The following is a 230,686-nucleotide window of genomic DNA, read 5'->3' on the forward strand; positions in this document are numbered from 1 at the left end:
GAAGTTTAACTCCAAAGCTTGCTAAATATTATTTAGTTTCGATTTCCTCATTGGTCGGAACGACCACGTCTTTTTTCGTAACAGACAGTGCACCGTTCTCTTCGTCGATGAGCAATGAATCCCCTTTGGTTACGTTACCTGTGAGCAACTCTTCGGACAATTTGTCCTCGATATGCTTCTGGATTGCCCGACGAAGCGGACGCGCACCGTAAGCTGGATCAAAGCCTGACTTCGCAAGGAAAGACTTGGCATTATCAGTGAGTTCGAAATCGACCTCATGTTCGAGCAGTCGTTTCCGAAGTTCTTCACTCATAAGCGTAACAATTTCAGCGATGTGTTTTTCTTCGAGTGAATGGAACACGATAATTTCATCAATCCGGTTAAGGAACTCTGGACGGAAGCTTTTCTTCAGCTCATCCATCACTTTCCCCTTCATGTTGTCATAATCTGCTCCTGCATCTACAACTGCAGTGAAGCCCAGTGTAGAGTTACGTTTGATCGCTTCGGCACCCACGTTGGATGTTAGAATGATCAGCGTATTGCGGAAGTCAACGACGCGACCTTTGGAATCCGTCAGACGACCATCCTCAAGCACTTGTAACAAGATATTGAATACTTCTGGATGTGCTTTCTCGATTTCATCGAGCAGGACTACGGAATATGGTTTGCGACGAACTTTCTCTGTCAGCTGGCCACCTTCTTCGTACCCAACATATCCTGGAGGCGCTCCGACAAGTCGGGAAGTCGAGTGCTTCTCACCATACTCGGACATATCAATCCGGATTACTGCATTTTCATCGCCGAACATCGCTTCAGCCAGAGCACGAGCAAGTTCTGTTTTACCTACCCCTGTAGGGCCGAGGAAAATGAATGAACCCATCGGACGTTTTGGATCTTTAAGTCCCGCACGAGCACGACGAACCGCACGGCTGACAGACTTCACTGCCTCATCCTGACCGATGACACGTTCATGTAGAATAGACTCCAGATTCATCAGACGCTGTGTCTCTTCTTCTTTCAGTTGGTTCACAGGAATTCCTGTCCAGCTGGCTACCACTTGTGCGATATCCTCAGGAGTAACCTCGGAATCGGTGCGACCTTGTTTCTCTTTCCACTGGTTCTTCGTTACATCCAGCTCTTCACGGATTTTTTGTTCCGTATCACGCAGAGCTGCTGCTTTTTCGAACTCCTGACTTTGAACTGCAGCGTCTTTTTCCTTACGGATATCTTCCAGACGGCTTTCCAGTTGTTTCAGGTTTGGTGGGATCGTGTAAGAGTTCAATCTTACTTTGGAACCCGCTTCATCAATCAGGTCAATCGCTTTATCTGGCAGGAAACGGTCTGTAATGTAACGGTCAGACAGTTTAACCGCCTGCACAATTGCTTCGTCCGTAATTTTCACGCGGTGATGCGCCTCATAACGGTCACGCAAACCGTGCAAGATTTGAATCGCTTCTTCCGGAGAAGGCTGATCTACAGTAATCGGTTGGAAACGACGCTCAAGCGCTGCATCCTTCTCGATGTATTTACGATACTCATCCAGCGTTGTTGCACCAATGCACTGCAATTCTCCACGGGCCAGAGCCGGTTTCAAAATGTTAGAAGCATCGATGGCACCTTCAGCTCCGCCTGCGCCAATCAAGGTATGCAATTCGTCGATAAACAGGACAATGTTACCTGCTTGGCGAATCTCATCCATGATTTTTTTTAGACGATCTTCGAACTCACCACGATATTTGGTTCCAGCGACTACAGAACCCATATCCAGGGTCATTACACGTTTGTCGCGCAATGTTTCCGGAATCTCATTTGCAATGATTTTTTGTGCAAGGCCTTCAGCAATCGCTGTTTTACCTACACCTGGCTCACCGATCAATACCGGGTTGTTCTTCGTACGACGGCTGAGCACCTGGATGACACGTTCAATTTCTTTACTACGTCCAATGACCGGGTCAAGGTTATTCTCTCTGGCGTATGCCGTGAGGTCACGTGCCAGACTGTCCAGCGTTGGTGTGCTTACATTGGCAGGTGTGCCATTATGGCTGGATACAGCTTCACTGCTGCCAAGCAATTGCAGCACTTGTTGACGTGCTTTGTTCAGGCTAATTCCTAGGTTATTGAGCACACGTGCTGCAACACCCTCGCCTTCACGAATCAATCCAAGCAGGATATGCTCTGTGCCTACATAAGTGTGGCCCAATTTACGAGCTTCATCCATAGACAGTTCAATTACTTTTTTCGCACGTGGCGTATATGCAATGTTGGTAGGTTGCTCTTGGCCACGGCCAATTAGCGTTTCTACTTCATCCTGAATTTTTTCCAATCCGAGTCCCAGGCCGATCAGTGCTTTGGCTGCGATGCCTTCGCCTTCACGAATGAGGCCGAGCAAAATATGCTCAGTACCGATGTTATTATGACCGAGACGGACAGCTTCTTCCTGCGCGAGTGCGAGCACCTTTTGGGCCCGTTCCGTAAATCTTCCAAACATCATATCTCCTGCACCTCCATGGTTTTGGATAAAACGAGGTCATGTAATGAAATAACCGTCGTATTCTTCATATCATTTTTGTTTGCAGCCGTGCTGCGAATAAAGTCATTCGGCATTTGTACATGCCTTATTATATAAAAGCCGCAATGCGGCATGAAACCATAATTCAATACTATATCAGGCTAAACTAGGACTGCTTCGCTGCATTAATCGTATCACGAATCAACTGAGCACGGTATATGTCACGCTCATCTGTGCGCATATCTTCCCCGAATGTTTTCTGCAAAAATCCCGGCTGTGTCATCACATTCAACTCATTCATTACCGTGATGGACAGTCCATCCAACAATCCGAGATCCACGCCAAGGCGTACATCCGATAAGCGCTGTGCAGCTTCCTTGGAATCAACAATAGCTGCATGAGACAATATGCCATAAGAACGCATGACACGATCCGTAATCCGCAGTCTGGAGTCGGTAATTAACCGTTCTCTGGCTGTACGTTCATGACCAATCATCTGTAACACAACACCATGCAGGTTCTCAATGACTTCCTGTTCGGTCTGTCCCAATGTAATCTGGTTCGAGATCTGGAACAGGTTACCCATCGCCTCGCTACCTTCACCGTATATTCCTCTTACCGTCAATCCCACTTGGGAAACTGCGGTTAGAATACGGCCTATCTGTTGTGTCATCACCAGGGCAGGCAAGTGCATCATAACCGATGCTCTAACACCTGTACCTACATTAGTAGGACAGCTGGTTAAGTATCCTCTGCGATCATCAAAAGCATAATCCACGTGCGCTTCAAAAGCATCATCTATTGCGGAAGCTTTCTCCCAGGCTTCTTTCACCTGGAACCCCGGATAGAGGCACTGGATACGAAGATGATCCTCTTCGTTAATCATAATACTGACTGACTCATCCTCACTGAGAATAACCGCACCATTCCTGGATTCATTCGCAAGACTTGGACTGATGAGATGTTTCTCCACCAGCACCCGTTTGTCGAGTTCGTCAATATCGATCAGATCCAACGTATGAAAATCCCCAAAGGCATGAACGTCATCGTATTGAAGTACTTCGCTCAGCTTATTCAGCACCTCTTCCGATTGCTCATTGGAAGCCAGCATCGGAAACGGAACATGCTGAAGGTTGCGTGCAATCCGGACACGGCTGCTAATGACAATTTCGGAATCAGCCGCATCACTGCGCATCCAGTCGCTGAGCGCCTTCTCTGTAAAGCGCAGATTAGGCATTACGCATCCCTCCTACTCATGACAAACTTTACTCCTGAGCTATTCCTTTTTCAAGTCCTCTGATCTGGTCACGGATCTGGGCCGCCTCTTCAAATTCCTCTTGCGCGATGCTCTCTTGGAGCTCACGCTTCAGATCAGCGATTTGCCGTTTCACCTTGATGCGACCACCAGCTCGTGCAGGCACTTTGCCTACATGGGACGTATTACCATGAACCCGCTTGAACAAAGGATCCAGACGACTGTCAAAATATTTATAACATGAACTGCAGCCGAACCGGCCTATCTTACTAAATTGTGCGTACGTCATACCACACTCTTCACATTGAAGAGCTTTTGCAGGTGGTGTTCCTGCCGATCCACTTTTGCCGGCTGGATCAAAATCAAGCAATCCGGACAACAAGTTGTGAATGGAAAACCCACCTGCTGTTCCAGGGATCATTTCCCCTTTTTCACGGGCACATGACTCACAAATATGGAATTCCGTCTTCTCTCCATTTACGATCTTCGTAAAATGAAGTGTCGCCGGACGTTTATTGCATTCTTGGCACAGCATATTGATGTACCTCCTTTGACCCCGATAGTTTTCATTTACCGAGCAAAGATATTAACATCGCCTTCAACATTCTGGCACGAATTTGATCCCGGTAAGGAAGTTTGACCAATATAACCTCTCTAGATACAGCAGCTCGCATCAACCCGGCTTCCCGTTTGTTCAAGAAGCGCGCTTCTTCCAGTTGATAGATCAGACCTTCGGCAGCTGTCTGCCCGATCTCTTCACCAATACTATGGTGCAAATGATTATGCAGAGCTGATTGGGCCGGTAATTCAATGCGCTGTATGCGAACATAACCACCACCGCCGCGTTTACTCTCTACCAGGTATCCCTTCTCGAGTGTAAAACGTGTGCTGATGACATAATTGATCTGGGAAGGTACACATGAGAATTGATCTGCCAGATCATTACGCTGAATTTCAACCATTCCTTCGGGACTTTCATGCAAAATACTCTTCAGATATCGTTCGATAATATCAGAGATATTACGCATCCAATCATCCTCCACTGTCTGAAACGTTAAGTCAATAAGGACCCACACGCCCCCACAGAGTACACCTTCTCTACCCATTTAACCAATCAGGGAAACAGCGAATCTTGCTTCCACAGGTGTTAACAGGAGAGCGAAGGAAGCACGAAGGTCCTTTAATATTCCCTTGATCCTCCGATGAAATGAATCCCGTATATTGGCGATCATGCATCAGATTGTAGAAAGAAAGCTACTTAAGTATTAAACCTTTAGTTGACTTTGACTTTCTTTGACTTTATAACCATTATAACATATTTTGTGGTTTTGCCAAGTGGGGTCACTATTCATTTTTTACGATTTTACACGAAATATTCCCCAGACACAAAAAAACCTCCCCAAAATTGCTGGAGAAGTCCATTTGTCTTTCAATCACGCCGTATTTCTATATAAGCTAATCAAGTTAAATGGAGCAGTGGGAATAGTCATCAGAAGAAATCGAGCAAATAGGTTTCCCGTTCAGGAATCGCTTGTTCCAAAGCCTTGATTGCTGTGTTCGGTCCGTGAATTCTTCCGATTCGTGCCATTTCCGTTGGTCTGCGATATCCCATGAGCACCGCGGTAAGGGATTGAATATCCACCTTAATGATCTGATCATCAGTAATTGGCTCCGATGTTTTCCATATGGACGCTGTTCCGTTCATTGCTACGTTTAATTGCCATACCCCTTCATTCCATGGAGCGTGGGCATCTTCTACCTGAAGTACAATCTGAACCGGTGAGTCCTGGCTTGCAAATGGATACTGGGATATAAACTGCTCTACACTAACGATACGCGCCATAAAATAAGGTACAATCTCCTGCTGAATCCGTGGGTTATCCAATTGGAAGGCAAGCGTATCACTGGCAGGCGCCTGCAACGTAACTTCCTGGATCATGGAATCATGGTTAGCAATAAAGGTCCACAGCCCTTGCCTAGCCTCTTCATTCAGATAGATGATCTCTTTAATGGTAAATTTATTTTCCTTAACCTCATATAAAAGATAACCTTGTGCTGCATCAGCTTCATCGTAATATACAGCCTTCTGGCTGGTCCCATTAACAAGAACTGAATTCTCCCACCTTGCATCATCCCGAACCAGAGTTCCGTTATAACGCTCAGCATAAGCACTGTATACTTCCTTTAATATGCTGAGGCCCGGATCCCCACGCCGAATTGTTCCAGGTGTCGCTTTTTTCTGAGGCAAATGAGCTGTAGGTACTTTATAACGTTTAAATTCAACATACGTCTCCCATCCATACTTCCGATAGAAACCAAAAGAGAATGGATGCAAGAATGATATGCTCTGTTTGTTACGATTCATTTCTTCCAACGCATGCTTCAGCAGACCCGCTACCCAGCCTTTGCGTCTATACTCTGGCCAGGTGGCAACACCCGCAATACCGCCCATCTCGAACGATCTGCCATGAATATAGGTTTGAAAAGGAATGATGTGAAGTTTGGCTCCTAGCTGCCCGTCCTCATATACACCCCATATATCCTGTGACGAAAATTGACTCCGCCGTTTTTCTTTCTGTTCTTCACTCATTACTACTTGAAAAGCATATTCGGAGAGTGCCATCGCCGGTTCAAAATCATCTACCGTCAATTTCTGAATTTCCATGTTGTCCTACACCCCATTCGCTAGAGTTATATCAATCCAAATCATGGCCTGATATCTGATATATGTACCCCTTAGAGTGTGTCAGAGGATTCTTACAAAGTCAAATAAGAGATGCTTCCGCATCCCCTAAAATAAACAAATAAAAACCACCACCGAATAACATCGGCAGTGGTTCTTCGCTTGGCGGCGTCCTACTCTCCCAGGACCCTGCGGTCCAAGTACCATCGGCGCTAGAGGGCTTAACGGTCGTGTTCGGGATGGGTACGTGTGGAACCCCTCCGCCATCGCCACCAAACGCGATTTGTCGAAGCATAGCTTCTTAAAATCAGATATGGAACTGAAAATCATACACACGTTCTGTGATGTACCAATTTTCATTTCAGAGATCGTTCTCTGAAAACTAGATTCGAAACGAAACATGCGAATTATCACTTGCTATTGGATAAGCCCTCGACCGATTAGTACTGGTCAGCTCCATGCATTGCTGCACTTCCACCCCCAGCCTATCTACCTCGTCGTCTTCAAGGGGTCTTACATACTGGGAAATCTCATCTTGAGGGGGGCTTCACGCTTAGATGCTTTCAGCGTTTATCCCGTCCGTACATAGCTACCCAGCGGTGCTCCTGGCGGAACAACTGGTACACCAGCGGTACGTCCATCCCGGTCCTCTCGTACTAAGGACAGCTCCTCTCAAATTTCCTACGCCCACGACAGATAGGGACCGAACTGTCTCACGACGTTCTGAACCCAGCTCGCGTACCGCTTTAATGGGCGAACAGCCCAACCCTTGGGACCTACTTCAGCCCCAGGATGCGATGAGCCGACATCGAGGTGCCAAACCTCCCCGTCGATGTGGACTCTTGGGGGAGATAAGCCTGTTATCCCCAGGGTAGCTTTTATCCGTTGAGCGATGGCCCTTCCATGCGGTACCACCGGATCACTAAGCCCGACTTTCGTCCCTGCTCGACTTGTAGGTCTCGCAGTCAAGCTCCCTTATGCCTTTGCACTCTTCGAATGATTTCCAACCATTCTGAGGGAACCTTTGGGCGCCTCCGTTACTCTTTAGGAGGCGACCGCCCCAGTCAAACTGCCCACCTGACACTGTCCCCGCACCGGATTACGGTACCAGGTTAGAACCTAGATACGATCAGGGTGGTATCCCAACGTTGCCTCCACGCAAGCTGGCGCTCACGTTTCAAAGGCTCCCACCTATCCTGTACAGATCGTACCCAAATTCAATATCAAGCTGCAGTAAAGCTCCATGGGGTCTTTCCGTCTTGTCGCGGGTAACCTGCATCTTCACAGGTATTAAAATTTCACCGGATCTCTCGTTGAGACAGCGCCCAAGTCGTTACGCCATTCGTGCGGGTCAGAATTTACCTGACAAGGAATTTCGCTACCTTAGGACCGTTATAGTTACGGCCGCCGTTTACTGGGGCTTCGGTTCACAGCTTCGGATTGCTCCTAACCACTCCCCTTAACCTTCCAGCACCGGGCAGGCGTCAGCCCGTATACTTCGCCTTACGGCTTCGCACAGACCTGTGTTTTTGCTAAACAGTCGCTTGGGCCTTTTCACTGCGGCCCCCTCGTGCTATTCACACTACCGGGGCACCCCTTCTCCCGAAGTTACGGGGTCATTTTGCCGAGTTCCTTAACGAGAGTTCTTCCGCGCGCCTTAGAATACTCTTCTCGCCTACCTGTGTCGGTTTGCGGTACGGGCACCATCACCTGGCTAGAGGCTTTTCTTGGCAGTGTGAGATCATGACCTTCGCTACTATAATTTTCGCTCCCCATCACAGCTCAGCCTTACAATGTGCGGATTTGCCTACACATCAGCCTTACTGCTTAGACGGACATCCATCAGTCCGCGTCACTACCCTACTGCGTCCCCCCATTGCTCATAACGGCTTACGGTGGTACAGGAATTTCGACCTGTTGTCCTTCGACTACGCCTTTCGGCCTCGCCTTAGGTCCCGACTTACCCTGAGCGGACGAGCCTTCCTCAGGAACCCTTAGGCTTTCGGCGGATCAGATTCTCACTGATCTTTTCGTTACTCATACCGGCATTCTCACTTGTATAATGTCCAGCGCTCCTTACGGTACACCTTCAACCCTTATACAACGCTCCCCTACCCCTGATGCAAAGCATCAAGCCATAGCTTCGGTGGTGTGTTTAGCCCCGTTACATTTTCGGCGCAGAGTCACTCGACCAGTGAGCTATTACGCACTCTTTCAATGGTGGCTGCTTCTAAGCCAACATCCTGGTTGTCTGTGCAACTCCACATCCTTTCCCACTTAACACACACTTGGGGACCTTAGCTGATGGTCTGGGCTGTTTCCCTTTTGACAATGGATCTTAGCACTCACTGTCTGACTCCCGGAAGTAAGTCTATGGCATTCGGAGTTTGACTGAGCTTGGTAACCCTTGCGGGCCCCGCACCCAATCAGTGCTCTACCTCCACGACTCTGTTTTCCGAGGCTAGCCCTAAAGCTATTTCGGGGAGAACCAGCTATCTCCGAGTTCGATTGGAATTTCTCCGCTACCCCCACCTCATCCCCGCATTTTTCAACATGCGTGGGTTCGGGCCTCCAGTGCGTGTTACCGCACCTTCACCCTGGACAGGGGTAGATCACCCGGTTTCGGGTCTACGTCCACGTACTAAGTCGCCCTATTCAGACTCGCTTTCGCTGCGGCTCCGGCTCTTCACCTTAACCTTGCACGGGAACGTAACTCGCCGGTTCATTCTACAAAAGGCACGCCATCACCCCTAAAACGGGCTCTGACTTTTTGTAAGCACACGGTTTCAGGTTCTATTTCACTCCCCTTCCGGGGTGCTTTTCACCTTTCCCTCACGGTACTGCTTCACTATCGGTCGCTAGGAAGTATTTAGCCTTGGCAGATGGTCCTGCCGGATTCATACGGGGTTTCACGTGCCCCGCACTACTCGGGATCCGTCTCGGAGGGAACCAACTTTCAACTACAGGGCTTTTACCTTCTTTGGCGGGCCTTTCCAGACCTCTTCGCTTAACCGGTTCCTTTGTAACTCCATGTGAGACGTCCCACAACCCCAAAGAGCAAGCTCTTTGGTTTGGGCTTCTCCGCGTTCGCTCGCCGCTACTGACGGAATCACTATTGTTTTCTCTTCCTCAGGGTACTTAGATGTTTCAGTTCCCCTGGTATGCCTCTGCACAACCTATGTATTCAGTTGTGAGTAACTGGAAATTACCCCAGCTGGGTTTCCCCATTCGGACACCCCCGGATCAAAGCTTGCTTACAGCTCCCCGAGGCAGTTTCGTTGTTCGCCACGTCCTTCATCGGCTCCTAGCGCCTAGGCATCCTCCGTGTGCTCTTAGTAGCTTAACCATTGCGCTCGTGTTCGAGCTGTCGCTCCGCTTGGTTTGGACTACGTCCAAATCCAAAAGTCGCTCCATTTCGATCACTCGCTCCAGCAATCTACCTTATAAAAACACTTCACTTGTTTACACAAGATCAGCTTAAAGGAATGTTCTAATTCGCGTTTGTTTCGTTTCGATATCTAGTTTTCAAAGAACAAGCCAAATAGATGAAATTGTTTGGTGGAGCCAAGCGGGATCGAACCGCTGACCTCCTGCTTGCAAGGCAGGCGCTCTCCCAGCTGAGCTATGGCCCCTCAAATTCCATCAAAACTGAACAAATGGATAAGTAACTGTGTTGCTGTTGCAGGTTCTAAGAACCTGCATATTTGAATGTTTCCGTTGCAGGAAACGATTCTCCATAGAAAGGAGGTGATCCAGCCGCACCTTCCGATACGGCTACCTTGTTACGACTTCACCCCAATCATCTATCCCACCTTCGGCGGCTGGCTCCTTGCGGTTACCCCACCGACTTCGGGTGTTATAAACTCTCGTGGTGTGACGGGCGGTGTGTACAAGACCCGGGAACGTATTCACCGCGGCATGCTGATCCGCGATTACTAGCAATTCCGACTTCATGCAGGCGAGTTGCAGCCTGCAATCCGAACTGAGACCGGCTTTGTTGGGATTGGCTCCATCTCGCGATTTCGCAGCCCGTTGTACCGGCCATTGTAGTACGTGTGTAGCCCAGGTCATAAGGGGCATGATGATTTGACGTCATCCCCACCTTCCTCCGGTTTGTCACCGGCAGTCTATCTAGAGTGCCCACCCGAAGTGCTGGCAACTAAATATAAGGGTTGCGCTCGTTGCGGGACTTAACCCAACATCTCACGACACGAGCTGACGACAACCATGCACCACCTGTCTTGAATGTTCCGAAGAAAAGGTACATCTCTGCACCGGTCATTCAGATGTCAAGACCTGGTAAGGTTCTTCGCGTTGCTTCGAATTAAACCACATACTCCACTGCTTGTGCGGGTCCCCGTCAATTCCTTTGAGTTTCAGTCTTGCGACCGTACTCCCCAGGCGGAGTGCTTAATGTGTTAACTTCGGCACCAAGGGTATCGAAACCCCTAACACCTAGCACTCATCGTTTACGGCGTGGACTACCAGGGTATCTAATCCTGTTTGCTCCCCACGCTTTCGCGCCTCAGCGTCAGTTACAGCCCAGAGAGTCGCCTTCGCCACTGGTGTTCCTCCACATATCTACGCATTTCACCGCTACACGTGGAATTCCACTCTCCTCTTCTGCACTCAAGTCACCCAGTTTCCAGTGCGATCCGGGGTTGAGCCCCGGGATTAAACACCAGACTTAAATGACCGCCTGCGCGCGCTTTACGCCCAATAATTCCGGACAACGCTTGCCCCCTACGTATTACCGCGGCTGCTGGCACGTAGTTAGCCGGGGCTTTCTTCTCAGGTACCGTCACCTTGAGAGCAGTTACTCTCCCAAGCGTTCTTCCCTGGCAACAGAGCTTTACGATCCGAAAACCTTCATCACTCACGCGGCATTGCTCCGTCAGGCTTTCGCCCATTGCGGAAGATTCCCTACTGCTGCCTCCCGTAGGAGTCTGGGCCGTGTCTCAGTCCCAGTGTGGCCGATCACCCTCTCAGGTCGGCTACGCATCGTCGCCTTGGTGAGCCGTTACCTCACCAACTAGCTAATGCGCCGCAGGCCCATCCCCAAGTGACAGATTGCTCCGTCTTTCCAGTTTCCTTCAGGCGAAGAAAACAATTATTCGGTATTAGCTACCGTTTCCGGTAGTTGTCCCAAACTTGAGGGCAGGTTGCCTACGTGTTACTCACCCGTCCGCCGCTAACCATCAGAGAAGCAAGCTTCTCTTCAAGTCCGCTCGACTTGCATGTATTAGGCATGCCGCCAGCGTTCGTCCTGAGCCAGGATCAAACTCTCCAATAAAGTATTGAAAAGAGCGATAAGCTCATTTTGAATCTGACGATTCATTGTGAATCAAAAGTTACTATCCATTTGTTCAGTTTTCAAGGAACTTGTATTGTCCGTTTATGTTGATGTTTGTCAACCGGACAGGAATCTTATCATATCATGTTAACTAACTTACTGTCAACACTTTGTTTTCGTCATTTTTCAAATGATTATGACAATCATTCGTTTGAAGCGACAAGAAATAATATATCACGTAGTGATTTATTTAGCAAGCATTTTTAATCGACCTTTTGATATCATGATATCTTCATCTACGGTGTCTTGTTTCCAACCTGTATTCGACAGATTAGCACATTCTCTGAACCCAAGATGGGATAACGATCCCTGCCCTTCTATGTAGTTTGAAGAAAGTGATCCAAAAACTCTATAATAAGGTATATAGATATAGGGATAAGGTTAAGCAGTCAAGTGTACTACTTTCATAAGTAACCTATGAACAATCGTATAACCATCTCGCATTGCACCTTTACACAGATCACGTACTCCATTCACAGCTAGCTATTACATATCAAAGTTCTGAATAAACTCATTACTAACCTATATGGGGTGATCGCACTTGAAACAATGGTTGAAGAACAGACGCAAAGGTTACGGCAAAAAGTTGGTTTCCATCCATGCTTGGAATGCCTGGATTGTTGTGATCCTTGCTATCTCAGGTCTTATGTTGGTAGGCGGCTTTTGGCGCGAGATACTCGGAATTGGACGTGTCTGGTTAAAATGGCTACATATCATCGTTGGGCTAGCTATGCTGGCACCCGTAGTGTATTACTTGATTTTGGCCGGGAAGCACTGGAAACAGCTTCGTAATAGACCTTGGCAAAGGGTGAACACCATCTTTGTTCTTGCGCTGCTGGTAGGCTGGCTCCTCTCGGGTATTGTATTATGGCAGTTCAAGCTAGCTGGACCTCGATGGTCGAATGCTGCACTTTTGATCCATGACCTGCTGACTTGGGTGGGCTTACCTTATATTATCTATCACTCCATCACTCGGACCAAATGGTTAAAGGATCCTGCACGTCGTGCGGTTAAAACCACTACAACTTCAACACGAACTCAAAATACAGCTGACCCATCTGATTCAATATCGGATGAAAAAGAAACTCCGGCTGCTATATCTTCTTCCCAGTTTGATCGCAGTTCCGAGAGAGATCCCCTCAAATCAGAGGAGCGACCTCAACCGTTGTATACACGACGAGCTTTCATCCGTTCTGCTGTGGGGGTTGGTCTCGCCGTGACTCTTGGTCCTACTTTTATATCCTGGGTAGGACGAAATCTCAAGATCGATAACAGTATTGATAGCATGCTGGAGAACGACCCTAACCGTATGGTTCCTCTGCCACAACCGCTGTCTGCCTCTTCACCTCCCATTGGAGGCGGAGCTGAAGGTCATTTCCGCGTATATACGGTTACGCCTATACCGTCCTTCTCCAATGCTAACTGGTCTTTCCGAATTGATGGACTGGTTGAACGGGCACAGGTTTGGAATTGGGAACAATTCGTGAAGCTGACGCGCACCGTACAGGTTAGTGATTTTCACTGTGTAACGGGCTGGTCTGTATATAAGAATACCTGGGAAGGTATCTCTCTTGCACAGCTTTTGAAACAAGCCGGGGTCAAACCGGAAGCTCACAGTGTGAAATTTTATTCCGGTGATGGTGTGTATACGGATGCCATTACGATGGATCAAGCGCAAATGGAAGATATTATGGTCGCTGTCATGCATGATGGCAAACCTATCCCTGCTGATCTCGGCGGTCCGGTACGGCTCGTCATTCCTCAGATGTATGCCTATAAATCAGTAAAATGGTTGAATCGCATTGAACTCATCGACAGCGAACATATTGGTTACTGGGAAGAACGAGGATATGACAAGGATGCATGGCTTACAGGCGCATCTCAGCGCATCCCTAACAATTTAAGTGGATCATGATCAGATAAGATAAGACTGGTGAGCGTTCTTTCGTTGTAAAAATAATTCAATAAAATAAATAGCAAAAGCCCCCGATCACATATTCGTGTCTTCGGGGGCCTTTTTCTTTTTCCTCATTATGAACTCTCTGATTACACTTTAACCCTGTGGGTTCAAAAGACGTACAAGTTCGTCCTCATCCTCAATCGTAGGAATGCCAAGATCATGGGCTTTGGTTAGTTTACTACCTGCCTTCTCTCCGGCAATAACCAAATCTGTCTTTTTCGACACACTGCCAGTCACCTTCGCTCCGAGCGCTTCCAGTCTTTGCGTTGCCTCTTCCCGCGTCAATTGGTGCAGCGTTCCGGTCAAGACGACCGTTTTACCACTGAAGAAGGAATCTTCCACAACAGCAACGGCTGGTGCCTCAGGTGCCTGAGCTTTCACGCCCAAGTTAAGCATTTTCTCAATTGCAGCCTGTGTAAACGGATCTGCAAAAAAGTTTACGATGCTCTCTGCCACAATACCACCCACGTCGGGTAGTTCAACCAGTTCTTCCACGGTTGCATTCATAATGGCGTGCAGATCTCGATAATGATCAGCGAGCATGCGCGTTGTCGATTTACCTGTGTTCGGAATACCCAGTGAGTATAAGAAGGAAGCCAAGTCTCTATCTTTACTAAGCTCAAGCGCAGCGATAAGGTTGTTCGCTTTCTTTTCCCCAAACCGCTCCAGCTTCACCAGATCATCAAACTGTAACGTATACAGGTCGGCAGGCTCACGTACGTTCAATTCATCATACAACTGAATCGCTGTTTTCTCACTGAACGTCTCGATGTCCATAGCATCACGGGAAGCAAAATGGGAAATACGTGCCACCGTTTGTGGTTTACACGCAAGTCTATTGTTACAGAACAGATGCGCTCCACGTTGCTCCAGTGGGAATCCACATGCCGGGCATTGCTCAGGGAAGACGATCTCCTCGCCATCACTCTCCTCCGTCACTTTACCCAGAATCTCAGGAATGACGTCGTTGGAGCGACGGATAAAGACCCGTGTGCCCAGAGCAAACTTCAGATTTTTGCGCTCAATATCGCCGACATTGTTCAGAGTACAGTTCTGTACCGTTACTCCGGCAAGTTCAACCGGTTCTACCCGTGCCAACGGAGTTACTTTGCCAGTACGACCCACATTCCATACCACAGCGTTAAGAACCGTCGTGGTCTCTTCTGCTTCGAATTTATATGCTACCGCCCAGCGAGGGAACTTATCGGTATAACCCAACACCTCGCGGGTGCGCATGTCCGTAATTTTGATAACAGCTCCATCGATCAGATAGTCTAGCTGCCCTCGGTTCTCCTGAATCGCGGCCAGTTGTTCCATCACATCATCAAACTCATGGAAATAAGTAATCGATGGATTAACTTTGAAGCGGTTCTCACGCAGGAAGTCCATCATCTGCTGATGATTGGCAAACTGAATGTCATCCGAATAACCTACATTATAAAAATAAGCATTCAGCCTACGCTCAGCCGTAGCCTTCGGATTCAGGTTGCGGAGCGCTCCCGCTGCTGCATTACGCGCATTCTTGAGTGGCTCTGCCGCCGTCTCATTGTATCGATCCAGGACAGACAGATTCATGATGCCTTCACCCTGTACTTCAATCGTACCGCTTGTGTAAGGAATTTTGAGCGGAACGGATCGGATCGTTCTCACCTGTGCCAAAATCCCTTCGCCTACAGTACCGTTACCACGAGTAGAGGCTTGTACCAACTCACCGTTGGTGTACGTCAGGTTCAGCGTCAATCCGTCAAACTTCAACTCAATAACATAACCTGGTTCCGGTAAAGGCGTATCGGGATTTTTACTGTTATAGTCATTAATCAGTTTCAGTACACGGGTATTCCAGCTCCGAAGTTGCTCAATATTCTGTGCTTTGTCCAGACTCCATAAGGAAGATAAGTGGCGATGCGGGGTAAACCCCTTGAGCAGTTCGCCGCCCACACGCTGTGTTGGAGAATCAGGCAGAACCATGCCGCTTTCCTGTTCCAGCGTAACCAGTTCATCGTACAGAAGATCATACTCCTTATCGCTGATCTGTGGCTGATCCATCGTGTAATACTGATAATTATGCTGGTTCAGCTCGGTAACGAGTTGCTCCATCCGGTGCATCGGGTCCATACAGGGCCATCCCTCCGTTAATTTGATCTATGTAGAACGAACACTCCTATTGCACGTGAACTCCGATAACAGAATAACTTTCCGATCGCTGTTATCCCCGGATTTCTTTTAATCCATTTTAAAAGGTGGAAATCCGGGGATAAAGGCGAACGCTATGCTTCTTCAAGTTATTTCTGCTCTATCTGTTATCGTGCAAAAGGAGGTTCCGTTCTTATTCTACTTTCGTAATTGGGGCAAATCCGGCAAGCAAACGTTTCACACCCACCGGAGCCGGGAAGGCAATCTGCAGTTCGGTATCATTACCTGTCCCTTTGACCGCAACAATGGTGCCTGTCCCCCATTTGCCATGCTGCACTTTATCTCCTGCCTTGAATCCTGCTTCACCATCAGAAGCTACCGGCTTGGAAGCAGATGATGGCGTAGAATATGTTGGGCGGGAGACACTTGTGGTCACACGCGAAGTTGGCGTGGATGAGGTAGCAGATGAACCGCTTTTACTTTGGTGATCGAACAGCTTGGTGCCACCACCGAAGTTACTTCCTCCACTGGAACCTAGTCCGCGTCCACCATATGAGCCTCCTCCGATACTGCCACGGCGGTAACGATCACGAGCCATGGAGGTGTCTTCCTTCAGCTCATCCGGAATTTCATCCAGGAAGCGGGAAGGCGGGTTCGCTGTTGTACGTCCAAACAACGTCCGCATCTGTGCACAAGACAGGAACAGTTGCTCTTCCGCACGGGTGATCCCTACATAAGCAAGTCGGCGTTCTTCTTCCAATTCTTCATTGTCCATAAAGGCACGGCTATGCGGGAAGACCCCTTCCTCCATACCCACGATAAAGACAACCGGGAACTCCAGACCTTTGGCGCTGTGCATGGTCATCAGGGTAACAGCGTCGCTCTGATCCTCTTCATCATCGTTCATGCTGTCGATGTCAGCAATCAATGCAAGATCGGTGAGGAACGACACGAGCGTTTTGTCTTCATTATTTTTCTCAAATTCCATCGTTACCGACAGGAACTCTTCAATGTTCTCCAGCCGTGCACGGGATTCGAGTGTGTTTTCATTTTGCATCTCAAGACGGTATTGGCTCATCTCAAGAATCTTCTCGGTCAGTTCAGTTACAGACAGATACTCTACCATCTGATGCAACGCAGCGATCATGTCATAGAACTCCACCAGCGCATTCCGCGTACGACCAGCAAAACCAAGATCATCTACGACCTGAAGTACACGGAAAATAGAAATTCCACGCTCTCCTGCCGCAGCCGCAAGCTTAGCTACCGTTGTATCACCAATGCTACGTTTCGGTACATTAATGATCCGGGTAAGACTGATATCATCGTCCGGGTTAGATAACAGGCGCAGATACGCCAGAATGTCCTTGATCTCTTTACGATCATAGAACTTGATGCCGCCGACAATCTGATACGGAATATCAGACTTGATCAGAATTTCCTCTATAACCCGGGACTGAGCGTTGGTACGGTACAAAATGGCATGGTTCTGATAGGATTTGCCGTTCTTCACATTTTTACTAATCTCAGAGGTAACAAAATACCCCTCATCATGCTCGGAATCCGCACGGTACACCTTGATCTTCGAACCACCCTCTTTGTCCGTCCACAGTTTCTTCGGTTTACGCCCTGTATTCAGGCCGATCACTTCATTCGCTGCATTCAGGATATTGGAAGTTGAACGATAGTTCTGCTCCAGCAAAATCGTACTTGCTTCAGGGTAATCTTTCTCAAAGTTCAGGATATTGCTGATATCCGCCCCACGCCAGCGATAGATCGACTGGTCACTATCCCCTACAACGCAGATGTGATGGTGACTGTCAGCGAGCATACGGCACAGCATGTACTGTGCACGGTTCGTATCCTGATACTCGTCCACGTGAATGTATTGGAATTTCTTTTGGTAAAAGTCGAGGACTTCCGGCACTTCCTTGAACAGTTGAATGGTCTGCATAATGAGATCGTCGAAATCAAGTGAGTTGTTGGCTCTTAACTTTTTCTGATACATCTTATATATCTTCGCTACAATACCCTCGAAATAATCTCCTGCCTGCTTCTCATATTGCTCCGGACTAATCAGTTCATTCTTCGCCGTGCTCATCATGGATTGAACTGCTTTGGGCTCGAATTTCTTGGTATCAATATTCTGGTCTTTCATACAGCTGCGAATAACAGATAATTGGTCCGATGAGTCCAAAATACTGAAGTTGGAGGTAAAGCCAATACGTTCAATATCACGACGCAAAATACGCACGCACATGGAGTGGAACGTGGATACCCATATGTCGCGGCCTTGGGAGCCACCAACTAGTTGGGATACACGATCTTGCATCTCACGGGCGGCTTTGTTCGTAAATGTAATCGCTAAAATGCCCCACGGGGGTGCCTTCCGTGTTGCAATGAGGTAGGCAATCCGGTGTGTCAGCACCCGGGTCTTGCCGGAGCCGGCTCCGGCCATAATCAGCAGCGGGCCATCCGTCGCCTCGACGGCTTGCCGTTGAGGGGTGTTAAGCCGTGCAACGGCATCATGTATATTTACAGGTTGCATGCATGCATGCTCCTTTCGTTGGTTGGTCTATAAAGCAAAATTAATAGGTTACACTCGCCACTCCGATTGACAGAATAATCTTCCGATCGCTGTTATTCCCGGATTTTCGATCTACTTTTTCAAAGGTAAAAATCCGGTAATAAAGGCGAACGCTCCGCTTCTCCAGCTTATTTCTGTCCTCTTCGTTCTCGTGTAAACATAGTCCCTGTATACGAATTTCTTAGTGAAAAAAGAACAAAATCAGGTAATAGAAGTATGCTTAGGATTTAGCTTTCTTACAGAAAGCTTTTAACGAGCATTTCGTTTCTCCAGCTCACTTCTCTCCTCTTCGTTCTCGTGTAAACGACATTACGCTCATATAACTTTTTTAAATTAGTAAGGGCAAAGTTCTATTTTAACAGATCATAAGGGGAAAATGGGGGAATGGTAAACTAAACCGATTAATTGGTTCCTTTTACAGCCAACACTGTCTCAAGTGCCTTAGTCAAATCGCTATACACAATGTTACCTACCACGACGGTATCTGCCACCTGGGCAGCTTGCGAGGCTTTCTCCGGATCATCAATTCCGCCGCCGTAGATAAGGTGTGCCCGATCCAATTGTCTGTGTGTCTCACCAACAAGCTCCATATCTCCGAACGTTCCGCTGTACTCCATGTATACAATTGGAAGATTGAGCAGACGCTCCGCAGCCTGGGCGTATGCCACCGCAGCTCCTGTCGTCAGATCCGTATCTGCACCAGTCAACCGCGCTACCGTGGAGTTTGCATTAAGCACAATATAACCCTCGGCAATCAACAGATCCCATGGGATAAGATAACCATAACGCTCTATGGCTTGCTGGTGGTGCCCAATCATCCATTTGCTGTCCGTTGCATTCAGGACCATAGGGATCAAATATCCGTCAAACCCGGGAACAACAGCCTCCAGATCGGATACTTCAAGCACACATGGCAATTCATAACGACGCACTCGGGACATCAGGTCTACCGTGTTATCATAGGTAATTCCGGAAGATCCGCCAACGATAATTGCATCTGTCCCCGACATGCAGACCAAATCGAGTTCTTCGTTCGTAATTTCCCGGTCCGGGTCAAGCTTAAATACATGTCTCCACTGCTTAATCATGTCTATCAACGAACATTCCTCCAGAGGTTCTTCTGCATCCTAGAAAGCTTGTAAACTAAGTCTAAGTCAGCAGACAGTGAGTGTCAATGTTCGTATAAAAAGGGGAACAGAAAAACATGAATTTTTACGGTTTCCAGGCAAAACGTGTATTCATCTCATCCAGTTCTTGCTCTGTCAGCACGTCCGAGTAGACCCCGTACACGCCCCATTTCTCATAGTTAGCCACCTGTTCAGTGTCGTTGATGGTGTGCACGTAGGTGACAGAACCTGCACTATTCAGCTTGGCGACGAAATTCTGGTTTACTTTATATTCTGGCATAGTCACGGCATCAATATCATTCTTTTGCACAAAATCAACAACCTGAGCTTCTGTATCCTGTGTGGCATATAACGTATAGATAATGGAAGGGAATGCATAGACTTCTTTCACCGTTTCAAGCATCGGTTCGTTATAGATCTGTACAACCACCCGGTCCAGCACGGATGGGTCATGTTCTTTGGCTGCATCCACGAGGGATCTTAACACCTGCTGAATATCCTCATCCTTCTGTTCCTTGGTGTCGGTTACGATATACATATCCGGGTACTCAGCCAGTACATCTATGATGCCGTCGGCATCCATAGGCTGATACATACCCAAGATTGGTGTATCCATGAATTCATCATGTGTCAACGCCCCGGCCTGTTTATCCTCCGGAAGCTCTTCGTCTTGTCCTAGCATTTTGCTCATATTAGCGGTCCATTCATGTCTGGCTACGGCTTTGCGATCCGAAGTCAACATAAAGTCGATCTCAAATACACGTGTGCCTTTCTCGTAATTGGCAATCATCGCTTCATAGGCATTGGTATATGGTTGATCACGAATGCTGCCCATCGCATGGGCGATTAATCTATAAGCGGTAAATCCGTCCCGTTGTTCCTCACTCTCGCTTTCATAGGCGAAAAAGAGTGTGCCCACGGTGACGATCAGTAGTATTAACACGGCGGCAATGCGTTTCATATAGCATTCACATCCTCAGTACCTTTTTGATAGCTAACTACCCGAATTGAGGAGGTGCAAAACAAAATAGCCGCCCGGAGGCGGCTGTTAAATGGTGGGATGCAAGATTAAATGAATTGTGAATCTCAGTAAGCATTCTTAAGGCCTTTGCGAATAGTCTCCCATATGATTTTGATATCAAATAATAAAGACCAATTTTCAATGTAAAAGATATCTTGTTCAATTCGATCCTCAATCGAGGTATCTCCTCGTAATCCCTTGCTCTGTGCCAGCCCCGTGATTCCTGGGCGGACATGGTGTTTAATCATATATTTCGGTATTTCGTCTCGGAATTGATTCACATAGTAAGGACGTTCTGGCCTAGGGCCAACTACACTCATATGACCAAGCAAAACGTTAAAAAATTGAGGTAACTCATCTAGACTTGTGCGTCTTATAAAAGTGCCAAAAGCCGTTCGTCGCGGATCATTCTTGGTGGACCACCCTGTGTCCATTGTGCCCTCAGGAATGACTTTCATCGAGCGGAATTTGAACATCATGAAGTTGCGTCGGTTAAGTCCAACTCGCTCTTGTTTGAAGATGACTGGTCCTGCAGAAGTCAACCATACTCCTACCGCGACAACGAGCATTACCGGAGAAGTTAAGAGGATCGCAGTAAGAGAGAAAAGAATATCGAAAGTTCTCTTCATCAATCGATTCACCGCAATATCCAGTGGAATGTCTCGAACGTTAATCATGGGCATACCCGCAAAGTTATCGAAATGCGGCCGTGCTGGCAAGTAATCAAAGAAATCAGGAATGATTAGTGTCCGAACTCCTGCCTTCTCACACACATTGATAATATGCGAATACTTGTCGTGAGCATCCAGAGGTAATGCCAGAATGACTTCATCAACAAGATGCGTAGACAAGAACTCTTCCAGTTCGTCGATTCGTCCAAGGATAGGTTTGTATCTTTTCTGTTCACTCTCATCCCAGTGACGATAATCATCCATAAATCCAGTTACTTCGTATCCAAGTTCAGGATAATTTCTAAGGTTATCATAGAAACGTTTACCTAGTGATCCAGCACCAAGGATGAGCACAAACTGACGGTTAAATCCTTTTTTACGCAAGCGTTTCAGTTGTACTTTCACTATATAACGATAGAACAGTGTGAATGATACATTGCCAATCATATACATGGCGAGATATGCACGAGAGATGTTTACTTCCTTGAAAAAGAACATCAGGCTCAGCAGCATGAAGAAGGCTATGCCATGAGATTGGAGAATTTTCCAAAGTTCGTCTACAAATCGTTTTTTCCGCTTGGCTACATAAAGAGAGGACATCAGTCCTGTGATGATGGCAAGAACTGCGTAAACCAAGCTCCACATCATATATTTCTCTATAGGTAGTGGATTTTGGTTCGTTAACAGGTCACTCTCAAATTTCAGCCACCAAGCCACCAAGAACGAAAGCTGAATCACGCCAAAATCAGCCGCAATATACAATTGGGTTAGAAATCGTTGATTACGCCGAATCATGGGTTCACCTCGGAAGATTCTTCATTCTCCGCTCTCATGCGGGTTTCAGTCCGCACTTGACGGGAAGGAGGAGACAACTTGCTGCGTAATAAAGATAACGTAAACTTGAGTGAAATCCCCATCCACACAGCTGTATTCGTGAGTAGATTGTACTTCTTCGCGTAGTGTTTGCGGTGGAACACCCACATCGCTCTATGAAACTCATACGTTATTTTCAAAGATTTACGACGAGCACTGCCGCCCTTGTAGTGCACAATATATGTACGCGGATAATAAAAAATGCCCCATCCCGCTTCTTTGATGCGATAACACCAGTCAATATCTTCTCCATACATGAAGAACGTCTCATCCAACCCGCCAACCTGGTCAATCGTCTCACGGCGCACTAGCATGAACGCACCAACAAGACAGTCTACCGGATATTCATCGTCCGGGCTCAAATGTCCCAGTTGATATTGATTAAACTTCGGCCGATCAGGGAAAAGACGAGAAATACCGAATGCGTAATAAAATGACGCTGACGGAGTAGGAAATCCACGCTTACAAGCCTTATCCAAGGAGCCATCAGGCAGGATGACTTTGCAGCCTGAAGCCCCCATCTCGGGGTAGCGGTCCATGAATCCGACCATAATTTGCAGCGTATCCGGCTGAATAACGGTGTCAGAATTGAGTAACAGGATATAGCGTCCTTTCGCTACTCTCATGCCTTGGTTGTTGGCAACGGCGAAGCCTGTGTTGTCTTCGTTAGCTATAAGATTCACTTGAGGATACGCCTCTCGGATCGCTTGCACAGAATCATCCTGCGAGGCATTGTCCACAACGATAATCTCGTGACTGTATGAGGTATTGGAGGCATAGATAGAGTCCAGACAGTCCAGCGTCAGCTGTCGGGTGTTGTAGTTGACGATGATGATGCTAGTGTCGACCATTTGAGATGCCTCTGTTAATTGTAAACCGACCGAATAGGCGGATACTGATACTTGGGTCATTTGTAAAACTCCTGACTTGTGGTGCTTTATATAAAAACTAGATCATGTTCTCATACGAAATACATGGTAAAAGCAAGCTTCAAGAAACTATTTATTCTTAAGATAGACGATATCTATCCAACGAGAGTATATCATATTTCGGGGGAGGTAGCAGTTGAAAGGTTTTATAGATATTTTCTATACCATGAAAAATCTCCCGCTCATACATTAATGTGCGGGAGATTAGAGTGCTTAATTTTGTACTTCGGATATTTTTTTCAAAAAATCGCACAGTCCTTCACGCCAAGGCCTAAGATCATTAAAACCATTGGTACGGATCGACAGATGCTCCATCACCGAGTTTCGCGGGCGTGGGGCAGGGCGAGGAAACTGATCTGTAGCACATGGATCAACTTTGGCTTGAATATGGAAGCCAGATAATAACTGAGCCTCCTCAAAAATTGCTTGAGTGAATTCATACCATGTACATGCCCCACTGTTGGAAGCATGGTAGACGCCGTATTTTTCAGTACTCATTAAATCATGCAAGAAGTAGGCCAAATCAACCGTATACGTGGGTGATCCCTTCTGGTCGTGTACAACTTGAAGCTTTGGCTTCTCCTGACCAAGTTTCAATATAGTTTTCACAAAATTATTACCATAAACGCCATACACCCACGAAGTGCGGACAATAAACCATCGGGAAGATAAAGATTGCACCAACAGCTCTCCCGCACGCTTGGACTTACCGTAGACGCTCTGGGGATTCGTGTTATCATATTCTTGGTAAGGCTCTTCGGAGGTACCGTCGAATACATAATCCGTACTGATATAAATGAACTTTGCTCCAATACGCTCAGCAGCTACCGCAATATTTCGGGTTCCTGTGGCGTTGATTAGGTAGGCTCCATCTACATCCGTCTCGGCGGCATCCACCGCAGTATAAGCCGCACAATGGATAACCACCTCTGGATGATACGTCGATATAACATCATTGCTTTGAAACTGATCCGTAATGTCCAATTGTTCGCGATCACAAGCCATGACGTCATGCCCCTCTTTTTCCAAAAGAAGCACCATATCCCGGCCCAATTGTCCGTTAGCTCCAGTCACAAGCACCTTCATGCCTTGGCGTCTCCCAAACGAGAACCGTATTGCTTCGCATAGTAATCCTGATAGGCACCAGACTGAATACGTGTCCACCATTCCTTGTTATCGAGATACCACTGAATGGTTTCTTGAATTCCCATCTCAAAGTTATATTTGGGCTTCCAGCCGAGTTCAGTCATCGTTTTGGTCGGGTCAATACCATATCTGCGATCATGTCCAAGACGGTCCTGTACGTATTGAATCAGAGATTCGGGTTTACCGAGCTGCTCCAGGATCGTTTCAACAATGTGTACATTGGTTCTCTCGTTATTGCCACCAATATTATACACCTCACCATTGCGTCCCTTGTGGATGACCAGATCAATCGCACTGCAATGATCCTCTACATATAACCAATCTCGAATGTTCAGCCCGTCTCCATATATAGGCAGAGCTTCATCATTCAACGCACGCGAGATCATGAGTGGAATGAGTTTTTCCGGGAACTGGAACGGTCCATAATTGTTAGAACAGCGTGTAATATTCACAGGAAGACCAAAGGTTTCGTGATAAGCGCGTACCAATAAATCTCCTCCAGCCTTGGAGGCAGAGTACGGGCTATTCGGCTGAAGTGGGGTCTCTTCCGTAAACAATCCGGTAGGTCCGAGAGAGCCGTACACCTCATCTGTTGAAACTTGAACAAATTTAGTAATATTGTGCTTTTTGGCAGCATCCAGTAATACCTGAGTACCGTTGACGTTCGTTCTTACAAACACATCCGGTTCCAGAATACTGCGATCCACATGAGACTCAGCTGCAAAGTTAACAACCACATCCACGCCCTGACCGATCAGGCGGTCCATCTCCTTGGCGTCAGTGATATCTGCTTTAACAAAGGTATGTCGCTTGTTGCCTTCAAGTGACTTTAAGTTCTCCAGATTGCCAGCATATGTGAGTGCATCCACGTTGATAATCTCATAGTCTGGGTACTGCTCAAGCATATACATGACAAAGTTACTTCCGATAAATCCGGCACCGCCGGTAACGAGCAGTTTCATACAGTTGAAACCTCCTAATTACTTCACTTCTAAATTGAAATTGATCTCCGCATTCTGGAGCAGAGGATGCCTTTGGTCCTTATCTGATAAGGTCGGATTCGATGTTGGCCAATCAATTCCAAGTGCCGGGTCACTCCATAATATGCCTCGATCGTTCTCTGGGGAATAGTGTTCGTCCACTTTATACAAGACTTGAGTGTTCGGCACCAGGGTACAGAAGCCATGAGCGAACCCTTTGGGTACTAGCAACTGACGGTGATTGTGCTCACTCAGGATGAAGCTCTCCCATTTTCCGAAGGTCGGCGAGCCTTGACGAATGTCCAAAATGACATCATAGATCGCTCCGGAAATGACATGGATTAGCTTGGTTTGAGCTTTAGGATTGAGTTGATAGTGCAATCCGCGCAGGACACCCGGCAGTGCTGATAAGGAGTGATTATCCTGAATAAAGTGATAGTTGAGTCCATGATGCTTCATGAGCTGGTCATTGTAACTTTCCATAAAAAACCCCCGGTGATCTCCATGAACCATTGGTTCCAGCAGAACAGCTCCCTGTAACTTTGAGGAAGTCACTTTCATCGTTGAGATCCCCTTTATTATAGTTTTAATTTACCGAATTCATCTCCAAATTTGATTTCTTGTGAAAGCTCATTCGCCCTAGCGAGAGAAGCATGAGTTCCTGCGTCCGTCCACCAACCTTGCAAAATATCAAAGCTCAGCTCGCCTTTTTGAATATATGCATTGTTTACATCGGTTATTTCAAGTTCCCCACGTCCAGATGGTTTCAATGTCTTGATTATCTCGAAAACCTGGCTATCAAACATATATATGCCGGTAACCGCGTAGTTGCTTTTAGGCAACTGTGGCTTTTCTTCAATGGATAGTATGCGTGTTCCTTCAATTTCAGGAACTCCGAAACGTTGTGGATCCGAAACCTCCTGAATCAGGATTTTGGCTCCAGTTCCCTGTGCTCTAAAGTTATCAACAAAAGGAGTTATAGTATCCGAAAATACATTATCTCCTAAGATGACAGTCATTTGATCATTTCCTACAAAGTGTTTGGCAAGATCCAAGGCTTGAGCAATTCCGCCAGCCTCATCTTGAACTTTATATGTGAACGTAACACCCATGTCACTACCACTACCAAGAAGATTGACAACGTCCCCCATGTGCTCTTTACCTGTAACAATCAGAATATCCTCGATACCTGCCTGCTTAAGTTTGTATACGGAATGAAAAATCATAGGATACTTCCCCACTGGAAGAAGGTGTTTATTAGTGACCTTGGTCAAGGGATACAAGCGTGAGCCTGTCCCACCTGCAAGAATTATGCCTTTCATGAGTATAGCCTCCATTTATTTGCTTTTTATAATCGTTTTGGATAAAAGAAAAGTGATTGGAACTGTGATTATCATGGCAACCAAGGGCACAATTTGAACATGAAATTGGGCGTACTCAACTAATACATAGAGCATTAACATGTTAACTAGATATTGTACTAAATAAACAATTGGGAATTTGAGGAACTTATATAATGATATCTTCTCTTTAAAAACAAATACCGAATTTAGATAATAAGATAGAAAAATTCCTGCAATATATGATATGGAGTATGAAAGCGAATAATTGTAGAACAGCAGCAAAAATAAATACATTAGATATGTAGCCAGCGTATTTATTCCTCCACTGATCAAAAATTTCAAAAATTCTTTATTCAAATGTTTGGTCAATAACATAGGAAGGCCGTTCCCTACTTTCATCTAGTATCCTCCAAAGATATTCTCCAATTATCCCCAACATAACCATTATAACACCCAACAAAAATGTTATTAAAGCGATAATCGTAGTCCATCCCTGCAACTCAATAATTCCAAAAATTGTACTTATCACTACAAAAGCTCCGTATAAGATGCTAAGTAATGCGGTGAAAAATCCAATCAAAGACATAAATCGGATTGGAGCATAGGAAAAACTGACAAATGAATCAACAAAAAGCTTGATTTTTTTGGAAAGTGTCCATCTTGACTTCCCCAGCTTTCGTTCTTGTCTGACATAAGGAATTTGAATTTGATCATGTCCAAGCCAAAATATAAGACTCATAATATTCGTGTTTTTCTCCTGAATATTAAGAACTTCCTGAACAACCTGCTGATCAATTAGTAAAAAATCGAACCCACCCTTCGGATAATTCTTTAGCGCAAGCTTCTCCAACAAGTAGTAATACGTATTAGAGAATAACTTTTGAGAAAAAGATTCTTCACGATCGGCTCTGGTTCCTAGTACAATCTTTTTACCCTCTTTCCAGTGGTCCAGCATTTCTCTGAACATTTCAGGAGGGTCCTGTAAATCAGCAGCAATGATCCCAACACAATCTCCAGTTGTATGTCCTAAACCAGCCTGAATCGCAGACATCGAGCCAAAGTTTCGGCTAAGTTTGACTACTTTAATTCGTGAATCTCGATCCCTGGCTTCGAGCAGTAATTCTAGAGATCTGTCTTTGGACCCATCGTCAACAAATATGAATTCAAAATCACATTCGGGCATAAGATTTTGCAGTTTCTGTAATCGCGGTACAGTATGCGGAATATTTAATTCATTATAGTAAATGGGCACAACAATAGAAAACTTAATCCGTTCTGTACTCATTTACAACCTCCACAACTCTCTTGATATCTTTCATTTCCATAACTGGACTTATAGGCAGACTGACCACTTCAGCATGAATTTGCTCGGAGATAGGATATTCATGATCGCCCCACTCCTTGTAAGCTTCCTGTCTATGAGGTGGAATCGGATAATGAATCATGGTCTGTACGTCATTCCTGTTCATGTACTCCATGAAATGATTCCGCTCTTTCACCCTAACAACAAATACATGCCATACGTGTGATTCTGGGTCATGCAGTACAGTCGGCAGGGTCACCTCAGAATTAATAATATGGCCGGAGTAATACGTTGCGATTTCTCTTCTTCTCTCATTGTCCTGTTCAAGCCATTTTAGTTTCTCACTCAGAATCGGTGCCTGAAGTTCATCTAGTCTGCTATTGTATCCCTTGTATAAATTCTCGTATTTCTTATGAGAACCATAATTGCGAAGAGCCATTAATTGGTTGTACAAACCTTCATCATTCGTTGTGATGGCTCCACCGTCACCTAAAGCACCCAGATTTTTCCCGGGATAAAAGCTGAATGCAGCGGCATCTCCTAAATTCCCCACACGTTTGTCATCATATAATGCTCCATGAGCTTGAGCACAATCTTCTATAATTTTCAACCCATAGCGATCTGCGATTTCGCGAATAGGATTCATATCACAGGATTGTCCATATAGATGAACTACTAATATTGCTTTTGTTCTGGAAGTGATATGTTCTTCTATTTTGGAAGTATCCAAATTATAAGTTAGCAAATCGGGCTCCACTAATACAGGGGTAGCACCATTAGCAGAAATCGATAGTATCGAAGCGATATAAGTATTAGATGGTACGATTACTTCATCACCTGCACCGATATCGTAACCACGAATGATAAGTTCAAGTGCGTCCAGTCCATTAGCAACACCTACACAATATTGTGTACCACAATATTCAGCAAACTCATTTTCGAAAGCTTTTACGTTACTGCCTAAAATGTACCAGCCTGAATGAAGTACTTTATGTACCCCGTCCATAAGCGCTTTCTCATGGCGTAAATTTATTTTCTTGAGATCCAAAAATGGAATCAATCTAGCTCACCTATTTTCCATGAAATTATTTCTCTTCGATAATGCCATTCACCAAGGCATACTGTTTATTGCATTGTGGACACTTCAAGAAATCATCTAGCTTTTCACCACAATTACAGACATAGCACTGAAAAACTGCTGGATTACCATACCATAGTGTATTGTTGGGAATGTTTTTGGTCACGACTGAACCTGCACCAACCATTGCATATTTACCAATCGTGTTTCCAGCCACTACAGTCGCATTTGCCCCTATGGAAGCCCATTCCTCTAAAACGGTCTTAAGAAACTCGGTAGGATACTGTTTGGATCTCGGTCTTAGATCATTCGTAAAGGTTACATTCGGACCAATAAAGACATTATCCTGTATGGATACTCCATCCCAAATGTATACACCAGATTTTACAGTAACATTATTACCAAGGATCACATCATTTTCAATAAAGGTATGGTCATTAATATTGCAATTAGATCCAATTTTAGCATTCGGTAAAATATGTGTGAATGCCCAAATTCGCGTATCAACACCAATATCATCTGTCTCCACAATAGCTTGAGGATGTTTAAAGTAATTATTCACTTCCATACACCTCCAAAAATTGATGGTAATCCCGAATATAATCCTCAGGATCATAGAGATGCGAGGCAAGAACCAACAAGACACAATTAGGTGAAAAATCATACATCTCGTGCCAATCGTTTGGTTCAAGAATAAGGACCTTAGTAGGTGAATCAAGTGTAACATCTGTTTTCCGTTCGATATTATCCAAAAAAACCTTGCACGTTCCAGACACACATACTAATGCTTGTCTCGTTTTGCGATGAGCATGGAATCCTCTTCGAACTCCTTCAGCTGTCCCATAGATATAGAAAATTCTTTTCGTCTCAAAAGGAACATTAATATTGCTTTCTATAACCGCCAACATCCCTCTCTCATCACCTAACTCGTGGATATCAATAAGTCTACTGCATAAAACGAGACCACTCATACTTTCCCTCCAATCCAAATCAAACTTCAATAAACGATTATGATAGAATCCAAATTAATTGAACCATTACTACTGTCAATAGTCGACCATTTGAGATTATTCACAATTTGAAACTTGTTATAGGTCACATTTAATCTAAAACTCTCATTTTGAGTCTGAATCGTTTCATTTCCCATCAATGTAACCGAGCTACCCGAAGTAGACTTATCATTTTTTATATTAGCTATTAATAAATATTCATCATATTTTGAAAAGTTAAATATATTGACACTATTCGACAGAAAAGCATTGTTATTAACATCCAGGTTTGTTATTTCACCGAAAATCATATATTGATTAAGCTCTTTAGCGGACTGCTGATATTTCAAATAATAAACGCTATTCAAATTAATGTTAGGGCTGAGTTCTTTAACAACTGTTACTTCCTTATGAAGCTTGTAGCTGAAATAATCTGTCCAGTAAGAGTCGTGTATCCCAACCGAACCGATGTAATTCCAAAGGGTTGGAGCGTACAAAACGGAGCCTTCTGGAATGCTCTTTAGAATATCTGTCTTTAATAACTCATCTACAGTATGCCACTTATAGGTAGACATGGTTTGATATTTAGAAATATATTTGTTAGTGATATCTGTGGACACACTAACAAATATAATAAGTAGGCAAAAGAAAATATGGATTATTCTTCTTGGCCACTTCGATGTAGCCCAACTTTGCATAAATGCCATAACTGCGACAAGAGTAAGCATAAAAGCAAAATAAGAGAAATATGAAGCAGGCATTCCCAGTTGCCCATTTTGAATAACTGCTTCTTGATAAAGTGGTGTTATAGCCAGAAGCAAGTTAGGCACAAAAAAGTAACATATGCCTGCTAAAATGACAATACTAAGCCTTTTTAAACTAATATTATTATTAGACTTTGTAACATATAGGTAAAGGGTCACTGCTAGAATCGCCTTAACAACCCATTGAGCCTCTATGATGTTTATGAAATATTTGAAGCTGCCTACTGGATAAACAGTGTCATTATACATTGACAACAAATACTGATACTTATGTTCAAACAAGTAATACGATGGAATTGAAGAGATGCTAAACTGCCAAATAACACGTAAAATATCCATTATATTAACGCTATTATCCAGTTGCGCCCCTTGGTAAGAACTTCCATAAACAGTCCTGAACAAAAAGTAAACGACTAAGTAAACTAAGACCAGAACCCCAATTGGAGTAATTTTCTTGATAACTGCTTTCTTATTCTGGGTATCGAGCAAAGTTAGCAGTACAAAAACTGGACAGTACAACACAAAAATTTCATATGAAAATAATACAACTGCGTAACTAATTATGGTGAAAATCAAATATGTTTTAGATTTAGTTTCTAAGTGTCTCATAAATAACAAAAATGATATTAGAAGAAAAGCAAATGGGAGTGTAAAAAAACCTGGGAAACTGGTTATAGGATTATGCTCCCAACTATTTTGTAAAGAGATTACCATAAACGCAAATACTATATAAGCAAATATATTATCTTTGAATAATTTAGCCACAAAAATTGACATCAATGAAATATTCAGAAGCAATGAAGAAAGTGTGATTATCTTGAAATATAGAAAATTATCAAAGACAAAAGGAATATAATAGAATACACTTGCCATAAAGTTTGTTCTACCTTGAAATTTCCAAGCTTCATAAAAGTTTCTCATGTAAGTCAAGAAGCCTTCATTATATGCGTTCAGGGCATTTCTTAAATCATCATTAATAATCAAACCGATCTTTAATAAGGGATAAAATGATAAAATCACAAGCAACAATAAATATAGCCATTCTTGTTTAAAGTTGCTTTTCTCACTCAAATTCAAGTTAAATCATCCTCCTCTACGAGCTATTATTTCACTTCAATTTTGCTGATCAGTGCACTCATCTTACGCTGATCCTCGCTAGCTTGATCAGGAGAATGAACATCATTGAATTCCATTAGTATTATAGAATTTCCTTTCCCGTTACTAATGGGTATGTCAAGAAAAAAGCCTTCACCGATTACAAGTGCAGTATTGTATATCTCCTCATCATTTAAATATACTTTTATCGAATTTATTTCAGTAAATGTATCTGGAACAAAACCATCAATTAACAAATGACCATTGGTCGGCAAGTCAAGAACAATACCTGCCTGCTTTGCAACCCAACGATATTTCTCACTATTACTCTGGGGAAGCCAATCTCCTTTAAGAATATTCTGATTCTTTGTATATGGAAATTCGATAGCTGTAGGCTGCGATTGATAAGTAAGAAATATCGTAGCAGCAACTATAAGATAAGCGCCAAACTTGATCCAATTCATACGAAAGAAGTAACCGCAAACCTTAGCTATCCAACCATTCCAATGATTATTCAATTGTAACATCGCCAAAGTAAGACGCTCCCCAAAAAAATTTCGTTTTTTGAAAAGAAGAGCTCTTTTTTCTATTACATACCATGAGATAACAGCCAAAATGTATGTAATTGGAACCGAAATTAAGAAGTTCAACCATACATAGGTGCTTCCTCCATAAAAATAAGTCACCATCTGTTGAACAGGGAAAGCGTACAAATACAAACCGTAAGAAAAGTCTCCGTATTGGGTCAGTACATGCGCTCTGGATTTAGGTAAATAAGCAATATAAAGTATCAAATATGTTCCTGCAATAACAAAGACAGGCTTAAAGCCCCCATTGAAAAATGAAATCAATAATAATGAAAGGCTAAGCATTGCCATCTCTTTTTTTATTATGATTACGTCCTTGAACAAATAAACTATGCTTCCTGCCATAAAATAAACAGATAATTCAATCAAAGTCTTAATTTCCATACCAAACAAATGTCCACTATTAGCAAGCAGGGAATCACCAAACGTATAAAAATAATACAAAATAAGAGAAAACAAAAGAACTACATACTTATACCTTAGAATCCCTAAGAATCCTAGAAGGCCCACTAAAAGATAACAAATGAATTCAAATGGAATAGTCCATAAAGATCCATTAACTACTCCTTTATATACATTACTTTCGAATACCCCTGGTAAATTCCATTGCATAGGAAACAAGAAAACCGCTTTAAGATATTCCACAATTCCGCCACTTGTAAAGTAGTCTGCTAACGGAAGTTCTGTAACTATCGGTCCTATGATAAATACAGAAAATAGCAGAACCCCCATTAAACCAGGAAAAATCCTTAGGAGCCTAGATTTAAGAAATACAATTAAATTATTAGAATGTAAATAACTTTGAGTGATCAACAATCCACTTATTACAAAAAATATAAACACAGCCAAGTTTCCAAAATTAATTTGACCGTTTGAGAAACGACTTAACGGTTCACCGGATCCATCACCCGACAATGGATAAGCATGAGAAAAAATTACAAGTATTGCTGCAACCACTCTGATGAGGTCAAAATAGTTATTTCTCCCCATCAGCAGTTCACTTAACCTACGCGATACATTCTGTCTTTTATCACCATTTACTTTATTCATGCTATACTCCCAACATTGTTGATTTAAGTATCAACTTCTGACCACATCATCTTCTCCAATATACTCCCCTACTTGAACCTCAATTAAATGTAAATCTATCTTCCCTGGGTTCTGGACCGTATGCTCATCGCCCATATGAATGAAGGTTGATTCATTTCTACGAAGTAGGGACTGTTCTCCATTCACTGTAATTAAAGCCGTCCCGCTTACAACGATCCAATGTTCATTACGGTGGAAATGTTTTTGCACACTAAGCTTTTCCCCTGGCTTCACTACCACTTTTTTTATCTTATAATTCGTTGAAATATCTAATTCCGTATGGTTTCCCCACGGTCTGTAAGCAGTAACATGGTTATCACAAAGATTAGATTTTCTTCGTTTCAATTCATTAACAATTTCTTTTACTTTTTGAGAAGAGCCATGTCTGGATATCATTAATGCATCAGGCGTATCTACAATCATGAGATCTTCCACATCGATGGTTGCAATCGTCCTGTCATTTGACAGGATAAGATTACGCGAAGAATTAACACTAATATAATGATCAGCCAGAGAATTACCTGCCTCATCTTTGGGCAGTTGTTCATATAAAGCTTCGAAGCTGCCAAGATCAGACCATCCAATGTCGGAAGAGACCACTTTTACGTTTGTACTGTACTCCATAACCGCATAATCGACACTGTTAGAAGGAATGGCCCCCATCTCTTCTTTGGATATACGAATAGTGTCGTAATGCACTCTTGCATTGTTGAAAGCCAAGAGCGTTCTATCATAAATTTCTTTGGCTGAGGCCTCTAATTCCTTGAGGAATACCCCTGCTTTGAATAGAAACATTCCGCTATTCCAATAAAAGTTTCCTGATTTCAAATACCTTTCAGCAGTTAATAGATCTGGTTTTTCTTTAAAGGAAATCACAGTCTGACCATCCGCTTCTATGTATCCGTAACCTGTTTCGGGATAATTTGGGGTTATCCCAAATGTTACCATGTATCCTTCAAGAGCCAGTCCCTTGGCTGTTTCGAGACAACGATTATATTCTTGCTGATTTTGAACTACATGATCAGATGGTGTAATCAATACCAATTCATCTTCCTCTGCAGCAAAACAAGCCAAAGCTATAGCCGGCGCGGTATTCCGGCCGACTGGCTCCAGGATAAATTTATCAGCTTTCATCTCTAACTCATTAAGATGATCTAATGCCAGGAAATACTGTTCTTCGTTAGATACAATATATGTTTGATCACATAGGGAGGCATTTCTCTCCACGGTCATTTGAAATAAAGAGCGGTCTCCTATCATTTTATTAAATTGTTTAGGATACAAAGTTCGAGACAGCGGCCATAACCGGGTACCATTCCCTCCGCATAACACAACATTTATCATATTCGTATCTCCTAGTCTTTAAAATCGAGAGCAAGGATCTTAATAGCAGCCTCTCGCGTGAAATATTTTTCTATATATTGGACTGAAGCTTGGAAATGGGCATTCCACATCGTTTCGTCTTGATACAATTGAATGACGGAACGAGCAAACTGCTGCGCATCATTGGCTATTGTCATAACTATCTCAGACTCTTCCAATCCTTCTGAACCGATTGATGTTGTAATAACAGGCACTTGATAATAAATCGCTTCGACTACTTTTCCTTTGACGCCTGCTCCATAACGTAGAGGCACAATAACAAGCTTAGACTGATTATAATACCTCTCCAGTTCTTCATCGGATACAAACCCAGTAACGATTACATCCTCTGCGGATCTTGCTTTTAAATCATCAGGAGGATTCGAACCCACAATATAAAGCTTCACATTTGGAATGTCCCTCTTGATGGTATCGAAGATCTCATCCAAAAACCATACGATTCCATCATAGTTCGGAGCATGGTTAAAACCACCAACAAATAGCAAATCTTTCCTAGCATCAAAACCCTCAATCTTTTTAGCGTAATTATAAGAATGTTCATAAGGAAATAACGGAATATTTCTTACTGGTTTATTCGGGAACTCATTTTGAAGCAGTGATTGTTCATATGAACCTACTACATGAATAACATCAGCATCATTAAATAGGGAAAACTCTGTTTTCTTCCACTCTTCTGAGGATTTTATAAGATTTGTATTTCCCGTTAATTCATAATTTCTCATTTCTCTAAGAAAATGAAGATCGTGGCCGAAATAGATGATTTTCGCTGAAGTGAATTTCTTAAACGTTTCCATGTATTTTATAGAAATATGTGGACGATTAAGATAAACATAATCAATATAGACACCATTATTTTTAATCCATTTGTTTATATTTTTCGCATAATAGTCTCCATATAAGACTTCTATTCCAAGTTCTTGTAAGTTCGAGGTGTACGGTTCATGCTTAAAGAAATTATCGCCTATGAAAATCACATGGAAACCCATCGAAACAAATAACTGTAAATAGAAATACGTCGCTCTACTACCTGCATCTTTGTCATAATGCGGCACATAGTGATCCACGACTACAATGGTTTTTCTATTCCTACTTCGATCCTTGGCCCAAAAAATATGTTCAGCATTAGGAAATTGATCTCTGAGTAATTCTTCCTTCCATTTATCCATGAACTTCTCTTTATTAGTAACTTGATAACTTTTAATGCCGTTACTCGTATCTGTTCCATGCGAAATACCCTCAAAATGCACGATAACAGACTTAGGTTGCAATAACACTTTATAGCCTAGGCGCCTAACCTCAAATGCCAAATCTGTATCCTCAAAATAAGCTGGTACATATCTTTCATCGAATCCTCCGAGCTCCTGCCATATCGTGTGTCTAATCAAAATAGCAGCTCCGGAAATATAGTCCGCTTCTTTCACATAGTTGTATTCTGGTTTCTCAGGATCATCCAAACGGCCGTAATTCCAACCGCTTGCATCATTCCAAATAATTCCACCAGCTTCCTGTAATCTCCCGTCTGGATACACAAGTTTAGACCCTACCATACCAATCGAAGGTTCGGGCTCAATAAGTTCAACGAGAGAACTCAGCCAATTTGCTTGGACGTTAGTATCATTATTTAGAAAAAACACATATTTTCCACGAGCCGACTTGGCAGCATTATTACAGTTAAGCAGGAACCCTCTATTTACCCCATCTCTAACTATAGTAATATTTTTCACTATTTTCTCAATATCAATTGTCTCATCAGTGGACATGTCATCTGCTATAATCACTTCGTATGTTAGATCCGGTGTGTTTTCCAGTATAGAAGCGAGGCAAGAATACGTATACTTCCATTGATTGTAAACAGGTATAATAATAGATACCAAAGGTTTCTCAAAATGGTTGAACTCTAACTCATCGTAGTTTGTTACAGTATATAGTTGCAGTTCCGTTTGTTGGTTATTGTCATCATGACGATCAACATAGGAGTCAATTCTACTCATAAGTTGGGAAGGTTTTTCAGAATTCAAATAATATTTTATTTTTTTAAAATTTGTTTTATTTAGCTTTGAAAGCATTAATTTTGGGTTCTTCAAAGTTTTTGAAGCAAGTTTTAATAATACCTTTCTCTTTGAATTTTGTGGCACCACCCTGTCTCTCGCAGAGTAATATTTACTTAAAATACGCCAGCCACGAGAGGAATAAACATTCTCTAATTTCCGTTCACTTTCGAGTAGTTGATTGATGTGGCCATCCTTATTTTTTATTTCTTGTTTAAAATCCATTATTTCCTTTTCTTTTGCTACAAGTTGAACATTAGATTCTCCCCTTTGTTTGGTAAGCTCGTTTATTGTGTTGTCTTTTGAGGATATTTCTGAGTGTAGCGAAGAAACTTGTTGATAAACATCCTTCTGAATTTGATTAAGTTTTACATTTAATAGCTGTAGTTCTTCATCTTTTTTATTAATCTCGAATTGGACAGAAAGGACATCTTCTAGAGTGCTTGTGTCTTTTAGTACTCTTTGAGCATTTTGATATTCTCTACCTTCTCCAAAGACATAGCGTTGGAACCCTTCTTCCATTTGCTCAAATATCTGAATATAATCCAAATTCATCCCAAAAAAGAGAAGGAACTCCTCCTTTTTTGCAAGGTGACTCAGATAGTCTGCGTACTTAGCATAAAATTCATTTATACTTCTATACAGAATAAAATCTACAGGTACCAACATTTCGAATACCCATTCATAATCTATTACAGTAAATTGTCCTTTATCAAGAGTTACATTTTCAAAAGTTAAGTCCAAGTTGGATATCCTTTGACACATCACATTAGAAAACGGAGGTTCGAGTCCAAACACTTCTTTAAACGTTGTTCCGGATTCAAAACTTTCATTATAAACAAGCGGTTGTTGAAGCACCATCAACTTGTATTGGTTCAAATAAGAAAATATCTTGTTTTTGTTACCATCTATTATTTCCTCAAACAATAAGGAATCAAGACTAGGAGAATTAATATACTCAAAGGTAATAACATTTTCTTCCAAATGCGATTCTGCTATTTTTATATCATTCATTATTGATCTTAATTTGATATAATTATCGTGAATACTGCTTATATGGGAATAAGCCTCTTTGGTCAGAGCTTTTTTTTGTGCGAATATCCCCCCCACCTTATCAATATACACAATAGTAGATGTCTGGTATTGGGGCAGCCGTTCCCTATTGAATTTAGAATATATAACTTTCATGAAACAATCCCCTCATTCTTTCGAAAATATCAGAAACGAGTTAGAGAAAAAAGGAAACATCTCATTCTGAATTATATTATCAAAGGTAATTTTTTCGTTAAATAAAAGTAACCTATCGCGGTCGAAGTTCGGTGTAATTTTAAGATCACCTGGCTTTGGTAAATAGCTGTCAGAGAACACTTGAGATGGCAACTTATAATCCGGCATTGGGTAATAAAAATCATTATTAAAAAATCCAGCCTTTTTCAATAACTCTTCAATCTCTTTTTTACTGAACGTCCTAACTTCATCATTTCCCACATAATGCTCAATACCATCAAACCATTGCCCGGTATGATCCTCAGCAGCTCCAGCCCAATACTTCAGTCCATATTTATTTTCAATCGCAATAATAAGGGTCCCATTAGGACTAAGCATTGATTTTGCCTTTTTCAAAAAATCAAAATATGGGGAGGACCCCTCCCCATATTTTCCGGAATACTCTAACACTCCGATGAGTGTAATATAATCAAATTTCCTATCAAAAGGTATATCTTCAAAATTACCAACAATTACTTCTATATTTTCACGGTCCTCATATCTGTTCGCAAGAATTTCTGCTCTTTTTTTTGAAAGTTCAATAGCAGTTACTTTATTTACCTTTTCACTTAAAAGTCCAGTAATTGCTCCACATCCCGCTCCGATTTCCAGTAAAGACGCTCTTTCATTAAATGGATACCATTCAAGAAGGTTGGATCTAATTGGAGATAGATGGTATAGAATAGGCCAACTGGAATTTTCTTTAAGAACATTATGAAAGGACTTATGATTTTTAGTTATATGAAGCAGTTTATCTTCTACTTCTCCATCACTATAAAGATCTTTCCCATTATAGTAATCTAGGTTGAGTTTCAACGTTAACTCTCCTTTCTATAATCGGTCTAGTTGTATTTTAGTATTTAAGTCCGCTATTCCAACGATAGATTTCAATAAAACAACTCTAAAAAAAATAACATCATATAGTCGGTGATAAACTACCAGTTCATCATTTTCATATCCCGTACAACCGAACGATAATGTATAAGTACCACCTTGTAAATTCAGTTGATGCGAGAAAGAAACCACTACCTCATCACCCGAATTGTAATCACCTGTAAATTCTCCATTATACCACGTGTTTGTTCCAGCAATCTCCATACCTTTAATGTCCTTGATAACGAAGGCAAAAATAGGATTCGATACACTAGAGTTAAAACGAACTCTAATTCTAAATGTTGTAATTTCATCACTTTGAAAAGAATTATTCAATGTATTTAACTGATCAAACATGCCAAAATCAATAATTTCAGCTTTTTTATCACCATAGTCTATAAAATCAGGATGTATGTCCATTTCAAGTTTCCAGTTCGTACTTATCTCTTTTCTCTCTTCATTCATTTGAACCTCAGGTTGAGAAGTAGTGGTAGTTGAAGTGAAATTTTTGGTAAGAATCCTTTTGTAAATATCAACCATTTCTTTAGGAGAACCTTGATCTATAAGCTGGCCCTCATCAAGTAGGATCGCGGTGTTACAGTATCGAATCACGCTATCTAGTGAATGAGATACAAATAAAATGGTTTTCCCTTTTTCCTTAAACTCGTCAAATTTCCTGTAACATTTAGCCTGGAAGTGAATATCTCCTACAGATAGAGCCTCATCAACAATTAATATATCTGGGTCGACATTAATGGCAACAGCAAAAGCCAGTCGAGCAAACATTCCACTAGAGTAGGACTTGACAGGCTGCTTAATAAACTCGCCTATATCCGCAAAATTTAAAATATCCTCTATTTTCTCATCTACTTGCTCTTTAGAATAGCCCATTATGGTTCCATTTAAATATATATTCTCTAAGCCGGTATATTCAGGATTAAAACCTGCTCCCAGTTCTAACAACGCTGATATTTTCCCATTAACTGCAACTTTCCCACTAGAAGGCGTAAGGACTCCTGTTATAATCTTAAGCAGTGTCGATTTACCAGAACCATTCTTACCTATAATAGCAAGTGCATCTCCCTTTTTGAGTTCAAATGACACTTGATTCAACGCATTGAAATCTCGATGATAATCTTTTTTAAAAGGATTCAAGCCCTCTTTTAAACGATCAATAGGATTCTCATATATTTTATATGTCTTAGTTACGCCCTCAACTTTAATAGCAACATCTGAATTCATGCTTTTATTTTCTCCCTTATCAAAGTACGTCTGCAAAATGCGGACGAAGTTTTTTAAACATGGTTCTTCCCACTACTAATATAACTATAGTACATAACCAGAAGTAGACTGTTAGTTTTGGATGCTCCCAGAACCATGACTTATAAATAAAGGTATCTCTGTAACCCTGAATAATATAGAAGGCAGGGTTTATTTTCAAAATAAAAGCATATTTCTGAGGAATAATATCCAGTGAATAGAATATAGGAGTTAACCAAAATCCAAACTGTAGAACTGTAGATACGATTTGTCCCATATCTTTAAAAAAGATTATCAAAGATGATGTAATCCAAGAAATCCCCAACACTAATACTGAAATACAAAAAACATAATATAACACCTGGACATTATAAACATTCGGGAAGTAACCATAGATACTAAACATTAAAAAAATAACTGCAACAAAGAACAGATGAACCCATAAGGCAGAATAAATCTTTACAATCGGTAAGAGACTCACTTTGAAAACGACCTTTTTCACCAAATAACTATTATCTGTAATAGATGTAGTCGCTCCTTGAATAGAATCTGAAATAAAAAACCACGGAATCATAGCTGAAATTAGCCATAATATAAATGGGAAATCATCAATCGGTGTTGATTTGAATCCAACTTGAAAAACAAACCAAAAAATAATGATTTGAATCATAGGTTGGATAAAGGCCCACAGTATTCCTAAAAAAGATCCGACATATCTTGTTTTAAAATCTTTCTTTGTAAGTTCAGCAACAAATCTATATTTTGTAATAAACTCATCATTCCATCTAGATAACATTCACACATGAACCTCATTTCTATAAATTTAACAGCCTTTAGAAAGTAGCGGTGTTTACATACCTATGCTAAAATAATGTCGTATCTACAAGCAAAGGAGACTTCAATCTTGTCGAATCCAGTATACGGGAAAACGAAGAAGACGTCGAACAAAGCCACGCTTGGTTCGTCTCCACTTCTAAAAAGGTCATTAACCATAGGACTGATCATATTTTTACTCTGGTCCGCTTTTCAAGTTGCGCTATTCAATGGGCAATTGCTGCAATTTGAAGCTCCCATTTATTGGGCGGTTGCAATCACTACCCTCCTATTTATCATCTGGGTAGCCATTTACTTCAAACAAATCAAGTTAGAAACACAGCAAGATTGGCTCAAAGTGGCCGTGCTATTGATTCCACTTACCTATGTACTATCCCTCATCAGTGCTGCATCGGAATATTTGGCAATCAATATGATCCTCATCCAGTGCATTTATGCGATAATTTTTGTGATGACGATGTACCTGCTTCAAAACAACAAAATCAATCATATCATACAATCTTCTTTAATAGGAATTGCATATGTTATTGTGGGTTTTGGTTTGTTAAACTGGCTAGGAGCCTTCAGTTTCGCCGGCAAGCTGGTGGGGTGGTTTTCTGCAGGAGTTATTAACGGTGTATACAACCAAGCGATCTGGAATGATTCAAATGGACCACGACTTGCATCAGTGTTTCAGTATCCTAATACATACGCCGCATTCCTAATGGCATTTTTATTTATCACCATTTTTAGTATGATCCGTTCCAAAAAAGTGTACACGCAGTTTCTACATAGTTTTATGCTTGTACCTATTATTTTGTCGCTACTGTTGACACTTTCCCGGACTGGGCTTGTCATGCTTCCGATTGTGTTCGTTATACTGTTATTATTGTTAAAACCCGCTAAACAAATTCTATGGTTTATCTATAGCGGAGTAGCCGCAATCGGCACACTGGTTGTATTGAATCCAATAAATACAGCAGGACTTGAATTGCAACTACAATTTTCCGGCTCACTCGCAGCCAAGGGTTGGATTTATCTGTTAGCAGCATCCATCATTGTGGCAATAGTAAGTTGGGTTATCCAGCGTTGGATCGCACCACAACTAGAGCATGGCATTCAATCCTGGTCAGCTCGAAAAGGCTCCAGTTTATGGATTCCACTAGGATCTGTTATTCTCACAGTTGTTGTTTCCGTGCTTCTGCTCGGTACGAGTGTGCGAAATATTTTACCTGATAGCATCAGCACACGGCTTGAAAATATCAATTTCCAACAGCACAGTGTGCTGGAGCGGATTACATTTTATAAAGATTCCACAAAACTATTTGCTGACTATCCAATCATAGGTGCGGGTGGTGGAGCATGGACCACTTTGTATGAAAAGTATCAGAACAATCCTTATGTCAGTGCTCAAGCACACAACTTCTTCATGCAATACCTCGTGGAAGTTGGAATCATTGGATTTGTTATCTTTATGGCATTTATACTCTTTGTTTTCTATCAGTATGTGGGTGCTTATTTAAGACGTAGTGAAGAAGAGCGTGAATCACATTTTGTGTACTTTATCCTGTCCATGTCCATCTTGATACTGAGTATACTCGATTTCAATATGAGCTATGTCTTTATTGGAATGTTGGTATTCCTTGGCCTCGGCGGTATGACTGCTGCGATGGATCCTAAACCACTACGTCGATCGAAGGTTAGCAAATCTGCGGCACGTGGGATGTACAGTGTAATTGCCGGGATAACAGCAATTATCCTGCTCATTACCTCCGTTCGTTTTCTGCAAGCAAATCATTACGCTTACGAGGCGAAAAAGGTAGCTCAAACTAGCCAGGACTTCCAAGAGATAAAGGTGCCACTCGATAAAGATCTATCGATTCGCAGTACACACACAGATTCATTGCTAATGCTTAGTTCCCTCTATCAACAAGGCTTTCAGCAAACACAAGATGCTCAGTTCTATTCGAACTCCATACAGTTACTCCAACGTGGTCTTGAAGCAGAACCATTTAATAAGAACATGGTTAAACAACTCATGAGTCTATATGAAATGAAAGGGGAATCTGTCCAAGCCTATAATCTCAAAAAAGAATATGCCAACAACTATATCTGGGATATGGATTGGTACGAACAGCTAATTAGCCGCTCATTTGATCTTGGATATCAAGCACTTGGACAAGGCGATGCAGCTAAGAAGGAATCTTATTTCACTTCAGGTCTGGAAGCCTATCAGCATGTTGTTGATGGAGTAGAACATCTACAGACCCTCCCTGAAGGACAACTTCAAGGACAGCCGTTCGAGCTGACTCCAACAATGATTCTGAACGCGGGGAAAATAAAATACATGTTAAACGATTCTGCTGGAGCAGCTACTATCCTTAAGGGTGGGATTGCAGAGGATCTGACCGATGCTACCAACCGTGAAATTGCTCGTTGGTACCTTGCCGCTCTAACGAAGGATGGGCAACAAGATCAAGCTATATATGATAAGCTTATCGCTGTCGCACCTAACGAAGCAGACGAGATTAAACAGATAGCAGAACTGAATTTCTAATAACAAAATGCACTAGTGGTCCTCTATAATTCCACACAAAAAAGGTTTGCCTTCATCAAAGGGCAAACCTTTTTTGTGATCTAATTCATTAGGGATGTGTTAGTTCGACGCCACTATCTTCTTTAAATACGCCAACAAATCCTCCCTCAGATCCGGGCGTTGCATTGCGTAGTGAATCGATGTCTCAATAAAGCCCAACTTTTCACCAACATCATGACGTAACCCATCAAAATGATAAGCAAGAATTTGTCGCTGTTCATTCAATCGGGACAAGGCATCCGTGAGCTGGATTTCTCCCCCGACACCAGCAGATTGTTGACCCAGTATCTCAAAGATATCCGGTGTAAGAATATAACGTCCCATAATAGCAAGGTTCGAAGGGGAATCTTCGGTCTTTGGTTTCTCAATTAAGCGGCGGGCCCGAAAGACACGATCATCGGTAGGGGTCAGCAACTCTCCGTCCACTATCCCATAGCGGGATACCTCGCTCCAATCAACAGGCTGTACACCAACAATCGGAGATTGCAGTTCATCGTAGACATCGATCATCTGCTTCAGGCAGGGATGTTCCGCTTCCACAATATCATCCCCTAACAGGACGGCAAAAGGCTCGTTGCCGATAAACTTGCGGGCACACCAAATGGCGTGACCAAGTCCCTTCGGTTCCTTTTGACGGATATAATGAATATCTGCCATCTCGGAGGGTTTGCGTACTTCGTTAAGCAAGTCCCACTTCTGTTTGTCCGCCAGATTCTGCTCCAGCTCAAAAGAATAATCAAAGTGATCTTCAATGGCCCGTTTCCCTTTACCTGTCACAATAATGATATCTTCAATGCCTGAAGCTACGGCTTCTTCAATAATGTACTGAATCGTTGGCTTGTCCACGATGGGCAGCATTTCCTTAGGCATCGCCTTGGTGGCAGGCAGAAACCGGGTACCCAGCCCTGCGGCTGGAATAATCGCTTTGCGAATACGCACACGAACCCACTCCTTTTGCTAGATAAGTTGAACTAAAAATTATTTACACTGACACTACGATGACAGAACAACCTTCCAATCGCTGTTATCCCCAGATTTTTTAATTCACTTTTACAAAGGTGAAAATCTGGTGATAAAGGCGAACACTCCGCTTCTCCAGCTTTTTTCTGTCCTCTACGTTTCTCATGTAAATGATTAGTCCATCTTGTATAGATTCATATATTTAATGATTCTTATTGCTAGGATGCTTGGACTCCATTATACCATCAACAATTCGCGGATATCCTGTTCGGATAAGGTCGTCGATCCCCCGTCTCCCGGTTCGATTACTTCGGCAATCAAGTCCTTCTTGCGCTGCTGGAGTTCCAAAATCTTCTCTTCGATCGTACCCTCGGTAACCAAGCGGATGACTTGCACCACTTGTTTCTGTCCCATGCGATGGGCACGGCCAATTGCCTGTTCTTCCACGGCAGGATTCCACCACAGATCATATAATATAACGGTATCTGCCCCTGTTAAGTTTAATCCGGTACCTCCAGCTTTCAGGGAGATTAAGAACAGTTCAGCTTCGCCCTCATTAAATCTGTGACACATCTCGACCCGGCTCTGAGCAGGGGTCTGACCATCGAGGTAAAACAGGTTTCTTCCCTGTGCCGCAAGGGTCTGACGAATCAGGTTCAACATGCTCGCAAATTGGGAGAAGATGAGAATTCGTTTGCCTGAAGCCAAACAATCCTCGACCGTTTCAAGCAACTGTTCCATTTTCCCGGAATCGCCTTGATAGCCTTCAACAAAGAGGGCCGGATGACAACACAACTGACGCAAGCGCGTGATGCCAGCCAGAATTTTGATACGATTCTTCTGGAATCCGTTATCCTCCATGTCCTTCGATGCTTCATCCTGAAGCTGGGAAAGGTATGCGGCATACAATTTCTTCTGTTCAACCGTAAGCTCTGACCGCTGTACCGTTTCAATTCGATCAGGCAATTCTTCCAACACATCCTTCTTCAGGCGGCGCAGAATAAACGGACGCACCATCCGCGAGATCCGTTCCGGAGGAAGGTCGCGGAATCTTCTGTAACTTGGAAACAACCCAGGGAATACCGCTTCAAAAATGGACCACAATTCATCCAGTGAGTTCTCTACAGGCGTTCCTGTGAGTGCAAAACGACGCGGGGCTTGAATTTGTTTCACTGCCTGCGCGGTCTGGGAAGAAGCATTTTTGATTGCCTGAGCTTCATCCAAAATGAGCGTATGGAAGGTTCGGCCGAGATAGGTGTCCAAATCCCGTCGCAACAGAGGATACGACGTCACAATTACATCTGCCTCATCCATGCCTGAAAGCATATTGGCTCGCTCTTCTTTCTGACCGGCTGCGATCAGGACTTTCAGATGCGGGGCAAACCGTGCAAACTCATTAGCCCAGTTATAGGTTAGCGAGGCAGGCGCCACGACAAGTACCGGGGGATGAATGACCCTCGTTCGAATTGTCAGTCCATCCTGCTGCATCGTAGACCATAGGCCATCTGTATTCTCTGAATCCATCTTATCCAATGGGAGCCCAGTTTCGGGATCGATGTTGGAAGTCGCCAACGTTTCACCGCCCCGTAATGATCCGCTCTCCCGGTATTTATCAACGCCCGTATTGTCCATATTGTAGTCGGGCTTCTCCTGAAGAACCGCTGTGATATAGGCGATACTTTGCAACGTTTTGCCAAGTCCCATATCATCCGCCAGAATGCCGCCAAAACGATAATAAGCGAGGGTACGCAGCCACTGGTATCCACTGTTCTGATAATCCCGCAGGATGGGGGTCAGTGATCCCGGCAATGTAAAATCCATCCGTTCGGGATCTCGGAGATCATCGAGGAAACGTTTCAGAGAGCCTCCCCACTTCACATGACCGGAAACTTCGTCCCTGCCTGGCAATTGTAACGCCCGAACAGCCGGCAGCCGGATATGGCTGCTCTTGATGTCATCTGCTCCCAGCCCAAGTGAATCGGCCATGTGAGCGAAGCTATCTGCACCTTCATTTTCAAGCGAAAGAAAGACACCGCTCTTGAGACGGAAATACGGTTTCTTTTCCACAATGCGACGCATGAGTTCCTGAAGCTCCTGCTCGTCCACACCTTCCATCTCAAATGAAATCTCCAGCCAGTCCAATCCTCTTCCCAAATCTGCCCGTACTTTCGGCGGTGTTGGATAGGATTGCACCATCGCCTTCACGGCGTTTGGCATATAGATATCTACCTGTTTCTCAAGCTCAGGCAACAGATGATACATTACATCATATATTGCATCTTCCCGTTCGCTCGCCCAAACACTACCATCCCTTTCGAGAAAGGATCGATCAAGCCGTTCAATCAGATTCCGCTCTTTGTATCGATCACGCACCAAAATAACCTTTTTCTCTTCTTCATCTATCAAATACTCGGCAAGCGGATTAATAACCATGACCTCATAGTCGAATTCCAGACGCGCTGTAATACGTTCACGATAGAAGTCGATGTACAGCTTCGGTGAAAGTTCCGGTTCCGCGATCTGTTCACGCACCTGCGAATCAATGGACAGATGTCCGAGCGTACGCAGTTCTGGCACGACATGCTGTACGAATTCATCCACCTGCTGAGTCGAAATATCGATGCTTTCCTTGATTCCATACGACGTGAGTGCCCCACTCAAGTCCTCCAGACTTCGCATCTGCATCGGCTCCAACATATGCAACTGTCCTTCCACCACGGCGGCATCATAAGCAGGAAGAAGAATCAGCTCACGCAGTCCCGAAATTTCAAGCTGATATCCTTCATTCGCTCCCTGGGCGATCCGGTAAAATAAAGGAAGTACGCCCTCACCCAGTGTGAGTGGTCCATTGGCAAATCCCGTGCCCTCCATCCGGCTGTCAGCCTGTAGTAGCAATTCCAGCAATGGCTTCCATACGAGAGGAGCAATCAATATATCCCGTCCGTCCGAAGCTCCCAGATAACCGGAGATAGATTGGCGATAGGCCTCCTCACTCTGTCTCATTCGAATAAGCATCGAGAGAATGGCCTGATCCTGCGGAGTGAAAACATGCATCAATGGATCATAGTGGAACAGCTTGGTGAATGACATTGGCTCGCCCTTCTCGATACAGTTCAGGAATTGCTTCACTTTCTGAACCACATACAGACGTTTGTTACCCACTTTCAATTCAAGAGCAAGTTTCCCACCACCCTTGTGAACCTGTGTCAGCTTACATATAAACTGAACCTGCAATTCTTCCCGCAGGGAGGAACGGCTGACAGGGGCAGTGTATTTACGATCATTTCCATGCAGCGGTCTCCGATCCTTGGCAAACATGGACAGAATCTGATCCGCCGTACGGTAAGAAGGTTTATCTGCCGAGCGGCCCCACCCCGAAGCTGAGCTTGGCCGACCTGCTTGGGCAAAGTGAACGGGCGGACGCTCTGGGGCATCATTCAGTTGCTCTCGTTGTGAAGCGGACTGTGGTCGCTCCCATATGCTTTCTTCGACCAACGTCCCAACCCTGGACTTGGAACCTGAACTGGAACTGGTATTTGCTCCTTGGCCTGGAGCAGGTTGAGGAGGCTTCCCCGAAGCAATCGTGGCATTACGCTCCTGCTGCTCACCCCATTCGTGAATAGCCAACAGGACAGCAGCGACATGTTTGCAATAGTCATAATGCCTACCGTCACCCGGACAACTGCAGCCTGCCACAATCTCACCTGATCCATCTACATCCACCGTAACCTGATAACGCTCCGATCCACGTACCTGAGCTTCATAATGAAGCTGATCCTCACCGACCACCAGATTGGTCACCCTGCCAGATTGGTTATAATCTTCTCCGCGCTTGAATGCCGTGACCCCGCACAGCAATTTGATATCCATAATTGTGAATGGCGCCACGCTTCTTCGCCTCCTGTATCATGATGTAAAAAAACCCCAAGAGCTCCGTAAAGCAGAGATTGGGGTTGCTTCATGCTTGATTGTAAATGTTGATGTAACATACAATCTGTTTATTTCACCAATTGACCACGTGTAACGCCCAGTTGGTTTGTTGCTTTGAGTGTTTTCCAAACTTGTGTACCACTGATCTCGCCGCGCAGTGCGCGGTTGTATAGATCGATAACTTCGCGTACCTGCTCCGGTGTCTCTTCCAGGAATTCCACACGGTAACGGGATACACCCAGATCCATAAAGTTGGTCAGATACTCGGCACCTGACTGTTCCACTGCATTGTACACCGTATTACGGCAACCTTCATCCACACGTACCGGGTGGGACATGCCAATCCGGTCTTGCAGTGATGCACGCTGTTCCTCACAAGGACGGCCACAGTTCGTGAAGTCCGTACCCTCACTCATGAACGTACAATACACACAGTGCTCGGTGTGGAACATCGGCAGATGCTGATGGATAACCACTTCGGTCTGACTTGTACGAGAGTGACCCAGCAAATCAACCATTTGTTGAATGTTCAGGTCATAGGATGGCGTAATCCAGTCACATCCGGCTTCCAGGAACAATTCTACTGCTTTGTGATTGGCGATGTTCAATGAGAAGTCGCCGATCAATTCCGGGTGCTTCGCATCCGGGTTTTCCATCCGGTGACGCAGGTAGAAGTACAGTGCGCCTGTATTACGTACCAATACCGCATCCGGCTTCAGACGCAAGATGTTGTTGTGATATCCGTTCTCCCCAGGCATGTGAATACGCGGTGTTGCCAGCGCGATCTTGCGACCAGCGGCATGCACAGCTTCCACGGCTGCCGGGAACTGTTTGATAAACTCGAAGTCGGCATAGATCATACCGATTCCTGCTTCAATCGCTGCCTCCACTTGTGGCAGGCTACGGCAGAGTGCGGTCAGTTCTGCTTGACCACGAGCGACTGGTGATGCCGGTTTAACCGAATCACCGTACACATCTACCGCGCGTTTCACGTAGACGGGCGGTTTAGGACGCTCGCCCGCGAGTTGTTCTACCGCCTGACGACGAATGTTATTCAACTCACGCATCGGGATGATAACGTCACCGTGCAGATTGACGTCCATTCCTTCCAACTGGAACACAGTGCCTCCCAGACGACCGAACTGCTCTTCGAGCAATTCATGTGTCATTGGACGCTTCTGGGCGATGTCCAGTTCCATCTCGGAATCAATACGGACGGTCGTGCCTTTCTGCACGTCTGTCCACCATGTGCTAAGCGGCTGCCCCGGGCTGCCGATGACCTTCACCTTCACTGGGAATACACGGTACGGCTTCTCGGTCTCGAAGCTTTGACGCAGACGTTTGTCCAGCGCCGGGTCATTCGTTTTCCACACTTTGTCGCCAACTTTCACGCGGCGCAGATCTACGTCACTGCGGCCTGGCACAACATCAACGATCCAGCCCTCTTCGGCTTCGCCTTCGAGTTTTACGCCTTTGCGACGTACATCGTATACACGTCCGCCCTCTTCCTTCTGAGTCGGGTCTCCGGCGTCAAATACAATTCCGTCTCCACGTTTCACGGGTGCATCCAGCTTCAGGACAACACCATCGCGCAACACTTGATCCACACGACCGAGGTAGACACCACGGCTTTTCGGGAATGTTCCATCCACCAGTTCTTTGTTGTTTGTACCGCTCAGGAAACCATGTGTGAATCCACGGGAGAAGCTTTGCTGCAATTCGCGAACTTCTTCCTTGCTTGGCGGTGTGTTATCTCCATCAAAATAACGGTCAATCGCTTTACGATATTTGCTTACTACGTTTGCTACGTATTCTGGCGTTTTGAGACGTCCTTCAATTTTGAAAGAAGTTACTCCTGCTTCGATCAGTTCCGGCATCAGGTCAATCGCTGCCAGATCTTTCGGAGACAACAGATAGGCTACATCACCCATCGGTTTGTGCACCCCATCCACCATCAGATCGTATGGAAGACGACAAGCTTGTGCGCACTCTCCGCGGTTCGCGGAACGGCCTCCCCACATTTCGGAAGTCAGACACTGCCCCGAGTAGGATACACACAGCGCACCATGCACAAATACTTCCATTGGGAGTTTCGCCTGCTCACCGATCTTCTGGATCTGCTTCAGGTTGTTCTCCCGTCCCAGAACGACACGTTCCATATCAAACGGCTTCGTAAACTCGACCGCTTCCGGGGACGTAATCGTCATCTGTGTTGAACCGTGAATCGGGAAATCCGGTGATATCTCGCGGATCATCTTCACCAAACCCAAATCCTGAACAATTACAGCGTCCACACCTGCATCGACACAAGCGTCAATCAGTTCTTTGGCATCCGTCAATTCATTTTCAAAAATCAATATATTAAAGGTCAAAAAACCTTTTACGCCATAACTGTGCAAAAACGCCATTATCTCCGGCAGCTCGTCCATGCGGAAATTGTTCGCCCGTGCCCGTGCATTAAACTTTTCGACTCCGAAGAAAATTGCATCTGCGCCATTGGCTACCGCCGAACGCATACAATCCCAGTCACCAGCCGGTGCCAGAAGTTCAACGTCTTCTCTTCGTATTGTTGCTGTTTTCATGTAGATCCTCCCCATAACCGGCTATCCGCCGGATTTCATCCCTATATCCTTAAACGCTTGAACATACCAAGCCTAAGACTGCACCTTATCGGGTACACCTGCATTGTCACGGTATTACAATATCTATCTATTATGTCTGTATTGCCTGAACTCCAAGCTTACAGTCATTCCTATTCATCAGAACAGCAGTCATAACTCCTGAACTAGTATAGTGTACCACTTCTGCACCGACTCTTCTACGTTTTCCTGAAAAAACCGTTTACCATTTTCATTTCCAGTACAACGAAAAAAACCGAAAGGTCTTTTGACCCTCCGGCATGCATCAATATTATTTAATAAAAGTAAATGAGTTCACTGCTTTTTCCAAGGCGGCCGCCTGAACTTCTGTCTTGTTCGCATCATTCAGCCCACTTGTGATCGTATAGGTTGTTCCGTCCTTTTCAAACACGATCTGACGACCCGCATATGGCACGCCTTTGTCCAGCTCATGATACGTAAAGGAAAATGCAGGCACACCCGCAAACGTCAGCTCTTCACTGCCAAGCAACTTGAAGTTCTTACGGGTTTTGGTGGCTTCGGCATAGGCTTCTCTCAATTGGCTGACCGTCATCTCGATCGACTTGTCTTCGCTCGCCGCAATGGAGAATTCTCCGCCAGTAAAGGTGTACACCACAGGTGAATATTCGAATCGATCACTATACGGCGTCCAGTAACGCGGAATATCTACACTGTATTTATAACGTTTGGACGTACGTGTAAGTGTCTTCGTTTTGTCTGTCAAATAAGGATCTTCATCCAGCTGACCGAAATTATCGGCAACCGTATCAAAATCAATCTCCACACTCTTCATAATCCGTTCGAACCATGCCCGATCTGCAACCTGCTCCTCAGGGAACGTATACTCTGCATAGTACCGATACCCATTCTTCTGCAAAAGAACATCAAACTCGGTCTGCCAGCCCCCACCAAAGTTATAACGGAATTCATTCACCTCGGCAGTTTCTCCCGAGATATCCATCGTGTATGAGCCAATTGGCTTGTAACTCTCTGGTGTAAATGTCTCACGCATCCACTTATCCAGTTGGCCGCTCCAGTCTTTTACCGTTGTACCTGCCTTCGCCGAAGTGACACGCCATTGCAGATACGCACCATCCTTGGCTTCATAGATCATCTGATTGTTATCCATCGACCAGCCGGCAGGAATCTTCAACTCAATACCATAATCATCGTTCCACGCGGAGCGCATGCCATTATCTACGGTGGATAGATCCTTGATCGTTCGATCCGATTCCGCATAGGTTGGCTGGAATGAATTGAGTAGCGCTGCACGTTTGCCCAGATCTTTATAATTCAGGGCTTCGTAATCCGCCAGGTACACATCATATTGACGGCCTTCGCTCAGATACTGACGCATCTCCCATAACATGCCGTCTACATCCTTCACGATAATCCGTGCATAAGGCGTTTTGCCTTTCGACACCGCTTCACGATCCAGCACCGTATCTCCCGATTGTTTGGCCTCCTGAACGAGCTGCTGCAACAAATCATCCGCATCCAGAGCCACATCCTGATCGCTGACATACACTTCAAGATAATAACTGTTGTCCGCAGCGCCGAAAGTCATCATACGCTCCTGCTCACCGGTCTGGAAAACTATAAGGTCTGCCGGGTAGTTAATGGACCAACCGTAAAAACTGTTGCCAATTCTCGTTTTGCCTTCATCCGGATGAATGCCATCCTCGTCATCCACCGAATCATCCGTTTGCAACAGACGAATGACCATTTCTCCGGAGCTGGTTGGAGCTAGCGTCGCTCCGATACCGGCAGCAACCGGACGAAGTGGAACCATAAGTACACCATTCACCATCTTGGGAGCGGCACCCATCTCATGTTTTACACCATCCACCCAGGCAATTGAACTGCCAATCGTTAGGGTAACCGTGTGTGGACCTTCCTTGATTTTGACGACATCATTTTTCTCCAGCCGGATTCCACTGCCAAATGCTTTCTTGAACACACCCACAGGCACCATCGTAACACCCTTGAACTTGTAAGGTTTGGCTATGGCCTGCTTATCGCCGTTGATGTAGGCGCTCGTGCTCCCCGCTTTGACGCGTAGTTCACTTGTCGTCAGATCAGATGCCCATACAGGCAATGCCGCGCCAATGGTCAGCATCCCGGTTAATACACCTGTGCTTAGCACACGTATCCATGACTTTTTCATTCCGTTCTTTCGTCCTCTCTCCATCCGGGCTGATCGCCGGGCTTTATTGTTCTTCATCTGCAAGGAACGCTTCATCTTCCTCGTCTACGATGTCTGCGCGATCAGCAAGCACCAACGTGCGGGTGACGATATCGCCATCCGATTGCATCAACAGCTTTACCTTTTGCCCAGGCAGATACTTTTTGAGCAACTCATTGATATCCACTACTGAAGAGACACGTGTGCCCGCGACACTGTATAGGACATCGCCCTCTTTGATTTTGGCTTTCTTGGCTTCTGGAGACAGTACGCCCGTAATCGTTAAGGGATCATCTGTAGGCAGGCCCACAATCGCAGACCAACTTTCCTCCAGCTGTAGCCCCAGACTTGCACGTTTTATTTTTCCATATTTAAAAAACTGATCGATGATATATTGAACGGTATCCACGGGAATCGAAAATCCCAAACTCTCTACGCCGACCGCAGAAAATTTCATGGAATTGATACCAACCACTTCACCCTTCAGGTTGACCAGTGGTCCTCCGCTATTTCCTGGGTTAATGGCCGTGTCGGTCTGAATCAACCGGTAGGTCGCCTCAACACCACGATTCAAGCCGCTAATTACCCCTACCGTTGCCGAGTTGCGCAAAGAAAAGGAAATCGGCGTACCCAATGCAATCACCGTTTCTCCAACAGTAGTTTGTGAAGCTTTGGCAAAGCTCGCCGGTTTGAGTGATTTGGCATTGATTTTGATTAGCGCCAGATCACTTAGTGCATCACTGTATGTTTTCGTAATTTTGTATGTATTGCCATCCGTCGTTACGACCACGGGATTCGTTAATCCGTCGACCACATGAGCATTCGTTACAATCCATCCGTTCGACCGGATAATGACACCTGTACCATGTGCAAGATTATAACGGTCGTCTGATGTTGCACCGTCCTGCACTTCGGTAGATTTCCCAATAATACCTACGACCGAAGGAGATACCTTTTCGATCACTTTGGGAATGGCTTCACTTCCCTTGTACGTGTACGTTCCTGATTTGGCATCATATTGTCCACTTCCACCAACTGCCTTGAGCAGATCCTTGGTGTTCACATAGACTTGACCGTCTACTACTTTCGCTTGCATCGCCGCTTTGGATTCAGCTGCACCGGCCGTTGCCGCTACACTAATCGAGAGTACAGCAGCCATCAGTATGGCTATCCCCTTTTTACCCAACACGCTCATATTCTCACCTGACCCTCTCTATACATCCTTCTTGCGCGACTCGACATCGGATTCATCGCTGAATCTATTCTCTCTTTCTCTCATCTGCAATTCCGGTATCCCTCAATGTATCATACAGAATCTGGATATACAATTGTTTTAAGTCCTATTTTAGTAGAGAAGATAGAATCTTGTTCAATCGCTCCATATAAACGAAAAAAAACACCCTCCATGTCTCTCGTGGAAAGTGTTCATCTGTAACTCTTTTGGCTTAAATTCCATTCACTTCAGCAGCATTCCTACTGAGCAAACCAACCCGTTATCATCGCATAGTCTGTCATCAGAAATACCAGTAGGCTGACTACTGCAAATCCGATCGCAAACAGATTCTTCTTCGGTGCCCGAAGAAGCCGAACAACTCCGATGAAAATCAGGATCGTAAATAAGATGACAAAAATATCAAATGCATTAAAATTCGATGTACTCGCCGTGGCAGCTTCTGCAAACAGCATGGATAGACAGACCTCCTTACCATAGTTGAACAGCTAACGCATACCCTAATATCTTCCTCTATGTTATCTGTACCCTGCTTGTAATGCAAGCCCTATCATCCATAAAAATGAAAAAAATCCAATTTGGCTGAATATTCCTGTAACGCTCATCATAATGCATATGTAAACACTTTCACGAAATAGCCTTAGTCCTAGGAAAACATTGTGCATAACTCAAAATGAAAAACCCTTCTTCTCGGAAGCAGAGCACATCAGATCGTAATCCAACGTCTTTACCTTTTCGAAAAGAAGGGCCAATACTGCCACTTCATATTGATATAACTACTGGTTAGAGGACCTTAGTCTACTAATTGCAGTGCCTTGCTCCGCTCGGTATCCCGCTCCAGAACCGGCTTCAAGTACTTGCCTGTATAGGAAGCTTCCACTTTGATGATATCCTCAGGTGTTCCAGTTGCAACAATGGTTCCTCCACCGCTACCGCCTTCTGGACCCAGATCAACAACATAGTCTGCCGTTTTGATCACATCCAGGTTATGCTCAATCACCAACACCGATTCCCCGGAATCAACCAGACGGTGCAATACGTTCAGCAAACGGTCGATATCATCGACATGCAAACCGGTAGTCGGCTCATCGAGGATGTAGATGGTTTTCCCTGTACTGCGGCGATACAGCTCGGAAGCGAGCTTCACACGCTGGGCTTCACCACCAGACAATGTGGTCGCAGGTTGTCCCAGGTTGATATAACCCAATCCCACATCCATCAGCGTCTGCATTTTGCGATGGATCTTCGGAATGTTCTCGAAGAATTGGGTTGCATCTTCAACCGTCATTTCCAGCACATCGGAAATATTTCTGTTTTTATATTTCACTTCAAGTGTTTCCCGATTGTATCGTTTGCCTTTGCAGACTTCGCAAGGGACATACACGTCCGGCAAGAAGTGCATCTCGATTTTGATAATGCCGTCTCCACGGCAGGCTTCACAACGTCCACCTTTGATATTAAAACTGAATCGGCCTTTCTTGTATCCACGTACTTTGGCTTCGTTCGTCTGAGCAAACAGATCCCGAATATCATCAAAGACACCTGTATACGTAGCCGGGTTGGAACGTGGTGTCCGCCCGATTGGCGACTGGTCAATATCGATAACTTTATCGATATGTTCCAGACCACGAATCTCTTTATGTTGACCCGGACGTACCCGAGCACGGTTCAGATCACGTGCCAGCGTTTTGTAGAGGATCTCATTGATCAATGTGGATTTACCTGAGCCAGACACACCCGTTACCGCAGTAAATACACCTACAGGAATCTTCACATTCAGATTCTTCAGGTTATTTTCTTTGGCTCCGCGTACTTCCAGCCAGCGGTCTCCTACACTTCTACGTTCTGCACGAATAGGAATGAATTTGCGACCACTCAGATATTGACCGGTTAATGAGTTCTCATCGTTCATGATCTCCTCCGGTGTACCCTGTGACATAATGGTACCTCCGTGGATACCTGCACCCGGGCCAATATCAATAATATAGTCGGCAGCCATCATCGTGTCCTCATCATGTTCAACCACGATCAACGTGTTACCAATATCCCGCATATGCGCAAGGGTTGAAATCAGGCGGTCATTATCCCGTTGATGCAGACCGATACTTGGCTCATCCAGAATATACAGCACACCCATCAGGCTGGAACCAATCTGTGTAGCCAGTCTGATCCGCTGGGCTTCCCCACCGGACAATGTTCCGGCAGCACGACTCAGTGTAAGGTAATCCAGACCGACATTCACGAGGAAGCCTAGACGGCTGTTGATTTCTTTCAGAATAAGTTTGGCAATCGTCTGCTCTTTCTCACTCAATTCCAATGAATCGAAGAATCGGCCAGCTTCACCAATGGACAAACTAGTCACATACGCCATGTTGTGATCATTAATCGTAACTGCAAGACTTTCCCGTTTCAGACGCTGACCTTTACATGTACCACAAGGCTTCGCACTCATGTAACCTTCGATGAATTCACGAATACCTTCAGAAGCTGTGTCACGGTAACGACGCTCCAGGTTATTCACGATACCTTCAAAGGTAACCAGTGCTTCCTTCCGTTGTCCAAAATCATTCTCATAGCGGAAACGGATTTTCTCCGTACCTGTACCCTGCAACAACTTGTTCATCTGCTCAGCTGGCAGATCTTCGACAGGTACATTTTGCGGAATGTTGAAGTGCTCACATACCGACTTCAGGAACTGCGGATAATAGGTGGATGTACCACCTGTCCAAGCATCAAAAGCTCCATCTTCGATGGTCTTAGTCCGATCTGGTACCAGCAGATCAGGGTCAACGATCATTTTGACACCTAACCCATCACAATCCGGGCAAGCCCCGAAAGGACTGTTAAATGAGAACATCCGTGGTGCAAGTTCTTCAATACTGAATCCGCACACCGGGCAGGCAAAGTTGGAACTGAATCGCAGCTCTTCTTCACCCATAATGTCCACCAGGAGTTGTCCACCAGACAGATTTAGTGCTGTTTCAATAGAGTCGGCCAGACGCGCCTGTACATCATCTTTAACAACGATCCGGTCAACAACCACTTCAATCGTATGCTTTTTGTTTTTCTCCAATTGGATATCTTCTGACAAGTCACGCAGTTCCCCGTTCACCCGTACACGGACAAAGCCCTGCTTGGACACATCAGCAAATACACTTTTGTGCTCGCCCTTACGGCCCGAGATAATGGGTGCCAAAATCTGCAACCGGGTACGCTCTGGATATTGCATAATGCGGTCAACCATTTGTTCTACGGTCTGGGAACTGATCTCCACACCATGGTCCGGACAATGTGGATGGCCCACACGTGCAAATAACAGACGCAGATAATCATAGATTTCGGTCACAGTTCCTACTGTGGAACGCGGGTTACGGCTTGTTGTTTTCTGATCTATTGAAATGGCAGGAGATAATCCTTCGATAGAATCCACATCCGGTTTCTCCATCTGTCCCAGAAACTGCCGTGCGTAAGCTGACAATGATTCTACATACCGCCGCTGTCCTTCGGCATAGATCGTGTCAAAAGCCAGCGAGGACTTGCCTGAGCCACTCAGGCCGGTCAATACAACAAAGCGGTCACGCGGGATGGTAATGTCGATATTTTTCAGGTTATGCGCTCGTGCGCCTTTAATGACAATGTTATCGCTCGCCAATAGTATTCATCCTCTCAAATTTACTAATCCAACCTTTAAAGGCTTTTCGATCCCTCCCAAACCCTCCCTTCCAAGGGAGGGTTTGGGAGGGCGCAGCCCTCTGGACACCCGAAACAAGCGGTGCAACGGTGAGGGGTCGGGTCTTGCTATGTGAAGGGTTGTCGTGTGCCCGCGGCTCCGTATAAGGTTCCGGCTCATTGCCGGAACCTTATACGACCGCTCTACTGCGAGGTGACGCTCTCGGCTTCGCCTTGGTCGCGACAAGGTCGCCATTGCCTTTGGCTCGGCTCCGAGGTCAACACTGGGGCACTCTCGACTCCCAATTGCTTTCCTATAAAACTTTTAACCAATTTCAACATTTCTATCAGTATAGACTTGATTTCATGATTTCAACATCTCTAAATATCGGTAGATATCAACGATTTCCTTACTCAACAAGAGAACGGCCAATTGGCCGTTCTCTTGTTACAGATCCATCTTTACTGGAGCATATGAATGAGCTGTATCTTATTCAGCGCGAAGTTCCAGCAACGCATCGCGAAGCTCGGCAGCACGCTCAAACTGCAGGTTTTTGGCTGCATCTTTCATCTCTACCTCTAGGCGCTGAATAAGCGCCTGGCGATCCTTCTTCGACATCTTCTCGGCTGCGCCTGTGAGATAGTCTTTCTTGGATTCGGCAACTTTGGTTGCCTCAATCACATCACGCACTTTTTTACGAATCGTCTGTGGTGTAATTCCATGTTTCTCGTTGTACTCGATCTGGATTGCACGACGACGCTCTGTTTCCTTTATCGCTTTATCCATCGAATCCGTTACTTTGTCACCGTATAGAATAACGCGACCCTCGCTGTTCCGTGCCGCACGACCAATCGTTTGGATCAGTGAGCGTTCGGAACGCAGGAATCCTTCCTTATCAGCATCCAATATAGCGACGAGGGAAACTTCGGGCAGATCGAGACCTTCCCGGAGCAAGTTAATTCCGATCAGGACATGGAAAACGCCCAACCTTAAATCACGTAAAATCGCCATCCGTTCCAACGTTTTGATCTCGGAGTGCAGATAACGAACTTTGATTCCAACTTCCTTCAGATAATCCGTCAGGTCCTCGGACATCTTCTTCGTTAATGTTGTAATCAACACACGCTCGTCTTTGGTAATCCGGTCGTTAATCTCACCAATCAAGTCATCGATCTGCCCCTTTGTTGGACGCAGTTCAATGATTGGATCAAGCAGTCCGGTTGGACGGATAATCTGTTGCACCATCGTATCGGTATGCTCTATCTCATACGGGCCTGGTGTGGCCGATACATAGATGATCTGATCCATCTTGCCTTCGAACTCATCGAATTTGAGTGGACGATTATCCAGCGCTGACGGCAGACGGAAACCATGCTCAACCAATACCGTCTTCCGCGCCTGGTCACCATTGTACATCGCACGGATCTGTGGCAGAGTCACGTGAGACTCATCGACCACGATCAACATGTCATCCGGGAAGTAATCCATCAGTGTGTATGGGGTATCGCCGCGTTCGCGGAAAGTCAGCGGACCGGAATAGTTCTCAATCCCCGAACAGAATCCAACTTCCTTCATCATCTCGATATCATACCTTGTGCGCTGCTCCAGTCGCTGAGCCTCCAGCAGTTTCCCCTGTTCACGCAACACTTCAAGACGCTCCTCCAGTTCACGCTCAATGTTCACCAGCGCAACCTTCATTGTCTCTTCTTGCGTTACGAAGTGAGACGCCGGGAAGATGGCAATATGTTCACGTTCACCAATCAGTTCTCCGGTTAACACATCAATCTCCGTAATTTTCTCGATCTCATCACCAAACAATTCAACCCGAATTGCATGTTCACCCTTGGAGGCAGGGAAAATCTCAACAACATCCCCACGAACACGGAATGTACCCCGCACAAAGTTAATATCGTTCCGCTGATACTGGATCTCTACCAGACGAGACAAAATCTGATTGCGCGGTTTCTCCATGCCTACCCGAAGTGACAGCAACATGCTTGAATACGAGTGCGGTGAACCCAAACCATAAATGCAGGAAACACTCGCTACAATGATGACGTCCCTGCGCTCAAACAACGAACTTGTCGCTGCATGCCGCAGTTTGTCGATCTCTTCATTAATACTTGAATCCTTCTCGATATACGTATCGGAGGACGGGATATATGCTTCTGGCTGAAAATAATCGTAATAACTGACGAAATACTCAACCATGTTATTAGGAAAAAAATCTTTGAACTCACTTGCAAGCTGCGCTGCCAACGTTTTATTGTGTGCAATAATCAGCGTCGGACGTTGCAGTTGGGCTATCGTCTGGGCTATCGTAAACGTCTTACCCGTACCCGTTGCACCCAGCAGTGTCTGGTATCTCTTCCCCTCCTGAACACCCTTCACCAATTCTATAATGGCTGCAGGCTGATCACCTTGGGGAGAAAACTCTGACTCGATTTCGAACGTTTTGTCGCTCATTATAATATCGCTCATTGCCGTATCTCACCCTATCGTCTAAAATAATAGTCACTATATATTGTCGAAGTTCCCCGAATTTTCATATGGGAAAACTTATAGTAATAGGAATATTTGTTCCCGTTTAATTATACCTCGTTCGTTTTAGTGATGCAAACGTGAAATGAAGATAGGAGTGGGTTAATTTATGGATATTGCGACACTTATCGGTATTATTGCCGGAATTGCCGCAGTCATTAGCGGTTTTTTGTGGGAAGGCGGCCAATTGTCTGGTCTCCTGCAAAAAACGGCTGCTTTAATTGTATTCGGTGGAACGATTGCTGCTGTGGTTGCCAGTTTCCCGGCGCATCGCCTTCGTACGATTCCAGCTGCCCTGCGTATGGCTTTTGGACGTAACAATAATGAGTCAGGCCTGTGGGTTGAAGAACTGGTGGAGATGTCTTCAATCGCACGCCGCTCAGGTGTACTTGCATTGGAACGCAAGGTTATGGATCATCCGCATCCATTTTTGCAAGACGGTATTCAGATGGTTGTTGATGGTACCGATCAGGATGTAGTTCGCCAGATCCTGGAGATGGAGATCGATTCTATTGAACAAAAACATGAGGGTTACGCCAAAATATTCGAATCCGCTGGTGGGTACGCTCCAACCATGGGGATCATCGGAACCGTGATGGGACTTATTCAGGTACTTGGCAGTTTGACCGATCCAACCGGACTCGGACCTGCCATTGCTGTTGCCTTTACCGCAACCCTGTATGGGGTCGCCAGTGCCAATCTTATCTTTTTGCCCATTGCCTCCAAGATCAAATCCAGAGGTGCTGATGAAGTGCAGACCATGGAAATGCTTCTCGAAGGTGTACTTGCCATTCAGAACGGTGAGAATCCCCAGCTTGTACGCAAAAGACTGGAGTCCTTCACCCTTACGCATCGTCAGCATATACGCCCCCTAGCAAAGGAGGGATTGGATGAGTCGGCGCAGTAAACGGCGCGGAAAACGTGAAACTATCGATCATCGGGATCGCTGGATGATTACTTATGCCGATCTCATAACGCTGCTTTTGATCTTTTTTGTCATCATGTATGCCATGAGCAATCTGGATTCCGGTAAATATGACGTCGTTACTCAATCGTTACAAAATACATTTAATGCGTCCGACTCAATCCTTGAGCTTGGTGAGGGACTTGGTGAGAAACCTGGTCAAACGATTACAGAGACTCCACCATCCGAGGTGCAGGGTGAAGATCCTTCAAAAGGTGAAGGAACCCCTTCCGATGCCGGAACTGCAACGCCAGATGATGATGATAAGCCCCTCACAGAACGGGAAGAACAATTCAGATCACAGGAGCAGGAATTGCAAAATCTGTTCAATGTGATTACCCAATATATCGAGGATAATAAACTGGAAAATCAGATTTTTGTTGCGGACAAGCCACAGGGCCTATCCATTACACTTAGTGACCGCTTCCTGTTTGATCAGGGCCAGGCCGCTCTAAAGGACGGTGCAGCACCAACGCTCAGTAAACTTGCCAGCCTGTTTCGGGATCTGAATACCGTTGTCAGCATCGAAGGACATACGGACAATATTCCGGTCGGGGCCAACTCCACGTACAAAGACAACTGGGAACTTTCCGGAGAACGCGCACTGTCTGTATTACGATTTTTTCTGGATACAGAGAAACTTAACCCGGACGGATTCCAGTATGCTGGATATGCGGATACTCGCCCAACGGGTGACAACACTACAGCGGCCGGAAGACAAAAGAACCGTCGGGTCGAAATAACGGTCCTGCGTCAACTCCAACCTTAATCATCTATATCTCACATAATGCATCATTTCTTATAAGCAAAAAAAGCATGTTCTAACTGAATTCAATTCAGCAGAGCGTGCTTTTTTTATGTCGTATTACCTTTATGCCTCTACACCTGGTTGGCTAGGGCGTAAAATCGCGGAGCCTACGGTCAGTAAAATGGCAGCCATGCCAAACAAAATCAATAGTGGCAGTGTGATATCCGACAATGTACCGCCAGCAGAGATCGTTTCCACCGCCTGAATCGCCCATTTCTGTGGAACGAAGTTGGCGAGCTTTTGCATATAATCCGGCATCAACGAGATCGGCCAGAAACAACCACCTATCATGCAGGTTGGCATAATGACAAGTGAATTCAGCATGTTGGCATTTTTCGGATTACGGATTAATCCTGCCACCGTACTTGCGATCCCCATGGAGACCAGCATGAATGCCGCCAATATCATGAAATGAATGCCAAAAGGAATGCCGGCATCATAATGCAACAGCCACCTGCTGACTCCTAGAACCATCACAATCTGAATCATGCCAATGACAAAGCTACCGAGGAAATTACCAAGCGCAATCTCATATGCACGGACGGGTGCCGTATATACTCTGGCCATCGTACGTTTCCTGCGATCTTCCATAATCACAGCCACTGCACTGGTCAGCAGCCCCATCATAAACATAATCGTAAATCCAGTCACATTGTTCAGGCCCCGCTTAGGATAGATCTGCAGATCCGTGACTTCACCAGCAACCTGATGCTTTTCTGTTTCCTGTAATAGCTGTTCAAACGGCTTCTGTATCTTCACCGCTATGTCATTCTCACTTGAGACACGACCCGCGGCCAACGTAACAGCTGAAGCAGATTGTTGCAATCCGCTCGTCAAACCTTCAACCGCCGCTCGTAGTGTATAGGAATCTTCACTTATACGCAGTTCCACAAGTTTAATTTCGGTTGGCTTTCCTTGTAACAGATCCTCCGTATAATGTGCCGGAATGATGATACCAGAACTTCCTTTTTGCTGAGCGATGGCTTCCTTCACTTCTGCTTCGTTTGTCATCGGCTTGAGCAGATACTCCTCTTTGCCAGCAAGTTCATGAATCATCCATGTCCCTGCCACCCCTCCATCCTCGTTGACATAGGGAATAACAGTACGTGTACTCTGCTCGCTTCCAAATAGAGCAACCGCTCCTGTAACCACCAGGCAAGGCAGAAGCAGAAACGTAATGAAGCCCATTTTACGGCCAAGTGTACGTCTAATCATCAACCAGGCGATGTGTAGACTATTCATATCGGTATCCTGCCTTTCTATAGATCATTCCTGAGATGAACAGTAATACAGCGCATACCACGCCTAACATTAGAATGTTATATACAATCTCTCGTACAGGTGCATCCAGCATCATTCTCAGAAAACTCTGGAGTGCCCAGTGGTTAACCGTAAATTGGCTAAGCCGTTGTACAAAATCAATCGGAATGGGCATGAACCCACCGCTAATGAATGTCATGGCAACGATGATACCTTGTAAGGTTGCACTGGCCGATGCCGTGCTTTTGCATACCAATGCCACGATCACGCCAAGGGTCATGGATGCCAATGTGATACATACACAAGTGAGCACAATATACCAAGGATGCGTTCCCCAATCTACACCATAGAACCAATACGTCATAAGTATGATCGTTGTTGCTTGTAAGAAAGCGAGCAGACTATTACCTGCAATTTTGCCAGCGAAAATAACTCCATTACCTATAGGCGCAGCCTGAAGGCGAATTAACGTTTTGTTATCACGCTCTCCAAAAAGGCTGGTACTGGTTGTCATGCCTGAGTACAACATGAACATCGCCAGCATGGAAGCTGCATAGTATTGGGAGGCACTATACGCCGTACCTGTCTTACCGGGATTAGTGACAGCAATCGAGGTTGAATTCGCCGTACCAGACTCCGAAGCAGAGGCCATGGCAGCAATTACTTCCGGACCGAGCACTTTGGTAATCGCCATCTGTCGGTTCCATTCATCCGTAAAACGTGTGAACAAAGTTTCACCCAAGGTATTAAGTGTGTTGTCCTTTCCTCGTATCCACTGTAACCTGGCCTCTTTCCCCATCATCACGTTTTGCTCAAAATCCGAAGGAATCATTACAGCAAAGTCCAGCTTGCCGGTACGCAGCGAATGAACGGCCTCTTCTTCAGTCGTAAAGTTCTGCACCTTGACCATCTCAGCCACTTCCGGGGATTCAACGAATGAATCCAGTGCTTGATTAACCGTACTTGATCCTCCACCAGATTCAGTACTCAAATGAATGATTCCCACACGTACAGTATCCGGAATAACATCATCCGCCGTACCCATCGTACTGGAAAGGGCCGTGCCCAATATAAAAATCAGTAACAACGGCAAAATAAACAGGTTTAACACCACAGATCGAATCTTAAGAATACGCCTTAATTCAAATATGCAAATATGCCATATATTCATCTCTTGCTCCCCCTAGTCCCGAAGCGTACGCCCGGTCAGATTGAGGAACAACGTTTCCAGATCCGGCTCTTCGACCTTGAGCGACTGAATGGATACTTCATGTTTGCTACAAATGAAGAGCAGATCCTGGAGATCCTGCTGTGCCGAAGGCAGCGTAATGGTCAGTGTATTCTCTGAAACGTCTACCATCCGTACGCGGGGGTGAAGTTTCAGTTCTTCCACGACGTTGGGAACGATACCGGAAGTGGAAAGCACTACTTTTTCCTCCGATGCTACCCGTTCTCTCAGCTCTGCTTCAGTCCCACAGGCAATGATTCGTCCCTGATCCATAATCGCAACCCGGTGACTAATCGCCGCCACTTCCTCCATGTAATGACTTGTATATATGATCGTTGAACCCATCTTGTTGAGTGTGCGTACCGATTCAAGAATATGATTCCGAGATTGCGGATCAATGCCAACTGTAGGTTCATCCATAATAATTAGATCCGGGCGATGTGTAATCGCACATGCGATGTTTAACCTGCGTTTCATACCGCCAGAGAAGGTCGAGGGGGCATCCTTTGCTTTATCCTGCAACCCTACAAATTCAAGGGACTCCTGCACTCTTTCCTTAAGCAATTTTCCACGCAGTCCATACAGTCTGGCAAAAAAGGTCACATTCTCCGCAGCAGACATGGTTTCGTATAAAGCCAGATCCTGTGGAACGAGTCCGATCTTGCGCTTTACTTCAAGCGGTCGCTCCTTGACCGAGATCCCATCTAATCTGATCTCACCCTGATCCATATTCAGGAGCCCTGCAATCATGCTGATGGTGGTACTTTTTCCTGCTCCATTGGGACCAAGCAATCCAAAAATCTCGCCTTTGCTAACACTAAGGTTCAAATGATCCACGGACAGCTTGCTGCCGTATCGTTTTACTACATGATCCACTTCAAGTATGCCCATCCCTTTTACGCCCCTTTTCCGTTTCGGCCTTCGCCGCTGGATTTCATAATTTTATTGTAACGGATCGCAATCTGTAGCGAAGGTACAAAAAGTCATGAATCGAAGGTGACTTAAGTCATCTCCTGATTCGAATGCTGCTTATGGTATAATCAAGGGCGCATTACCAAGAGATTTTCTACTCCACTTTTTATATAAAGGATGTCACAACCATATGCCGATGCGGTTTCTGCAATACGGATTAATTATCGTTCCAGCAGTACTTTACCTGTTGATGCTGCCCTTGGAAAATGAAGCCGTCTACACCTTGTATGTCATCATTGCGCTTGGACTCTCCGTGTGGAAAGATTTTATCCGTTCAAGTACACAGCAATGGCTGTTGCTGCTGGCCGAAATACTCTGGAGCTGCTGGCTGATTGCTTCGTATGGACCATTCATGTTATTCCTCTCTCTATCCGTGCTCTACGTGTATATATACAGACTGGAGGGAAGTCGGAGATGGTTGATGTTTGCAATTCAGCTTGTCGCTAACAATGTCGCTTTGCATTGGCAATATTCTGTCCCACAGGCATCGCAGCCAGGGTTGACCACACTAAATACAACCGCCACTACATTACTCTCCACAGAGACAACCGCGATGGTTCTTGGCAACCTGCTTCTGCTCATCACAGCGGCTCTGTCCTGGCAGGGATCAAGAACGGCGAACAGCCGCGGACAACTGGAACAAGTCTATGACGAGCTTCGCAGCAAACATTACGAGCTACAAGAAGCGCGTGCGCAACTGCTGTTATTTACAAAGCAACTTGAAGGAGCGGCTCAGGCAGAGGAACGTACCCGTATTTCAAGACAGCTTCATGACGATATCGGCCATCGACTGATTCGCACCAAAATGATGTCGGAAGCCGCCCTGCTGACCCTTCCCCTGAATATGGAACAAGGAACGGAAATGGTGAGACAGATTCGCGATCAATTGGCCGATAGTATGGATGATATGCGCAGCACACTACACAAACTGCAACCTAATTCCTATGCATCCGAAGCCTACGCCCTGGATCGTCTCCTAGAGGAAGTGGGCAGAGATACCGGCGTGAAGACAAATTATGAAGTTCATGGCCCATCTCATGTGCTGTATCCCAGCATACAAATTGTTTTATTCAAAAATGCCAAAGAAGCCCTGACCAATGCCCTGCGACATGGAAATGCTACTTCGATCACAGTGGAGTTGGTATTCGGGGATCAAGAAGTGTGTATGAGTGTGAGTAATGATGGCAAAATCAATCCTCCTTCTTCCAAGCGAAACGGCATAGGACAGGAAGGTATGCTTCTGCGCACACAAATGGTGGAAGGAACCTTGGAGATTCAATCGGCTTATCCGTATACAGTGATTACACGCATTCCAATAACGAACCAGTTGAATATACTCTGAAAAAGGAAGTGAATATTCTCATGTCCGAACGTAATGATGTGAACAACAAGAATGATTCAGGCCAGCTCCCACTTATTCGGCTGATTCTCGCAGACGATGATTACTTCATTCGTGAGAGCCTGAAAGTGTTGCTTGGACTGGGCTCCGGCATTTTCGTTACAGGCACAGCCTCAAATGGACAGGAAGCGTTGGAATTGCTTGAAGCAGGGACGTCTGCGGACGTGGTGTTAATGGATATTCGGATGCCGGAATGTGACGGAGTTGAAGGTACCAAACGCATCAAGGCACGTTTTCCTGAAATCCAGGTGCTCATGCTGACTACGTTTGACGACGATGAGTATATTATTCAGGCATTACAGAATGGAGCAAGCGGTTATTTGCTCAAAAATGTTCCACCCGAGCGGATTATTCAAGGCATCAAGACCGTACATAACGGTGATATGTTAATTCATCCGGATATTGCCCGCAAATTGGCAGGCCTTCTTCGTCCCGCTGCCACTCCCTTGACACAGAACCCAATCGAAGCCTATGGACTGACACGTATGGAGCTGGCGGTTGCCGAGGCCATATCGGAGGGGTTGTCCAATAAGGAAATTGCCGCCAAATTGTTCCTCAGTGAAGGCACCGTCAAAAACTATGTCACGGATATTCTCGGTAAGTTGAGCTTGCGTGATCGGACCCAAATCGCCATCTTTATGTTAAAACAATAACAAAAAAAGGTATTTCCCTTGCCTGTGACGGCGTTAGGAAATACCTTTTTCTTTGTTTTATTTATGCAACATACTTCATCACGTATGCTTAGTTGTTACATCTCTATGGACCCTTTATCACTGCCCACAGGGGCTGGCGGTAACGCCAAGGGAGCTTCGTCCCTGAGTGGTTTTTTCAGACGGGCAAACAATTTGAGGTTGATGATATGGAACAACGTCAGTGGACGTAACCGAATCGCCCAGACCTCGTGATTGTCCGGTGCCATAATGACACCAAGCTGATGATGCTCCCCTTCATAGATCGCTCGTTGCATGAACTTGCTTTCTCCCTGGTGATTGCGAACCTCAAGTTTGCAAAAAGCCGGGTTCATCCGCAGAGCACGATGCAACTCTTCTGGTGAATGAACCAACTTACCATTCACCTTGTACAAGGTCTCACCTGCTTCAATCCCCAAATCCGCTGCAGGGCTCTCCGGAATAACAGCCAATACCTTCAGCCCATGCTGCGGATGGACAAATACCGGACTGCGGTTTTGCTCTTCAAACGCGCTGTACCATACCAGAAATTCATGTCCAATAAATGCGATAAGCGCAGCAACCACTATGAGTGGAGACCACCATGCAGCAAGCAAACTGAACACAAGCAAAGTTGCCCCGTATATCATCAACCGCTTTGATGAGATCTGTACCTTTTGTCCCGGAAGCATACTCTGCGTTATCTCACCAAATCCGAGCATAATCGGCAACGCAACCAGCATGTAACTATGACCTGCATTCATCAGTGGATTCCATGCCAGCTCCGCGCCACCTCCTGTGACTGGAACAAGAATTAGTAGAGGAATGGCCCAGAACTGCTGCAGTTGATATCCCCCAACCAGTTTCCCGCGTTTTCCCTCGAAGAGAAGCGGTGATGCCATCGATACCCCCTGCATGCGTACCAACAAGGCTTCACCCATATGTAGAAGGGCAGCCAGGACAAGCAGTGCAGGCATATCCAGGGTACGTAGCGTTTCCGTGATAGTGCCCATCCAACCCGATGGTTGCCAGCCTGAAGCCACATTCAAACCAAATTGCAGCACACCCAGTAACCCGGCCGCATAAGCAAAGCACAGATACCGGATACGGAATAAGGATAGAATTAATGTTGCAGCCCATATGCATATCAGGCTTCCCAGTGTAAGGTGTGCACCGAGGAATAGGGACACGATCGAGACAATGGTACCGATGAGTATGCCTCCGAGCACCGCACGAATCGTCTGTGTTATCGAGCTTTGCAAACGGACATGAAACAATTTACGCTCCTGTAGTAACTGACGATGATAGATCAGCGCAATCAGGATCACCGCAATATAATAAAACGGCTGAATAAACAACTGCAACAAAGCTTCCCCTAATGTAGTTAACCACGGCCATACCCATTCCATTGTGGTCGGTCACCCCTCTCTTTCAGCCGGTTCAGAAAAAAAGAAGGCTGAAAATCAGCCTTCTTTATGGCTTCGACACAGCGGACGAAATATCCTTCGAGACATTTTCGATCGCGCGTTTCAGCTGTGCATCATATTGAGGATTGGCAATACGTTCAATCAGAGCCGCTTCCAGTGATTCAGCGGTTTTCTCGTCAATCTGGCCTGTAGCCTGAATGCCTTTTTGCTTCTGGAATGCCTTGACCGCTTCTTCCGTCTTCTGGTCGTAGTATCCATCCACACGATCCGGTTTGAAATCGAGTCCTCTCAGCATCGTCTGCGCACTTTTCACATCCGAGCTATTGCTGTCATATTTCAGTGGTAACTTCTCTTTGTTAATCGGTGCCACCGAGAAATAATCCGGCTGGTCTACCGCAATATCCGGTTTGATTCCTTTTTCATGAATCCAGTCTCCGTTCGGAGTGAGCCACTTGGCAATGGTGATCTTCAGCAAGCTGCCATCACCCATCTGCTTGTCATAACTCGTCTGGACGGTTCCTTTACCAAAGGAGTTTTCACCAATCAACTTAGCACCTGCTGACTGTTGTAATGCACCGGCCAAAATCTCCGACGCACTCGCACTGCCTTTGTTCATCAGGACTGTGACTGGGTAAGCTTTGGCTGATCCATTGGACTTGCTTTGTTCCTTTTTGCCGTTCTTGTCTTCAACTTGCACAATAACCTTGCCTTTAGGAACAAACTGTTCAGCAATATCAATAACAACTTGCAATACACCGCCTGGGTCATTCCGTACGTCGATGACCAGACCTTTCATGTTCTGCTTCTCAAGCTTCGCCAACTCTTCCTTAAAGCGATCGCCTGTATTCAAAGAGAATTGAGTAATGGCAATAACACCAATTCCGCCATCCTCCATGTGAGCATATACGGTCTCCAGATCAATGTCATCGCGTACAATGACAAATTCAATCAGCTCGGAAGATCCGGCACGTTTGACCTGTACCTTCGCTTCACTGCCCTTGGGACCTCTGATTTTGTTAACAGCCTTGTTCAGTTCCAAACCTTGCAGGGATTCGCCGTTGACCGACATAATCATGTCTTTTGCACGAATACCCGCTTTCTCGGCAGGAGATCCTTTGATTGGGGAAACAACAACCACGTTTCCATCCTGAGAGGATACCTCTGCGCCAATACCGGTAAATGAACCTTCGATCGACTCTTCAAACTGAGCAGCCGTTTCCTGCCCCATATAGTTGGAGTACGGATCACCAAGCGATTCCATCATGCCGTTGATCGCACCGTCAATCAATTTGGTCTGATCCACGTCTTTATAATAGTTGCTGGAGATCAAATCCATCGCAGTTTCAATCTTTTTCAAATCGTTCTTCTGCTGTGTATTGCCGGTTACACTAGCCAGCAAACCTTCGCCCGCTGTGGTTTGGTTTGCTATTCCCGGATAAGTCATTAATACCAGGGTTAGCAAACTACCACCCAGGAGACCCACAATGACAAGCAGTAGCGCCGATCTTTTCTTCATCATCCGTTTGTCACCGCCTTTAGTTTTGAAGCGTGTCCGATTCCATTGTTGCCAGAATCCATTCCCTGAACATGCCAGCTTATTATATGTCTAGCTTGTACGGAATATGTTTTTTCCATTCGAACGATGGAGCAATAATTACAAATAGTTCATCGGATTTACAGCGGTACCGTTGTCTCTCACTTCAAAGTGCAAGTGAGGTCCAGTAGAGTTCCCTGTATTTCCTGACTCCGCAATGGTATCCCCTTTGCTTACTGTGTCTCCCTTGCTGACTTTGAATCCACCTTCGCGCAAGTGACCATATAACGTCCATAGTCCACCGCCGTGGTCCACAATAACCGTATAACCATAACCGCTATACCATTCAGCCATGATCACGATTCCGCCAGAAGCAGCATGAACCGAAGTTCCCTGAGGAACAGCAAAATCGACACCGGCATGCATTTTACCCACTACACCCGTAATCGGATGGGTACGGGGGCCGAATCCAGAAGAAATACGTCCTCCAGATACTGGTCTTGAGAAGATACCATTACCGGATGAATACGTGACCTCACTGCTACTATCCGAACTCACTCTAGTAGGCGCCTTGGCTGCAGCTTTCGCCCGAGCCGCTGCTGCGGCTTTTGCTTTGGCTGCGGCAGCCGCCTGCTGTTCACGCAATTTATTTTTCTCTTGAAGAAGTGCCGAACGTTTGCTGGCAATCTGCATTAATACATCTTCCTGCTCTTGTGTCAGCTCTTCTGACTCTTCAATTTTAGCATCATATGAAGCGAGAAGCACTTGCTTTTCCGCTTCTTTTTCATTCAATTGGGACTTACGCTGTTTCTTCTGTGCATACAGACTCTTGGCTTCCGCATATTGCACATCCAATTCTGCCTTTTTGTCCACGACAAGTTGCTTGTCCGCTTTGTGCTCATCCAGCAGATGCTGATCCTGATCCACAATCGTTTTGAGTGAATCCGCACGGGTCAGGAAGTCAGTGAAGCTAGTAGAGGACAACAATACATCCAGATAGGATACAGCACCGTCCGTATACATCAGGCGCACGCGTGACTCCAACAATTTTTCCCTTGCAACAATGCGTTCTTCTGCCGCTTGCAGATCTTTTTTCGTTGTACGAAGATCTTCCTCCGTGTTCTCGATCTGCAAGGATACACTCGCCAGTTCATCACTAACGACATTGATCTGTTCCATGACAACCTTCAGATAAGCGTTGGTTTTGTTCTTGTAATGCTGTGCTTCCTTTTTGTTGGAAGCCGCTTTTTTTTGCTCCTGCTTGGCAGAAGCCGCCTTGCTCTCCAGTTGCTGAATCTGTTGGTCAATATCGCTGATGCTACTCTTGGCATATCCGTCAGAAGGTTGAAGCGTCAAACTGGCCAATAACGTAAAGGCCAGCAGCGAAGCGGTTTTTTTCAAAATGATGATCCCCCATCCTATGATTTCACAAGAAAGCAACCTGCACAGGTGGTGAACAGCATGTTCTTTGCTTTCTTCAATCTTAAAAGACTCCGTCTTTCCTACATATCGTCAAACAGCGTCCATTAATGAACCTGCTTTACCATTCTTTTCGACATATTCTGCAATTCGATCGTTGAAAACAAAATTAAACGTTGAGTGATTTCCGAATGGACAGTGTACTTCCCAAAATACCTACCAGCACACCAAGTCCGATCAACAGTGTTCCAAACAGCCCCCAGATTTCGCCGAGCGGAATCAAGTTAAGCATCTGCATGAAGACATCCTGACCAATCGTCTTCATCAACTGGCTGTACCCAACAAACAACACACCAACCGTAATGACCGAGCCAATAAATCCAATGAGTGCACCTTCAATAAAGAAAGGCCAGCGAATAAAGGTATTGGTTGCACCAACCAGCTTCATAATTCCGATCTCCCGGCGACGTGCCAGAATCGTTACGCGAATCGTATTCGAGATCAGGAACATGGACATGAGACCCAGTCCCCCGACAAAAATAAATCCGATGTTACGAACAAGCTTCGTAAATTTGAACAACACTTCCACCGTTTCCTTGCCGTAGTTCACTTTCATGATCGGCTTCTCCGGGTGTTTTTCGTTCAAAGCTTCGATTTTTTGCGCCACAAAAGTGACGGTTTCCGGTTCAATGACCTCAACTTCAATGGTCTCCGGCAGTGGGTTGTTGTCCACATCGAAACCGCTAAGCACGTTATCTGCACTCTCTCCAAGACGCTCACGGAACTCCTTGAGTCCTTCTTCCTTGGAAACAAAACGAATCTCACTTACTTCAGGCATCGCGCTGATTTCTTTCTCCAGTGTGTTACGCAGGTTCTCGTCCACATTCAGTTCGAGGAACGTGCTGATCTCCACTTGGCTATCAACCTGATTCGCCATGGAGTTCACATTGAGCACCAGCAACATAAACACACCAAGAATCAATAGCGACACAATGATGGACATGATGGAGGCCACGGACATCCAGCCGTTGCGGAATACGTTTTTGAATCCCTCCCGCAGATGGCGCAAGAGAGTACTAAAATTCATAACCGTATTCCCCTCTCATCTGATCCCGTACAATCTGTCCACGTTCAATCGCGATTACCCGTTTACGCATCGTATTCACGATATCTTTGTTGTGGGTCGCCATAACAATGGTTGTTCCCCGGAAATTAATCTCATCCAGCAGTTGCATAATGCCCCACGACGTCTCCGGATCGAGGTTACCTGTAGGCTCATCCGCGATAATAACCGATGGGTTATTGACGATAGCCCGTGCAATAGCAATACGCTGCTGTTCTCCACCCGAGAGCTGTGAAGGTTCACGATTCGCCTTACTGCGCAGTCCCACCAAATCGAGCACTTCCATCACCCGTTTTTTGATATGACGCTTCGGGGCTTCAATAACTTCCATCGCAAATGCCACATTCTCAAATGCTGTCATCCGTGGCAGCAGACGAAAATCCTGGAACACAACGCCGATGTTACGACGCACATAAGGAATCTTTCTTGGCTTCAACTTACCAATATTAAATCCGTTAATGGATATTTGTCCTTTGGTCGGAACTTCTTCTCTGTACATCAATTTCATAAATGTCGATTTACCTGCTCCGGACGGACCGACGATATAAACAAATTCATTGCGGTCGATCTTCACCGACACCCCTTGTAATGCGTGGGTCCCATTGGCGTAGGTCTTCCACACGTCCTGCATTTCTATCACATCATCACTTCCTGCTCGCATAGTTAGCCATTATCATTTCGACACAATCCCGGCATTTCCTTTAAAAAGACCTGAATTTCATCAGGGAAAAATCCACTTCGTTCCTGTTTCAATGGTGAAGCATGGATGCATATGAAGTTTATTGTAACAAATTTGTTACCTATTGAGTACCCGAAAGTTTTCCTGCATTGGATCATATATATAGAAAGTGTTACAAAGTCGGGAACAACCGAAGTATAAAGGAGCGTACGGTTATGAAAAAAATACATTTGACGGTCATTGTTCTATTCTCCATCCTCTTGATCGGCTCCGCGTCCTATGGATTGTTGTATATGTACGTGAATCAGCCTGCCCTGCCCAAAAACGTTCATGTTGGCGAGATGCTGGTGGAGGGGAAGAATCGTAAGAACGTATTGCATGAATTGGATGAACAGATCCAAAAGCTGGAGGACTGGCCTGTCACCTTTGAAGTGACTGAACCCAACCCCCAGACGATGTCGTATACCGCAGCTCAGGTGGGGGTGAGTTACAACGTTAACAGCTTGGAGTCCGCAATACAGCAGCTGGAGGAAGGTAACCTGTGGGAACGCGCTTATGCACGTTATCATTTTCCGAAAGAGTTCTCTCTCGATATGACCTATAACTCAAGACCACTCCAAGAACATCTCAGCCCTGCCTGGGAAAAAGAAACCTTTGGTACACCTGCGGACGCTGTTCGCCGCATTACCACAAGTGACAAAGTCCAGTATATCCCGGAAAAGGGCGTCCGCCGCATTGATTGGGATACACTCACAAGTCTCATTCAGACCAAGTTGCACCGAGATTTCAGTGTACTGAACCCGGATGAAAAACCCGCCCCATTGCTGATCCAGGTACCACTGTATACGCTGAAACCTGAAGTAACCCTTGATTCGCTGCGCCAGGAAGGCATTGACCGAAAGATCATCCAGTTCTCCACGGGTCTGGGCAATAGTAGTGAAGGCCGGATACATAATGTCAGCGCAGCGGCGGAAGCGATTAACGGCATGATTTTGCCACCAGATGCCACATTTGATTATGAGAAGGTCGTCCGTCAAGCTGAAAAGGAGTATGGGTTTCGTGAGGCCCCGGTCATTGTTAATGGCAGACTAACCCCTGGAATTGGCGGAGGAATCTGTCAGGTATCCAGTACGGTGTATAACGCAGCGCTATTGACGGGTCTTGATATTATTGAGCGTCGCAACCATTCCCTGCCGGTCAAATATTTGCCGAAAGGACTGGATGCCACCTTTGCCTCGGGAGCCATCAATTTTCGCTTCAAGAACAATACAGGCAAGTCCTTACTCATTCATGCAGAGGTGAAGAACCATCAATTGATGGTGAAATTTTTCGGCACATTCCCGGAGAATGTCAGCTATGCACTTGAATCTCGTACCATTGAAACATTAAGTGTTCCGGTAAAGTATGTGTCCAGTACAGTACTGCCTGATGGTGCTCAGCAGGTGCTGCAAGACGGACAGCCTGGATATATTGTTGAGACGGTAAGAACCAAGAGGCTGGACGGCAAAGTGGTCGAATCCAAAACGATTACACGGGACACGTACAAAGCTCAGAATCGTCTAATTGCCCGCTCAGGTCATAGCAGCTTGCCAGATCCACAAGAACCTTCTGTTGTCGAGGATGGTATTAGTGATACGAAACAGCCTTAGGCTCCTTTTCTGAAGCAGCCAAAAGAGTTCAATCTGTAATTCATGCATTCTAGGATAAACTGATCCTACGAAAACAAAAAGACACACTTCCCGTCCCTTTTAAGGATACGCGAGAAGTGTGTCTTTTTATGGTTTAAGATATGTTATTCGAGTTTTACCAAGCTACGATCAGCTGTACTACCTTAACTTATAGTTAGTTTACTGCATTACGGTTTAGTGACCGCCGGTGTATTCGCCTTGCTCTTCGCCTACAACCATCTTCTCTCTTCCCATGAAGAAGGAAGCGACCAACGCGAGTGCAGCCGGAATCACAGCCCAGGCAAATAACTGCACGATGGAAGAAGACAAGGCATGTGTGATGGTATCCAGCACCTGAGGCGGAATCGCCTGTCTGAGTTCTGGTGAGAGTAACGCATGCGGATCGGTCAGGTCCACTCCCTGCGGCACGCCACCCGCTGAAGCACCACCTGCTTCCGCAGCTGAACCAGCGAGAGCATCGTTCATTTTACGCGTAAATACCTGGCTCTGTACGATACCAAAGATCGTAATGCCCATCGTCATACCGAGGGACCGCAAAAAGTTAAGTGTGGAGCTTGCTGCTCCGCGCCTTTGCGGTTCAAATGCGTTCATGGCTGCATTGCTAAGTACAGAGAACGACGCACCGACACCCAGACCAACCATCACCATGTAGATACGTATCGTCCAAAGGGAAGAATTCTCATCCAGTGTGGTCAGCAATCCAAGTCCAATGACAAGTAAAGCTAACGTAGGGATCATGATATTGCGATACTTGATTTTGGTCATCAACACCCCGCCCAAGGACGCCGTCACAACCGACCCAAGCATCATGGGCAGCAGCACAAGACCGGAGTTGGTCGCTTTACCACCAAGTACCCCCTGTATAAAGATCGGAATGTACACGGATGCTGTAATGAACGCCGCACCACTGAACATACCAATAACGTTACTGGACCAGTAGACCCGGTTGCGGAACATGCTGAAGGAGATGATTGGTTCTTTGGCTTTGGTTTCTGCAAAAAGGAAGAGCAGCGCTAATGCTACAAATCCGGCAAACAAGCCAAGAATCTGCCAGGAACCCCAGGCAAATGTTTTGCCGCCCAGTTCCAGACCAAAGATCAGGCACACAACAGCACCGATCAGCGTTACAGCACCCAGCCAGTCGATCTGTTGGGATTGATGCTGATGGGATTCTTTATAGAAGAACGCAATAAACACAAATGCAATCAAGCCTAGCGGCAGGTTGATATAGAATACCCATTCCCATGTCGCATACTGGGTAATGTAAGCACCGAGCAGAGGTCCGAATACGCTGGAGAGGCCAAAGACGGCTCCAAACAATCCACCCAATTTACCACGAGATTCTGGTGCAACGACATCAAACATGATCGTAAAAGCAATCGGCACCAGGGCCCCCGCTCCAATACCTTGAATCGCTCTGTACATCGTCAATTCCACAATAGACGTTGCCGTTCCGCACAGCGCTGAGCCAAGCATAAACACAATAATACCAAATACAAAAAACTTCTTCCGTCCATACATATCGGATAGCTTACCAAAGATCGGCATCCCTGCCATCTCAGCCACCATGTACGCGGAGGTAACCCAGACGAACTTGTCGAGCCCACCCAGCTTCCCGACAATATCCCCCATAGCTGTTGCCACGATGGTATTATCCATCGAAGCCATTAATATGCTGAGCAGTAACCCTGCCAGCACCAATCCAATACTGTTTTTACGTGCAACCATTGTACTCAATCTCTCCATTCACGCTCTATTCATATGACTGCATTAGTATATCCGAAAAGAAGTCTGCGTTAATCAGTCCAAGGACCGATTGCTTTGCAGCAAAACTTCCGATTGCGGATGAATTTGCAGAGATGAACGGTATTCCACTGTACCAATCCGGCAGCCAGGACCGATTTTTATTTTATCGCCACGGACAATCTCGGCCTCCGTATTCTCTAATTCAATGTCATCACCTTCGATAATCTGTGCCTTGAGAATTGATTTATTCCCCGTAAACAAGTCATTCAACCGGCCACTCTTCACCGAGATGATGGAACCACCCATTTCCTTGACCTCGGATGGACCCATGATTTTGAGCGTCATTTGTTCAGCGCTGAGCATCCCCGCTATCGTCAAACGCCCGTTCAGCTTGATATTTTCCGCCTGACAATCCCCTGACAGATGAAGTTCACCGACCACTTTTATATGCTCAGCTTTGGCATGCAGGCCAGATGCCTGGATTCCATCCTCACCATCGTTGCTGGTCTCTCGCTCTGTTAGAGTCAGGGTTCCGGTAATTTTAATCTCTGTGGATTCAAGCGATCCGTATATGACCGATGTACCCGTACATTTGAATCGATCACAAGATAGATTGTCGTTAAAGGACGCGTCCCCTACGACCTTGATCTTGCCGTACACGCCACCAGAAGAACTGCCATCACCAACGATGCTGATATCCATTTTTTTGTCCAATGAACGCCCAGGATTGTTATTCATGTCGATCCCATCCCTTTCTCTCCATATCCAAACTTTAAATTCGCTGACTGCTGCCCACCTTGGCATCCTGATCTACCTCAAGTTCACCTGAATACTCAACCAGTCTGATGTTACAGCCGCGACCGATAAAAATGTTACTCCCCCGAACAATGTCAGCTTCGGTATCTTCCAGCACAATCTCATCACCCTCAATTAAGGAAGTCTTAAATGAAGGCGTCCCGCCCAGACCAATACTTTTCCAAAAGCCATTCTGTTGTTCCTTGCGACGAATATCGATACGCTCTCCGCCAATCTCTTTGGCCGAAGAAGATGTGTGAAGCCTGATCTCCACTGTTCCCGCATTCAGTAAACCGCTAATCTTAATATTGCCCCGTACATTCAGGGACTCACATTGGACATCCCCTTCAATATCGATCACACCGCCAATATCAATTCGTTCCCCATCTACTCTTCCACGTACGGTACACTTTCCGTTCACTTCAAGTTCAGGGCTATGGAGATCTCCGTTAATCGTCGTCATGCCATCCACCCGAACACGAGAACTGGTCAGAGGTCCATTCAACGTGCACATGCCGTTAATTGCTGCACTCTCGGAGGTCAAAGCGCCGTGCATCTTCAATGTTCCATTCACTTCCATAGAGGTGCAGTCCAGGTTGCCGTTCACCTTAGCCATGCCATCAATAGATACACGGTGAAAATTCCCACCTGCCGTTTGACTTATGCCCGCCACATTCAGATCATTCCGCTTATTCCGCTCTTCCATAGATGATCCTCTCCTTAACCCAATTTGAGTTTTAATTCTTCCATAAATGTTCCCATCGGCTGCCTAAGAACCACTTTCACACCATTGTCAAAATAAAACTCCGTTCCTGCTGTTACCAGCATGAATGAAGGAACACCCATCTTACGAATAAGCACGAGTTCGCTGGGTTTGCCTGTAAAACGATAATAATGTTCGGACATCACTTCGATCAGCAACGCACCCTCTTGCCGAGTAATATCTCCGCTCATTAACAGCTTATCAAGGACGTAGAGCATCATAATCTGCTCCAAAGCATACAGCGATTGTTCTCGACCTGCTTCTTTTAACAGATCCAGCGATATTTGTGAAACAATGTTTCGATCTAACAATTGCTCTGCAGACATCTCCACTTCACCCAACGTAGGTGAGAACACGTCTGCCAGCTCATCCAGCGATAATCCGTCTTTCATATTGAGAATCTTGTCAATGCGCAGTAAAATCTGTTGTTTGGGAAAAAAGGTCTCTTGTCCAGTGTAGGACGACTTCCGAATGAACCATTCTTCCGGAATGAGATTTTTCCGCTTCCAGCGGTATAACTGGCCGTATGAGATTCCTGTCAGGTCCAACAATTCTTTCTTGGAGATCAAATCATCTGTCATATATGGTCCCCCTTTTTATTGAAATGAGTGTAACATAACATTGTTACGTTGTAAACCACATTGAAAAATCGATGATCAGATTACAGATTTCCACTTTAACCACTGGTGTGAAATTCTTTGTTTTCTACTGTAGATCTTGTTATTGCAATGGAAGCGTAATGCGTATAACCTGTTACATATAAACACTTTGGAGGCCTAGGCATCCGATTTCCATCCCATCGTCTCATGTCAGAACACGTGGTTAACGAACTTATGAAAGGGGTTTCTTATACTCATGGCACTTATTAAATGTGATTTTTACTCGGATACGCTCGGGCTTAGCACCAGCATGCATGTCATTCTGCCGCAACAAACCCACAATCAGATCGGTATGGAGAATGTGACTGGCAAAGGATTGCACCCAACCCTGTACCTGCTGCACGGTCTGTCTGATGATGATTCCATCTGGCTGCGCCGGACTTCCATCGAACGTTATGTGGCCAACCTCGGGATCGCCGTTGTTATGCCACAGGTACACCGCAGCTTCTATACAGATATGGTAGAAGGCGGACGTTATTGGAGCTTTATCAGTGAAGAACTGCCGGCACTTGCTCGTTCTTTCTTCCCGCTGTCAGATCAACGGGAGGACAACTTCGTTGCCGGATTATCTATGGGTGGCTATGGGGCGTTCAAGCTGGCCCTTCGTAAACCAGATCAATATGCGGCTGCTGCCAGTTTGTCTGGAGCACTCGATATGTCTGCACATATGGATAGAAACGCATCCTCAGCATTGCAACAGACGGAGTTACAACGTATTTTCGGACCAGAGGTGGCAGGCACCGAGAATGATCTGATCCATCTGTTAAAAGAAAATCAATCTAGCGAAAATCCTCGACCTTTGCTCTACCAATGCTGCGGAACGGAAGATTTCCTGTATGAGGATAATCAAACCTTCCGTCAAGCCTGTGAACAGACGAACTTCGAACTGACATACGAGGAAGGGCCTGGTGAACATGAGTGGGGCTACTGGGATGCCAAGATTCAGGATGTATTGAAATGGTTGCCTTTACAAAAGCGCGATTAGTGGAGAATTACAATGGAGCTACCGCGAGTAACTAAACTGGTACTCCGATAGTAGAACAACCTACCTTCCGTTCGCGGTTGAGTTCAATATATCTAGAGCACATCGCTGTAAAACACAAAAAGCAGGCCGCTGAGAAAAAAGTTCTCTGGCCTGCTTCTTTGTTGTACTGTTGTATCTGTAAGGGTACCTTATAGTAGCGGTGGTATTAACCGCGGTTCGTAATCCATTGCTCGGTGATCTCCAGTACCTTCTCACTGCGCCCGATGGCTTCAGCGACTTGACCCGAAGCAGTTCCGCCGTAAACATTACGAGCGTTCACTACCGCTTCCGGTTGCAGCACATCATAGATCCGGTCATCAAACAGTGGTGAGAACTGACGGAATTCATCAATCGTCAGATCCAGCAAATACTTGCTGTTCTGGATGCAGTACAACACCGTTTTACCAATCACTTCATGCGCCTGACGGAAAGGCAAGCCTTCGCCCACGAGGAAGTCGGCAATATCCGTAGCGTTGGAGAAATCCTGGTTGACCGCTTGACGCATCCGATCCTTGTTCACTGTCATTGTCGCGATCATTGGAGCAAACAGTTGCAGCGCACCCTCCAGCGTCGCTACTGTGTCAAACATACCTTCTTTGTCTTCCTGCATGTCTTTGTTGTATGCCAGTGGAAGAGATTTCAGTACCGTCAGCAAACCGATCAGGTTGCCGTACACACGTCCTGTTTTACCACGAACAAGTTCAGGAACGTCTGGATTTTTCTTCTGAGGCATGATGCTGCTGCCTGTACAGAACGCATCGTCCAGTTCAACAAATCCAAACTCCGTGCTGCTCCACAGTACCAGCTCTTCACTCAGACGGGACAAGTGGGTCATGATCAGCGAAGCTGCCGCCAGAAACTCAACGATGAAGTCACGGTCGCTTACTGCGTCCAGACTGTTCTCGTAGACGCCATCAAATCCCAGTTGTTCCGCCACAAAATGACGGTCAATCGGGAATGTTGTGCCCGCGAGCGCACCTGCGCCCAGTGGTAGGATGTTAATGCGTTTGTAGCTGTCCATCAGACGCTCCGCATCCCGTTGGAACATGGAGACATACGCCATCAGGTGATGTGCGAACAGAATTGGCTGCGCCCGTTGAAGATGCGTATAACCCGGTACAATTGTATCGAGGTTATCTTTTGCTTGTCCAATCAGTGCTTCCTGCAAGGAATGCAGCATGCCTACAAATCCAACCACGCGTTCGCGCAGGTATAGGTGCATATCCGTTGCAACCTGGTCATTCCGGCTACGGCCTGTATGTAATTTCCCGCCTACAGGACCGATCGTCTCGATCAGGTTTTTCTCAATATTCATGTGGATGTCTTCGTCCGATACGGAAAATTCCACTTCACCCGCACGGATTTTGTGCAGAACGGTGATCAATCCTTCTTTGATGGTCTCTACATCTTCCGCCGGCAGAATACCGCATTTGCCCAGCATTGTCACATGGGCCAGACTGCCCTGAATATCTTCCTCAGCCAAAGCTTTGTCAAAATTGATCGATGCCGTATATTCCTCAACCAAATGATTGGTTTGTTTTGTAAAACGTCCTCCCCACAGCTTGCTCACGGTGAGTACTCCCCTTTCGCTCATGGACAAAGCCGCTCCTGCCAGATGTGCAAGAACGGCCTGCCTTGTCATTTATATTGATATAGCTCTATAGATGCAGGTTGAAATTAGTTTTTGTTTTGCTCCACGCCGGAGTTTACTTTCAAACGCAGTGCATTCAGGCGGATAAAGCCTGTTGCATCACCTTGATCGTAGGCTTGCGTTGGATCAGCTTCCATCGTTGCGATGTCCGGATTGTAGAGGCTGACAGGACTTTTCACGCCTGCGCCGATGATGTTGCCTTTGTACAGTTTCACACGAACTGTACCTGTAACGTTCTTCTGGCTTTCAGTCACCAGTGCTTGCAGCGCCAGACGTTCCGGTGCGAACCAGAAGCCGTTGTAAACGAGTGTGCTGTAACGTGTGATCAGGCTATCACGCAGGTTCATCACTTCACGGTCCATCGTGATGGACTCCATTTTGCGATGTGCGGTGAACAAGATTGTTCCACCTGGTGTTTCGTATACGCCACGGCTCTTCATACCAACAAAACGGTTCTCAACCATATCTACACGGCCAATACCATGTTTGCCACCCAGCTCGTTCAGTTGCTCCATCACTTGCAGTGGGCTCAAGCGCTCACCGTTCAGTGCAACACAGTCACCTTGTTCGAATTCCAGTTCAACATATTCCGCTTGATCTGGTGCATCTTCAGGTGCACTGCTCAGCAGGAACATGTCTTTGTTCTCGTCCGCGCTTGGATCGAACCAAGGATCTTCGAGCACACCGCTCTCATAGCTGATATGCAGCAAGTTACGGTCTGTGGAGTATGGTTTAGCCGCAGAAGCGGTTACCGGAATACCATGTTTCTCAGCGTACGCGATCATCTCGGCACGTCCCGGGAATTGGTTACGGAATTCTTCCAGACGCCAAGGTGCAATTACGTTAATGTCTGGTGTCAGTGCAGCCGCGTTCAACTCAAACCGAACTTGGTCATTTCCTTTACCTGTAGCGCCGTGAGCGATGGCTGTAGCACCTTCTGCACGAGCGATGTCCACCATACGTTTAGCGATCAGTGGACGAGCAATACTTGTGCCAAGCAGGTATTGTCCTTCATAAAGGGCACCAGCTTGGAACATTGGATAAATGAAATCTTTTGCGAATTCATCGCGTAGATCGTCGATGTATACTTTGGAAGCGCCTGTTGCCAGTGCTTTTTCCTCCAAACCGTCCAATTCATCCTTTTGTCCAATATCCGCTGTGAATGCAATAATCTCAGCATCATACGTTTCTTTCAACCATTTCAAAATTACAGATGTGTCCAACCCGCCTGAATACGCGAGTACAATTTTTTCCTTAGCCATGTTCAATGGTCCTCCCCAAGATCAGTTGCTATAAACTTTTATCTATCATCGCCAAATCTGCGCCTAAAATCAACCCATAAAGGCAAATAGCATCTATTCGCTCATTAATGCAGCCATTAATGCTTTCTGTGCATGCAAGCGATTCTCCGCCTGATCAAAGATCAGGGAGTTCGGTCCGTCAATTACACCGGCACTCACTTCTTCGCCGCGGTGTGCTGGCAGACAATGCAAGAACATGTAGTCCGGCTTCGCGCCTTTCATCAGTTCCTCGTCCACTTGATATGCGGCAAATGCCTGCTCACGAATCTTCTGCTCTTCCTCAAAGCCCATGCTCGCCCATACATCCGTATACACGATATCTGCATCTTTGGCTGCTTCCTGTGCACTGTACGTTACAGTCACTTCAGAACCGCTCTCCTGTGCGATAATGCGTGCCTGCTCCACAACTGCACTATCCGGCTCATAACCTTCTGGCGTTGCTACAGCAACATGCATACCCATCTTCGCTGCTCCGAGCATCAGGGAGTGTGCCATGTTGTTGCCATCTCCGATGTAGGCCATTTTCAGACCTGCGAGCTTACCTTTGTGCTCCAGCACCGTTTGGAAGTCTGCCAGTACCTGACAAGGATGCGCTGCATCGCTCAGGCCGTTAATGACTGGAACATCCGCATGCTCTGCCAGTTCAGTTACATTATGGTGTCCAAAGGTACGGATCATGATGCCGTCCAGGTAGCGGGACAATACTTTGGCTGTATCATGTGTTGTTTCCCCACGACCCAGTTGGATATCATTTTTGCTCAGGAAGAGCGCGTGTCCGCCCAATTGGAACATACCCACTTCAAAGGATACACGCGTACGTGTGGATGATTTTTCAAAAATAAGTCCGATCGTTTTGCCTTTCAACGGTTGAAAAGGTACACCGCTTTTTTGTTTGCCTTTAATCTCAATTGCGAGATCAAGCAGATAACGAATTTCCTCTGCTGTGTAGTCCGTGAATTCGATAAAATCCCGGCCTCTCAGATCAATCTTCTGAATCTTTTCCGTCTGTTGTGCTGTCATGTATAATGTCCTCCTTATTTCCGGTTCCCTGCACCCGCATGGGCAGAAGAGAGAGCAACGTTGACACTTTGTCTTGGTGCTTCTCAAGTTTATTCTTTTCCGCCTTCTGCAAGTTCACCGCGCGGCTACAGGGATTCATCATCTCGTTCTGCTTCGAGGCCGGTAATGGCCCCGAGACAGAAAGGTTCTCATTTTTATGTTAGGCTTTCGCCGCTACGTGCTCTTCGATCAATGTGGCTACCAGCGATACGGCCTCGTCGATCTCTTCATTGCTCACATACAGGTTCGGAAGCAAACGGATCACATTCGGTCCTGCAGAGACAAACAAAATCCCGCGTTTTTGCCCAGCAAGTACAATATCCCCTACCGGCTCAGCACATTCTATGCCGACCAACAATCCCAAGCCACGAACTTCCTTCACAAAGGAATTACCCGCCAAACGATCCCGTAGGGAGCTCATCAGATATTCACCCATCTCCGCTGCACGCTCTGGCAAACGATCTTCCAGCATTGTTTCGATTGTTGCTATCACAACGGAGGAAGCAAGTGGTGTTCCACCAAATGTCGTCGCATGGCTACCTGGCGTGAACGCATCCCGCAGGAAACCTTTACCCAACATCGCGCCTACAGGGAAACCACTGCCGATACCTTTGGCAACGGTGAACACGTCTGGCTCAATGCCATAATGTTCGTGCGCAAACAATTTACCCGTACGTCCCATTCCCGTTTGAACTTCATCAACTATCAACAGTAACCCATGCTCGTCACACAATTTCCGTACATGTTTGACGAATTCCGGTTCGACCGGATATACACCACCCTCGGCTTGAACCATCTCCAGCATAATTGCTGCTGTGTTGGGTCCAATTGCCGCTTCAAGGGCAGGGATATCATGCAAAGGTACAGTTACAAATCCGGCTGGCAATGGTAAAAATCCTTCTTTCACCTTATCCTGTCCGGTTGCTGTCAGCGTTGCGAGTGTCCGTCCATGGAAGGACTGGGCAAATGTGATTACTTCATAGCGATCTGTACCTTTCACCTTTTGGTGATAACGACGTGCAACTTTGATAGCTGCTTCATTCGCTTCGGCACCACTGTTGCAGAAGAACACTGCATCAGCGCACGTATTGGCTGTCAGCAATGCTGCTGCCTTCTCCTGGCCTGGAATCTGGAACAGGTTGGACACATGCCACAACTCATCAATCTGAGCTTTCAGCTTGGCTCCAACTTTCTCCGGTGCATGGCCCAGGCTAGTTACAGCGAGTCCGCACATAAAATCGAGATAGCGGTTCCCCTGATCGTCCCATAACCAGCTGCCTTTACCTTTGACCAGACTGATTGGATAACGTGCATACGTTTGGAAAAGCGAGCTTTCCGTCTGTGCCGCTGCACCTGTTGCTGTTGCGCCCGCTACCGCTGTGCCAGAACCTGGCTGTTCGTTGCCTTTTGCCATGACCATATCACTCCTTATTGGTTGGTACAACGGCAATTATATAAGAGCTCTTATTTACACTAGATCACTCCGATTGCGGAACCATCTTCCGAACGTATGCATACTCCACTTCGATGACAGAACAACCTTCCGATCGCTGTTATCCCTGGATTTTTTTTATTCCCCTTCAATGGGGAAAATCCTGTGATAAAGGCGCACGCTCCGCTTCTTCAGGTTATTTCTGTCCTCTCCGTTATGCATTTTTATTCTTCAGATTGGTTCTGCACCCTACGATATGTGAGTGTAATATTAGATTTCTTATATAAAAAAGCCGTGCACATATTTTTTTATTTAATATAAGACCATTAAGACCCTAGCACACTGAGAGCAAATTATTGCATACGGATGATTCTTGTTCCGATGATTTCTCCGCCGAGCACTCGGCTCAGGATCTGGGGTTCGCTGCCGTCTACGATGACGACCTCACGTACTTGGCCATGGATACATGCGATTGCTGCACGCACTTTGGGAATCATGCCGCCATAGATTTCTCCGGTCTGGATCATGTCCTCAATCTCTTGTACAGATACGGATGGCAGTACTTTTTTCTCGCCGCCTACGTTCTTCATGATGCCAGGGACGTCGGTCACGACAATCATCCGACTTACGCCGAGATGAGACGCCACTGCACCCGCAGCTGTATCTGCGTTGATGTTGTAGCGTTGTCCAGTTGCATCTACGCCAACTGGTGCAATAACCGGCATGTATCCCATGTTCACGATGCCTTGGATAATCTCTGCGTTCACACCAGTGACATCGCCTACCCAACCGATCTCTGCGTGGTTCGATACGGGCTTCGCCTGAATGAGACCCCCGTCCACGCCGGACAAACCTAGTGCACGACCGCCCACACGCTGAATCAGGCGCACGATCTGTTTGTTGATACTGCCCGCAAGCACCATCTCCACTACGTCCAGCACAGGTTCAGTCGTTTTGCGCAGGCCATTAACGAATTCGGTTTCGATACCAAGCTTCGCCAGGTTATCCGAGATCGCAGGACCTCCGCCATGCACGATTACCGGCTGTGTGCCCTGAGACTGCAAATCACGCAGATCCGCAAAGAAAGACTCGGGCAATGCTGCCAGCGTGCTGCCTCCACATTTCATGACAAACATCTGTTTCTCTGTGCTCGCTTCCGTTGCGGTACTCTCGTTTGGCATTGTTGAATTCATGAGGGCAAGCTCCTATCATAGTAAAAATTATATTCAAAAAAATATAACACTTTTATAAGGTCATAAAGGCTGGTAGGAGTCCATTCCGAATTCGGATTGTTCTTTTGATCGCTGTTGTCTCCAGGTTTCTTGAATTATCCCTATATAGGGGAACACCCGGAGACAAAGGCGACCGCTCCGCTTCTGCAGAATCAATTCCCTCTTCTCCATTACTATCGCTATATGTCCAACACCAAACAACAAGTTTAAATTTCATTGATAATTTTTGAAACATCTCACGAAACAGCTTCACAATAGAAGACAGCTGTTTCGCAAAACCTTTATCCCAAAGTCTTATTACGTGCGGTATGCGGCGTTAATTCGGACGTAGTCATACGTCAGGTCGCAGCCCCAGGCTGTTGCTGTTCCTTCGCCGTGGTGCAGATCTACCACAATGCGAACTGTATCGGTCTGCAAATAGGCCAAGGCCAATTCTTCGTCAAACACGACTGGGCGGGACTGCGCAAGTACCGAGATATCTCCCAAACGGATATCTACGGTATCCGGGTTCACCGGTTGTCCTGCACGCCCTACGGCTGCAATAATCCGTCCCCAGTTGGCATCAGCGCCAAACATAGCGGATTTCACAAGACTGGACCCGATGACGGTTTTGGCAATTGCCTGTGCGGATTCATCACTTACTGCACCTGTAACTTCTACCTCGACCAGTTTGGTTGCTCCTTCACCATCGCGAGCAATGGCTTTGGCCAGCACTTGGCATACATAGGTGAATCCAGCTGCAAAAGCATCCCAGTCCGGGTGCTCCATCGTCAGCTCTTCATTGCCTGCATATCCACTGGACATCGCTACCAGCATGTCGTTTGTACTTGTATCCCCGTCGACAGTAATCATGTTGAATGTATGATTCGTTGCCTGGCGCAACAGGCGCTGCAACGCTTCTGCACCAATGACCGCGTCAGAGGTCATGAAAGCGAGCATTGTCGCCATATTCGGATGAATCATACCCGAGCCTTTGGCGGCTCCCGCAATCGTAACCGTCTTGCCGTTAACTATAACGGAGACGCAGGCTTCCTTTTTCACCAAATCCGTTGTCAAAATCGCTTGTGAAAATTGTTCCGCTTCGTTAGACTCCTTGCCCATATGCGCTGGAAGTCCGGTGATGCCTGAATGTACAGCATCCATTTTGAGCAATTCCCCAATGACACCTGTGGATGCCACAGCCACGTCCTCTTCTGCCACACCCAACTCACGCGCAGCCGCCGAACGCATCGCATAAGCATCTTCTTCCCCTTGTTGCCCTGTACATGCATTGGCATTACCACTGTTAACGATAACAGCCTGAAGGCGTCCGTTGCTCAAGCTTTCGCGCGTTACTTTGAGTGGTGCCGCCTGAAACACGTTCGTCGTGTATACAGCAGCAGCTGTAGCCGGTACATCACAGCGGATCGCTCCGATGTCATTACGAGATGTCTTTTTCAATCCGCAGTGAAGTCCACCAGCAGTGAATCCCCTAGGGGTTACAATTGTTCCGTTCTCAACCACGGTAAAAGTCTGTTGCTCCACATTCGTTCCCATATCATATCCCCCGTATGCGTTCAGCTATATGCTGATGATCCGCCTGCTTGACCTGATCCGTTCTCCCTAAGTGACTCCGAGAAAGCACTTTACACCGAATGTCCCAGTGCTCCTCCTGAATTCCAATCCCTTATGGATATACCGGTGTCATGTTCAGCCCGAGGTTCTCCTCCCATCCCATCATCAGGTTCATATTTTGAATCGCTTGCCCGGAAGCACCCTTCACCAGGTTATCGATGACCGAAATAATCGTTAAACGCCCTGTGCGAGGATCCACCGCAAATCCGATATCACAATAGTTGGATCCGTACACTTCTTTGGTAGAAGGCCAGATGCCCGGTTCACGTACACGTACAAAAGGTCTGTTCTCATAATATTTGCGGTACAAATCCACGATCTCCCGGTCGCTGTGTTCCCCAACGAGGTTTGCATACATCGTACTCATGATTCCACGTGTCATTGGCACCAGATGTGTTGTAAAGGTAACCGTTACAGGCGTTCCCATTATACTGCCAAGCACTTGTTCAATCTCGGGAATATGTTGATGTTTATTCAGTTTATAGGCTTTGAGATTCTCATTCATCTCTGCATAATGATTTGTTAGACTTGTTCCGCGTCCTGCTCCAGATACGCCTGATTTGGCATCAATAATAATAGTAGAAGGATCAATCCAGCCTGCCTCTACTGCAGGGATCAGTCCAAGAAGTGTAGCCGTTGGATAACAGCCTGGGTTGGATATAAAATTCTGTCCCTTCACTTCTTCGCCATACACCTCAGCCATGCCGTATACCGCTTGTTCCAGCAAATCAGCTGAAGGCGCCGGATGTTTGTACCATTCTTCGTACACTGTTCCATCCTTAAGTCTGAAATCACCAGACAGGTCAATCACCTTAAGCCCTGCTGCTAGCAGGCTTGGTACAAGCTTTGCACTTACGCCGGACGGGGTCGCTGTGAATACCAGATCCGCACGACTCGCAATTTCAGCCGGATCTACACCGTCGAGTGGCCTGTGGATCACGTCCGTCAAATGCGGAAATCCATCTGCGATGGACTCACCACTGCTCGATGATGAGATCACCGATGTGATTTCAACCAACGGATGGTTCTGGAAAAAACGAATCAGCTCCACCCCGCCGTAGCCGGTGGAACCGACGATTGCTACTTTTAATTTGTTATTCACTCTCGCTCCCCCAATCTCGATGTATGCGCTACTTGTGCTATGTCCTTCTCTGAAGGATACTCGAACACAGCAATTCCGTCGCTTATATGCATATTTGTGTATTATTATACGACTCTGGTTATATAAATACAACACTCTATCATCAATTTCACATGGATTTCCATCCAATCCGAACATATCTTTTTTCTCATCCGGGACGAATAGGTATACATCTGTTAAAATACGTATTAGTAGGAAACATTACAATCAGGGTCTCATTCATAACTAACCTGCTACCAAGGACATATGAATAGATTCATGATGGTCATTATGAGACGTGGGGGACTATAGTGCATATCGAATCCATTTTACTTATTGTACTCCTTGGCCTGAATATTATTTTTGCGGCAGCAGTCGTTTTCTTCGAACGGAAGGATGCCAGCGCTTCATGGGCTTGGCTGCTCGTCTTGAACTTTATTCCGGTGTTTGGGTTTGTACTTTATCTTTTAACCGGTCAGAACCTGACCCGATACCGGCTTTTCCAGTGGAAAGAACGTAAGAAGCTCGGGCTAGAGGAACGTATTGAAGCCCAGCTCACGCAGTTGCACGATAACCGCACTCCTTTCCGCAACCAAGCAACCGAGACTAGCCAGGACATGATCTATATGAACCTGAAGCAGAACGGTGCTCTGTTAACAGAGGATAATGCCGTTGAGATCATTACGGACGGAACAGACAAGTTCCAACGGCTCTTGGACGACATCGAAGCGGCTCAGGATCACGTGCACGTACAATACTACATTTATAGAGGCGACCGTCTGGGCAAAAGAATTCGGGATGCACTCATCCGCAAAGCGCGGGAAGGTATCAAAGTCCGTTTGCTGTATGACGCGCTCGGATCACGGCGGGTATCAAAACGCTTTTTCAAAGAATTGCGCGAAGCAGGCGGTTTGGTTGAAGTCTTTTTCCCATCCAAATTCAGTCTGATCAACTTGCGTATGAACTACCGGAACCACCGGAAGATTGTCATCATCGATGGTAACTTGGGGTACACGGGCGGATTTAACGTTGGAGATGAGTATCTTGGCTTGAACTCCAAATTCGGTTACTGGCGCGACACACATCTGCGTATTCAGGGGAACGCCGTTCATGCACTGCAGACCCGTTTCCTTCTGGATTGGAATGAAGCATCCAAGCAACACGACACACCTTATGTTCCGGCGCATTTCCCTCATATCGAGGGTACAGGAAAGATTGCCATGCAGATTGTCTCCAGTGGACCGGATGCAGAGACTGAACATATCAAGAACAGTTATCTCAAGATGATTAATGGGGCCAAACAATCGATTCTGATTCAAACGCCTTATTTTATCCCGGATGCCAGTGTATTCGAAGCTATTCGTCTCGCGTGTCTGTCCGGCATAGATGTTCGCATCATGATTCCAAATAAACCCGACCACGCCTTTGTATATTGGGCTACGTTATCTTATATTGGTGAGTTGTTGAAGGTGGGCGCCAAAGTATTTATATATGATAATGGCTTCATTCATGCCAAAACACTTATCATTGACAGTTTGGTTGCATCCGTGGGAACCGCCAATATTGACTACCGCAGTTTCCGGTTAAACTTTGAGGTTAATGCTTTTATGTACGATGAAGCGATTGCGACAGCACTTGTACAAACCTTTGAGCACGACCTGCATGTATCGCGAGAGATGACGCTCGATGAATACCAAAAACGCAGTTTCATTATCCGCTTCAAAGAAGCCATTTCCCGTCTGCTATCTCCGATTTTGTAGCGGTCAATATTTATAGTAAAAAAACAGGCACATCCTCTCCCGTCATTTTGGAGAAGGATGTGCCTGTTTTTTTCTTGTCTTGAACTTCCGAACGTATGAGCCTACACGGCTCACTCACTAGTTTTCAACCCGTTCACACATGTTCTCCCCGCTTAAAACCTTCGCCAAGCACTTCGTGCGCGTTACTGATAATGACAAAAGCTCCCGGGTCCACAGACCGGATCAATGCCTTGAGTCTTGGCACTTCATTTTGCCCAACCACTACCATCAGTACGGTTCGTTGGTCGTCGGTGTAACCGCCTTTGGCCTCCAGCTTTGTTAATCCACGATCCAGATCATCCAGAATCACTTTGCTAATCGCTTCGGTCTGGTTGGAGATAATATAAGCCACCTTGGAAAAGCCCAGCCCCATCTCAACAGCATCGATCACTTTACCAGTAACATACAACCCAATCAGCGCATAGAGGGACTGCTCCAACGACAATACAAAAGCAGCCATAATAATAACCGTAGCATCCATGATGACTACACACAGCGAGTAACTCAATCCACTGTATTTCTGTACGATTCTGGCAAGAATGCTCATGCCACCTGTTGATCCTCTACCTCGGTATACAATTCCAATCCCTAAACCAACACCAATCCCACCATACAGTGAACCAAGTAGCGGATTCGTTGTTGGAATGGCCCAATCCTTCGTGAGATAAACTAACAGTGGCAGGACAATACTGCCCAATACCGAGCGAACACCATACTGCTTGCCAATGAGCAGGAAACCCGCAATCAAAAGTGGGATATTAATTGCCCATTGGGTATATGCCGGCTCCCAATTAAGCCATTCCTTGCCCAGAATTGATAACCCGGAAACCCCACCCGAAGCGATCTGATTTGGTAATAAAAATAAATTAAAGGCCACTGCAATTAAAAACGAACCTACAATGATAGATACCGTATCCACGACGTTTCTCCATGGACCATTGAGTGGAATGAGGCTAGTTATCCTCTTTTTGCGATTATTGTGAAGTTGTGATCGTTGTTGCATGTTCTCGTGCTCTCCTTTATGTGACTGATCAGTTGTTCGCTCATTTTTTCTATCCTATAAAATTATTCAAAAAAAAGCTCCCGTATACACCAGCATACGCCTACACGTATGGGTCCATACAGGAACTTATATTAATCGGTTTCTACTTTAATCTGGCTACGCAAATAACCATCGATGAATGCATCGAGGTCGCCGTCCATTACTGCCCCTGTATTTCCAGTCTCTACGCTTGTACGGTGATCCTTTACCATACTATAGGGATGGAACACATAGGAGCGAATCTGGCTACCCCATGAAATATCCGACTGATCTCCTCGGATTTCATCCAGCTGTTGTTTTTGCTCTTCAATTTTACGCTCATACAATTTCGAACGAAGCATCTTCATCGCCCGCTCACGGTTCTTGATCTGTGAACGTTCATTCTGACACGTTACAACTACACCTGTCGGAAGGTGGGTAATCCGCACGGCTGAGTCGGTGGTATTGATATGCTGTCCACCCGCGCCACTCGCACGGTAGGTATCAATCTTGAGATCCTCTGTTCGAATGTCCAATTCAATCGTATCATCAATCTCAGGAACCACATCACATGATACGAAGGACGTATGTCTACGGCCCGATGAGTCAAAAGGAGAGATCCGCACCAGTCGGTGTACACCCTTCTCGGCTTTCAGATAACCATAAGCATTGTGCCCCTTGATCGATAGCGTGACACTCTTGATCCCCGCCTCATCTCCTGGTAGATAATCCAGAACCTCAACCTTGAAGCCACGCTTCTCGGACCAACGTGTGTACATCCGGAGTAACATCTGTCCCCAGTCCTGTGACTCGGTACCACCTGCCCCCGGATGAAGCTCTAGAATGGCATCCATCTTATCATACGGCTGGTTCAGGAGCAGCTGAAGTTCGAACTCTGCCACCTTGCTCACGATCGCTGTGACGCTTCTACCGATCTCTGCAGCGAGGTCTTCGTCGCCTTCCTCGTCAGCCAGTTCTACCATCATCACCGCATCATCATAATCCTGTTGGAGTTTGGTGTATTGATCCACAGATCCCTTCACCGCATTTAGCTCAGCGATTACGGATTGCGCCTTGTCACTATCGTCCCAGAAATCGGGGGCAGACATCTTCACTTCGAAGTTGCCGATCATCTCTTGCTTCAGATCTAAGTCAAAGAGACCCCCTAAGGTTTGTTAGTTTTTTGCCTATTTCACGCAGGTCATGCTTCACGTTTGGATCGATCATGTGCAATTCCTCTTTTCATTAAGATAAGCTCCCCGCATCCAGGGGATTCCTCCAGATCAAGTATCCGATGCGTCACCCTGGTGTTGAGACTACTGTTGTATCAGTATATCTCTTCCCCGTGATCATGGTCATATTATTATAACTATGCACCATTAATCGGTTTTGCATCCTTCACTTCATCGTATGGAATACCCGGCTGCAAGGAGCCATTCATGTCATTCGTGTATAGAAAAAACCTCTAACTACTCTTGACCGTGGCAGTGTTTGAACTTCTTGCCACTACCGCATGGGCATGGATCGTTACGTCCGATTTGGTCAGAAACCTTCACTGGACGTTTCTCAGCAGGTTCACCGCTTGTCGAGATCTGACTTTCCTCAACAACCGCTTGACGCTCCTGATTGCTCTCGATCTGTGCTCTCATCACATAAGTCGCTACTTCTTCTTGAATCGAAGCGATCATCTGATGGAACATCTCGAAGCCTTCGAACTGGTATTCACGCAGTGGATCTGTACCACCGTAGGCGCGAAGGTGGATACCTTGACGCAATTGATCCATTGCATCAATATGATCCATCCACTTGCTGTCTACTGCACGGAGCACAACCACTTTCTCGAACTCACGAACCATCTCTTCGCCAATTCGCTCTTCACGTGCATTGTACTTGTTCTGAACTTTCGTGAACAGGAACTCGATGATCTCTTCTGCTTCCTTACCCCACAGATCATCTTTAGTTATGGAACCATCGTCCAGCAATTTGCTGTTCATGTAATCAGCAACTTCCTGAAGCTCCCAGTTTTCCGGGATATCGTCACTACAATGTGCTTCAACGATACGTTCAATGGAAGGCTTGATCATATCCATAACGATTTGTTTGATATTTTCGGACTCCAGTACCTCGCGGCGCTGTTTATATATAATTTCACGTTGTTGGTTCATTACATCATCATATTGGAGAACGACTTTACGCACGTCAAAGTTGTTACCTTCAACACGCTTCTGCGCTGATTCTACTGCACGGGTAATCATCCGGCTCTCGATCGGTTGGTCTTCTTCAAAACCAAGACGCTCCATCATGTTCAATACATTGTCTGCACCGAAACGTCTCATCAATTCATCACCCAGTGACAGGTAGAATTGTGTTGAACCCGGGTCACCTTGACGTCCCGCACGGCCACGTAGCTGATTATCAATCCGGCGTGATTCGTGACGCTCTGTACCGATGATATGAAGGCCGCCTACTTCAGCTACACCATCACCCAAGATAATATCTGTACCCCGTCCTGCCATGTTGGTTGCAATCGTTACTGCACCCGCTTGACCAGCTCCTGAGATGATCTCTGCTTCTTCCGCGTGGTACTTGGCGTTCAGTACCTGGTGTTTGACACCACGGCGTTTAAGCATGTCAGACAGGCGTTCAGAGTTCTCAATGGACACTGTACCTACCAGAATCGGTTGATTCTTACTGTGGCGTGCCACGATTTCTTCTACAACGGCATTGAACTTGCCATCGATGCTCTTGTACACGACATCTGCCATGTCATCCCGCTTGTTTGGGCGGTTGGTTGGAATTTGCAGTACTTCGAGACCGTAGATTTTTTTAAACTCTTCTTCCTCGGTTTTCGCTGTACCCGTCATACCCGCAAGTTTACGGTACATCCGGAAATAGTTCTGGAAGGTAATCGTAGCAAGCGTCATGCTCTCATTTTGTACTTCAATGCCTTCTTTGGCTTCAATCGCCTGGTGCAATCCATCACTGTAACGACGTCCAGACATCAGACGACCTGTGAATTCATCGACGATCATGACTTCCTCATCACTGACCACATAATCCACGTCACGACGCATGATTGCATTAGCTTTCAAGCCCTGTACAATGTGATGGTTGAGAGTTACATTGGCATGATCATACAAGTTCTCGATACCAAATGCTTTCTCTGCTTTTGCCACGCCCGCCTCAGTCAACGCTACGGATTTCACCTTAATATCTACCGTAAAGTCTTCTTCCGGCACCAAACGTTTCACAAAACGATCTGCTGCATAGTACATATCCGTCGACTTCTGAGCTTGTCCAGAGATAATGAGTGGCGTACGCGCCTCATCGACCAAGATGGAGTCTACTTCATCAATGATACAGAAGAACAATGGACGTTGTACCATTTGCTCTTTGTAGAGCACCATGTTGTCACGCAGATAGTCAAAGCCAAACTCATTGTTCGTTCCGTACGTAATATCACATGCATATGCATGTTGTTTCAACGCATGGTCCATACCGCTGAGGTTAACCCCAACCGTCATGCCCATGAACTCATAGATTTGTCCCATTTCCTGGCTATCCCGTTGTGCCAAGTAGTCATTGACCGTGACCACGTGTACACCTTTGGACATTAACGCGTTCAGATATACCGGAAGTGTTCCTACCAGCGTTTTACCTTCACCCGTTTTCATCTCGGAAATACGGCCTTCATGCAGAGCGATACCGCCCAGCATCTGTACATCGTAGTGACGTTTGCCCAGTACACGACGTGATGCCTCACGTACGGTTGCAAATGCCTCTGGAAGAAGTTCATCTGTCGTTTCTCCCTTTTCAATACGAGCACGGTATTCGTCCGTTTTACCTTTCAGTTGTTCATCAGACAACGCCTGAAATTGTGGTTCCAGTTTATTGATCACATCGACCGTCTTCATCAGACGTTTAACATCACGTTCATTCATGTCGCCGAAGATCTTTTTGACAAGTCCTAGCATGGTATACCCCTTTCGTGCAAAACAGAATAGACCCCCTGTTGCCGCCACGCGACACCATCGGATGGATATTGCATCCACTTGCCCGGGGGTGACAAACAATATAAAAAGTAATATGGATGAATCAACTCCAGGCTTGCCAAGGGTTCCTCATGAAGCTGATTCGGTATTCAAACGGATTCGGTTATTAAAAAGTAGCCGAAGCCCGAGCCTTGCGAATCATGTTCATGGTGCTGTGCCTGTCATTGATTATGATTAGCGATCATTCGTTGACAATTCCTCATCAGGACAATGATTCTCTTTGCATAAATTGTAACAGTTTGTAAGAGCCGCCGCAACACGCCACGGCACACTTCTTTGAACTTCTGAGACATATCAAATGGAGTTTAAGTGCAAAAAATCATAGTCGTTAGCGGAAGCGTTCGATTGTCATGTTTCGTTTTGCAGGATAGACAGCCCTGTCAACGAATTTTGATGGTAAATTTGGATGGAAATCTCAATATCCAGTTCTCGAATGTAGGTATACGAATATTTTCGTAAGCATCGGAATCTGGTGATAAACTTGTACCAATTATGATTATTCTTACTATCTATTAGACGCAACAGCATAGGGAATAGTTTCACCATTTTATTTCCAAAGGTGATTTCCCAGCTTCTCTACGCACAAAAGAGCCCCATCCCCTAAGGGATGGAAGCTCTTGTTAAGTCCAATCCAGGAAACTACAGTCCCTGTCTTCATTATTATTAGATATTCATACGCATGTCCGTTCCGATGATCCTGTACGTTAATATTAACCTTGTTCGATCAATCCGTACTTACCATCGTTCCGTTTGTAAACAACGCTAACTTCTTCACTGTCAATGTTGGAAAATACGAAGAAATTGTGACCAACCATGTTCATTTGGAGGATGGCCTCTTCCACGTCCATTGGTTTCAACATAAAGCGTTTCGTCCGTACGACTTCAAAATCATCGTCATCCGTATCCGTATCCAGTTCAGCAGTAGCTACAGTACCTGTTGGATCTTCAACGAAGAGTGTTTTCAGGCTGCCTTCCTGGCGGAACTTACGGTTAATTTTTGTTTTGTGTTTGCGGATCTGACGTTCCAGCTTGTCCACCACGGAGTCAATGGATGCGTACATATCGTCGCTCTCATCCTCGGCGCGGAGCACAATGCCTTTCAAAGGGATCGTCACCTCTACCGTATGCAAACCTCTCGTCGTGCTCAATGTAACAGCACCGTCAGAGTTAAGGGGTGCATCGAAATACTTCTCGAGTCTACTCAACTTTTTGTCGACATAATCCTTCAAAGCATCAGTAACCTCGATTTGTTGACCTCGAATACTTAAATTCATAGGGCACTCCTCCTTTTTCCTTTGCCACTTCATTATAACACGAATGTAAGCGCCATGTAAAAACTCCCGGTGACCGAATAATGACATCTGTTCAAGCCACATCTGCCAACGTAGGCATAACGCCATATTTCGCGATATTTCATCATATTCAGCCCTAATCGTATATTTACATGGTATGTCTTATTAGGCGCTTGATGATGTATTTAACCGTTTTTGAGCTACCTCAATCTAATATGTAAAATGAACTTCAATCTGTCTCTTGAATCTATTAAATTTAATAGAAAAATGTTCCTGGGATGATTCTCAAATTTCTAATCTATTGAATCAAAAAAAGACCCCGGAAAGTACCGGAGTCTGATGCTAGCGATAATTCAATTTGGTAACCATCTAACCATATATGTAGGTCGGATTGTCCGGATGATTATAATTTGATTACGTTAGCTGCTTGCGGTCCACGCGCGCCTTCGACGATGTCGAATTCTACGGATTGACCTTCTTCCAAAGTTTTGAATCCTTCGGTTTGAATTGCGGAGAAATGTACGAATACGTCGCCGCCGTCTTCAGTCTCAATGAAACCGTAACCTTTTTCTGCGTTGAACCATTTTACTTTACCTTGCATGCACTAACATTCCCTTCGTCATCAAATGAAGTGAAGCTTTCGGCCTTAACCTCTGCCCACAATTCAGATAATACCATCCAAAGTTATCCATTGTCAATTGGAAAAGTAAATGTTTTCTTGGAATTTTTTGTAGATTAATTGGGGATTGTGTTGAACGGTGGGATATCTTGAATATATCAGGTAAATGGCGGGTTGATAAGTCTATTTTTGATGTATTAATGATAGAAGCTTGGATGAGAGTCTACTGTTCAGATAACGAGTGAATAACAAAATTTACGAAAGTTAAACATTTCATAATTTACTATTAAAGTTAATTAGTATAAGAGGTTATTTTAGGACAAGCAGAAAATTGACCTGTACTAAAAAGTAGTAGATCACTAAAAACATGGCACTGTCTGCTTAAATCTATTAACTCATATTTATATGAGCAATCAAATTATTTAGTAAAACAATCTTCATTTTCATAGATAAGACGAGCTAACAGACTAAGCTTAAAATAAAACAGGGTAGATCTAAGACTACCCCGTTTTTAATATATCATTTTCTTCTATCCATTAGCATACTATCCGACGCATAGGTAGTCTCATATACATTCCGCTGCATTTTTGCTTGATTGCGCTTATGCAACCAATCTTGAGCCTCAATCCGAAGTGTGTTCATGCGATCAAGTAAAGTTTTATCATAGGCCAAAATCCGATGAACTTCCCCTTTTTGTTTTACATCCAGAGGAAAACTCTCACTCTCTTTAATTATAGCATCAACAATATGTTGTCGATCTTCTATGAAGGTTTCCAGTTCCTCATAGGAGGTCTCCTCAATCCGTTCAATAACTACCTGAGTCATAGTTGACAAGCGTTCAATAAGATTATCCATGAGCACTTTCAGTCTGCGTAGAGGCTAGTTTAGAGGCTTGCATCCAAGTCTCACGCAAGTCAGTCAAATATCCAATGGCTTCTTCAGCTTTTTCTGGACTTTTACGAATATTGGCTTCAATTAGAAGATAATTCGTATACTCATACAGAGCAAATAAGTTTTTGGATACATCATATGACTGGTCCAATGTAGACATAAGTTCACTAATAATAGTCTGAGCTTTACCCAGATTAAGATTTGCTTTTTCAATATCCTGGTTATTCAGGCCCTCAAGTCCAACTTTTACAAATCGGATTGCCCCATCATACAGCATAATAACCAATTGAGCTGGCGTTGAAGTCTGAACGGAAGATTGACGATATTTTTCATATGGAGATTTAATCAATTAGGTCACCCTCTATTATAAAATTTCTCTTAGCTTGTGGTAGAGAATAGACTGGACGACTGTGAACTGAGTTTGTTCATTGCTGTTTCCATCGCAGTGAACTGTTTATAATAACGAGTCTCTGTGTTTTCCAAAATTGTAAGCATATTGGTAATTCGATTATTGTACTCTTTGAGTTTCCTACCCATAGCACTTTCTTCTTTGTAACTGACTGTGAGATCAGCTGAGAATTTACTAGTTCCGACACGTGTAACGAGACTATCCAACGAACCTGATATTTTGTCTGCCAACTTGTCAAAAATACCATTATTCGCTTCGCTGCCTGTGCCTTGGAACAAATCGACCGCTTTTTGGGGATTCTCAGTCAAAGCTTTTTTCAAGACGACTTCATCCAGAACAATTTTGCCGCCTGAGTTGTAGGACCCCATTGTAATTCCCATCTCAGACAAAGCGACGACTTGCCCCGATATAATGCCTCTCATATTAGAAAGAGCTGATCTTAATAAATCATCATTCTTTAACAAACCGCTTTTGGCCTTGTCAGTCCAGTTAGTAATATCCGTATCTTTCATTGCAGTCTTTTGTTCGTCGGTCAACGGTTTGAAGTCACGATACTTATTCTCGTCTAACTTGGTATTCAACAACGTTATTAACGAGTTATAGTCCTCTACGAAGCTCTTAATGGTTTGCAAAGCAGTTTCAGTATCACTCGATGTCTTAATTGTTACCGGGGTATCACCAGTGGTAGGATTCACTTTAGGGTCTGTCTGGTTTACCGTTGTTTTCTCGACAGTTAACTGTATACCATTTATTGTAATCGTGTTACTTTGACTCTCATACATTCTGTCATTAACGAATATAAAAGCATTTTTGGCATCAGTGGTTTTATACTGATCAGTACTATTTTGAGGGTTGAAAAGATCAAGCAAACTATTATCATCAGTTGCCACAAGGTCTGCCTTACCATCCGTACCACTTGTTTTTGAGCTAATAATCAATTTCCCGCTTATCTCATCATACTTTGCAGTAACATTAGCATTGGTATTACCATTAATCGTAGCGACCATCGTAGCGATAGACGTAGATCCGGTGAATAATGACTTACCATTACTATCTGTAAAGCTAACACCATTAATCGTAAATTTAAACTCTTCAGCGTTGAGGGCAGTCCGATCTGCCTCTGTCAGTGTAGCTGGATCTGTACCATCTCTCATAATCTGCAAATCAGCCAAGGTTTTATTACTAGCTACAGGTGCAGCAAGACCGAAGGTTTCCACTGTCTTTCTGGTAGCTACTTGAGTGACACTAACTTTCATATCGATCCCGTTGGCAGTAGCTGAAGCTTCTGCTTTAAGGGCATCTGTGTTCCCACTCACTATAGCTTTTTGTGTATTTAATGCTGCACTCTTACCGTACTTATCAATGAGTTTGTTCGTACGAAAGTCTACGAGTTTACTATTGATTTCTCTATAACTATCACGTTTCCATTCAAGGATTTGCTTTTCCTGATTCAGTTTATCCAGTGGAATACGCTTGGCTGTCATCATGCTCTTAACCATGCTATCTACGTCCATACCTGAGAAGCCGTTAATACGTGTAACCATTCAATCCCTCCTATAATTATATTTTCTCGTCTACCAATATGCCTGCGATCTCCATCATTTTAGCTACTAAGTCCAGTGTTTTCTCTGGTGGAATCTCGCGAATAAGTTCCCCAGTATCTTTGTTCATCACTTTCACCATAATATCATGGGTCTTCTCATGTACACTGATTTCCAAAGTTGTTTCAGGACCCTGCAAAGATTGGACCGCACGTTCAATTGTTTTAATCAAGTGTTCGTCTGCAATCGAAATTTTGGCACCTTGAATTTCTTTTGTACTTAAATCTTTATAATTTTTAATAGCTGACGCTGAAGATATTGATTCACTTGCACTTTGAACAGGAGCTACTTCTGATCGGGGCTGTCCGTTAGATGCGCCGGATGCCGAGAAGGAAAACTGTACATTCATGTGCTCTATCCTCCAAGAACGCTTGATTTATTATATATATCGGTCAGTGGTCTTCGTTATTTTAGGAAATTCCTAGCAAAACAAAAAAAAGCCCCGGAATACTCCGGAGCTTTCGGTATTAGAGAAAATCTTAACGAAGCAATTGCAGAACGCCTTGTGGTTGTTGGTTTGCTTGAGCCAACATAGCTTGTGCAGCTTGTGCAAGGATGTTGTTCTTCGTTTGTTCCATCATTTCTTTAGCCATGTCAACGTCACGTACACGGGACTCAGCTGCAGTCAGGTTCTCGGAAGATGTGTTCAAGTTGTTGATTGTGTGTTCCAAACGGTTTTGAACCGCACCCAATTTAGCACGTTCGCTGGAAACAGAGCTGATTGCTTTATCCAAAGAAGTGATTGCATTAGAAGCACCAGCTGTAGTAGAGATATCTACACCAGATACACCCAGAGCAGTGGAACGCATGTCATTTACACCAAAAGTGATGCTTTGACCTTTGTTTGCACCGATTTGGAAAGTAACGCCACCATTACCAGAAGCATCTGTTTGTGCTTGAGTCAAACCAAGATCTTTAACCGTAGTTTTACCAGCAAGATCTTCAAGGTTGATAGGGCCACTTTCGCTAACGATTTCAAGACGTCCATCTGCCAAAGCATTAACTTTAACGTTGCTAATAAAGCCAAAGTCACCAGCAGCGGCTGCTCCAGATGCTGTATTAGCAGCAGCAATTCCAGCATTGATAGATGTTTGCAATGCAGTTGCAACGGCATCCATAGTATCTCCGTTATTTATAGCGCCCATTGTTCCCTGAAGTTTAGTATCACCAATAGTGAAGTTAAATTTATCAGTTGCCGCAATAGCTGTACCGTTATAGTTGCTAGTTCCTGCTGCTGCTGTACCACCAGCCGTTACTCTGTCGAACACCCCGGCACCAGCAACGTTTTCAACAGTTGAAGCAGTTCCTGTAGAACCACTTTCGATTGTAACCAAACCAGCAGCTTGATATCCTTTTACATGTGCTACATTTTTACCAGAAGCATCAATTGCTTCATTGATTTTGCTTACAATCAAGTCAACTGCTTTTTGTCTAGAAGCAGGGTCAGTAGTTACACCCGTCAAGACACTCTTTTCATCTGCACTAAGGTTCTGCCAGTTTACATCAATTTCAGTTCCATCGATGTTCAACGTTTCTTTTACAAAGTCACCAGTAACTGGTTTGTTAGCAGCTACATCAATTGCTGCTGTACCAGCGATTTTACCCGCAGATAACTTAGCAACAGAAGTACCTGTAGTAGAATCCAAACCTACAGAAGCACCAGAAGTTTTCAAAGCGCCGTTCAACAATTTCTTCGTATTGAACTCAGTAGTATCACCGATACGGTCGATTTCGGATTTCAATTGAGAAACTTCGCTTTGCAGCGCTTTACGATCTTCTTCAGTGTTCGTACCGTTAGCGGATTGAACGGAAAGTTCACGTACACGTTGCAGGATGGAGTGAGTTTCGCTCAATGCGCCCTCAGCTGTTTGGATCAAAGAGATACCATCTTGAGCATTTTTGGAAGCCATATCCAAACCGCGGATTTGACCGCGCATTTTTTCGGAGATTGCCAAGCCTGCAGCATCGTCACCAGCACGGTTGATACGAAGACCTGAAGACAATTTCTCGATGTTTTTGCTAGTAGCAGCAGAGTTGCTGGACAGTTGGCGGTGAGTGTTCAACGCCGTAATATTATGGTTGATAATCATTTGATATTTCCTCCCTGAAGATAAATTAGTTCCACATCCTTGTGGTAAACGCCGCGACATTAAGGTCGGCCGCCCTGCCGAAGCAGCGTCTAAATTATATATCGACGGAAGGTGAGCAACTGTTTATAGCAAATTGGAATATTTTTAATCTTTTTTTATATCTGTATTTCGTAGACGCTCCATAAAGGCTTCAATATTGGCTGCAAGCGGGGTTGCAGACTCCCGATTAGCCTCTTGGATGGATGCATATATTTCCTGCCTGAATATATCAATATGCTTGGGTGCGGAGATTCCAATACGTACTGTATCTCCCTCTACAGCGAGTACAGTCACCTCAATCTGATCCTGAATGATAATAGACTCGCCTTTTTTACGTGATAATACCAGCATTTACACTCCACCTTTCACTGATTTAGCATCGTCTTCTGCCCAGATCAGATGGCGTGTATCGTAAGAAGACTGATGGAGCACGACTTGCTTACCTAAATGTTGCTCGGGATTAAGAACTACGGGTGCAAGCAGGTTCATTGTTGATTTATTTGCCTGTGAATGAATGGTGACCATAGAATATACGGACACTTGCTCTTCAATCTCCAGTTCTTCTTTATCTACCTCTCCCAATTCAAAACTATAATCCGGTACGAAAGTAAACGGACTTACCAAGAGGAATGCCAGTCCTGGCTCTCTTGTAGATTGCAAATAACTAAAAGGTGTATCTTCCCAAGGAACCAATGCAAACTCGGTTTCCTCTTCAAATCCAGGTAAACCTTTAGGAAATTGATATACATCTTCTGTTTTAACCTCTAATGATCCCCACATGCTTGTCTGAATATGAATAATAAACGCCTCCCTGGCGAAAGTTTTATGCAAAAAGAGCCATAGATGTCTAAGATCAAGACCGTCTATAGCTCAACTTTATAATAACTAGAATCCGATATCTATGGCAGGTGGCGTGTACTGAATCGATGCATACTGCTTCACATAGATATCAAGCTTGCCCCGATTATACTCAATCTCCGGTCTATTCACAATAACATTCATTTCCGAGACGGCTGGAGTAAAGTTAATATCCGGCGCCTGTGCATAGACACGAGTCTCAACATTCCCAGAAGAAGCGGGTGTCCGCGTTTCCGGAAACGGCCTCGCCTGCCAGTCTGAGCCAATAATATTCGCAATAGTATTTCCTGGCTTATGAATTGCAGCCAATTCATTCCCCTGCTGAACTCGTTCAGCCATATTTTGCAGAAATATCTGTTGAATGCCTGAATAAATCCGTGCATTCATATCAATCATGTTGCCGCCCGTGTAAGCAGAGAATGCTTTGCTCTGATCTACACTCAGTCTCATCGGATGACTCTCCACCGTTAGCTTGGCAGGTCTGGTATTCAACTGAACCTCAGCTTTGGGTTGACGAATGGAGAACTGTCCTGGATCAGCATCAATACTTAATAGAGTAGGCGTTGTCCTAATCTGAAGAACGGGAAGAGTACTCAAAAGTTAACTCCTCCTTTTTATCTTAAGAAGTCCACCAAAGATGGCGAGATAATTTTGGCACCCGCAGACAAGGAAGCGTTATAGATGTTTTCCTGAATCTTGGATTGCATCGCCAGTTCCGCATAATCCGCATCCTCGACTTTGGATTGTAGATCTGTCAGGTTAATGCCGAGATCATCCAAACGTCCCATCATCAGATCAACCCGGTTCGTTTTGGCACCAATCTCAGAACGGATCGCAAGCATCTTGTCCGTACGGCTATCAATATGATCCAACTGATTGGATAACTCTTTTTGATTTCCCTCTGTGAGAGCTTTCATGATGTTGTTCACGATGTTGAACAAGTTATCTTCTTCCGTCTCTGTGCCAAACACTTCATTACCACTCACGTTAATAGGCAATTGAACACTTTCACCTACGATGAAGTTAATCTTCCCTTTATCCGTCACAACAGAAGTAGCATTCGTTGTATCTAAAGTACCGTCTGGATTAGACGGGAAATCATACGGTTTAACATCATACGTCTCGCCATTAAAAATATATTTTCCGTTAAGTTTACTGTTCGAGATATCAACCAGCTGCTCTTTCAACTGTTTGACCTCTTCATTGATACTGTCCAGCGCTGACTGCGGATTCGTTCCTGTCGAAGCTTGTACCGTTAACTCGCGCAGGCGCTGTATGGCGTTACCCGCCTGATTCATAACCGTATCATTAAACTCAAGCCATGATATAGCACTATCTACGTTTTTCTGATATTGATCGTTCGATGAAAGTTCTGCACGATAACGAAGGGAGTAAGTGATCCCTACCGGATCGTCCGAAGGTTTGTTGATCTTGCGACCTGTTGCCAGTTGGGTCTGGGTGTTGTTCATCTGCTGTGCATTCCGGTTTAAGTTCAAAAGCAGTTGTGAACTGAGCATGTTATTCGTTATTCTCATGGTCTGTCACTCCTTTCTATTATCTGCCTACTGTCCCAGTGGAGTTAATCAACTTATCAAGTAATTCATCATATGTGGTCATAAATCGAGCAGATGCATTATATGCATGCTGGAACTTGATCATATTGGACATCTCTTCATCCAAAGATACGCCACTTACGGATTGACGACGGGTGTCCACCTGCTCAACCAGGAACTCCGAGTTGGATGTCTGACGTGCAGCTTCCTGAGATTGTACCCCCAGTTGTCCCACAATGGCACTGAATTGTGCACCGATCGTTGCATTACGTAAACCGTCCGCTGATTTCATCGGTGTATCTTTCAGATTCGCAAGCAAAATAGCAAGCGTATTATTACCTTTGATTACAGTCTCTGTTCCAGAAGCATCGGATGTACGGAGCGAAGTCGCAATCTTATTAGGATCAGCCAGGATCTCTGCGTTCAATGAAATATTGCCAGCTGTAATGGCTGTTCCACCACCCGCTGCTGTAAAGAATGGGACTCCTCCAGAATTAGTTCCATCCATGCTGTATCCAAGCTGATGTAGTCCGTTCAGACCTTTGACCGTAACCTTGAGATCTGTAGCTAGTGTCCGTGCTGCACCCGTGTATGTAACACCATCCAGGATAGTATTATCCGGCAAGACAGAACCCGCAGGAAGAGTAATCTCAATATCACCGTTGGCAAGCGTATTAGCTAAGTCATCCATTTGTTTCCGGTAATCACTTACCAATGTATCTCTGGACTTAATCATGCCATGAACTTCACCATTGGTGAGTGTGCCCGCAGTATATGCATCATTCAGAAAAGCAGGATCTACCGCCACTTGTACTGCCCCGCCTGTAACGAGTGCCTGTCCGTTCATCTGAATCTGGTAGCCTTGTTGGGAATCAGTGACCGTAATATTCATGATTTTGGACAGTTTATCGGTCATCAGATCACGTTGGTCACGCAAATCGTTGGCATTGTCGCCAAGAGACTCTACTTTCACAATGGCACTATTAAGGTTCGCAATGTTACCCAGGTAACCTTGGATCTCATTACCTTTGACCGCGATGTTGCTATCCAAATCCTGGCTAAGCGCATCCAGTTGGCGGCTAATCTGGTTCATCGCATCCGTAAGAGCGAGTGTGGTTTCCTTGACAATCCGGCGTGCCGTAACGTCCTCAGGATTCTTACTTAGATCTGACCATGATTTATAGAAATTATCCATAACCGTCCGAAATCCGGTGTCCGATGGCTCGTTTACAATAGCTTCAAGTTTCTCAAGCGTATCTCGTTGAATGGACCAACTCCCGAAGTTGGTGTTTTCATTACGATATTGGTCGTCCAGAAATTTCTCACGCACACGAGTAATGGAGTCGAACTCTACCCCTGTACCGAGCTGTCCTGGTGTTGTGCTATGCAGAAATGCGAACGGCTCCATTGGAATGGATGCCTGCATGTTTACCTTTTGGCGTGAGTACCCTTCTGTGTTGGCATTGGCTACGTTATGGCCTGTTGTGCTAAGAGCTGTCGTCTGTGTGAACAAACTGCGTTTAGCCGTTTCGATTGAATGAAATGTAGATGTCACCTAGTTTCCCCCTAATTAATCAGGCACGCGTGTCAAACAGACCGATTCGCCCTGGATTGCCGTTCTTATCAGCAGGATGCTGATATGTGGCATCCTGTTCTGGCCGAGAAGCAAAGATGTCCATTGAAAGATCAATAAACATCAGCGATTGTTCGATCAGCTTTTGATTCAGTTGATTGATTTCCTTTAATTCATGCAGTGTTCCCGCCAGCTTCTTCTGGACTTCAAGCAATCGCAGTTTGTCAGCCGGATCAAAAATCAGCTTCGAGATCTCCGTAATGTTCAGGTTCAGCATGGACTTGATACCACGCTCCTGAAGCAATTCGTGAACTGCGCTCTGCCGTTCAATCTCCAATGGCTCCTGTTGTTTCATGAAACGGGATTCTTTGTTCAGAACGGCAATGAGTTCATCCACATCGTTTTTGACAATGACCTGTCTCTTGACCTCGCTGAGTGCCAGCATATCGCGGTGACTTTGTTCCATTTGCTGCAAAACTGCAATTAATCTATCCAGTGCTGCCATTACGTGATCACCTATTCCTTATCAAAAGACTTAAAATACGGTAGCAATTTGTCAGCAAGCTTGCTGCTGTCTACCTGATACGTTCCCGAACTGACCTGTTCTTTCAGTTCCTGTATCCGCTGTATGCGTCCTGCATCTTGTGTACGCCCTTGTTCCTCAAGCATCTTCATCGCCTCCGGAGAAATGGATACCTCGTCCTTACGGCGGCTCTTCTTGGCATCAGCCTGCTGATTGGATTCAACGTTCCTTTGATATGAATTGATGGCGCCAATTCTACTCGGTTCATTGATTTTCATATGAACTACACTTCCTTCCACGTTAGAATTTTACATTGATATGCGTTTTTCTTACTTTATCTTTATGTTATCGAAATGATTAGGATAATAAAAAAAACCGATAATCTTTAATAAGTTTATCGGTACGTTTCAAAACATTTGTTATAGCAAGATCTGTATTTAAGACCTCGTTCCTATGAATCGCGTAGTTTGTCGACAGCATTGTAGGTTCGTCCGCCTATATTGCCGTTATCCTTCTGACCTACATCACGAGCTGCACTAGCTAAGTCTTTCGTCAAGCGATGACGACAAGAGTCACACATATGACCTTCACGAATCAATGTTCCGCACACTTCACAAGGATACATCATATTCGGGGCATTTTCGATGGAAATCCGTCCCTCACGGATGAACTTGGTAATGGTTTTGATCGAAACATCTGTTGCATCAGATAGTTCCTGAATATTGGTGCCTTTGTTTTCGCGCAAATAATCTACACAGATCTGATATTCCTGTTCCATTTCTTTAATACAATTCGAGCATACATCTCGAAAATTCAACGCATATAATTTACCACAGCGAGGACAATTACCCAGATTCATCGCTAAAACGCCCCTCTCAAACTTCCATTTCCGAATAGATAATAACTATAGATTACCTTATTTTCTCTGATGAAGCCATAGTCTATTTGCAAAACAAAAGAAGGGAGCAGGATGCACATACACGCAACCCTGCTCCCAAATTTTATATCCCTATTTCAATGTTCTAATACTTAATACAGGAGACCATACGCTTGTGTTCTGATCGTTGAATGCCCGAATACGATATTTATGCAAACTGGACGGTAACAGGTCAGAATGAATAAACGTTGCATCACTAACAGTCGCCACAATTTGCCCATCTGCTTCAATTTCGTAGGATGATGAAGCTCCCCCAACCGCATCCCAAGTCAGAATAACGTTTGTTCTGTCCGAAGTTCCCTTCAGCACAGGTGTAGTTAATTGAGTCACTCCTGTTATGATCTCACTCCAAGCTCCCGCACCAGAAGCATTTTTGGCACGAATCCGGAAGGTATGCTCCGTATTTGGTGCAAGTCCGCTCTTCGTATAAGCAACTCCACTCACGGCAACCACCGTACCATCAATCTCCAGATCATACCCGGTAGCTCCAGTTACAGCACTCCATCTCAGCGCAATAGCCGCTGTGGTTGCAGAGTTAATACTCAAGCCTGAGACACTTGCAGGTAACGTAGTTTGGGACAATATTGCTGTCCATGCACTCACATTAGTGTCGGTCAGGGCACGAATACGATATTTATGAATTGTTCCACCAAGTACTCCATTATGCACATACAAGAGATCACTTACTGTAGCAATCACTATGCCATCTGCTTCAATCTCATATTTTGTTGCACCAACAACTTCATTCCATGTCAGCGTAACTGCGGTTTCTTCAGGTACAGCTTTCAGCGTCGTTGGTACATTTAATTGGGTCGAGGCGGTTACGATCTCACTCCAGCTACCAATGCCAGCAGCATTTTTGGCACGAATGCGGAAGGTATGATCTGTATTGGCTAGAAGACCACTTTTCGTATAAGCAGATCCACTCACAGAAATTACAACACCGTCAATTTCCAAATCGTAAGCAGTGGCGCCTGTAACTGGGCTCCATTTCAATGAAATAGCAACAGGTGTAGCTGTATTTAACATGAAACCATTAACTGTAGCAGGTAAGGTGCTTTGCGTCAGCACTGCTGTCCATGCACTTGTGTTTTCACCCTTTAACGCGCGAATTCTATACTTGTGAGCCGTTCCAGGCAATAAACCATCGTGTGTGTATACTGGATCACTAACTATTCCAACGATGGTACCATCAGCCTCAACTTCATACGCGGTCATATCCGCTACATCCGCCCATGATAGATTGATCGTAGTTTCGTCCGAGGTTGCCTTTAATACAGGTGTGTTTAAAAGCGTCATACCACTGATCAGATCGCTCCAGGCTCCCACTCCTGCGGCGTTCTTTGAACGAATACGGAAGGTGTGCTCAGTATTCGCAGCAAGACCACTCTTCGTATATGCCACTCCCGTCACCGGGACAACTGCACCATCAATTTCTAGGTCATATCCCGTGGCTCCGGTTACTGCTGTCCACTTTAGAGTGATACCCACATTCGTAACAGAACTAATATTAAGTCCTGCAACTGAAGCTGGTATCGTACTTTGAGTCAGCATAGCAGTCCATACACTCGTATTGGTATTCGTTAGAGCACGTATACGATACTTGTGTGCAGTTCCTGGTAACAATCCATTATGTGAGTATGCCGGATCACTAACTGTGGCAATCACTGCACCATCTGCTTCAATTTCATAAGTGGTTGCGTCTGCTACCTCAGCCCATGTGAGGTTGATTGCAGTCTCTTCCGATGCTACTTTCAAAACGGGTGTGTTCAACTGCGTTGTTCCACTGATCAGATCACTCCATGTACCTACACCGGCGGCATTTTTCGAGCGAATACGGAAGATATGATCTGTGTTTGTTGCAAGACCGCTCTTCGTATACGCTACTCCCGTTACTGGGACAACGGTACCGTCGATCTCCAGATCATATCCCGTTGCACCTGTAACTGCTGTCCACTTCAATGCAATAGCCACGTTCGTTATTGAACTAATGGTCAATCCTGTCACTGAAGCAGGAATCGTGCTTTGCGTCATAATTGCTGTCCATGCACTTGTATTGGTCTCAGCTAACGCACGAATGCGATATTTATGGGCTGTTCCTGGAAGCAGTGTTGTATGGATAAAGCTAGGTTCCCTTACTGTTGCTACTACTGCTCCATCGGCTTCAATCTCATACTTCGTTGCATCAGTAATGGCTGCCCATGTCAAATTGATTGCAGTTTCTTCTGATGTTGCTTTTAATACCGGTGTATTTAGAAGTGTTGTTCCACTGATCAACTCACTCCATGCCCCTACACCTGCGGCGTTCTTGGAACGGATTCGGAAGGTATGATCTGTATTGGCCACAAGACCACTCTTCGTATAGGCTACCCCCGTCACTGGGACAACCGTTCCATCGATCTCCAGATCGTATCCTGTTGCTCCAGTTACCGCTGTCCATTTCAATGCAATGGCTACATTCGTAACCGAGCTTACTGTTAATCCTGTAACTGAAGCAGGTATCGTACTTTGCGTCAGGATTGCTGTCCATGCACTAGTATTCGTATCCGTCAACGCACGAATACGATACTTATGGGCAGTTCCTGGCAGCAGCGCTATATGGTTATAGTTAGGCTCTTCTACCGTTGCCACTACTGCTCCGTCCGCCTCAATCTCGTATGTAGTCGCATCTGCTACATCAGCCCAAGTCAGGTTGATATTCGTTTCTTCTGATGCCGCCTTTAATACAGGTGTATTCAACAGTGTCGTTGTACTGAGCGGATTACTCCATTCACCCACACCTGCAGCATTTTTCGAACGAATACGGAAGGTGTGTTCTGTATTCGCTGCAAGGCTACTCTTTGTGTAGGCTACGCCAGTGACAGGTACAAGTGCACCGTCAATCTCCAAATCATATCCTGTCGCTCCTGTCACTGCTGTCCATTTCAGACCAATAGCTGCATTAGTGACCGAGTTTATAGTGAGATTCGAAACAGGACCAGGGAGTGTACTTTGGGACAACATTGTAGTCCATGCACTTGTATTCGTATCATTCAAAGCTCGTACAAGATATTTATGAAGTGTCCCTGGTGATAGGTCAGTGTGTGTATAAGCCGGATCTACAACAATTCCTACGTTAACTCCATCAGCTTCAACCTCATAAGAGGTAGCCCCCTCAATTACAGGCCATGCCAAAATCATATCTTCTTGGGAAGAAATCGCTTTAATAACAGGCGTACTTAGAAGTGTCGAAACAGGTAGCATGTCAGTCCACTTACCTACACCGCCTGCATTTTTAGATCTCAATCGAAATGTGTGCTCGGTATTGGGCGTAAGAGCTGTCTTGCTGTATGTTGTTCCAGAGACCGGAACGACGACTCCATCAACCTCCAGGTCATATCCACTAGAACCTTTAATTGCAGTCCAACTTAAAGAGATTTTATTAAATGTATTTTCTGTAATTTTCAAACCACTTGCTGAGTCAGGTACAACAAGTTGTGTAGCCGTTCTACTCCAGTTGCTCTCATTATCTGAAGATACTGCTTTTAATGCATAGGTATGACTGGAATTCGCCTCCAAACCAACGTGTTCATAAGTAGTTACTTTACCTAGATCAATTGGGGCTCCACCATCAATCTGGAGTTGATATCCATCGGCATGATTAATTGCAGTCCACTCTATTATATTTTTCCCTTGCTCAGAGCTCGTGGAGATAACAGGTTCGTTAAGCAGTGTTTTGATATTAAAGACACTACTCCAATCACTTTTCCCTATAGAATTCATAGCACGTATTTTGTAAGAGTAATTTTTGTTAGGAATGAGTACGGCATCATCCAAGCTCGTACCATAATAAGGCCCCATTAAAATACCATCACGCTCAATTTCATACTGTACAGCTTCCTGTGCATGATCCCAGCGAATATGAGTCGTGTTTTCACTTGAGTTACCCGTTATATTCGAAGGCACAGAGGGTACGTTATTAATCGGTAACGGATTTACCTCCTGTTTGGTAAAAGAAGCGGGTTCAGCTTTACGTGTATAATACGGATTAAGTTCAGAGTAAAAGTCTACAACTTCTCCCGTATCTGCGTTCACAACCAGACTCAATTGTCTAACATCATAATCGTGTACATCAATTGGCGTTAGTTGACCTAGCACATTATAGTGTGTGATCGTCCACTCGCCAACTTGGTTATACGGTTGTCTGTACGTCATCTCAGTAGCAATCTCACGAATTTTGCTCAGATCGATAAGAAAAGCATTGTCGATCTGTCCAGAATATTTTGAAGTATACGATCCAAAACTTATATTAGTAATATCACTTGTGAAACCCAGGATAGACTGCATTCTGGTGAACGAATAACCTGTTGATGAAATATTGTAGGATCTCGCCCAACTCAGTTTAACTGATTTTTGGTTCACTTGTAGTTGGCCGTTGTCGTTGGTCATTACATATTGATAATCATTGCTTGATGAAATTACTCCACTTCCTACCGCTGCATGTGCCCGGTTCCCCCCATACACGCCAAACTGTCCGAATACCAGCATGAATACTAGTAGACGGACGGTCCATAAGTAAAATCCATTTTTTCTTTTTCCTGCGACCACTTTTGTTCTCCCCTTCAACAGATATGTTGTGCCACTCCCTATGCTGTCACCAGTGGTGAACGGCAAAACTATCTATTCTGCGCGAGAAAATCAATTCCTCTTTTTTACATGTAAAAAATTTCTTATTACACTCTCATTTATAATTTCTTTAAACAACCATATTTCAAACGGTAAAAATGGACAGGAGATACGCATATATATACCAACAATTAATAAAAGAACATATTTTCCTGTCTACTAGAAGGTAAAGCGTAGGTTGTGTATACAGGCAAACTTGAAGAATATTAAACAGTAGCTCAGTATACTGATTTGCCGATCACGATCTCGCCAATGTCAGCGTGTAAATCTCGACTGGAATCTTCATAGCGAATCCAGCATTTAGAATAACCCGGCCACAAGCGTCCAAGGTGCTACCTGTTGTATAAATATCATCAATCAGCAGTAACTGTAAGGGTTTGGCATGCGATATGCCCATATGTGTTGGCAGATGAAATCCCCTGTATAACTCTTCAATTAAATGCATGCCATCCGGGTTGATGGAGAAAGCATTCTTCATCGTTTCGATACGCTCACCGCGTGATTTGAAGCTTTGTTTGGTGGTGTTGATCTGGCGCTGCAACAGATCCACGATGGGTAGGCGGCAGGCGGTGGCGAGCCCAGCAGCCAGCCGCTCCGCCTGATTGAAGCCGCGCTCGGCCAGACGCTCGCTGCTCACCGGGACATAGGTGACCGCGTCAGGCCGCCATTGCGGCTTTGTTTGTTGAGCATGTGTGGCGGAATGAGCCACGGGGGCTGGGGGTTCTTTTGCCAAAGCAGAATTCTGTTCATCACTCATCGCTTGAAAGGCTTGAATCAACAGCGCGGTTAAGAGCGGCGCGTATCTTTCATGACCTCTGAATTTGTACATGCCTATCCATTCTTTCATGAGAGCGTTGTACTGTACGGCGCTGCGGTTGGCGATAAAAGAACGGTTTTGCATGTGTGGACGAGCACAGTCCGGGCACCCAACACCCCGACCACAACGCAGGCAGCGGATAGAACGAATCCATGGAATCTGCTTCACACAACGTGGGCATATGCCCGGATAGATTGAAGACAGAATCGCTCGAGTACCACATGTTAAACAAGTCGCTCCCGGCGGGGCGAGCAGGTGATGGAGACGCTGGGTCAGGTGTTGCGCGTGATCGGTTATGTTGCTGAACCAGTTGAACATGGATGAGCAAACCTCCAGTCTTGGGAATGTATTGTGCAATGTGGATACGAACTTGTCAGATAACGATTAAGTTTAGGATGGTGGGTGCAGGTAGCCTTTGCGACGAGCGATGGTGTTCATTTTCCGAATTTGTGCAACGGCCTTCACCTGTGAACGTGTCCGACGAGATGATGCAAAAACCACTCTACCCGCTGGGTCATCCATGGAACGCCCTGCTCTACCCGCCATCTGGACCAGCGATGCTTCATCAAAGAGACCATTGTCTGCATCCAATATAAAGACGTCGCTACGTGGAATGGTAACGCCACGCTCCAAAATTGTGGTGGTTACGAGCAGACGAATTTTGCGTTCACGAAAGGCTATAACTTTGCTAGCGCGATCAGGGTCCTGAGATGAAGTTCCTTCGATATGGATTCCGGGAAAAGTACGACGCATTAGATTCACAAACGCCTCAATCTGGGCAATGCGTGTTACAAAGACAAATACCTGAGCGTCACGCTTCAATGAAATTTGGATGTTAGTCCTCAAGGCAGAAGGAAGATTTCGTTTCTTAATACATTCAGCAACGGTAACCATTTTGATCAATCTTGGCACGGGCAAAGGATGGCGGTGGAAACGTACTGGAACTTTGGCATGGGTTAGTTTCCCCTGTGCTGCTTCCCTCTGCAGCCGAGCTGGCGGTGTAGCAGATAGATAAACGAAATTCCCGTCTGGTTTACATGAGGATGCCGCCGCGTGAGCGAGCATGGGATCGTTGTGGTACGGGTAAGCATCCAGTTCGTCGATAATGACGAGATCAAACCCCTGATAAAAACGCATCAGTTGGTGTGTGGTCGCAAGCGTGAGCTGAGCGTCTTTCCAGCGTTCGTCACTGCCTCCGTAAAGGGTAGCGAGCGAGGTGTCCGGAAAAGCTTTCGCCAGGCGCGGGGCCAGTTCCAGTACCACATCCCTGCGCGGTGTAGCGACCAGCGCTCGTCCGCCACGATCCAATGTATGTTGGAGCAGTGGGAATATCATTTCCGTCTTGCCGGCCCCGGTCACGGCCCACAGCAAGAACCGCCCCGGCCCATCCCCTGCGGGTGGGCCGGCCAAAAACGCAAGCGCCGCGGCTGCTGCCGCGCTCTGCGCTGCGCTAAGCCCCCACCGGGCGAGTCCGCCGCCGGTGGGGGCCAAAGCCGTGCCACGCGGTGCTTCGCCGCGTCGTGGCACGGCCCCGTGCGCTGCGCTGCGTAGCAGCAGCGCACAAGCACGGCTGCGCCCGAGCGCGAGGCAAGCCTCGCAGTAGGCGCACGCCGCCAGGCCGCAAGCAGCGCAGGGCACGCGCTGCCTGGCTTCGCTGCCACAACGGTGGCAGCGGGGCTCGCTCCGCGCGCGTCCAAGCCACGCGTGCCGACGGCGCGTGGCAGGCCCTTCGAGGGCGGCTGTGATACTCAGCCGCCCATGCAAGCGCGCGAGCTGCGCAGCCGCGCGCCACTCCCTTGGCGGCTGGGCGGTGTCCGCCAGCAACGCCTCCGCCTCGGCCGCCAGTAGTTGGCGGCCGCTGATCCGCTCAGCCAGCAGGGCCGCGTCCCGCTCCAGCTGAGCCCACTGCCCGGCGGGATACGGCTCGGGCATCCCGCCTACCTGATTGCCACGCACAGCGGTACTTCCCCCTTTGCCCGCTATGCCTTTTCTGGCCTCAACTTCCCCCGAGGCCAATTCATACACATCCAGCTTCCGCGCAAGATAGTTCTGCCATTCGCGCTGGCCCCACTGATCCATACCTCGCTCCATCTCAAAATGTTCAACCAACCAGGATGCCTGACTTAACGGTAACGCCTTGTCTAACAGCAACCAGCGCAGCACATGTCGACCACTTCCTCCCTCCAGCCACCAAACCACATCCACTCGAATATCGAGTGATAACATCATGTTCCACCCTTCCCCTACACGGCACATATACAAAGCAACCTTCATTTACTCTCCTCCCCCATCGTACTTTCTCCTGAACGCAAAAAAAGCACATGCCAATCCGGCTGTTCGCCGGAGCATGTGCTTCATGTCCATATTCCATCTTCGTATGATTAATCTTACTTATCACTATACCAATTGAATCTCTACATCACAACATTAGTCACACAACATGATCCATCATAAAATTCTGCTAATAACCAGAATCTTTCTCTAAAATTGCGAAACTTTTTCCAATCTGAATCGTCTATACTTTTAAATTAAGAGTTCTGACTTCGAAAAGTTTATTTTAATACTCATGAACTCGTCAAAACCCAGACAATAACCATAGATTGCATAAAAACCCATTTTTAATTTAAAAGCAGACTTGGCTACAATTACAAAAAAAGACTACAGCTTCTGCTGTAATCTTTTCACTGTAGATCTGCGAAATGCTAATCCCATTTCCGTTCACATGATGATTTATTGCTCTGACTCACGCAAATCAATCAGGCGAAACGTGTGATCGGTCTGTGCTACCCGTTCAATATCAGCAGGGACAGCAGGCAGATAAGATGTCTCCATGCCTTGCCTTTGCATAAGCTTTTCAATAATCGTAATCGTTTCCGCTTCTGTCCGATCAGCAACAACGGTTAATCTGAAGCTCTTACCACGGTATAACAATTCCCGGCAAAGTTCTCTTACAATGCCTTCGATCCGCCCTGCCTGATTGGAAGGGATGAGCAGAATCTGCTCGAAACCTTCAGATTCCGGACGGGAAAGATGGCGCTGGTGCATGGCATGAACGGCCATTGCCGCCAGGAAGTATATGAGCAGAATCATAGTCAGATGAGCAACCATGGCAACTGCACCTCCTCGGAAGGTCATGCTCACCCATGGCGAACATCCCTGTATACAACAAGTATATGCTGTACTTCCTGAAGGGTTACACTTGCATTTCCTATCACTCATATTCCACGCTGATCGACACCGGACGAAGAAAGACAGGCCAGGTCATTCATTCACGCCTAAGCTTGAACATATGTTCCGCACAGCCTTACACTTTGCTCATTTGCAGTGATAAAGTCCATTAACCCGCAGACCAATCCAACATTCTGGAAAGGGCGCGAGTGAACACCAATCTATACTTCGTCTAGGTTGAATCAACCAATGGACTGACTTACCATAAGAATACTGCTTTACGAAAAACATAAGGTATTAGAGCGTAACCCAACCATATTTGATCGAATTGATAACAGCTTGAGTACGGTCGTCCACTTCCATCTTCTGCAGAATACTGCTGACATGGTTTTTTACTGTTTTTTCACTGATGAACAGGAATTCACCAATCATTTTATTGCTCTTACCTTCTGCCATCAAGCGAAGTACTTCAGCCTCACGACGTGTGAGCGGGTTATTGTCGCCAGCGACAAATTTAACACCTGCTTCCTTCGAAGCTCCTTCACTCATTGCCCCTGTTTCATTAAGATACGTCATACGACGCAGCTGCATGATCAGTTTGCCTGTTACTTTCGGATGTATGAACGCATGTCCTTCATGCACGGAACGAATCGCATTGATCAGAGACTCGGCCTCCATATCCTTCAGCAAGTATCCGTTAGCCCCTTTACGAAGCGTCTCAAACACATAACTTTCATCATCATGAATGGACAAGATAATTACTTTGACATCAGGGAACAGCTCACGCAATTTCTCCGTTGCTTCTACCCCATTTTCGATTGGCATGTTGATATCCATCAATACGATATCAGGTTTATCCTGATTGCAGAATTCGAGCACTTGAATACCATCGCCGCATTCGCCGATGACCTCAATGTCGTCCTCCATATTTAAAATGCGTTTCAGTCCCTCACGGAACAGCTGATGATCATCAGCCAAAAGAACTTTAATCGATGCTTTACCAGTATCACGGTTTTCCATCATCCTGCTACTCCTTTCCCTTATCCACGTTTGTCGGGATATGAATCACTATTTTGGTTCCTTGATTTTCTCCGGATTCAATCTCTATTCTTCCTTCTAACAGTTCAACCCGTTCTCTCATCCCAATCAGACCGAAGTGGGTATGATCCTTGCTTTTCTTCGCAAGAAGCTCCGGTTTGAACCCAAGCCCATTGTCCTGAACGACAATTTTGACGAGCTGAGCCTGGTATGTAATTTCCACTACAACATAAGTGGGATAAGCATGCTTTGCAGCATTCGACAGACCTTCCTGCACGAGGCGGTAGATTGCAGCCTCCATGGCTGAAGATAAACGATGTTCCTTACCTCTTGTTTCAAAAAGCGACCGGATTTTCGTTTTTACCTCAAAATCCTGCACGTACTTCCGAAGCGTTGGAATCAGTCCCAGATCATCCAGTGCCATAGGACGCAGATTGAAAATAACTTTTCTCATTTCTTCAAGACTGGAACGAACCTGGCCTTTCAAATCTACTATTTCGGCCTGGACCATCTTAAAATCCTGCTTAATGAGCATTCTTTCTACAATTTCCGTCCTAAGCACTAGATTGGCGAGCATCTGGGCAGGCCCGTCATGAATTTCACGAGCAATACGTTTCCGCTCTTCTTCCTGGGCCAAAATTATTTTCAAACCAATCATTTGTCGATTTTTGGCATTTTCAATGATCCGGGTCACTTGACCTAGTTCACCTGACAGATATTCGAGTACAACACCCATCTGCGAACCGATGGTCTCGGCACGCTCCACAGAAGCTTCCACATTTTTGGCACGCTTCTGTAGGTCATCCCGACGGGCCTTCAGATACATTTCCTTCTCACGATAAATCATCAGATCCAGCTGCAGCTGTGTTGCTTTCTCATACGCCTGCTTGATATCATGCTCGGAATAACGGACAAAGTCGCGGCTAACCTCAGTCAGCCGGATCCGGGAACGGCGGTAGTTCAGCTCCAACTGATCTACTTTCTCGATCGTTTCCGCCGTCTCCTTCAACACCGACTTCAACTCCTCGTTGAGTGTTTTCAGCTCATCGCGAGTCGAGTCCATGATTTCGAACATTTGATATTTGCTGTTTTCCATGACTTGTATGGCGTTTTTAATGACGCGGTCTATGGCATCGGCTTGTAAATCCACGTTTGTTCGACTCCATTTCTATCGTTTCCGGTATATATCATACCATATCACGATGAGATGGTAACGGTCTTCGTTTTCTGTTCCCATTTTACAGTGAGACCAAGTTGCTCGGAAACGAGTCTGAGCGGGACTAAAGTCCTACCACCCGTTACGTATGGTGCAACAGTTGCGCTCTGTCTTTTACCATTCAGAATGAATTCTTTCTGCCCTACAATCAGATCAATCAGCTTGCCACCACGTAATACCGTGATCCGCTGATTTTTGCTATCCCAGCTTGCCTGACCACCAAAAGCGTCCAAAACATGTTTGATTGGCACATACGTTGTACCATTTTTAAGGACCGGTGCTGCATCAATCGCTTTTTTCGTTCCGTTCACCGTCATCGATTTCTGTCCAAGCACAAGTGAGGCAGTCCCCGTAGGCAATCCGACTTCACTGGACTTGGAAGGCATCGTGAATGCGATATTGTCAAAAGCAACCGTACCTGATTTCGCACGCTCATCCTGACCTTCCTCTACGTTCACCACATAGACCCGCTTCAGCTTCGCCGGATAGGAGATGTTCAGTCCGTTCAGGTCCACACTCAGCTTCTTCCACCCGTCCCAGTCAATCGCCTTGGCGAGATCGGCATATACCGTTTTGCCATTGGCATCCGTGAATTCGGCACGTAACCAGTTCAGGCTTTTATCTCCCATAACATCCATTGACATCGATGTAGCTGCAGCAGATACCTCTCTACCGATAGAGCCATTCAGTTGTGCATAAGCGTACATTTTTCCTGTTCCAGCAGTCATATCATAACCAAGTTGCAGCACATTGGAGCCGTCTTTTTCACCAGTTCCTGCTGTAACGGTTGCCGAACCAGTTACACCCGCTGCGTTCGTTGTGAAGTTGACCGGATAATTCACGTTCTCGAAGTTCTCCCAGATCGTTTCGCTTGCAGAAGCCGAGAGTACAACGACTGTGCTGTAACCATCATAACGTCCAATCGCATATCCTACTTGTGCACCGGAATTGACAGAAGATACGGTTAATTGGTCAGCAGTGACTTTACCTTTGAACCCGATAAATTCCCATGTCAGCGAGTCTGCCGGAACCGTAACACTTTGTCCGCTCTTCGTTGTTGCCGTTACCGGAATGGACATCGTTGTCCCTGCTTTAAGCGAACCGAGACCTGATCCTGCTGTCAGTGAAGCCAATTCACTTCCACCCAATACCGATACTTTAATAGAAGATGAAGCTCCATTGCTCGTTGCCGTCAGCGTTGCTGTACCTGGCTTCACGCCTTTGATCGTGCCGTTACTGACACTCACGATGCCGTTATTGCTGGACTTCCAGGACATGCTGATATCGCCTGTTGCGATCGGGTTGTAGTAGGTGTCATATCCTTTGGCTGTGTACTTGCCCTCTTGCCCCACCAGCAACGTTTGGCTGCCACTCACGGCAAAGCCCTTCAGTTTACCTACAGGAGCCGTAGAGAACACACCCAGCGTGTTTACAACCTGACGTTGCTCGGTGCCATACTCTGTGTTGAACGTCAGACCGGCGGTTTGCTCACCTAACGGACGGGTTACCATGGTTGTGGAGCCGCCTCCATCCAGGTTCATGCCTTTCCAGACACCCACACTGGTCATAAAGGATTGCAGTTCCGTCAGCGACATCCCACTGCTGTTACTGTTTTTCTCCGCTGCAATGATATAGACATACCGACCATCCTGGGAGTATCCTACTGCCGTTCTTGCACGAATGCCACCGATGCCGGAAGATGCGATATCACGGGAAAAGGAAGCTGCCTTGCCACCGTTTACCAAAATGGTGTGACCGCCAATCATCATCTCCAGATTACTCGGATCAACCGATTGTCCGGTTGTTTTGGCTTTTAACTTGTAATCCGCATCCAAGGTTTGCCCAACGGATAGATGGCTCATGATCCATGTTGCCGCTGTTCCATGCGCACGCAAAATGTACCCATCCTTCGGCACCGTCATGTTTAACGCTTTTTTATCCGAGATTTGGGTAACTACTCCGTTCTGCACGAGTACCTCTGTCGGCGTTGTGGAAGGGTCATTTGGACGTTTGGTGGAGGTCCATGCCGGTGTATAAATATACATCGAGTTGGCATGACTATACTTCACCGCACCCGACTCTACCGTATAATCCTCTTTATTTATCCCACGCAAAGCAAAAGTTGAACCATCCTGCGCCTTCACAGTTCCGTCAAAAGAATACTCATCGATCATCGGTTTGCCATCCTTGGTCACCGTGAGGGCATACATGCCTGACAGTTCGGAAGGTGTGGAGACCAGAACGCCATCGGAGACCTGTCCACCAATTGGTGCGAGCTCGCCGGATACATTGAAGTAATCGCCATTCACAGCAGCTACTGCACCATTTTCCTTAGCCATGGCACCCGTGCTCTGTTTACTGTTCAGATTACCGCCCTTGCCTGTCATCACATCCAGCTTCACATACGGGTTCTGCAAATCCACCTGGATTACATCCGCCAGTACGTTGACCTTGGAACCGGAACGTGTTGTTGTATATCTGTATTTCATGAGCTTCGCACCCGAAGTCAGAATTTCTTCACTCAACTTGCTTGTATTTGTAGATGCTGCAGCGGCCACCGATTGCCACGAAGTGCCTGACCACATCTGCCCGCCTGCGCTCATCACCGGTGCAATCCAGATCACACCCGCCAGCGTCACAATCGCCCATTTCTTCACCTTACTGCCCTTAACGTCTTCCAGCTGTTTCTCATGTTTCCCCAGCATGTCTGAAACGTCTCTCCCATCTTGTATATCAATCTTAGACATCACGAACACTGCCAAGTAGGCAGCCGATAGCGAGATCTCTAGTATACTCTTCTATTAATAGACTGCTTTTTGTGGAAAAAGTTACGCCCCCAGGTAAGATTGAGGTATATATTGGTTAATCAATTCCACACTTTCTGCTATGTAGTTAAACTAATCAAAAAATAGACTTCGTCTGTGCACGAGTAAGCACAACAGAAGTCCATTTATGATTCATATATTACCTATTAACTTACAAGTCTTCTACCACAAATTCAATATCATTATAGTACCTCTGTAATGATAATTGGTTTTGACTCTCTAATACATTTTTCACCAATTCATGCGGTGATCGTCTAAATCTAGGATTACCAGCTATATTTTTTATCATCGGACCTTGTTCTTTAGTATACTCCCATTCTGCACCAAAACGTTTTATAATAATTTCCCCAAAACAAAAGCCTACCGAATATATCTCATTTTGATCTATCCCCTGTACTATCAACTCATCTAATATAACAATCGAACTTGGAACCTCTAACTTAATATGATTTGTCTCGACGAAATCATGCATAAAGTCAATCCACTCAGTGCCTAGGTAATTGGGTGGTGCGGGCGAAAGAGCCACTGCATGCTCTGCAAACCATTGCAAAGCGTATTTCTTTATGAGTTCACCAAAATAGTTAAGAATTTGATGCAGTTCTTCATTATTACGATATACATACCACTCATGAACCTTTCCTTCAGCAAGCTTTGTACTACTAATTGACTTAGAATCCGTTTGGAAAGTGCAACGAATGGCACATGATTCCCAATCACTTCTATCAATTTCTATAATTTCTTTAGAATAACCATTTCTAGATCTAACAAAAACCCAAGGATTGGATGAAGATTCTTGATAAACAAATGATAATTCTCGAAGTCGTTCATATAAAACTTTTTTGATTATCTTAGTAATGTTCAAAAAAGTCACCCTTTCTATAAAACTTCAACTCTCCTTAGTCCTTTATCTAATTATATAAAAAGAACACCTCAAGAAATGCGCTTCCTTGAAGTGTCCCTATTAAATTATAGATATCCTAACTTGTCCAAAACCCGCTTCAACATCACTGCTGCCTGTGCACGAGTTGCATTTCCCTGAGGTTCAAATGTTCTGGCTGTCATGCCTTGAATGATTCCCTCCTGCACCGCTTTGGCAACAGAATCCTTGGACTGGATTTTGTTGCTGTCCTTGAACTTGGATAGAGTGGTAGCAGCGGAAGATTGAAGAGAGACTGTTTTCCCACCGTAGTTCATAGCACGTACCATCATAAGTGCCATCTGCTCACGCGTAATAGGGCGATCCGGCTTAAAGGTACCATCGGTATTTCCTGTAATGATTCCCGCTTCAGCAGCAGCACCGATATAGGCACTTGTCACACTACCGCTACGAACATCCTGGAAACGACTTGCTGCAGTAGGTTCTCCATTCAGTCCTAGACCTCTAGCGACCAATTCAGCAAATTCCGCACGTGTAATGTTCTCATTCGGTCGGTAGAAGGAACCACCCGGTGTGTTAATTATCCATTTGGCAGAGAGCTCCTTAATGACCTCACTAGCCCAGTGTGACGCCGTATCCGGATAACTAACGATGTTGTTAACAGGGACTACCGACTGATTGCCATTCAGCTGTCCTCGAACAACTACACCACCTGTCGTATTTTTAAAGGAACTAGGTACATTGGATAACCTAAACGTAACTGGATCGATATACGTAAATCCAGATGTTACACTCGGGGTATTGGCAGCCAATTGCATGGCCAGTTGGCTTTTGACATTCTGATTTACACGTTGATCGCTTGTTCCATTACCGGTATACAAATATACGTCCGTATAGTTGCCAAGCTTCTGCGCTCCTGCACCTGCAATCAAGCCTTCCATCGTCCCCGATGAAGACACAGGTACCGTCCCTAACTGAACGTATAAGGATGGAACTGCTGCTGCTGTCGTAGCACTTGTGTTTGACGTTCCTACACTCCGACTCATAGCCGCCATATCTAAATTAGACAGTGGCACCGTCCAGAGAAGATCGCCATATTTCACACCAATAGTGCCTGTGCGATAACTTGCAGCAATCTGAGTCAGTGCATTTAATGGGAATCCAACATAAGCAGCCGATTCACTGTCCGGAATCTCAAATACCACCGGCTGAGTCAATTTCCCGTTTGCTCCAGCGTATTCAAAGGACTGAATCAACTTGGTTGCATCCACGTTGAATTGACGAGTCGGGCGATTATAGTGGGACATCGCAGATACAGCAGAAGCCGTAGTATTATTCATCACAAGTAAAGACTGACCATAGTTCAATGCATCCAATTCCGACAACCAGGAAGGACGGTTTCCCGACTGATTATTGTTCGAACTATTATTCGTCTGTTGTAACGTAAGTGGACCAAATGCTGTTATCGTGACATTCGACGCATCCCGTAACGGCAAAGCCCCAGGTACATAACTCACCGTTCCCGTCTGAGTAGCTGTCGATGTAACTGCTGAAGTATCCACTTTCAACGTCACCACAGTGCCAGAAGCTGAAGCAGACAATACAGTTGTGGTTGAATTACCAATCACTACACTGAACTGAGATGCTGTTAGTGCAGCCTGGGACTGGATTGAATCACGGAAATTAATTTGAACCGTGTCTCCCTGAAGCGTAGCCGAAAGGATTTTGCCATTTCCATATGTGTACGTTACTGGAGTCAGATTGAGATATCCTGCTGGGTTATTGTTTAGATCCGTTAATCGCAATGCTCCAGGTACATATGATAACGATATATTTTGTGTATCTTTCACCGCTGAAGCCAGCGTTAACGTGACCAGATCATTTTCGATCTCGGAATCATTAACGAAGACTGGCTTACCATCGACCAGAACAGAATATTGGCTGTTGAGGGGTTTATTCGTCATGTTCAGTGGTTCATTGTAACGCACCCATAACTTGTTGCCACTCACCTCAGCACTCTTGAACTCAGGTGATTTGGTATCAATTGAATTGCGGACATAGAAGCCGCTGAATCCAGCAAGAGCCTGTCCACGTGTATCTTTTACAGGCCATGAACCTGGCGTGTATGCAACCTGAACGACTTCACCATCCGTAATGGATCGACTAAGATTCAATGTCACCACAGAGCTGCCATTGATCGATATGCTACTAATGCCTACAGCCGACTGATCCGCAGTTACACTGAATTGTCTTGCTGCATCACTTGAAGTGATATATACCGTCTCAGGGTAGTACAACGTAATTGTACTGTAATACACGTTACCTTCTCGCGGCTTGGACATAACAGAATCTAAACCGTTCTCCACATCTCTTGCGCCAAAAGCAGCCGCAGCATTGGAAGACTGATCTGTAAGACGATTACCTGTAGTACCGGGTGCATATGCGATTCGCACAACTTGTCCTACCGCTACACCCGTATCCAAGACAACATATACACTGTCACCTGAGATATAAGTGGAGCTGACGTTTCGATTCTCTCCATTCACGGTAACGGTATAACTGCTGCTCAGTGGGCTGATGCTGCTAAGCCACTTGTCGTACGTTAGACGAATCGTGTTGTTACTATGCATCTTGGCACTCTTAATTACAGGTATTGTTGTATCTCTGCTTAAGGTTTTGAAAGCCCATGATGTAGATCCATTCAAACCTGCGAATGTATTACCTGCTTGATCACGAAACGTATTGGCAGGAATATCGACAACATAGTTCATATTATTCTCTAATGTGCTTGTTGGCGTAATAATCAGTTGTCTGTTGTTCGAACTAAAGGTTGTCGTCGAATCAACGGTTGCTCCATTTGCTTTCTTGAGAATAGCTTGACCTGGGAAGCTACGGTCCAGTTCCTTGTTGAACGTCACTGTTAGGTTGCCCGACAAAGGCGCATTCGTGGTGCCATTGGTAGGAGACAAGGTGGACACCGTTAGGGAAGTTGGGTCCGACTGCACATTGAATCCCCAATCCATGCCGCTGATTCCACGGATGTCATTCCCCTGCTGATCTCGTAAAAAACCTTCAGGTATCACGATATAATATGTACTATTGTTATTGAAATTTTTTACAGGATCAATTGTAATCGTCTTAGTGCCAAGACCAGTAATTCGTGGTGATCCTTTAGACGTGATTGGAATTGCTTCAAATAAAGTTCCTGTTCCGCTCCCTTGATAAATTTGAAGTGTGCCTGCTCCAGCAACAACCGGTAGACTAAACGACACTGTCAGATGATCCGAAGGTTTCACCTGAACAGCTGCGTTCTGGGGTATCTTGCCTGTAACTGCCGGCAAGCCTATATTTTGAGTACTAAACGTCCACGCTTTGTTCAATAATCCTGGAAATAAAGTAAGATTCTCACCATCCATGTAAGCAAATGCATTTGCATCAATTTGAACGTAATATGTTCCACCAGGAAGAATATTTCCTTCTGGGAGTTGGATGCTTACAAATTTCCCTTCAGGTGGTGGTGAAGCTGTATCTTCTCCTGTAGACGGTTCGGTATCGTTCACAGGTACAGAAGGATTCGTGATTAGCCCTAAGCTTTCAATCGTTACCAGTTCACTGGATACGTCTACAGAAACAACCTCTGAATCATCGTTGACACGTTTAATGGATATCTTACTTTCCGGACCGATTACTTTTGAAACCGGTCTCGCAAATTCAATACGTAACGGCAATGATCCATCGACGTTTTTGCCGTTCACCGCAGGAACAGTATTCGTTATTCCATTTGCACTTAATTCATTGGCCGCATATGCTTCCTGCTCGACTCCACTCCATCCCGTAAGCCAACCTTGAGCCGTCAACATAACAATTAAGATTCCGAGCATGCCTTTTCTTGCAATTCTCTTGAATTCCACTGATCTTCCCCCTTATCTGCATTTCTTCTCCTGTCTGATGCACAGACCTCTTTATGTATTTCGGTTAGAGAAGGGATTTCATTTAGTTATTTGGGGATTTATTCCATAATTTTTCCTTTGTCCATGACAAGCAGTGAAATCGATGGAAGCACAAAAAAGCCCTTAATTCCTTTAACGGAATCAAGGGCTTCATTACTTTTGAATCTAACTTACAGACCTGCTTGAGTTTTCAAAAGGTCTACTTTGTCCACTTGTTCCCAAGGTACATCCAGATCTGTACGGCCGAAGTGACCGTAAGCAGCCGTTTGTTTGTAGATTGGGCGACGCAGATCCAGCATACGAATGATGCCAGCCGGACGAAGATCGAAGTTGTTACGCACAAGCTCAACCAATTTCTCTTCGCTGACTTTGCCAGTTCCGTATGTATCCACGTTGATCGATACCGGGTTGGCTACACCAATCGCGTAAGCGAGCTGGATTTCCACTTTGTCTGCAAGACCTGCAGCTACAAGGTTTTTCGCTACGTAACGTGCCGCATATGCTGCGGAGCGGTCCACTTTTGTCGGATCTTTACCAGAGAACGCACCACCGCCATGACGTGCATAACCGCCGTAAGTATCTACGATGATTTTACGTCCAGTAAGGCCTGCATCTCCCTGAGGTCCGCCAATAACGAAGCGTCCTGTTGGGTTGATGAAATATTTAGTCTGCTCATCCAGCAATCCAGCTGGAACGACAGGCAAGATTACATGTTCTTTGATGTCTTTTTGGATCTGTTCTAGTGTAGTCTCTTCAGCGTGCTGAGTAGACACAACGATTGTATCCACACGTACCGGTTTGTCACCGTCGTATTCAATCGTTACTTGAGTTTTACCATCCGGACGAAGATATTCCAATGTACCGTTCTTACGCACTTCCGCCAGACGTCGTGCGATACGGTGGGACAGAGCGATTGGCAAAGGCATGAGTTCTGGTGTTTCGTTCGTTGCAAAACCGAACATCAGACCTTGGTCACCTGCACCAATGTTTTCTGTTTCACGAGCGACTTGTTCCGGGTCACGATTCTCAAGCGCTGCGTTAACGCCTTGGGCAATATCAGCAGACTGCTCATTCAGAGAAGTCAGAACTGCACAAGTGTTATAATCAAAACCGAACTTGGCACGTGTGTAGCCAATATCCTTAATTGTATTACGAACGATGGACGGAATGTCCACGTATTCGGAAGCTGAACTGATTTCACCGATGACAAGCACTAAGCCTGTGGCTACGGAAACTTCGCAAGCTACGCGAGCATTGGGGTCGTTTGCAAGAAACGCGTCCAATACGGCGTCTGAGATCTGATCGCAGATTTTATCCGGATGTCCTTCGGTTACAGACTCCGATGTAAATAGATGCCGGCCTTTAACAGACATGAAGTTTCAACCTCCCATAACTAGTAGTATGGCGATTGCCCGAACAAAACATGACAGCGATTCGTTCACTGTACCCTCGAAGCTTTCCAAAATGGAATAAGGACGCAGGGTCCGCAGTACCGAAGATAAGGATTTTTCAGGTAATTGCCTCAAACGAAAATCAACCTTTCCCTAGTGGAAAAGGTTGCATACCTCAAGTGCCATCTTAACGTATTTGTCAAGACGTGTCAAACGAAATGGGGTAAGGAAAATGCCCTATAAGTGCTGTTCTGCCTGACGAATTAGCCTTTTGGTGATCTCTCCACCAACCGATCCATTCTCGCGGGAAGTCAGATGTCCCCACCCTTTGTATTGCCCATAGGAGTGATCACTCACTTTACCAAGTTCAGATCCAAATTCTGTATCCGCACCAGCTAAACCTCTGCCACCATAACCTACATTGAGACCAAACTCTGCAGCAATCTCATACTTCATCTGATCCAGCATTTGACGACTTTCGGGTACCACTTTGCGATTGCTTCTAGCCATGGTTCCTGCACCTCCATTAATTGATTGTCAACAGTTATAGAGTGAGCAGGAACAAGGTTGGCTAGCCGTATTAATGTTTGTTAGAAATGGGTAATCTGAGCAAATGAAAAGTAAGACTAATGAATAATTCCTTTAACAGCTACAAATCCTATTTCAAAGTATATCCACCACGAACCATTACAGTTAGGCTATATTTGTTTCCTTCCAATACCGTGATCCCCCGTCCATCCCTTGGAAAAGAGAGCAGGTGATTGGTCGGCGCTGCCTGTCCATTCGTCAGATCAATCCCGTCCGTCAGATCAGCTACACCATTCGTACCTTCACTGACGATCACAGCTTTGCCGCTACGTACAATGAACTCCGCGCCGGACTTTCCGATCAGCTGTTGACCCGGCTTCACCGTTACGATCTCAACGGCATCAGATGCGCCCGAGACCAGTGGAGGAAGGGATGTGTCTCCACCTGAGTTCCCGCTTCCCGTAGAGCCGGAGTTATTACCAGATGTGTTGCCTGAACCCGTGCTAGCACCTCCACCCAATGCTTTTTGAATCTGCTGGTCTACATAACTCTTCGTTACAACCGGATCGTCTGCTGTTCCTGGCTGGCTTGTACCTGCACCGATGGCTGTATTGCTGTATACCGACCCAACCCACACGCCAACACCAATCGCGAGCGCTGCAAGGGATACTTTCATATAAGGTTTCATGTGAATCATTTTCCTCCTCTGGTAATCTATTAACTTTAACTATAGAGAAAAAGTAGGGATGCGACAAGCAAAACCTCGTTTCCGTTGGGTGGAAACGAGGTTTTATGGATAATTATAGTGCTGCCTGTTTTTTATTAAAACCCATCCGATGGGAACGTAGGGAACTCCGGTTCTTCTTTTGGAAGCTTAGAAATGTCGTATCCATAACTTTGCTCTGCAAGACGGATACGTTGTCCTTGAAATTGATCATATACTGTCAAACGATACGAACCACCACGTAATTTTTCGAAGAAGCTGTCTTCTACACTCCAGCTCAGCGTCTGGTTGGTTCCCACTTTCAGATCGGTTCCCAAAGTCAGTTCTTTCTCATATGTTTTTCCTGCTTGATCGGTCAGCGTGAGGATTAATTTGTGTTCGTTCTCCCCCATCTCGATCTCTTCATTGCGAGTCAAGCTATAGTTCACCTCTACTTGTACGGATGAACTACCTGCCAGATATGCTCTCACACTGTTAGCAGTCCAAGAGTACGGATAGAGATCAATATTGCTTAGCGAGCCTTGAACACTAATGGAGGTTGGCGGTACTTCGAATGCCAAAGCATTCACATAAGCAGTCGCTTCCCCTTCACCGGTTACAAACTTGCTGTCTGCAATGCCTTCACCCACTATTAGGCGCAGGTCTGAGAAGGTAACGGACTTCGGAATCTTAGCCCAGAACGTAACAATTGACTTCTGACCCGGCCCAGGCAGACGCTCTGCTTGTTTCGCAGTTGCTCTGTAATACTGGCCATCCGATGTTTTGAAGTATCCTACCAGTTTACCGAGACCACTTTGACGCAATGATTTGTTCGTCATTTCGAATTCGGTATATACGATGTCCGATGATGTTCCCGGATAACGAATCGTTCTCCGCACACCCATTTCCGTCTCTTTATCAGCAGTACCCGAAGTGTATGTCTTGCCGCTTCCAACATAAGATAAGGGTGGAATTAATCCGGACGTATTTAACGTGATCCACTCATTCGTCTCTTCTTCACTAACTTTCTCGTTAAGACTTAGTTCCAGACGAGATATACGTAATTCGGAAGGAATCTTGGTCAACAGGTAAGCCTCTGTTGTCATGCCGGCTCCAAGTAGCTTTCCACTTTGTGTGTAGATTAGCTTCTTGTCTCCTTCAATCTCAGCAGAATCAATCATAAACATCGCTTCAAGCTCAGGAAGTTGAACTGTTTTGTTACCCGCATTACGAATGGTCACTTTTGCGGCAATAATATCACTATCAAGCCACGGCAACCGCTGTAACGATCCAAAAGACACACCAAATGTACCTTTGTTATTCTTAACGACAGTTTCGGTCGTCAACCCATCTCCACTGGATACCGATTCAGGAATAGCATAGACACCCACAGGATAAGAGAAAACAAATCCATTCGTTGGAGCAGAAGTTGTCGATTCTGTGCTTTCATTTTTGTCTACAGGACTCATTACATACAGCTTGATTTTGCTTGTATCACCATCACCCTGAAGGGTTACACTTAGCTTAATTGTCTTGATATCGCCGGGGTTCAACTTCAATGTATCCAATGCTTTGGTTTCGATCGGATATACTGTTCCGTCTGTATTACGTACCTCGAAGGTATATGTCGGCACCTTAATGGCTTTTTTGCCTTCATTCTTGAGTTTCATTTGAAGGTTAAGATTGTACTCACCATCATCAATTCGAACTTTGGCAGATTCAATCAATGTGGACAGTCGTTGTCCTTCAACTGAAATAATGTTTGGCTGATTAGCAGCGACTTCTACATTCGTTTTGCTAGCCTCTGGCAATTGCAATGCAGCAACAGGCAGAACACTTTTCTCTTCACCCTGTTCCTCTACCAGCAATAGCTCAGACTTTTGCAGCTTCACTGACGTAGGAAGAGATGCCATCAGACTGAGGGCCTTATTAGCTTGAGCCTGTATACTGACACTCGTACTGTCTTTATCCGGAGTTAACGGATAGTTGGTACCACTTGGTGTACGTAAGATCCATTTGATATTCGGATTTTCAAGCAATTTATAACTGATATTGTTTAAATTCACGCCAATTTTCACATACTGATTCTTATCTTCACCTGGAAACACTTTAATTCCAGATACTTTCACCTTCACCGCAGAGTCGCTTAGACGAACCGTCTTCGGCTTACCTACAGGTGTGGTAATACTATAGGATGCGGGCACGTTAAACTTACCCAGCGTACGTTCATAGTTAGCTTGACTGAAATCCCATTTCACGATGAGGAAGTTCAGATCACTGAGTTTCACCTCGCGACCCACTTTCATGACATAGGTCAACTCAACTGTTGATCCAGGGGCGACCGTTTTCTTTTCCTGATCCTTCGCAATCAGTTTAGGTGAGAACGATGTTCCACCCTTGGTTTTCACCTTGCTCCAGTAATCGAGCATCATCATTGGGGTGCTGTCATTGTTCTTATAAGACAATGTATACGTAACCACATTGCCATCATCCTGTGCCAAGATATTTACATCTGCTAATCTTACGGAACTTCGCGCTGTCACTTTAACAGCCGATAGGTTACCGAGTGTATGTACAACCTTTTTCGTGGTTGATGCCGTTTTCTTCGATGTGCTGCTATTTGAACTGGTGGCAGACTTTTTATTGATTGTGCTCGCTGCCATGGCAATGCCAGCCGTTGAACTAATCAACATCGCACTCGCGAGCAAGCTCACAAACATTTTCTTTTGATTCACTTCCAAACCTCCCATAAGTTGCTTGTTACATTATAGTATAAACGTTCGAGAAGGGTAGAAAGTTACGATGTTGTTGTGTATTAACAATTTAAAAATTCTCTAAGTTAAATAAAATTGAGTAGCCTATCTCTCACACCTTGTACGTACATTCGGTATACGGCGGTTCAACCATTTGAGCGCAATCGACAGTACCTCAAGCGGGTGTTTTTCTACTGTTAAACTATTTCGAACTAACCGCCAAGTTTTTACGCTTGCCGGGCGAAAAAAAAAGCAGCCTTGCATCTATAAAGATGCAAGGCTGCTTCAGAAAAAATATTAATTAGTCAACTGTTTTCCGAAAGAAAACTCATCCAGCGCATTACCTTTTGCATCAGTAATAGCTTTTGCAGCTTTATTTTTAGAACCATCGAATTTCACAGTTGTAACTTTACCATTTGTGTCACCAACTACATTTGCAGTAATAGTGATAGTTCTGTTGTCAGTACCACCAATAGAAGCACCTGTGATTGTTGTTGTCACGCCACTACCTGCATCAATGTCGAAGAGTCCTTGGATGTAAGCAGAACCATAGTTGCCATCTTGAGTAAGAGCCTCAGAAGCATAAACAGTTACTGTAACAGTGTTATTATCTCTAACAATGTTGTTCAGAGTTACTGTTGGAGCAATACCATCTAGTACAGTTGCAGTGAATGCTTGAAGCTTGTTACCGAAGCTATCTTGAGTGCTTGGGTTAGTAGCTTTCAAAGTATAACCGTTAACATCATTAGAGATTGTGTTATCAGCAAACTTCAGAACTACAGTTTTGTTGGAATCAGCCAACGTGTAGCTTGTTGGACGAACGCCATTCAGATCGAAGTCTCCCAAGTTAACATTCGACAACGCTGTGTTGAATTTAACTTTAACTTCGTTACGGCTTGTAGCATATACATCGTTAGTTGTCGCAAGTACTTCGGAAGAACCTACGTTAGATCCTACAGTGTAGTTACCACTGTTGAAGTATTTACCTTCGGAATCTTTAATGTAGCTTGCGGAAACTTTAGCTTTAGCCCAGTCAGTGATCGCAATGTTATTTGTAACAGCGATTCTAACAGTGTTTGTAGAAATCAATGTGATGTCATTGTTTTCTTTAGCGATTTGATATGGAGTTCCAATAGGAGCACCAGTGTTATCAACGTTTGTTACCATATATTTAGCTGCATCCAGAGCATTACCGTCACCGGAAGTAGCCAAAGTTTTGTTGAATTGAACATATACATAACGAACACCATTAGTCACGTCAGACCATACACGTGTTACACTACCGTTTTGAGCTGTGTTAGCGTTCAATGTAGCAGTATAAGGCAACAATACATTTCCGATTGTTGCAGTGTCAATAACACCAGATACTGTCAATGTATAAGTTGCATCAGATTTCAAGCTGCTTCCCAGGTTAACAGTAACAGTTTTATTGTTGCTGTTATAACTTGGTTTGATAACTGGGTATCCTTTAGAAGTCAATCCAGATACAGTTACAACTTTACCTTCTGCATCTTTCAGAACGTAGTTCTCTGGGTTTTCTGCGGAATCCAATTTCAGTGATTTGCTGAATTGAACTTCAGCAATGTAGTTACCATTTTCCATTTTGAACTTAGTATCTACAACTGTTGGACGAACTGTGTCCAATGTTGGAGTTACTTTAGTGTCAACGGAAGCAGAGTTGTTGCTATAGTCGGACACTGCAGTCAAGTAAACTGTGTTTTCCGATACATTCAACGGATTGTTGAATGTCAACGTAACTTTATTATCGTTGATTTCAATGGTTTGAGCAGTATTGCCAGTAGTGTTAGCATACGCACTTGCTACACTTTTCACAGTTTCGTCGAACTCAACAGTTACTTCTTTCAGGTCATTGGATTTAACACCAACAACTTTAGGAGCAGCTGTATCTTCAGTTGCTGTGAATTTGCTTTCTACTGGAACGATGGACAGACCAGAGTAGTCTTGTACGCCGCTCACACGCAATGTGTGTTCACCAGCAGTCAAATCTGTAGTTACAATTGCAGTGTTAGGATAAACGTATTTTACTGAAGCAGCAATCACGTTGTTATCTACACGGAAAGAAGTAGCGTTCACAGATTCTGGTTTAACTGGCTCGCTGAATACTACTTTGAAAGCTTTTGTTCCCAGAGCTTTAACTTCTTTTACTTCTGGAACTGCAACATCAAGTGGAGTAAACTCTACTTTTTGTGTGAATGTTTTAGTTGCATCAGCATTTTTAACGTTGTTGATTTGAAGACTAGTGGATCTTTGGTTAGTCAAAGAAGTGTTACCTTCAGATACCAACAAAGTTACAGTAGTTTTGTCATCAGACAATGTAGCGCTTTTGAAAGTCAGACCATTAACAACATAGTTGTTTTGGTTTTCAGCAGACATTTGATCTACAGTACCATCAAATTTAACTGTGATTTCTTTCAGGTTTGTAGCAGATACGGAAGATACCGCTTGAGCTACTGTAGTTACATAAGTAACTTTTTCAGTGAACTCTTTATCTTTGTAAGTAAATTTCACTTCAGTTTCTTTGTTAGCTTCGAGAGCTTTATCCAAAGTTACTTTTACTGTTTCGCCGTCGCTGATTTTGAACTCAACAACTTTACCAGCTTCAGTTACAGTGTAAGAAGATACTTTCAAGCTTTGAGCTTGATCGATTGCGAAAGCTGCACCTACCAACAATTCGCGGGAAGCGTTAGCTGTGAAATTAGTGTTTGCATCAACCAAACCAGCATTGATTGCTGCTTGAACATAACCTTTAGCCCAAGCTGGAGCAGTGTTGTTTGTTTCAGTTGGGATTTCAAGATCCAATGCACGAGTCAGGATTGTAGCCATCTCGGACACAGTCACTTTACCGTTGAAGTCGAAGATTTTCTTCTCAACGTTTTTACCTTCCATGATACCCGCAGCAGTTACTGCTTCGATGTAAGGTACAGCCCAGTTTTTAGCTGTGTAGTTTTTGTCAGTGTAAGAAAGAGTTCCAGTGATCTCTTTCAGACCCAGCAATTTAGTGATAACTTTTGCAAACTCAGCGCGAGTCATGTCTTTGTCAAGACCTGCTGTACCATCCGGATAACCGTTGAAGATACCTTTTGCTTTCAATGCATCAAACTGTTGTTGCGGGGAAACTGCTGTGTCACCGAATGCTACAGATGCAAACATTGAGAATGCCATTGCTGTAGACAATGCTACGGATAAAATTTTCTTCATAACCTTTTTTTCTCCTCCTTGGGCGTTCATAACATTTGAATTTTCTTTTTTAATAGGGTCGCTCGTATTCCTCATATATTGTTGCACCCCCTTTCCAGAGTTGTGAGCAAGTTAATATAAATGATGTCTGTGAGCATATCACAGAAACTTGTAAACTAGTTTGTAAAGCAGAATCACACGTAAATAGAGTAGTTTCCTAATCCTACCTTACGTATTATACAATGGGTCTCTCGTGTCGTAAAGCAATTTTTTCTAAAAAATAGACAAGATTCTTCACGAGGTCATTCTTGGTAACAGGCCCAATGTTTTCGACTCTACACTTTAAACGCAGTAGATTTCAAAAAGTTGCGGATTGCACAAAAAAAGTTTTGATTTTTTTTTATGTATAGGTACAGTGCGGGTATCGAAGCCATTCAAAACCTTTTCAAACCGTTGATACAGCAGTGAATCTGGAATTGTGATCTCTGGTTTGTCTGTGCTACCAACGTTTATTTATACCCGCAACTTCAACCTATGAAGCGACAAAATTCACAAAAAATAAAATAAAAAAGCACCCCTATTGGGATGCTTTTCCTGCAGTTCTGGAAATATAAGTTATTTAATCTTCATCGCGAGTTCAATAATTTGGGCACGCATATTTGGATCGCTGTTCAATCTCAGATACATATCGTCAATTGGTTGTCTGTTCTCACGGTACGTTTTCTCATGCTTCATCGTTGTATGAGACCATTCAATCAACTCATTCTCAGCCAGCACCAGATTGTTATACGCATCATGGAAGCCAGTAGACTGTACAAGCCCTTCCATAACTTCCTGAGAGATTTCCTGAGTCTTACGTGTATCTTCCAACTTTTTCTCCAGAATGACTGCCTGCTTCTCAAACTGTGTCTTTGCCTTCATGTAGCCCAGCTGGGCTTTTGAATAAATCGGTTTCATTAGCTAACTTCACCCTCTAGATCATTGTGTATTTACCGTTATTGTATCTTATACTCTAGCAAATTACAAAAATAGTTATTGGTAAAAATTCTGTTTCTTCTATTATAAAAGTACTCTATGTCAATTCATTGACAGCCATGAAAAGGACCTGCCCCTTTAGAGTAAGGGACAGGTCCTTCCTAAATTGCATTAATGTATCAAACGAATTAACTCAAGGTTTTAGGAAATAATCCTGTGCTCTTTTTGAGCAATTCCACAGCAATCTTCGCTGCTTCTGCGCGAGTCATGTTACCTTTTGGATTGAATTGGTATTGTGGTTTGGTTGATCCTGCTACAGTCACTGGACTACCGTCCATGATCTTAGCCTTTGTTACAGCTTGTACAGCTGGACGAGCATAATACTCAATTGAAGATGAATCCAGGAACGACTTGCCTAGTGCTGAAGACAACTTGCTATCATTGGCTGCAAGTTTGGCGTTCATCGCACGCGCAATCATAACGGCTGCATCTTCTCTGGATATTGGCAATTGCGGCTGGAAGAATCCATCGCTACGTCCCGTTATAATCCCTACACGTGCTGCTGTCTCAATGGCTTCATAACTCCAGATCTCAGCTCCAGTACCTTTTCCTACATCACTGAATGTTTGCTGCGTCGGAGTAGTAATTGGAATATCCATACCTTTAACCAACAATGTTGCGAACTCCCCACGTGTTACTCGGTCATCTGCACCAAACGAATTACTCTTCAATGGTTTCATCAGACCTTTGGCATACATCGCATTAAGATAGTTTCTTGCCCATGGATGGTTCGTAATATCCGCGTAACTTCTGCTTTGTTTCATTACTTTATAATATCCGAACTCATCAAATGGCACTGTGATCGTATGTTTCTTCGTATCTACTTTACCACCAATCGGTACCCAGGTACCCGCCTGCGTTTTGTCCGAAAGACGGAATACGGTGATTGTTGAACCCACATCATCTACAATTGACGGATCGTAGTTCAAGATTAACGATCCACGATTGGATGGAGTAAGGATACGTTCAGCGGCAAACGTAGTGAAAATTCCGTCCATACTGTATGGTGTGACTCCGTCTGTAGCTGACTTATAACTGCTATCATTTCTATTACCTTGTTCTCCAATACCTCCACTGATCCAATAAATATCGGAAATCAACGCAAAGTCACTTGTATCCAATGCAGATGAGAAATTACCCGAAACGGAGAGAGGAATTTCAATCTTCGGCTTATATTCGCCTCCAACTTCAGTATCATACCCGTAATCATTTATCTTTTCTACAATTCCTTTTCTCGGTTCTGCAATTCCAAACAACACTTTGTTAGTTGGATAGAATTTTGTAATACCTATTGAATTTTGGGATTGCAAAACTGTTCCTTTCGGGAAAGAAAGCTGTAAGTTTTTATTAAAAGCTGTATATTTGTTAGCTACTTTAGGAGCCATATACTGTGAATTCGTTGTCACTGCACTAGTGTAGTACACAGATACTGTATCACTAATTGTTCCACCAGCACGAGTGATCTCAATCTTGATTTTATTATCCTTATCAGGCTTCAATCCCACATAATCAAGCACAAAACGATTATTGTAATCCGTACGCTTCTCAGCAGGTTCTTTGCCAACCAGAACTTGAGTTGCACCCTCTGCTTCGATATCAAATCGTACATAGTTCTTATTAACAACAATCTGATCACCCACCGTTGGCTGAGGAGCCAGAATTCGGTATGGAGCAGGCTCACGTACAACCTCAATTCGTTGTGTAGAACGAGCGCCAGTACTATTAATCAACTCAAGCGTATACACTTGGGTTCCCGGCGCATCGAACTTCAGACCACGAATCCGTCCGATGAATGAATCTTCATTACCAGCAAAGTCAGAGCCGGTTATATCTCCAACTGTTGCACCGTTATCTGTACTTTCCAACACCTCTGTATTATTAACAGTTTTACTGAAAATCACTTTTGAACCGAAACTCAAGTTGATATTTTGCGCTCCACTTCCTCGGAACACGAGATCGAACTCTTTCTCACTTGTTACATACTTACCGTCTTTGAGAATAAAGTCAGGAGTCACGGCAAAAATTCTACTTAATTTCTCTTCCGTGTAGTTCGCGACTGTTTTATTATCAAATAATTCTCTACTTGTAGGGATACGTGTTGGCATAAAAGAAGCAATGGTTGAGTTATACGAATCCACTACATTAATTTTCAGAACCGATGTTATCGTTTTCGGTCTTCCACCCGCATCGTCAACAATAGCTCGAATATCAATGGTGTTCTCTCCGTAATAAATCGGACCATTTTTTTTGATTGGCAGACTGAATTTGAATTTTTGTGTTTTCGGGAATGCAATGACCGGAGCTGTTGTAGACCCTGTGTTGTTCAAATCAGTAGCATTCACTAAACTTGTTACCGTTGTTGCAGTCAACTGACCATTAACAAGCATCTCTGCTTTCAAGTCAGTCAGGTCTTTGAAACCTAACAATTCACCCTCAACATTCAGGTATTGCGTTCCTTTGGATGAATCAAACGTATACGTTTCTCCTGTCTGGATACTTCCTACGTAGATTGAGCTAATCGTCGCATAGGTAACCTCAACTACCTTAGCCAGATCTGGTTCAGGATTATCACTGAATGAAAAACGAAGTTGCTGTTTACCACTTGCAAGGCTGGTAATCTCATATATCTGCTCGTTATCCTTTAGACCTGTTGCACCAAGATATTGTTTTAGTTCAACCGGTTTAAGTCCTGATGGTAAGTAAACACCTTTAAGTGTTGGAACTGGTAACTTGTCAAGAGAGCTTCCTGACTCTACAAGGATATATAGTTTATCATCTTGCAATGTTGCGCCATTCAGTGGTCTCTTAGAGTCAACTGCTCCTCCCTTATAGTTAGGCAGGTAATATAGGTTCGTAATATCTTGTGCACCTGATGAATACACGTAACTAGCTGTATATTCCGCACTGAACGCACCTTGGGCTATTTTCACTACAAGTGTCTGATCCTTGGCAGCCTTCGTACTGTCAGTGCTACTAGGAGTTAGATCAAACTCCTCAGTGGATGTAAAGCTTACCATTCGATACTTGACAGATTTTCCATCTGGGCCTGTGATCAACTGTTCATCTTGGGCCTGTACTATAATACTGTAACTTTTACCTTGGACGGTTACAGTACCCTCATCTGCGAATTTGCCACTACCCTCCACATAAGGAACCAGGATCTGACCAGCTAATGTCCCTTTTGTTTTATCTGGGTCCGTGAAAGTTGCCAAATCCGTTTTACTCACTACAGATTTAGTCTCATTTCCAATCGTTACTTTGAGATCTACGAAAGGTTTTGTTTTATCAAAATAATAAACAACACGTTCCGTTTCAATCCCATTAGGCTGACCTTCAATGTTGAACTTCAGAATATTTTTACCGGGTAATAGCTTTATTTGAGATGCAAAGAAACTACCATCCGTTGTTACAGGGGGGTCCATTGGTTCTCCACCATTGACTGAAATGGAGACCTGAGTTGCATTCTTAACTGTACCCTGGAAATCTACACGCTCTGTATCCACAACGGTCTCGGTACCTTCATTTAGGTTATACGCTACACCGCCACCTGGGATGGTACGGTCTGTATAAAGTATGAAGTTTTCAATATAAGGAGCAGGATCATACATTACATAGAATGAATCAGAACTTTCTACAGAACTATTCCCTTGTGTTCCAATAAACGTTATTCTGTTGAATCCTGAAAATAAGCCTACGTTACTAGCTGTAAAACGGTTACTGCCACTATTCGTGATAGCTGTAGTTACAGTACGTGTTTCATCCGGAACCCATGTACGCAAGTTTCCTTCTTCAACAAGCTTTAACTGCTCAACTTTCACTTTTAGACTCGAACCGTTAACCATTGAAAATGTGCCCGTAATATCAAGGGACGAAGTAGGGCTTTTATACACAAGTTCCCTTGTCAGAAAGTTGGAGTTATCCTTGCCTTGAGTAGAATCATAGACAAGCGAAAGTCTTGAGCTTTCTCGGATTGTTCTATCAGATGGCGTAAAATACGTTGAAAATGCATCTGCAGCCGAAGCAACGGACCCACCGAATAGACCTTGTGGGAACAATGAGAACACCATGGTGACCAACATGATCCAGACCAACGGCCGTTTCTTTTGTTGCATTAAATATCATCTCTCCTCTTTTAAGTCAGTTACCTTTATATATCGGCAAAAGGTACCAATTATTTAGTAAAAATCTCAAAATAAACAAAAAACCTTATCCACAAGGGATAAGGTTGGGTCTGGAATAATATTCAAAAATTGCTGTAACCATTACATTTGTCTATTTATGATTTCGAACGGGTCTCCGGATTCAACTTGACGCGCATGCGCATCAGAAAGTTAATAACCGGTCTTCTCGTTTTGCTAACAAGTCCAATGACTTCTGCTCCCACCTGGAGGAAGAACATCATGATACAGATGACCACAAATGTTACCCAGTTCGCTTCAAACATGGCAGCGGAAGATTGGATAATCGCCAGAACTCCGAAGAATGCGGCAATTCCATAAATGATCAGCACCGTCTGACGGTGACTGAATCCAAGTTCACGTAAGCAGTGATGCAGGTGACCTTTATCCGGTGCGAAAATCGGTTTCCGTTGTACCGCACGACGGATAATCGCGAAGAAGGTATCCGAGAGCGGCACACCGATAATGATCAGCGGTGTAATAAAGGACACGATAGCAATTTGTTTGAATCCCAGCATGGACAGCATCGCCAGAGAGAAACCAAGGAATAGTGATCCGGTATCCCCCATGAAGATCTTAGCCGGGTGGAAGTTAAAGAACAGGAATCCGATAATACTACCCAGCAACACAAGGCACATCAAGGCGATCATCATGTTCCCCATCAGGAAGGACATCACGGCAATGGTACCAATTGCAATGCCAGATACACCGGCAGCCAGACCATCCAGACCATCAATCAGATTAATCGCATTGGTTACACCAACGATCCATAAGATCGTCAGCGGAATGGATACCCAAGCTTCGAGTGAAGAATAGGAATCCTGAAACGGAATGTTAACGAAATCTACCCGGATATTAAATCCGAATACAACGACAGAAGCAGCAACGATCTGACCAAGCAGCTTCACTTTGGCTGATAGTTCAAACCGATCATCGAGTGCTCCGATCAGCACGATAATCGTTCCACCAATCAGAAACGCGCTGACAAAACTCATGTCCCGAGTTGTGAACCATGCAGATACAAACGGAAGCAATGCAGCAACTGTAATAATAAAGGCCAGGAATATCCCCAGACCACCAAGACGTGGCATGATCCGTGTGTGTACTTTACGTGCATTCGGCGTATCCATTGCGCCAATGCGGACTGCGAACTTTTTGACAAGTGGTGTCAGGGCAAGAGCCAGTCCCATTGACACGATAAATCCAATGATAAAGATCGCTACCATTTGAACATTCGACCCCCAATTATAATACCTGTACGAAATTATAAATCCCCTGATCTCTTTTTATATATAAAAATTATTGTTAGTCACTTTTGATGAAAAATTTTGTTACACGATAACGGAGAGTGCAGAAATAACCTGTAGATGCGAAGCGTTCGCCTACAAGCTTTCTCAAAGAAAGCTACATCGTAAGCATATGCTATCGCGGGATTTCAACCTTGCAAAGGTGGATAAAAGAAATCCAGAGATAACAGCGATCAAAAGGTTATTCTGACATCGAAGTGGCCGTATGCAACAACTTCCGTTTTTCATGGAGTGGCACACATGTAATCCGGAATGAATTATACGCTCATCACACCCGAAAAGCCATCCTCAATTTCTAGCAAAAACACGCATTTATCTCGCAATTACCTGTTTTTAACGGACTTTCGTCACGTTTTCTTTGTCACGCATCACCTTAACAGCGAATTTCGGAAGCGCAAGCATCCGTCCAGCCCGGCTTGGTTCACGCAATAAGCGATAGAACCACTCCAGTCTTAACTTTTGGAACAGCATAGGCGCACGTTTGGTTTTGCCCGAAATCACATCAAAGCTGCCGCCAACGCCCATGGTTACAGGAACCTGCAGTGCATCTTTGTGCTTGTGAATCCACGGTTCTTGGGTGTCGGCCCCACGTGCTACAAACAACAGATCAGGTGCTGCTTCTCGAATGGAAGCGACGACCTGTTCATCCTCAGCCGGACCAAAATAACCGTCGCGATAACCCACAATTCGAATCGCCGGATATTGCTGTTGTAACCGAACTGCCGTTTCTTGAATCACCTCAGGGGTGGAACCAAGCAGATATACGCCCCATCGATAGTTTTCTCCAACACGCAGCAATTCATGTAAAAGCTCAAAACCCGGCACTCGCTCAGCTACAGGATCTCCACAATAGTTTGCAGCCCATACGACACCCGTTCCATCAGGAACAATCAATTCCGCAGCTTGCATGACTTCCATAATTGCGGGATTTTCCAATGCGGCCATAACCATAATGGGATTGGCTGTAATGACCTGATGTGGTGTCTGCTTGGACAGCACAGCTTCCTGGAGAACCTTTACCGTTTCTTTCATCGTCAGTTTGGAAAAAGGAATGCCGTAGATCGAAACGGTAGGTATTGATCCGGTCTGACTCATCTTTATCTCATCCTTTGCGGCCTAAATAGTTGATAATCTGCTGTGCAGGCACTCTGGCTTCCTGCTTCAGTTGGGTGATGCCTTCTTCATGTTCCTTCAACCATTGTGAACGTTGATCCAGCAGTCCAACAACAGTCTTGGCGAGTTTGTCGCCATCGAGTGTATCCGTATTTCCTGCTGGTTCACTGTCCAGACGAAGCAGGAATTGATCAATTTTCGGATCATACGAGATACCCACCGGAGGCACATATTGCGAAGCTGCATAGATCAGACTGTGCAGACGCATACCGATGACGAGATCACACTTGCTGACTTCCTCCAGCATAAGCTGAGGGTCGGTCAGATCTTCTGTGATGCTAATCTCACTGCCCTTGCTGGTCACATCACCGAGCATTTCCATAAGGAAACGTGATGCCTGTTCATCCACTGGCAGATGAAATGGCAGAAAACGCAGGTGCACCGCTCTTTTGGAGCACAGCTTTTTCAATCCGGCGGCAATAGCCGTAAGTTCCTTCCGGTCTGACTCCCAAAAACGTACCGAAACGCCGATCACAGGAAGCTTGGTATGTCCTCCAGTTGAAGGTTCCACTCGATTAGCTTGAGTAGCAGCATCTGCTGAGACAGCACCTGCGCCCCTCTCAACTTTTGTTTCAGGTAATGGCAAGCCCATTACCGGGTCGGGTACAACATGGATCTGATTCCACTGTAACCCAAGCCCACGCAGGTAGTCTGCAGATTGTTCATCCCGAACGGATACATAGGTGCAGGCCTTAAAGACCGATTTGATCATCGGATTAAAGATTTTACGATTCACAGGGCCAATCCCCTGGGCATAGATAAACGTTGGTTTTTTCAGCCACTGGGCCAGCTTGATTACACCCAGATAATAAGGAATGGATTTCAGTCCAGTTGCATCTTGCAAAAGACTTCCTCCGCCACTGATTAACCCGTCACTCTCCTTGAGTGCTTCACGGACTTCCTTCAATTTCATACGATGCACGGAGCGCACACCGTACATGACGGTTGTCGACTCGGGATCACCCGAGAGAACAATTGGTTCAATCGTTATGTTCGACCTTTGGCTTTCCTCTTCCAGCGCTGTCAAAATCGACTTTAGCACCGCTTCGTCTCCGCTATTGCGGAATCCGTAATACCCCGAGATGACTAACTTTTGAGAAGTGGTGACCATTTTTTCCAACATCCTTCCGCTACTTGCCACACACCCACAGCAATGATACCGAAGATTAAGCCAAGTCCCAATCCCATCACTCCACGAATGAGTGACAATACAGCCGGCGTATGGATATGCGCGAACGTATCCACCATGGACAACTGTCCAATCGCTGCAATAATGAGCACAAAGATGACTTTACGATATTTTAAAGCGGCGAACACGCCAACGATAAACAGCGGGTGTCCCAGCATAAATTCTTTGAATCTCGGACGTACACCGAACGTATCTTCCAACGTGGTACGAAGGAACATCTCTAATGGTGTTACTGAACCCGAGTTGCCTGTACGGCTCAAGTAATAGTACCCAACAACGGCAGCAACAAGTGCCAAAACAACCATTAACACATTAATTGGCATACGAAGCATTTCTTTAATTTTCTTAATAGAGAATGAACCCGAGCCACGATAAAACACAATATAGATCGCTACCAGTGCCATAGGTGCAAAGTGCAACAGACTCACGCCGCGGAACTGGTTAATGACCAGACTGTACGTAATGCTGTTAAGCAACGCGATGACAAAAGGTACCGCCAGGAATGACAGAATCGAAGTTCTTACATATAACACCAACGTTTGTTTCAAACGACGACCCGCAGATGCGTCGGGTTGACGCTGTTGCTGATAGTTCACTGTACGAACGGCCAGCACCATCGCTATGGTCGGCGCGGCGATTGCCACAAGCAAGGCAATTCCTTGCTCCAGCAGCGTTGGTTTCAAGAGGAACAATCCTGCACTGCCCACCAAAGCGACCACAAATGCGATCAAGGTCAGTAGTGGGATAAAATAAGAAACCATAAGTGCAATCATGGCAATTGCACCAACAAGAGCAACCAGCTTGGCATAACGCTGAATCGAAGAATCCTTAACTGTAAATGCCTCAGCTTGTCCTAGCTCGAATCCATGCTTCGCCATGCGTTCTACGGCATGACCCGGCTCACCCAGGCTGTTGATCAGATTCTCAATTGGATCTGTAATCATGGCCTTTGCTGTATTCCGGCTTGGTGATGCATTCATATAGAGCATACGAATGTTGCGATCCTTGGTTGCGAGAACAAAACGGTCAGCAATCGTGTCTACGTCCAGATTGGCATCTCCATCACTAAGCGAGTACAGACGCGTAACGTTGTAATCCGTTTTATACGCAAGAGTCTGGAAACCAGACTGTGGTTTCTTCAAGTTCTCGATGGCTGCAAGACCAATATTGTGCTTGTTCAGCAACTGTGCGAATTGGTCGAGACTTTTCATCTCTTCATTATCATTGTACCCTTTCACAGCATCACCATCAAACAAGATGCGCTTTACGCCATTCTCTTCGAAGAAGGTAAGCAAGCGCTCCATCGATTCTTGGCTGTATGGCACACTGTCCGAGATCCGCGGCAAAATGTAGAAACCTTTATCACGCAGCATCTTCACGGCAACCGGATCGGGCTGCAAAGGCTGCATGTTGGCATTCTCCGGAGGAGTCTGCAATATTAAGCCGCTACGACCTTCATATTCCCATGGTACTACCGGAATCTGCCGATCAGCGAACGTTTGTTCAATAATAGGGGTATACGTCTTTGCGTTTTCCTCTGATGTAAATAACACATACGTGTAATTGGCATTAGAAGGGATCACATCTTTGGTCAGGTTCGCGAGATCCTGGCCGTTATATACCATTAGTCGGCGTGTCTTTCTCAGCTCGTCCAAAGTACTTTCGAACACAGCCATCGTTGTTACGCCTGCGTCTTTTAGACGAGTCAATTGTTCATTCATGAAATCTTGCGGATGTGCCTGATACGCTGAGATATCCAGCAGTCCTCGATAGTTGAAAACAAGTTCCACCTTTTTGGCAGAAGATTCTGTCTGCACCCGATCACTGATTACAGGGATGGACGCGACCAGACCGATGATAACGACGAGCCACAACCACTTCCGAGAAGCGTTATTCCAATAAAGCCATTTTTGACGCACTACATGTACCTCCTCAAGTGTTGGAACCAAATGCACGTTCAGCTCAAGTAATTCGTTCATTTAACATTTATACAATAGGTTACAAACAGCTTGTGTCAACAAGCCCTCTTATATGCTATATAGATTGAACTAAAGCATTATTTAACACTCGCCACTTCGATGGCAGAACAACCTTCCGATCGCTGTTATCCCCCGATTTTTTTGATTCACTTTTAATAAAGGTGAAAATCGGGTGATAAAGGCGAACGTTTCACTTCTTCAGGTTATTTCTGCCCTCTACGTTCTCGTGTAAATGTTCAGTTCAATTTATATAGATCCATCTGTAATATTATTTCAAAGAAAAACCCCTCCGCCAACCAACCTTACGGTGCGGAGAGGCCTTCTCATGTTCTTTCTCATTGTTGCATTCGTATTATTGTGCGTCTACACGCGACATCACTGTAGTCACCAGACGCTCGATCCAGCTTTCCGCATCTTCCAAATTCTCTCCACGCACGGCGAAGTATACTTTGATCTTCGGTTCTGTTCCTGAAGGGCGCAAGCAGAACCATGAACCGTCTGCCAAAATGAACTTCAGTACGTCCGCCTTCGGAAGACCGTCCAGACCAAGGGAGTAGTCCTGTACATCTTGTACAGCAATTCCCGCTACTTCTTGTGGCGGATTGGAACGCCAGTCCGTCATTTTGGCTTGAATCTGAGCTACGCCGTCTTTGCCTTTCAGCGTACGGGACTCCAGCTTCTCCAGGAAATATCCGAATTGGTTGTAGAGCTCTTGCAAGACATCATACAACGTCTTGCCTTGGCTCTTATAATACGCAGCTGCTTCAGCAATCAGCATCGAGGCAAGGACAGCATCCTTGTCACGGGCATAGTTACCGGAAAGGTAGCCATAACTCTCTTCATATCCGAACAAGAATGTATGACTGCCTGTTGCTTCGAACTGGTTCATTTTTTCACCAATATATTTGAAGCCCGTCAGTGTGTTCATCACTTCTGCACCGTAATGTTCAGCAATAACAGCACCCATCTCACTTGTTACGATTGTTTTGACAACCGCACCATTGCTTGGCAGTGTACCTGTCTCTTGCAGGCGACTGAGCAGGTAATGTACCATAATGGCACCAGACTGGTTACCGGACAAGACGAAATATTTGCCATCATTGTCTTTCACGACAGCACCCATACGGTCTGCATCCGGATCTGTTCCGATCAGAATGTCAGCGCCTACGGATTCTCCCAGCTTCATTGCAAGCGTAAACGCTTCGCGTTCTTCCGGGTTAGGGGATTTCACGGTAGAGAACTCAGCATCCGGCTGTTCTTGTTCAGCTACAATGTGCACTTGCTCGAATCCGATCTGCTCCAGTACGCGACGTACAGGGATGTTGCCTGTTCCGTGCAGCGGTGTGTAAACGATTTTGAAATCACGGCCTATGCCGGATTGGATCAGTTCACGGCTCAGACTGCGGCTCGCTACGGTATCCACAAACGCTTGGTCTTGGTCTTCACCCAACCAGATCAGGAGTCCTTGAGCTTCTGCTTCTTCTTGCGTCAGCTTTTTCACGTCAGCAAGGGAAGGCACTTCCTGAATGTACTGAATGACTTTCTCCGCTTCATCCGGTACCAATTGACCACCCTCATAATTGTAGACCTTATATCCGTTATATTCCGGTGGGTTATGGCTCGCTGTTACAACGATCCCTCCAGTTGCCTTCTGATGACGCACTGCGAATGACAGCTCAGGAGTTGAACGCAGGGATGGGAACAGCTTGGCTACAATGCCGTTTCCAGCCAGTACAAGCGCAGCATCCAGTGTGAATTCAGGTGAGAAATGACGGGAATCATGAGCAATGACAACAGAAGGTTTGCCTTCTTGGTCACCATGCTGCTCAAGCAAATAACGCGCAAATCCTTGCGTTGCCCGACCTACGGTGTAACGGTTCATCCGGTTACTTCCCGCACCAATGACCCCGCGCAATCCACCTGTACCAAACTCCAGGTTTCTGTAAAAACGTTCCTCCAGCTCTTTCGGCTGATCCTGCAAGTCACGAAGCTCCTGTTTCGTTGCTTCATCAATCGAAGCATCCTCCAACCATTGTTGCAACGTCTCTGCTGCTGCTGTGCTTAACTGTTCCATTCCGATAAAACCCCTTCCGTCTATATAAATTCAGGTGTGCTGAGTTACTTCAACATCTTGCATCATTCGCTCCGTCTACGTTCCTGCATGATGTCAATGCTCACATATGTAATCAGCTTGGGTCAGACAGTGCAAACATGATCTCGCCTTCAGCGACCACTTTGTCGTTCACTCGGGCAGTTGCTTTACCTTTACCAATAGAACCCTTCAGACGTGTAATCTCCACTTCCAGAATCAACGTATCTCCGGGCACAACTTGTCCACGGAATCGGAAGTTGTCCAGTCCCGCCAAAAAGCCGATTTTTCCTTTGTTGCCTTCCAAATTCAGAATGGCTACTGCACCAACCTGAGCCAGCGCTTCTGTAATCAGTACACCCGGCATTACCGGATACTCTGGGAAATGACCAATGAAGAAAGGTTCGTTAATGGTTACGTTTTTCAAACCAACGGCACGTTTGCCATCCTCAATCTCTAGAATCTTGTCCACCAGCAGAAACGGGGGGCGGTGCGGGATGATTTCTTGAATCTGTTTGATATCGAGCACAGTGTAATCTCCTCTCGGGATGTTTATATGAGCGTTCTTCATCATGGATTGACTCTTAGCGTTACGGTGGTCGTTACGGTTACGGATCGTCCCTCTGATCGCTGTTGTCTCCGAATTTTTTTGATCAACCTCAGAGAGGTCAAAATTCGGTGACAAAGGCGAGCGCTTCGCTTCTTCTGAACGATTCCGTTCCCTCCACTTACTTCGGTGCTGCAAGGTCAACCCCCACATGATCAAGTCGAAGCTCATATAAAAGGTTTTTAATTTAAATTTTGTATGGAAAGCATATTTTCGGTTAACACTAGTTATATCCTTCATGACTGCAGTAGTGAAGGTTAAGATAAGGGGTCTCTCTTCGCGATGACGAATGTCTTTCGCAGGGGAGGCCTCTTTTGTGACGTCAAACGTCATCCATCATTATACTGTTTTCAACGTCAAAAAGAAAACTCCTGCCTGCGCAGGAGTTTTCGCTTAACTCGTTACATTATGGAGCGAATACCAGATTATATACATGTTCCCATGTACTCCATTGCCATACGGAACCGATATCTTGTTTGCCCAGTACCACATATCCAGCTACCATTCCGCCAGCGAGGGCAAGAACAAGCAGGACCGGAACCAGGAACCATCTTGCGATGCGCCATCCACTCTTCTTCTTCTTGACTTCCTTTTTCTCCGGCTTACTGTTCTGCTGCTGTGTTTCTGTCATCACATTCACCTTTTACGCTCTCATATTGTTGGCAAGACCCAACATGGAATCACTTGAAGTTAGCGCCTTTGCCGCCAGCTGATATGTCCGCTGTCCTTGCATAAGCAAAGACATCTCCTGTGTCAGATCAACATTGGATTGCTCCAGAAATCCTGGACGGATCAAGGCCGCTGCTTGACGTGTAGCTGCATTAGCGCCAAATACATCATCTTCGGTTAATCCCGCATCCAGACCAAACAGGTTATCCGCAAACTGCACCAGCCCCTCAGGACGTTCAATGTCTACCACTTGCAGCTGTGCTCCAATGGTTGCGTTTGCCGCATTACCGCGTCGGATTAACAGGTTGCCATTTTCATCAAAAGCAACTTTGCTATTATTTGGTGCCGTAATACGATTGCCTTGACGATCCAGGGCAAAGTGGCCTTCGCCATTGACCATCACCATCATATCAGGTGAATTCGGAGTAGGCTTAGGTCTTGTATCAGGTACAAAATGAAATGCACCCTGACGTGTCCACATTTTCTCCCCATTCGCTTCAACTGCAAACATCGCATTTCCCTCAATGGCCAGATCGGTCGGAAGGCCAGTCTCGTTCATGGGGCCTTGAGACATATCCTTCGTTACATCTGCCAAGCGAGCACCGAAACCGAGGTTATATCCCATCGGTGTGGAACGTCCATCCAGTTTGTACTTGTCCGGTTGTTGTTGAACCCGGGTCAGCACATCCTCGAATGCCGCCTGCTTGCTCTTATAGCCTGCCGTATTCACGTTGGCAATATTATCGGAAATGACATCCAGACGCTGCTGTATGGCAGTCATGGAAACCTTGGCACTAATCATGGAATTATTCATTGGTGGTATACCCTCCCTTGTGTCCTGTCCACCCTCCCAAACCCTCCCTAGTAGGGAGGGCCCCAGATGGCGCTGCCCTCTGGACTCCCGAAACAGGCGGATTAGGTAAGTGGGGTACGATCTTGCTAAGTGACGGTGGTGTGTGTTCGCCGCGACTGCCCGACTATGATTCCCGCCATCGTTTCACATGGCTGAATCATAGTCGGGCACGCTCTTTATGCGGCGTGTAGCTCCGCGGGGTCTCTCCTTGCTTTGCTCCGCAAAGGACTGTCGAGACCGTCGCTGCGCTCAGGTATTGCCACGCAATCCTCGCATAGCTCGGTTGCGTTTGGTTTGCGCTTCGCGTGAGCCTCTCTGCTTTGCTGCGCAAAGGGCGTTTGGCTCTCCGCTGCGCGGTTATATTTAAACGTCGGCGTTATACACGCCCGACTTCATTGACGGCTTTATCCAGACTGCGGTCGTAGAATTGTACGATCTTCTGGTTTGCTTCATACGCACGGAATGCGGCGTTCATATCAACCGTTGCCTGTGAAGCATCGACATTCGAACCTTCCAGGTAACCCTGACGGATCTGCACATTATCACCGGCAGCCATCATCCGGGACGTTGCCCCGTTTGCATCGCTAAGACTGAAATTGCCATTACCTTGACGAACCAGTTGATTCGGCTGGTCAATGACACTAATGCCAAGAGTAACCCCTGTTGGTGCACCCGTTGCTGCATCTACCAAACGGCCTTGCTCATCCACTTTAAATTGCTCCACAGAACCTGTCAACACTACAGGTTGTCCATTATTATCCAACACTTGTGAACCTGTTGAACTCAGCAATTGTCCCGTTCCAGTGATCTCGAAGTGACCATCGCGTGTATATCCGGTGTTACCTTCTGCATCCTGAACTGTAAAATACGCCTGAGGCTGGTAAGTCACCGTGCCGTCGGCCCGTACAAATTTGCCTGATGCGTCAAACGGGACAGGTTGTCCAGTCTGCGGATCATTGACAGTCATATTGGATGAAATGGAAAAATCATTTTTCTGCCCAGTCTCCATAATGGTCCCCTGCAAATTCATGGACAAACTTTCTTCCGCGAACACCCCCGTGTTCAGCTTGCCCAGCCGCTTTGTTGGAAGATTTGCATCTCCGCCTACCAAAGTAATGAGCATTTCCGGGAAGGAACGGCTTACGCTGTTCACCTGTTTGTATCCCGTGGTGTTCATATTTACGATATTCTGTGTTGCTGTGTCATGGCGGCGTTGTTGCGTAATCATTCCCGCAGTAGCGGTGTACAGACCTCTTAACATGAATTAACCCCTCTCCTCAAGCGCTTGACCTGCATCACAGGTTGGCTGCTTGTCCGTTCTGCTTTCCGAGCATGGCGAACCTTTGCTATTTATATCGGCAGATTAGAACTTTTTCTTAACCACCTGATCCAAATTATTAAGCATTATGCCTGTCCCCTTCACGACACAGTGCATTGGATCTTCCGCAACCCATACCGGTACATGCAATTCATTGGACAAAAGCTCGTCCAGTCCGTTCAGCAATGCACCTCCGCCAGTCAATACAACACCACGGTCGATAATGTCCGCTGACAATTCAGGCGGTGTACGTTCCAATACCGATTTGGCTGCCACGATGATGGATTGTACGGAATCCCAAAGCGCTTCCTGTACTTCATTTCCCGATATCGTTACGGTAACAGGAAGGCCGGATACCATATCGCGTCCGCGAATGTCCATCTCTGTTTGATGTCCACCCGGATGTACGGTACCAATCGCAATTTTGATGTCTTCAGCGGTCCGTTCACCGATCATGAGCTTGTACTTGGCTTTGATAAACTTGATAATGGCTTCGTCGAACTTGTCCCCTGCGACTTTAATAGAAGAGGCGGTGACCACGTCGCCCATAGAAAGGACTGCAACGTCAGTCGTACCGCCGCCGATATCCACGACCATATTGCCGCTCGGCTGAAAAATATCCATTCCCGCACCGATCGCTGCCGCTTTCGGCTCTTCTTCCAGAAACACTTCTTTGGCACCGCTGCGTTCTGCCGCCTCACGGATGGCCTTCTGCTCCACGGAAGTAATGTTCGTTGGTGCACAAATCAAAATCCGAGGGTGGCTGTACCAGCTTCTTGCACCCACACGATTAATGAAATGTCTGAGCATCGCTTCTGTAATCTCGAAGTCCGCAATAACGCCGTCACGCAGCGGTCTAATGGCAACAATGTTACCTGGAGTACGCCCCACCATACGACGCGCTTCTTCCCCAACAGCAAGGACACGCTTCGTATCTCTTTCAATGGTCACGACGGAAGGTTCATCGAGGACAACCCCACTTCCTTTCACGTGAATAAGCACGTTGGCCGTGCCAAGATCAATACCGATATCCTTGCTAAACATAAAAGAGCCCCCAAAGTGATATTATTTGGTCAGCGTATCCTGTGAAAAAGAGTCCCTTATCACGTCACCGCTCGTTCGACAAAGTGCAACATATATATGTAAAAATCGGGCTGATAAGATGTCATAATTCGATCCTGTACCAGCATTTAACATATCATACTTCAGGGGAGGGATTCAATGCATGTGTGAGCTTTTTGGCCTACGTCTTTGTGAAGATGCTTACGATTTGGCGGAAGCCAACACCTCACGTTTCTTGCCACTCGTTTTTTTGTATTTAATTTTGGTCGCTTCACCGCCCCGCAAATGGCGGATGGACTTGTGATACTCCAAAATGTGTTTCACCTGGTCAGCAAGATCAGGGTTGATTTCCGGCAGACGCTCCGTTAGATCCTTATGCACAGTACTCTTTGACACGCCGAATTCTTTGGCTATGGTACGGACCGTATTCCTCGTCTCAACAATGCAGCGACCAATTTTGATGGTCCGTTCCTTGATGTAATCGTGCACGCTCCCGCCTCCCTACTGTGTGGATAGTTTGGTACATTATATGAGGAGCATGCCTATATATTCGCGGTTTAGAGGTGTGACAAGCTTCGAAGGTCCCATTATTTTCTGAAAAGCACAAAAAGAGCAGAGGTTTAACCCTCTGCCCGTCATGTTGCTGCGGTAAAATTCATTTATTTTTCCGGAAGATATCCTTGCGGGTTAACTGGCTGTCCGTCTTCGTACACTTCAAAGTGAAGGTGGTTGCCAAGCGTTTTACCCAATTCATTGACGCCAGCGGATGCAATCGCATCTCCCTGTTTCACTTCGTCGTCCTGTTTCACTTTGACGTCTGCCAAGCTTTGGTATACCGTTTTCAGGTTATCGCTATGTGTGATTTCCACAACTTGACCTGTGAGCGGATTTTGCTCAACCCGGGTAACTTTACCGGCGAGTGCTGCTTTGACTTCAAACGTTTTGTTATCCCCACGTGCCAGATCCACACCCGTGTTCGGGATGAATGTATCATTGTACTGCACCATTGCCGCTTCATGTTCCTCGGTTGAAGCTTCGCTATCATAGAAAGGTTTTACTACCGAAATTTCGGACGGTACCGCTACCGGCCATACAAAATTCTCCGACTTTGCAACAACTTCCACACTTTCTTCTTCTCCGCCTACTGCTGTTCCTTCTGTACCCACCGATGCGCCTGTTTCTACTACCCCGCTAGCAGGGTCCGAGTTTAGCGTTTTGTCGCCTGTGCCCTGATAGACCCACACTAAGGTTAGTATAATGCCTGCTGCTGCGATGTAGGCTGCCGGGAAGACCCAGCGTTTGGACATTGCTCTTTTCCATGAAGAGGGCTGACTAGCCGGTACTCCTTGAGTTGTTTTAGGAGTTTCTTCTTGGTTTGTTTTTTTGTTTTGTTCATTCATGTTAATCACCTCAGTAACAAGTGTTACCGGGTGCAACTCTTTTATACACGCGCGACTCTAATTATTTTCACGGAGGTTTCAGAGAGTGCTATATATGTGAGGGGTGAGTAATTAGTGCGTACACCGCTTCGGGGCCAGAAAACCTTTCGACCGGCTGTTATCCCCGGATTTCCTGATTATTTCTCCCAATGGAGAAATCCGGTGATAAAGGCGGCCGCTTCGCTTCTACAGGTCTTTTCTGTCCCCTGCGCTCCCCTTACGGCTAGCACTCTCCGCATATATAGCCAAATCTCGAAAGCTCCGGAATGGGTGTTGGTAGACTGGTCCGGATTGGCTGTAGGGGTCAATCTTTCTATGAAGTGCATTTATCGGTGAGAGAAAGGATATAGGATGTGACTGGATAATGCAGATTTAAACCACCCAGGTTCTTTGAAAGTGAGATGTGAGATTAGAGATAGACAAAGCGCGCCAATACTGAATGTTCCATCTAACATCTTGATTTAAAAGAAACTGGATCATGAATGGTTACAGTATAGTTAGAAGTTGCTTGGTAGACAGGGAACATAAATCAATTTTTTAACCTTAGGGCTTGGAAACTTAATTTCAACGTTCTGGTTCTGGTTCGGCTTGCTTATTGCGAATGAGCATGTAGTGAATGGCAGTATCCACCATTTTGTTAGTGATTAGAATAATAAAATATTTCTAACGAACTCAGACGGCCTTATTGGCGGGGAAATCGCGGCTTAGGAATTCTAACGAACCGTAGACACACTAATTACTCTTTAGGGCGCTATTATTGGATCAGTTCGGTGGTATATCGTGATATAACGTGTCTGAGATTCGTTAGAATTTCCATTCGTTGTGATAACGCCCAATAAGATCTCTCAGATTCGTTAGCGCCCCACTGGTGGAAAGGAAGCCTGATGAGTTCCAAACCTAAACTGCTCTCATTCACATACATTTGTATACATTCGCACATACTCCTACTCATTCGAGTTATTTCGCTTTATCCATCCGTGTTCATCTCTCCTACTTCGATGCAAGCATCTTGGATGCCTGTCCGAATGAAATGCCGGTATAGTAGTGTTTGAGAATCTGGGTGGCCGTGTGTCCCTCCTGCGCCATGCCGTTTGCTCCCCATTGGCTCATGCCAACCCCATGACCGTAACCGTACGTTGTAATCTGGATTTCGTCACCTGTGGTCTTCCAACTGAACTGGCTGGATCTTAATCCAAGCAGTTTACGAACCTCGGGTCCGCTGAATGTCTCACCCGCGATCTGCATTTCCTTAATCCGATGTCCTTTGGTTGTAGACAATACTTCCATCCACGATCCACCCTTCTGAGCGGTAACGGGAATGGCATCCAAGTTTAACTTCTGCAGAATATCATTACGCTTCATGGTGACGGTCTGTTTGAATCCTGGTGCCAGGTTTTTGTCCCACGGACTGTCTACACTTTGCAGATACGGTACGGCGTTCCCCCATACATCCTCAGCATTCTCGGTATACCCATTACTTGTGGAAAAAAAGGATGCGGTGATTGCCTTGCCCTGATATGTCATCACCGTATCTCGACTTTCGCGCACAGCCTGTTGTAGCTTCTCCCATTCCTTCGCCTTCCCTAGACGCGTCCAATCCGCTTTCACCTGATCTGGCGGAATAAACACCTGATGGTTGACCGTATCCGTCACATCCGCCGCACCTGATGGAACACCGCTTGTATCACTCGCAGCTAACCTACGCACGATAAATGTACGAGCAGCTATTGCCTGCGCCTTTAACGCCTCCAGTCTGAATTCCGCAGGCATCTCAGCTGCCACCACCCCGGTAACATAGTCTTCCAGTTGCAGATTCATCGTTGTGCCCGTTGCAGACAGGTATACGCGCACTTTAGGTTCAGGGTACGTAACAGGAACGGCTGGCGCAGGAGCTGGGGTTCTTGTACTGCTTGAATCTGTTGGAGCAGGGATCGGCTTTGGTGATTCGCTTGTCCGCGGCCATACCAGAATTACCGGAATCAGTAACGCCATTGCCAATAAGGCAGATACAGCGGCAGCAGGTTGCCATCGCGTCGTATTACGTCCCCATCGGGGTTTTCGTCCAAACGTCCGCATTCGGCGACGCTTCACTCGGCGGAACTGGTCCAGCTCAATAACAGGTATATGAATATGCTCGGTTGTCTTTCGGTTCAGTTCATCTGCCGACACCCGTCCTGGATTGGATAATCTTGCAGGCTGTGATGGAACAGTCCTCAGGTTCAATGGGGCAGGCTTGTCTTTTTCCACTCCAGAAACGGTATTTCCCTCCGGCTCTTGCATACCTGGACGAGGGACAAGGGGTACCTTTACCTGTACACGAGCTTCTTTCATTCGAATATAACCCTCCGTTATCTATGGCCGGTCATGTGCCGGTCGTGTTGTTCAAATCCATAGTTTAGGTTATGAGCTGGCTTGATCTGATAGAACCTGATTTGAGAGAAACGAGGCCCTTTTCGTTCTGTTCAATTTCTTGTTTTCTTTTGCTATGTACATCATAGAAACGTTGATCTGTCGCTGTATACCGGTGTTTAGCTGGATCCGACACCCATATAAAGTATGCTCTTTCATTTGGTTCAGAATCGATACAGAATACGATGTTATGCTATACAAGTTAGGACCAGCTATTAATAGAATCAGGTATCAAATATCTCGTTGTCTTCTTAAAAGTAAACACAAAAAAAGCCAAGCCAGATGGCTTAGCTTTATCATTTTTTACAATATACGTTCCATCGCATTCATAATCCACACAACCGTGTGACTCATAATAGAGGGCCATATTTTTTCTATTCAATCCAGTGTTAAGCCAAAGTTGGTTGTACCTTAAACATCGGTACTTCTTTCTCCACTTTTTCACTAGGTGCTTTGGTTGCTTCCAGCTTAGGCTCATCAACCGAGATCCGATAGATGTCAGCGCCAAGTCCGTTAAGCTTCTCAGCGAGATGTACATAGCCACGGTCGATGTGATGAACACCGCCCACTTCCGTTGTACCTTCAGCAACAAGACCTGCAATAATGAGTGCGGCACCCGCACGCAGATCGGTAGCCGTTACTTTGGCACCCTTCAGTTTGGCATTACCTGTGACGATGGACGAACGTCCTTCAACTTTGATCTCCGCATTCATCAATTGGAATTCATCCACATGCATGAATCGGTTTTCAAAAACAGTCTCTGTCACGACACTTGTTCCTTCAGATGCAAGCAAAAGTGCCATCATCTGGGATTGCATATCGGTCGGGAATCCTGGGTATGGTAATGTTTTCACATCCACAGCCTTAAGAGGGCGATCTGCGATTACACGCACGCCATTCTCATCCGGTTGGATTGTAACACCCATCTCTTCAAGCTTCGCGATAACGGAGCCTAAATGATCAGAGATTGCACCTTCAATGTACACGTCACCGCCCGAAATTGCAGCAGCAGCCATATACGTACCAGCTTCTACCCGATCCGGAATAACGGTGTGTGTAACACCTGTCAGTTTCTCCACACCTTCAATGCGGATCACTCCAGTACCAGCACCACGTACGATGGCACCCATCCCATTCAGGAAGTTGGCAAGATCCACAATCTCAGGTTCTTTTGCCGCGTTCTCCAGAACAGTTACACCTTCGGCCAATGTTGCAGCCATCATAATATTTTGAGTGGCACCTACGGAAGCCACATCCAGATAAATTTTCGCGCCACGCAACCGACCTTGGCTACGAGCTTCGATATAACCTTGGCCCAAGCTGATCTCTGCGCCCATGGCTTCAAAACCTTTCAAATGCTGATCAATAGGCCGTGTACCGATGGCACATCCACCAGGAAGTGAGATTCTTGTATGACCCATTCGAGTCAACAAAGGCCCCATGACCAGGAAAGACGCCCGCATTTTACTTACCCATTCATACGGGGCTTCACAGGAAGTAAGTTTCTCCGCATTTACGGTAATCACTTCGTCCCGGTATGTAACTCCCGCTCCCAGCGATTCCAACACCTTGTTAATCGTCATCACATCGTCTAGAGGAGGCGCGTCAATAATAACGCTTTGTCCTTCTTCCCCTAAGAGAGAGGCAGCGATGATCGGAAGAACAGAATTTTTAGCGCCGCTAACTTTGACACTTCCGGTCAACCTTTTGCCACCGCGGACGATAAATTTGCTCATCATGGTTCCCTCCGCGCTTTTATTCCCTTTTCTTCATTCCGGAATACGTAAGCCCCACTATGCTAGAAAGGACTGTTGCTGTGTGTGGAATTTCGACATATTCTGGCATATTGCCACAGATGTCTGTTCAGAAAAGAATTGGTTTTTATAATCCATATCAATGATACCATGTGCCGTGCATCTTGCTATTCAGCATGTAAAAATCAGTGTCTTACAAGCCAGCAGAGCATCAGAACAGACAGAGTGGGATGGTTATTAGCCGGCATGAACCGGATATCCCGTTTATAACTACAAAATAAGTGAACAATTGTGAATTCCCTAACTTCCATCATAACATTGTTGAATTGTACGATACAAGCATTTTTACATAAAACATCTCAAATTCATCCAATTTTACGTCACATTTTTTTCTTAATTTCTTTACCGACAACTCATACTCTAATTGTTAACACAATTAATCGATGTTATTCGACAATGAGCAGCTTGAAGAACCTAACAGATGATTAACCAACCATCTCAACATTAAAACAAATTACGCAACATTTGAGTCCAGGACAAGTAGTCAATGACAAAGCCAGCAACGGCATGCCCCAAAATGATGGCGAGCAACAAATGCAACAGTCTTCCCTGAGCACCTCGTGGCTGCCTGATGATTAAATCCAGTTTGAGATTTGTCAAAGCCCACCAAGACAACGCAATACATAACAGGGAGACGATGATTGAGACCAAGCCATTGGTGCTTAATGCTTGGTTCACCTGATTCGTCAGATCAGTATCCATATATTCTTTACCTCCACATTTGTTGCAGCGATCAGCATATCATATGCCCGGCACCCATAACTTGTTAGTATACTGGAATGTCTTAAGCACAACATACTGAGCGTACTGTCAGATTTACTCCTGCCAGGCAGGAATCTCCTGATGCCCAATCACCGAGCAGCAACAATGCGGCTGTGCATGACTATGGAATCTACTACGCAGCTTCCTGCTTCTGCTGACTCTATGGAATATAGGCTCTTTCATCATACATTGTCAATTACATTGATTTCCACTTCTAAAATATTTTAATTTTAAAATGCCGGGATTTTGTGACTAAAACGACATAAAAGAGCGCTATTTCGATATCGATTCTGTCATTTCCTCGGAAATAATTTAAATTCACTCATGAAAAAAATGGTTCTCTTAGTGGTAAATGCGCCCACTACTTTAGTCCTACATTCTATTCAAATAATCATAATCGGTGAATATTTTGCTTAAAATACTTCTGTTTACTGAAGGGATAGGATGGATTTGTGGTCAGCCCTTTTGATATATTCGATAAAACAATTCTATTAAACAAACTCAAAAAAGCCCGGCAGACTAAGCCGCCAGGCTTCAAAGAATCGTTTATTTGCCGAACACATTAATCCGGTTAACCGCTTTTTGCAGCGCAATCTCTGCACGACGGTGATCAAAGTGGTCCTGATTGCTTTGGCTTGCAAGCCGACGTTCTGCCCGCTCTTTCGCCGCACGCGCACGATCCACATCAATGCTTTCCGGGAATTCAGCACTCTCTGCGAGTACAACAACCTTATCTTTACGAACTTCGATAAACCCGCCACCGATAGCAACTCGTTTATTTTCTTTTCCGTTATGGATATAGATTGGTGCAATCTGCAAAGGTGTAACCATAGGAATATGACCTGGCAGAATGCCCAGTTCCCCTTCAATACCACGAGCCGTAATGCTATTCACCTGTTCTGAATAGACCAAACGCTCGGGTGTTACGATTTCCAACAAAAAGGTGCTCAATTCCATCCCTCCTGAAACTATCCGAAGGATAGCCCACATAAGGACAATCCTGGATTCAGACTAAACCAGTGTTTTGGCTTTCTCCACTGCCTCTTCAATTGTACCAACAAAGAGGAAAGCTGCTTCCGGAAGATCATCATACTTACCTTCGAGAATCTCTTTAAAGCTGCGCACCGTTTCTTTAACCGGAACGTATTTACCTGGAATACCGTTAAATGCTTCAGCAACGTGGAAAGGCTGGGACAAGAAACGTTGGATTTTACGAGCACGGTATACAAGCGCTCTATCTTCTTCACTCAACTCGTCCATACCCAGGATTGCAATGATATCTTGCAATTCATTGTAACGTGCCAAGATACGTTTAACGCCTTGAGCTACGCTGTAGTGTTCTTCACCTACAACTTCAGGGGACAAGATCCGGGAGCTGGAAGCCAGTGGATCTACCGCAGGGTAGATACCCATCTCGGAAATTTTACGCTCCAAGTTCGTCGTTGCATCCAAGTGGGCAAACGTCGTTGCAGGAGCCGGGTCAGTGTAGTCATCCGCAGGCACGTAGATGGCCTGGATGGATGTTACAGAACCTTTTTTCGTTGATGTGATACGTTCTTGCAGTTGACCCATTTCTGTTGCCAGCGTAGGTTGGTAACCTACCGCGGAAGGCATACGTCCAAGCAAGGCAGATACTTCTGAACCCGCTTGGGTGAAACGGAAGATATTATCGATAAAGAGCAACACGTCACGGCCTTCTTCATCACGGAAGTATTCCGCCATCGTCAGACCTGTGAGGGCTACACGAAGACGTGCGCCTGGAGGCTCGTTCATTTGTCCGAAGACCATTGCTGTTTTGTTGATAACGCCGGAATCACTCATCTCGTGATACAAGTCATTACCTTCACGTGTACGCTCACCAACACCCGCAAATACGGAGATACCGCCGTGCTCTTGTGCGATGTTGTTGATCAATTCCTGAATGGTTACCGTCTTACCTACACCGGCACCACCGAAGAGACCGATTTTACCACCTTTAGCGTAAGGAGCAAGCAAGTCGATAACTTTGATTCCTGTCTCCAGCATTTCTGCTTGGGTAGTCAGTTCATCAAATGCAGGTGCTGAACGGTGAATCGGGTTCTTGTGCTCAGCAGCTACGGCACCGCCAGTATCAATTGCTTCGCCGAGTACGTTAAATACACGACCCAGTGTTGCTTCTCCGACGGGTACAGAGATTGGTGCTCCTGTATCTAAAGCTTCCATACCACGAACAAGTCCATCCGTGGAGGACATCGCAATACAACGTACTCGGTTGTCACCCAGATGTCTCGAAGCTTCGAGTGTAAGGTTCACACTTACGCCGCTCTCACTTACTGTAGTGATCGTAATGGCATTGAGGATTTCCGGCAGACCGCCGCGATCAAACTCGACGTCAACAACCGGACCCATGATGCTCACAACGCGTCCTTTGTTCATCTTAACGTTCCCCTCCTACAAGCCTGCTACTTTTGCAAAAATAATGTACCGTTCGTTTATCTTTGCTCTGCAAGCCTTCATTAATAAAAACAGTTAGCCTTGTGCTGCGTTGGCACCTGCCACAATTTCCGTAATCTCCTGCGTAATCGCCGCTTGACGGGCACGGTTATAGGTCAATGACAATTCGTTAATCATTTTGGATGCATTTTTGGTTGCATTACCCATCGCCGTCATTTTCGCGCCTAGCTCACTCGCCTTACCGTTCAAAAGCGCACCATAGATCAGCGTTTCCGCGTAACGCGGAAGCAAAACCTCCAGTACAGCCTCAGCAGACGGCTCGTATTCGTAGCTTGCCGTTGGTCCTTCCGCAGCAGTTACCTCAGGTGTTTCCATCGGAAGAAGTTTTTCTACCGTAGGAATCTGGGTCAACGCATTCACAAAGCGGTTATAACAAATGTACAATTCATCAAATTCAGCCAGTTCAAACCCATGAACAGCCTCGTGTGCGATGGATTTGATATCTGCAAATGAAGGCGAATCCGACAGATCCGTTGTTGTGGATGCCATCGCCATTTCACGACGTCTGAAGTAATCGCGTCCTTTACGTCCAATGACGAACAATTCGTAGTCATCTTGGGAGTTGTGGCGCTCTTTGAGCGTCTGATTAACCTGACGCAAAACGTTCGCATTGTATCCACCTGCAAGACCACGGTCCGATGTAATGATCAGGTAAGCTGTCTTTTTGACCGGACGGCTCTCCAGCATCGGATGCTGTATACCTTGCGTGCTTGATGCAATACTAGCTACAACTTCTTTCAGTTTCTCCGAATAAGGACGGGCTGCTTCCGCTTTTTCCTGCGCTTTACGCAGTTTTGCAGCAGCTACCATCTCCATTGCTTTGGTGATCTGCTTGGTGCTTTGTACGCTTTTAATTTGCCGCTTAATTTCGCGCATGCCTTTTGCCATGATTTCACCACCTCAAAACTTTGGCAAAGCCAAAGTTACTTCGTAAGCATCACCACTAGTTTTGACAAAGTCAAAACTACATCGTAAGCATCATCTTTTTTGACAGAGTCAAAGTATTACATGCAGACATGCGGAATCGGTTAGACAACTCCGCACCTGCAGTCATTTATTTAGACAGAGACAGCAAAGCTCTTTCTGAACTTCTCAATTGCACCTTTCAGTGCATTTTCGTTGTCTGCAGTCAATTCTTTAGTATCACGGATGGATGCAAGAATTTCCGGATGACTGCTCTCCATGAAGGCAAGGAACTCACCTTCGAAACGAGTCACATCACCTGTAGGAATTTCATCCAGGAATCCTTTAACGGCTGTGTACAAGCTGACCACCTGTTGTTCTACGGCCAGAGGCTGGTTTACACCTTGCTTCAGGATTTCCATCATACGTGCACCACGATTCAGGCGAGCCTGAGTCGCTTTGTCCAGATCGGAACCAAACTGGGAGAACGCTTGAAGCTCACGATATTGAGCGAGGTCGAGACGCAGGGAACCTGCAACCTTTTTCATCGCTTTGATCTGAGCAGAACCACCGACACGAGATACGGAAATACCTACGTTGATTGCCGGGCGTTGTCCAGCATTGAACAAGTCAGCTTCCAGGAAGATTTGTCCGTCCGTGATAGAGATTACGTTCGTTGGAATGTATGCTGATACGTCGGAGGCTTGTGTTTCAATGAACGGCAGTGCGGTTAAAGAACCACCACCCAGTTCATCATTCAGCTTCGCAGCACGCTCCAGCAAACGGGAGTGCAGGTAGAAGACGTCACCCGGATAAGCCTCACGGCCCGGTGGACGACGAAGCAACAAGGAAAGCTCACGATATGCAGAGGCTTGTTTGGTCAAGTCATCATAGATAACCAGAACGTGCTCGCCTTTGTACATGAAGTACTCACCCATCGAACATCCGGAATACGGTGCGATGTACAAGAGTGGTGATGGATCGGAAGCTGCTGCAGTTACAACGATTGTGTACTCCATTGCGCCTTTACGACGAAGAGTTTCCACAACTTGAGCAACCGTAGACTGTTTCTGACCAATAGCCACATAGATACACTTCATGCCGCTACCTTTTTGGTTCAGGATCGCATCAATCGCGATGGATGTTTTACCTGTTTGACGGTCACCGATGATCAACTCACGTTGTCCACGACCGATTGGAACCATTGCATCAATGGCTTTGATCCCTGTTTGCATCGGCTCATGAACCGATTTACGATCCATTACGCCTGGTGCTTTACCTTCAACCGGACGGAATTCCGTTGTAGCGATTGGCCCTTTGCCATCTACAGGAATACCGAGCGGGTTCACAACGCGTCCAATCAATGCTTCGCCTACAGGCACTTGCATGATTTGACCAGTACGTTTCACTTGGTCACCTTCACGAATATCGTAGTAAGGTCCCAGGATAACGACACCGACATTGCTTTCTTCGACGTTCATGGCGAGTCCCATAACACCGCTTGGGAATTCAACCAACTCGTTGGACATGACGTTCTCAAGTCCGTAAACACGAGCGATACCATCACCAACCTCGATTACCGTTCCGACTTCGACTACATCGATATCGGTCTTGTATTGTTCGATTTGGCTCTTAATTAATGTACTGATTTCTTCTGGTTTGATACTCAAGTGTCCTCACCCCAATCTACTGTACTCGTCTGTTAAAAGACTGCTCAAGACGTTCGAGCTTGCCAGCCAAGCTGCCGTCATAGATCGTATCGCCAATGGCGACTTTCAATCCGCCCAGCAGAGTCGGATCAACAATGTTCTCGATACGAATCTTTTTATTCACACGGCCACCGAATTCACGGGCTACCGCTTCTTTTTCTTCATCATTCAACGCATAAGTGGAGTAGACACGTGCATCAGCGATGCCCAGCGACTCACCTTGGATCTTCCGATAATCATTCAGCAAGTCTCCCAGCAATTCAACGCGTCCGCGTTCAATTAACAACAAAACTGTACGAAGGACAGGTTCGGATACCTTACCATCAAGACTTGAGTGAAGCACGTTCTGCTTGACTTCATCAGAGATATTAGGAGATACGATAAATTTCTCGATATCTGCATCTCCGGTCAATGCACTGACTACCGCAACCAGTTCCTGTTCAACCTCAAGCACCTGCTGTTGCTGAAGAGCAACTTCGAACAATGCTTTCGCATAACGCTTGGCAACTATCGTATCGCGGCTCATTGTCGGCCTCCTACCTCATTGAGGTATTGGTTCACAAGCTCTTCTTGTGCAGGACCGTTCTCAACTTCTTTTTTGATCAACTTGGATGCAATCTGAACGGAAGCTGTACCCAGTTCGCTGCGAAGTGCTGCGACTGCTTTGTTCTTCTCGCTCTCGATTTCGCGTACTGCATCGTCTTTCAGACGATTAGCTTCAGCTTTTGCATCAGCCAAAATCGATTCAGCTTGTTTGCCACCTGTTTGTTTGGACTGTTCAATGATGTCGTAAGCATCTTGACGTGCTTGTTCAAGAGCTTGTTTTTGTTCCTCCACATAGGCAATGGCCTGTTCCCGAGTCTGTGCAGCCTCATTCATCTGCGTCATCACGAGTTCACGACGTTTTTCCATAATGGAGAACAAAGGCCCGAAGGCATAACGGCTAAGCAGCCAATATAAAATTGCAAATGCAACAATCGCAAGAAGCGTATTTTCCCATATGAAACTCAATCTGTTCACTCCTTCCTGGAGGTATCCTTGAAACGTCATCCGTTAGAACGGACATTACCTAAAAAGAAGGCGCGGATGGCTATGGCCTTCCCCGCCAAACCTTTAAAATTTGATTAAGCCATACCGTAGAACATGAACGCGAGTACCACACCGATGATCGGCAATACCTCGATCAAACCTACACCGATAAACATTGTTGTTTGAAGAGTGGATTTTGCTTCCGGTTGACGGGCAATACCTTCCACCGTTTTGCTGATTACCATACCGTTACCAATACCTGCGCCAAACGCGCCCAGTCCTGCAACAATTGCTGCTGCGATTAATGCCATTGCTCCCATTTGTATATCCTCCTTAAAATGATAAATCGAATTTTTTATTGTTCAGCCTGGTGAAGAAATCTTCGTAGGGCTTGAAACTTAATGCTCGTCATGCGTCTCGATGCTCTGTGAAATGTATACCATCATCAAGATAACAAACACAAATGCCTGGATCGCGCCGATAAAGATACTAAAGCCTTGCCACACCATAAGTAGCGGAATCGCTGCAATAGCACCAAACACTTTGAATGTGGTCAGTTTCAGGATCGTTGCGATCAGTACCTCACCTGCAAAGATATTCGCGAATAAACGCATACCGTGTGTCAACAGCTTGGATGCCGTCTCAATCAAGTTGATTGGCAAGAACAAGGCGAATGGCTTGAAGTAATGCTGGAGATACCCTTTGGTGTTACGGAACAATCCAAGTCCATGAGATACAAGGAACGCTACGAGAGCAAGTCCCATCGTTACAGACAAGTCGGCTGTTGGTGATTTCCACCAGGCCAGTTCAACGTGTGGGTGTGCTTCAGGGTCCTTGGCATGCGCTTTTTCAAACGCCTCCACCGCTGTAACAATCGGCTTACCGAATACCTGTGCCTGATTAACATCTGTTACCTCAGATACAGCCACGAGCGGAAGTCCGAGCATGTTCCCTACAAAAATGAACATAATCATGGAAAGAGCGAGAGAGATAAAATGTTTACCTTTCTTCATATCCATTGTACTGGAAATCAGATTGCGGACGAATTCTACTGCCCACTCCATAAAATTTTGCAGCTTGCCGGGATTTTCAACGGATAATCTCCGTGTTGCCAGTACAGCAAAAATAAAAACAATTGCACCTGTAACTACCAGCATCAACAGAACCGATAGATCCAGTCGAAATCCGCCAAGCATAATAATTGGAGCTTCATGCATATTTTTCTCACCCCTTTCTCGACTTGAAAGCTGCAGCCCTTAACATCATTCTGCTCTGCGGGAATAGACAATCCCTATAATCAATAAGGAATATTGTGCAATGACGAGACCGCCTGCAACCGCATATGTATTGAAGTACTGCGGAAAGCGCATCGATATGAATATACCGAGCACAGCGAATGCCGCTCTTGTCAAAAATCCCAAGTTGACACGCTTCAAGTTACCTTCTGCCGCATCATCAGACATTTTCCTTACTTTGTAGCCCAGGTAAAATGCATTGATCCAGCTAACTCCTGTACCCAGGGCCAGTCCCAAAGCAATTGTCTCCACACGTGGCATAAAGGCCGCTGCGAGAAAACAAATCATAAGAAAGTACATGACGAAAACAGTCATCGATCTGCGGTATCTGGTTAGTTCACTCATCACTTTCCCCCATGATTTTTTTCGCGATAAAGTAGATGCTTACACCGCCTGCCGCAAGAAAAAAGAGAACGCTTACGGCGATCCATATTCCGTTACCTCCGATGGTCTTGTCCAACCAGGAGCCAGCGTAATATCCGGCAACAGCGAGAATGGCAATCTCGATCCCAAAAGCTGTCACGAGTCCCATCGCTTTCCATACATTATCGTCATGGTTACGGGATGAATTTGGTTTGTTCGAATCGGCCATTTTCCACGCCACCCTTGCAATCCCAGTTAATTTTACTGAATGATGAGAGCCTTTGTCAATTGAATGATTTTAGCGTTTTAAAGGGGGAAACGACGGGAATACAGACCCTCAAAGCCCATAAACCCGCGTAAACCGTACAGTTTAACTGTATGCTTGCCCTTTATAAATCCGTCAGAAAAAATGTATTATTTTTTGAATTTTCTGTGAAATGATTCCGGACGTTCACTATTTACACCGAAATGATGCAAAATCGCATTGACAATTCTTTCCGAAGCATGTCCATCACCGTATGGATTGGCAGCCTGGCTCATGCTTGCATACAGGGTTTTGTCTGTGAGCAGAGCTTTGGTCCGTTCATACACACGTTCCTCTTCGGTACCTACCAATTCCAGCGTTCCGGCTTCAATACCTTCCGGGCGTTCTGTTGTATCGCGCAATACGAGCACAGGCACACCAAACGAAGGTGCTTCTTCCTGCAAACCGCCTGAATCGGTCAAAATCAAGTGAGTGTGCGGGTAAAAGTTATGCAAATCCACCACGTCTAGTGGATCAATTAATTGAATACGGGGATGATTCCCCAAGATCGCGTGAGCCGGCTCCTTCACAGCAGGACTTGGATGCACCGGGTACACGATGGCAATATCTTCGAATTCGTCGGCAATCCGTTTGACGGCCTGGAAAATGTTGCGGTGAGGCTCGCCTTGAGATTCACGGCGATGAGCTGTCATCAGCACAAGGCGTTTGCCTTGGGCCCAATCAAGTACCGGGTGTGTGTAGTCCTCCCGTACAGTATATTGAAACACATCTGTTACCGTGTTGCCTGTGACGTACGTACTAGACTCCGATTTATTTTCTTTGGCAAGATTGGAAGAAGACCAATCCGTAGGCGCAAAGTGTAGATCAGCCAGTACTCCCGTCAGCTGACGGTTCATCTCTTCCGGATATGGAGACAGCTTGTTCCACGTCCGCAGCCCCGCTTCCACATGTCCTACCTGAATCTGTTGCAGGAATGCTGCGTAGCTCGCTACAAAGGTAGTTAATGTATCCCCGTGAACCAGTACAATATCCGGCTTAGCTTCGGCTAACACTGGCTCCAGACCGCCAAGAACACGAATTGTAATTTCATTCAATGTCTGACGGTCCTTCATCACATCCAGATCATAATCGGGATGAATGTCGAAAACTTCAAGTACCTGATCCAACATCTGGCGATGCTGCGCAGTTACGCAAACAATAGATTCAATAGACTCAGGGTGTTTCTGCAATTCCAAAATAAGCGGAGCCATCTTGATGGCTTCCGGACGCACCCCGAAGATCGTCATAACTTTAATTTTGTTGGACATTCGAGCAAAGCCCCTTTTCTATAAGTTCATGTTCAAAAAGTCCGGTTTTCAGTACCAAGAATATGGAATGAAGGTAGAAATGGAGTAGCGGAGCGTAGGGAAAACTACGTGAGCAACGGACATTTCGGCTGAATTTCATATTCGATGCCGATGATGCCCTTGGGCATCCTTCGTAATCAAAATTGGACTTTTTGAACAACCTCTTACAAAGCATGCGATATGCTTATTTAGTGCCGTATAGACGGTCTCCTGCATCTCCAAGCCCTGGAACGATATAACCATGATCATCCAGACGGTCGTCCAATGCTGCTACATAGATGTCCACATCGGGATGTGCATCTTGCACAGCTTTTACGCCTTCCGGTGCCGCAACCAGGTTCATCATCTTGATTTGGGTACAGCCACGTTTTTTGAGCACGTCAATAGCTGCAATTGCCGAACCACCCGTTGCCAGCATCGGATCAATTACAATCAATTGACGCTCTGTTACGTCTGTAGGCAGTTTGGTGTAGTATTCTACCGGTTGCAGTGTTTCCGGGTCACGGAACAGACCCACATGTCCAACTTTTGCCGCTGGCAACAATTTCACAACGCCATCCAGCATTCCGAGTCCTGCGCGCAGAATCGGCACCAGTCCGAGCATACGTCCAGAGATAACTTTACCTTGTGTTGCAGCTACAGGTGTCTGTACATCAATCGTTTCCAGTTCAACATCTCTTGTAATCTCATAAGCCATCAACGTTGCTACTTCATCCACCAATTCACGAAAATCTTTCGTATTCGTACGCATGTCGCGTATAAACGTCAGTTTGTGTTGAATCAAAGGGTGATCACATATTACTAATTTTCCCATCTAATTTGTCCCTCCGGTAAGTTCTTCATGTTCAGCATTTCCAAATATACCTAGCCACCATTCATGGGCTCGATAAATCCTGTATATTATATCATCACCAACAACGAATTACACCATCAAAGGGCACCCAATCATTACAGATTACCGAATCCTATAAAAAACAGGACCGGAAAATGATCCATCCGGTCCTGTTTTGCTCCTGCTGTTATGTCGTTAAGAAAATGAAAATGATGAATACAATGGCACTCCGCCTACAGAATGATCCTTCGATCGCTGTTATCCCCAGATTTTTTTTATTCTCCTTTTAACAAGGGAAAAATCCGGGGATAAAGGCGAACGCTTCGCTTCTGCGGTCTCATTCTGTCTGCTTCGTTTTTTTGTATCCCATTTTAAGAACATCTCAAATACAAACAGCATGAGCAAAGTTTTTTAGTATTTAAGATCTGTATAGAGCGGGAATTGGTCTGTCAGTGCAGTCACTTCTGCACGGGCTTCATCCAGCTTCGTTGTATCTTTTGGATTTTTCAGCGTTTTGGCAATGATCTTACCAATAGCAACCATCGCTTCTTCGTTCATGCCACGGGAAGTTGCAGCAGGTGTACCAATTCGAATACCACTTGTTACAAACGGGCTTGTAGGGTCGAATGGAATGGCATTTTTGTTCACGGTAATACCGATGGAATCAAGCACATGCTCAGCTTCCTTACCTGTGATGTTCACACTGCGTGTGTCGATCAGCATCAAGTGGTTATCTGTACCACCGGATACGATGTTCAATCCTTCAGCGATCAGTGTTTCAGCCAGAACCTGTGCGTTTTTCACGACATTCTGTGCATATGTTTTGAACGAAGGTTGCAAAGCTTCTCCGAATGCTACCGCTTTGGAAGCGATCACGTGCATCAGAGGTCCACCTTGGGAACCTGGGAATACGGCTTTATCAATCGCTGCTGCCCACGCTTTGCGGCACAGAATCATACCACCACGAGGTCCACGCAGCGTTTTGTGTGTTGTTGTTGTAACGAAATGCGCATGTGGAACCGGGTTTGGATGCAAACCAGCAGCAACCAATCCTGCAATGTGAGCCATGTCCACCATGAACAAAGCGCCTACATCATTGGCGATGGAAGCTAGCTTTTCAAAATCAATGGTACGCGGATATGCACTTGCACCTGCAACGATCAGACGAGGACGGTGTTTGAAAGCCGCTTTGCGTACTTCATCATAATCAATCAGGAATGTATCTTCCTGTACGCCGTATGCCACAAAGTTGTACAGCAAACCAGATGCGTTAACCGGGCTACCGTGTGTGAGGTGTCCACCATGGGCAAGGTTCATACCAAGTACAGTATCACCAGGTTTCAACGCTGCAAGATAAACTGCCATGTTCGCTTGTGCACCGGAGTGAGGTTGAACATTCACGTGTTCTGCTCCGAACAATTCTTTTGCACGATCACGCGCGATGTCTTCAACGATGTCCACATGCTCACAACCGCCATAGTAACGTTTACCTGGATATCCTTCAGCGTACTTGTTGGTCAGAACAGATCCCATTGCTTCGATTACTGCTTCACTTACGATGTTCTCGGATGCGATCAGTTCGATGTTGTTCTGTTGACGTTTCAGTTCAAGATTCATCGCTTCCAGTACTGCCGGGTCATTCTTGCGCAATTGTTCCATGATTAAATTCCTCCCAGTTATAAGTGAAGTTATAAAGTGAAACTAATGTTTACACGAAAACGGCGAGTGCAACACCAATCTGAAGAAACGAAGTGGTCGCCTTTATCACCGGATTTCCCCTTTTAAATAGGGAATTAAAAAATCTGGGGATAACAGCGATCGGAAGATGGTGATGCAATCAAAGTCAGGAGTGTAACCCAATTAGTCTCGCTTTATATGTTAGTCACAAAATGTCGAATCTGGTTGTTCTTCCATACGATACACCGCGCGTTCGCCGCCAATCAACTTCGGACGGGTCAACGCTGTGGTTACACGAGCATCTCCAACATAGCGAAGCGCTGTACGATAGGGTACGGCTACATGCCGGAGATGCATCCCAATCATCGTCTCCCCAATGTCCAGTCCCGCATGGGCCTGCACATGTTCAGCCAGGCATGGATCGGTCAGCGAACGATATGCTGCGGATGCCATTGAACCTCCGGCCTTGGGCACGGGTACTGCACCAACCTCGGTCAATCCAAGTCGAGTAAGCACAGAACGTTCCATTACCAGCGCACGGTTCAGATGCTCACAACATTGGAATACCGTGTCAAAACCGAACTCTTCCTGCACCTCGCGTATACCCGCAAGAAGCTGCTGCGCCACTTCAATGGCACCACTCGTACCAATCCGAGCGCCTGCGACTTCACTTGTGCTTGTACCGATCACAACGATCTGTCCAGGCCCAAGCTGTCCGGCAAGCGCCAGTTCATGCAGAATAGACGCGGTCTGTTCCTGCAATCCGGGTTGTTCCGAATCTAACTCTATAGTCATCCTATTATCGCCTCCCGATAAAATCATGCCCGCTGTCTCTTGGTTGTCCTTCGTATTCTTGCACGGCATCTCAGGTACTATTATAGCGAATAATCAGATGAAAGACGAAAAAAAGAGCAGTCTGCGGGTAACGCAGAATTGCTCTTTTGCCCAGGCGACCGGCCGTTTGTTCCGGTGCTCCATCGTGGTTATGCCCACTTCGTCGCCAGTTACACCGGATCCCTGTTTTCCCCTTCATCATAAAACAACCCGCGGCTAAAATCAACGGTTAATTTACATCACGTGTCCTATTTCTATAACCTGCCTCGCAGGATCAGAATTATCCCAGCTTATCCAAAAGCCGGTCCAATGCCGTCCGAATCTCAGCTGCAGCTATATTGTAATCATCACGACTTCCTCCAAACGGATCGGAGATGTCGAAACTTGGAATTCGTTGTCTAATCTCAATGGCTCGCTCACGCTCCGATGCCAGGATCTCTTGGCCAAGGGCACGTTTCATCTCAAGCGTTGCAAACAGGCTGTCCAACTCCTGAACATCACTTAATACCTGTTCATCATCCTCCACATATTCTTTCAATGTATAGGTTTTGTGGACTGAATCGGGAAAAACCTGCATGACATGCTGCTTATGACTCCGTGTTAATGTAAGAACCAGATCGGCCCAACCTACCAGGTTAGAGCTAAGCTGTGTGGAATGAGGTGGACCTTCAACGTTATGATCTCTCAAAACCGCTTCAGCGTGTCGGGAGATCGGCATACCCGACGTTGCTGCCACACCTGCGGAGCGAACCTCTACCTGAATGCCACGCTCCGATGCCAGTTTTCTCAAAAGCCCCTCTGCCATGGGGCTGCGGCACGTATTTCCTGTACATACGAATAAAATATGTTTCATTGTGTTAGCCTCCCCATTTTACATATGATGCGAATGATATGATATCTCAAGTTTTATTCTAAAATATAAACAAAAGTCCAAACGCAAGCAAGATTGCGCCACCAATGGCTTCGCCGTAATCCCCGAGATTCTGGCTCACCCGACGGCCTAATAGCAGACCCATAACCGACATCACCCCGCCACACACACCGAAAGCAAGTACAGTTAAGATCAGATCACTGCTAAACATCCCTAAGGATACGCCAACGGAGAATGAATCCACACTTACGCTGAGGGAGAACAAAACAACGCCGAGCAGGGAACGGTGGTCCACCAGCTTTGTATCGCCTTCACGGAATGCATTCAGAATCATATGAGCACCCAGCAAAACAAGCAATCCACCTGCCGCATACGTCGTAATGTCACCGAGCAGGGAGCTGACGTATTTGCCCATATACATGCCGATGAGCGGCATGATGATATGAAATAGCGCCGTTACAATACTGATTCGCAATACATCCCGCAGCCGAATGCCCTTCATGCCAATTCCGATCCCGAGTGAGAACGCATCGAGGCCAAGCGCAATAGCCATGATCAAAATGGTTACCAACTGCCCTACATGGACAGACACATCCCACATCCCCATACCCCCAAGTCACGTAAAGGTTCTTGTACACGATATGCGGACAAGGACCTAAACATGACCGATGAAAGGCAAACGGCGACGGATCTCTGGTCAGATGCTGGCTTTATAGAATCTTGATTTTGTTTTGGAAAAAGTTTGAGTAGCTCTCCTGACTGTATGATCAGGAGAGGTTATAAGAGGCGCTGGTTGCCAACTTGTATGAGTTGGTTCCCCGCAGCCTTGAGCAGCCGATTCATGACGGCTGCTCCCAGCCCTTCGCGTGAGCAGGCTTCAGCCACAATATATGTGGCGCCTTGCTCATCGCAGCTGCGCAGCGCGGCGTATAGCCGGCGCGCTGCTTCTTCCAGCTCGCTGGCGTCGCCCAGCGAGAACACGGCATCGGCGCGGTACTGCTCCGCGTGCTCGGCGAACGCCAGCACAGCGGTGCGCTCTCCGCGCTGCGCCGCCTCTGCGAGGGCGGCGCTGATCCAGGCCGCCACCGCTGCGGGCGGCCCCTCCACCACGCACAGCGCCCCTGCGGGTGCGTAGTGCGTGTACTTCATGCCCGGCGAGCGCGGCGCCGGGCTGCCCACGCCATCGGCCCCCTCCGCGAGTAGCGCGGGGTCCGTGGCGACACGGGCGGCAACGGCGGACAGTTGTTCCGCCGTAATGCCGCCAGGGCGCAGGATGGTGACGGTACCGTCGTCACCGACCTGCACAACCGTGGACTCGACGCCCACCCCGGTGGGGCCGCCGTCCACAATGCCGCCGATGCGGCCATCCAGATCCTCGCGTACATGAGACGCGAGTGTCGGGCTTGGCCGCCCGGAGCGGTTGGCGCTTGGCGCAGCCACAGGGCATGCCGCCGCGGCGATCAACTGCAAGGCCACCGGGTGGTCCGGCATGCGCACGGCCACCGTGTCCAGACCGGCGGTGACACGCGGGGACACCGCCCCCGGCCTAACCGGCAGCACCAGCGTCAGCGGTCCCGGCCAGAAGGTCGCCATCAGCGCTTCCGCCGTTTCGTTCACTTCCGTGACCAGCGTATCCAACTGGTCACGGTGCGCGATATGCACAATCAGTGGATTGTCGGAAGGTCGGCCTTTAGCGACAAATACAGCCTCCACGGCTGCTGTGCTACGCGCATCAGCACCCAAGCCATAGACCGTCTCGGTCGGAAAGGCCACCGTCTGACCGAGACGAATGCAGGCTGCGGCAGCCTGCAAGTCGGCGAGCGCCTGTTGATCGGCGCTCCCCTTTTTCACATCCAATAATTCAATATTACCCAATCCGTGATCGTTCTCAGCGCTCACCAAGACGCGTACATCCCACATCTCAGTGACCAGCTCTCCCGGAGCTTTCATATCACGTTCTTCTCTACCATCCCTCATCTCAGAGGTGTGTTGCACTGGTTCGTTTTCTCTGCTCATATATCATCATTCCTAAACTTCAAGTAGGTTAGTTCATATCCATATTCAATATAAGCAATTATAACATACCTGTCCCAACTCGGATGCCCTTCAAACTTCGCCCGGAAATTCACCACTAATTCATATCAAAAGGGCAGCTTCCTGAATCGAAGTCGCCCTCTACTATTTTATAAATACGTTGTTATGCGAACAATCCAGTTACCCAACTCCACAGTTTCACAGCCATATCCCACAGAAAGAATCTCGCTTCCGGTGTGTCTCCCTGCACAGATGCTTCTGCATCTCCTGGTTCAGCCGCTGCGGCTGATACCGTTGAAGGTTTCGCCAGTGCATCCCCGGTCCCTGCATCAATGAAACACAACGGCGGGAACAACACACACCACCAGTTCTGACCTTTTCCTTCGCCCAGCGTAATCCGAACCGCTTCATAATCTCCGGCAGGATACACAGTGCCACCATATAGTTTGGTCGGGAACGGAACGGAACCCAACTCCACCTGATACTCATAATTTAAACCGCGACTGGCCAACTCTTCTCCTACTCTATTCTCAATCTCGGACAAATGCTCACGAATCACCTTGCGCGCTTCATCCAGACTTTGCGGATTCTCCAGTTCGGCTACCCACTCGCCCATCTGAGCAACGACAGCATCCCGAATCTCGCGTTTCACCAATTGATCTCCCGGTGCATCCGAGTTTGCTAGAATACGCAAGCGAATCGATTGTTCTGGAATTGCTGTGGCCGCCACAGCTGCATCCGTTTTCTGACCTTCCCACATCATGATAATCATCATAAGACATACAATAATAAGTCCAATTTGCTTTACAATTCTTCTGCTCATTCCGTTCTCCCCCTCGGCTCTCTGATCACGTTGCCTGCAACTCTCTCATGTCTATCAGTATGCCCGGTAGAGACGGAAGTAAACCTAGCATTTGCAATAAATCTACTAGAAGTTGTTCAAAAAGTCCGCTTTGATTACGAAGAATGCCCAGCTGCATCATCAACGTCGAATATGAAATTCAGCCGAAATAAGCGGGAGCCTTACGGAGTATGTTTACCAAAGAACCATTTTGATTGCTCACGTAGTTTATCCTACGCTCCACTACTCCATTTCTAGCCTCATCCCATCTTCTCGGTACTGAAAACCCAACTTTTTGAACACGTACTACTAGAATGTGTGGTTAAACCCAGGCAAGTTATACGATGACAAAATGTCAGCGTCCAAAAAGCCTTGAAGACTGTACTGGCTGACCCTAGGCGAATGACTCTCGCGAGTGACCAGTCGATGTTCTAAAGAACCGAGGACTTCTTATTTGCCCTTCAGGCATTCTTTTGAAATTGTAAGGAACATGAGGCACGTTATTCCCCAAAGTTATCTGATCAACACGCTACAGAAGGCTGTTTATACTGATATAACGTGTCTCAGATTCCTTAGTTTTCTCCAGACACTTCAAATCCCCGAATAAGACGTGTGTGGTTCGTTAGCTCCTAACACCACCTAACTCTTAACTCCTAACAGCTGGCACCTGAAGCTCCACACAATGCTCAACACTCTATTTCCAACTCTTTCAGGTTCGCCTCAGCCTACAGCAGGCTCGAAGACACCTATGCATTGCTTCTTTCATCTCTCATTCACACTTTCTCACCCATCATGTTAAAAAGGCTTATCCGCACCTGGTTACAGGGCAAATCAACCTCTTCATTCCTATAAACGATCACGTTATACGTCCCACCGCTTTACCTTTCACCTACACCGACTCAACAGTTACACAGCACTTTTTTCTTTCTTGAGCATATTCCATAAACGTTCCGACAACCGGGGTTGCTGCTCTCCCATCAGAAGTTCATCCTCCTCTTCTTGCCCGTACAACTTAATGCTCATGACTACACCGATGCAAGCCATATTTATAAGCAAAGAGGTGCCGCCGTAACTGATGAACGGTAACGTAATACCTGTGAGTGGCATCAGTCCGAGGAACGCCCCCACGTTCTCAAACACCTGATACAACAACATTCCGATAATACCTACAATGATGACGGGTCCCGCGCGATCTCTACATGCCAGAGCAATCAGCACCATGCGGTGGATCAGGATAAAGTACAACAGAATCAGTACGGATGCACCAACAAACCCAAACTCCTCTGCGATCACAACAAAAATGGAATCAGAATACGTATAGGGGACTCGTCCACTCTGAACGGATGTTCCTTGCAAATAACCTTTGCCGATGATGCCCCCAGAACCGATGGCTAAACCTGCATTTTTCGTATGCCAGGAAGCCTTTGAGGTAGCCTTTTCCGGTACAAGCCAGGGATCAATCCGCTCCGCCCAATGCTCACGTTTTATCTTTTCAAGAAAAGTGAATACTTCACCATGGTAGAAGGTATAGGCTTTGACAAAACCAAAGAACGCCACTCCCACAATCGCCAGTGCAATCAATGCGTGCTTCAGCCTCATATTTCCGATCCAGAATACCGCAGCCAAAATCACCACATACCCCAGCGCATTCCCCAAATCATTCTGAGCCATAACAAGGGCAAACGGAATAAACGCCCAACAGCCAATCGGCACAATATCTCTCCAAAATTTCAGCGTGCCTCGTTGTCTCTTCACGATCAAATGGGCGAGAAACAGAATCAGAATCATCTTGAACAGCTCTGCCGGTTGAAAAGAAAAGTTCTCGCCCAGCTTCAGCCAACCGTTGGCGTTATTGATTGAACTTCCCAGGACATTGGCCAGGATCAGTAGTATGATCCCCAAGCCATACAAATAAAACGCATATTTCACGTATAACTTGTAATTCACAAGCCCGATCACAAGCACCGCAATGAACCCGGCCACATAGAAATACATCGTTTTGACATGATGATTCGCCAAGTTGGCATCTGTCTGCGTTCCGCTATAAATCGCAAATACACTAATAATCATGAGCAACAGCATTACAAAAAGAATCACACCGTCCATCTTTTTCAACATTCTCAACATGACTCTGTCCATCCCCCTGAAATCTAGCATTCTATGATTTCCAATTGAACTCAATATTACCATTGTATATAATTGGATAATAAAATGGAAATCAGGGTCGTTTCAGGTTAAAAAACGAACTATTCAACGGCCTGAATTACGCCGTAAAAACAATAAAAACCCCAAAACATCCACCCAATGTAACTTGGGTTGGTCTGTTCCAGGGTTCTATAGTTATCTAGCTTATATACATAAATCTGACGTGCTATTTCACGGTTTGACTCAGAAACGTTATTGCTCCTGCTGGGATGGCTTGCGTCTTAGCAATTTCCTCACCAGATCCGTAATACTCGGTTGTTCCGCAGAGCCAAGAATATCCTCATTCTCTTCCGTATGGACCTTAATACTCATTACAAGACCCATGCTAATCATGTTGATCATAATGGAGGTACCACCCGAACTGATAAACGGCAGCGTAATTCCTGTCAACGGCATCAGACCAATGAATGGACCAATATTAACAAAGATCTGGTAAAGCAGCATCGCTATGATCCCAACAATGAGATAAGGCCCCGCGCGATCCTTACACTCCAGTGCAATCAGCACCAGCCTGTGAATCAGGATAAAGTACAGGAGAAGCAGTACCGAGGCACCGATGAAACCAAATTCTTCCCCAATCTGCACAAAGATGGAGTCAGCATAGGCCAGCGGCACCCGATTCGACTGAATCGTTGTGCCTTCCATATAACCTTTGCCTGTAATCCCACCAGAACCAATCGCAAGCTTTGCATTATACGTCTGCCAGAGTACATCTCTTGAGGTCAGCTCTGGTACAAGCCAAGGGTCAAAACGATCCGCCCAGTGCGAACGTCCAATGTCATTCAGGAATTTAACAATCTCATCATGATAATGAATATACGCCTGTGTACCACCGATAAAAGCAGCCACTGCGATCATAAAGCCAATGAGGGCATGCGTAAATTTAATGTTACCAATCCACAGTAGGCCCACAAGAATGACTACATAGCTTAATGCATTTCCCAAGTCATTTTGAAGCAATACGAGTAGTAACGGCGGCAGAACACAGAGCGAAATCGGAATAACGTCACGTCCAAAATAGAGCGGACGGTTCTTCTTTCGGGCCAAAAAGGCCGATAAAAACACAATCAGGCATAACTTGAACAATTCAGCAGGCTGCAAACTGACCCCGAAGATGGACAGCCAACCTTTTGCACCATAATACTCCTTACCAAAGAACATAACGAATATGAGCAGGAGCATCCCCACGCCATAGATATATAAATAATTTTTGATTATGAATTTATAGTTGATCATCGACATCCCAAAAAAGACTACGAAGCCCAAAATATAAAAGATCACTGCGCTTTTCGGGAGTCCCTCCAGCTTTGGACGACCAAACGTTGTACTGTAAATCGATAAAATACTGATACCCATCAGAATAACGAGTATAAAGACAATAGAATAGTCTATTTTTTTAAATTTGTGCAGCATGTAATTATGTTCCCCCAAGCATTCAGAAATCTTCGGTATATCTCATTGTAGAGGATTTCACGGCAAAAAGAAAACCCGCAGAACCTTACATTTTCGTCACCTGTTCCGAAGTACGAACACCCAGGACATGCCGCTCGATTCCGGCAAGGTCCGGTACAATGATAATTTCCGGCCAATGTCCCGCCGTTTCAAGCAAAGCTGCAATGTCGCGAGCCTGCCCTTGGCCCAGCTCAAAACCAATGATCTGCGGCGGCGCAGGCAACAGCGCCAACTGCTCCAGCATGATACGGTACGGTGCAAGCCCGTCCGGACCGCCGTCCAATGCCATGCGCGGCTCATGATCGCGCACCTCTTGCTGCAACCCGGCGATATCCGCCGCCGGGATGTATGGCGGGTTGGACACCAGGATGTCCACCCGTGCCCCGGCGAACGGGGCCAGCAAATCGCCTTCACGGAAGTCGATCTGTACCCCGTTCGCGGCCGCGTTCCGCGCGGCCACTTGCAGGGCAGCCGCCGAGAGATCCCCGGCGCCGACCTGCAAGCGCGGGCGCAGTGAAGCCATCGTCACCGCGATGGCACCACTGCCCGTGCCGATATCGACGGCGAGCGGAGCGCCGTCGGGAAACACGCGGTCGGCTTCGCGCAGCACAGCCTCGACCAACAGCTCGGTCTCCGGCCGCGGAATCAGCACGGCCGGCGTGACCTCGAACGGCAGCCCATAGAATTCCTGGCTGCCGATAATGTATTGCGCCGGCTCACCCGTAGCCTTGCGCGTGACGGCGTCCTCCCAGCGGCTGCGATGCTCGCTGGGAAAAGGCTCCGGCTGCATCATGTAGTACGCGGCGCCATAAACGCCGAGTACATGTTCCAGCAGCAGCCGGGCATTGTTTTGCGGCTCGTACACGCCGCACTTCTCCAAAAAAGAGGAAGCCTCCACGAAGGCTTCCCGACAGCTCTGTTCCGGCGTCATGACAAACTGCGCGCGGGTCACAGATTATTCTCCTCTATCCATCAACTCGGTCTGCTGAGCAATCGTCAGTGCAGACAAGATATCTTCAATCTCCCCGTTCATGATCTGATCCAGCTTGTGCATCGTCAGACCGATACGGTGATCCGTCACACGGCTTTGCGGGAAGTTGTACGTACGAATACGCTCACTACGGTCGCCCGTTCCCACTTTGCTCTTCCGCTCAACAGAGATCTTCGCTTCCTCTTCCATACGTTTCATATCGAAGATACGTGTACGCAGAACCTGCAACGCTTTTTCCTTGTTGGAGTTCTGTGATTTTCCATCCTGACATGTCGCCACAATTCCCGTTGGAACGTGCGTTACCCGTACTGCGGATTTCGTGGTATTAACCGATTGTCCACCGGCACCACTGGAACAGAACGTATCAACACGGATGTCTTTGTCATGAATTTCGATATCAAAATCTTCGGCTTCAGGCATGACCGCAACCGTTGAAGTTGACGTATGAATACGTCCGCCGGATTCAGTTGTTGGAATACGCTGCACACGGTGTGCGCCGCTTTCGTATTTCATTTTGCTGTAAGCGCCACGTCCGTTGATCAGGAAAACAACCTCTTTGAATCCACCGAGATCATTTGTGTTAACGTCCATCAGCTCTACACGCCAGCCTTGTGCATCTGCATAACGTGTGTACATCCGATACAGATCTGCTGCAAACAACGCTGCCTCATCTCCACCAGCTGCTCCGCGAATCTCAACAATAACGTTTTTGTCGTCATTCGGATCTTTTGGCAGCATAAGCACACGAATCAATTCGTCCAGTTCCTTCTGGCGAGTGCTTAGTTCGTCAATTTCCATTTTGACCATTTCACGCATCTCATCATCCAGTTTCTCACCCTGCATTTCCTTTGCAGCTTCGAGATCCTGACTTACCTGTTTGTATTCATTGTACGCTTCATAAGTCGGTTGCAGATCAGATTGTTCTTTGGAATATTCCCGCAACTTTTTGTTGTCACTTGCCACATCCGGGTCACACAAAAGCTCACTCAACTTGTCATAACGGTCGGCTAACGCCTGTAATTTATCCAACATGTATAGTCACCTCACACATTATTTTGTCCATGCAAATATCGTTTTTAATAATTATTTCGGTTTCATTATTCATAACATCTATAATCTATATTCCACAACGCACAGGATTCTCACCGAATCCCCTGACCGCAGCATGTATTCACATTCCTGTATGATCGACGTATAACATCGCTACAACGTCATCAAATCCTTTACTTTTAAAGTGAAATCAAGAAATCGCGTACCCTGTATGAAACACGCTTAAGCTCATCTGTTACAGCGCGAATTTTAACGTGGTATACGACTCTTAATTATAGCATATTCTTATGGTTCTGAATAGTAACTGTTCCGCATGCGGATGAACTAATTTTTATAATTCAATTTTCTCAACTTTCACTCGTTGTCATTCCGCTGATGGATTCGCCTACCGAGAATGTTTGTAACAAATAGATCATTCAAGTTTATTTCTGATGTTGTAAAATATATACAAGGGCTCTATAATTCATAGTTTTGATATTTTAGTTTAGGAGGGAATGGATGCTATGAACTTAACACCAGCTGTTTTTCCAACAGAAAAATTAAAGATTGCTTTGGCACAATGTTCTTCGATCGACGGAAATATTGAAGAGAACGTTAATAGGGCTTATGAGATGATTGAAGAAGCTGGAAAAGAGCACGCCGATATTATCATGTTTCCAGAAAAATATCTGACGGGATATGTGCCAGAAATCGTAGAATCCAATGTAACTGAATATACACTCTCCATTAATGATGCGAGGATTGATAAGTTGCGTCAAGCATGCAAAAAGTACGGCATTTGGTCAATCATCGGAACCCCTGTAATAAGAGGCGAGGATGTGTTCATCTCTTCAGTTATAATAGATTCCAATGGACATGAAGTAGGTGTTTATGACAAGTCTCATTTATTTCATACGGAGAAAGAAATGTTTTCAATCAATAATGAGCAGGTCATCATTAAATTAAAGGGCTGGAATATTGGGATGGCCATCTGTTATGACGCAGGTTTCCCTGAACATTCTCGTCTTTTAGCACAAAATGGCTGTCATTTATATATGGGTAGCTCTCTTTTTAGTAAAGGAATGGGGTACAAAGAGTCACGAGTATGGTTTCCTGCCCGCGCTCTGGATAATACGATATTTACTGCGATGTGTAATCACGTTGGAACAACCGGAGTCTGGGATACGTGTGGACATAGCGGTGTATGGAACCCTCTAGGTGATAATATAATTGATGCCTCTCAAGACAACGTTGAGTTGCTCATAGCTGAATTAGACCCGGATCTTCTTAATCAAGCTAGAAATGGCGAAAGAATGCTTGCGGATTCGTTTGATATAAATAAAGAACACTATTCTTTCAAGACTATTGTTGGTAACTAAGCAAACCTCGTATGAATTGAGCGTACATAAGTACATTACGATTGAGGTGGCCCCTTACATCGATACTAAAAACCCTACAATCTTCACAAGAAGATCGTAGGGTTTTGGTTATTGAATCTACATATAAACGAGTAACAACTTATACGTTGAAACGGAAGTGCATAACGTCGCCGTCATTTACAACGTACTCTTTACCTTCAAGACGAAGTTGTCCGCGCTCTTTGGCACCGTTCATGGAACCCGCTGCAACCAGATCGTCGTAGGAAACAACTTCTGCACGAATGAATCCACGTTCGAAGTCGGTGTGAATGACACCCGCTGCGCCAGGCGCTTTTGTTCCTTTACGAATTGTCCACGCACGAACTTCCTGTACACCTGCTGTGAAGTATGTGTACAGACCGAGCAATTTGTAAGCCGCTTTGATCAACAGGTTCAGACCGGAATCCTCGATACCGAGTTCTTCCAGGAACATTTGTTTATCTTCGCCTTCCAGCTCAGAAATCTCTTCTTCAACCTTTGCACTGATTGGCACCACTTCTGCGTTCTCAGCAGCTGCGAATTCTCTTACTTTTTGCACGTATGCATTGTTCGCCACATCGCCGATTTCATCCTCAGCTACATTGGCTGCATACAGAACAGGCTTCAGGGTAAGCAAGTGCAGATCGCGCACGATCAGAAGCTCATCATCCGTAAGTTCCATGCTGCGTGCCGGCTTGTCATCGTACAGAACAGCCTTCACTCTCTCCAATATTTCTACTTCTTGAGAGGCAGTCTTGTTGCCGCCCTTCATGTTTTTCTTGGAGCGATCGATTTTCTTCTCAACACTCTCGATATCGGCCAGGATCAGCTCCAGATTGATTGTCTGGATGTCGCTTACCGGGTCAATTTTGCCATCGACGTGTGTAATGTTCTCATCTACAAAGCAACGTACCACGTGTACAATCGCATCTACTTCACGGATGTGGGCAAGGAACTTGTTACCCAGACCTTCGCCTTTGCTCGCACCGCGAACAAGACCAGCGATATCTACAAACTCAAACGCCGTTGGTACTGTTTTCTTAGGTACAACGAGTTCTGTCAGTTTGTCCAAACGCTCATCTGGTACTTCAACGATCCCCACGTTAGGGTCAATTGTACAGAACGGATAGTTTGCCGATTCGGCACCTGCTTGTGTAATTGCGTTAAACAACGTAGATTTTCCGACGTTCGGAAGCCCTACAATTCCTGCTTTCAAAGCCATGTATATGACAACTCCTCATTGATTACTTGTTCGGTATGGATAATCCTATACATTATATATGACAAACCTCAAGGCATCAAGGAACTTCGCCAATTCGACCAGAGTCCCATACGCTTCCCGAAATCCCCGGTTACTGCGGATAATTCGTTTTTCGCAGATCTTAAGTTTGGCCTAGATTATCCGCTATTAGGTTTACCCTTTGATTTCCTTGTACATCGTCAGGTCCGTTACCTCATATCCCATCTTGCGATACAGGCTGCTCGCCCGCACATTATGTCCAAACACATGCAAACCAATGCGATCCACGCCAAGACTCAAGGCCGTCCGTTCAAGCGCCTGCATCGTCTCTGTTCCGTATCCCTTACCACGGTGCGCTTCTTCAACCACAATATCCAGCAAAAAAGCATCTTTCCCGCGACGATTATCCGTGATATTAAACCAGATATACCCTACATTGCCGTCCACAGGATGCACCAGATTGTAAAGATACGCTCCGGGTGTGTTCAAGCCTTCTGGCAGATAACGTTCATAAGATTCCTCCGCCAGTTGCTGTGCCTCTTCCTCAGCCCAAGTGCCCGCTTCTACTTTTTCCTGTGCAAAATCCTTAATCGATCGAATGCAAAAACTCGCATAATCTTCCTGATTCATTGGAGAAAGTTCCAACTTTTTCCCCTCCTTATTTCGAGTGATCTTCATTATGTATGATCTCTGTGCAATCCTTCTTGCACTACTAGTATCTTATTGTATCCTGTTCTCTCACTTAGCGCATGAAGTAATTCTGACGATTCGAGCTTCAATTTCATATTTATCCATTTTATTTATAACTTTTGATCTCTTCCCATCGTTTATACCTCATGAAGGAAGGGAGTCGATCATATTGAACACACGTCGCCGATTCTCCAAAAAGAAAATGATTATCTTGTTCGCTATCATACTCGGAATCGCCATCGTCGCTTTTATGAGCTTTCTGAATGCAATCGATCCCTTTCGCCACTTAAGGATCACGATCCACAATCAATCCGACTATGATCTCACCAATATTCAGGCCAGCCTGGTTCAAGGCGACAACTCGTTTAACAACAACGAGAGTGGCTCCACCTACATATTCGACAAGGATATTCCCACCGGAGCAAACGTAAAATTCGCCCCGCAGCTGAAACTTTCCGGGGAGGGTGTCGTCTCCTTGGCGTTTACGGACAGTCGCGGAAAAACCTATAACAAAACAGTTTGCGGTTATACCGAATACTTGTCCGGCAATTCCTACGTTACTGTAACCAATGAGAATATCACCGTGAAAGATGAATGTATGTAATCATTCGGCAACATAATTATATAAGTAATTGGAACATCCTCATTACATACTAAAAGCATAGAGGAGGAAATTACATTGTTATTCAACATAATTTTAGGTGCAGGCGTAGCTTTGTCCATATTACTTTCTGTACATCCAGCTAGTGCTGTTGATTTAGAGGATAGAGTGCAAGATGCTCTTACTACTTCTCCGATCACTATGGAGAACACTGAGGATCCGATTATTAATCCAATGGATGTACAGCTTATCAGACCATTCAATTACAGCAGTTACAATGCATACGAAAAATCCTTCACATTGGTTCCTGACAATGGGGAAGATGCCGATGTTTGGATTCAGAACAATAGTACGGATACTATTTATGCCAAACATACTGTGGGCAATCTTTCCCCAATTGATATTCCAATCAAAAAAGGGACTCAAAAAACAACAAGAATAGGTGTCATAGGCACAACAAACGTCAAAGTTTATATATATAGTTCAACAGGTCATAAAATGGATATGAATATCAGCGCCCGACAATTTTAATATTATAAATAGTGTAGAGGATACTTGTTAATGAAGTATCCTCTACACTATTTTTGTTCCAGATTATATAGCAAGCAATACGAGTAGACTCAAAATATATAATTAAATAACTCCTAATGAAGTTTATATCATCTTCATTTCAACCCCGGTCTAACGCCGTTCCACCAGACGTGATGTCTGCTTCAGATCCTCAATCCGACCTGTACCAATGCCAAACATCACGGTACGCAGTTCAAATTCAACCTGTTCCAACCGCTCATTCAGCGCATCATCCGAAGCGACTGCGGATTTGAGCAGAGATCGACCGAAACCAGCGAGATCCGCACCGAGCGCGAGAGCTTTGGCCGCGTCCACACCAGTGTGCAGTCCACCGCTGCCAATCAGGGCACCAGTAGGATTCAGCGCTCGTACTTCCTGAATACACTCCGCTGTGGGAATGCCCCAGTCGGCAAAAGCTTCAGCTGCTGCCCGGCGTACCGGGTTATTGTTGCGGTACTTCTCTACCTGCACCCAGCTTGTGCCCCCTGCTCCGGCTACATCAATGAACGCGACACCCGCTTCATATAGGCGTTGAGCCGTCACGCCATCGATGCCAAAACCTACTTCTTTTACGCCAACAGGTACGTCTAGCTCACGACACAAGTTTTCAATCCGCTGAAATAATCCGCTGAAGTTGGTGTTACCTTCCGGCTGGAAAACTTCCTGCAACGTGTTCAGGTGAAGGACGAGCATGTCCGCACCCGCAATATCTACCGCACGCTGGAAATCAGCTGTGGTGAAGCCATAGTTCAGCTGCACCGCACCCAGGTTGGCAATGACCGGAATGTCCGGTGCCCAGCGCCGCACATCGAAGGTACTCGCAAGTTCCGGCTGTTCCACGGCAGCCCGGATCGAACCTACGCCGAGCGCCCAGCCTCTGGCGTTTGCTACTCGGGCGAGGCGCTCATTGATGGCGCCTGTTGTTTTGCTTCCACCCGTCATCGAACTGATGAGCAAGGGTGTACGTACTTTTTTGCCAATAAACGAAGTCTCCAGATGCACCTCTTCAAAATCCAGTTCCGGCAGTGGGTGATGGCGAAACGCAAACCGCTCCATACCGCTGGTTACCCCTTCTCCTGCCACATTCTCCTCAAGACAGAGGCGCACGTGCTCTAGCTTCCGTTCTCCCGTAGCCACTTCGGGAAGCAGCCGTTCGCCGGCTCGCTCTTGTTCATTCATGATGAGACCTCCTATGTGAGAATCGTGCGGATCGACAGGATAACCTGCCCGTTCCTTACTTCTATGTATATACGTCTTTTGCAAAAGACAAAACATTAATCCTATAAGCATTGCAGCTCAGCAGTTTAACTCTATCCAGTATAACGTTCCAAACCGGCTATTGAAAGGATGCCCCGACACCAAATGTCTCACTTAAATCCCGGAGCACCACTATCTCATACCTACTCAACAGCACGGATCATCTGTCGCATCTTCGAAGCTGGTTAGCAGAGACGATACACACGCACATGGATCAACAAAACACATTTTCACTCCATCATCTGCACAACAAACTTATCTCAAGATTTCCGATGCCAATTGCTCACCAACAAGCTGTCCGGACAACGTCACTATCGGGGTTCCGCCGCCTGGATGTGTCGTTCCGCCGACGTACCAGAGTCCTTGTACATCTTTGCTTCGGTTGCCTGGTCGCATAAAGGTCTGCTTCACCGAGTTGGACGAGATGCCGTAGATCGACCCTTGATGCGCCAAGGTATCCCGTTCGATATCTCGCGGTGTGTACCGGATCAGCACATCGGATTTATTCAACCCGGTAATTCCCCGCGCTGCCAATTGTTCCAGCACAAACGCTCCGTAACGTTCCGTCTGCTGCTCCCAATTCCATGAATCCGACAAGTAGGGGGCATTGACCAGAATGAACAGATTACTGGCTCCCGCCGGAGCCATGCCCGCTTCCGAATAACCGGAATAACAGATGTAGATCGTGGGATCGGCGGGCATTTTACGGTCACGGAAAATATGGTCGAACTCCGGTTCATACCGTTCCGGGAAAAAGACCGTATGGTGTAACAACGCATCATATTGCCTTCGCACACCTGCCAGCGTCACAAATCCTGAAATGGATGGCTCATACTTCCGTATGCGGGCATCGCTCATTTCTTTCCGATGTTCCGGTGCGAGCAGCAGTCGATTTACGCTAAGCACATCTCCATTGGCAACCACCTGATCGGCTTCCCGAAAGCCTTGATCCGTGTCTACACCTGCCACTTTGCCATTCCGAACAACAATCTGTCGGACCTCCGTGCCGGTAATGATTCGTACGCCTTTTTCCTGTGCCAGCCGGGTCATTCCTTCGATCAGATGATAGGTTCCGCCTTTGACTCCGTAGATGCCCACTTCTGCTTCCACATGCCCCATCATGGCAAAGATGGAAGGCGATTGATACGGCGATGATCCCACATAGGTCGCGTACCGTCCGAACATAGCGAGCGTATGCGGATGTTGGAAATACGAGCGTAGCAGCTTATCCAGCTTCACCGTTGGCCGCACGCGGAGCAAGCTGCGCAGCATTTGGAGATTGTATTTGTCAGAAGGAGACAGCAGCAATTTACCCAGAAAATGACGATTGGCTTCCGCATACAGTGCAGCAGACTCATCCATAAACGCATCATAACGAGCCGCATCCTCCGGACTGTACGCTGCGATCTGCTCCTTCATCCACCCACGATTACCTGACAAATCTACCACTGTGCCATCTGCGAAAATATTACGTGTGCGCGGCTCTAGCTCATATAACTGTACGTAATCTTCCATTGCTACACCCGCATGGTCGAAGACTGAACGAAAGGTCGATGGCATCGTGATTGTGCTCGGTCCCCGGTCAAAATGATACCCGTCCCGCTCAATCTGCTTTAGCTTGCCACCTACGTGTTGCTGCCGTTCCAGAATGGTCACCTGCACACCTTGTGAAGCCAGTCGTATTGCACACGACAGACCTCCAAATCCTGCACCGATTATAATGACGTTACCTCTCAACTGTACCGCCTACCTTTCCATACATACCCCTTGCCGGAGCGGCCTGCCTGCCAGGAAGCAAGTCCGATGGCAATGACACAGGCCATGCTGACCGGTTGCAGAAGGGCAAGCCACCAGGGTTGTCCGCCAGTATGATCCGCTACTCTTTTCACAGCCATACCTAATAAAGTTCCTATCAATCCATACAGAATGGACACCGAACTACCCGTCATGAGTCCAATAATCAAGCCCAGCGGAGGCACAATATACATTAGCGTATACATCAGCATCGTACCCAGAAGTAGCACGTCTTTGCGCCCCATACCTTCGTACATGTTTTTCTTATATCCGTTCCATACTTCTGCACCGTTCTGATACATGCGGGTATTCGTTACGTCATGCACGTCGGTCAGCATCACCGGATGACCTGCACGCTTGACTGCTTTGGCGAGACTCATGTCATCCACCAGATGTGCCTGAATGGCAGCATGACCACCGGAAGCCTCGTAACTGGAGCGATGAATCAGCAAAAAAGCCCCCGTAGCGGCCACAAACATCGGACTGGATGATCTGCGTATCATGAAAATGGGCAGATGACTGATGATGGTGAAGACCATCATGGGCACAACAAGTTTTTCCATCCACGTCTTCGTTACTTGATAAGGAAAACCGGTTACCAGCCCCCCGCTCTGCTCACACCCTGCCGCAAGAGTCTGCCGAATGGCACTTGGCTCCAGACGCACATCCGCATCCACGAACATATACCATTCTCCCTTGGCCTCCTGAACCAGCCTGTGACACGCATGGGATTTCCCCATCCAGCCCTCGGGAAGATCGACACCATGCAGCAGACGCACACGTGCATCGCGATCCGCAATCGCTTGTACCATGGCCGCTGTCTCATCTTCGGAGCGATCATCCAGCACCAATACTTCCATCCGGAATCCCGACGTATCACTCGCGAGTACACTTTCAAGACATCCTTCGATATGTAGTCTTTCATTTCTGGCTGGAATCAGCACCGAGACCAGCAGGTCTGGTGGTTGTATCTTGTCTGCCCGGAATGAACGTACTTTGGGCAGACAGGAGACATTCCATAGAGCGAACAGTAACTGTACGCCCAATATGCAGGTAAGCACAATCCAGAAGATTTCAGATGCATTCATGCTAACGGTTCACCCGCTTTCGTGCCGCATCGTATTTTTCACTTGTCGAACGTACATGACGAATCAGTGGAATCGCATCTGGCAAACTCCCCTGCCCCATCCGTACAAGCTCTGATCTATGATCGTCTAACTGCTGTTCCAGCACATGGCCGAGTCTGGCGGCAATCTCTTCACTCTTCAACGCCTTCCAGTCTTCCAACACAGCCGGGCCCGCCTGCATCGATATTTCCGGTAGATCATGCTGGACCATCCCATGGCACAAGGTTACCGGTACGGCGATGGCATTCGGAGAACGACGAAGCAACAATCCGATGCCTGGACGGAACTGAATTGGTCTGGCCTCCTGATGCAATATTTCTCCTTGGGGAAAAATCCAGACCCTTTTACCTGAATCCAATAATTCACTGGTGTACTGTAGAGAGGTCCGAATACCGGACGCACTCTCCTTATTGATCGAATACGCACCCAATTTACGAAAAAAAGCATATTGCTGAAGCTGTTGCTCCTCCATCATCACATAATGATCACCCCGGGATGTCTGCCTGGCCGCATGATAGAGCAGCAGACCATCCCACCAGGAGCTGTGATTCATGAAATAGATCACCGGACGAGTCGCTTCAATCGGGGAGTTGTCCCTGATGTCCACCTGTGGGTCCAGTGACCCTGTGAGCGTGAAGGAGCGGAAGCGCCGACGTAGCAGATAATAGTGATTGTATAAGGCAAAAATACGATTAAACGGTTTTGATTTTACGGCGCGAATCATAGAGCCAGCTCCCTTCGGCAAGAAGCACACCAGCAATGGCGATGATAAAACTGCCTGTAATCCCTTCCTTTAGAGCAAGCAGGCCGAACAGAAGAATAAACAGCTGATACAACCATTTTGCACGCAACAATGAGCTACGGTCATTAGGCATGGCCGGAAGGAAAAGAGATAAGAATGCACCCATGATAAACCAGCTTATGTAATTGGTCCACGGAACACCGTAGAAACCACCTGGAGCCTGCCATTCCCAGAATCCTCTCGCATGTGCAACAGGGTCGAGTACCAGATCAAGAACAATCGCCCAGAACCCGGTCTTCACTGCTCGAAGCAGTCTGCCAGTCCACGTTGAACCACCGCCACTTAACAGCGCCGAGTTACCCACCACTGCGATCCAGGCGAAACCCAGCGTAACTGGCACACTGAACAGATGAATCCCGAAGAAGTCTGAGTAAGCATACTCACCAAAGGGCCAATGCGTATGAACGCCTACCCACTCTACGCCCATACCTCCAAGCCAGATAATCACAGAGGATATCCAGAGTCCGGGTTTCAGCCAGATGACTGACTGGTCGGACAGGCCTGTCCGATTACGCCCTTGATAGATCAGATCCAGCACATACAATGCGTAGAAGATTAGAAATAAACCATTTGAAAAAGATAATACGTCAGGCACACCGATCGTTAGCATCAAGGTTGCTCCAATGACATACCACGCCCAGTAAAGCCACTGGATCATCAGGATACCGCCGTTCGGGAGGCTTGATAGGCCAGCATCGGGTAACGTTTCACAATCGCACCCAGCATCTCCAGTTTCAATTCATCGCTAACATAGGCCCGCTTGGTATATACGTCATAGTCGTTGCGTTCAACGGCGTGTAGAATGGTGGAGTAAAAGGCTGCTGCCAGCTCGATGGAAAATGCACTTTCCGTTGGGTACGTATCCAGACGATCCATGCCAATACGGAACCAGTTCAATGCTGCAGCTTTTAATTCATGAACAATGGCAATAAAACGTTCGTCCACAACCCCGTCTTCAAAGTCCTGCTCGGTGTAACCATGCTTCTCCATGATCTCCAGCGGAACATACCGGCGCACTCTGGCCCGATCTTCACCAACATCCCGAATAATATTAACGATCTGCATCCCTTTACCCAAAGCAATCCCGTTCATCGCTACTTCTGCGCCGTTATCATCTCGCAATACAGGCAACAACATCTCGCCTACGGTTCCGGCCACCAGATAACAATAATGCTCCAGTTCCTGCATCGTTGTATAATGTGTTACTTTAAGATCCGTGAGCTGCCCTTCCATCTGACGGAAAAATGGCCCCTTATCCAGATGAGGAAAACTGTTGAACAACCATCTCAGTGCTGGCCAGATAAAGTGTCCTTCCGCGTCGTCCAACTGATCAAACAAATCATGGATCTCGTGAATCGTATAGGGCGAATGTTCCGGCTCGTCTACACTGTCATCAATCATGCGGCAGAAGGCATAAATGACATATACCGCTTCCCGACGTGGACTTGGCAGCCCTCTAAAGGCCTGATAAAAAGAGGAAGAACCCTTTTGCATCAACTCTTCACACCTGCTCAAAATCGCTTCATTCATGTTCCCATCTCCTTCATGAGTTGATTGACGGCCATCCGTGCACTCTGCATTACAATCGGCACTCCGCCACCTGGATGTACAGATGCTCCTGCGGCATATAATCCCTTTATATTAGGGAATGGTTTGGGTTGCGGTCGGTATACACCGGACTGGAACAATACAGGTGCTATACCAAAGCTTCCGCCCCCATATAGCCCGTCTCGCTCTGCGTCAGCGGGTGTACGTACCTTTTTCCACTTGATCGCTGCACGAAGTCCCGGGAATCCACGTTGCTCCGCTTCTTCCAATACACGTTCTGCCAATGCTTCGCTCTCCTGATCCCAGTCGACACCTTCGGCATCTGGTACGGGAATGAGGAAATACAATACACTCTGTCCTTGAGGCGCTGCAGTTTCATCCAATGCGACCGGATTAAATACGTAAAATGAGGACTTTGCCGGAATGCGTCGCTGATTGAACACTTCCTGCAAACTGCCTTCAAGACTCGGTGGCAGGAAGAACTGGTGCGTCGTTGCATCTTCCCAGGTTTTGTCCACGCCCACATAGAGCAATACACATCCGGAAGAGGGGCGATACGGTTTTCTTTTACGTGCTACCTCTGGCGATTGTCCAAGCAAACCTGATAGATGGGGGAAATCACCATTGTAGATAACTGCATCCACATTTTCTGCGCCTGCTGCCGTTTCTATACCTTCACACACGCCATTTTTAATGGTGAGCCCGGTCACTTCCGAATTTAGCACGACACGTCCACCACGCGATATCAGTTCCTGTTCCAGAATGGCCGGCAATGCTGCATATCCGCCTTTGACCATCCAGATGCCATATTCATGCTCTGCGTAAGGCAAAAGGGAATAGATACCTGGCGTTCCAAACGGTGATCCACCGATGTATAGACTTTGCAGAGAGTACGCATCAAGCAATTCCTCGTGCTCAAAATAATCACCTACCGCTTTCCGAACACTTTTGTGTGCACGCAATCTGCCCATGAGGGACATGAGCGAAGGGGTGAAGAAATCCCTTTTGCGCGGAAAAGCCCTTTCCAGAAACGCTGCCCGGCCTGCCGGAAACAACGTGTCCATATCTTTCATGAATCGTGTGAATCCTCGGCTCTCTCCCGGGAACAAACGTTCAATCTCCGCCGTCTGCTCTTCACGTGAGGTCATCTTGGTCATGACACGACCACTGTGGTAATGCACTCTGTATAACGGATCACAGCGAAGTAACTCAATCTTCGAACGATCTACGCCTGCCTCCTCCATGATGCCAAGCAACATCTCAGGCAGAAGCACAATCGTCGGCCCCTGATCGATCCGATACTCCCCTTCCCGCTCATATCCAATGCGTCCGCCAACGCGGGAACCCCGTTCATACACGGTGACATCCCAGCCTTGACGGTTCAACAACAGTGCCGAAGTGAGTCCGCCAATCCCTGCGCCTACAATAGCGGCCCGCTTCATGAATGCCCTCTGGCTTCTGCCGTCTTCACGTACGAGGATGGCTTGGAACTTGTGCGTGCGTCCTCTTCCTGAATCAGCCTGACACTGATCCGTGCCGACTCAAAGATCGTGGGCAACCCGCTGCCCGGATGTGTTCCGCCGCCTACCAGCCATACACTTTTCAACTCTTCAAACTGGTTATGGGGACGCAGGTACATCATCTGACCCAGATTATGTGCCATATTAAACGTTGCTCCGCGATACACATCCAGTTCAGTCTCCCAATCGAGTGGAGTGAACAGCATACATTCTTCAATACGGCTGCGTATGTCTGCCAGCTCAGGAATGCCTTCCATGCGTTTCATCATGGCCTCCTGCACATTCTCCCGTTCTGCCTCCCAATCAATGTCTGCGGTGAGGTTAGGCGTAGGCATAAGAACATATAAAGCAGATTTCCCTTCCGGTGCCAGCGTCGAATCAAGTCTGGAAGGGTTATGAATATATAGAGATGGATCGGCTGATAACATTTTATGCTTTGTAATCTCATCAACGTTTAACCGGTAGTCCTCGGGAAAATAGATCGAGTGATGCGGCAGGTCCACATCACCATCCACCCCCAGATACAGCATTGCTGTAGAGCAGGAATACTTTTTGCGTTTCATTTTCTCCGGGGTATATTTCTTAAGCACACCTGGTTCAAACAGATGGTTCACGGCATGTGCAAAGTCGGCGTTCACCACCACATGGTCTGCTTCGATGCGTTCACCGTTCTCAAGCAACACACCTTCTGCACGACCATTGCGAACGATGACCTGTTTCACCGGGGTGGAAGTATGTATTCGTCCTCCGTGTTCTTCCACGACATCGGCCATGGCTTGGAAGATCCGATTCACGCCGCCAATGGGGTGGAACAATCCGTAGTGATGCTCAATAAACGATAGTATGGTAAATGTGCCCGGACAATCCCAGGCAGACATGCCAAGGTATTTGGATTGAAATGTAAATGCCCAGCGCAGACGCTCGTCTGTAAAATAGCGGGACAAGATTCCATAGACCGTATTGTGGACATCAAGCTTAGGTAGAGCTGTTACCGCATCCTTGCGTAGATAGTCAGTCAACTTGCCAAAAGGACGACGGAGCAGAGGCATGACTTTGCCAAACTTCACTTCTTCTTCTTGCATGAACCGAAGGTAATTGTCCTCATTGCCCGGAAACAATTCCTTAATCTGTGCAGCTGTGTCTTCCCGATTACGAGAAGGCGTGAACACCTTATCACCAAAGTTCAGTGCGTACAGTGGGGTTAGCTCTTTCATATGCACATAATCGGATAACTTACGCCCCACCACGTCGAACATCTCTTCAATCAGCTGAGGCATCATCAAAAATGTAGCACCGCGGTCGAATCGATATTCACCCAGTTCCAATCTGGCAGAACGCCCCCCGATGACTGGCTGTTTCTCATACACATCTACCTCGTACCCCTGACCGGACAATAACATCGCTGCTGCAAGTCCACCCGGACCTGCACCAATGACAGCTGCACGTTTGCGTTGTTGATTCGGTATCATGCCACTCACCTTTCTATGTAGGGAATTCCTATAGTTCTCTAGCCCCTAACCTATTATTAAACCGCCCAAGAACACTTTAAGCGGTAACTAGCAAAAACATTATACAAATATAATACAAATATTATACGAGCTTGTAAACCAAAAAATGACCCGTCGGTCAAAATACCTGGTAATCCATTTATAAACACAAAAAACACCCTTTGATCACTTTCGTCAAAGGATGTCCTTTATACACTAACCTATTCATATCATTTGAGATTATGTTTAGTTATTTGCCTGTCCAAACCTCGCACCAGGTGGTCGATTTGCGAGATACTCACGTTCTATCCATGATTGCCAATCCGCTGAATCCTCTGGCATAATCCATTGCGGGTAACGAGCATGTTCTGCACGCTCATAGCCTTTTCCACCAAGTATGAAGTGAATATGTGGAAACTCGTTTTTAATCCGCTCTATAAGCTGATCACATCGTTCAAGAAGCCCTGGACTTGTGATCGACAGGCAGACCAACTTGATCTTCTGCTCCCGGATAATCGGGAAGATACCTTCTTCTGGCGTGTTCGCACCGAGATACAGTACTTCCGCTCCATTTTTGCGCATAAAGAGAGAGAACAGCAGCAATCCGACCTGATGATGCTCCCCTTCCGGACACAACGCCAGAACTTTGGGCAGATGCGGATAGATCGGGAACAGATGGAAAAACTGATAAAACCGCTGTGATATCAGCTGTGTCATGAAGTGTTCCTGAGCCACCGAAGCCCTGCCTTGCTCCCATGCATCTCCAACCCGAACCAGAATGGGCACCAACACATGATAGAACATCGAGTCATACCCATACATGGTGAACCCAAAATCAATCAAACCATTGGCACGTTCACCCTGAAAGTTGTAGAGCGAGTCATAGATCTGATCTGCCATGCGTGCGTAGGCTTCTTCCATCGTAGGCACCGGAGCCATAATCGGCGTGGGTACAGCCTCGGGCGGATTTAATTTGTTTACTTTCAACATCCGTACCGCTTCCGAAATATTGGTCTGATGTAGCTCAACCTGTTCTTTCAACCAGCGCAGATCCGCAACATTCTCTTCGGTATACATTCGATAACCCGATTCCGTCCGCTCAGGGGTGACCGCACTATACCGATTCTCCCAAGCCCGGAGCGTCACCGTCGGGATACCGAGCATGGCAGCGACTTGTTTGATGGAATACACCTTATTACCCACTTTCTTTCCTAAATGTCCAGATTTCAAAGGTTATATCATTGGTTCCCCGTCCTTGTCAGGCATATGAAAACCCTAACATTCTACAAAAATAATACACTCATTATACACAACGCTCAGACACCTGTCGATTGCATACTGCCAATTTTGCCATATGCATTTAACGCTACAGTCGTTATGCTAGCGGGTTCTCCTGCGTCAACGTTATCATCCGTGTGGTAATAGAAGTCAGCAAGTACAGAAGGGGGAGTCCACCGTTGGCCTCATTACGCCGCCATACATCAGACCGCAAGTCTTCACGCGGCAAATTTCCATACATACGAACAGGACTCGTCCTATTGGTCCTATGGCTCATCGCCGTCATGCTCTATCAGACCTACAAACCATTACCAACGGGCATTTCCTACGAAAGTCCGGAGTATCGTGTGGATCAAGTCGAGTTCCTGCATGACCTCACTTATCCTTCCTCCGACGGACAGATGGAGCACGAACAGCAGATTTTCCAGCGCATGATGCAGATTGTGGAGGAAGCAGAGCAGTTTGTCCTGGTGGATATGTTCCTGTTCAATAATTATCAGCACAAGGGACAAAACTTTCCTCCCGTGAGTACTGAATTCACCGAAGCGCTGGTCACCAAAAAAAATCAGCATCCTGATATGGACATCTGGTTCATTACAGATGAAGTAAATACCAACTATAACTCAGCACCCAATCCGTTGCTGGAACAAATGAAACAAGCAGGCATTCATGTGGTCATCACGGATGTGGACCCTTTGCGTGATTCAACTCCAGTATACTCTGCGGTCTGGCGGACCTTCTTCCAATGGTTTGGCCAATCCGGAGATGGCTGGATCAAAAACCTGATGGCCACGGATGGTCCGGATGTCACTGTGCGTTCCTATCTCAAGCTGCTCAATGTAAAAGCAAATCATCGCAAAGTTGTTGTTAGTGAGAAGACGGCGATTGTCTCTTCTGGCAATATCCATGATGCGAGTGCCTACCACTCGAATATTGCATTTGAAGTAACAGGTCCAATCATTGGCGATATTCTTCAGTCAGAGCAAGCTGTTCTCGACATCTCAGGCGGAGGCAAGGTTCCTGCCTACACAGCTCCTTCCTCGAATTCAAACACGGGAGATTTGCGAATACGCTATTTAACTGAAGGCAAAGTGAATGACGCTGTACTCCATGAGATCAATCAGGCTGGCAAAGGTGACACCTTATGGATGGGCATGTTCTATGTGGCCTCTCCGAAAGTGTTGGAAGCCCTGCTGGAAGCCGCAAAACGAGGAACCGAGATCCGGCTTGTACTGGATCCAAATGAAAATGCCTTTGGTCAGGAAAAGATCGGCATTCCGAACCGTCCTGTCGCTGCTGAATTGCATGATAAATCCGACGGTAAAATTCAGATCCGCTGGTATAACACCACCAAGGAGCAATACCATACCAAGATGATCTATCTTGCCAAAGCAACCGGAGATCATATTGTCCTCGGGGGTTCAACCAACTTTACACCACGAAATATGAATGACTACAATCTGGAGAATGATCTATGGGTTGCTGCACCTCCAGACAATAAGTTCACACTCGATATCGCGAATTATTTTGAGCGTATTTGGAATAATAATGATGCCGAGTTCACGTTAGACCTGGATGAGTTCCAAGAGAAGACTACGTTTTTGAAAGGTATCCTATATAAGCTGCAACTGATTCTGGGTCTTACGACCTTTTGATCAGAAACCACATCCATACCTGTTATATCCGCCTGTACTCACTGTGCAGGCGGATATTTTCATCTTGACAGGTGATGTAAAGTGTGGAAATATAATTACCTAACGACCGTTAGGAAGGTGATTGAATGACTGCACAATCCATTCGGGATGCAGCCCTGTTCCATTTTGCCAGAGATGGCTATGAGGGAGCTTCTCTGAGAGCTATTGCTGATGAAGTCGGGATTAAAAAACCGTCCATATATGCGCATTTCAGCTGCAAGGATGACTTGTTTTTACACACACTGGACTTTGCATTTCACGAGGTAACACGGCACACACTGGAATATTTCCGTGATCATGCGGATCTGCCATTGGAGCAGAGGCTGAAAGGCTTGTTGATCTGGTTCGAACAAGAATACAATGCCCATGCTTCGGCTCGTTTGATGTTGCGTAATTGTTTTTATCCCCCCCTTTCTCTGTATGGCGAAGTGATGGATCAAGTGTATCCGTTTATCGATGGTATGGAACGTGTACTGACTCGTCTGCTGCAAAGGGCAATGCGTAATGAAGATATACCGCCCCTACCCGCGGAACAAGCCGCCATTGCATTTATGACGTTTCTCGACGGTATCACCGTGGAGATTATCTATGGAAGTTCCCGTCGGTACAAGAGACGGTTGGAAGCAGCCTGGCCTGTATTTTGGCATGGCATTCATCATTTGAACGACGAGGCGCACAGCGTTGTGCCGGAAGGAGATTTAACAACATGAACCGCAACTGGTTATATGTATTTATCGGCGGAATTATTGAGATTGTCTGGGTAAGTGGGCTGAAACATGCCTCGAATGCCTGGGAGTGGACTTTAACGGGGATTGCCATCGTGATCAGCTTTGGACTGATCATTGCCGCTTCCAAAAGGCTGCCTGTGGGTACGGTGTATGCCGTCTTTACGGGAATTGGTACGGCGGGTACCGTCCTTACGGAAATGGTATTGTTCGGTGAACCGTTCCGCTTGGCCAAAGTATTGCTCATCGGGCTGCTGCTCTGCGGCGTAATTGGACTGAAGCTGGTAACGGATCAGCAAGAAGCCAAAGGAGGTGCAGTATAATGGCTTGGATGGCAATTGTAGGTGCAGGGATATGTGAAATTTTCGGCGTAATCGGTATTAATGGTGCTTCCACCAAGAAAGGATGGCCATACATCGTACTTATGCTGGTGTCGTTTGTGTTCAGCTTCTCGTTGTTGTCCTACGCCATGACGTCCATTCCGATGGGCACAGCGTATGCCGTGTGGACCGGGATCGGGACGGTTGGCAGTACGTTAACAGGTATGTTCCTATTCGGTGAACGGAAAGAAGCGAAGCGTATCCTGTTTATCGCGATGATTTTGGTGGCAGCCGTTGGTCTGAAACTGATCACATAACGGAACGAAATGAAGTTACACTTGATATCTCCGGTGATAGCATATGCTTCCGAAGAAGCTTTCTTACAGAAAGCTTTAAGGCGAACACTTCGTTTCTTCAAGTCGGTTCTGCAATCTCCGTTATCGTGTAATTCTTAGCTTCCATTATGATATCTATTAAATTCTGTAATATAAAAAAGACGACTTCGATCAGGAAGTCGTCTTTTTTGGGGAATGATATAAATAGGGAACCTCTTTATACTTTGCCACGTAAGAAAGGATGTCGTAATCATGAGAAAATTATTGGCACGCATGGGTTCTTATACAGGATATACCCTTCTGATCGCCATGGCCATTTTCTATCTCATCGCTCTAGTCGCCATTATTATACTCGCCTTGTACGCCTTCACTGAAGGAAACTAACTTAAACGTTCTTGATACCTTATCCATATCGTACATACAAGTTGCGCCTTGTTACTTGCCGTCTCGCCTTCCCTTTGATCAGCCACTTTTCCCCATATACATTTTCCAATTTACTCCCATTTGAATTCCTTTAACCAGATCGTTTATACTTATTTTGACCTTAAAGTCAATTCAAGAACTCACAAGTTCCCTGATGAGGTGAATGCATCGTTAATGAACCCTATACATGAGATGAATGAGAAGAAAAAGCTCATCATTACTACAGCACTCAAGTTATTCTCATCCAAAGGCAGTGCTGCAACATCCATGCAAGAGATTGCTGAATTATGCGGGATGTCCAAAGGCAGCCTCTACATCATGTTCAAATCCAAAGAGGAATTAGAAGCCAGTACTCTGGAGTACTGCATGTACACGCTCATGGACGAGATGACACAGATTGAGCATGAAACCAGCCTTACCTCGCGTGAACGTCTTCACAAGCAGATTGAGACACTGTTGATCCATGTTGCCGAGCTCAAGGAATTTTTGCGAGTACAGATGCGCAGCATGATGATGGATGATGAACAGCAACGCAAGGAACAATGCCATCCGCTGCAAAGAGATCTGGAAGTCCGTACCTTACATTGGTTTAAGGATAAGCTGGAGGAGCAGTACGGATCGGAGATTGAACCTTATACGATTGACCTTATTTTGCTGACACAGGGGCTATTCCTTTCCTACGTCAAGATCTGGTTTACAGAGATGCCGTCCCTTACTGTTACCAAAATGGCAACAAATTTACTGCAAATGATGGACTATGCAGCGCACGGATTCCTTAAGCAGCGACCTTTGCCTTTGATTCCTTTGGAGGACTGGCCTGCATGGATTACCGAACCCCATCCGGATTCCACGGTGATGCGGCATCCTATTCATATTATCAAGCAAATGCAGGATATTGCTGCCTCCGAATTGCCTGCTGGGCAACCAAAGAATGATGTACTTGAGACCATTGCCATTCTCCGGCAGGAGATGATGGAATTCACACCGCGTCGTGCCATTATTCTGGGCATGATGCACAATCTGGAGAACGTAACTGCCATTCAATCTTTGCACTCCGAGCTTCAGCATATTCTGGATGCCATGTATAGCCGGTTCATCCAGGCTGACTCGTCACACACATAAACAGGAGAAACAGAGAGGAGAAGAAACCATCGTATGAAAGGTATTATTAATTTTTCACTGAACAACAAGTTTGCGATTTGGATTCTGACGATTATCATCTCTTTCGCAGGTTTGTACAGCGGATTGACGATGAAACAAGAGACAATCCCGAACATCAACGTACCGTTTCTGAATGTCACTGCCATTGATCCGGGGGCTGCACCGGAGGGAATTGTTGAGGATGTCACGAAGCCGCTGGAAGTAAAACTACGCAATGTAGATGGCGTGAAGACGGTGACCTCCACTTCCATGGAGAACGCAGCATCGATCACACTCGAATTTGATTATGGAACAGATCTGACCAACGCAACTGCAACCGTTCGTGAGGCACTGAATGAAGTTCAACTGCCTGACAGTGTGCAGAAGCCGACCATTTCCAAGTTCAGCATTAACTCTTTCCCGGTTGTATCTCTGAGCCTGTCCGACAAGGACGGCGGTGACCTGGAACAATTGACACGACTGGTTGAATCGGATATTCAGCCTGCACTCGAAGACATTGACGGTGTAGCTCAGGTTCAGGTGTCCGGTCAATATGTGAAAGAAGTTCAATTGAAGTTTGACCAAGCCAAAATGGCCGAGCTGGGCCTAACGGAAGATACGGTAAACGGCATCGTTCAAGGTTCATCCATTCGTGTGCCCCTTGGACTGTTTGAACTGGATAAATCCCAGAAAGCCGTTGTTGTAGATGGCAACATCATCGACATCGATGATCTGAAAAACCTTGCCATTCCAGTTGTACCCGGCGGTGCCGGTGCTTCCGCAGGCAATGGTTCAAACGCAGCCCCACAAGGCTCTGGAGCACCAACTGGTGAAGCTGGTCAAGGTACCGCTCCAGGTGCTTCACAAGGAACGGACCAAGCCGCTGGTGGTAATGCCGGTGTAGGTAGCCCTTCAGGTGCTGCCAACGCAGCTGGTATCCCGACAGTGAAATTAAGTGAAATTGCCAAGATCGAAGTCATCGGTCAAGCGGAATCCATTTCCCGGACAGACGGCAAGGAATCGATTGGTATTTCCATTGTAAAATCCAACGATGCCAACACGGTTGATGTCGTTAACGCAGTCAAAGATAAAGCTGAAGAGTTGCAATCGCAGTTCAAAAATGCTGATTTGACTGTATTGCTTGACCAAGGTAAGCCGATTCAGGACTCGGTGAACACGATGTTGGGCAAAGCCGTTTTTGGCGCCTTGTTTGCCATCCTGATCATCCTGCTCTTCCTGCGTAATATTCGTTCAACCATTATCTCCATTATCTCGATCCCGCTCTCCTTGCTCATGGCATTGACTGCTCTCAATATGATGGATATTACTTTGAACATGATGACGCTGGGTGCGATGACGGTTGCCATCGGACGGGTTGTCGATGACTCCATCGTTGTTATCGAGAACATCTACCGCAGATTAACACTCAAAGGTGAGAGATTAAAAGGCCGTGAACTAGTCCGCGAAGCAACTCGCGAGATGTTTGTGCCAATCCTTTCTTCCACGATCGTAACTATTGCGGTATTCCTGCCACTGGCATTGGTAAGCGGTATGGTCGGTGAGTTATTCACGCCATTTGCACTGACCATGGTATTTGCTTTGCTGGCATCCCTGATCGTTGCCATTACCATTGTGCCGATGCTTGCGCACACCCTGTTCCGTGGAGGGTTGAAGAACAAACAGAATCACGAAGAAAAACCAGGCAAAATGGCGGAAGGTTACAAACGCCTGCTGAACTGGACCCTTTCACACAAACTCATCACAGTCAGTATTGCAGTGATCTTGCTGGTCGGCAGTTTGTTCCTGTACCCGTTCATCGGTGCAAGCTTCTTGCCAGAACAACAGGATAAATACGTGACTATTACGTACAGCCCACAAACCGGAGCTTTGCGTGAAGATGTCGAAAAAGAAGCACTCGTTGCCGAGAAGTGGTTGCTGGAACAACCAGGTCTGGAGAAAATGCAATATTCCATCGGCGGAAGTAATCCACTGAGCAGCATGGGTGGCGGTGGTTCCAACTCGGCTCTATTCTATATTGAATATAACGAAGACACGAAAGACTTTACTAAAGTGAAGGAACAGCTTGTAGAAGGTCTGAAGAAAGAAGTTACCGTAGGTACCTGGAATGAGCTCGACATGTCCGGCGGTCTGGGTGGCAGTGGCTTGAGCCTGTCCATCTATGGCGATAATGTAGAGCAACTCAAACCTGTATCGGATGAAATTCTGAAACTGGTTGAAGCGGATCAGGATAATTTTGAAAAAGCAGACACTACACTCGCTGACACCTACGGGCAGTATACGCTCGTGGCAGATCAGGAGAAATTGAGTTCCCTGGGCCTGACTGCAGGCCAAATGGCGATGACGCTGAGCCCGGCACGGGAACGTCCTGTGCTTACGGAAGTCGATATCGATAACAAAACGTACAAAGTATATGTAGAGACAGACAACAAAACATTCAGCAGCATTAAAGAGATTGAGGATGAAACCGTCACTTCACCGCTTGGCATCGAGGTACCAATCAAAGATGTTGCCAAAGTGGAAGAAGGTACATCCCCGAACTCCATCATGCAAATTGATGGTAAAGTTGTTGTACAAGTCACAGCCAACATCCTGGCTTCGGATGTAACGAAAGCTTCGAGTAACCTACAGGCTGAGATCGACAAGCTGGATCTGCCTGATGGCGTTGAAGTGAAGTTCGGCGGTACAACCGAACAGATTAATGATACCTTTACTCAACTGGGTCTCGCCATGCTGGCGGCCATCGCCATTGTATACTTCGTGCTCGTTGTTACATTCGGCGGCGGATTGGCACCATTCGCAATCCTGTTCTCCCTGCCATTTACGGTCATTGGTATTATGGTAGGTCTGTTCATCGCTGGTGGTACGCTCGACGTCTCCGCCATGATGGGTGGACTGATGCTCATTGGTATCGTGGTCACCAACGCTATCGTGTTGATCGACCGTGTTATTCACAAGGAAAAAGAGGGTATGCCTACCCGTGAAGCCTTGCTGGAAGCCGGTGCAACTCGTCTGCGTCCAATCCTGATGACCGCCCTCGCAACTATCGGTGCCCTGTTGCCACTGGTTACGGGCCTCGAAGAAAGTGCGGGGATCATCTCGAAAGGATTAGGAATTACCGTAATCGGTGGTCTGATCAGCTCCACGCTGCTCACGCTGGTTATCGTACCGATTGTGTATGAGTTCCTGATGAAATTTAAAAAGAAAAGAATCGAAGATTAAGAAGTCGTTGATTGTACTCATGTAACGGTTCGAGTACAACTTAAATGTAGACTATAATATTAGCTTCTCGCCCCTTAGCGCATATTGGAATGGTTATAAATTCCGATATAAAGCTAAGGGGCTTTTTTTTTGAATGAGAGCTCTAATTTTAATAAACTATAGGAGGGCATAGTTGTATATGTTATTTAGGTCCAGAACAAGTCTTTACACCTGTTGTTTACTTGTTATCTTTCTTATTTCTATCACAGTTGTCGGTATTCCAGGCACAGCACTCGCATTACCCATTGAAGAAAAGGAACTTCCCCAGGTCTCATCCAAGGAACATTTACGGTTTCGGGCTACATTTAGTGGAGATGTACAGAATGGTCAAATGGTTGTGACAGTAAAAATGAGTACGACCAGCTTTGACACGGGTGAACGAATGAATGAGAAGTTTACATTTAATCAGCCGCCAATCAAAAATATGAAGAAGTCATCAATAGATCTGAATTGGAGGAATCGAGGGCAAGGCGAACTTACGATGACACCTGCCGGATTGAAGGCCTACGGAATTATCGATCCTGAGGATGGTGTCGGTGGAGTACTCTTTGAGTTTAATCTCAAAACTGAGACATTGAGAAAAGTTGTGGATCTACCTACTGACGCTACGGTGTTCGTATATCCTTCAGCAGGCGCATATATGCTAGAAAGTAATTCTATTCGCAATCCGGCATCCTACTTGTATCGCATTACAGATAGCAAACCCATTCCTACAGCCACACGTTATCCAGACCGATTTAGTGGTGTTGGTGAGAGGTTCATGCCCTGGTTCAAAAAATATCCAAGTTATGGAACTCACATTATTAGTAGTACTGATTCAAAGAATCCAACCATGTTTACCTTGATTGATGGTCAACTAAAGAAGCTGGCAATTCAGGCTTCTACCGAGGAGTCCAATATTGGATATACACGCAGAATCATTCCTTTTAAGAAAGAGCAATTGGAGCTATACATGCCTCATACATACACTCCTTTTTCTGAAAACACAATAACTCTCAGCTACACTAAGGGAAAAAAGAAAAAGATCCTGTTCAAAGGCAAAGGATATGTGATGACCTTTATGTCACCGAATCAAAAATACATGTTGCTCTCTCAGGAAATCATGGAAAAGGGAAAGCTCCAGCAATTAAGAATGTATCTATATGACTTATCCGGCGAACCCAAATTGGTACGTGAAATCAAACCTCATTATGGGTTGGGAAGTCGCGACGTAGTATGGTTCTCCGATGATTTAATGATGATTAATTACAGCACTGGTATGCCAAACACATTTCCACCTGTCTTCTATTCAGTAACAAGTGATTATGCCATACCTGCAGATGATCAGACCTTCATGTTTTATAAGTCCTATAGTCATCCAGAGAATTACTGGGACAATTTCAGCTATGAACAATTAAATTCACTTAACGATCCTGTACCTTTTATCTACAATGGCAAATATCTTGTTTTTAAAGGGCAGGGACCCTTCTCGCTAAAAGGAAAAACGTACTTTCCGATTAAAGCATTTGCCGAACAAACCGGGGTAACCCTAACAACAGATGCTACGCATGTCAATTTAACAAAAGACAATAACGCTGTGACTCTATTCAAAAAGGATCTTCCAAAATCATTTGGTAATTTATATATGTCTACCGGAGATCTTCGAAAGCTCGGTTTTAAATTTACAGATGCCGGTGCACACGGATTCGAATTTAACGACTCAAGTTCTACCGTTCAAACAGAATAACTACATTCACTTGTACTTCCGGATTCGCATGAAGCATCGTCCGGAAGTGCTTTTCGTTCATGATAGCGAACTCATCGTTAAATAAACGTCATATAGACTGACATATAAATTCTTCACTTTAATCAAAATCACAAAAAGAACAGTCCCATTTGTCATTTGAAACAAATGAACGTTAGATTTCAGCCCATTGGCTGTAAATAGACTTATAATATGGATTAATTATGTAAGTTGACGGATTCCAGACTCCAGATAGATCACATGTGATTGGGGAAGGATGGTGGTTGTGTGGGGGAGACAACGCTTCATATTCAAGTCAGAGACATGTTAAAACGTCCTGTGTTTCGCAAGGCAGAAGTCCTGGCCAGTGATCGTGCGCTGGAGCGGTATGTTTGCTGGGTTCATATCATGGAGGTTCCCGAGGTGGGGGACTTGCTCAATGGCGGGGAATTGGTGCTGACAACAGGCATTGGCTGGCAGGAGGGTGAGCAGCAAGGCCTGTCTTTTCTGCGTCAGTTAATTGCACGTGGGGCTGCCGGACTCTGTATGGAACTGGGGGATCACACCAAGTTACAGCTCGGGGCTATGAAAGAAATTGCAGTAGCAGCTGATTTTCCGTTGATCTGGTTCCACGAACAAGTCCGTTATATCGATATTACGCAAGACCTGCATTTCACCCTGATTCGCAGTCATCAGCGAATGATCGCTGAACTCGATAGTCTCACCACCTCCTTTAACCAACTTCTTCTGAATGGAGATGGCGTACAACCTCTGCTTCGATTATTGTCACGAACAACCGGATGTGCCGTGGCGTTATATCCACTTGAAGGGGAAGCAAGTGCCGTTCCCTACTGCCCTCCAGAGCAGCTGGAGACTCGTCGGCAGGATTGGTTTTTGCAGCGGGAACATTGGGCGGGGGAGGATATTCCGAATTTAATGCAGCTGTCAGATAACACATTGGATGTGATCAGCATGCCTGTTCAGGCGTTGGACTACACCTTTGCCGACCTTGTGCTGATGCATCAAAAGCTGACGGATCACGATTCAAGCATACCGATCAAACCTTCGGATGAATTCGTCATTCAGGCACTGGAACGATGCGCGGCCGCGATTGCTCAGGACTGGATGCGAACCAAATACATGGAAGAGAAACGCCGCTACAAAGAAGATATGTGGGTCATTGATTGGCTTAACGGACACCACTCCACGAAGGAAATCCATGAATATATATCTACCGTTAATCCCCTTCTCGCAACGAGCAAAGCCACTATTATTTTATTCGACAGCAATCCAGCATACACAGATAGCCTCAGACTTCAGAAGTTGTTAATCCAACGTAACATCGTCGCCCGGTTGGTATTTGCTCGGGAGAACTTCACCCTCTACAGCACCGTTCTGAACCACCAGATCATTCTTATCATTCTCGACCCACTACCTGGATCTCAGCGCAAAAGCAGTCTCTGGCGCTGCATCGAACAGCTACAGCAGCACGAGCAGGAACAGACCCACTGCCTCTTCTCAGGCTTGATCGGTATCAGTCATAACTGCACAGACCTCTCCCGTCTCAAGGATAGTCTGGAATCCGCGAAGGAGACACTGCGAATTCAGAAGGACATCGGCGAGATGCAGCAGCCCTTTTACAGTAATCTTCATTGTTACCGCATCATCGCTAGTATGAAGCAGAGTGGCAATCTGGATGATTTCATCGAAGAATATTTGGGGCCGCTCATTCGTTACGATGTGGAGAAAGGAGGTCAGCTACTGCGGACCCTCAAGCAATATTTGGTCCTGTGCTGCTCCAAGCAAGAGACGGCCACCGCTCTATATATCGTCAGACAGACACTGTATCACCGTTTGGACAAAATCGAAGCCCTTTTGGGAGAAGACTATATCCTCCCCGAGAAAAGGGTCGCGATCGAACTTGCCATCTACGCTTATGAGTACGTACACGGCCCGATCGCATGAAGAGCTTCAGTATGGTCTACGCTCCCCGTTGCTCTTGAAGCTGGCGAATCAGGATGTGACTGAACCACTTCCGTCCAGACGCCGTGCCTACGTATTGCTCTTGTTTCTCTTCGGGAAGATCCGGGTGCCCCCATATGACGTGAGCACCCTCCAGATGTTCCCGTACCGCATAGATCCGATAACCCTGTGCAACCATTCGCTCTATGGCAATCCTCTCGGTCTCAAACACATCATGATCCGACATCAGCTTCTCCCTCCATTCACTGCCGTCACAGGATGTTTCATCGGTATGGGCGCGCCTGCATCATACTTGTTGCGCTTCACATATTGGCCTGCCCCTGCTGTTCCGGTATACTGCCGATCTCGAATGACATACTCCCCGCGGCACAACACCGTCACCGGACATCCCTGTACCTGCATACCTTCAAATGCACTGTAATCCACGTTCATATGATGCGTATCTGCCGAGATCACCCTGTTTACAGAGGGGTCAAAAATAACGATATCCGCGTCTGTCCCGACAGCGAGAGTCCCTTTCTGCGGAAATAGTCCAAATAACTTGCTCGCTCTTGTCGAACATAGATCAACCCACTGATTCAGTGTGATCCTTCCTTTGACTACACCTTCGGAATACAGAATGCTGAGACGATCTTCGATGACAGGCCCCCCGTTCGGAATTTTACTAAAATCATCCTTGCCCAAGTCCTTCTGCCCTTTGAAATTAAATGAGCAATGATCAGAGCCGATCGTCTGCAACTGACCACTTTTCAGTGCGTTCCACAGTACTTCCTGATGCGCTGCTTCCCGCAGCGGTGGTGACCAGACATACTTTGCACCCTCGAAGTTTGGCTGATCCATGATCGATTGATCCAGTGTCAAATACTGAGGACAGGTCTCCCCCCAGATCCGGTAGCCCATTTCACGCATACGCGCAATTTGCTCCACTGCTTCCGCACAGGTCACGTGCACCACATACAGCTGTGAATCCGCAAGTGCAGCCAGACGCGCCGCACGCCCTGTTGCTTCTCCCTCCAGCATGGATGGACGAGTCAGCGCATGATGAATCGGCTCCGTGCGCCCTTCGGCGAGCGCCTGTCGAACCAGCAGGTCAATGACATCCCCGTTCTCGGCATGAACCATGACGAGTGCGCCGTACTCTTTTGCCTTTTGCAACGTCTGGAAGAGAATCCCGTCATCGGCCTGAAACTGGTTTTTATACGCCATGAACACCTTGAAGGATGACACACCCTCTTCTTCAATGATCTGTGGTAGCTCTTCTAGCACCTGATCATTCATCTCGCCAATCATGAGATGGAAACCGTAGTCGATGGCGGCTTTACCCTCGGCTTTGGCATGCCACTCCTGGAGAGATTCGATTAATGGACGGCCTTTTTGTGTCAGACAAAAATCAATGATCGTTGTTGTACCGCCAAAAGCTGCCGCTGTCGTTCCCGTCGCAAAATCATCCGCCGTTACCGTTCCACCGAAGGGCATATCCAGATGCGTATGCGGGTCGATCCCGCCCGGAATGACGTAACAGCCCGATGCATTTACAACCTCCATTCGTTCGTCTGGCACCAGTCCGATGCCAATCTGTGTGATTTTACCCTTTTCGATCAAAATATCTGCTTCAAAGGTATCCGACGCCGTGACCAACACACCATTACGAATCAATTTGCGGGTACTCATGATATCGCCTCCTTGGTTGATTGATCTCTAACCGATTGCAACATCGCAATCGCAGACTGACGTTCATTCCAGGTTACAGGTTCCTGCTCAGGCACAAGCTCAACCATCTCAATCGCCCCATCCACCGGGCAAACAATCGAACACAGATTACAGCCAACACAGTCCTCTTCCACCACTTCCAGATAGGAGCCGGACGGGTCGGTCAACATATCAATACACTGATGCGAGGTGTCCTCGCAAGCAATATGGCATTTGTTGCAGTTGATGCAGACATCGCGGTTGATGCGGGCGACGACTTTGTAGTTCAGATCGAGATTGCCCCAATCGGAGTAACGCGGAACCGTCTGACCTACCAGTTCTGCAACGCTGCTCAGACCCTTTTCATCCAGATAATCGTTCAGGCCATCAATCATGTCTTCCACAATGCGGAATCCATGATGCATGGCTGCGGTACATACTTGGACCCCTGTAGCGCCCATGAGCAGAAACTCTGCGGTATCCCGCCAGTCGGATATGCCACCAATCCCTGAGATCGGTACACCAACTTCAGGATTACGCGCACACTCGGCAACCATATTCAGTGCGATGGGCTTTACCGCTGGGCCACAGTATCCGCCGTGTGCTCCTTTGCCGCCCACATGCGGCACGGTATTCCACGAATCCAGATCCACACCTGCCAGGGAGTTAATCGTATTGATCAGAGAGATCGCATCCGCGCCACCTCGTACAGCTGCCCGGGCAGTTGCCGTAATATCCGTGATATTCGGCGTGAGCTTTACAATCACCGGTGTAGTCGCCACTTCCTTCACCCACATCGTCTGGAGTTCGACCAGGTCAGGTTGCTGACCAGAGGCGGCTCCCATACCACGTTCGGCCATGCCATGCGGGCAACCAAAGTTCAGCTCCAGGCCATCGACGCCGACAGCCTCCACCTTTTTCACAATCTCATGCCACTTCTCCCGCGTAGGTTCCACCATCAGTGAAGCGATAACCGCACGGTCCGGGAAGCGTTTCTTGGTCTCGGCGATCTCCCGCAGATTCACTTCCAGCGGACGATCGGATATCAATTCGATATTGTTAAACCCTGCCACCCGCTGCCCACCAAAATGAACCGCCGCGAAACGCGAGGATGTATTGATAATTGGTTCGCCCAGCGTCTTCCACACCGCGCCACCCCAGCCCGCCTCGAACGCACGCTGGACCTGATATCCCGTATTGGTCGGTGGTGCAGAGGCCAGCCAGAATGGATTGGGTGATCGAATACCTGCCAGATTAATGGATAAGTCAGCCATAACGATCCCTCCTTGGTGTTGTTTGAACATATTAGTTACACTGGACACTCCGTACCTTGTCTCCCTCGCTGCTCAAGCCGTCTCTTCCACCTGTCCAGGCAACGCCTTCATGACAGCGACAGCAGCCAGCTTACCCTGCTGTGCAGCCGAGACAACCATCGCCTCACCCTGGCCCTGACCAAAAATAACATCTCCTGCCGCATAGATCTGAGGATGTGAGGTACGATACGTATGCGGCTCGATCTCAACGACACCCCCGTGGTGACGCAGCCCAAATGCTTCGATTAATGGTAATAAACGATGCTGTCCAATCGCCCGGATGACCGTATCACATTCAATCATGAACTCCGATCCCTCGACAGGCGCAGGCAACGCGCGCCCACCACCAGACGGGGTAATTAGCTCCATTTTCACGCATTCCACAGCCTGAACCCGACCGTTCTCGTCTCCAATGATACGCTGCGGCATCGTAAACCAGCGGAACTCCACACCCTCCTGCTTGGCAAACGTATATTCAAACGCATACGCCGTCATCTGGCTTTCCCCGCGCCGATATAACATCTGCACCCGCTCGGCACCAAGACGTACCGAACAGGTTGCTGCATCTATCGCCGTATTGCCCGCGCCAATAACGGCGACCTTCAGACCATTCAAAGCGGGTGGAACACCTTGCTTGGTAGACTCCACCAGTTCAATCGCATCATAGACACCTTCGAGTGTCTCCCCTTCAATGCCCAGCATAGGTACTGAACCCATGCCACAGGCTAGAATGACCGCTTCATGTTGCTCCAGCAACTGCGAAGCAGGAATATCCACACCGATGCGCACCCCATAACGAATCTGCACACCAATTGCCTCCACCTGCTCCACTTCCCATAGCGCAACCGATTCGGGCAAACGGAAAGATACGATGCCGTACGTATTCAGCCCACCGCCTTTGGGTTTGGCCTCGTAGATCGTCACCTCATAACCCGCACGCCCTAGTTCACGTGCCGCCGACAGTCCTGCTGGCCCCGCTCCCACAACAGCAACGGTTCTCCCATTGGCAGGTGCTGCCTGGAATAACGGCTCATTCTTCGCCCGCGCCCAGTCAGTGGCGTAACGCTGCAAGTCACCAATGCGAATCGGCTTCGACGATTCGTTTAGGACACATGCACCTTCACACAGTTCCTCTGTGGGACAGACACGTGCGCAACTGGCTCCAACCGGATTTGCATCCATGATGGTGCGGGCCGAACCTTTCAGGTGACCTGTGGATATTTTGCTAATAAAAGAAGGGATATTAATGTCGGTTGGACAGGCTTTGATACAAGGTGCATCGTAACAGTACAGACAGCGGTTTGACTCCTCCATCGCTTCCTTGCCTGTCATGGCGGGTTTCATCTCGGCAAAACGACTCTCCCACCCATAATCGGATAACGTTGTTCCTGAGCTGTTCATCAATGTCATGCACCTCCTGAAGTTTGATCCGCGCAGCTTCCAGCTACTTTTACAGACTAACCAGATGTTCGTACGTTTCCGGCCTGCGATCTCGGTAGAACTGCCACACATTACGCACCTCACGAATCATCTCCGTATCCATCTCGCCAATGACGACCTCATCCTGATCCCGGCTGCCGATCGCTACCATTCTGCCTCGCGGGTCCACCAAGTACGACTGTCCATAAAATTCACCCATATTCCATGGTGCTTCCACGCCAACCCGGTTGATGGCCGCTACATAATAGCCGTTAGCTACCGCGTGAGCAGGCTGTTCCAGTTTCCACAGATATTCCGATGTACCCGCAACCGTAGCGGACGGATTGAAAACAATCTCTGCCCCCGCCAACCCGAGCAATCGTGCGCCTTCCGGAAAATGACGATCATAACAGATGTACACGCCGACTCTGGCGTAGGCCGTATCAAATACCGGAAACCCAAGGTTACCTGGTTTGAAATAATACTTTTCCCAGAACCCATTCGTGCCCTCACCTGCTTCCACATGCGGGATATGATGTTTGCGATATTTGCCCAGATACGTACCATCTGCATCTATAACGGCTGCCGTATTGTAATACGAAGCAATGCCCTCCACCTCATACACAGGTAAAATAATCACCACCGCAAGCTCCTTTGCCAGCTCCTGAAAACGTCTGGTCGTTGGCCCTTCCGGCACCGGTTCAGCGGATGCATACCATTTGGGATTCTGCTCTGTGCAAAAGTACGGGCCATAGAAAACTTCCTGCAATCCGATGATCTTGGCCCCTCGTGCAGCAGCTTCACGGACCAGCGTTATGTGCTTCTGAACCGCAGCTTCTTTGTGTACCTCAACGGGAGCCGAACCTTCAATCTCATGGGAAGCCTGGATTAATCCGATGCTGATTTTGCCCATAACGTCACAACGCCTCCTCAGGTAAAATGATTGGTTGGTTCACTCCACTACACATCCTCCGAATGGTGCGATATAACACTTCCGTGCCCAGTCCAATATCCTCCGGGGAGGAATATTCGCTGGGATGATGACTGATGCCGTCTTTGCTGCGGACAAAGATCATGCCATAATCACACACAAGCGAAAGGGCCAACGCATCATGGAACGGACCACTCATCAGTTCTGGCAAAGTAACCCCGATCTCTTCCGCGGATGAACGAATCACCGACTTGATTGGCTCTGCACAATACCCCGGCTCACTATTCGTATCCTCTGTTAGCGAGTAGGTTAGACCATATCGGAAACTCACGTCATCCAAAATGTTCATCAATCGGGCTTCAAGCCGGTTCCTGCGTTCCATCTCCATGTCTCGTAAATCAACCGTGAAGCTGACTTCCTCCGGGATAATGTTACGCGAGTCTGGAAACACCCTCAGACTTCCCACCGTACCTACAGTTGGAGCTTCCGGGTCTTCTCTCACCATATCGTCAAAAGCCGCAATGACTTTGGCGCTACCTACCAGAGCATCATGCCGCATTCCCATCGGAACGGAGCCGGCATGACCCGCCATGCCTTTCATCGTCACCGTAAGCCACAACGGACCCGAGATGCCCGTCACCAGACCTACTGGTGCATTCATCGCTTCCAGCACCGGCCCCTGCTCAATGTGCAACTCCAGATAACTGCCTATGGAACCTGGCGGATAGATCGCCTCTTCAAAATCCGAAGGAGAACAGCCAAAGGCTTCCAGTGCCTCCCGGCGGGTCACTCCATTTTTATCCTGCCGCTCCAGTTCGCCTTCTTCCAACTGACCCGTTATGCCACGTGAGCCGAAAAGGCCTTTGTTAAAACGGGAACCCTCTTCGTCGCAAAAGGCAATTATCTCAATTGACATTAGGGGCTGAATGCCATTTTCGATCAGGCATTGCACTGCTTCGAGCGCGCCTAGCACACCAATCGCTCCATCATATCGACCGCCATAAGGCTGAGAGTCGATGTGGGAACCAATCATGAGGAGCGGCAGCGCCTGATCCGCACCCTCCAGACGACCAATCAGATTGCCAAACGGATCAAGTCGCGTCGTCAGACCGGCATTTTCCATCCAGAGACGAACTTGTATGATGCCATCCATATCTTCCGGGGTCAGGGCAAGTCGGCAAACACCCGTCTCCGCGATTCGGCCAATCTGTGACAACTGCTCAATTCGCTCATTCAGCCGAAGCTGATTAATGAGTTTGCCTGTTGTGATCTGCATCCTTCCTCGCCTCCTTGCGCTTATTTTCGCGTAATGATATGAAAATTTTCATCTCGCTTGCTAAACCGTAAACGTCTGTCGTACCTGTGTATGGCAACTAACCTGCGTCCAGACTACGTAGCGCAACGAGTAAACTTCCAGCGATCAGATCCAACTCATCCTCGGTGGTAACAAACGGTGGAGAGATCGTCAAAATGTTTGCAAACCCCGGTACGGTATCGCCGTTCTTGCCAATCAGGATGCCATCCCTTTTACAACTGGCGAGTACCTTCATTACTTTATCCGCCTCCGCAGGAGATCCGTCTGCTTCAATCAATTCAATGCCACAGGCGAATCCGAATGAACGGATATCCCCCACAATGGACAACTCCAGCAAAGGTTCCAGCTTCTCACGAAGCAGGTTTCCCAGTTCCTCCGCCCGGCTGACCAGATTCTCTCGTTCCAGAATCTCCAGATTTGCCAGTGCCACCCGGCAGGATACCGGATTCCCGCCAAACGTATTCACATGGCGAAAATGGGTATCCGGGCCGGGTTCCCGGAACGTGTCGTACAGATCGGCTCGCACCGCCGTTGCTGATAGCGGCGAATACGCACTGGTCATGCCTTTTGCCATCGTCACAATATCTGGCTGTACGCCATAGTTCTGATGACCAAACTTCTGCCCAGATCGACCAAAACCGCAGATTACCTCATCTACAATGAGCAGCACGCCATAGCGCTGACAGATCTCTTGCACGGTACGCATATAATCCGGTGGGGGTACAATCATGCCGCCCCCTGTGATCACCGGCTCCATAATTACTGCGGCAACCGTCTCAGGACCTTCCCAACGAATCACCTCTTCATAGATGGTTGCACATTCGAGTCCGCATCCATCCTTGTTTCGTCCAAACGGACAGCGGTAACAATATGGTGGCGGAACATGAGAGAAACCTACGCCGAGTGGCTCGTATTTGATCTTGCGTGCGGCTTGCCCAGTGGCGCCCAGCGCTCCCATGGAGTTACCGTGATAGGCACGGTGACGGGAGATGAATTTGTGCCGAGTAGGCTCACCATTCTGATGGTGGTACTGACGGGCTATTTTGAAAGCCACCTCATTCGCATCTGAACCTGAGTTGGAGAAGAATATTCGATACTCCCCCTCCAGCCATTCATTCAGCTTCTCCGCCAGCAAAATCGCTGGTTCATGACTCTGCGTCATCGGTACATAAGCGAGTGCTTTCATCTGTTCATAGGCACTCCGCGCAATCTCCTCACGCCCATGCCCCACATTCACACACCACAGTCCCGACATCGCATCCAAATAACGCGTACCATCCTGATCGGTGATCCAACTGCCCTCCCCGCTTACTGCAATCATCGGATGATCGTTATGAGGTGAGATGTGATGCCATACATATTTGCGATCTTTCTCCAGCCATTCTTCCTTCGTACCACCAAGCGGCTGAGGCTGCTGATCTACAGAACTCATTCGTCATCCTCCTCTCTTTAAGCTGGACCTACAGACTTTACACTCGCCCACTCCGATTGCAGTACCATCTTCCGATCGCTGTTATCCCCAGATTTTCTAGATGCATTTTTTTCCTTAAGGAAAAATCCGGGGATTTGCATATGCTTCCGAAGCAGCTTTCTTTCAGAAAGCTTTTAGGCGCACGCTTCGCTTCTTCAGATTGGTTCTGCACTCTTCGTTCTTGTGTAAATGTTCGTCCACGCTTATTTCACAGCTTCTTCATAGATGCTTTTCTCCAGCGCTTCATCCAGGTTGGCGGCTTTTTTGATCAAACCATAGTTCAGTGCAATATCCGCAGTTCGGGTAAACGACTCATCTACAAAGCTGCCGACTTGCTGCTCCGTAAACCCTTCCGGGCGAATCAGCTTTGCAATCTCTTCCAGCATCGTGACCTGATGCTCGCGGGTGGTGCTGCCATCCGTCACATTACTCATTACGATATCGACCGTCTCATCCTGTTGATCAATGGCGTAGTTCCAGCCTTTCAAAATGGCACGGGTCACTTTGACCGCAAGCTCACGGTTGCTGTCTACCCAATCCTTCTTGGCAATTAGCGTATCCTCCAACATGCCAACACCGGCATCTTCAATGTTGAACACATCCAGATCGGATTCCTTCGTTCCACTTTCCAGCACAACGTGGTATTCGTTATAGATCGTCGCCGTAGCTACATCCACCTGATCGTTGAAAAACTGATCCATCGTGAACCCCTGCTTCACCAGTTCAATGTCTTTCTTTGGATCCAGGCCATTCTTCTCCATGAACGCGAGCACCTGAAACTGCTGACTGCCGAACCAAGTACTGACCTTCTTGCCTTTCATCTGAGCCGGATCAGTAATGCCTAGGGACTTCTTGGCGATCAAGCGATAACTACTCTTCTGCGAGATCTGGGCGAGCGAGACGAGTGGCAGACCGTTATCCCGGCTGACCAGCAGACTGTCTACTCCTGTGATTCCCACATCGGCCGCACCATTGACCACCTGCTGCTCAATCACGATATCCGGACCACCCGGAATAATCTCGGCATCAATGCCTTCATCTGCAAAAAAACCTTTTTCCTTCGCTGCATAAATCCCGGCAAATTGCGCCTGCGGCACCCATTTCAGCTGAATTTTCACTTTGGTTAAGGGTTGATCTGCTTCTCCAGCCCCTCCTGAACTCGCAGCGACAGGCTCAGCCGCCGGCTCGGACTTCGTAGAACATGCGCTCAGCATCGTAACAACCAACAGGACCAATACCAGCAAACCCGGCTTCAACGTTTTGTACATGTACAGAACAACCCCCTGTTTATATACGATTTATCAAGCATCAGTCCGTGTTCAAAAAGTCTGCTTTTCAGTACCGTGGACTTTTTGAACAACCTCAATCACGTATTACGATCTATGGAAGGTTGGTACCCTGATGTATGTTAGTGATCTGTGCGTGCACGATTCCACGGAATGAGTCGTTTTTCTGCTAGGACAACCGCTTCATACAACACAATGCCGAGCGCGGCTGCGATGACAATGCAGGACCAGGCCAAGGGCATGTTTGCCAGTCGAATCTGATCCGAGAGCAAGTACCCCAGCCCCTGGGAGGCGATGAAAAATTCACCCACAATGGCCCCGATAATACTGGTCGACATATTGATCTTCAGACCGGCGAAGAGGGAAGGCAGCGCATGAGGCAGTCTCAACTTCCAAAAAAACTGCATCCTGCTCGCGGCTAGACCACTCAGCAGATCACTGTACTGCGGCTGAATGGAAGTCAGTCCTTTGAACAGGCTGACGGCCATGGCGGCCATCGTAATCACCGTGACGACTGCAATACGAGACCAGATCCCATCACCGAACCAATTGTTCATAATCGGGGCAAGGGCCACGATCGGAACAGCATTAAGTGCAGACAGAACCGTAACCGCGGCCCTGCCGCTTGTTGGAAAGAACGATGCACCCGCTGCCGCCAGAGCACCCAACAATGAACCGAGCAAAAAACCTCCCAGCATTTCGGTTCCGCTATACATCGCGTATCGAAAGAGCATATTGGCATTTTCCTGAATGGATGCCGCAATCGCGGAAGGCACAGGCAGTTGGTAGCTTTCCAGCGAGAATATCCAATGAAACAACCTGAGCTGCCAGAGGGCGAGAAACACCACACCCGCCCCCCAAGGAAGCATACTCAGTACAATTGAGCGCCTGCGAACGCTGGTACCCAATCTGGCCTTTTCGGCTTGTCCCTGTTGTCCGTGAATTTCTGATCCTGGAGCAGATGTTATCAGTGAACCCGTGAGGGGCGTAGCCGCGCCAGTTACAGCAGCAATAGCCACACCTTCATCACGCTTCCGTTGCAAAACTCTACCTTCACTCATATGGCATCACCTCCTTTGGCCCTGAATTCAGGCTGCCAAGGGGTTAGCCAACGTTCAGCCAGACTGATGGCCAGATACGAGATCAGGCCAATGCCAATGCTAAGCATGATGGTGGCCCAGAACATACCAACTTGGGCATGACCGTAATATAACGAACTGACCATCAGGACGCCGAGTCCGTCGGGAGCTCCCATTAATTCCACAACGATGGAGGAGGTCACCGCCAGCGGAGCAGCTATTTTCATACCAGAAAATAGTCCCGGCAGTGCTGAGGGCAGCAGGCATTTGATATATCGTGCAGTCAGTGAAGCTCCACAGGAACGCATCAGTTCCAGATGCTCTGGTGCTACACTTTTCAATCCTTTTAATGTATGGATGATGATCGGGAAGAAAGTAACATACGCCGCCATAACAATTCGGGCCCATTCCGCGTTGTGGATGATGCCGTACACGATTGGTGCGAGACCAATGACCGGAACCATCTGTGAAGAGACTACATATGGCGATAACGTGCGCTCCAGCCAGACAGCCGCACTCATGAGCAGCGCTAAACCCAGACCCAGCAGCGTTCCCCCTGCAAAACCAATGGCTGCATTGCCAAACGTGACAGCCCCCTGCTCTGCGAGCGTACTCGAGTAACGAAACAAGGCTGCAAGGACTTCGTGCAGATAAGGAAGGCGAGACGCCGCCTGCTGGGGTGACAAGAACAGTTGGAGTATCCAGGCGATTCCTTCCCATAGCACCAATATGGTCATAATCCAGATGACAACCCAGGATCGATATCCCGGTTTAAAGAACCGCAGGGACATGAGATTCATCACGCTCCTCGTAGAAGCAGTTGCGAATGGTTGTAATCATGTGGTAGAAGGCTTCCGTTTCTCTCAGTTCACTATGACGTTCGGAAGGCAGATTGACGGAATGAATGGAATGTACTTGCCCCGGATGTGCCGAGAGCACGATGATCCGGTCGGACAGAAATACGGCTTCGGGGATGCTGTGTGTGACAAAGAGGAAGGTCTTGCCTGTTGAGCGCTTGATCTCAAGCAGCTCCAATTGAAGCTTTTCTTTCGTGAATTCGTCCAAGGCAGAGAAGGGTTCATCCATGAGCAGCAATGGCGGATCAAGCGCAAGTGCACGCGCAATGGATACACGTTGCTGCATCCCTCCACTGAGTTGCCATGGATAATGGTCGGCGAAGCGGGTTAGCCCTACCATTTCTAGCAGCTCACCACTAATGCGGCGGCACTCCTTCCGGCGGGTACCGAGTAGCTCCAAGGGCAATTCCACATTGTGACGAACCGTGCGCCAATCGAACAAGGCTGGTGTCTGGAAGACAATACCGAACTGTCGCTGTAGCCGAGCCCGCTCAGGCTCCTGACCTGCAATGCGAACGGTGCCTGAGGTGGGCTGAAGTAGATCACCCACCAGCCGGAGCAAGGTGGACTTGCCACAGCCGGAAGGGCCAAGCAGCGAGACAAACTCATTGGACTGGATCTGGAATGTAACATCCGACAAGGCAGTGACTTGTTGTGTACCTGTGCCAAAGATAACGGACACATGATCTACATCAATATGGCAGGCTTCGGCGACTGTAGCTGAGGGTGCGGAGGACATGGGCATTCTCCTTTGTGGAAGTTGTTTTCATTACACACCAAGGCTGAATGGGAGGTTTATATACATTAACGTAACAGGTTTTGCTTGTTAGATAATACTATATCGCTTTGGGCGCGGATTACATTATACAGTGTGTTTTGAGTATGGGCCTGTTCATGTTACACAATGTAAAATGAGACGGATTCTCAGATACATACATGTGAGTTTTCTTCGTAGATAGCTAACATTCATTTCACCTAACAACAAGCGCACAATCATTTGTATTTATTGATTAAATATTCGGAAAATATGACATATGCCCTCGTATTCTTGCTCATTTTCTTGTATAAAGATTGAATAGAGAATCCAGAAATCGGGGTGGTCATGATGTTTGATTGGCTGGGATGGAGAAAAGGATTGCCGCTGTGGCGATCGTATCGGTTGAACGCACATATGAAGGAAGATGTGGAACAGATTTTTGAGGGGATTGCCGAAACGAGACGGCAGCTTATGATGGACTGGGCAGATGAACAATGGAATCACCTGGATCGTTTGCTTCAACAGATACAGTCAGTTCAATTACAGGATGTATTACAAGGTTCACAGCAACTAAGCAAACTAGATGTATGGTTTCAATCCAGTTATATTCGAGCCGTAGACAGTACGGAGCTATTCATGCTGAACGAACAGAATCAGGTGGTATTCTCTACATATAAGAAACATATTGGACAGATCTATGAAGATTACGAAGCTTTAATTGGACCAGGATTGAAATACTCCAGAGCAGATTGTCATGGGAAAAAGTGTTTGTATGGCCCATATTCTGATCCACTGACGTTGGATATTGGTCCACGCTCGTCCGCTTTTCACGATGATGTCACCTTGCTGTTTATCTCCCCAATCCTGCAGGAAGGTCGATATGTCGGTTCATTATGCAGCCGTGTTCCCGGGGATGTACTCGGTGACCTGATCCAACGAGAATCAGGTCATATCTATCCCGATTCCGGTGACAATTACCTCTTTATGGCTGAGTCGATATTACGGCCCCATCTGCAACCCGGCACCGCCTTATCCCGAAGTCGATTCGAAGACCGTACCTTTACACATGGGGAAAATCTCAAAGATGGTGTCACCACCGAATGGGGTATCGTTTCCGTCAAGGAGCATACCGAACTGGAACTCATGTTCACTGATCCGTCGACCGGAGAACTACACCCCGGAGTAGCAAACACCATTCAGAATGGTTCCAATCTGTTCGTAGCTTTTCCCGGCTACTCGGATTATCGCCATATTTCTGTGATCGGTAAAGGCATCACCTTCCAGCTGCCATACTGTCCTGATCGCTGGGGCATGATGTGTGAAGGGGATCTGGAGGAAGTGTATCGGATACGAAGCATCGGCTGGCGCCAGTTCAAACAGCACAGTCTCTTCACACTTTTGTCAGGCGTTGCAGGAGCAGCTCTTGTCTATGCCTTCACTGGTAGTGGTTGGAGCGCGGCAGCAATGGCCGCTTTTAACGTGTCATTCGGATTCTTCACTGCATTACAGCTGCATCGCAGCCAATATCAACGAGTTCATGAAGACTTGCGTCGCATCAGCCGATTTATTCGAATTAACGCCGAAGGCAGGGGTGATCTGACCCAGCGCCTAGACACGTCTGCTTTTGCCCAAGACGAATCAGGTGAACTCGCGAAGTGGATCAACAACATGATTGATTCTCTGGAAGGCATTATGCTGAAGGTACAACTTGCCACGGTAGACGTTATGGATAATCAGTATCAGATGCGAACTTCAACAGAGACAACCCAAGGCACGACTGAACGTGTGAATTACAAGCTTGGTTCGATGATTCAGGCCATTCGCACCCAACTGGAAGATCTCGACCAGGCCAAGATCGCTGCTGATCACATGCGCATAACGCTGCAACAACTGGAGACCTCTGCTACCGAACAGATCAGCGTGGCCCAGCAGGAAGTGGAACGAATCGGCGACAAAATGACCCAAATCTCAGGAGCGGTATCCGATACTAACCGTACCATCCTGTCCTTCATGGATACCATGAAAGAGATTTACCGTGCACTGGCTGTCATTGATGAAATTTCAGCTCAGACCAACCTGCTGGCTCTGAATGCTACAATTGAAGCCGCACGCGTAGGCGAACATGGCCAAGGGTTCTCGGTCGTGGCAGGGGAAATCCGCAAGCTAGCCGAGTTATCCCGCTCTTCAACTGAAAATATTCATCAAATTCTGGACCGAATCTCAACGGCAGCAGGAGCAGCATCTCAATTAATCACAGAGGGAGATCAGGTGCTGGCTGAAGGAACAACACTGGTTCAGGCCGCTTCGCAACTTCTGCAAAATGCTACTGCTGAAGAACCTGAGCGCACTCAAGTCGTGGATCAAGTGGTCATGCTGATGGAGAATATTGCTGCAATCAGTCATCAAAATCGGGCGACTTCTGCCGAGGTAGAAGCAGAAATGATGGAGCTGATCCGTGATATGTTGCAGGTTCAGCATTCTTCGCATAACGTGGAAGCCATTACGGTCTTTCTGCAACAACTCGTGGGACAATTCCATCTGAATCACCCCACCAAAAATGCTGTCATCTGACGTCATCGTTGACGCGGATTGGAGAAATAGCTAAAATTTGATGCAACTGTTCCTTTTGAAATTGTCGTATCATTTATAATAGAAGATTTCCAATCTGAACCGATGAAAGGGTGGTCTGCATGGAACTGCTTCAGGATTCATTTGGCCGGATACATGACTACATCCGTATTTCTGTTACGGACCGCTGTAATTTACGCTGTGTGTATTGCATGCCCGCAGAGGGTATGGAGTTTGCTCCACATGATGAGATTATGAGCTACGAAGAGATTGCACAGGTGCTGAAAGTGCTTGCTCCGATGGGCATGCGTAAAGTTCGGCTCACGGGGGGCGAACCGCTGGTACGGAAGGATCTGCACAAGCTCGTCAGCATGATCTCGGCAATTGACGGGATTGACGATATTGCCCTGACTACCAACGCTCTTCTGCTGGACAAACAAGCTCAGGCGTTGAAAGATGCTGGGTTGAACCGGATTAACATCAGTCTGGATTCCCTGCGCGCTGATCGCTTCTCCATGATTACCCGCGGCGGAGATGTGAACAAGGTACTGAAAGGCATTGAAGCTGCAACAGCCGCTGGCCTTGCTCCGATCAAGCTGAATGTTGTGCTGATGAAGGGTATCAACGATGATGAGATCAAGGATTTTATTGCAATGACGATTGATCAACCTCTTCATGTGCGTTTTATTGAATATATGCCGATTGGACAGGCTTCGGACTCATGGCGCAAATCTTATTTGCCGCTGGAAGCCGTGACAGATGTATGTGCTGAATCAGGCTGGACGGTAGAAAATACAACAGGCCCTGCGGGCAATGGCCCATCACGTAATATGAAAATTGCGGGCTCCGAAGGCACATTTGGATTGATTCATCCCGTGAGCGATCACTTCTGTGACAATTGCAACCGACTTCGGCTGACCGCTGACGGACATATCAAAGCCTGCCTCTACTGGTCCGATGAGTATAATGTTCGCCGCTTCGTGGATGATCCGGACGCTATGGCGGCGCTTTTCCTCAAAGCGCTGGGTACGAAACCAAAGAATCATGAGATGGCTCTGGCTTTGGAACAAAAAATGCAATCTCATACACCGACGGTACGCCGCATGTCCCAGATTGGCGGATAACAACAGTACGCATATAACACGACCGCGCATTCCTGCGTATGGATATATATCTCTACTGTCAGGATGACCTCTTCACACAACGGAAGAGGTAACGCTGGCGCGGTGACCCCTTACGTGAATCAGCATTCATAACGTGAAGTGGAGCGTGTCACAAGGAATAGGCGAATACCCCAAGCAGACAAGAACATGATGTTCTTGTCTGCTTTTTCGTTATATTTTCATAAATTTCTGAAAATCATCAATTCCCCTGTTTCATTTGTTAAAAATTTAATTAATATACGTTAAGCCCTTATCAGGCCTTCAAGATTAACCTCATTCTGACGATGTATACAATACATCTAGATGATACACATACATTATAGGAGCTGAACCTTATTGAACATCGTTGAAGCACTCGTTGCAGCAAGTCCATATTTTAAAATTATGCTGAAAGAACACGATATCATGATTGCGGTAACCGACACGGAGAAGTTCTGGTATTATGTTCCCAGCAACGAACTCGATCTGGGCATCAAGGCTGGAGACCCCGTTTCCCTCGATGACCCTACACTACGCCGGGCACTTATACATGGGGAAACTTCAGCGAACCGTATTGATGCGAAATTCTATGGCACATCAATCAACTCGGCGGCCACCCCACTTCGGGATGAACAAGGAAATATCGTGGGCACACTTGCCATTGGTTTCTCTCTTCAGAACGAGGAAAAACTGGAGTACTTCACTGAATTGATCGGCGGTATCAGCGGAAAATTAACAGATATGGTGCAGACGGTAGCCGCCCAATCCGAGCAATTGACGGCATCTTCCACGCAGATTTTGGATAATACCCGCATGGCTGTGCAGAACTCAGGCGAAGTGAACAAAGTCGCCGCATTCATCCGTGAAATCTCAGAACAGACCAATCTGCTCGGCCTGAATGCAGCCATCGAAGCGGCCCGAGCAGGTGAAGCAGGCGCCGGATTCAGCGTCGTTGCATCTGAAGTGCGTAAACTTTCTACGGGTACCAAAGAAGCTACGGTGAATATCGAACGTTCCTTGAAGGATGTTCAGCATTCCATTCAGCAGATGGAGCAGGAGATCACTTCGATCTCACAGTCGAGCAACCAACAGGCTGTGCTGGTAACCGAGTTCAGCGAGGTCATTGATCAGTTGAACAGTGTAAGCCGTGATCTGAAAGTGTTTATTGAATCCATGTTGCTGAAGGCGGAATAGATCCGATTACGATGAACTTAACTCAAATGACTAACCATATATAAGAGACGCAATACCGATGCATTATCGAGCACTACATATTCCTACTCAATAACTAATTCAACAGGCTATGCTGATTACCAAATTCAGCATCCACATTGAACTCTCCGTGCGATTAACGTCACGGGGAGTTTTTTTATTTTAACAAGTTGTGCCAGCCACATCACGGTCCTTCTATGAATAGATGAGCTTCCACAGCATCATACACGCAAGCCCAACCATGACCACAGCGGACAACCGATTAAACACCAGACTGATGCGTCCAGTTCGATCCGTTCTGCCAATCGCCCTGCCTGCGCCTGCAAGTCCCAAGAACCATATCCACGATACAGCCGCGGCTGTTAGGGCAAAATAAATGCGCTCCACCCCTTCATACTGAAGTGAACTGGTGCCAATCACGGCAACCGTATCCAGCAGAGCATGGGGATTGAGTAAAGATACCGATGCGGCAAACGCAATCTGTCGCCCCGCTGACATTACCGTCCCCGAACCTTCCACAGATTCGGATGACCTCCAAATACTCCATGCCATATACAGCAAAAACAAGCTTCCTGCGCCATACAACACATTCGCAAGCAATGGCCATTGCAGCAAAATGAGCGACACCCCTCCGACGGCTGCCCCGATCAACAACGTATCACTGACCCCTGCCGTTATTACAGCAGGCAGGGCATGTATATAACGCCTCTGGCTCATGCCCTGGTTAAAAATAAATACATTCTGCACACCCAGTGGCAAGATCAGGCCAAACGCCAGAACCACTGCGTGAATAACAACCTCCATCGCGCTTCCCCCTTATCTCTGTATTCCATAGTAGGGCAGATGATGGCTGACGTAACCAACCACTTGGATGGCATCAGACCCAACCAAATGATATATTGTTTGTTACAAAGTGTCATTTCAGAAGTTATCTATATAAAAAATTACACGTAAACGGAGAGGGCAGAAATAACCTGAAGAAGCGGAGCGTTCGCCTTTATCCCCAGATTTTCACCTTTATAAAAACAAATTTAAAAATCTGGGGATAACAGCGATCGGAAGGTTGTTCTGCCATCGAAGTACCAAGTGTAAATTCAAACGGAGGTGATTCTGCCTGTCATGGAACGTTCTGATTCTCGGCTAAGCATGGGGTGGAAGCCGAACCCTTCTCTCGACTTGCCCTTGTATCGCCAGATTGAAGCCTATGTTCGGCAGAAAATCACAACGGGTGAATGGTCCTCAGGATACCGTCTCCCCTCACAGCGCATATGGGCTGAGTCCTTGGGCGTAAACCGCAGTACATTGGTGACTGCCCTGGATAATCTGGCCGCCGTCGGTCTGATTGAAGGCAGACATGGCGGGGGAACTTATATTTCCGGCTCCGGTTGGCATGGCATGGCTCATGGAGGGACGCCCAACTGGAATGAAGCCATCGAGGAGGGCTGGTATTATCCCAACCTGCCCGAGATCCAGCAGATTAATCAGGCTGAATTTCGGCCCGGCATCATACGTCTTGGTACAGGGGAGCTTGCCCCGGAACTGATGCCTCAGGATGCTTTTAACGACATTCTGTATACCCTGTCCCATCGTTCTCGTACACTCAACTACCTGGAACCTCAAGGAAGCCTGGAGCTTCGTGAGGCTTTATCCGCCCATTTGCAGACGACTGGCATTCAAGCCTCTCCAGATTCTATACTAATCGTATCGGGCTCTCTTCAGGCACTGCATTTGATTTCGGTCGGACTGCTCCCTCGCGGATCAGCGGTTCTGCTGGAAAAACCGTCGTATCTCTATTCGATTCACGCCTTTCAGTCAGCAGGGTTGAAAATGAGTGGTATCCCGATGGATAACGAAGGCCTACACATTGCACGTCTGGAGGACGCGGCGCAGCATGTAAAAGATCATGATCACATCTCGCTTCTCTATACGATCCCGAGCTTTCACAATCCCACCGGCTCTGTGATGGGTGATCACCGCCGGGAAGAACTCATGACCACCGCTCGAACACTAGGCATCTCCATACTGGAGGATGCCGCCTATAGTGATCTGTGGTTGGATACACCTCCTCCGTCATCGCTGAAGGCGCGTGACCAGGAAGGACGGGTGCTGCATATGGGTACTCTGTCAAAGGCAGTCAGTCCCGGTCTGCGCCTCGGATGGCTGGTTGGGCCAGAGCCGGTCATTCGTCGTCTCGCAGATATCAAGATGCAGACCGATTATGGTACCAGTTCACTCGCCCAAGAAGCTGCTGCCCTGTGGTTCGCAGAAGGACATCACGCTGGACATATGGAACGCCTTCGTCCTGAACTTCGCAAACGCAGAGACTTCATGCTGGAGCTGCTTCAACGTCACTTCCATGGGATTGCGGATTGGGAAATACCCGCTGGCGGGTTTTACATCTGGCTGCAATTCACTGTCTCTCCGCTCTCTATCCGCCAATTGTTCCATACCTGTCTGGAGCAAAATGTACTTATCCACCCGGGTTATCTGTATGACCGGTTAGATGCGAGTCATATTCGGCTGTCTTACGCTTATGCTTCCCCCGATGAGATGGAGCGTGGACTACAATGCCTGGCAGAGGCTGTCCACAGGCTTATGGATTCTGGCTCCTGACTTCGACGAATGCTTTTTCCTGATTTCACAATCAAAAAAAACAGCCTTGACCTTGAAGGACCACGTCCTTCAGATCAAGGCTATTTGCGTAAGTTTCGAAAGTTTGGCCGAATAACAGAACGGGCAAACACCAGATGCGCTGCGGGATTCCTTTGAACGTTCTATCCTTTGACCGCACCCTCCGCAATACCCTCCATGATGAACTTCTGGAAGAACGCATAGATCAGGATAACCGGAATCGCAGTCAGTACCAGGGAGGACAGAATCAACGGCCATTCCTTGTTATATTCACCAAACAGCATGTTCGTGGACAGTATCAGCGTATAACGATTCACATCGGTCAGCATGAGTAGTGGCAACAAAAAGTCATTCCAGATCCACAGGAAGTCCAGAATCGCGATGGTGACTGTGATCGGCAGCAGCAGCGGGAAGATAATCTGGAAGAACGTCTGGAACTCATTACATCCGTCAATCTGAGCCGACTCCTCCAATTCACGCGGAATGGACTTTACAAACCCGTGATAGAGGAAGATTGCCATGTTCACGCCAAGTCCGATATAGATCAGGGCCAATCCGTACGTGCTTCCTTGCACCCCCATGCCTTTGGCTACCCGTGTCAGCGGAATCATGATCGAGTGGAACGGTACCAGCATGGACGCAACAAACAGGAAGAAGATCAGGTTGCTCAAACGGCCTGAGGTACGTGACAGCTTGTATCCCGCAAGTGAGGCACAGAAGACGATACCACCGATCCCCAGAAAGGATACAATTGCCGAGTTCATGGAACTGCCCAACAGATTGATTTTGTTAAACGCGTCCGAATAATTCTCCCAGTGCAACGTTGTTGGCAGCGCGAGAAAAGATTGGAACATCTCACCCTGTGTTTTGAAAGAGTTCACAACCGCCATGTAGATCGGCAGCATGGCGACGAGAGAGCCCAGAATCAGCAGCAGTCGAATCAGATAACTGTTCAGTCGTTGCATCCTCATGCTTCCACCTCTTTCTTCTTCATGACGGTGATCTGGATGAGTGTAAAGATGAGTACGATGATGAACAGCACAACCGATTTGGCACTCGCATAGCCGTATCTGAAGTTGTTGGAGAATGCTTCTTCATAGATGTTCATCGTGATCACCTGCGTGGCCCGACCCGGTCCGCCACCAGTCAGTCCATATACCACTTCGAACACTTTGAATGCTCCGTTCAGCGTCAGGAAGAAACAGATGGT

176 protein-coding genes, 1 tRNA gene, 3 rRNA genes and 1 riboswitch (1 of these 181 cut by a window edge) are annotated in these 230,686 nt (G+C 46.3%); of the genes, 26 read left to right on the forward strand and 154 right to left on the reverse strand.

Annotation, left to right across the window (positions count from 1 at the left end; translation table 11 throughout):
- Positions 1-28: 28 nt before the first annotated feature.
- The 9 genes from MHI55_RS27780 to MHI55_RS27820 form a co-directional block, all read right to left on the reverse strand.
- On the reverse strand, positions 29-2,491 hold the full coding sequence (locus MHI55_RS27780) for an ATP-dependent Clp protease ATP-binding subunit (protein WP_101315040.1): 2,463 nt from the start codon (positions 2,489-2,491) through the stop codon (positions 29-31).
- Positions 2,492-2,675: 184 nt separating this feature from the next.
- A complete protein-coding gene (locus MHI55_RS27785) occupies positions 2,676-3,746 on the reverse strand; it encodes a protein arginine kinase (protein ID WP_036607140.1) in 1,071 nt (356 codons plus the stop codon).
- Between the two features lie 28 nt (positions 3,747-3,774).
- Entirely contained in the window at positions 3,775-4,299 is a 525-nt protein-coding gene (locus tag MHI55_RS27790) for a UvrB/UvrC motif-containing protein (RefSeq protein ID WP_036607138.1), read from the reverse strand.
- Positions 4,300-4,330: 31 nt separating this feature from the next.
- The gene (locus MHI55_RS27795) at positions 4,331-4,792 is read right to left on the reverse strand and encodes a CtsR family transcriptional regulator (protein WP_036671579.1); all 462 of its coding nucleotides are present in this window, start codon (positions 4,790-4,792) and stop codon (positions 4,331-4,333) included.
- 461 nt (positions 4,793-5,253) lie between these two features.
- On the reverse strand, positions 5,254-6,429 hold the full coding sequence (locus MHI55_RS27800) for a GNAT family N-acetyltransferase (RefSeq protein WP_076254732.1): 1,176 nt from the start codon (positions 6,427-6,429) through the stop codon (positions 5,254-5,256).
- 178 nt (positions 6,430-6,607) lie between these two features.
- Positions 6,608-6,724: ribosomal RNA gene (gene rrf / locus MHI55_RS27805) — 5S ribosomal RNA — on the reverse strand.
- Positions 6,725-6,867: 143 nt separating this feature from the next.
- A 23S ribosomal RNA gene (locus MHI55_RS27810) occupies positions 6,868-9,793 on the reverse strand.
- Between the two features lie 210 nt (positions 9,794-10,003).
- Positions 10,004-10,079: transfer RNA gene (locus tag MHI55_RS27815), tRNA-Ala, on the reverse strand.
- Between the two features lie 108 nt (positions 10,080-10,187).
- Positions 10,188-11,740 (reverse strand): 16S ribosomal RNA (locus MHI55_RS27820).
- The 16S, 23S and 5S rRNA genes sit together here with 1 tRNA gene alongside, the layout of an rRNA operon.
- A gap of 601 nt (positions 11,741-12,341) precedes the next feature.
- Between MHI55_RS27820 and MHI55_RS27825 the strand changes: the two genes are divergently transcribed.
- A complete protein-coding gene (locus tag MHI55_RS27825) occupies positions 12,342-13,715 on the forward strand; it encodes a molybdopterin-dependent oxidoreductase (RefSeq protein WP_340387712.1) in 1,374 nt (457 codons plus the stop codon).
- A 138-nt stretch (positions 13,716-13,853) separates the two neighbouring features.
- On the opposite strand, the gene ligA is transcribed toward MHI55_RS27825, so the two are convergent.
- From ligA to MHI55_RS27935, 22 genes are all read right to left on the reverse strand, one after another.
- Positions 13,854-15,875, reverse strand: coding sequence for an NAD-dependent DNA ligase LigA (gene ligA, locus MHI55_RS27830; protein WP_047840609.1), 2,022 nt, complete (start codon positions 15,873-15,875; stop codon positions 13,854-13,856).
- A 211-nt stretch (positions 15,876-16,086) separates the two neighbouring features.
- Positions 16,087-18,441, reverse strand: a complete 2,355-nt coding sequence (gene pcrA / locus MHI55_RS27835; RefSeq protein ID WP_340028281.1) for a DNA helicase PcrA — start codon at positions 18,439-18,441, stop codon at positions 16,087-16,089.
- A 440-nt stretch (positions 18,442-18,881) separates the two neighbouring features.
- The gene (locus MHI55_RS27840; protein WP_340387714.1) at positions 18,882-19,577 is read right to left on the reverse strand and encodes a heptaprenylglyceryl phosphate synthase; all 696 of its coding nucleotides are present in this window, start codon (positions 19,575-19,577) and stop codon (positions 18,882-18,884) included.
- Between the two features lie 115 nt (positions 19,578-19,692).
- Positions 19,693-20,568: a phosphatidylinositol-specific phospholipase C/glycerophosphodiester phosphodiesterase family protein gene (locus MHI55_RS27845; protein WP_340387716.1), complete on the reverse strand. Its 876-nt coding sequence runs from the start codon at positions 20,566-20,568 to the stop codon at positions 19,693-19,695.
- Positions 20,569-20,693: 125 nt separating this feature from the next.
- Positions 20,694-22,094, reverse strand: coding sequence for an undecaprenyl-phosphate glucose phosphotransferase (locus tag MHI55_RS27850; RefSeq protein ID WP_340387718.1), 1,401 nt, complete (start codon positions 22,092-22,094; stop codon positions 20,694-20,696).
- Complete coding sequence (locus MHI55_RS27855; RefSeq protein ID WP_340390655.1) at positions 22,091-23,023, reverse strand: glycosyltransferase family 2 protein; 933 nt, start codon at positions 23,021-23,023, stop codon at positions 22,091-22,093. Before MHI55_RS27855 ends, MHI55_RS27850 begins: the two co-directional genes overlap by 4 nt.
- Before the next feature lie 291 nt (positions 23,024-23,314).
- The gene (gene rfbD / locus MHI55_RS27860) at positions 23,315-24,187 is read right to left on the reverse strand and encodes a dTDP-4-dehydrorhamnose reductase (protein WP_340387720.1); all 873 of its coding nucleotides are present in this window, start codon (positions 24,185-24,187) and stop codon (positions 23,315-23,317) included.
- Positions 24,184-25,209, reverse strand: coding sequence for a dTDP-glucose 4,6-dehydratase (gene rfbB / locus MHI55_RS27865; protein WP_340387722.1), 1,026 nt, complete (start codon positions 25,207-25,209; stop codon positions 24,184-24,186). The genes rfbD and rfbB overlap by 4 nt, the downstream gene beginning before the upstream one ends.
- A gap of 18 nt (positions 25,210-25,227) precedes the next feature.
- Positions 25,228-25,788, reverse strand: a complete 561-nt coding sequence (rfbC, locus tag MHI55_RS27870; protein WP_340387724.1) for a dTDP-4-dehydrorhamnose 3,5-epimerase — start codon at positions 25,786-25,788, stop codon at positions 25,228-25,230.
- 17 nt (positions 25,789-25,805) lie between these two features.
- Positions 25,806-26,549, reverse strand: a complete 744-nt coding sequence (locus tag MHI55_RS27875; RefSeq protein ID WP_340387726.1) for a sugar phosphate nucleotidyltransferase — start codon at positions 26,547-26,549, stop codon at positions 25,806-25,808.
- A 15-nt stretch (positions 26,550-26,564) separates the two neighbouring features.
- A complete protein-coding gene (locus tag MHI55_RS27880; protein WP_340387729.1) occupies positions 26,565-26,969 on the reverse strand; it encodes a GtrA family protein in 405 nt (134 codons plus the stop codon).
- Positions 26,920-27,855, reverse strand: a complete 936-nt coding sequence (locus MHI55_RS27885; RefSeq protein ID WP_340387731.1) for a glycosyltransferase family 2 protein — start codon at positions 27,853-27,855, stop codon at positions 26,920-26,922. Before MHI55_RS27885 ends, MHI55_RS27880 begins: the two co-directional genes overlap by 50 nt.
- On the reverse strand, positions 27,836-28,933 hold the full coding sequence (locus MHI55_RS27890) for a DegT/DnrJ/EryC1/StrS family aminotransferase (protein WP_340387733.1): 1,098 nt from the start codon (positions 28,931-28,933) through the stop codon (positions 27,836-27,838). The genes MHI55_RS27885 and MHI55_RS27890 overlap by 20 nt, the downstream gene beginning before the upstream one ends.
- Before the next feature lie 25 nt (positions 28,934-28,958).
- Positions 28,959-29,519, reverse strand: coding sequence for an acyltransferase (locus MHI55_RS27895; RefSeq protein WP_340387735.1), 561 nt, complete (start codon positions 29,517-29,519; stop codon positions 28,959-28,961).
- Positions 29,506-29,922, reverse strand: a complete 417-nt coding sequence (locus tag MHI55_RS27900) for an FdtA/QdtA family cupin domain-containing protein (protein ID WP_340387737.1) — start codon at positions 29,920-29,922, stop codon at positions 29,506-29,508. The genes MHI55_RS27895 and MHI55_RS27900 overlap by 14 nt, the downstream gene beginning before the upstream one ends.
- A 26-nt stretch (positions 29,923-29,948) precedes the next feature.
- Positions 29,949-31,781, reverse strand: coding sequence for a hypothetical protein (locus tag MHI55_RS27905; protein WP_340387739.1), 1,833 nt, complete (start codon positions 31,779-31,781; stop codon positions 29,949-29,951).
- Positions 31,782-31,807: 26 nt separating this feature from the next.
- Entirely contained in the window at positions 31,808-33,436 is a 1,629-nt protein-coding gene (locus MHI55_RS27910; protein WP_340387741.1) for an acyltransferase, read from the reverse strand.
- Positions 33,437-33,466: 30 nt separating this feature from the next.
- Positions 33,467-34,819 (reverse strand): mannose-1-phosphate guanylyltransferase/mannose-6-phosphate isomerase, encoded by a 1,353-nt coding sequence (locus MHI55_RS27915; protein ID WP_340387743.1) that lies wholly within the window; start codon positions 34,817-34,819, stop codon positions 33,467-33,469.
- An 11-nt stretch (positions 34,820-34,830) separates the two neighbouring features.
- Complete coding sequence (locus MHI55_RS27920) at positions 34,831-38,094, reverse strand: glycosyltransferase (protein WP_340387745.1); 3,264 nt, start codon at positions 38,092-38,094, stop codon at positions 34,831-34,833.
- A 12-nt stretch (positions 38,095-38,106) separates the two neighbouring features.
- Positions 38,107-38,988, reverse strand: coding sequence for a class I SAM-dependent methyltransferase (locus MHI55_RS27925; protein ID WP_340387748.1), 882 nt, complete (start codon positions 38,986-38,988; stop codon positions 38,107-38,109).
- A gap of 15 nt (positions 38,989-39,003) precedes the next feature.
- Complete coding sequence (locus MHI55_RS27930; RefSeq protein WP_076254118.1) at positions 39,004-40,287, reverse strand: ABC transporter ATP-binding protein; 1,284 nt, start codon at positions 40,285-40,287, stop codon at positions 39,004-39,006.
- A 19-nt stretch (positions 40,288-40,306) separates the two neighbouring features.
- Entirely contained in the window at positions 40,307-41,101 is a 795-nt protein-coding gene (locus MHI55_RS27935; protein WP_339191178.1) for an ABC transporter permease, read from the reverse strand.
- A gap of 255 nt (positions 41,102-41,356) precedes the next feature.
- Here MHI55_RS27935 and MHI55_RS27940 point away from each other — a divergent pair, with 255 nt between their 5' ends.
- A complete protein-coding gene (locus tag MHI55_RS27940) occupies positions 41,357-43,675 on the forward strand; it encodes an O-antigen ligase family protein (RefSeq protein ID WP_340387750.1) in 2,319 nt (772 codons plus the stop codon).
- A 99-nt stretch (positions 43,676-43,774) separates the two neighbouring features.
- Here MHI55_RS27940 and galU read toward each other — a convergent pair whose 3' ends face one another.
- From galU to uvrB, 8 genes are all read right to left on the reverse strand, one after another.
- Positions 43,775-44,653, reverse strand: coding sequence for a UTP--glucose-1-phosphate uridylyltransferase GalU (gene galU / locus MHI55_RS27945; protein ID WP_076254112.1), 879 nt, complete (start codon positions 44,651-44,653; stop codon positions 43,775-43,777).
- A gap of 258 nt (positions 44,654-44,911) precedes the next feature.
- Positions 44,912-48,562, reverse strand: coding sequence for a DEAD/DEAH box helicase (locus MHI55_RS27950; RefSeq protein ID WP_340387752.1), 3,651 nt, complete (start codon positions 48,560-48,562; stop codon positions 44,912-44,914).
- Positions 48,563-48,672: 110 nt separating this feature from the next.
- The gene (locus MHI55_RS27955; RefSeq protein ID WP_017692029.1) at positions 48,673-51,186 is read right to left on the reverse strand and encodes a U32 family peptidase; all 2,514 of its coding nucleotides are present in this window, start codon (positions 51,184-51,186) and stop codon (positions 48,673-48,675) included.
- Between the two features lie 328 nt (positions 51,187-51,514).
- The gene (locus tag MHI55_RS27960; RefSeq protein ID WP_340387754.1) at positions 51,515-53,467 is read right to left on the reverse strand and encodes a stalk domain-containing protein; all 1,953 of its coding nucleotides are present in this window, start codon (positions 53,465-53,467) and stop codon (positions 51,515-51,517) included.
- Entirely contained in the window at positions 53,454-54,623 is a 1,170-nt protein-coding gene (locus MHI55_RS27965) for a trypsin-like peptidase domain-containing protein (protein ID WP_047840633.1), read from the reverse strand. The genes MHI55_RS27960 and MHI55_RS27965 overlap by 14 nt, the downstream gene beginning before the upstream one ends.
- 278 nt (positions 54,624-54,901) lie before the next feature.
- Positions 54,902-55,114 carry a hypothetical protein gene (locus MHI55_RS27970; protein ID WP_017692026.1) on the reverse strand — a complete coding sequence of 71 codons (213 nt, stop codon included), beginning with the start codon at positions 55,112-55,114 and terminating at the stop codon, positions 54,902-54,904.
- Between the two features lie 338 nt (positions 55,115-55,452).
- Positions 55,453-58,311 (reverse strand): excinuclease ABC subunit UvrA, encoded by a 2,859-nt coding sequence (gene uvrA / locus MHI55_RS27975; RefSeq protein ID WP_036667714.1) that lies wholly within the window; start codon positions 58,309-58,311, stop codon positions 55,453-55,455.
- Positions 58,312-58,818: 507 nt separating this feature from the next.
- Positions 58,819-60,810 (reverse strand): excinuclease ABC subunit UvrB, encoded by a 1,992-nt coding sequence (uvrB, locus tag MHI55_RS27980; protein ID WP_127551478.1) that lies wholly within the window; start codon positions 60,808-60,810, stop codon positions 58,819-58,821.
- 169 nt (positions 60,811-60,979) lie between these two features.
- Here uvrB and MHI55_RS27985 point away from each other — a divergent pair, with 169 nt between their 5' ends.
- Complete coding sequence (locus MHI55_RS27985) at positions 60,980-61,777, forward strand: flagellar motor protein (RefSeq protein ID WP_062837042.1); 798 nt, start codon at positions 60,980-60,982, stop codon at positions 61,775-61,777.
- The gene (locus tag MHI55_RS27990) at positions 61,761-62,603 is read left to right on the forward strand and encodes a flagellar motor protein MotB (RefSeq protein ID WP_339788591.1); all 843 of its coding nucleotides are present in this window, start codon (positions 61,761-61,763) and stop codon (positions 62,601-62,603) included. The genes MHI55_RS27985 and MHI55_RS27990 overlap by 17 nt, the downstream gene beginning before the upstream one ends.
- A gap of 102 nt (positions 62,604-62,705) precedes the next feature.
- On the opposite strand, the gene MHI55_RS27995 is transcribed toward MHI55_RS27990, so the two are convergent.
- Genes MHI55_RS27995 through MHI55_RS28005 form a run of 3 tightly spaced genes read right to left on the reverse strand, consistent with a single transcriptional unit; the run spans position 62,706 to position 66,021 of the window.
- Positions 62,706-63,884, reverse strand: coding sequence for an ABC transporter permease (locus MHI55_RS27995; RefSeq protein WP_340387756.1), 1,179 nt, complete (start codon positions 63,882-63,884; stop codon positions 62,706-62,708).
- Positions 63,877-65,073 carry an ABC transporter permease gene (locus tag MHI55_RS28000; protein ID WP_340387758.1) on the reverse strand — a complete coding sequence of 399 codons (1,197 nt, stop codon included), beginning with the start codon at positions 65,071-65,073 and terminating at the stop codon, positions 63,877-63,879. The genes MHI55_RS27995 and MHI55_RS28000 overlap by 8 nt, the downstream gene beginning before the upstream one ends.
- 12 nt (positions 65,074-65,085) lie before the next feature.
- Complete coding sequence (locus MHI55_RS28005) at positions 65,086-66,021, reverse strand: ABC transporter ATP-binding protein (RefSeq protein WP_340387760.1); 936 nt, start codon at positions 66,019-66,021, stop codon at positions 65,086-65,088.
- Positions 66,022-66,232: 211 nt separating this feature from the next.
- On the opposite strand from MHI55_RS28005, the gene MHI55_RS28010 reads away from it, so the two are divergent.
- On the forward strand, positions 66,233-67,444 hold the full coding sequence (locus tag MHI55_RS28010) for a sensor histidine kinase (RefSeq protein ID WP_340387762.1): 1,212 nt from the start codon (positions 66,233-66,235) through the stop codon (positions 67,442-67,444).
- A gap of 20 nt (positions 67,445-67,464) precedes the next feature.
- On the forward strand, positions 67,465-68,154 hold the full coding sequence (locus tag MHI55_RS28015; RefSeq protein ID WP_340387764.1) for a response regulator transcription factor: 690 nt from the start codon (positions 67,465-67,467) through the stop codon (positions 68,152-68,154).
- A gap of 95 nt (positions 68,155-68,249) precedes the next feature.
- Here MHI55_RS28015 and MHI55_RS28020 read toward each other — a convergent pair whose 3' ends face one another.
- The 5 genes from MHI55_RS28020 to ftsE form a co-directional block, all read right to left on the reverse strand.
- Entirely contained in the window at positions 68,250-69,578 is a 1,329-nt protein-coding gene (locus MHI55_RS28020) for a PDZ domain-containing protein (protein WP_340387766.1), read from the reverse strand.
- Positions 69,579-69,642: 64 nt separating this feature from the next.
- The gene (locus MHI55_RS28025) at positions 69,643-71,115 is read right to left on the reverse strand and encodes a S41 family peptidase (RefSeq protein WP_237177463.1); all 1,473 of its coding nucleotides are present in this window, start codon (positions 71,113-71,115) and stop codon (positions 69,643-69,645) included.
- A gap of 135 nt (positions 71,116-71,250) precedes the next feature.
- The gene (locus tag MHI55_RS28030; protein WP_036612408.1) at positions 71,251-72,531 is read right to left on the reverse strand and encodes a M23 family metallopeptidase; all 1,281 of its coding nucleotides are present in this window, start codon (positions 72,529-72,531) and stop codon (positions 71,251-71,253) included.
- A 187-nt stretch (positions 72,532-72,718) separates the two neighbouring features.
- Positions 72,719-73,636, reverse strand: a complete 918-nt coding sequence (gene ftsX, locus MHI55_RS28035) for a permease-like cell division protein FtsX (RefSeq protein WP_047840643.1) — start codon at positions 73,634-73,636, stop codon at positions 72,719-72,721.
- Complete coding sequence (gene ftsE / locus MHI55_RS28040) at positions 73,626-74,312, reverse strand: cell division ATP-binding protein FtsE (RefSeq protein WP_024631580.1); 687 nt, start codon at positions 74,310-74,312, stop codon at positions 73,626-73,628. Before ftsE ends, ftsX begins: the two co-directional genes overlap by 11 nt.
- Before the next feature lie 254 nt (positions 74,313-74,566).
- Between ftsE and MHI55_RS28045 the strand changes: the two genes are divergently transcribed.
- Complete coding sequence (locus MHI55_RS28045) at positions 74,567-76,000, forward strand: VanW family protein (protein WP_340387768.1); 1,434 nt, start codon at positions 74,567-74,569, stop codon at positions 75,998-76,000.
- A gap of 213 nt (positions 76,001-76,213) precedes the next feature.
- Here the strand turns inward: MHI55_RS28045 and MHI55_RS28050 are convergent, their stop codons facing one another.
- The 4 genes from MHI55_RS28050 to MHI55_RS28065 form a co-directional block, all read right to left on the reverse strand.
- Positions 76,214-77,767 carry an MDR family MFS transporter gene (locus MHI55_RS28050; protein WP_100528448.1) on the reverse strand — a complete coding sequence of 518 codons (1,554 nt, stop codon included), beginning with the start codon at positions 77,765-77,767 and terminating at the stop codon, positions 76,214-76,216.
- A 72-nt stretch (positions 77,768-77,839) separates the two neighbouring features.
- A complete protein-coding gene (locus MHI55_RS28055) occupies positions 77,840-78,523 on the reverse strand; it encodes a hypothetical protein (RefSeq protein ID WP_340387770.1) in 684 nt (227 codons plus the stop codon).
- Positions 78,524-78,557: 34 nt separating this feature from the next.
- The gene (locus tag MHI55_RS28060; RefSeq protein ID WP_340028268.1) at positions 78,558-79,286 is read right to left on the reverse strand and encodes a polymer-forming cytoskeletal protein; all 729 of its coding nucleotides are present in this window, start codon (positions 79,284-79,286) and stop codon (positions 78,558-78,560) included.
- Positions 79,287-79,300: 14 nt separating this feature from the next.
- On the reverse strand, positions 79,301-79,924 hold the full coding sequence (locus MHI55_RS28065) for a YhbD family protein (RefSeq protein ID WP_340387772.1): 624 nt from the start codon (positions 79,922-79,924) through the stop codon (positions 79,301-79,303).
- Positions 79,925-80,198: 274 nt separating this feature from the next.
- Between MHI55_RS28065 and MHI55_RS28070 the strand changes: the two genes are divergently transcribed.
- A complete protein-coding gene (locus MHI55_RS28070; RefSeq protein ID WP_340387774.1) occupies positions 80,199-80,987 on the forward strand; it encodes an alpha/beta hydrolase family protein in 789 nt (262 codons plus the stop codon).
- Positions 80,988-81,192: 205 nt separating this feature from the next.
- Here MHI55_RS28070 and argH read toward each other — a convergent pair whose 3' ends face one another.
- The 7 genes from argH to argC all read right to left on the reverse strand — a co-directional run bounded on the left by argH (position 81,193) and on the right by argC (position 90,417).
- On the reverse strand, positions 81,193-82,596 hold the full coding sequence (argH, locus tag MHI55_RS28075; RefSeq protein ID WP_036612430.1) for an argininosuccinate lyase: 1,404 nt from the start codon (positions 82,594-82,596) through the stop codon (positions 81,193-81,195).
- Between the two features lie 107 nt (positions 82,597-82,703).
- Positions 82,704-83,939, reverse strand: coding sequence for an argininosuccinate synthase (locus tag MHI55_RS28080; protein WP_017692004.1), 1,236 nt, complete (start codon positions 83,937-83,939; stop codon positions 82,704-82,706).
- A 93-nt stretch (positions 83,940-84,032) separates the two neighbouring features.
- On the reverse strand, positions 84,033-84,998 hold the full coding sequence (argF, locus tag MHI55_RS28085) for an ornithine carbamoyltransferase (RefSeq protein ID WP_047840650.1): 966 nt from the start codon (positions 84,996-84,998) through the stop codon (positions 84,033-84,035).
- A 199-nt stretch (positions 84,999-85,197) separates the two neighbouring features.
- Positions 85,198-86,451: an aspartate aminotransferase family protein gene (locus tag MHI55_RS28090; protein WP_340387776.1), complete on the reverse strand. Its 1,254-nt coding sequence runs from the start codon at positions 86,449-86,451 to the stop codon at positions 85,198-85,200.
- Positions 86,452-86,822: 371 nt separating this feature from the next.
- Positions 86,823-87,662, reverse strand: coding sequence for an acetylglutamate kinase (gene argB, locus MHI55_RS28095; RefSeq protein ID WP_127551507.1), 840 nt, complete (start codon positions 87,660-87,662; stop codon positions 86,823-86,825).
- A 336-nt stretch (positions 87,663-87,998) separates the two neighbouring features.
- Positions 87,999-89,237, reverse strand: a complete 1,239-nt coding sequence (gene argJ / locus MHI55_RS28100; RefSeq protein ID WP_340387778.1) for a bifunctional glutamate N-acetyltransferase/amino-acid acetyltransferase ArgJ — start codon at positions 89,235-89,237, stop codon at positions 87,999-88,001.
- A 130-nt stretch (positions 89,238-89,367) separates the two neighbouring features.
- Positions 89,368-90,417: an N-acetyl-gamma-glutamyl-phosphate reductase gene (argC, locus tag MHI55_RS28105; RefSeq protein WP_340387780.1), complete on the reverse strand. Its 1,050-nt coding sequence runs from the start codon at positions 90,415-90,417 to the stop codon at positions 89,368-89,370.
- Between the two features lie 329 nt (positions 90,418-90,746).
- Here argC and cls point away from each other — a divergent pair, with 329 nt between their 5' ends.
- Complete coding sequence (gene cls, locus MHI55_RS28110) at positions 90,747-92,195, forward strand: cardiolipin synthase (RefSeq protein ID WP_340387782.1); 1,449 nt, start codon at positions 90,747-90,749, stop codon at positions 92,193-92,195.
- A 133-nt stretch (positions 92,196-92,328) separates the two neighbouring features.
- On the opposite strand, the gene MHI55_RS28115 is transcribed toward cls, so the two are convergent.
- The 3 genes from MHI55_RS28115 to secA all read right to left on the reverse strand — a co-directional run bounded on the left by MHI55_RS28115 (position 92,329) and on the right by secA (position 97,229).
- Entirely contained in the window at positions 92,329-93,237 is a 909-nt protein-coding gene (locus MHI55_RS28115) for a YitT family protein (protein WP_036612451.1), read from the reverse strand.
- Positions 93,238-93,368: 131 nt separating this feature from the next.
- Positions 93,369-94,482 (reverse strand): peptide chain release factor 2 gene (gene prfB, locus MHI55_RS28120; RefSeq protein ID WP_101313559.1). Its coding sequence is split into 2 segments (ribosomal slippage): positions 93,369-94,409 and positions 94,411-94,482, totalling 1,113 coding nucleotides; the frame shifts between segments, so codons are not numbered across the junction.
- 242 nt (positions 94,483-94,724) lie between these two features.
- Positions 94,725-97,229, reverse strand: a complete 2,505-nt coding sequence (secA, locus tag MHI55_RS28125; protein ID WP_036667733.1) for a preprotein translocase subunit SecA — start codon at positions 97,227-97,229, stop codon at positions 94,725-94,727.
- Between the two features lie 112 nt (positions 97,230-97,341).
- On the opposite strand from secA, the gene MHI55_RS28130 reads away from it, so the two are divergent.
- Positions 97,342-97,485 (forward strand): hypothetical protein, encoded by a 144-nt coding sequence (locus tag MHI55_RS28130; protein WP_164783431.1) that lies wholly within the window; start codon positions 97,342-97,344, stop codon positions 97,483-97,485.
- A 532-nt stretch (positions 97,486-98,017) separates the two neighbouring features.
- Here the strand turns inward: MHI55_RS28130 and raiA are convergent.
- The 68 genes from raiA to prfA form a co-directional block, all read right to left on the reverse strand.
- The gene (raiA, locus tag MHI55_RS28135) at positions 98,018-98,581 is read right to left on the reverse strand and encodes a ribosome-associated translation inhibitor RaiA (RefSeq protein WP_036667734.1); all 564 of its coding nucleotides are present in this window, start codon (positions 98,579-98,581) and stop codon (positions 98,018-98,020) included.
- Positions 98,582-99,002: 421 nt separating this feature from the next.
- Complete coding sequence (locus tag MHI55_RS28140; protein ID WP_017691992.1) at positions 99,003-99,200, reverse strand: cold shock domain-containing protein; 198 nt, start codon at positions 99,198-99,200, stop codon at positions 99,003-99,005.
- 537 nt (positions 99,201-99,737) lie between these two features.
- On the reverse strand, positions 99,738-100,073 hold the full coding sequence (locus MHI55_RS28145; RefSeq protein WP_036612458.1) for a flagellar protein FliT: 336 nt from the start codon (positions 100,071-100,073) through the stop codon (positions 99,738-99,740).
- A complete protein-coding gene (fliS, locus tag MHI55_RS28150) occupies positions 100,066-100,458 on the reverse strand; it encodes a flagellar export chaperone FliS (RefSeq protein ID WP_036612461.1) in 393 nt (130 codons plus the stop codon). Before fliS ends, MHI55_RS28145 begins: the two co-directional genes overlap by 8 nt.
- 29 nt (positions 100,459-100,487) lie before the next feature.
- A complete protein-coding gene (gene fliD / locus MHI55_RS28155) occupies positions 100,488-102,062 on the reverse strand; it encodes a flagellar filament capping protein FliD (RefSeq protein ID WP_340387784.1) in 1,575 nt (524 codons plus the stop codon).
- 16 nt (positions 102,063-102,078) lie between these two features.
- Positions 102,079-102,468 (reverse strand): flagellar protein FlaG, encoded by a 390-nt coding sequence (locus MHI55_RS28160; protein WP_036612465.1) that lies wholly within the window; start codon positions 102,466-102,468, stop codon positions 102,079-102,081.
- Positions 102,469-102,598: 130 nt separating this feature from the next.
- Positions 102,599-104,209, reverse strand: a complete 1,611-nt coding sequence (locus MHI55_RS28165) for a flagellin (RefSeq protein ID WP_340387786.1) — start codon at positions 104,207-104,209, stop codon at positions 102,599-102,601.
- Positions 104,210-104,353: 144 nt separating this feature from the next.
- The gene (gene csrA / locus MHI55_RS28170) at positions 104,354-104,599 is read right to left on the reverse strand and encodes a carbon storage regulator CsrA (RefSeq protein ID WP_036612471.1); all 246 of its coding nucleotides are present in this window, start codon (positions 104,597-104,599) and stop codon (positions 104,354-104,356) included.
- Positions 104,600-105,079, reverse strand: a complete 480-nt coding sequence (gene fliW, locus MHI55_RS28175; protein ID WP_340387788.1) for a flagellar assembly protein FliW — start codon at positions 105,077-105,079, stop codon at positions 104,600-104,602.
- A 54-nt stretch (positions 105,080-105,133) separates the two neighbouring features.
- Positions 105,134-105,703 carry a DUF6470 family protein gene (locus MHI55_RS28180; protein WP_076328748.1) on the reverse strand — a complete coding sequence of 190 codons (570 nt, stop codon included), beginning with the start codon at positions 105,701-105,703 and terminating at the stop codon, positions 105,134-105,136.
- A gap of 17 nt (positions 105,704-105,720) precedes the next feature.
- Positions 105,721-106,641: a flagellar hook-associated protein FlgL gene (flgL, locus tag MHI55_RS28185; RefSeq protein WP_340387790.1), complete on the reverse strand. Its 921-nt coding sequence runs from the start codon at positions 106,639-106,641 to the stop codon at positions 105,721-105,723.
- A 19-nt stretch (positions 106,642-106,660) separates the two neighbouring features.
- Positions 106,661-108,214, reverse strand: a complete 1,554-nt coding sequence (gene flgK, locus MHI55_RS28190) for a flagellar hook-associated protein FlgK (RefSeq protein WP_340387792.1) — start codon at positions 108,212-108,214, stop codon at positions 106,661-106,663.
- Positions 108,215-108,233: 19 nt separating this feature from the next.
- On the reverse strand, positions 108,234-108,737 hold the full coding sequence (locus MHI55_RS28195; RefSeq protein WP_076328745.1) for a flagellar protein FlgN: 504 nt from the start codon (positions 108,735-108,737) through the stop codon (positions 108,234-108,236).
- An 11-nt stretch (positions 108,738-108,748) separates the two neighbouring features.
- A complete protein-coding gene (gene flgM, locus MHI55_RS28200) occupies positions 108,749-109,033 on the reverse strand; it encodes a flagellar biosynthesis anti-sigma factor FlgM (protein ID WP_053779526.1) in 285 nt (94 codons plus the stop codon).
- Positions 109,034-109,206: 173 nt separating this feature from the next.
- Entirely contained in the window at positions 109,207-109,614 is a 408-nt protein-coding gene (locus tag MHI55_RS28205) for a TIGR03826 family flagellar region protein (protein ID WP_076209820.1), read from the reverse strand.
- A 150-nt stretch (positions 109,615-109,764) separates the two neighbouring features.
- Entirely contained in the window at positions 109,765-114,219 is a 4,455-nt protein-coding gene (locus tag MHI55_RS28210; protein WP_340387794.1) for a fibronectin type III domain-containing protein, read from the reverse strand.
- Positions 114,220-114,595: 376 nt separating this feature from the next.
- On the reverse strand, positions 114,596-115,258 hold the full coding sequence (locus tag MHI55_RS28215; protein ID WP_339191106.1) for a ComF family protein: 663 nt from the start codon (positions 115,256-115,258) through the stop codon (positions 114,596-114,598).
- Between the two features lie 306 nt (positions 115,259-115,564).
- The gene (locus MHI55_RS28220) at positions 115,565-116,701 is read right to left on the reverse strand and encodes a helicase-related protein (protein WP_340387796.1); all 1,137 of its coding nucleotides are present in this window, start codon (positions 116,699-116,701) and stop codon (positions 115,565-115,567) included.
- Positions 116,702-117,904: 1,203 nt separating this feature from the next.
- Positions 117,905-118,309 (reverse strand): hypothetical protein, encoded by a 405-nt coding sequence (locus MHI55_RS28225; protein WP_143781457.1) that lies wholly within the window; start codon positions 118,307-118,309, stop codon positions 117,905-117,907.
- A gap of 330 nt (positions 118,310-118,639) precedes the next feature.
- On the reverse strand, positions 118,640-119,362 hold the full coding sequence (locus tag MHI55_RS28230; RefSeq protein WP_026081439.1) for a response regulator transcription factor: 723 nt from the start codon (positions 119,360-119,362) through the stop codon (positions 118,640-118,642).
- A 7-nt stretch (positions 119,363-119,369) separates the two neighbouring features.
- A complete protein-coding gene (locus MHI55_RS28235; RefSeq protein WP_036612500.1) occupies positions 119,370-120,530 on the reverse strand; it encodes a sensor histidine kinase in 1,161 nt (386 codons plus the stop codon).
- Positions 120,531-120,577: 47 nt separating this feature from the next.
- A complete protein-coding gene (locus MHI55_RS28240) occupies positions 120,578-123,301 on the reverse strand; it encodes a stalk domain-containing protein (RefSeq protein WP_340390656.1) in 2,724 nt (907 codons plus the stop codon).
- 271 nt (positions 123,302-123,572) lie between these two features.
- Positions 123,573-124,283 carry a hypothetical protein gene (locus MHI55_RS28245; RefSeq protein ID WP_340387798.1) on the reverse strand — a complete coding sequence of 237 codons (711 nt, stop codon included), beginning with the start codon at positions 124,281-124,283 and terminating at the stop codon, positions 123,573-123,575.
- 104 nt (positions 124,284-124,387) lie between these two features.
- Positions 124,388-128,209, reverse strand: coding sequence for a SwmB domain-containing protein (locus MHI55_RS28250; protein WP_340387801.1), 3,822 nt, complete (start codon positions 128,207-128,209; stop codon positions 124,388-124,390).
- A 209-nt stretch (positions 128,210-128,418) separates the two neighbouring features.
- Positions 128,419-129,621: a methionine adenosyltransferase gene (metK, locus tag MHI55_RS28255; protein ID WP_036612510.1), complete on the reverse strand. Its 1,203-nt coding sequence runs from the start codon at positions 129,619-129,621 to the stop codon at positions 128,419-128,421.
- Positions 129,622-129,876: 255 nt separating this feature from the next.
- Entirely contained in the window at positions 129,877-130,149 is a 273-nt protein-coding gene (locus tag MHI55_RS28260) for an alpha/beta-type small acid-soluble spore protein (RefSeq protein ID WP_076254036.1), read from the reverse strand.
- 148 nt (positions 130,150-130,297) lie between these two features.
- Positions 130,298-130,855 carry a hypothetical protein gene (locus MHI55_RS28265; protein WP_340387803.1) on the reverse strand — a complete coding sequence of 186 codons (558 nt, stop codon included), beginning with the start codon at positions 130,853-130,855 and terminating at the stop codon, positions 130,298-130,300.
- Positions 130,856-130,989: 134 nt separating this feature from the next.
- Entirely contained in the window at positions 130,990-133,605 is a 2,616-nt protein-coding gene (locus tag MHI55_RS28270) for a hypothetical protein (protein ID WP_340387805.1), read from the reverse strand.
- Positions 133,606-133,920: 315 nt separating this feature from the next.
- Positions 133,921-136,917 (reverse strand): S-layer homology domain-containing protein, encoded by a 2,997-nt coding sequence (locus tag MHI55_RS28275; RefSeq protein WP_076254030.1) that lies wholly within the window; start codon positions 136,915-136,917, stop codon positions 133,921-133,923.
- A 519-nt stretch (positions 136,918-137,436) separates the two neighbouring features.
- Positions 137,437-137,778, reverse strand: coding sequence for a hypothetical protein (locus tag MHI55_RS28280; RefSeq protein WP_036612519.1), 342 nt, complete (start codon positions 137,776-137,778; stop codon positions 137,437-137,439).
- Positions 137,779-137,984: 206 nt separating this feature from the next.
- Complete coding sequence (locus tag MHI55_RS28285) at positions 137,985-141,968, reverse strand: S-layer homology domain-containing protein (RefSeq protein WP_340387808.1); 3,984 nt, start codon at positions 141,966-141,968, stop codon at positions 137,985-137,987.
- 164 nt (positions 141,969-142,132) lie between these two features.
- A complete protein-coding gene (locus MHI55_RS28290; protein WP_036612523.1) occupies positions 142,133-143,260 on the reverse strand; it encodes an MraY family glycosyltransferase in 1,128 nt (375 codons plus the stop codon).
- A gap of 414 nt (positions 143,261-143,674) precedes the next feature.
- Positions 143,675-144,436 (reverse strand): WecB/TagA/CpsF family glycosyltransferase, encoded by a 762-nt coding sequence (locus tag MHI55_RS28295; protein ID WP_100528407.1) that lies wholly within the window; start codon positions 144,434-144,436, stop codon positions 143,675-143,677.
- A gap of 7 nt (positions 144,437-144,443) precedes the next feature.
- Complete coding sequence (csaB, locus tag MHI55_RS28300; RefSeq protein ID WP_340387809.1) at positions 144,444-145,625, reverse strand: polysaccharide pyruvyl transferase CsaB; 1,182 nt, start codon at positions 145,623-145,625, stop codon at positions 144,444-144,446.
- Entirely contained in the window at positions 145,601-147,622 is a 2,022-nt protein-coding gene (locus MHI55_RS28305; RefSeq protein WP_339191079.1) for a DUF5693 family protein, read from the reverse strand. The genes csaB and MHI55_RS28305 overlap by 25 nt, the downstream gene beginning before the upstream one ends.
- Before the next feature lie 412 nt (positions 147,623-148,034).
- Positions 148,035-149,756: a phospho-sugar mutase gene (locus MHI55_RS28310; protein ID WP_340387811.1), complete on the reverse strand. Its 1,722-nt coding sequence runs from the start codon at positions 149,754-149,756 to the stop codon at positions 148,035-148,037.
- A 112-nt stretch (positions 149,757-149,868) separates the two neighbouring features.
- Positions 149,869-150,300: a 3-hydroxyacyl-ACP dehydratase FabZ gene (gene fabZ, locus MHI55_RS28315; RefSeq protein ID WP_036613058.1), complete on the reverse strand. Its 432-nt coding sequence runs from the start codon at positions 150,298-150,300 to the stop codon at positions 149,869-149,871.
- 484 nt (positions 150,301-150,784) lie between these two features.
- Positions 150,785-151,009 (reverse strand): DNA-directed RNA polymerase subunit beta, encoded by a 225-nt coding sequence (locus tag MHI55_RS28320; RefSeq protein ID WP_017691949.1) that lies wholly within the window; start codon positions 151,007-151,009, stop codon positions 150,785-150,787.
- Positions 151,010-151,021: 12 nt separating this feature from the next.
- Positions 151,022-151,861, reverse strand: a complete 840-nt coding sequence (locus tag MHI55_RS28325; RefSeq protein WP_036612538.1) for a flagellar hook-basal body protein — start codon at positions 151,859-151,861, stop codon at positions 151,022-151,024.
- Between the two features lie 415 nt (positions 151,862-152,276).
- Positions 152,277-153,161, reverse strand: coding sequence for a flagellar hook-basal body protein (locus MHI55_RS28330; RefSeq protein ID WP_105600129.1), 885 nt, complete (start codon positions 153,159-153,161; stop codon positions 152,277-152,279).
- A gap of 102 nt (positions 153,162-153,263) precedes the next feature.
- On the reverse strand, positions 153,264-154,262 hold the full coding sequence (locus tag MHI55_RS28335) for a rod shape-determining protein (protein WP_036612542.1): 999 nt from the start codon (positions 154,260-154,262) through the stop codon (positions 153,264-153,266).
- Positions 154,263-154,481: 219 nt separating this feature from the next.
- A complete protein-coding gene (gene spoIIID / locus MHI55_RS28340; protein WP_024632710.1) occupies positions 154,482-154,769 on the reverse strand; it encodes a sporulation transcriptional regulator SpoIIID in 288 nt (95 codons plus the stop codon).
- Between the two features lie 170 nt (positions 154,770-154,939).
- Positions 154,940-155,680, reverse strand: a complete 741-nt coding sequence (locus MHI55_RS28345) for a M23 family metallopeptidase (RefSeq protein WP_076254018.1) — start codon at positions 155,678-155,680, stop codon at positions 154,940-154,942.
- A gap of 1,029 nt (positions 155,681-156,709) precedes the next feature.
- Positions 156,710-158,050, reverse strand: a complete 1,341-nt coding sequence (gene spoIID / locus MHI55_RS28350) for a stage II sporulation protein D (protein ID WP_076254017.1) — start codon at positions 158,048-158,050, stop codon at positions 156,710-156,712.
- A gap of 467 nt (positions 158,051-158,517) precedes the next feature.
- The gene (gene murA / locus MHI55_RS28355) at positions 158,518-159,864 is read right to left on the reverse strand and encodes a UDP-N-acetylglucosamine 1-carboxyvinyltransferase (protein ID WP_017691942.1); all 1,347 of its coding nucleotides are present in this window, start codon (positions 159,862-159,864) and stop codon (positions 158,518-158,520) included.
- 522 nt (positions 159,865-160,386) lie between these two features.
- A complete protein-coding gene (locus tag MHI55_RS28360) occupies positions 160,387-160,644 on the reverse strand; it encodes a DUF1146 family protein (protein WP_017691941.1) in 258 nt (85 codons plus the stop codon).
- Positions 160,645-161,250: 606 nt separating this feature from the next.
- Entirely contained in the window at positions 161,251-161,655 is a 405-nt protein-coding gene (locus MHI55_RS28365) for a F0F1 ATP synthase subunit epsilon (protein WP_036612555.1), read from the reverse strand.
- A gap of 60 nt (positions 161,656-161,715) precedes the next feature.
- Positions 161,716-163,119 carry a F0F1 ATP synthase subunit beta gene (atpD, locus tag MHI55_RS28370; RefSeq protein ID WP_036612557.1) on the reverse strand — a complete coding sequence of 468 codons (1,404 nt, stop codon included), beginning with the start codon at positions 163,117-163,119 and terminating at the stop codon, positions 161,716-161,718.
- Positions 163,120-163,212: 93 nt separating this feature from the next.
- Positions 163,213-164,085, reverse strand: coding sequence for an ATP synthase F1 subunit gamma (gene atpG / locus MHI55_RS28375; RefSeq protein WP_076319219.1), 873 nt, complete (start codon positions 164,083-164,085; stop codon positions 163,213-163,215).
- Between the two features lie 170 nt (positions 164,086-164,255).
- Entirely contained in the window at positions 164,256-165,770 is a 1,515-nt protein-coding gene (gene atpA / locus MHI55_RS28380) for a F0F1 ATP synthase subunit alpha (protein ID WP_036612563.1), read from the reverse strand.
- A 16-nt stretch (positions 165,771-165,786) separates the two neighbouring features.
- On the reverse strand, positions 165,787-166,335 hold the full coding sequence (locus MHI55_RS28385) for a F0F1 ATP synthase subunit delta (protein ID WP_036667767.1): 549 nt from the start codon (positions 166,333-166,335) through the stop codon (positions 165,787-165,789).
- Positions 166,332-166,820 carry a F0F1 ATP synthase subunit B gene (gene atpF / locus MHI55_RS28390; RefSeq protein WP_036612568.1) on the reverse strand — a complete coding sequence of 163 codons (489 nt, stop codon included), beginning with the start codon at positions 166,818-166,820 and terminating at the stop codon, positions 166,332-166,334. Before atpF ends, MHI55_RS28385 begins: the two co-directional genes overlap by 4 nt.
- Positions 166,821-166,933: 113 nt before the next feature.
- Complete coding sequence (gene atpE, locus MHI55_RS28395; protein WP_017691934.1) at positions 166,934-167,158, reverse strand: F0F1 ATP synthase subunit C; 225 nt, start codon at positions 167,156-167,158, stop codon at positions 166,934-166,936.
- A 78-nt stretch (positions 167,159-167,236) separates the two neighbouring features.
- On the reverse strand, positions 167,237-168,055 hold the full coding sequence (gene atpB, locus MHI55_RS28400; RefSeq protein ID WP_017691933.1) for a F0F1 ATP synthase subunit A: 819 nt from the start codon (positions 168,053-168,055) through the stop codon (positions 167,237-167,239).
- A gap of 45 nt (positions 168,056-168,100) precedes the next feature.
- On the reverse strand, positions 168,101-168,478 hold the full coding sequence (locus MHI55_RS28405) for an ATP synthase subunit I (protein WP_017691932.1): 378 nt from the start codon (positions 168,476-168,478) through the stop codon (positions 168,101-168,103).
- Positions 168,471-168,725, reverse strand: coding sequence for an AtpZ/AtpI family protein (locus MHI55_RS28410; protein WP_017691931.1), 255 nt, complete (start codon positions 168,723-168,725; stop codon positions 168,471-168,473). The genes MHI55_RS28405 and MHI55_RS28410 overlap by 8 nt, the downstream gene beginning before the upstream one ends.
- A gap of 185 nt (positions 168,726-168,910) precedes the next feature.
- Entirely contained in the window at positions 168,911-170,068 is a 1,158-nt protein-coding gene (gene wecB, locus MHI55_RS28415) for a UDP-N-acetylglucosamine 2-epimerase (non-hydrolyzing) (RefSeq protein ID WP_036667768.1), read from the reverse strand.
- A 223-nt stretch (positions 170,069-170,291) separates the two neighbouring features.
- Complete coding sequence (gene upp / locus MHI55_RS28420) at positions 170,292-170,921, reverse strand: uracil phosphoribosyltransferase (RefSeq protein WP_017691929.1); 630 nt, start codon at positions 170,919-170,921, stop codon at positions 170,292-170,294.
- A 429-nt stretch (positions 170,922-171,350) separates the two neighbouring features.
- Positions 171,351-172,601, reverse strand: a complete 1,251-nt coding sequence (glyA, locus tag MHI55_RS28425; RefSeq protein ID WP_076254015.1) for a serine hydroxymethyltransferase — start codon at positions 172,599-172,601, stop codon at positions 171,351-171,353.
- 216 nt (positions 172,602-172,817) lie between these two features.
- On the reverse strand, positions 172,818-173,411 hold the full coding sequence (locus MHI55_RS28430; protein WP_076254013.1) for a TIGR01440 family protein: 594 nt from the start codon (positions 173,409-173,411) through the stop codon (positions 172,818-172,820).
- 141 nt (positions 173,412-173,552) lie between these two features.
- Positions 173,553-173,634: riboswitch (ZMP/ZTP riboswitch) on the reverse strand.
- 96 nt (positions 173,635-173,730) lie between these two features.
- On the reverse strand, positions 173,731-174,303 hold the full coding sequence (locus MHI55_RS28435) for a low molecular weight protein arginine phosphatase (RefSeq protein WP_036612575.1): 573 nt from the start codon (positions 174,301-174,303) through the stop codon (positions 173,731-173,733).
- Positions 174,304-174,361: 58 nt separating this feature from the next.
- The gene (locus tag MHI55_RS28440; protein ID WP_036667772.1) at positions 174,362-174,922 is read right to left on the reverse strand and encodes a manganese efflux pump MntP family protein; all 561 of its coding nucleotides are present in this window, start codon (positions 174,920-174,922) and stop codon (positions 174,362-174,364) included.
- 176 nt (positions 174,923-175,098) lie between these two features.
- On the reverse strand, positions 175,099-176,271 hold the full coding sequence (locus MHI55_RS28445; RefSeq protein ID WP_256720188.1) for an L-threonylcarbamoyladenylate synthase: 1,173 nt from the start codon (positions 176,269-176,271) through the stop codon (positions 175,099-175,101).
- 247 nt (positions 176,272-176,518) lie between these two features.
- The gene (gene spoIIR, locus MHI55_RS28450) at positions 176,519-177,178 is read right to left on the reverse strand and encodes a stage II sporulation protein R (protein ID WP_076254010.1); all 660 of its coding nucleotides are present in this window, start codon (positions 177,176-177,178) and stop codon (positions 176,519-176,521) included.
- A 924-nt stretch (positions 177,179-178,102) separates the two neighbouring features.
- Positions 178,103-179,323: an FtsW/RodA/SpoVE family cell cycle protein gene (locus tag MHI55_RS28455; protein WP_036667775.1), complete on the reverse strand. Its 1,221-nt coding sequence runs from the start codon at positions 179,321-179,323 to the stop codon at positions 178,103-178,105.
- 270 nt (positions 179,324-179,593) lie between these two features.
- Positions 179,594-180,814: an FtsW/RodA/SpoVE family cell cycle protein gene (locus MHI55_RS28460; RefSeq protein ID WP_076254008.1), complete on the reverse strand. Its 1,221-nt coding sequence runs from the start codon at positions 180,812-180,814 to the stop codon at positions 179,594-179,596.
- 85 nt (positions 180,815-180,899) lie between these two features.
- Positions 180,900-181,784, reverse strand: coding sequence for a peptide chain release factor N(5)-glutamine methyltransferase (gene prmC, locus MHI55_RS28465; RefSeq protein WP_083685084.1), 885 nt, complete (start codon positions 181,782-181,784; stop codon positions 180,900-180,902).
- Between the two features lie 24 nt (positions 181,785-181,808).
- Positions 181,809-182,876 carry a peptide chain release factor 1 gene (gene prfA / locus MHI55_RS28470; protein WP_017691918.1) on the reverse strand — a complete coding sequence of 356 codons (1,068 nt, stop codon included), beginning with the start codon at positions 182,874-182,876 and terminating at the stop codon, positions 181,809-181,811.
- A gap of 521 nt (positions 182,877-183,397) precedes the next feature.
- Between prfA and MHI55_RS28475 the strand changes: the two genes are divergently transcribed.
- The gene (locus MHI55_RS28475; protein ID WP_340387813.1) at positions 183,398-184,252 is read left to right on the forward strand and encodes a carbon-nitrogen hydrolase family protein; all 855 of its coding nucleotides are present in this window, start codon (positions 183,398-183,400) and stop codon (positions 184,250-184,252) included.
- Positions 184,253-184,391: 139 nt separating this feature from the next.
- Here MHI55_RS28475 and ychF read toward each other — a convergent pair whose 3' ends face one another.
- On the reverse strand, positions 184,392-185,492 hold the full coding sequence (ychF, locus tag MHI55_RS28480; RefSeq protein WP_127549029.1) for a redox-regulated ATPase YchF: 1,101 nt from the start codon (positions 185,490-185,492) through the stop codon (positions 184,392-184,394).
- A gap of 192 nt (positions 185,493-185,684) precedes the next feature.
- The gene (locus MHI55_RS28485) at positions 185,685-186,155 is read right to left on the reverse strand and encodes a GNAT family N-acetyltransferase (protein ID WP_339191065.1); all 471 of its coding nucleotides are present in this window, start codon (positions 186,153-186,155) and stop codon (positions 185,685-185,687) included.
- Between the two features lie 214 nt (positions 186,156-186,369).
- Between MHI55_RS28485 and MHI55_RS28490 the strand changes: the two genes are divergently transcribed.
- Together MHI55_RS28490 and MHI55_RS28495 are read left to right on the forward strand one after the other, a co-directional pair.
- Entirely contained in the window at positions 186,370-186,804 is a 435-nt protein-coding gene (locus tag MHI55_RS28490) for a hypothetical protein (protein ID WP_339191062.1), read from the forward strand.
- 75 nt (positions 186,805-186,879) lie between these two features.
- The gene (locus tag MHI55_RS28495; protein ID WP_339191059.1) at positions 186,880-187,332 is read left to right on the forward strand and encodes a hypothetical protein; all 453 of its coding nucleotides are present in this window, start codon (positions 186,880-186,882) and stop codon (positions 187,330-187,332) included.
- Between the two features lie 150 nt (positions 187,333-187,482).
- On the opposite strand, the gene fni is transcribed toward MHI55_RS28495, so the two are convergent.
- The 9 genes from fni to MHI55_RS28540 form a co-directional block, all read right to left on the reverse strand.
- On the reverse strand, positions 187,483-188,550 hold the full coding sequence (gene fni / locus MHI55_RS28500; protein ID WP_339191057.1) for a type 2 isopentenyl-diphosphate Delta-isomerase: 1,068 nt from the start codon (positions 188,548-188,550) through the stop codon (positions 187,483-187,485).
- A gap of 333 nt (positions 188,551-188,883) precedes the next feature.
- The gene (crtI, locus tag MHI55_RS28505) at positions 188,884-190,365 is read right to left on the reverse strand and encodes a phytoene desaturase family protein (protein WP_340387815.1); all 1,482 of its coding nucleotides are present in this window, start codon (positions 190,363-190,365) and stop codon (positions 188,884-188,886) included.
- Positions 190,362-191,510, reverse strand: coding sequence for a glycosyltransferase family 2 protein (locus MHI55_RS28510; protein ID WP_340387817.1), 1,149 nt, complete (start codon positions 191,508-191,510; stop codon positions 190,362-190,364). Before MHI55_RS28510 ends, crtI (MHI55_RS28505) begins: the two co-directional genes overlap by 4 nt.
- A gap of 1 nt (position 191,511) precedes the next feature.
- Entirely contained in the window at positions 191,512-192,273 is a 762-nt protein-coding gene (locus MHI55_RS28515; protein ID WP_339191048.1) for a lysophospholipid acyltransferase family protein, read from the reverse strand.
- Positions 192,242-193,009, reverse strand: a complete 768-nt coding sequence (locus MHI55_RS28520; RefSeq protein WP_076253629.1) for a carotenoid biosynthesis protein — start codon at positions 193,007-193,009, stop codon at positions 192,242-192,244. Before MHI55_RS28520 ends, MHI55_RS28515 begins: the two co-directional genes overlap by 32 nt.
- A complete protein-coding gene (locus tag MHI55_RS28525) occupies positions 193,009-193,881 on the reverse strand; it encodes a phytoene/squalene synthase family protein (RefSeq protein WP_036612612.1) in 873 nt (290 codons plus the stop codon). The genes MHI55_RS28520 and MHI55_RS28525 overlap by 1 nt, the downstream gene beginning before the upstream one ends.
- Positions 193,878-195,341 carry a phytoene desaturase family protein gene (gene crtI / locus MHI55_RS28530; RefSeq protein ID WP_339191045.1) on the reverse strand — a complete coding sequence of 488 codons (1,464 nt, stop codon included), beginning with the start codon at positions 195,339-195,341 and terminating at the stop codon, positions 193,878-193,880. Before crtI (MHI55_RS28530) ends, MHI55_RS28525 begins: the two co-directional genes overlap by 4 nt.
- Entirely contained in the window at positions 195,338-196,888 is a 1,551-nt protein-coding gene (gene crtI, locus MHI55_RS28535) for a phytoene desaturase family protein (protein WP_339191042.1), read from the reverse strand. Before crtI (MHI55_RS28535) ends, crtI (MHI55_RS28530) begins: the two co-directional genes overlap by 4 nt.
- A 264-nt stretch (positions 196,889-197,152) precedes the next feature.
- The gene (locus tag MHI55_RS28540) at positions 197,153-198,097 is read right to left on the reverse strand and encodes a MerR family transcriptional regulator (protein ID WP_339191039.1); all 945 of its coding nucleotides are present in this window, start codon (positions 198,095-198,097) and stop codon (positions 197,153-197,155) included.
- Between the two features lie 371 nt (positions 198,098-198,468).
- On the opposite strand from MHI55_RS28540, the gene MHI55_RS28545 reads away from it, so the two are divergent.
- From MHI55_RS28545 to MHI55_RS28585, 9 genes are all read left to right on the forward strand, one after another.
- On the forward strand, positions 198,469-199,839 hold the full coding sequence (locus MHI55_RS28545) for a phospholipase D family protein (protein ID WP_339191455.1): 1,371 nt from the start codon (positions 198,469-198,471) through the stop codon (positions 199,837-199,839).
- Between the two features lie 125 nt (positions 199,840-199,964).
- The gene (locus MHI55_RS28550; protein ID WP_101313540.1) at positions 199,965-200,588 is read left to right on the forward strand and encodes a TetR/AcrR family transcriptional regulator; all 624 of its coding nucleotides are present in this window, start codon (positions 199,965-199,967) and stop codon (positions 200,586-200,588) included.
- Entirely contained in the window at positions 200,585-200,926 is a 342-nt protein-coding gene (locus tag MHI55_RS28555) for a multidrug efflux SMR transporter (protein WP_017691902.1), read from the forward strand. Before MHI55_RS28550 ends, MHI55_RS28555 begins: the two co-directional genes overlap by 4 nt.
- Positions 200,926-201,240, forward strand: coding sequence for a multidrug efflux SMR transporter (locus MHI55_RS28560; RefSeq protein ID WP_017691901.1), 315 nt, complete (start codon positions 200,926-200,928; stop codon positions 201,238-201,240). The genes MHI55_RS28555 and MHI55_RS28560 overlap by 1 nt, the downstream gene beginning before the upstream one ends.
- 270 nt (positions 201,241-201,510) lie before the next feature.
- The gene (locus MHI55_RS28565) at positions 201,511-201,642 is read left to right on the forward strand and encodes a hypothetical protein (RefSeq protein WP_339191036.1); all 132 of its coding nucleotides are present in this window, start codon (positions 201,511-201,513) and stop codon (positions 201,640-201,642) included.
- A 231-nt stretch (positions 201,643-201,873) separates the two neighbouring features.
- Positions 201,874-202,803: a TetR/AcrR family transcriptional regulator gene (locus MHI55_RS28570; protein ID WP_164783302.1), complete on the forward strand. Its 930-nt coding sequence runs from the start codon at positions 201,874-201,876 to the stop codon at positions 202,801-202,803.
- 33 nt (positions 202,804-202,836) lie between these two features.
- The gene (locus MHI55_RS28575) at positions 202,837-206,061 is read left to right on the forward strand and encodes an efflux RND transporter permease subunit (RefSeq protein WP_340387819.1); all 3,225 of its coding nucleotides are present in this window, start codon (positions 202,837-202,839) and stop codon (positions 206,059-206,061) included.
- A gap of 172 nt (positions 206,062-206,233) precedes the next feature.
- Positions 206,234-207,826 (forward strand): hypothetical protein, encoded by a 1,593-nt coding sequence (locus tag MHI55_RS28580; protein WP_340387821.1) that lies wholly within the window; start codon positions 206,234-206,236, stop codon positions 207,824-207,826.
- 321 nt (positions 207,827-208,147) lie between these two features.
- Complete coding sequence (locus tag MHI55_RS28585) at positions 208,148-209,788, forward strand: PucR family transcriptional regulator ligand-binding domain-containing protein (RefSeq protein ID WP_339191028.1); 1,641 nt, start codon at positions 208,148-208,150, stop codon at positions 209,786-209,788.
- Between the two features lie 16 nt (positions 209,789-209,804).
- On the opposite strand, the gene MHI55_RS28590 is transcribed toward MHI55_RS28585, so the two are convergent.
- The 11 genes from MHI55_RS28590 to MHI55_RS28640 all read right to left on the reverse strand — a co-directional run bounded on the left by MHI55_RS28590 (position 209,805) and on the right by MHI55_RS28640 (position 221,905).
- Complete coding sequence (locus MHI55_RS28590) at positions 209,805-210,032, reverse strand: hypothetical protein (protein ID WP_047840726.1); 228 nt, start codon at positions 210,030-210,032, stop codon at positions 209,805-209,807.
- On the reverse strand, positions 210,032-211,477 hold the full coding sequence (gene hydA / locus MHI55_RS28595) for a dihydropyrimidinase (RefSeq protein WP_339191024.1): 1,446 nt from the start codon (positions 211,475-211,477) through the stop codon (positions 210,032-210,034). The genes MHI55_RS28590 and hydA overlap by 1 nt, the downstream gene beginning before the upstream one ends.
- A complete protein-coding gene (preA, locus tag MHI55_RS28600) occupies positions 211,474-212,769 on the reverse strand; it encodes an NAD-dependent dihydropyrimidine dehydrogenase subunit PreA (RefSeq protein ID WP_076319240.1) in 1,296 nt (431 codons plus the stop codon). Before preA ends, hydA begins: the two co-directional genes overlap by 4 nt.
- A gap of 72 nt (positions 212,770-212,841) precedes the next feature.
- On the reverse strand, positions 212,842-214,209 hold the full coding sequence (locus MHI55_RS28605; protein ID WP_339191453.1) for an NAD(P)-dependent oxidoreductase: 1,368 nt from the start codon (positions 214,207-214,209) through the stop codon (positions 212,842-212,844).
- Positions 214,210-214,258: 49 nt separating this feature from the next.
- Entirely contained in the window at positions 214,259-215,140 is an 882-nt protein-coding gene (locus tag MHI55_RS28610; protein WP_091012887.1) for a nitrilase-related carbon-nitrogen hydrolase, read from the reverse strand.
- A 4-nt stretch (positions 215,141-215,144) separates the two neighbouring features.
- Complete coding sequence (locus MHI55_RS28615; RefSeq protein ID WP_340387823.1) at positions 215,145-216,434, reverse strand: M20 family metallo-hydrolase; 1,290 nt, start codon at positions 216,432-216,434, stop codon at positions 215,145-215,147.
- 97 nt (positions 216,435-216,531) lie between these two features.
- Complete coding sequence (locus MHI55_RS28620; RefSeq protein WP_036612653.1) at positions 216,532-217,905, reverse strand: aspartate aminotransferase family protein; 1,374 nt, start codon at positions 217,903-217,905, stop codon at positions 216,532-216,534.
- 242 nt (positions 217,906-218,147) lie between these two features.
- A complete protein-coding gene (locus MHI55_RS28625) occupies positions 218,148-219,212 on the reverse strand; it encodes an ABC transporter substrate-binding protein (protein ID WP_338707188.1) in 1,065 nt (354 codons plus the stop codon).
- A 140-nt stretch (positions 219,213-219,352) separates the two neighbouring features.
- Positions 219,353-220,291 (reverse strand): ABC transporter permease, encoded by a 939-nt coding sequence (locus MHI55_RS28630; protein ID WP_340387825.1) that lies wholly within the window; start codon positions 220,289-220,291, stop codon positions 219,353-219,355.
- Complete coding sequence (locus tag MHI55_RS28635) at positions 220,288-221,046, reverse strand: ABC transporter permease subunit (RefSeq protein ID WP_340387828.1); 759 nt, start codon at positions 221,044-221,046, stop codon at positions 220,288-220,290. The genes MHI55_RS28630 and MHI55_RS28635 overlap by 4 nt, the downstream gene beginning before the upstream one ends.
- Positions 221,047-221,080: 34 nt before the next feature.
- Entirely contained in the window at positions 221,081-221,905 is an 825-nt protein-coding gene (locus MHI55_RS28640; protein WP_339195880.1) for an ABC transporter ATP-binding protein, read from the reverse strand.
- 396 nt (positions 221,906-222,301) lie between these two features.
- Between MHI55_RS28640 and MHI55_RS28645 the strand changes: the two genes are divergently transcribed.
- The 3 genes from MHI55_RS28645 to MHI55_RS28655 all read left to right on the forward strand — a co-directional run bounded on the left by MHI55_RS28645 (position 222,302) and on the right by MHI55_RS28655 (position 226,827).
- On the forward strand, positions 222,302-224,494 hold the full coding sequence (locus tag MHI55_RS28645) for a methyl-accepting chemotaxis protein (protein ID WP_340387830.1): 2,193 nt from the start codon (positions 222,302-222,304) through the stop codon (positions 224,492-224,494).
- 119 nt (positions 224,495-224,613) lie between these two features.
- On the forward strand, positions 224,614-225,615 hold the full coding sequence (gene moaA, locus MHI55_RS28650) for a GTP 3',8-cyclase MoaA (protein WP_338707193.1): 1,002 nt from the start codon (positions 224,614-224,616) through the stop codon (positions 225,613-225,615).
- A gap of 375 nt (positions 225,616-225,990) precedes the next feature.
- On the forward strand, positions 225,991-226,827 hold the full coding sequence (locus MHI55_RS28655; protein ID WP_036612668.1) for a methyl-accepting chemotaxis protein: 837 nt from the start codon (positions 225,991-225,993) through the stop codon (positions 226,825-226,827).
- A gap of 213 nt (positions 226,828-227,040) precedes the next feature.
- On the opposite strand, the gene MHI55_RS28660 is transcribed toward MHI55_RS28655, so the two are convergent.
- The gene (locus MHI55_RS28660; RefSeq protein ID WP_338707194.1) at positions 227,041-227,649 is read right to left on the reverse strand and encodes a LysE/ArgO family amino acid transporter; all 609 of its coding nucleotides are present in this window, start codon (positions 227,647-227,649) and stop codon (positions 227,041-227,043) included.
- Positions 227,650-227,964: 315 nt separating this feature from the next.
- Between MHI55_RS28660 and MHI55_RS28665 the strand changes: the two genes are divergently transcribed.
- The gene (locus MHI55_RS28665; RefSeq protein ID WP_340387832.1) at positions 227,965-229,458 is read left to right on the forward strand and encodes a PLP-dependent aminotransferase family protein; all 1,494 of its coding nucleotides are present in this window, start codon (positions 227,965-227,967) and stop codon (positions 229,456-229,458) included.
- Between the two features lie 161 nt (positions 229,459-229,619).
- On the opposite strand, the gene MHI55_RS28670 is transcribed toward MHI55_RS28665, so the two are convergent.
- Together MHI55_RS28670 and MHI55_RS28675 are read right to left on the reverse strand one after the other, a co-directional pair.
- Positions 229,620-230,447, reverse strand: a complete 828-nt coding sequence (locus tag MHI55_RS28670) for a carbohydrate ABC transporter permease (RefSeq protein ID WP_340387834.1) — start codon at positions 230,445-230,447, stop codon at positions 229,620-229,622.
- Positions 230,444-230,686 carry the 3' portion of a sugar ABC transporter permease gene (locus MHI55_RS28675; RefSeq protein WP_017691891.1) on the reverse strand. It continues 642 nt past the right edge of the window, so 243 of the gene's 885 nt are visible here — the last part of the coding sequence; its start codon lies beyond the right edge, outside the window — the gene reads right to left on this strand; the stop codon is at positions 230,444-230,446. Before MHI55_RS28675 ends, MHI55_RS28670 begins: the two co-directional genes overlap by 4 nt.

It is taken from the genome of Paenibacillus sp. FSL E2-0151 (assembly GCF_037993015.1).
Taxonomy (GTDB): Bacteria; Bacillota; Bacilli; order Paenibacillales; family Paenibacillaceae; genus Paenibacillus; species Paenibacillus amylolyticus.

Excerpts from the sequence above, each read along its gene's own strand:
- MHI55_RS28410 (WP_017691931.1), bottom strand. The coding sequence starts at position 168,725 with ATGGCCGATTCGAACAAACCAAATTCATCCCGTAACCATGACGATAAT.
- preA (WP_076319240.1), bottom strand. The coding sequence starts at position 212,769 with ATGGCTGACTTATCCATTAATCTGGCAGGTATTCGATCACCCAATCCA.
- MHI55_RS28640 (WP_339195880.1), bottom strand. The coding sequence starts at position 221,905 with ATGTCCTCCGCACCCTCAGCTACAGTCGCCGAAGCCTGCCATATTGAT.
- MHI55_RS28240 (WP_340390656.1), bottom strand. The coding sequence starts at position 123,301 with ATGCTGGGGAAACATGAGAAACAGCTGGAAGACGTTAAGGGCAGTAAG.
- MHI55_RS28080 (WP_017692004.1), bottom strand. The coding sequence starts at position 83,939 with ATGGCTAAGGAAAAAATTGTACTCGCGTATTCAGGCGGGTTGGACACA.
- MHI55_RS28555 (WP_017691902.1), top strand. The coding sequence starts at position 200,585 with ATGAACCGCAACTGGTTATATGTATTTATCGGCGGAATTATTGAGATT.
- upp (WP_017691929.1), bottom strand. The coding sequence starts at position 170,921 with ATGGGAAAATTAGTAATATGTGATCACCCTTTGATTCAACACAAACTG.
- MHI55_RS27965 (WP_047840633.1), bottom strand. The coding sequence starts at position 54,623 with ATGAGCGTGTTGGGTAAAAAGGGGATAGCCATACTGATGGCTGCTGTA.
- MHI55_RS28070 (WP_340387774.1), top strand. The coding sequence starts at position 80,199 with ATGGCACTTATTAAATGTGATTTTTACTCGGATACGCTCGGGCTTAGC.
- MHI55_RS28360 (WP_017691941.1), bottom strand. The coding sequence starts at position 160,644 with ATGGATACTGATCTGACGAATCAGGTGAACCAAGCATTAAGCACCAAT.
- MHI55_RS28310 (WP_340387811.1), bottom strand. The coding sequence starts at position 149,756 with ATGGAACAGTTAAGCACAGCAGCAGCAGAGACGTTGCAACAATGGTTG.
- prmC (WP_083685084.1), bottom strand. The coding sequence starts at position 181,784 with ATGACGCCGGAACAGAGCTGTCGGGAAGCCTTCGTGGAGGCTTCCTCT.
- MHI55_RS27910 (WP_340387741.1), bottom strand. The coding sequence starts at position 33,436 with ATGAATAAAGTAAATGGTGATAAAAGACAGAATGTATCGCGTAGGTTA.
- MHI55_RS28605 (WP_339191453.1), bottom strand. The coding sequence starts at position 214,209 with ATGAACAGCTCAGGAACAACGTTATCCGATTATGGGTGGGAGAGTCGT.
- MHI55_RS28260 (WP_076254036.1), bottom strand. The coding sequence starts at position 130,149 with ATGGCTAGAAGCAATCGCAAAGTGGTACCCGAAAGTCGTCAAATGCTG.
- MHI55_RS28140 (WP_017691992.1), bottom strand. The coding sequence starts at position 99,200 with ATGCAAGGTAAAGTAAAATGGTTCAACGCAGAAAAAGGTTACGGTTTC.
- MHI55_RS28405 (WP_017691932.1), bottom strand. The coding sequence starts at position 168,478 with ATGAGTGAACTAACCAGATACCGCAGATCGATGACTGTTTTCGTCATG.
- MHI55_RS27970 (WP_017692026.1), bottom strand. The coding sequence starts at position 55,114 with ATGCTGTTTGCAGAAGCTGCCACGGCGAGTACATCGAATTTTAATGCA.
- MHI55_RS27795 (WP_036671579.1), bottom strand. The coding sequence starts at position 4,792 with ATGCGTAATATCTCTGATATTATCGAACGATATCTGAAGAGTATTTTG.
- MHI55_RS28325 (WP_036612538.1), bottom strand. The coding sequence starts at position 151,861 with ATGAATAATTCCATGATTAGTGCCAAGGTTTCCATGACTGCCATACAG.
- MHI55_RS28020 (WP_340387766.1), bottom strand. The coding sequence starts at position 69,578 with ATGGAATGGGTATGGCCGTGGTTAACTACATTAGGGGAAGCTTTGTTG.
- MHI55_RS28025 (WP_237177463.1), bottom strand. The coding sequence starts at position 71,115 with ATGATGAAGAAAAGATCGGCGCTACTGCTTGTCATTGTGGGTCTCCTG.
- MHI55_RS27850 (WP_340387718.1), bottom strand. The coding sequence starts at position 22,094 with ATGATTCGGCGTAATCAACGATTTCTAACCCAATTGTATATTGCGGCT.
- MHI55_RS28060 (WP_340028268.1), bottom strand. The coding sequence starts at position 79,286 with ATGGAAGAGCGGAATAAGCGGAATGATCTGAATGTGGCGGGCATAAGT.
- MHI55_RS28295 (WP_100528407.1), bottom strand. The coding sequence starts at position 144,436 with ATGAGTCAGACCGGATCAATACCTACCGTTTCGATCTACGGCATTCCT.
- MHI55_RS28225 (WP_143781457.1), bottom strand. The coding sequence starts at position 118,309 with ATGACCTTCCGAGGAGGTGCAGTTGCCATGGTTGCTCATCTGACTATG.
- MHI55_RS28550 (WP_101313540.1), top strand. The coding sequence starts at position 199,965 with ATGACTGCACAATCCATTCGGGATGCAGCCCTGTTCCATTTTGCCAGA.
- MHI55_RS27930 (WP_076254118.1), bottom strand. The coding sequence starts at position 40,287 with ATGAATTCAGATGTTGCTATTAAAGTTGAGGGCGTAACTAAGACATAT.
- MHI55_RS28210 (WP_340387794.1), bottom strand. The coding sequence starts at position 114,219 with ATGCTGGTATTCGGACAGTTTGGCGTGTATGGGGGGAACCGGGCACAT.
- ychF (WP_127549029.1), bottom strand. The coding sequence starts at position 185,492 with ATGGCTTTGAAAGCAGGAATTGTAGGGCTTCCGAACGTCGGAAAATCT.
- MHI55_RS28055 (WP_340387770.1), bottom strand. The coding sequence starts at position 78,523 with ATGAATAACAATCCTGGGCGTTCATTGGACAAAAAAATGGATATCAGC.
- MHI55_RS28575 (WP_340387819.1), top strand. The coding sequence starts at position 202,837 with ATGAAAGGTATTATTAATTTTTCACTGAACAACAAGTTTGCGATTTGG.
- atpE (WP_017691934.1), bottom strand. The coding sequence starts at position 167,158 with ATGGGAGCAATGGCATTAATCGCAGCAGCAATTGTTGCAGGACTGGGC.
- MHI55_RS28445 (WP_256720188.1), bottom strand. The coding sequence starts at position 176,271 with ATGAAAGCTCCGGGAGAGCTGGTCACTGAGATGTGGGATGTACGCGTC.
- MHI55_RS28665 (WP_340387832.1), top strand. The coding sequence starts at position 227,965 with ATGGAACGTTCTGATTCTCGGCTAAGCATGGGGTGGAAGCCGAACCCT.
- MHI55_RS28090 (WP_340387776.1), bottom strand. The coding sequence starts at position 86,451 with ATGGCAAAAGGCAACGAACAGCCAGGTTCTGGCACAGCGGTAGCGGGC.
- atpD (WP_036612557.1), bottom strand. The coding sequence starts at position 163,119 with ATGAACAAAGGACGCGTTGTGAGCATCATGGGTCCGGTTGTTGACGTC.
- MHI55_RS28290 (WP_036612523.1), bottom strand. The coding sequence starts at position 143,260 with ATGGTAGCGATCTTTATCATTGGATTTATCGTGTCAATGGGACTGGCT.
- MHI55_RS27990 (WP_339788591.1), top strand. The coding sequence starts at position 61,761 with ATGAGTCGGCGCAGTAAACGGCGCGGAAAACGTGAAACTATCGATCAT.
- spoIID (WP_076254017.1), bottom strand. The coding sequence starts at position 158,050 with ATGAAAGAAGCTCGTGTACAGGTAAAGGTACCCCTTGTCCCTCGTCCA.
- ftsX (WP_047840643.1), bottom strand. The coding sequence starts at position 73,636 with ATGAATTTTAGTACTCTCTTGCGCCATCTGCGGGAGGGATTCAAAAAC.
- MHI55_RS27920 (WP_340387745.1), bottom strand. The coding sequence starts at position 38,094 with ATGAAAGTTATATATTCTAAATTCAATAGGGAACGGCTGCCCCAATAC.
- MHI55_RS27790 (WP_036607138.1), bottom strand. The coding sequence starts at position 4,299 with ATGCTGTGCCAAGAATGCAATAAACGTCCGGCGACACTTCATTTTACG.
- MHI55_RS28165 (WP_340387786.1), bottom strand. The coding sequence starts at position 104,209 with ATGATTATCAACCATAATATTACGGCGTTGAACACTCACCGCCAACTG.
- ligA (WP_047840609.1), bottom strand. The coding sequence starts at position 15,875 with ATGGACCCGATGCACCGGATGGAGCAACTCGTTACCGAGCTGAACCAG.
- MHI55_RS28670 (WP_340387834.1), bottom strand. The coding sequence starts at position 230,447 with ATGAGGATGCAACGACTGAACAGTTATCTGATTCGACTGCTGCTGATT.
- MHI55_RS28455 (WP_036667775.1), bottom strand. The coding sequence starts at position 179,323 with ATGTTGAGAATGTTGAAAAAGATGGACGGTGTGATTCTTTTTGTAATG.
- fliD (WP_340387784.1), bottom strand. The coding sequence starts at position 102,062 with ATGGTTACACGTATTAACGGCTTCTCAGGTATGGACGTAGATAGCATG.
- MHI55_RS27885 (WP_340387731.1), bottom strand. The coding sequence starts at position 27,855 with ATGAGTACAGAACGGATTAAGTTTTCTATTGTTGTGCCCATTTACTAT.
- MHI55_RS28195 (WP_076328745.1), bottom strand. The coding sequence starts at position 108,737 with ATGGCAGCACTGGATAGATTAATTGCAGTTTTGCAGCAAATGGAACAA.
- MHI55_RS27895 (WP_340387735.1), bottom strand. The coding sequence starts at position 29,519 with ATGGAAGTGAATAATTACTTTAAACATCCTCAAGCTATTGTGGAGACA.
- wecB (WP_036667768.1), bottom strand. The coding sequence starts at position 170,068 with ATGTCCAACAAAATTAAAGTTATGACGATCTTCGGGGTGCGTCCGGAA.
- MHI55_RS28320 (WP_017691949.1), bottom strand. The coding sequence starts at position 151,009 with ATGACAGAAACACAGCAGCAGAACAGTAAGCCGGAGAAAAAGGAAGTC.
- MHI55_RS28620 (WP_036612653.1), bottom strand. The coding sequence starts at position 217,905 with ATGAGTTCTGTAGATCAGCAGCCTCAGCCGCTTGGTGGTACGAAGGAA.
- MHI55_RS28520 (WP_076253629.1), bottom strand. The coding sequence starts at position 193,009 with ATGATCCAGTGGCTTTACTGGGCGTGGTATGTCATTGGAGCAACCTTG.
- MHI55_RS28585 (WP_339191028.1), top strand. The coding sequence starts at position 208,148 with ATGTTAAAACGTCCTGTGTTTCGCAAGGCAGAAGTCCTGGCCAGTGAT.
- MHI55_RS28145 (WP_036612458.1), bottom strand. The coding sequence starts at position 100,073 with ATGGATAATCTTATTGAACGCTTGTCAACTATGACTCAGGTAGTTATT.
- argB (WP_127551507.1), bottom strand. The coding sequence starts at position 87,662 with ATGAATTCAACAATGCCAAACGAGAGTACCGCAACGGAAGCGAGCACA.
- rfbC (WP_340387724.1), bottom strand. The coding sequence starts at position 25,788 with ATGAAAGTGACTTCCTCAAAGTTACAGGGAGCTGTTCTGCTGGAACCA.
- atpG (WP_076319219.1), bottom strand. The coding sequence starts at position 164,085 with ATGGCAAAAGGCATGCGCGAAATTAAGCGGCAAATTAAAAGCGTACAA.
- MHI55_RS28205 (WP_076209820.1), bottom strand. The coding sequence starts at position 109,614 with ATGAATCTGGGTAATTGTCCTCGCTGTGGTAAATTATATGCGTTGAAT.
- MHI55_RS28335 (WP_036612542.1), bottom strand. The coding sequence starts at position 154,262 with ATGTTTAGCAAGGATATCGGTATTGATCTTGGCACGGCCAACGTGCTT.
- murA (WP_017691942.1), bottom strand. The coding sequence starts at position 159,864 with ATGAGCAAATTTATCGTCCGCGGTGGCAAAAGGTTGACCGGAAGTGTC.
- MHI55_RS28285 (WP_340387808.1), bottom strand. The coding sequence starts at position 141,968 with ATGCAACAAAAGAAACGGCCGTTGGTCTGGATCATGTTGGTCACCATG.
- MHI55_RS28615 (WP_340387823.1), bottom strand. The coding sequence starts at position 216,434 with ATGCAGATCACAACAGGCAAACTCATTAATCAGCTTCGGCTGAATGAG.
- MHI55_RS28045 (WP_340387768.1), top strand. The coding sequence starts at position 74,567 with ATGAAAAAAATACATTTGACGGTCATTGTTCTATTCTCCATCCTCTTG.
- argJ (WP_340387778.1), bottom strand. The coding sequence starts at position 89,237 with ATGGGAACGAATGTGGAGCAACAGACTTTTACCGTGGTTGAGAACGGA.
- argF (WP_047840650.1), bottom strand. The coding sequence starts at position 84,998 with ATGACAGCACAACAGACGGAAAAGATTCAGAAGATTGATCTGAGAGGC.
- MHI55_RS27915 (WP_340387743.1), bottom strand. The coding sequence starts at position 34,819 with ATGATAAATGTTGTGTTATGCGGAGGGAATGGTACCCGGTTATGGCCG.
- crtI (WP_339191045.1), bottom strand. The coding sequence starts at position 195,341 with ATGAAGCGGGCCGCTATTGTAGGCGCAGGGATTGGCGGACTCACTTCG.
- fni (WP_339191057.1), bottom strand. The coding sequence starts at position 188,550 with ATGAATGAACAAGAGCGAGCCGGCGAACGGCTGCTTCCCGAAGTGGCT.
- MHI55_RS27985 (WP_062837042.1), top strand. The coding sequence starts at position 60,980 with ATGGATATTGCGACACTTATCGGTATTATTGCCGGAATTGCCGCAGTC.
- MHI55_RS28130 (WP_164783431.1), top strand. The coding sequence starts at position 97,342 with ATGGATGAATCAACTCCAGGCTTGCCAAGGGTTCCTCATGAAGCTGAT.
- MHI55_RS28570 (WP_164783302.1), top strand. The coding sequence starts at position 201,874 with ATGAATGAGAAGAAAAAGCTCATCATTACTACAGCACTCAAGTTATTC.
- MHI55_RS28625 (WP_338707188.1), bottom strand. The coding sequence starts at position 219,212 with ATGTACAAAACGTTGAAGCCGGGTTTGCTGGTATTGGTCCTGTTGGTT.
- csaB (WP_340387809.1), bottom strand. The coding sequence starts at position 145,625 with ATGGTCACCACTTCTCAAAAGTTAGTCATCTCGGGGTATTACGGATTC.
- MHI55_RS28230 (WP_026081439.1), bottom strand. The coding sequence starts at position 119,362 with ATGGAAAACCGTGATACTGGTAAAGCATCGATTAAAGTTCTTTTGGCT.
- rfbB (WP_340387722.1), bottom strand. The coding sequence starts at position 25,209 with ATGAAACTGCTCGTTACCGGCGGTGCCGGATTTATCGGAAGTAACTTT.
- raiA (WP_036667734.1), bottom strand. The coding sequence starts at position 98,581 with ATGAATTTAAGTATTCGAGGTCAACAAATCGAGGTTACTGATGCTTTG.
- MHI55_RS28275 (WP_076254030.1), bottom strand. The coding sequence starts at position 136,917 with ATGAGGAATACGAGCGACCCTATTAAAAAAGAAAATTCAAATGTTATG.
- MHI55_RS27960 (WP_340387754.1), bottom strand. The coding sequence starts at position 53,467 with ATGAAGAACAATAAAGCCCGGCGATCAGCCCGGATGGAGAGAGGACGA.
- MHI55_RS28610 (WP_091012887.1), bottom strand. The coding sequence starts at position 215,140 with ATGGGCAAAATCAGCATCGGATTAATCCAGGCTTCCCATGAGATTGAA.
- MHI55_RS28385 (WP_036667767.1), bottom strand. The coding sequence starts at position 166,335 with ATGAGCCGCGATACGATAGTTGCCAAGCGTTATGCGAAAGCATTGTTC.
- MHI55_RS27855 (WP_340390655.1), bottom strand. The coding sequence starts at position 23,023 with ATGGTCGACACTAGCATCATCATCGTCAACTACAACACCCGACAGCTG.
- MHI55_RS28280 (WP_036612519.1), bottom strand. The coding sequence starts at position 137,778 with ATGAAACCGATTTATTCAAAAGCCCAGCTGGGCTACATGAAGGCAAAG.
- metK (WP_036612510.1), bottom strand. The coding sequence starts at position 129,621 with ATGTCTGTTAAAGGCCGGCATCTATTTACATCGGAGTCTGTAACCGAA.
- MHI55_RS28065 (WP_340387772.1), bottom strand. The coding sequence starts at position 79,924 with ATGACAGATGATTTGATCTCCAAGAAAGAATTGTTGGACCTGACAGGA.
- MHI55_RS28215 (WP_339191106.1), bottom strand. The coding sequence starts at position 115,258 with ATGCAAAACCGTTCTTTTATCGCCAACCGCAGCGCCGTACAGTACAAC.
- secA (WP_036667733.1), bottom strand. The coding sequence starts at position 97,229 with ATGCTAGGACTTGTCAAAAAGATCTTCGGCGACATGAATGAACGTGAT.
- MHI55_RS28010 (WP_340387762.1), top strand. The coding sequence starts at position 66,233 with ATGCCGATGCGGTTTCTGCAATACGGATTAATTATCGTTCCAGCAGTA.
- hydA (WP_339191024.1), bottom strand. The coding sequence starts at position 211,477 with ATGAGTACCCGCAAATTGATTCGTAATGGTGTGTTGGTCACGGCGTCG.
- MHI55_RS28525 (WP_036612612.1), bottom strand. The coding sequence starts at position 193,881 with ATGAATGAAGCGATTTTGAGCAGGTGTGAAGAGTTGATGCAAAAGGGT.
- MHI55_RS28560 (WP_017691901.1), top strand. The coding sequence starts at position 200,926 with ATGGCTTGGATGGCAATTGTAGGTGCAGGGATATGTGAAATTTTCGGC.
- uvrB (WP_127551478.1), bottom strand. The coding sequence starts at position 60,810 with ATGAGCGATATTATAATGAGCGACAAAACGTTCGAAATCGAGTCAGAG.
- MHI55_RS28515 (WP_339191048.1), bottom strand. The coding sequence starts at position 192,273 with ATGATTCGCGCCGTAAAATCAAAACCGTTTAATCGTATTTTTGCCTTA.
- MHI55_RS28430 (WP_076254013.1), bottom strand. The coding sequence starts at position 173,411 with ATGACTATAGAGTTAGATTCGGAACAACCCGGATTGCAGGAACAGACC.
- MHI55_RS28545 (WP_339191455.1), top strand. The coding sequence starts at position 198,469 with ATGCTCTATCAGACCTACAAACCATTACCAACGGGCATTTCCTACGAA.
- MHI55_RS28115 (WP_036612451.1), bottom strand. The coding sequence starts at position 93,237 with ATGCAACAACGATCACAACTTCACAATAATCGCAAAAAGAGGATAACT.
- MHI55_RS28510 (WP_340387817.1), bottom strand. The coding sequence starts at position 191,510 with ATGAATGCATCTGAAATCTTCTGGATTGTGCTTACCTGCATATTGGGC.
- flgM (WP_053779526.1), bottom strand. The coding sequence starts at position 109,033 with ATGAAAATCAATGAACCGAGTAGAATTGGCGCCATCAATTCATATCAA.
- MHI55_RS27935 (WP_339191178.1), bottom strand. The coding sequence starts at position 41,101 with ATGTTATCTAGATGGAATGATGAGTTTATTACAAAATATAGATTTGTT.
- flgL (WP_340387790.1), bottom strand. The coding sequence starts at position 106,641 with ATGAGAATAACGAATAACATGCTCAGTTCACAACTGCTTTTGAACTTA.
- MHI55_RS28050 (WP_100528448.1), bottom strand. The coding sequence starts at position 77,767 with ATGGTTGCACGTAAAAACAGTATTGGATTGGTGCTGGCAGGGTTACTG.
- MHI55_RS27880 (WP_340387729.1), bottom strand. The coding sequence starts at position 26,969 with ATGAAAGTAGGGAACGGCCTTCCTATGTTATTGACCAAACATTTGAAT.
- MHI55_RS27900 (WP_340387737.1), bottom strand. The coding sequence starts at position 29,922 with ATGAGTGGTCTCGTTTTATGCAGTAGACTTATTGATATCCACGAGTTA.
- MHI55_RS28345 (WP_076254018.1), bottom strand. The coding sequence starts at position 155,680 with ATGAATGAACAAAACAAAAAAACAAACCAAGAAGAAACTCCTAAAACA.
- MHI55_RS28330 (WP_105600129.1), bottom strand. The coding sequence starts at position 153,161 with ATGTTAAGAGGTCTGTACACCGCTACTGCGGGAATGATTACGCAACAA.
- MHI55_RS27800 (WP_076254732.1), bottom strand. The coding sequence starts at position 6,429 with ATGGAAATTCAGAAATTGACGGTAGATGATTTTGAACCGGCGATGGCA.
- MHI55_RS27780 (WP_101315040.1), bottom strand. The coding sequence starts at position 2,491 with ATGATGTTTGGAAGATTTACGGAACGGGCCCAAAAGGTGCTCGCACTC.
- moaA (WP_338707193.1), top strand. The coding sequence starts at position 224,614 with ATGGAACTGCTTCAGGATTCATTTGGCCGGATACATGACTACATCCGT.
- MHI55_RS28475 (WP_340387813.1), top strand. The coding sequence starts at position 183,398 with ATGAACTTAACACCAGCTGTTTTTCCAACAGAAAAATTAAAGATTGCT.
- csrA (WP_036612471.1), bottom strand. The coding sequence starts at position 104,599 with ATGCTGGTATTATCACGTAAAAAAGGCGAGTCTATTATCATTCAGGAT.
- MHI55_RS27845 (WP_340387716.1), bottom strand. The coding sequence starts at position 20,568 with ATGAAACGCATTGCCGCCGTGTTAATACTACTGATCGTCACCGTGGGC.
- MHI55_RS28005 (WP_340387760.1), bottom strand. The coding sequence starts at position 66,021 with ATGGGCATACTTGAAGTGGATCATGTAGTAAAACGATACGGCAGCAAG.
- prfA (WP_017691918.1), bottom strand. The coding sequence starts at position 182,876 with ATGTTGGATAAATTACAGGCGTTAGCCGACCGTTATGACAAGTTGAGT.
- MHI55_RS28000 (WP_340387758.1), bottom strand. The coding sequence starts at position 65,073 with ATGAATATATGGCATATTTGCATATTTGAATTAAGGCGTATTCTTAAG.
- atpB (WP_017691933.1), bottom strand. The coding sequence starts at position 168,055 with ATGCATGAAGCTCCAATTATTATGCTTGGCGGATTTCGACTGGATCTA.
- MHI55_RS28660 (WP_338707194.1), bottom strand. The coding sequence starts at position 227,649 with ATGGAGGTTGTTATTCACGCAGTGGTTCTGGCGTTTGGCCTGATCTTG.
- MHI55_RS27785 (WP_036607140.1), bottom strand. The coding sequence starts at position 3,746 with ATGCCTAATCTGCGCTTTACAGAGAAGGCGCTCAGCGACTGGATGCGC.
- MHI55_RS27875 (WP_340387726.1), bottom strand. The coding sequence starts at position 26,549 with ATGAAAGGCATAATTCTTGCAGGTGGGACAGGCTCACGCTTGTATCCC.
- MHI55_RS28565 (WP_339191036.1), top strand. The coding sequence starts at position 201,511 with ATGAGAAAATTATTGGCACGCATGGGTTCTTATACAGGATATACCCTT.
- MHI55_RS28160 (WP_036612465.1), bottom strand. The coding sequence starts at position 102,468 with ATGAATGTACAGTTTTCCTTCTCGGCATCCGGCGCATCTAACGGACAG.
- MHI55_RS28460 (WP_076254008.1), bottom strand. The coding sequence starts at position 180,814 with ATGCTGCACAAATTTAAAAAAATAGACTATTCTATTGTCTTTATACTC.
- crtI (WP_339191042.1), bottom strand. The coding sequence starts at position 196,888 with ATGATACCGAATCAACAACGCAAACGTGCAGCTGTCATTGGTGCAGGT.
- MHI55_RS27955 (WP_017692029.1), bottom strand. The coding sequence starts at position 51,186 with ATGAAAACAGCAACAATACGAAGAGAAGACGTTGAACTTCTGGCACCG.
- MHI55_RS28590 (WP_047840726.1), bottom strand. The coding sequence starts at position 210,032 with ATGTCGGATCATGATGTGTTTGAGACCGAGAGGATTGCCATAGAGCGA.
- MHI55_RS28435 (WP_036612575.1), bottom strand. The coding sequence starts at position 174,303 with ATGAAACATATTTTATTCGTATGTACAGGAAATACGTGCCGCAGCCCC.
- MHI55_RS28265 (WP_340387803.1), bottom strand. The coding sequence starts at position 130,855 with ATGAAACCTTATATGAAAGTATCCCTTGCAGCGCTCGCGATTGGTGTT.
- MHI55_RS28440 (WP_036667772.1), bottom strand. The coding sequence starts at position 174,922 with ATGTGGGATGTGTCTGTCCATGTAGGGCAGTTGGTAACCATTTTGATC.
- pcrA (WP_340028281.1), bottom strand. The coding sequence starts at position 18,441 with ATGCAACCTGTAAATATACATGATGCCGTTGCACGGCTTAACACCCCT.
- spoIIR (WP_076254010.1), bottom strand. The coding sequence starts at position 177,178 with ATGAGCAGAAGAATTGTAAAGCAAATTGGACTTATTATTGTATGTCTT.
- MHI55_RS28015 (WP_340387764.1), top strand. The coding sequence starts at position 67,465 with ATGTCCGAACGTAATGATGTGAACAACAAGAATGATTCAGGCCAGCTC.
- MHI55_RS28635 (WP_340387828.1), bottom strand. The coding sequence starts at position 221,046 with ATGACCATATTGGTGCTATGGGAAGGAATCGCCTGGATACTCCAACTG.
- rfbD (WP_340387720.1), bottom strand. The coding sequence starts at position 24,187 with ATGAAGGTGCTTGTGACTGGAGCTAACGGACAATTGGGCCGGGATATG.
- MHI55_RS27995 (WP_340387756.1), bottom strand. The coding sequence starts at position 63,884 with ATGAATAGTCTACACATCGCCTGGTTGATGATTAGACGTACACTTGGC.
- MHI55_RS28630 (WP_340387825.1), bottom strand. The coding sequence starts at position 220,291 with ATGAGTGAAGGTAGAGTTTTGCAACGGAAGCGTGATGAAGGTGTGGCT.